General features: G+C 72.6%; 205 protein-coding genes and 4 pseudogenes (2 of these 209 running past the window's edge). 128 read left to right on the top strand and 81 right to left on the bottom strand.

Annotated features, from left to right (window positions below; genetic code table 11):
• The 8 genes from ABD954_RS12155 to ABD954_RS12120 form a co-directional block, all read right to left on the bottom strand.
• Window positions 1–453: the beginning of a GNAT family N-acetyltransferase gene (locus tag ABD954_RS12155; RefSeq protein ID WP_382745895.1), read on the bottom strand. Its footprint begins 720 nt before the window's first position; only the first 453 of its 1,173 coding nucleotides appear in the window; its start codon is at window positions 451–453; its stop codon lies off the left edge, out of view.
• Window positions 454–509: 56 nt separating this feature from the next.
• Window positions 510–1,172, bottom strand: a complete 663-nt coding sequence (locus ABD954_RS12150; protein ID WP_345485968.1) for a YveK family protein — start codon at window positions 1,170–1,172, stop codon at window positions 510–512.
• 10 nt (window positions 1,173–1,182) lie between these two features.
• Window positions 1,183–2,493, bottom strand: a complete 1,311-nt coding sequence (locus ABD954_RS12145; RefSeq protein WP_345485966.1) for a glycosyltransferase — start codon at window positions 2,491–2,493, stop codon at window positions 1,183–1,185.
• 152 nt (window positions 2,494–2,645) lie between these two features.
• A complete protein-coding gene (locus tag ABD954_RS12140; RefSeq protein ID WP_345485964.1) occupies window positions 2,646–3,428 on the bottom strand; it encodes a polysaccharide deacetylase family protein in 783 nt (260 codons plus the stop codon).
• Window positions 3,343–5,109: a lipid II flippase MurJ gene (locus ABD954_RS12135; RefSeq protein WP_382745897.1), complete on the bottom strand. Its 1,767-nt coding sequence runs from the start codon at window positions 5,107–5,109 to the stop codon at window positions 3,343–3,345. The genes ABD954_RS12140 and ABD954_RS12135 overlap by 86 nt, the downstream gene beginning before the upstream one ends.
• A 718-nt stretch (window positions 5,110–5,827) precedes the next feature.
• The gene (locus ABD954_RS12130) at window positions 5,828–7,186 is read right to left on the bottom strand and encodes an O-antigen ligase family protein (protein ID WP_345485962.1); all 1,359 of its coding nucleotides are present in this window, start codon (window positions 7,184–7,186) and stop codon (window positions 5,828–5,830) included.
• 2 nt (window positions 7,187–7,188) lie between these two features.
• Window positions 7,189–8,631, bottom strand: coding sequence for a sugar transferase (locus ABD954_RS12125; protein WP_345485961.1), 1,443 nt, complete (start codon window positions 8,629–8,631; stop codon window positions 7,189–7,191).
• On the bottom strand, window positions 8,628–9,845 hold the full coding sequence (locus ABD954_RS12120; RefSeq protein ID WP_345485960.1) for a glycosyltransferase: 1,218 nt from the start codon (window positions 9,843–9,845) through the stop codon (window positions 8,628–8,630). Before ABD954_RS12120 ends, ABD954_RS12125 begins: the two co-directional genes overlap by 4 nt.
• A gap of 707 nt (window positions 9,846–10,552) precedes the next feature.
• On the opposite strand from ABD954_RS12120, the gene ABD954_RS12115 reads away from it, so the two are divergent.
• The 6 genes from ABD954_RS12115 (at window position 10,553) to ABD954_RS12090 (ending at window position 14,743) form a co-directional block, all read left to right on the top strand.
• Window positions 10,553–10,792, top strand: a complete 240-nt coding sequence (locus tag ABD954_RS12115; protein ID WP_345485959.1) for a chaplin — start codon at window positions 10,553–10,555, stop codon at window positions 10,790–10,792.
• A 276-nt stretch (window positions 10,793–11,068) separates the two neighbouring features.
• On the top strand, window positions 11,069–11,695 hold the full coding sequence (locus ABD954_RS12110; protein WP_345485957.1) for a hypothetical protein: 627 nt from the start codon (window positions 11,069–11,071) through the stop codon (window positions 11,693–11,695).
• Between the two features lie 266 nt (window positions 11,696–11,961).
• A complete protein-coding gene (locus ABD954_RS12105) occupies window positions 11,962–12,240 on the top strand; it encodes a hypothetical protein (protein ID WP_345485955.1) in 279 nt (92 codons plus the stop codon).
• 245 nt (window positions 12,241–12,485) lie between these two features.
• On the top strand, window positions 12,486–13,508 hold the full coding sequence (locus tag ABD954_RS12100; protein ID WP_345485953.1) for an LPXTG cell wall anchor domain-containing protein: 1,023 nt from the start codon (window positions 12,486–12,488) through the stop codon (window positions 13,506–13,508).
• Between the two features lie 115 nt (window positions 13,509–13,623).
• Entirely contained in the window at window positions 13,624–14,124 is a 501-nt protein-coding gene (locus ABD954_RS12095; RefSeq protein WP_345485952.1) for a hypothetical protein, read from the top strand.
• A gap of 340 nt (window positions 14,125–14,464) precedes the next feature.
• On the top strand, window positions 14,465–14,743 hold the full coding sequence (locus tag ABD954_RS12090; RefSeq protein WP_345485951.1) for a chaplin: 279 nt from the start codon (window positions 14,465–14,467) through the stop codon (window positions 14,741–14,743).
• Window positions 14,744–14,831: 88 nt separating this feature from the next.
• Here the strand turns inward: ABD954_RS12090 and ABD954_RS12085 are convergent, their stop codons facing one another.
• Both ABD954_RS12085 and ABD954_RS12080 read right to left on the bottom strand, forming a co-directional pair.
• Window positions 14,832–15,698: a tyrosinase family protein gene (locus ABD954_RS12085; protein ID WP_345485949.1), complete on the bottom strand. Its 867-nt coding sequence runs from the start codon at window positions 15,696–15,698 to the stop codon at window positions 14,832–14,834.
• A complete protein-coding gene (locus tag ABD954_RS12080) occupies window positions 15,682–16,077 on the bottom strand; it encodes a tyrosinase family oxidase copper chaperone (RefSeq protein WP_345485947.1) in 396 nt (131 codons plus the stop codon). Before ABD954_RS12080 ends, ABD954_RS12085 begins: the two co-directional genes overlap by 17 nt.
• 148 nt (window positions 16,078–16,225) lie before the next feature.
• Between ABD954_RS12080 and ABD954_RS12075 the strand changes: the two genes are divergently transcribed.
• Genes ABD954_RS12075 through ABD954_RS12065 form a run of 3 tightly spaced genes read left to right on the top strand, consistent with a single transcriptional unit; the run spans window position 16,226 to window position 18,447 of the window.
• A complete protein-coding gene (locus ABD954_RS12075; protein ID WP_345485945.1) occupies window positions 16,226–16,729 on the top strand; it encodes a DUF5949 family protein in 504 nt (167 codons plus the stop codon).
• Between the two features lie 19 nt (window positions 16,730–16,748).
• Window positions 16,749–17,399 (top strand): vitamin K epoxide reductase family protein, encoded by a 651-nt coding sequence (locus tag ABD954_RS12070; RefSeq protein WP_345485944.1) that lies wholly within the window; start codon window positions 16,749–16,751, stop codon window positions 17,397–17,399.
• A gap of 1 nt (window position 17,400) precedes the next feature.
• The gene (locus ABD954_RS12065) at window positions 17,401–18,447 is read left to right on the top strand and encodes a glycoside hydrolase family 26 protein (protein WP_345485943.1); all 1,047 of its coding nucleotides are present in this window, start codon (window positions 17,401–17,403) and stop codon (window positions 18,445–18,447) included.
• On the opposite strand, the gene ABD954_RS12060 is transcribed toward ABD954_RS12065, so the two are convergent.
• Complete coding sequence (locus ABD954_RS12060; protein ID WP_345485942.1) at window positions 18,401–19,036, bottom strand: acyl-CoA-like ligand-binding transcription factor; 636 nt, start codon at window positions 19,034–19,036, stop codon at window positions 18,401–18,403. The genes ABD954_RS12065 and ABD954_RS12060 overlap by 47 nt on opposite strands.
• Window positions 19,037–19,077: 41 nt before the next feature.
• The gene (gene trhA / locus ABD954_RS12055) at window positions 19,078–19,770 is read right to left on the bottom strand and encodes a PAQR family membrane homeostasis protein TrhA (protein WP_345485941.1); all 693 of its coding nucleotides are present in this window, start codon (window positions 19,768–19,770) and stop codon (window positions 19,078–19,080) included.
• A 197-nt stretch (window positions 19,771–19,967) separates the two neighbouring features.
• Here trhA and ABD954_RS12050 point away from each other — a divergent pair, with 197 nt between their 5' ends.
• Window positions 19,968–21,791: a phosphoenolpyruvate carboxykinase (GTP) gene (locus ABD954_RS12050; protein ID WP_345485940.1), complete on the top strand. Its 1,824-nt coding sequence runs from the start codon at window positions 19,968–19,970 to the stop codon at window positions 21,789–21,791.
• 259 nt (window positions 21,792–22,050) lie between these two features.
• Here ABD954_RS12050 and ABD954_RS12045 read toward each other — a convergent pair whose 3' ends face one another.
• Together ABD954_RS12045 and ABD954_RS12040 are read right to left on the bottom strand one after the other, a co-directional pair.
• Window positions 22,051–22,443, bottom strand: a complete 393-nt coding sequence (locus ABD954_RS12045) for an SCO4983 family protein (protein WP_345485939.1) — start codon at window positions 22,441–22,443, stop codon at window positions 22,051–22,053.
• A gap of 109 nt (window positions 22,444–22,552) precedes the next feature.
• Window positions 22,553–23,764 (bottom strand): pyridoxal phosphate-dependent aminotransferase, encoded by a 1,212-nt coding sequence (locus ABD954_RS12040; RefSeq protein ID WP_345485938.1) that lies wholly within the window; start codon window positions 23,762–23,764, stop codon window positions 22,553–22,555.
• Between the two features lie 126 nt (window positions 23,765–23,890).
• Here ABD954_RS12040 and ABD954_RS12035 point away from each other — a divergent pair, with 126 nt between their 5' ends.
• Both ABD954_RS12035 and mptB read left to right on the top strand, forming a co-directional pair.
• Window positions 23,891–24,343, top strand: coding sequence for a hypothetical protein (locus tag ABD954_RS12035; RefSeq protein WP_345485937.1), 453 nt, complete (start codon window positions 23,891–23,893; stop codon window positions 24,341–24,343).
• 122 nt (window positions 24,344–24,465) lie between these two features.
• Complete coding sequence (gene mptB, locus ABD954_RS12030) at window positions 24,466–26,034, top strand: polyprenol phosphomannose-dependent alpha 1,6 mannosyltransferase MptB (RefSeq protein WP_345485936.1); 1,569 nt, start codon at window positions 24,466–24,468, stop codon at window positions 26,032–26,034.
• A gap of 71 nt (window positions 26,035–26,105) precedes the next feature.
• On the opposite strand, the gene ABD954_RS12025 is transcribed toward mptB, so the two are convergent.
• A complete protein-coding gene (locus ABD954_RS12025; RefSeq protein WP_345485935.1) occupies window positions 26,106–27,698 on the bottom strand; it encodes an N-acyl-D-amino-acid deacylase family protein in 1,593 nt (530 codons plus the stop codon).
• 16 nt (window positions 27,699–27,714) lie between these two features.
• Window positions 27,715–29,019 (bottom strand): alanine racemase, encoded by a 1,305-nt coding sequence (locus ABD954_RS12020; RefSeq protein WP_345485934.1) that lies wholly within the window; start codon window positions 29,017–29,019, stop codon window positions 27,715–27,717.
• Between the two features lie 92 nt (window positions 29,020–29,111).
• Here ABD954_RS12020 and ABD954_RS12015 point away from each other — a divergent pair, with 92 nt between their 5' ends.
• The 4 genes from ABD954_RS12015 (at window position 29,112) to ABD954_RS12000 (ending at window position 32,224) form a co-directional block, all read left to right on the top strand.
• Window positions 29,112–30,380 (top strand): PfkB family carbohydrate kinase, encoded by a 1,269-nt coding sequence (locus tag ABD954_RS12015; protein WP_382745846.1) that lies wholly within the window; start codon window positions 29,112–29,114, stop codon window positions 30,378–30,380.
• The gene (locus ABD954_RS12010; protein WP_345485932.1) at window positions 30,377–31,135 is read left to right on the top strand and encodes an IclR family transcriptional regulator; all 759 of its coding nucleotides are present in this window, start codon (window positions 30,377–30,379) and stop codon (window positions 31,133–31,135) included. The genes ABD954_RS12015 and ABD954_RS12010 overlap by 4 nt, the downstream gene beginning before the upstream one ends.
• An 18-nt stretch (window positions 31,136–31,153) precedes the next feature.
• The gene (locus tag ABD954_RS12005) at window positions 31,154–31,564 is read left to right on the top strand and encodes a RidA family protein (RefSeq protein WP_345485931.1); all 411 of its coding nucleotides are present in this window, start codon (window positions 31,154–31,156) and stop codon (window positions 31,562–31,564) included.
• Between the two features lie 72 nt (window positions 31,565–31,636).
• Window positions 31,637–32,224: a hypothetical protein gene (locus tag ABD954_RS12000; protein WP_345485930.1), complete on the top strand. Its 588-nt coding sequence runs from the start codon at window positions 31,637–31,639 to the stop codon at window positions 32,222–32,224.
• Here the strand turns inward: ABD954_RS12000 and ABD954_RS11995 are convergent.
• Together ABD954_RS11995 and ABD954_RS11990 are read right to left on the bottom strand one after the other, a co-directional pair.
• Window positions 32,221–33,621 (bottom strand): M14 family metallopeptidase, encoded by a 1,401-nt coding sequence (locus ABD954_RS11995; protein ID WP_345485929.1) that lies wholly within the window; start codon window positions 33,619–33,621, stop codon window positions 32,221–32,223. The genes ABD954_RS12000 and ABD954_RS11995 overlap by 4 nt on opposite strands.
• Before the next feature lie 281 nt (window positions 33,622–33,902).
• A complete protein-coding gene (locus ABD954_RS11990; RefSeq protein ID WP_382745848.1) occupies window positions 33,903–35,585 on the bottom strand; it encodes a chitinase in 1,683 nt (560 codons plus the stop codon).
• Between the two features lie 355 nt (window positions 35,586–35,940).
• Here ABD954_RS11990 and ABD954_RS11985 point away from each other — a divergent pair, with 355 nt between their 5' ends.
• From ABD954_RS11985 to ABD954_RS11925, 13 genes are all read left to right on the top strand, one after another.
• On the top strand, window positions 35,941–36,810 hold the full coding sequence (locus ABD954_RS11985) for a hypothetical protein (protein ID WP_345485928.1): 870 nt from the start codon (window positions 35,941–35,943) through the stop codon (window positions 36,808–36,810).
• Between the two features lie 61 nt (window positions 36,811–36,871).
• Complete coding sequence (gene cpaB / locus ABD954_RS11980; protein WP_345485927.1) at window positions 36,872–37,579, top strand: Flp pilus assembly protein CpaB; 708 nt, start codon at window positions 36,872–36,874, stop codon at window positions 37,577–37,579.
• Between the two features lie 9 nt (window positions 37,580–37,588).
• Window positions 37,589–38,848 (top strand): CpaE/TadZ family protein, encoded by a 1,260-nt coding sequence (locus ABD954_RS11975; RefSeq protein ID WP_345485926.1) that lies wholly within the window; start codon window positions 37,589–37,591, stop codon window positions 38,846–38,848.
• A 44-nt stretch (window positions 38,849–38,892) separates the two neighbouring features.
• The gene (locus ABD954_RS11970; RefSeq protein WP_345485925.1) at window positions 38,893–39,228 is read left to right on the top strand and encodes a TadE/TadG family type IV pilus assembly protein; all 336 of its coding nucleotides are present in this window, start codon (window positions 38,893–38,895) and stop codon (window positions 39,226–39,228) included.
• Complete coding sequence (locus tag ABD954_RS11965) at window positions 39,225–39,707, top strand: TadE/TadG family type IV pilus assembly protein (RefSeq protein ID WP_345485924.1); 483 nt, start codon at window positions 39,225–39,227, stop codon at window positions 39,705–39,707. The genes ABD954_RS11970 and ABD954_RS11965 overlap by 4 nt, the downstream gene beginning before the upstream one ends.
• Window positions 39,704–41,047: a TadA family conjugal transfer-associated ATPase gene (locus ABD954_RS11960; RefSeq protein ID WP_345485923.1), complete on the top strand. Its 1,344-nt coding sequence runs from the start codon at window positions 39,704–39,706 to the stop codon at window positions 41,045–41,047. The genes ABD954_RS11965 and ABD954_RS11960 overlap by 4 nt, the downstream gene beginning before the upstream one ends.
• A 13-nt stretch (window positions 41,048–41,060) precedes the next feature.
• The gene (locus tag ABD954_RS11955) at window positions 41,061–42,008 is read left to right on the top strand and encodes a type II secretion system F family protein (RefSeq protein WP_345485922.1); all 948 of its coding nucleotides are present in this window, start codon (window positions 41,061–41,063) and stop codon (window positions 42,006–42,008) included.
• A gap of 12 nt (window positions 42,009–42,020) precedes the next feature.
• Window positions 42,021–42,908 (top strand): DUF5936 domain-containing protein, encoded by an 888-nt coding sequence (locus ABD954_RS11950; protein ID WP_345485921.1) that lies wholly within the window; start codon window positions 42,021–42,023, stop codon window positions 42,906–42,908.
• 11 nt (window positions 42,909–42,919) lie between these two features.
• Entirely contained in the window at window positions 42,920–43,486 is a 567-nt protein-coding gene (locus tag ABD954_RS11945; RefSeq protein ID WP_345485919.1) for a response regulator transcription factor, read from the top strand.
• Window positions 43,487–43,585: 99 nt separating this feature from the next.
• Window positions 43,586–43,816, top strand: a complete 231-nt coding sequence (locus ABD954_RS11940; RefSeq protein ID WP_345485918.1) for a Flp family type IVb pilin — start codon at window positions 43,586–43,588, stop codon at window positions 43,814–43,816.
• A 56-nt stretch (window positions 43,817–43,872) separates the two neighbouring features.
• Window positions 43,873–44,493, top strand: a complete 621-nt coding sequence (locus tag ABD954_RS11935) for a hypothetical protein (protein ID WP_345485916.1) — start codon at window positions 43,873–43,875, stop codon at window positions 44,491–44,493.
• A 22-nt stretch (window positions 44,494–44,515) separates the two neighbouring features.
• Window positions 44,516–45,100, top strand: a complete 585-nt coding sequence (locus ABD954_RS11930) for a hypothetical protein (RefSeq protein WP_345485915.1) — start codon at window positions 44,516–44,518, stop codon at window positions 45,098–45,100.
• Window positions 45,101–45,109: 9 nt separating this feature from the next.
• Window positions 45,110–45,718, top strand: a complete 609-nt coding sequence (locus ABD954_RS11925) for an OmpA family protein (protein WP_345485914.1) — start codon at window positions 45,110–45,112, stop codon at window positions 45,716–45,718.
• Window positions 45,719–46,004: 286 nt separating this feature from the next.
• Here the strand turns inward: ABD954_RS11925 and ABD954_RS11920 are convergent, their stop codons facing one another.
• Window positions 46,005–46,181 (bottom strand): hypothetical protein, encoded by a 177-nt coding sequence (locus tag ABD954_RS11920; protein WP_345485913.1) that lies wholly within the window; start codon window positions 46,179–46,181, stop codon window positions 46,005–46,007.
• Window positions 46,182–46,441: 260 nt separating this feature from the next.
• Window positions 46,442–47,398 (bottom strand): DUF559 domain-containing protein, encoded by a 957-nt coding sequence (locus ABD954_RS11915; protein WP_345485912.1) that lies wholly within the window; start codon window positions 47,396–47,398, stop codon window positions 46,442–46,444.
• Between the two features lie 159 nt (window positions 47,399–47,557).
• Here ABD954_RS11915 and ABD954_RS11910 point away from each other — a divergent pair, with 159 nt between their 5' ends.
• Complete coding sequence (locus tag ABD954_RS11910) at window positions 47,558–48,028, top strand: hypothetical protein (protein ID WP_345485911.1); 471 nt, start codon at window positions 47,558–47,560, stop codon at window positions 48,026–48,028.
• A gap of 31 nt (window positions 48,029–48,059) precedes the next feature.
• Window positions 48,060–49,217 (top strand): mannosyltransferase family protein, encoded by a 1,158-nt coding sequence (locus ABD954_RS11905; RefSeq protein WP_345485910.1) that lies wholly within the window; start codon window positions 48,060–48,062, stop codon window positions 49,215–49,217.
• Window positions 49,218–49,287: 70 nt separating this feature from the next.
• Here the strand turns inward: ABD954_RS11905 and ABD954_RS11900 are convergent.
• Window positions 49,288–49,617: pseudogene (locus ABD954_RS11900) on the bottom strand (DUF192 domain-containing protein); the annotation flags it as partial.
• Between the two features lie 285 nt (window positions 49,618–49,902).
• On the opposite strand from ABD954_RS11900, the gene ABD954_RS11895 reads away from it, so the two are divergent.
• A complete protein-coding gene (locus ABD954_RS11895) occupies window positions 49,903–50,640 on the top strand; it encodes a prepilin peptidase (protein WP_345492104.1) in 738 nt (245 codons plus the stop codon).
• A 25-nt stretch (window positions 50,641–50,665) separates the two neighbouring features.
• Window positions 50,666–52,225, top strand: a complete 1,560-nt coding sequence (locus tag ABD954_RS11890; RefSeq protein ID WP_345485909.1) for a DUF2079 domain-containing protein — start codon at window positions 50,666–50,668, stop codon at window positions 52,223–52,225.
• A gap of 266 nt (window positions 52,226–52,491) precedes the next feature.
• Here ABD954_RS11890 and mgrA read toward each other — a convergent pair whose 3' ends face one another.
• On the bottom strand, window positions 52,492–53,529 hold the full coding sequence (gene mgrA / locus ABD954_RS11885; protein ID WP_345485908.1) for an L-glyceraldehyde 3-phosphate reductase: 1,038 nt from the start codon (window positions 53,527–53,529) through the stop codon (window positions 52,492–52,494).
• Window positions 53,530–53,639: 110 nt separating this feature from the next.
• On the opposite strand from mgrA, the gene ABD954_RS11880 reads away from it, so the two are divergent.
• From ABD954_RS11880 to ABD954_RS11860, 5 genes are all read left to right on the top strand, one after another.
• The gene (locus ABD954_RS11880) at window positions 53,640–54,401 is read left to right on the top strand and encodes an isoprenyl transferase (RefSeq protein ID WP_345485907.1); all 762 of its coding nucleotides are present in this window, start codon (window positions 53,640–53,642) and stop codon (window positions 54,399–54,401) included.
• 514 nt (window positions 54,402–54,915) lie between these two features.
• Window positions 54,916–56,238, top strand: a complete 1,323-nt coding sequence (gene phoH2, locus ABD954_RS11875) for an RNA 5'-3' helicase PhoH2 (RefSeq protein WP_345485906.1) — start codon at window positions 54,916–54,918, stop codon at window positions 56,236–56,238.
• A gap of 360 nt (window positions 56,239–56,598) precedes the next feature.
• On the top strand, window positions 56,599–57,291 hold the full coding sequence (locus ABD954_RS11870; RefSeq protein ID WP_425584036.1) for an aggregation-promoting factor C-terminal-like domain-containing protein: 693 nt from the start codon (window positions 56,599–56,601) through the stop codon (window positions 57,289–57,291).
• A 115-nt stretch (window positions 57,292–57,406) separates the two neighbouring features.
• Window positions 57,407–58,813, top strand: a complete 1,407-nt coding sequence (locus ABD954_RS11865) for an AI-2E family transporter (protein WP_345485904.1) — start codon at window positions 57,407–57,409, stop codon at window positions 58,811–58,813.
• Entirely contained in the window at window positions 58,810–59,520 is a 711-nt protein-coding gene (locus ABD954_RS11860; RefSeq protein ID WP_345485903.1) for a hypothetical protein, read from the top strand. The genes ABD954_RS11865 and ABD954_RS11860 overlap by 4 nt, the downstream gene beginning before the upstream one ends.
• Window positions 59,521–59,621: 101 nt before the next feature.
• On the opposite strand, the gene ABD954_RS11855 is transcribed toward ABD954_RS11860, so the two are convergent.
• Both ABD954_RS11855 and ABD954_RS11850 read right to left on the bottom strand, forming a co-directional pair.
• Entirely contained in the window at window positions 59,622–60,155 is a 534-nt protein-coding gene (locus ABD954_RS11855; protein WP_128976662.1) for an alkyl hydroperoxide reductase, read from the bottom strand.
• Between the two features lie 2 nt (window positions 60,156–60,157).
• Window positions 60,158–60,712 (bottom strand): peroxiredoxin, encoded by a 555-nt coding sequence (locus tag ABD954_RS11850; RefSeq protein WP_345485902.1) that lies wholly within the window; start codon window positions 60,710–60,712, stop codon window positions 60,158–60,160.
• A gap of 134 nt (window positions 60,713–60,846) precedes the next feature.
• Here ABD954_RS11850 and ABD954_RS11845 point away from each other — a divergent pair, with 134 nt between their 5' ends.
• Complete coding sequence (locus ABD954_RS11845; protein ID WP_382745852.1) at window positions 60,847–61,872, top strand: LysR substrate-binding domain-containing protein; 1,026 nt, start codon at window positions 60,847–60,849, stop codon at window positions 61,870–61,872.
• Here ABD954_RS11845 and ABD954_RS11840 read toward each other — a convergent pair.
• From ABD954_RS11840 to ABD954_RS11830, 3 genes are read right to left on the bottom strand one after another with little or no spacing between them, the layout of a single operon-like run.
• Complete coding sequence (locus ABD954_RS11840; RefSeq protein ID WP_345485899.1) at window positions 61,859–64,360, bottom strand: FtsX-like permease family protein; 2,502 nt, start codon at window positions 64,358–64,360, stop codon at window positions 61,859–61,861. The two genes, ABD954_RS11845 and ABD954_RS11840, sit on opposite strands and share 14 nt — an antisense overlap.
• Window positions 64,357–65,043, bottom strand: a complete 687-nt coding sequence (locus ABD954_RS11835) for an ABC transporter ATP-binding protein (protein WP_345485898.1) — start codon at window positions 65,041–65,043, stop codon at window positions 64,357–64,359. The genes ABD954_RS11840 and ABD954_RS11835 overlap by 4 nt, the downstream gene beginning before the upstream one ends.
• Window positions 65,040–65,564: a PadR family transcriptional regulator gene (locus ABD954_RS11830; RefSeq protein ID WP_345485896.1), complete on the bottom strand. Its 525-nt coding sequence runs from the start codon at window positions 65,562–65,564 to the stop codon at window positions 65,040–65,042. Before ABD954_RS11830 ends, ABD954_RS11835 begins: the two co-directional genes overlap by 4 nt.
• 264 nt (window positions 65,565–65,828) lie before the next feature.
• Between ABD954_RS11830 and ABD954_RS11825 the strand changes: the two genes are divergently transcribed.
• Entirely contained in the window at window positions 65,829–68,012 is a 2,184-nt protein-coding gene (locus ABD954_RS11825) for a transglycosylase domain-containing protein (RefSeq protein WP_345485894.1), read from the top strand.
• A gap of 84 nt (window positions 68,013–68,096) precedes the next feature.
• Here the strand turns inward: ABD954_RS11825 and ABD954_RS11820 are convergent, their stop codons facing one another.
• The 3 genes from ABD954_RS11820 to ABD954_RS11810 all read right to left on the bottom strand — a co-directional run bounded on the left by ABD954_RS11820 (window position 68,097) and on the right by ABD954_RS11810 (window position 72,376).
• Window positions 68,097–69,962 carry a SpoIIE family protein phosphatase gene (locus ABD954_RS11820; RefSeq protein WP_345485893.1) on the bottom strand — a complete coding sequence of 622 codons (1,866 nt, stop codon included), beginning with the start codon at window positions 69,960–69,962 and terminating at the stop codon, window positions 68,097–68,099.
• A gap of 291 nt (window positions 69,963–70,253) precedes the next feature.
• A complete protein-coding gene (fomD, locus tag ABD954_RS11815) occupies window positions 70,254–70,919 on the bottom strand; it encodes a cytidylyl-2-hydroxypropylphosphonate hydrolase (protein WP_345485892.1) in 666 nt (221 codons plus the stop codon).
• Window positions 70,920–70,963: 44 nt separating this feature from the next.
• The gene (locus ABD954_RS11810; protein WP_345485891.1) at window positions 70,964–72,376 is read right to left on the bottom strand and encodes a class II fumarate hydratase; all 1,413 of its coding nucleotides are present in this window, start codon (window positions 72,374–72,376) and stop codon (window positions 70,964–70,966) included.
• Window positions 72,377–72,483: 107 nt separating this feature from the next.
• Between ABD954_RS11810 and ABD954_RS11805 the strand changes: the two genes are divergently transcribed.
• Complete coding sequence (locus ABD954_RS11805) at window positions 72,484–74,013, top strand: ricin-type beta-trefoil lectin domain protein (RefSeq protein WP_345485890.1); 1,530 nt, start codon at window positions 72,484–72,486, stop codon at window positions 74,011–74,013.
• Between the two features lie 91 nt (window positions 74,014–74,104).
• On the opposite strand, the gene ABD954_RS11800 is transcribed toward ABD954_RS11805, so the two are convergent.
• The 3 genes from ABD954_RS11800 to ABD954_RS11790 all read right to left on the bottom strand — a co-directional run bounded on the left by ABD954_RS11800 (window position 74,105) and on the right by ABD954_RS11790 (window position 77,290).
• A complete protein-coding gene (locus ABD954_RS11800) occupies window positions 74,105–74,749 on the bottom strand; it encodes a lipoprotein (protein ID WP_345485889.1) in 645 nt (214 codons plus the stop codon).
• A 57-nt stretch (window positions 74,750–74,806) separates the two neighbouring features.
• A complete protein-coding gene (locus ABD954_RS11795; RefSeq protein WP_345485888.1) occupies window positions 74,807–75,436 on the bottom strand; it encodes an HAD family acid phosphatase in 630 nt (209 codons plus the stop codon).
• A gap of 186 nt (window positions 75,437–75,622) precedes the next feature.
• Complete coding sequence (locus ABD954_RS11790; RefSeq protein ID WP_345485887.1) at window positions 75,623–77,290, bottom strand: fumarate hydratase; 1,668 nt, start codon at window positions 77,288–77,290, stop codon at window positions 75,623–75,625.
• Between the two features lie 230 nt (window positions 77,291–77,520).
• Between ABD954_RS11790 and ABD954_RS11785 the strand changes: the two genes are divergently transcribed.
• Together ABD954_RS11785 and ABD954_RS11780 are read left to right on the top strand one after the other, a co-directional pair.
• On the top strand, window positions 77,521–78,237 hold the full coding sequence (locus tag ABD954_RS11785) for a DUF1707 SHOCT-like domain-containing protein (protein ID WP_345485886.1): 717 nt from the start codon (window positions 77,521–77,523) through the stop codon (window positions 78,235–78,237).
• A 304-nt stretch (window positions 78,238–78,541) separates the two neighbouring features.
• A complete protein-coding gene (locus ABD954_RS11780; RefSeq protein ID WP_345485885.1) occupies window positions 78,542–78,925 on the top strand; it encodes a WhiB family transcriptional regulator in 384 nt (127 codons plus the stop codon).
• 118 nt (window positions 78,926–79,043) lie between these two features.
• Here the strand turns inward: ABD954_RS11780 and glpX are convergent, their stop codons facing one another.
• Window positions 79,044–80,075, bottom strand: coding sequence for a class II fructose-bisphosphatase (gene glpX, locus ABD954_RS11775; RefSeq protein WP_345485884.1), 1,032 nt, complete (start codon window positions 80,073–80,075; stop codon window positions 79,044–79,046).
• Between the two features lie 116 nt (window positions 80,076–80,191).
• On the opposite strand from glpX, the gene ABD954_RS11770 reads away from it, so the two are divergent.
• Complete coding sequence (locus ABD954_RS11770) at window positions 80,192–80,725, top strand: DUF4245 domain-containing protein (protein ID WP_345485883.1); 534 nt, start codon at window positions 80,192–80,194, stop codon at window positions 80,723–80,725.
• Window positions 80,726–80,800: 75 nt separating this feature from the next.
• Here ABD954_RS11770 and ABD954_RS11765 read toward each other — a convergent pair whose 3' ends face one another.
• The 4 genes from ABD954_RS11765 to ABD954_RS11750 form a co-directional block, all read right to left on the bottom strand.
• Window positions 80,801–81,391, bottom strand: a complete 591-nt coding sequence (locus ABD954_RS11765; protein ID WP_345485882.1) for a malonic semialdehyde reductase — start codon at window positions 81,389–81,391, stop codon at window positions 80,801–80,803.
• Between the two features lie 171 nt (window positions 81,392–81,562).
• The gene (locus tag ABD954_RS11760; RefSeq protein ID WP_345485880.1) at window positions 81,563–81,799 is read right to left on the bottom strand and encodes an exodeoxyribonuclease VII small subunit; all 237 of its coding nucleotides are present in this window, start codon (window positions 81,797–81,799) and stop codon (window positions 81,563–81,565) included.
• Window positions 81,800–81,850: 51 nt separating this feature from the next.
• The gene (gene xseA, locus ABD954_RS11755; protein WP_345485879.1) at window positions 81,851–83,074 is read right to left on the bottom strand and encodes an exodeoxyribonuclease VII large subunit; all 1,224 of its coding nucleotides are present in this window, start codon (window positions 83,072–83,074) and stop codon (window positions 81,851–81,853) included.
• Window positions 83,075–83,175: 101 nt separating this feature from the next.
• On the bottom strand, window positions 83,176–84,522 hold the full coding sequence (locus tag ABD954_RS11750) for an APC family permease (protein WP_345485878.1): 1,347 nt from the start codon (window positions 84,520–84,522) through the stop codon (window positions 83,176–83,178).
• A gap of 54 nt (window positions 84,523–84,576) precedes the next feature.
• On the opposite strand from ABD954_RS11750, the gene ABD954_RS11745 reads away from it, so the two are divergent.
• A complete protein-coding gene (locus ABD954_RS11745) occupies window positions 84,577–85,596 on the top strand; it encodes a 4-hydroxy-3-methylbut-2-enyl diphosphate reductase (protein WP_382745854.1) in 1,020 nt (339 codons plus the stop codon).
• Between the two features lie 29 nt (window positions 85,597–85,625).
• Complete coding sequence (gene ppgK, locus ABD954_RS11740; RefSeq protein ID WP_345485876.1) at window positions 85,626–86,375, top strand: polyphosphate--glucose phosphotransferase; 750 nt, start codon at window positions 85,626–85,628, stop codon at window positions 86,373–86,375.
• A gap of 382 nt (window positions 86,376–86,757) precedes the next feature.
• On the opposite strand, the gene ABD954_RS11735 is transcribed toward ppgK, so the two are convergent.
• Window positions 86,758–87,375, bottom strand: coding sequence for a DUF6542 domain-containing protein (locus ABD954_RS11735; protein ID WP_345485875.1), 618 nt, complete (start codon window positions 87,373–87,375; stop codon window positions 86,758–86,760).
• A gap of 150 nt (window positions 87,376–87,525) precedes the next feature.
• On the opposite strand from ABD954_RS11735, the gene ychF reads away from it, so the two are divergent.
• From ychF to ABD954_RS11720, 3 genes are all read left to right on the top strand, one after another.
• Window positions 87,526–88,614, top strand: coding sequence for a redox-regulated ATPase YchF (gene ychF / locus ABD954_RS11730; protein WP_345485874.1), 1,089 nt, complete (start codon window positions 87,526–87,528; stop codon window positions 88,612–88,614).
• A 280-nt stretch (window positions 88,615–88,894) separates the two neighbouring features.
• Window positions 88,895–89,179 (top strand): hypothetical protein, encoded by a 285-nt coding sequence (locus tag ABD954_RS11725; RefSeq protein ID WP_345485873.1) that lies wholly within the window; start codon window positions 88,895–88,897, stop codon window positions 89,177–89,179.
• On the top strand, window positions 89,161–89,574 hold the full coding sequence (locus tag ABD954_RS11720; protein WP_345485872.1) for a DNA-binding protein: 414 nt from the start codon (window positions 89,161–89,163) through the stop codon (window positions 89,572–89,574). The genes ABD954_RS11725 and ABD954_RS11720 overlap by 19 nt, the downstream gene beginning before the upstream one ends.
• A gap of 317 nt (window positions 89,575–89,891) precedes the next feature.
• Here the strand turns inward: ABD954_RS11720 and ABD954_RS11715 are convergent, their stop codons facing one another.
• A complete protein-coding gene (locus ABD954_RS11715; RefSeq protein WP_345485871.1) occupies window positions 89,892–91,640 on the bottom strand; it encodes a DUF6119 family protein in 1,749 nt (582 codons plus the stop codon).
• A 352-nt stretch (window positions 91,641–91,992) separates the two neighbouring features.
• Here ABD954_RS11715 and ABD954_RS11710 point away from each other — a divergent pair, with 352 nt between their 5' ends.
• The 7 genes from ABD954_RS11710 to ABD954_RS11680 all read left to right on the top strand — a co-directional run bounded on the left by ABD954_RS11710 (window position 91,993) and on the right by ABD954_RS11680 (window position 103,343).
• Entirely contained in the window at window positions 91,993–94,158 is a 2,166-nt protein-coding gene (locus ABD954_RS11710; protein WP_345485870.1) for a DNA methyltransferase family protein, read from the top strand.
• Between the two features lie 17 nt (window positions 94,159–94,175).
• On the top strand, window positions 94,176–95,810 hold the full coding sequence (locus ABD954_RS11705) for a class I SAM-dependent DNA methyltransferase (protein WP_345485868.1): 1,635 nt from the start codon (window positions 94,176–94,178) through the stop codon (window positions 95,808–95,810).
• Window positions 95,803–97,041 (top strand): restriction endonuclease subunit S, encoded by a 1,239-nt coding sequence (locus tag ABD954_RS11700; RefSeq protein WP_345485867.1) that lies wholly within the window; start codon window positions 95,803–95,805, stop codon window positions 97,039–97,041. The genes ABD954_RS11705 and ABD954_RS11700 overlap by 8 nt, the downstream gene beginning before the upstream one ends.
• Window positions 97,038–100,355 carry a type I restriction endonuclease subunit R gene (locus tag ABD954_RS11695; RefSeq protein WP_345485866.1) on the top strand — a complete coding sequence of 1,106 codons (3,318 nt, stop codon included), beginning with the start codon at window positions 97,038–97,040 and terminating at the stop codon, window positions 100,353–100,355. Before ABD954_RS11700 ends, ABD954_RS11695 begins: the two co-directional genes overlap by 4 nt.
• A gap of 225 nt (window positions 100,356–100,580) precedes the next feature.
• Window positions 100,581–100,766, top strand: coding sequence for a hypothetical protein (locus ABD954_RS11690; RefSeq protein ID WP_345485865.1), 186 nt, complete (start codon window positions 100,581–100,583; stop codon window positions 100,764–100,766).
• A complete protein-coding gene (locus ABD954_RS11685) occupies window positions 100,763–102,169 on the top strand; it encodes an N-6 DNA methylase (protein ID WP_345485864.1) in 1,407 nt (468 codons plus the stop codon). Before ABD954_RS11690 ends, ABD954_RS11685 begins: the two co-directional genes overlap by 4 nt.
• Window positions 102,150–103,343 carry a restriction endonuclease subunit S domain-containing protein gene (locus ABD954_RS11680; protein ID WP_345485863.1) on the top strand — a complete coding sequence of 398 codons (1,194 nt, stop codon included), beginning with the start codon at window positions 102,150–102,152 and terminating at the stop codon, window positions 103,341–103,343. Before ABD954_RS11685 ends, ABD954_RS11680 begins: the two co-directional genes overlap by 20 nt.
• Window positions 103,344–104,031: 688 nt before the next feature.
• Here ABD954_RS11680 and ABD954_RS11675 read toward each other — a convergent pair.
• Window positions 104,032–104,160, bottom strand: a pseudogene (locus ABD954_RS11675) (Uma2 family endonuclease); the annotation flags it as partial.
• 166 nt (window positions 104,161–104,326) lie between these two features.
• On the opposite strand from ABD954_RS11675, the gene ABD954_RS11670 reads away from it, so the two are divergent.
• Entirely contained in the window at window positions 104,327–105,070 is a 744-nt protein-coding gene (locus ABD954_RS11670) for a DUF4232 domain-containing protein (protein WP_345485862.1), read from the top strand.
• A 32-nt stretch (window positions 105,071–105,102) separates the two neighbouring features.
• Window positions 105,103–105,435 carry a hypothetical protein gene (locus ABD954_RS11665; RefSeq protein ID WP_345485861.1) on the top strand — a complete coding sequence of 111 codons (333 nt, stop codon included), beginning with the start codon at window positions 105,103–105,105 and terminating at the stop codon, window positions 105,433–105,435.
• A gap of 47 nt (window positions 105,436–105,482) precedes the next feature.
• On the opposite strand, the gene ABD954_RS11660 is transcribed toward ABD954_RS11665, so the two are convergent.
• Window positions 105,483–106,652 carry a pyridoxal-phosphate dependent enzyme gene (locus ABD954_RS11660; protein WP_345485860.1) on the bottom strand — a complete coding sequence of 390 codons (1,170 nt, stop codon included), beginning with the start codon at window positions 106,650–106,652 and terminating at the stop codon, window positions 105,483–105,485.
• Window positions 106,653–106,856: 204 nt separating this feature from the next.
• Here ABD954_RS11660 and ABD954_RS11655 point away from each other — a divergent pair, with 204 nt between their 5' ends.
• Window positions 106,857–108,431: a S8 family peptidase gene (locus tag ABD954_RS11655; RefSeq protein ID WP_345485858.1), complete on the top strand. Its 1,575-nt coding sequence runs from the start codon at window positions 106,857–106,859 to the stop codon at window positions 108,429–108,431.
• A gap of 160 nt (window positions 108,432–108,591) precedes the next feature.
• Here the strand turns inward: ABD954_RS11655 and ABD954_RS11650 are convergent, their stop codons facing one another.
• A complete protein-coding gene (locus tag ABD954_RS11650) occupies window positions 108,592–109,794 on the bottom strand; it encodes a serpin family protein (RefSeq protein WP_345485856.1) in 1,203 nt (400 codons plus the stop codon).
• Window positions 109,795–109,892: 98 nt separating this feature from the next.
• On the opposite strand from ABD954_RS11650, the gene ABD954_RS11645 reads away from it, so the two are divergent.
• A complete protein-coding gene (locus tag ABD954_RS11645; protein ID WP_345485854.1) occupies window positions 109,893–111,179 on the top strand; it encodes a DUF4190 domain-containing protein in 1,287 nt (428 codons plus the stop codon).
• Window positions 111,180–111,236: 57 nt separating this feature from the next.
• Here ABD954_RS11645 and ABD954_RS11640 read toward each other — a convergent pair whose 3' ends face one another.
• Window positions 111,237–112,604, bottom strand: a complete 1,368-nt coding sequence (locus tag ABD954_RS11640) for a glycoside hydrolase family 18 protein (RefSeq protein ID WP_345485853.1) — start codon at window positions 112,602–112,604, stop codon at window positions 111,237–111,239.
• Window positions 112,605–112,834: 230 nt separating this feature from the next.
• Between ABD954_RS11640 and ABD954_RS11635 the strand changes: the two genes are divergently transcribed.
• The 5 genes and pseudogenes from ABD954_RS11635 (at window position 112,835) to ABD954_RS11615 (ending at window position 117,999) form a co-directional block, all read left to right on the top strand.
• Complete coding sequence (locus ABD954_RS11635) at window positions 112,835–113,587, top strand: GntR family transcriptional regulator (RefSeq protein WP_345485852.1); 753 nt, start codon at window positions 112,835–112,837, stop codon at window positions 113,585–113,587.
• Between the two features lie 179 nt (window positions 113,588–113,766).
• The gene (locus ABD954_RS11630; protein ID WP_345485851.1) at window positions 113,767–113,949 is read left to right on the top strand and encodes an SPOR domain-containing protein; all 183 of its coding nucleotides are present in this window, start codon (window positions 113,767–113,769) and stop codon (window positions 113,947–113,949) included.
• Window positions 113,950–114,083: 134 nt separating this feature from the next.
• Window positions 114,084–114,488 (top strand): annotated as a pseudogene (locus tag ABD954_RS11625) ((deoxy)nucleoside triphosphate pyrophosphohydrolase); the annotation flags it as partial.
• Window positions 114,489–114,768: 280 nt separating this feature from the next.
• Complete coding sequence (locus ABD954_RS11620; RefSeq protein WP_382745856.1) at window positions 114,769–115,191, top strand: ATP-binding protein; 423 nt, start codon at window positions 114,769–114,771, stop codon at window positions 115,189–115,191.
• A gap of 144 nt (window positions 115,192–115,335) precedes the next feature.
• The gene (locus tag ABD954_RS11615) at window positions 115,336–117,999 is read left to right on the top strand and encodes a SpoIIE family protein phosphatase (protein ID WP_345485849.1); all 2,664 of its coding nucleotides are present in this window, start codon (window positions 115,336–115,338) and stop codon (window positions 117,997–117,999) included.
• A gap of 101 nt (window positions 118,000–118,100) precedes the next feature.
• On the opposite strand, the gene ABD954_RS11610 is transcribed toward ABD954_RS11615, so the two are convergent.
• Window positions 118,101–118,811, bottom strand: a complete 711-nt coding sequence (locus ABD954_RS11610; protein WP_345485848.1) for a PspA/IM30 family protein — start codon at window positions 118,809–118,811, stop codon at window positions 118,101–118,103.
• Window positions 118,812–118,858: 47 nt separating this feature from the next.
• Window positions 118,859–120,955 carry a TPM domain-containing protein gene (locus ABD954_RS11605; RefSeq protein ID WP_345485847.1) on the bottom strand — a complete coding sequence of 699 codons (2,097 nt, stop codon included), beginning with the start codon at window positions 120,953–120,955 and terminating at the stop codon, window positions 118,859–118,861.
• A gap of 399 nt (window positions 120,956–121,354) precedes the next feature.
• On the opposite strand from ABD954_RS11605, the gene ABD954_RS11600 reads away from it, so the two are divergent.
• Window positions 121,355–122,356, top strand: coding sequence for a hypothetical protein (locus ABD954_RS11600; protein WP_345485845.1), 1,002 nt, complete (start codon window positions 121,355–121,357; stop codon window positions 122,354–122,356).
• 21 nt (window positions 122,357–122,377) lie between these two features.
• Here the strand turns inward: ABD954_RS11600 and ABD954_RS11595 are convergent, their stop codons facing one another.
• The 4 genes from ABD954_RS11595 to ABD954_RS11580 are packed head-to-tail and all read right to left on the bottom strand — an operon-like array spanning window position 122,378 to window position 126,155.
• Complete coding sequence (locus ABD954_RS11595; RefSeq protein ID WP_345485844.1) at window positions 122,378–123,148, bottom strand: succinate dehydrogenase/fumarate reductase iron-sulfur subunit; 771 nt, start codon at window positions 123,146–123,148, stop codon at window positions 122,378–122,380.
• Complete coding sequence (locus ABD954_RS11590; RefSeq protein ID WP_345485842.1) at window positions 123,145–125,067, bottom strand: fumarate reductase/succinate dehydrogenase flavoprotein subunit; 1,923 nt, start codon at window positions 125,065–125,067, stop codon at window positions 123,145–123,147. Before ABD954_RS11590 ends, ABD954_RS11595 begins: the two co-directional genes overlap by 4 nt.
• 1 nt (window position 125,068) lies before the next feature.
• Window positions 125,069–125,890 carry a hypothetical protein gene (locus tag ABD954_RS11585; RefSeq protein WP_345485841.1) on the bottom strand — a complete coding sequence of 274 codons (822 nt, stop codon included), beginning with the start codon at window positions 125,888–125,890 and terminating at the stop codon, window positions 125,069–125,071.
• 34 nt (window positions 125,891–125,924) lie between these two features.
• Window positions 125,925–126,155 (bottom strand): hypothetical protein, encoded by a 231-nt coding sequence (locus ABD954_RS11580; protein ID WP_345485840.1) that lies wholly within the window; start codon window positions 126,153–126,155, stop codon window positions 125,925–125,927.
• A 296-nt stretch (window positions 126,156–126,451) separates the two neighbouring features.
• Here ABD954_RS11580 and ABD954_RS11575 point away from each other — a divergent pair, with 296 nt between their 5' ends.
• From ABD954_RS11575 to ABD954_RS11515, 13 genes are all read left to right on the top strand, one after another.
• Window positions 126,452–128,830, top strand: a complete 2,379-nt coding sequence (locus ABD954_RS11575; RefSeq protein ID WP_345485839.1) for an ABC transporter family substrate-binding protein — start codon at window positions 126,452–126,454, stop codon at window positions 128,828–128,830.
• Between the two features lie 349 nt (window positions 128,831–129,179).
• Window positions 129,180–131,081, top strand: a complete 1,902-nt coding sequence (gene typA / locus ABD954_RS11570) for a translational GTPase TypA (protein ID WP_345485838.1) — start codon at window positions 129,180–129,182, stop codon at window positions 131,079–131,081.
• A gap of 451 nt (window positions 131,082–131,532) precedes the next feature.
• Window positions 131,533–133,170, top strand: a complete 1,638-nt coding sequence (locus ABD954_RS11565) for a peptide ABC transporter substrate-binding protein (protein ID WP_345485837.1) — start codon at window positions 131,533–131,535, stop codon at window positions 133,168–133,170.
• Between the two features lie 171 nt (window positions 133,171–133,341).
• Window positions 133,342–134,274 carry an ABC transporter permease gene (locus ABD954_RS11560; RefSeq protein WP_345492102.1) on the top strand — a complete coding sequence of 311 codons (933 nt, stop codon included), beginning with the start codon at window positions 133,342–133,344 and terminating at the stop codon, window positions 134,272–134,274.
• On the top strand, window positions 134,267–135,217 hold the full coding sequence (locus ABD954_RS11555) for an ABC transporter permease (protein WP_345485836.1): 951 nt from the start codon (window positions 134,267–134,269) through the stop codon (window positions 135,215–135,217). The genes ABD954_RS11560 and ABD954_RS11555 overlap by 8 nt, the downstream gene beginning before the upstream one ends.
• Window positions 135,218–135,231: 14 nt before the next feature.
• Window positions 135,232–136,299, top strand: a complete 1,068-nt coding sequence (locus ABD954_RS11550; protein WP_345485835.1) for an ABC transporter ATP-binding protein — start codon at window positions 135,232–135,234, stop codon at window positions 136,297–136,299.
• On the top strand, window positions 136,292–137,398 hold the full coding sequence (locus tag ABD954_RS11545; protein WP_345485834.1) for an ABC transporter ATP-binding protein: 1,107 nt from the start codon (window positions 136,292–136,294) through the stop codon (window positions 137,396–137,398). Before ABD954_RS11550 ends, ABD954_RS11545 begins: the two co-directional genes overlap by 8 nt.
• Window positions 137,399–137,542: 144 nt before the next feature.
• Window positions 137,543–139,168, top strand: a complete 1,626-nt coding sequence (locus tag ABD954_RS11540; RefSeq protein ID WP_345485833.1) for a peptide ABC transporter substrate-binding protein — start codon at window positions 137,543–137,545, stop codon at window positions 139,166–139,168.
• 103 nt (window positions 139,169–139,271) lie between these two features.
• Complete coding sequence (locus ABD954_RS11535) at window positions 139,272–140,195, top strand: ABC transporter permease (RefSeq protein ID WP_345485832.1); 924 nt, start codon at window positions 139,272–139,274, stop codon at window positions 140,193–140,195.
• The gene (locus ABD954_RS11530) at window positions 140,188–141,192 is read left to right on the top strand and encodes an ABC transporter permease (RefSeq protein ID WP_345485830.1); all 1,005 of its coding nucleotides are present in this window, start codon (window positions 140,188–140,190) and stop codon (window positions 141,190–141,192) included. Before ABD954_RS11535 ends, ABD954_RS11530 begins: the two co-directional genes overlap by 8 nt.
• Before the next feature lie 4 nt (window positions 141,193–141,196).
• Window positions 141,197–142,180, top strand: coding sequence for an ABC transporter ATP-binding protein (locus ABD954_RS11525; RefSeq protein WP_345485829.1), 984 nt, complete (start codon window positions 141,197–141,199; stop codon window positions 142,178–142,180).
• Window positions 142,173–143,258: an ABC transporter ATP-binding protein gene (locus ABD954_RS11520; protein WP_345485828.1), complete on the top strand. Its 1,086-nt coding sequence runs from the start codon at window positions 142,173–142,175 to the stop codon at window positions 143,256–143,258. The genes ABD954_RS11525 and ABD954_RS11520 overlap by 8 nt, the downstream gene beginning before the upstream one ends.
• A 259-nt stretch (window positions 143,259–143,517) precedes the next feature.
• A complete protein-coding gene (locus tag ABD954_RS11515; protein ID WP_345485827.1) occupies window positions 143,518–144,480 on the top strand; it encodes a hypothetical protein in 963 nt (320 codons plus the stop codon).
• Here ABD954_RS11515 and ABD954_RS11510 read toward each other — a convergent pair whose 3' ends face one another.
• Window positions 144,481–146,694: an alpha/beta fold hydrolase gene (locus ABD954_RS11510; protein WP_345485826.1), complete on the bottom strand. Its 2,214-nt coding sequence runs from the start codon at window positions 146,692–146,694 to the stop codon at window positions 144,481–144,483.
• Between the two features lie 168 nt (window positions 146,695–146,862).
• Here ABD954_RS11510 and ABD954_RS11505 point away from each other — a divergent pair, with 168 nt between their 5' ends.
• The 4 genes from ABD954_RS11505 to ABD954_RS11490 all read left to right on the top strand — a co-directional run bounded on the left by ABD954_RS11505 (window position 146,863) and on the right by ABD954_RS11490 (window position 150,585).
• Window positions 146,863–147,057 carry a hypothetical protein gene (locus tag ABD954_RS11505; protein ID WP_345485825.1) on the top strand — a complete coding sequence of 65 codons (195 nt, stop codon included), beginning with the start codon at window positions 146,863–146,865 and terminating at the stop codon, window positions 147,055–147,057.
• A 41-nt stretch (window positions 147,058–147,098) separates the two neighbouring features.
• A complete protein-coding gene (gene mshB / locus ABD954_RS11500; protein WP_345485824.1) occupies window positions 147,099–148,019 on the top strand; it encodes an N-acetyl-1-D-myo-inositol-2-amino-2-deoxy-alpha-D-glucopyranoside deacetylase in 921 nt (306 codons plus the stop codon).
• Window positions 148,016–148,396, top strand: a complete 381-nt coding sequence (locus ABD954_RS11495) for a DUF6113 family protein (protein ID WP_382745858.1) — start codon at window positions 148,016–148,018, stop codon at window positions 148,394–148,396. Before mshB ends, ABD954_RS11495 begins: the two co-directional genes overlap by 4 nt.
• 173 nt (window positions 148,397–148,569) lie before the next feature.
• Window positions 148,570–150,585 (top strand): peptidoglycan binding domain-containing protein, encoded by a 2,016-nt coding sequence (locus ABD954_RS11490; RefSeq protein ID WP_345485823.1) that lies wholly within the window; start codon window positions 148,570–148,572, stop codon window positions 150,583–150,585.
• A gap of 244 nt (window positions 150,586–150,829) precedes the next feature.
• Here the strand turns inward: ABD954_RS11490 and ABD954_RS11485 are convergent, their stop codons facing one another.
• Window positions 150,830–151,669: a transglutaminase family protein gene (locus ABD954_RS11485; RefSeq protein WP_345485822.1), complete on the bottom strand. Its 840-nt coding sequence runs from the start codon at window positions 151,667–151,669 to the stop codon at window positions 150,830–150,832.
• Window positions 151,666–152,667, bottom strand: a complete 1,002-nt coding sequence (locus ABD954_RS11480; protein WP_345485821.1) for a GNAT family N-acetyltransferase — start codon at window positions 152,665–152,667, stop codon at window positions 151,666–151,668. Before ABD954_RS11480 ends, ABD954_RS11485 begins: the two co-directional genes overlap by 4 nt.
• Before the next feature lie 112 nt (window positions 152,668–152,779).
• On the opposite strand from ABD954_RS11480, the gene fdxA reads away from it, so the two are divergent.
• Both fdxA and dapC read left to right on the top strand, forming a co-directional pair.
• Window positions 152,780–153,100 carry a ferredoxin gene (gene fdxA / locus ABD954_RS11475; RefSeq protein ID WP_010474859.1) on the top strand — a complete coding sequence of 107 codons (321 nt, stop codon included), beginning with the start codon at window positions 152,780–152,782 and terminating at the stop codon, window positions 153,098–153,100.
• 77 nt (window positions 153,101–153,177) lie between these two features.
• A complete protein-coding gene (gene dapC / locus ABD954_RS11470; protein WP_345485820.1) occupies window positions 153,178–154,272 on the top strand; it encodes a succinyldiaminopimelate transaminase in 1,095 nt (364 codons plus the stop codon).
• 97 nt (window positions 154,273–154,369) lie between these two features.
• Here dapC and ABD954_RS11465 read toward each other — a convergent pair whose 3' ends face one another.
• Both ABD954_RS11465 and ABD954_RS11460 read right to left on the bottom strand, forming a co-directional pair.
• Entirely contained in the window at window positions 154,370–154,765 is a 396-nt protein-coding gene (locus ABD954_RS11465) for an ATP-binding protein (protein WP_345485819.1), read from the bottom strand.
• Window positions 154,766–155,082: 317 nt separating this feature from the next.
• A complete protein-coding gene (locus ABD954_RS11460; RefSeq protein ID WP_345485818.1) occupies window positions 155,083–156,033 on the bottom strand; it encodes a VldE C-terminal domain-containing protein in 951 nt (316 codons plus the stop codon).
• A gap of 29 nt (window positions 156,034–156,062) precedes the next feature.
• Here ABD954_RS11460 and dapE point away from each other — a divergent pair, with 29 nt between their 5' ends.
• Window positions 156,063–157,169: a succinyl-diaminopimelate desuccinylase gene (dapE, locus tag ABD954_RS11455; RefSeq protein ID WP_345485817.1), complete on the top strand. Its 1,107-nt coding sequence runs from the start codon at window positions 156,063–156,065 to the stop codon at window positions 157,167–157,169.
• Window positions 157,170–157,253: 84 nt separating this feature from the next.
• A complete protein-coding gene (locus ABD954_RS11450) occupies window positions 157,254–158,003 on the top strand; it encodes an LOG family protein (RefSeq protein WP_345485816.1) in 750 nt (249 codons plus the stop codon).
• Window positions 158,004–158,090: 87 nt separating this feature from the next.
• Here the strand turns inward: ABD954_RS11450 and folP are convergent, their stop codons facing one another.
• Window positions 158,091–158,951 carry a dihydropteroate synthase gene (gene folP / locus ABD954_RS11445; RefSeq protein WP_345485815.1) on the bottom strand — a complete coding sequence of 287 codons (861 nt, stop codon included), beginning with the start codon at window positions 158,949–158,951 and terminating at the stop codon, window positions 158,091–158,093.
• Between the two features lie 112 nt (window positions 158,952–159,063).
• On the opposite strand from folP, the gene ABD954_RS11440 reads away from it, so the two are divergent.
• Window positions 159,064–159,384 carry a DivIVA domain-containing protein gene (locus tag ABD954_RS11440; RefSeq protein WP_345485814.1) on the top strand — a complete coding sequence of 107 codons (321 nt, stop codon included), beginning with the start codon at window positions 159,064–159,066 and terminating at the stop codon, window positions 159,382–159,384.
• Window positions 159,381–159,971, top strand: coding sequence for a DNA-3-methyladenine glycosylase I (locus tag ABD954_RS11435; protein ID WP_345485813.1), 591 nt, complete (start codon window positions 159,381–159,383; stop codon window positions 159,969–159,971). The genes ABD954_RS11440 and ABD954_RS11435 overlap by 4 nt, the downstream gene beginning before the upstream one ends.
• Before the next feature lie 21 nt (window positions 159,972–159,992).
• On the opposite strand, the gene chcB is transcribed toward ABD954_RS11435, so the two are convergent.
• Entirely contained in the window at window positions 159,993–160,796 is an 804-nt protein-coding gene (gene chcB / locus ABD954_RS11430; protein ID WP_345485812.1) for a 2-cyclohexenylcarbonyl CoA isomerase, read from the bottom strand.
• A gap of 279 nt (window positions 160,797–161,075) precedes the next feature.
• On the opposite strand from chcB, the gene ABD954_RS11425 reads away from it, so the two are divergent.
• Entirely contained in the window at window positions 161,076–161,243 is a 168-nt protein-coding gene (locus ABD954_RS11425) for a DUF3117 domain-containing protein (protein WP_006346801.1), read from the top strand.
• Between the two features lie 117 nt (window positions 161,244–161,360).
• Here ABD954_RS11425 and ABD954_RS11420 read toward each other — a convergent pair whose 3' ends face one another.
• Complete coding sequence (locus ABD954_RS11420; protein WP_382745863.1) at window positions 161,361–161,975, bottom strand: O-methyltransferase; 615 nt, start codon at window positions 161,973–161,975, stop codon at window positions 161,361–161,363.
• Window positions 161,976–162,183: 208 nt separating this feature from the next.
• Between ABD954_RS11420 and sigE the strand changes: the two genes are divergently transcribed.
• From sigE to ABD954_RS11395, 5 genes are all read left to right on the top strand, one after another.
• The gene (gene sigE / locus ABD954_RS11415; RefSeq protein ID WP_345485811.1) at window positions 162,184–162,942 is read left to right on the top strand and encodes an RNA polymerase sigma factor SigE; all 759 of its coding nucleotides are present in this window, start codon (window positions 162,184–162,186) and stop codon (window positions 162,940–162,942) included.
• Window positions 162,939–163,631, top strand: a complete 693-nt coding sequence (locus ABD954_RS11410) for an anti-sigma factor family protein (RefSeq protein ID WP_345485810.1) — start codon at window positions 162,939–162,941, stop codon at window positions 163,629–163,631. The genes sigE and ABD954_RS11410 overlap by 4 nt, the downstream gene beginning before the upstream one ends.
• A gap of 85 nt (window positions 163,632–163,716) precedes the next feature.
• On the top strand, window positions 163,717–165,417 hold the full coding sequence (locus ABD954_RS11405; RefSeq protein ID WP_345485809.1) for a S1C family serine protease: 1,701 nt from the start codon (window positions 163,717–163,719) through the stop codon (window positions 165,415–165,417).
• Between the two features lie 91 nt (window positions 165,418–165,508).
• The gene (locus tag ABD954_RS11400) at window positions 165,509–165,985 is read left to right on the top strand and encodes a sec-independent translocase (protein ID WP_345485808.1); all 477 of its coding nucleotides are present in this window, start codon (window positions 165,509–165,511) and stop codon (window positions 165,983–165,985) included.
• Between the two features lie 73 nt (window positions 165,986–166,058).
• Entirely contained in the window at window positions 166,059–166,661 is a 603-nt protein-coding gene (locus ABD954_RS11395) for a hypothetical protein (protein ID WP_345492096.1), read from the top strand.
• Between the two features lie 123 nt (window positions 166,662–166,784).
• Here the strand turns inward: ABD954_RS11395 and ABD954_RS11390 are convergent, their stop codons facing one another.
• From ABD954_RS11390 to ABD954_RS11380, 3 genes are read right to left on the bottom strand one after another with little or no spacing between them, the layout of a single operon-like run.
• Window positions 166,785–167,918 (bottom strand): Mrp/NBP35 family ATP-binding protein, encoded by a 1,134-nt coding sequence (locus ABD954_RS11390; protein WP_345485807.1) that lies wholly within the window; start codon window positions 167,916–167,918, stop codon window positions 166,785–166,787.
• A gap of 44 nt (window positions 167,919–167,962) precedes the next feature.
• On the bottom strand, window positions 167,963–168,538 hold the full coding sequence (locus tag ABD954_RS11385) for a DUF1003 domain-containing protein (RefSeq protein ID WP_345485806.1): 576 nt from the start codon (window positions 168,536–168,538) through the stop codon (window positions 167,963–167,965).
• Window positions 168,531–169,811 carry a magnesium transporter MgtE N-terminal domain-containing protein gene (locus ABD954_RS11380; RefSeq protein WP_345485805.1) on the bottom strand — a complete coding sequence of 427 codons (1,281 nt, stop codon included), beginning with the start codon at window positions 169,809–169,811 and terminating at the stop codon, window positions 168,531–168,533. Before ABD954_RS11380 ends, ABD954_RS11385 begins: the two co-directional genes overlap by 8 nt.
• A gap of 220 nt (window positions 169,812–170,031) precedes the next feature.
• On the opposite strand from ABD954_RS11380, the gene ABD954_RS11375 reads away from it, so the two are divergent.
• The gene (locus ABD954_RS11375; protein WP_345485804.1) at window positions 170,032–170,820 is read left to right on the top strand and encodes a hypothetical protein; all 789 of its coding nucleotides are present in this window, start codon (window positions 170,032–170,034) and stop codon (window positions 170,818–170,820) included.
• 130 nt (window positions 170,821–170,950) lie between these two features.
• On the opposite strand, the gene ABD954_RS11370 is transcribed toward ABD954_RS11375, so the two are convergent.
• The 4 genes from ABD954_RS11370 to ABD954_RS11355 all read right to left on the bottom strand — a co-directional run bounded on the left by ABD954_RS11370 (window position 170,951) and on the right by ABD954_RS11355 (window position 173,806).
• Window positions 170,951–171,535 carry a hypothetical protein gene (locus ABD954_RS11370; RefSeq protein ID WP_345485803.1) on the bottom strand — a complete coding sequence of 195 codons (585 nt, stop codon included), beginning with the start codon at window positions 171,533–171,535 and terminating at the stop codon, window positions 170,951–170,953.
• Complete coding sequence (locus tag ABD954_RS11365) at window positions 171,510–171,908, bottom strand: PadR family transcriptional regulator (protein WP_345485802.1); 399 nt, start codon at window positions 171,906–171,908, stop codon at window positions 171,510–171,512. Before ABD954_RS11365 ends, ABD954_RS11370 begins: the two co-directional genes overlap by 26 nt.
• Before the next feature lie 126 nt (window positions 171,909–172,034).
• On the bottom strand, window positions 172,035–172,556 hold the full coding sequence (locus ABD954_RS11360) for a hypothetical protein (protein ID WP_345485801.1): 522 nt from the start codon (window positions 172,554–172,556) through the stop codon (window positions 172,035–172,037).
• Window positions 172,557–172,660: 104 nt separating this feature from the next.
• Window positions 172,661–173,806 (bottom strand): magnesium and cobalt transport protein CorA, encoded by a 1,146-nt coding sequence (locus ABD954_RS11355; protein WP_345492094.1) that lies wholly within the window; start codon window positions 173,804–173,806, stop codon window positions 172,661–172,663.
• 425 nt (window positions 173,807–174,231) lie between these two features.
• Here ABD954_RS11355 and ABD954_RS11350 point away from each other — a divergent pair, with 425 nt between their 5' ends.
• From ABD954_RS11350 to ABD954_RS11335, 4 genes and pseudogenes are all read left to right on the top strand, one after another.
• The gene (locus ABD954_RS11350; RefSeq protein WP_345485800.1) at window positions 174,232–174,822 is read left to right on the top strand and encodes a suppressor of fused domain protein; all 591 of its coding nucleotides are present in this window, start codon (window positions 174,232–174,234) and stop codon (window positions 174,820–174,822) included.
• A 247-nt stretch (window positions 174,823–175,069) separates the two neighbouring features.
• A pseudogene (locus ABD954_RS11345) lies at window positions 175,070–175,709 on the top strand (DUF6758 family protein).
• A gap of 124 nt (window positions 175,710–175,833) precedes the next feature.
• Window positions 175,834–176,694: a PHP domain-containing protein gene (locus ABD954_RS11340; protein ID WP_345485799.1), complete on the top strand. Its 861-nt coding sequence runs from the start codon at window positions 175,834–175,836 to the stop codon at window positions 176,692–176,694.
• Between the two features lie 327 nt (window positions 176,695–177,021).
• Window positions 177,022–177,627 (top strand): MarC family protein, encoded by a 606-nt coding sequence (locus tag ABD954_RS11335; RefSeq protein WP_345485798.1) that lies wholly within the window; start codon window positions 177,022–177,024, stop codon window positions 177,625–177,627.
• A gap of 102 nt (window positions 177,628–177,729) precedes the next feature.
• Here ABD954_RS11335 and ABD954_RS11330 read toward each other — a convergent pair whose 3' ends face one another.
• The gene (locus tag ABD954_RS11330) at window positions 177,730–177,882 is read right to left on the bottom strand and encodes a hypothetical protein (RefSeq protein ID WP_345485797.1); all 153 of its coding nucleotides are present in this window, start codon (window positions 177,880–177,882) and stop codon (window positions 177,730–177,732) included.
• A gap of 108 nt (window positions 177,883–177,990) precedes the next feature.
• Between ABD954_RS11330 and ABD954_RS11325 the strand changes: the two genes are divergently transcribed.
• Window positions 177,991–178,908 carry an NYN domain-containing protein gene (locus ABD954_RS11325; RefSeq protein WP_345485796.1) on the top strand — a complete coding sequence of 306 codons (918 nt, stop codon included), beginning with the start codon at window positions 177,991–177,993 and terminating at the stop codon, window positions 178,906–178,908.
• On the opposite strand, the gene ABD954_RS11320 is transcribed toward ABD954_RS11325, so the two are convergent.
• Window positions 178,826–179,782 (bottom strand): alpha/beta fold hydrolase, encoded by a 957-nt coding sequence (locus ABD954_RS11320; RefSeq protein WP_345485795.1) that lies wholly within the window; start codon window positions 179,780–179,782, stop codon window positions 178,826–178,828. The two genes, ABD954_RS11325 and ABD954_RS11320, sit on opposite strands and share 83 nt — an antisense overlap.
• Before the next feature lie 180 nt (window positions 179,783–179,962).
• Window positions 179,963–182,860 (bottom strand): DEAD/DEAH box helicase, encoded by a 2,898-nt coding sequence (locus ABD954_RS11315; protein ID WP_345485794.1) that lies wholly within the window; start codon window positions 182,858–182,860, stop codon window positions 179,963–179,965.
• Between the two features lie 478 nt (window positions 182,861–183,338).
• Here ABD954_RS11315 and ABD954_RS11310 point away from each other — a divergent pair, with 478 nt between their 5' ends.
• Window positions 183,339–184,070, top strand: a complete 732-nt coding sequence (locus tag ABD954_RS11310) for a ferritin-like fold-containing protein (RefSeq protein ID WP_345485793.1) — start codon at window positions 183,339–183,341, stop codon at window positions 184,068–184,070.
• Between the two features lie 42 nt (window positions 184,071–184,112).
• Here ABD954_RS11310 and ABD954_RS11305 read toward each other — a convergent pair whose 3' ends face one another.
• From ABD954_RS11305 to ABD954_RS11290, 4 genes are all read right to left on the bottom strand, one after another.
• On the bottom strand, window positions 184,113–184,382 hold the full coding sequence (locus ABD954_RS11305) for a hypothetical protein (RefSeq protein ID WP_345485792.1): 270 nt from the start codon (window positions 184,380–184,382) through the stop codon (window positions 184,113–184,115).
• 159 nt (window positions 184,383–184,541) lie between these two features.
• Window positions 184,542–184,769, bottom strand: coding sequence for a DUF3107 domain-containing protein (locus ABD954_RS11300; RefSeq protein ID WP_345485791.1), 228 nt, complete (start codon window positions 184,767–184,769; stop codon window positions 184,542–184,544).
• A 144-nt stretch (window positions 184,770–184,913) separates the two neighbouring features.
• On the bottom strand, window positions 184,914–185,573 hold the full coding sequence (locus tag ABD954_RS11295; protein ID WP_345485790.1) for a TetR/AcrR family transcriptional regulator: 660 nt from the start codon (window positions 185,571–185,573) through the stop codon (window positions 184,914–184,916).
• 270 nt (window positions 185,574–185,843) lie between these two features.
• Entirely contained in the window at window positions 185,844–186,059 is a 216-nt protein-coding gene (locus ABD954_RS11290) for a hypothetical protein (RefSeq protein WP_345485789.1), read from the bottom strand.
• A 164-nt stretch (window positions 186,060–186,223) separates the two neighbouring features.
• Between ABD954_RS11290 and ABD954_RS11285 the strand changes: the two genes are divergently transcribed.
• The 7 genes from ABD954_RS11285 (at window position 186,224) to moeZ (ending at window position 195,240) form a co-directional block, all read left to right on the top strand.
• Complete coding sequence (locus tag ABD954_RS11285; protein WP_345485788.1) at window positions 186,224–187,210, top strand: alpha/beta fold hydrolase; 987 nt, start codon at window positions 186,224–186,226, stop codon at window positions 187,208–187,210.
• A gap of 8 nt (window positions 187,211–187,218) precedes the next feature.
• Window positions 187,219–188,808 carry a DUF3152 domain-containing protein gene (locus ABD954_RS11280; RefSeq protein ID WP_345485787.1) on the top strand — a complete coding sequence of 530 codons (1,590 nt, stop codon included), beginning with the start codon at window positions 187,219–187,221 and terminating at the stop codon, window positions 188,806–188,808.
• Window positions 188,809–189,024: 216 nt separating this feature from the next.
• Window positions 189,025–190,719 (top strand): DUF3492 domain-containing protein, encoded by a 1,695-nt coding sequence (locus tag ABD954_RS11275; protein WP_345485786.1) that lies wholly within the window; start codon window positions 189,025–189,027, stop codon window positions 190,717–190,719.
• 13 nt (window positions 190,720–190,732) lie between these two features.
• Window positions 190,733–192,106 carry a hypothetical protein gene (locus ABD954_RS11270; RefSeq protein WP_345485785.1) on the top strand — a complete coding sequence of 458 codons (1,374 nt, stop codon included), beginning with the start codon at window positions 190,733–190,735 and terminating at the stop codon, window positions 192,104–192,106.
• Between the two features lie 193 nt (window positions 192,107–192,299).
• Complete coding sequence (locus ABD954_RS11265) at window positions 192,300–193,262, top strand: NAD-dependent epimerase/dehydratase family protein (RefSeq protein ID WP_345485784.1); 963 nt, start codon at window positions 192,300–192,302, stop codon at window positions 193,260–193,262.
• Window positions 193,250–193,987, top strand: coding sequence for a spherulation-specific family 4 protein (locus tag ABD954_RS11260; RefSeq protein ID WP_345485783.1), 738 nt, complete (start codon window positions 193,250–193,252; stop codon window positions 193,985–193,987). The genes ABD954_RS11265 and ABD954_RS11260 overlap by 13 nt, the downstream gene beginning before the upstream one ends.
• A 74-nt stretch (window positions 193,988–194,061) precedes the next feature.
• Window positions 194,062–195,240 carry an adenylyltransferase/sulfurtransferase MoeZ gene (gene moeZ, locus ABD954_RS11255; RefSeq protein WP_345485782.1) on the top strand — a complete coding sequence of 393 codons (1,179 nt, stop codon included), beginning with the start codon at window positions 194,062–194,064 and terminating at the stop codon, window positions 195,238–195,240.
• A gap of 60 nt (window positions 195,241–195,300) precedes the next feature.
• Here the strand turns inward: moeZ and ABD954_RS11250 are convergent, their stop codons facing one another.
• The 3 genes from ABD954_RS11250 to ABD954_RS11240 all read right to left on the bottom strand — a co-directional run bounded on the left by ABD954_RS11250 (window position 195,301) and on the right by ABD954_RS11240 (window position 201,371).
• Window positions 195,301–196,872 (bottom strand): alpha/beta hydrolase, encoded by a 1,572-nt coding sequence (locus ABD954_RS11250; protein WP_345485781.1) that lies wholly within the window; start codon window positions 196,870–196,872, stop codon window positions 195,301–195,303.
• 90 nt (window positions 196,873–196,962) lie between these two features.
• Window positions 196,963–198,537, bottom strand: a complete 1,575-nt coding sequence (locus tag ABD954_RS11245) for an alpha/beta hydrolase (protein ID WP_345485780.1) — start codon at window positions 198,535–198,537, stop codon at window positions 196,963–196,965.
• Window positions 198,538–198,719: 182 nt separating this feature from the next.
• Window positions 198,720–201,371 carry a lysylphosphatidylglycerol synthase domain-containing protein gene (locus tag ABD954_RS11240; protein ID WP_382745867.1) on the bottom strand — a complete coding sequence of 884 codons (2,652 nt, stop codon included), beginning with the start codon at window positions 201,369–201,371 and terminating at the stop codon, window positions 198,720–198,722.
• A 165-nt stretch (window positions 201,372–201,536) separates the two neighbouring features.
• On the opposite strand from ABD954_RS11240, the gene ABD954_RS11235 reads away from it, so the two are divergent.
• From ABD954_RS11235 to nudC, 6 genes are all read left to right on the top strand, one after another.
• Entirely contained in the window at window positions 201,537–201,902 is a 366-nt protein-coding gene (locus tag ABD954_RS11235; protein ID WP_345485778.1) for an MGMT family protein, read from the top strand.
• A gap of 194 nt (window positions 201,903–202,096) precedes the next feature.
• Window positions 202,097–205,744, top strand: a complete 3,648-nt coding sequence (locus ABD954_RS11230) for a UvrD-helicase domain-containing protein (protein ID WP_382745868.1) — start codon at window positions 202,097–202,099, stop codon at window positions 205,742–205,744.
• A 283-nt stretch (window positions 205,745–206,027) separates the two neighbouring features.
• Complete coding sequence (locus ABD954_RS11225) at window positions 206,028–206,858, top strand: hypothetical protein (protein ID WP_345485777.1); 831 nt, start codon at window positions 206,028–206,030, stop codon at window positions 206,856–206,858.
• 73 nt (window positions 206,859–206,931) lie between these two features.
• Entirely contained in the window at window positions 206,932–210,480 is a 3,549-nt protein-coding gene (locus ABD954_RS11220) for a UvrD-helicase domain-containing protein (RefSeq protein ID WP_345485776.1), read from the top strand.
• Between the two features lie 10 nt (window positions 210,481–210,490).
• Window positions 210,491–211,990, top strand: coding sequence for a dipeptidase (locus tag ABD954_RS11215; RefSeq protein ID WP_345485775.1), 1,500 nt, complete (start codon window positions 210,491–210,493; stop codon window positions 211,988–211,990).
• 52 nt (window positions 211,991–212,042) lie between these two features.
• Window positions 212,043–212,990: an NAD(+) diphosphatase gene (gene nudC, locus ABD954_RS11210; RefSeq protein ID WP_345485774.1), complete on the top strand. Its 948-nt coding sequence runs from the start codon at window positions 212,043–212,045 to the stop codon at window positions 212,988–212,990.
• 204 nt (window positions 212,991–213,194) lie between these two features.
• Here nudC and ABD954_RS11205 read toward each other — a convergent pair whose 3' ends face one another.
• A complete protein-coding gene (locus ABD954_RS11205; RefSeq protein WP_345485773.1) occupies window positions 213,195–213,557 on the bottom strand; it encodes a DUF1304 domain-containing protein in 363 nt (120 codons plus the stop codon).
• 117 nt (window positions 213,558–213,674) lie between these two features.
• The gene (locus tag ABD954_RS11200; protein WP_345485772.1) at window positions 213,675–213,932 is read right to left on the bottom strand and encodes a mycoredoxin; all 258 of its coding nucleotides are present in this window, start codon (window positions 213,930–213,932) and stop codon (window positions 213,675–213,677) included.
• Between the two features lie 151 nt (window positions 213,933–214,083).
• Here ABD954_RS11200 and ABD954_RS11195 point away from each other — a divergent pair, with 151 nt between their 5' ends.
• The 5 genes from ABD954_RS11195 (at window position 214,084) to ABD954_RS11175 (ending at window position 217,948) form a co-directional block, all read left to right on the top strand.
• Entirely contained in the window at window positions 214,084–216,258 is a 2,175-nt protein-coding gene (locus ABD954_RS11195; RefSeq protein ID WP_345485771.1) for an ATP-dependent DNA helicase UvrD2, read from the top strand.
• A gap of 171 nt (window positions 216,259–216,429) precedes the next feature.
• Entirely contained in the window at window positions 216,430–216,771 is a 342-nt protein-coding gene (locus tag ABD954_RS11190; protein ID WP_382745871.1) for a hypothetical protein, read from the top strand.
• Between the two features lie 173 nt (window positions 216,772–216,944).
• Complete coding sequence (locus ABD954_RS11185) at window positions 216,945–217,313, top strand: WhiB family transcriptional regulator (protein ID WP_345485770.1); 369 nt, start codon at window positions 216,945–216,947, stop codon at window positions 217,311–217,313.
• A complete protein-coding gene (locus ABD954_RS11180) occupies window positions 217,310–217,666 on the top strand; it encodes a hypothetical protein (protein ID WP_345485769.1) in 357 nt (118 codons plus the stop codon). Before ABD954_RS11185 ends, ABD954_RS11180 begins: the two co-directional genes overlap by 4 nt.
• Window positions 217,667–217,765: 99 nt before the next feature.
• Window positions 217,766–217,948, top strand: a complete 183-nt coding sequence (locus ABD954_RS11175; protein ID WP_345485768.1) for a hypothetical protein — start codon at window positions 217,766–217,768, stop codon at window positions 217,946–217,948.
• A gap of 10 nt (window positions 217,949–217,958) precedes the next feature.
• On the opposite strand, the gene ABD954_RS11170 is transcribed toward ABD954_RS11175, so the two are convergent.
• On the bottom strand, window positions 217,959–219,314 hold the full coding sequence (locus ABD954_RS11170) for an ABC1 kinase family protein (protein ID WP_345485767.1): 1,356 nt from the start codon (window positions 219,312–219,314) through the stop codon (window positions 217,959–217,961).
• Between the two features lie 40 nt (window positions 219,315–219,354).
• A complete protein-coding gene (locus tag ABD954_RS11165) occupies window positions 219,355–220,512 on the bottom strand; it encodes a ThiF family adenylyltransferase (RefSeq protein ID WP_345485766.1) in 1,158 nt (385 codons plus the stop codon).
• Between the two features lie 154 nt (window positions 220,513–220,666).
• On the opposite strand from ABD954_RS11165, the gene ABD954_RS11160 reads away from it, so the two are divergent.
• The 4 genes from ABD954_RS11160 to ABD954_RS11145 all read left to right on the top strand — a co-directional run bounded on the left by ABD954_RS11160 (window position 220,667) and on the right by ABD954_RS11145 (window position 224,437).
• The gene (locus ABD954_RS11160) at window positions 220,667–221,242 is read left to right on the top strand and encodes a M48 metallopeptidase family protein (RefSeq protein ID WP_345485765.1); all 576 of its coding nucleotides are present in this window, start codon (window positions 220,667–220,669) and stop codon (window positions 221,240–221,242) included.
• 114 nt (window positions 221,243–221,356) lie between these two features.
• Entirely contained in the window at window positions 221,357–222,967 is a 1,611-nt protein-coding gene (locus tag ABD954_RS11155) for a TerD family protein (protein WP_345485764.1), read from the top strand.
• Window positions 222,968–222,981: 14 nt separating this feature from the next.
• Window positions 222,982–223,662 carry an AIM24 family protein gene (locus tag ABD954_RS11150; RefSeq protein ID WP_345485763.1) on the top strand — a complete coding sequence of 227 codons (681 nt, stop codon included), beginning with the start codon at window positions 222,982–222,984 and terminating at the stop codon, window positions 223,660–223,662.
• A gap of 19 nt (window positions 223,663–223,681) precedes the next feature.
• Window positions 223,682–224,437: an AIM24 family protein gene (locus ABD954_RS11145; protein WP_345485762.1), complete on the top strand. Its 756-nt coding sequence runs from the start codon at window positions 223,682–223,684 to the stop codon at window positions 224,435–224,437.
• A gap of 96 nt (window positions 224,438–224,533) precedes the next feature.
• On the opposite strand, the gene ABD954_RS11140 is transcribed toward ABD954_RS11145, so the two are convergent.
• The gene (locus ABD954_RS11140; protein WP_345485761.1) at window positions 224,534–225,061 is read right to left on the bottom strand and encodes an NUDIX hydrolase; all 528 of its coding nucleotides are present in this window, start codon (window positions 225,059–225,061) and stop codon (window positions 224,534–224,536) included.
• Complete coding sequence (locus tag ABD954_RS11135; RefSeq protein ID WP_345485760.1) at window positions 225,058–226,506, bottom strand: zinc-dependent metalloprotease; 1,449 nt, start codon at window positions 226,504–226,506, stop codon at window positions 225,058–225,060. Before ABD954_RS11135 ends, ABD954_RS11140 begins: the two co-directional genes overlap by 4 nt.
• Before the next feature lie 257 nt (window positions 226,507–226,763).
• On the opposite strand from ABD954_RS11135, the gene ABD954_RS11130 reads away from it, so the two are divergent.
• From ABD954_RS11130 to ABD954_RS11115, 4 genes are all read left to right on the top strand, one after another.
• On the top strand, window positions 226,764–227,873 hold the full coding sequence (locus ABD954_RS11130) for an SDR family oxidoreductase (RefSeq protein ID WP_345485759.1): 1,110 nt from the start codon (window positions 226,764–226,766) through the stop codon (window positions 227,871–227,873).
• Between the two features lie 79 nt (window positions 227,874–227,952).
• A complete protein-coding gene (locus ABD954_RS11125) occupies window positions 227,953–228,414 on the top strand; it encodes a molybdenum cofactor biosynthesis protein MoaE (RefSeq protein ID WP_345485758.1) in 462 nt (153 codons plus the stop codon).
• A gap of 229 nt (window positions 228,415–228,643) precedes the next feature.
• Window positions 228,644–228,913, top strand: coding sequence for a death domain-containing protein (locus tag ABD954_RS11120; RefSeq protein WP_345492651.1), 270 nt, complete (start codon window positions 228,644–228,646; stop codon window positions 228,911–228,913).
• A gap of 58 nt (window positions 228,914–228,971) precedes the next feature.
• A protein-coding gene (locus tag ABD954_RS11115) for a YlbL family protein (RefSeq protein ID WP_345485757.1) crosses the window boundary here: on the top strand, window positions 228,972–229,183 show its 5' portion. It continues 877 nt past the right edge of the window; only the first 212 of its 1,089 coding nucleotides appear in the window; its start codon is at window positions 228,972–228,974; the stop codon falls past the right edge of the window.

The raw sequence follows: 229,183 nt of genomic DNA, 5'->3' as shown, positions 1-229,183 counted from the left end.
GCCGCGCCACGCGTCGTGGAGCCGCTCGGCCGCCGCCCCCGGCCGTACCTCGCGCAGATCCAGCACCGCGCCCCGCGTCAGCCGGGCCAGCGCGCCGGCCAGCGCGGGCACCGCCTCGGGGCAGCCGTCGTCGACCAGCACGTCGGAGAAGTCGGTGATCGAGCCGCCGAGCGCCGTGAGCACCGGCAGCGGACCGGCCGCCCGCATCAGCGGCGCCGCCGCGACGAGCGTGCCGTCGGCGCGCCGCACCAGGACCACCCGCAGGGCGCCCGGCCGGCCGTACGAGAGCCACCAGGAGTGCAGCCACGCGTGCGACTGGAAGGGCGTCGCCGCCGAGCAGCGGCCGTACAGCGCCGTCCACTCCGGCCCCAGCCGGCCGAACTCCGCGCCGTCCCGGCAGACCTCGGTGCGCAGCCCGCCGCCCGGCGCCGCGCCGAACCCGCCCCGCCACACGACGCGGGGCGCGCGGCGTGCCCCGGTGCGCGCTCGCGTGGACAGGGAGCCGCCGGTCACACCGCCTCCGGTTCCGGCTGCTGCGAGGCCGTCGACGGCCCCGGCACCGCTGCCGTGCCCTGCCGCGAGTGGCGTGCCTCCGCCCGCGCCGCCCGCGCCGGCCGCTTCGGCCGGACCAGCAGCACCAGCCCGCCGAGCAGCCCGCCCGCGCAGGCGCCGACGAGCGCCGACAGGGACGCGGACGGCGACACCGGGTCGACCGGCTTGGTCGCCCGCGAGAACTGGACGACCTTCACGCCCGTGTTCGCGGCGACGTGCGTGCTGTTGACGACCAGCGCGCGGGCCACCCCGTCGGCCATCGACACCGCCGTCGCCGGCTTCGCCGACCGAGCGGTGATCGAGATCATCGGCGCGTCCGGCGAGGTCGACGCCTGCACGCCCGAGCGCAACGCGTCCGCGGAGACGCCCGCCCACACCTGGGCGTCGCCGGTCAGCGCGATGTCCGTGGCGACCCGCCCGTACGCCTGCGCGAAGCCGAGCGCGGCGGACGGGTCGGACTTCTCGCCGGGCACGACGATGACATAGCTGGTCGCCGCGTACTGCGGGGTCTTCACGGCGCCGTAGCCGCCGCCGAGGGCCGCGCCGGCGAGCACGGCGGCCGGCAGCACCATCCAGCGGGCCGGGGCGAGGAGGGAGGGACGTGGCGGGATCCTGGTCATGGTGCAGCTCTCACTTCACGGGAAGGTGGGTCGCGGGAGGACGGGGCACGGGAACGTGGGGGCCGTGGACGGCCCGCCGGTAGAGGGACAGCAACTGCCGGGCGCTGTGCGCGATGTCGTAGCGCCGCACGGCCTCGGGCGGCGGCAGCCGGTCCGGCCCGGTGCTCCGTGCCGCGCGGAGTTCGCGCAGCGCGCCGGTCAGTTCGGCCACGGACGGCCCGATCCGGCGCGCGCCCGGTGCCGCGTCCGGCGGCAGGTCGTCGATCGCCGGGCAGGCCGCGTACAGCGCCGGCAGCCCCGCCGCGAGCGCCTCGACGACCGCGAGGCCGAAGGTCTCGTCGGGGGAGGTGGACACGAAGACGTCCATCGCCGCGAGCAGCGACGGCAGATCGGGCCGGCCGCCCGCCGGGTGCGCCGGCGGATCGGGGAAGGCGCCCGGGAGCAGCACCCGGCCCCGGGCCCCGCACTCCTCGGCGAGCCGCAGCAGTTCCGCCCGCCGGTCGCCCTCGCCGACGAGCAGCAGCCACGCCTCAGGGACCGCCGCCACCGCCCGCACCAGCCGGTCGAACCGCTTCCCGGCCGCGAGCCGCCCCACCCCGCCGACCACGAACGCGTCGGCGGGCAGGCCGAGCACCGCTCTTGTCATGGCGCGGGCGCGCGGGTCGAAGGCGAAGCGGTCCGTCTCGATGCCGTTCGGGACGACCTGGATACGGGACGGGTCCACCCCCCAGGCGGCGAGCCGGCGGGCCACGCTCGGCGAGACGGCGACCGTGGCGGTGCCCAGGCGCTCGGTCGCCAGATACAGGGCCCTCGTGCCCGCCGACAGCGGCCGGCCCTCGATCTGGGCGTCGCCGAGGGAGTGCTCGGTCGCGATGACGGACCGCACGCCCGCGAGCCGGGCGGCCGGCCGGCCGTAGACGCACGCCCGGTACAGGTGCGTGTGCACGAGGTCGTAACCGCCCTGCCGGATCAGCCGGGTCAGCCGGGGCAGCGCGCCGACGTCCCGGTTGCCGGTCATGCCGAGGTGGACGACCGGCGTGCCGTCCGCCTCGATGCCCTCGGCGACCGCGCCGGGGTTGGTGAGGGTCACCACCCGGCTGTGCACGGGGAGGTGCCGGAGCAGCAGCCGCAACTGCTGTTCGGCGCCGCCGATGCCGAGCCCGGTGATCACGTGCAGGACCCTGAGCCCGGGCCCGCCGTCCACCGGCCGCTCGCCGTCCACCGGCCACCCGTCGTGCGCCGCCGCGCCCTCGGCTGCCGCGCCCTCCGCTGCCGTCCCCTCCGCCGCCATGCCCTCCGCCGTCCTGTCCGGCGCCGTCACGCCGTCCGTCCTCGTCCCGTCCGTCCTCGTCCCGTCCGTCCTCGGCCCGTCCGTCCTCGTTCCGGTGCCGTCCGCCGGCACCCCGTCCGCCTTCCTGCCGTCCGCCGGCACCCCGTCCCCCGTCGTCCCGTCCGCCTTCCTGCCGGGTGCCGTCATGACAGGACGCTCCGGGCCGGGTCGTCCTGCGCCGGGATCAGATCGGCCGGACGGCGCCGCCGCAGCGGGTGCAGGAAGCGCTTGGCGGTGAGCCGCCACGCGGTGTCCTCCTCGCCGACGTGGACGCGGGGCAGCGCGTACGTACCGGACAGCGGCCCCGGGTCGATCGCGCAGGCGTACGCGTAACCGGCCTTGCGGACGGCCCGGACCACCCGCGCGTCGACCGACCCGTACGGGTAGCAGAAGCCGTCCACCCGCTCGCCGGTGATCTCCTCGATCAGCTCCCGGCTCTGCCGGGTCTCGGCGGCGAGGGTGGCGTCGTCGGCGTCGGCGAGCGGGACGTGACGCAGCCCGTGCGAGCCGATCTCCATGCCCGCCGCGGCCGCCCGCCGGATGCCGTCCTCGTCCAGGAGCGGCTTGCGCGGCCCGTCCGCGTCCCAGGCGTTGTCCCCGCCGAGCCGTCCCGGCAGCACGTACACGGTCGCCGTGAACCCGTGCCGGCGCAGGAGCGGCACCGCCGACTCCACGAAGTCGGCGTAGCCGTCGTCGAAGGTGAGCCCCACCAGGCCCCGTTCCCGCCCCTCGGCGGTCGCCGCGAGCAGTTCCCGCACGGACACCCCGCGCAGCCCCCGGTCGCCCAGCCAGTGCAGTTGGCGGGCGAAGCGCACGGGGGAGACCGTCACCCGGTACGGGTCATCGGGCACCTCCGCGATCGAGTGGTACATCGCCACCCACAGGGGAGGCTTCGGCAGCAGACGACGCAGCACGGCGGCGGGCATGGGAAGTCCTTCGGCGGGGAGTACGGGGCAGGGGAGGGATGTCGGGCGCCTTGGGGGCACACCGGAGGAACAGCAGGAAGACGCCGCCCACCACCACGGCGGCGACGGCCAGGGAGAGCGCGGGCGGGCGGACGGCCAGCGCGCACAGCCAGGCCGCGCCGGTGGCCCACGCCCCGGCGGTCGCCAGCCGCAACAGGCCCTCGCCCAGCCGCCGGACGTCCACCGGGACGGACTGGCGGTGCGCGCCCAGGAGCAGCATCACGGCCGTCAGGGTGATGCCGAGCGCGTTGGCGCCCGCGATGCCGACGGCGCCCCACGGACGGGCGGCGACCACCCCGGTGACGGCGGTGACGAGGAGCCCGGCACCCATGGCCGACGCCGGGTACCAGAGCGGGCGGGCCGCCGAGAAGTAGCAGCGGACCAGGGCGCCCACCATCGTCTGGCCGAGCAGCCCGAGCGCGTACACCCGCATCACGGCGGCGGTCGCGGCCGTGTCGCCGGCGTCGAACGCACCGCGCTGGAACAGGATCCCGACGATCTGCGGGGCCGCGGCGATCACGGTCGAGGCGCCGACGAGGACGACGACGGCCGCGAGCAGCAGGTCCCGCTCCACACGGCTCCTGGCCCCCTCCTTGTCCCCGGACGCGAGCGCGCGGGCGACGACGGGGAAGCTGACCGTGCACAGCATCAGCGAGAGGATCATCGGCATCTGCGCGACCTTCTGCGCGTAGTTCAGATGCGAGATGGCACCGGCCGGCAGCGGGGAGGCGAGGAACCGCTCGACGAGGATCTGCGACTGCCGGGTCAGCGCGAAGACGACGACCGGCGCGATCATCCCGAGGACGAGCAGCCGCGTCTCGCCCGGTGCCGCCGCGCCCGGCTGCTCGTCGAGGGCCGGAGCCCCCCCGAGGACCGGCCGCCTGCGCAGCTCCCGCAGCAGCGTCGGCGCCTGGACCAGCACCATCAGCACCCCGCCGACGGCGACCCCGGCGGCGGCGGACCGCACGCCGAACGGCTCCCGCCAGACGAGGGTGGTGCCGATGATGCCGACGTTGTACGCCACGTAGATCGCCGCCGGCGGCAGGAACGAGCCGTGCGCGCGCAGGGCCGCCGAGCAGTAACCGGCGAGCGCGAACGACAGCACGCACGTCGCCGTGAGGCGGGTGCAGTCCACGGCGAGCCGCGGGTCGGGGAGCCCCGGAGCCAGCGCGGCGACCAGGAACGGGGCGCCGGCCACGAGGAGCGCGCAGACGGCGGCCACGGTCACCAGGAGGCGGGGCAGGGTGGTCCGTACGAGGGCGCGGACCGGGTCCCCGGACCGCGTGCCGGTACGGCGCGCCAGCGCCCGCGAGAACGCCGGCACCAGGATCAGCGCCATCGCGTCCTCGATGAGCAGCGTCGACGCGAACTCCGGCACCGTCCACGCCACCAGGAACGCGTCGGTCTCGGCACCGGCGCCGAAGTACCCCGCCAGGATCTGGTCGCGTACGAGCCCGAGCACGGCCCCGACGGCCGTGAGCGCCGCCGTCACCACGGCGGCGTGCAGCAGGAAGCGCCCGGGCGACCGGCGCGCGTGCCGGCCCCGGGCGGTGGTGGCCGGGGGCGGCTCGGCCGGGACGGGCCGGGCGCCGTGCCCGAGCGGCCGCCCGCCCAGCAGCGGAAGCCGGGCCTCGCCCGGCACCGCATGACCGCTGATCCCCCCGCGACCGAGCACCGCGGCCCGGGGCGCCGCCCCGACCCCGGCGATCTGCCGGTACGGCGGCAGCTCGCACAGCGTGTCCACGGCCCCCACCGTCGCGCCCGCCGCCCACGGATCGGTCACCGCCCGGTCACCGCCGGCCGGCGTCCCCCGGGCCTCGGCCTGCGCCGATCCGGCGGAGACGCTGGTGACGTGCCGGGAGAGCCCGCACAGCGCGTCCACGGGGTGCGCGGCCGCGGCCTCCGCCCCGGTCCAGGGGTCCAGCGGTCCCGTGACGGAGTCACCGGACGGGTCGGGCGGGGCCGGCCGTCGGCCGTGGTCGGGGCCGGTGGCGGCGAGCGGCGCCCACGGGTCGGGCGGCAACTGCGCGGCCCGCTCGGACAGTCCGCACAGCGCGTCCACGGGAGGGACCGACGCGGCCTCCGCCCCCGTCCAGGGGGCCAAGGGTCCCCGCACGGGCGCGTCCTGCCCGGCCGGGGGCAGCGGCCGCCCCTCGCACCCGCCCGGCGGCCGTACGCCGCTGTGCCCGTCGGCACGGCCGGTGGGCGGCCCGGCGGGCCGTACGTCCGGGGCCGCCCCGTTCGGCGGCATGCAGGCGGCGCCGGGCCCGACCGGACCGTCCGGTCCGGTCGGCGGCCACGGGGCGGAGCCGCCCCGGCCGGGGGTGGTGTCCGTCGGGTCCTGGGGGCCGCCCCAGGGGTCACGCACGCCGCACCTCCGCCAGCGACCACCACGCCGCCAGGCCGAGCACGACCGACACCAGGACCGTCGACGGGCCGCCGATGTCCGCGTAGAAGAAGTCGATGAGCTGCCAGGACAGCAGGCCGATCGCGACCAGCGCGCACTCGGCGCCGAGCCGCCGCCGGCTCAGGGCCGCGACCAGGAGGGCCACCCAGCCGCCCGCGAGCGCGAGCAGACCGATCAGGCCCTGCTCGCTCAGCACGAGCAGGTACATGTTGTGCGGCGACAGCAGCGGCTGCCGGGTGAACCCGGCGCCGGCGCCGGCCGTGTCACTGCCGGAGGACAGCGCGAGCGAGGCGTTCGAGTCGCGGTACGAGGGGAAGCCCTTCAGGCCCACGCCCGTCAGCGGCTCCGCGCGCCACATCCGGCCCGCCGCCGCCCACATCGTGTACCGGTCGGTCACCGACTGGTCCGGCGCCGCCGTGACCTGCGTGATGCTGGCGACCCGTTCCTTCACCATCGCCGAGCCGACGCCGAGCCCGCCGACCAGCACGACCGCCAGCGCCCCGACGACCAGGGCGACCCGCCCCGCCCGCCGCAGGCCCGAGAGGACCAGCTGGAGCGCGCACGCCAGGACGGTCGCGATCCACGCGCCCCGGCTGAAGGAGACGACGAGGGGCGGGAGGAGGAGCCCCGCGCACACCAGCGCCGCGGTCCGCGCCCGCCCCGGCCGTCCGCCGAGCGCCAGACCGGTGACGACGACCAGGCCGTACGAGACGACCGTCGCCATGCCCATCACGTCGCTCGGCCCGAACGTTCCCACCGCCCGGATGTCCTCGCCCTGGTAGGACGCGCCGGTCCCCGTCAGGTACTGCACCACGCCCACCGCGCCCTGCAGCAGTGCCAGCCCGACCAGGGCCCACGCCACCAGGGCGAAGTCCCGCCGGTCCCGGATCATCAGCAGCACGGCCGCCGGCACGAGGACGAAGACCTGGAGGTAGCGGGCGACGCCCGGCAGGCTGGCACCGGGGTCGTGGGAGGTGATCGCGGCCAGGCAGACGCCGATCACCGGCAGGCCCAGGACGACCGCCGCCGTCCGGGTCAGCGGCCGGGCACCACTGCGCAGCACCCGCACCAGACACACCAGCACCAGCAGCCCCGACGCGGCGTCCGCGACCGTTCCCGTGCCGCCCGTGCCGCCCTGCGCGTCCCCGCCGCCCGGCACCAGCAGCAGCGCGATCACGGCGAGGACGGGGGACAGCGCCCCGGCCCTGCGCGCCCAGTCCCGTACCTCGGGACGGGTCTCGCGTCCGTCGGGACGGCGTTCCCGTGCCTCGGGACCGGCGCCGGGCAACGGCACCGTCACGGCCGTGGTCATCGTCAGCTTCCCGTCGGTCGCACGAGACCGGCCGCCGTGCGCAGCAGGATGCACACGTCCTGCCAGAGCGACCAGTGGTCGATGTAGTGGTTGTCGAAGCGGCAGCGGTCCTCGATCGAGGTGTCGCCGCGCAGACCGTGCACCTGCGCGAGCCCGGTCAGACCCACCGGCATCCGGTGCCGGGCCGCGTAACCGGCGTGGATCCGGCTGAACTGACCGACGAAGTAGGGACGTTCGGGCCGCGGCCCGACCAGGCTCATGTCGCCGCGCAGCACGTTCCACAGCTGCGGCAGCTCATCGAGCGAGGTCTTCCGCAGGAAGTGCCCGGCCGCGCTCATCCGGTGGTCGTGGGCGACGCTCCACCGGGTCGCCGACTCGGTCTCGTCGGCCGGCCGCAGCGTACGGAACTTCAGCAGCGTGAACAGGCGGCCGTTCTGCCCCACCCGCTCCTGCCGGAACAGCACTCCCGGCCCGTCCGCGATCCGCACCGCCAGGGCGCACACCAGCAGCACCGGCAGCGCCAGCGCCAGCGCGGGCCCGGCCAGTGCCACGTCCAGGACCCGCTTCGCGGTGAGCCCGGGCCGCTCGCCGACCGGCACCAGCCGCCGGCAGCCGTAGCCCCACAGATGGTCGCCCATCGCCGCCCCGGCCGCCCCGCCGCCGATCCGCCAGGTGGTGCAGCCGTACTGCTGGAAGAGGGTCAGCAGACCGTCGTCCTCGGTCAGGAAGACCGCGTCGCGGACCGTGTTCTGGATGACCGCCCGGTGGATCTCCTCGGTCGTGCTGAGCACCGGAAGGCCCGGCTCGCCGCCCGGGCGTTCGCCGTCCGGCCGCGCCCCGACGATCCCGACCGGCCGGATCCCGTACTCGGGGTGCTGGACGAGCGCGGCGGCGAACCGCTGCGCCGCGCCCGGCCCCCCCACCACGAGGGCCGACCGCGGATGCGCACGCGCCGACCGCCGCCGGTGCGCCTGGACCAGTCCGCGCAGCACGGCCACGGCCACGACGTGCGTGCCGTACGCGGCACACAGCCGCAGCGGTCCGAGCGCGAGCCCCGGGGCGTACGCGGCCACCGCCGCGGCCGTCACGCACCAGGCCACCCCGGCGCGCGAGGCCAGCGCCGGCAGGTCGTCGAGGACGCCGGTGAGCACGACCACCGGGCGGTAGAGGCCGGCCCGGCCGTCGAGCAGCACGACGAGCGCCCCGACGAACAGCGCGAGGTCCCAGCGCCGGTGCGCGGCGGACAGCAGGCACGTCGCGAGCAGGACGGCGCACGCGTCGGCCACGACCAGGGGCACGGCGGCCGGCCGGCCCCCCGCCGGCCGCCGGCGCGGCGGCAGCGCGAGGCGGTCGGCGGCACCGCGGGGCGAGGTCAGGGAGGCGACCTGGCCCGCGGAGGGCCAGGAGCCGGGCGAAGGAGGGATGCTGGTGCTTTCGGTCGTCACTGTGCGATCGGCTCTCTGTGCTCCGTGCACCGCACTCCGGCCATCTCGCGGTAGAGCTCCGCGACGGCCGCGCCGGTGCGCCGCACATCGAATCTGCTGAGTACGTGCTCGCGGGCCTCCCGGCCCAGCGAGTGCCGCAGTTCGGGCCTGCCCAGAAGGCGGCCGAGCGCCGCGGCGAGCGCCGTCGGATCCTCGGGCGGTACCAGGCACGGCTCCACGTGGCCCGGCGGCAGGCTCTCCCGCGCCCCGTCCACGTCGGTGACCACCACCGGCCGCCCGCTCGCCATGGCCTCCAACGGCGCCAGCGCCATGCCCTCCCAGCGGGAAGGCAGGACGACGACGTCGGCCGCCCGGTACCAGGGCGCGGGATCGGCGACGGCCCCCGTGAACCGCACCGACGGCGGGGCGGCGGCCCGCAACCGCTCCGCCTCCGGTCCGTCCCCCACCAACACCAGCCGCGCCCCGGGCACCCGCGCGAGCACCGAGGCCCACGCGTCGAGCAGCACGTCCTGCCCCTTCTGCCGGCACAGCCGCCCGACGCACACGACGAGCGGCCCCGACGGCGCCTCCCCGGCCCCGGCGGCGGGCGGCCCTTCCGGGCCGCCCCGCACCGGCACGGCCGGCAAGTCGTCGCCGGGCTCCGGCGGGGCGAACCGGGTCGTGTCCACGCCGTTGTGGACGACGGACCAGCGCGCCCGCACCCCGGCCGTCTCGCCGGTGCGGCGCTCGGCGTCGCTGACGCAGAGGACCGCGGCCGACCACCGGGCCGCCCAGCGCTCCCACCGCAGGGCGAGGGCCGCGGTCGTGCCCTCGACCGCCTCGAAGGACCAGGCGTGCGGCTGGTACACCGTCGGGACCCTTCCCCGCAGGGCGAGCCGGGCGCACAGGCCCGCCTTCGCGCTGTGCGCGTGGACCAGCGCGGGCCGTACGGTACGGACCAGCCGGGAGAGGTCACGCGTCTCGCGGACCAGCCGCGGGCCGGGGTCACGGCCCGCCCGCCAGTCGTACGCGTCGGCGCCCTCCGCCCTTACGGCGGCGGCGAGTTCGGTGCCGGGCGGGCAGGCCACGGCCACCCGCAGGCCCGCCGCGAGCTGGCCGCGGACCAGGTCCGTGACGACCCGGGCGACCCCTCCGTCACCCGGCTGGACCGCGTGCAGGACGTCCGGGTGTGCTCGCGGGCGCACGTCAGCCCCGGGCGTCCGCCCGCCGGGCATCCGCCCGTGGGAAGCAGAGCCCGCCGCGCCGGACGGCGACCTTCCGGCTCCCGAGGCGGATGTGGAAACGATCGGCCCCATGGCGCAGCGCCCCCCGCAGATCGAAGACGTCGGAGTCGTACCCCAGGCTGTTCTGACGAGCGGGCAGTCGTCCCGTACGACTGACTCCCGGTGCCGTGATGCTGGAGTTCATCAGGCCGCCCGCGGAATTCTCGGAATCGAAGATCACGCCGCGCGTGACGCCCGTCCCCCGGCCGGCCCGCGCCCCGGCGCGCCGCTTCGCACACACCAGTCCCCGGCGTACGGCATGAACCGCTGAATTCCGCATACAGGTTCTCCGCTTTGATGAGAGGAGGAAGGGAAGACCCGTGGAGACCGGGGGAGAGGATGGTGTCGACCGCGCGAAATGTATGAACGCGCGAGGGGGCGGGAAGCAACGTTCGGAAACGTTATAACCCCCGAGCCGGGCGATAGTAAGCATTAGATGCCCGGAAACCCTAACTTCCGTATCCCGGAGGCAGGTTCCTCGTTGTGCGTGTTGCGCCTTTCTGGGCCCAGTCACTCGAATGACCCTCTTATGGCCCAAAGATCGGTTCAACGTCACCCGTTCGGGAGAGCAACCTATGAAATCCCACGGCGTTGATGAAGGAGCCGGGCGAAACCGTCCGCGCCGTCCGAGTAGCAAATCGATCGAGGAGACGTTCTCCATGTCCCGTATCGCGAAGGCTGTCGCCCTCTCCTTCGGTGCCGCCGCCACCGTCGCCGGTGCCGCCGGTGTCGCCACCGCCGACGCCGGAGCCCACGGCGCGGCCGTGCACTCCCCCGGCGTCCTGTCCGGCAACCTCGTCCAGGTCCCGGTGCACATCCCGATCAACCTCTGCGGCAACACCGTGAACGTCATCGGTGCCCTGAACCCGGCGTTCGGCAACACCTGCATCAACGCCTGATCTCGCACGCCGGATCGTGGTCCTTCCGAGGCCGGCGCGCCGCCCCTGCCGGGGTGGCGCGCCGGCCTTTCGCCGTCTGCTCACCGTGTGGTGACTCCTTCGGCGCACCTCGTGCGCCGTCCGGTGCAACGGCGTACGCCCCCGAGAGGGGCAGGTCGCAGGGGGTGATTCACTCGAACGGATGCGTGGCGCTCGGTAGTTCTGCGGTTGCGGAGCGCTATAGCCGCAGGCACGGTGGCGGAGAAGTTGTCCGACGCATAAGGAAAAGGAACACATATGCGTCCCCTGGCTCCACGCCGCCTCACCGTCCTGGCGATAAGCGTCGCCGTCGCCCTCGGCACAGCGGGACCCGCCGTCGCCGACGAACTCCGCCCGTCCCGCCCGGCCACCCACGCCGGCTCCCCGGCCCAGCTGCCCGACTCTTCCGTGCTCCTCGCCCAGGCGAAGGCGCTCGGGACCGACGACGGCCGGATCTCGGCCGTCGAGGCCGAGCGGCTCAAGACGGAGATAGAAGCCGTCGTCGACGCGGCGAAGGCGGCCGCCCCGGCCGGCCTCCCCGTGGCGCCCGCAACCGGGAGGGCCGCGCCGGCCGACCCGGTCACGGACGTGCTGGCGACGGTGCAGAAGGCGGTCGCCGACCTCCTCGCCGCCGTCACCTCGCTCAATCCGACCGACGTCGTGGGCACGGTCACCAGCACGCTCACCTCGGTGGTCAACCTGGTCCTGTCCACCCTCGGCGCGGGCGGGCTCCCGAAGCCCGAGCTGCCCGCTCTGCCGGACGTGGGCGGGCTTCCGGCCCAGCCGGCGGTGAAGCCGGCGGCGCCACCCGCGGCCTGGGAGCTGCCGGTGAAGCCGTCGGCGGCCTCCGAACTCCCGGTGAGGCCGGCGCCGCCGGTCCGCTAGCGGGCGAGAACGGACGCATACGGGTCGTGCCCGTCCAGGACTCCTGGACGGGCACGACCCTTTCCGCCGCTCTTCCTCCCGCCCGGCCGGACATCCGATCGGGACATCACTCCGGTGCTCATCGTTCGGGTGCAGTGTCGAGAAAACCCCGCCACCGGAGTTTCCGGGCGGCGCACGTCTCGTTACAGAAGGCGTAACGGCGTACGGGAACCCCTCAAGGGGCCTGTACGGCAAGCGACTTGCACGCAGAAGGAAGGACTCTCCCCATGAAGCCCACCAAGGTTGCCGCGGCCGTCGCCGGTTCTGTGATGGCCCTGGGTGTCGCCGCGCCCGCGATGGCCGCGGAGTCGATGGTGCCCACCAGCCTGGACGGTGGCCTCGGCTCGCTCACCGGCAGCGGGCTGACGACGGAAGCGCTGAGCAGCACCACGGACGGCTCCCCCGTCAAGACCGTCACCGACGCCGCGACCCAGTTGAACCAGTCCGGCGCCGGCTCCTCGCTGCTCGGCGGTCTGCCGGTGGGGGCGAGCCCGCTGGGTGTCTGACGGCCGGCCGACGGCTCCCCGTCGTACGAGGCCCTGGCGACCTTCCGCGCCAGGGCCACACCTCTGGGACGTTCCGGCGTCCGATTGAATGATTTTCGGATTGCCCGCCGTGTGGCCTCGACCTCGCGCCCGGTCCGTGTTCCTACGCTCACGCCATTCCCACGCAGTCGGACGGCGTGGGAAGGGCCGGACGGAGCAAGGGGGGATCCCCGCCGGCTTCTCCCTTGTTCCAGAGGAAGAGCGGTATGCGATCCATCATCAGCAGGAAAATGCTCACCACCGCGGCGGCGACCGGCCTTCTGTCGCTGACCGGCGGATTCGCCCTGACCGTGAACTCCGCTGCCGCCACGGGTGAGTCCCCGGGATCGGGCAGCGGCCGGCACGCGTCGGCCCCCCTGCCGGCCAACGTCTGCGGCGACCACGCGCGCCTGGGGGAGCAGGTCGCCGCGGCGGTCGGCGACATCTGCCGGCAGGCGCTCCAGTCGGTCCGGGGACCGGTCGGCGACGACCCCGACGGCTACGGGGACGAGGAGCCGGACGGCCACTCCTCCACCCCGCCGGGGCACCCGTCGACTCCTCCCGGTCACCCGTCGACCCCGCCGGGGCACCCCTCCACCCCGCCCGGTCACCCGTCGACCCCGCCGCCGTCCCACCCGGACGAGCCCGGTGGGTGCGAGGACGGCGGGACGGGCCCGCACTGCGAACCCGGTCACCCGTCGACCCCGCCGGGACACCCCTCGACCCCGCCGGGACACCCCTCGACCCCGCCGGGACACCCGTCGACTCCTCCCGGTCACCCGTCGACCCCGCCGGGGCACCCGTCGACTCCTCCCGGTCACCCGTCGACCCCGCCGGGGCACCCCTCCACCCCGCCCGGTCACCCGTCGACCCCGCCGCCGACTCACCCGGACGAGCCCGGTGAGTGCGAGGACGGCCAGACCGGTCCGGGCTGCGAGCCCGGTGGCGAGACGACTCCGCCCGCCTCCACCCCGCCGCCCACCCACCCGGACGAGCCCGGCTGCGAGGACGGCGGAAACGGTTCCGGCTGCGAGGGACCCGGCGGCACCACCCCGCCCGGCGGCACGACCCCGCCCGGGGGCACCACCCCTCCCGGCAACCCCTCCCACCCCGGTGAGCACCCGCACCTCCCCGACACCGGTGGTGACTCCGCCGCTCTCATGGGAGCCGCCGGGATCAGCGTCGCGCTCCTCGTCGGCGGCACCGTGATGTACCTGCGCGGCGGGCGACTGGTGCGCGGCAGGCACTGACGCCGTACGCTGACGCGACGTCAATCCGGGCCCCCACCCTCACCGGTGGGGGCCCGAGTGTTGCTGCACTCAGGGGAATGCCGTCACGAACACCCCCGCAACTCGTTTGCAGGACATGAATCTGCGATCTCACGCCGGCCTCGGCCTCCTGGCCGCCGCCTTCGCCTCCGCCGCCCTGGCCTCCCCCGCCACCGCCGACGCGCCCGTCATCGTCCCGCTGCAGGGGCTCGAGCCGGTGCTCCCGATGGACGCCCCCTCGGTCGCCACGGGAGTCCCCACGCCCATCCCCGGCGCCCCCACCGGCTTCCACCAGGGCTCCGGCGGCCTGCCGGACCTCACCCTGCCCCGTGTCCCGCTCAGCAGCACCCTCTCGGAGACCGACGTCGCGGCGCCCCTGCCCGAGGTCCTTCGGGACAGCGAGCCCGGCACCGCCGGCCTCAACAGCCCGCGCTCCGAGATGAAGGCCGTCACGCCCGGTGCCGTCGTCGGCAACCCCGTGCACGCCCCCAAGGGCGACGGCCTCGGCCTGCCCGACCTCGGCATCCCGCAGGTGGGCGTCCTCACCCCCGCGCTGAACGGTGCGCTCGACCCGCAGCTGGGCCTCGCGCCGTCCTAGCCGGCCTCGCCGCAAAGCGGCCTCCCGGGCGCGGAATTTCCGGGGACGGGCTTTTGTGCGACCCATGACCCGGCGGGTGAAGACACGATTCTTCCCGCCACTCGCGGGGTCTCGGCTCGTTGCACCGGAAGGCTTGTCGCATGGCCGCGGCCCGCTGACCACGGTCCGCTCCGTCGTATCCGACGGCGGGTGGACGGTGGTCCGCGGGCCATCTCTTCCGATTGTTCGTTCGTTTCCTTCCCGTTCGGCGCAATGGCCGTGACGCGAACGCCGCTGCGCCGTTGAAGGACATACGTGGCCGTGATTCTCGCGGTCGCTTTCCACGTTCAAGGAGTTCCTGATGTCTCGCATCGCGAAGGCTGCCGCTGTCATCGCCGGCACCGGTGCCGTTGCCCTCAGCGGAGCCGGCCTGGCCGTCGCCGACTCGGGCGCCCAGGGCGTCGCCGCCCACTCGCCCGGTGTCGGCTCCGGCAACGCCGTGCAGGTGCCGATCCACGTGCCGATCAACCTCTGCGGCAACACCGTCAACGTCATCGGCCTGATCAACCCGGCCTTCGGCAACCAGTGCGCGAACGTCGACGGCGGCGCCGACCACCGCGACGGCGGCTACGGCGGCTGATCCTCCCGCCTCCCTGTAGGACGAAGCGTCCCCCCGGCCCGCTGGGCCGGGGGGACGCTTCGTCAGGGGCGCCGGCTCTCGCGCCGGTCTACGCGTAGCGGTAGATCGTGCTGTGGTCGAGCAGCTCGGCCGGCGTCACGTTCCACGGGCCCATCCGCTCGTGCAGCGCCGCCACCTTGCGGTGCTGCGGATCGCCCAGCGGCGGCGGGTCCTTCGGCAGATAGCCGGCGCCCGGGTTGCGGGCCTGCCAGCGCGACCACAGCAGGTCGACGAAGGCGTGGTGCAGCCAGAACACCGGGTCGTTGACCGAGGCACCGCCCAGCATCAGGCCGCCGACCCACCGGTGCACCCGGTTGTGCAGCCGGAAGCGGGCGTTGCCCGTGCCCGGCGCCCAGCCCTCCAGCCGGTTGCGGAAGCCGGAGCCGCTGGTCGAGTTCCAGGGCGCCGTGTCGTAGACCCGCTCGCGCAGCACCTCCTCCACCTGCTCGGCCGTCGGCAGGGTGATCGGGTCGTGCGGGCGGCCGAAGTCCCGGCTGAGGAAGCGCTGTTCGGTCATGTTGTGGCGGATGGGCCACCGGCCGCCCGCGTACGCGAAGGGCCCCGTCATGACCTGGAGGTCGCCGCGCCGGCCGTTGCCGCCGAGGAAGTCCTCGCTCCACAGCGAGGCGGCCGGGGTGTTGTCCCGGGTCCAGTCCCAGTACGGCACGGTCACCGACGGGTCGACCATCCGCAGCGCCCGCTCGAACTCCAGCAGGAACTTGCGGTGCCAGGGCAGGAAGCTCGGGCACATGTGCGCCACCCGCAGCTTGCCCTCGCCGTCGGCGACGTAGTGGTCGATGTGGGTGCGGACGAAGTCGTCGTACTTCCCCGTCCGCTTGAGTTCGAGGACGGCGGAGACGAAGCGCTTCCGCTCGGCACTCGTCAGATCGCGCTGGTTCTTACGCGTGTACGCCACGCGGGCTCCCTCCGGGACGGACGCCGTGGGCGGCGGCGTAGCGGCTCAGCGGGGCGGATCCCGCCGCGTCCACGGCCGCCCGGGTGGCCGCCAGCGGCGTGGGGCACGACTCGTAGTGGTCGAGCGGGCTGACGTAGCCGCCGTCGGCGCAGCGCATCAGGTGCAGCGGCCGGCCGTCGACGAGGGCCACCGGCTCGCCGGACGGCCCCGTGCGGCCCTGGATGCGCCGGCCCCCGTACATCTCGTCGAAGGCGGACGGGTCATCCGGCTCGCGGCCGGACGGCGGCGCGCCGGCGATACGGGCCAGCGCACCGCCCGTGAAGGCGGTCACGGCCAGGGCGAAAAGGGACCGCAAGGCCACGCGGCGCGGGACGATCATGAGCGATCTCCTTCGACGACGGATGCCCCCCGGGCACAACGAGGAAAACGCCGGTTCGTTGCGCCGGAAATGCCACGGGACGGATTGTCGGCCGAATGAGTGAATTCGGTGAGGGGTGGCCCGTGTTCGTCCCCTAGCATCCGGATCCATGACCACTTCCAACGCCGTTGCCCAGGCGCACAGCGCCCATTCCATGGGGACGCTCACCGTCATCTCGTGGATCCTCGGACCCACCGATGACATGCCCGCCACACCCTTTCTGATGGTGTACTCGACCGGGGACGGCCTGCACGGCGCCGAGGCCGGCGAGGCGGAGCTGCGGGAGACCCTGGAGGGCATGGGCGTGCCGATCGGCGGCACCGTCGTCGACGCCGGTCAGGACCGCGGGATCGGCGCGCACCTGCTCGTCGAGGCACAGCGGGCCGTGCTGACGCTGCCGTTCACCAACGCGCAGTGCCCGGTGTCGCCGGAGTGGCAGGCGGCGGCCTACGAGAACGGGCACGTCATCCTGATGGTCCCGGTCGTGCCGTGGCCGGACGCGCGGCCGGGCGTGCCGATTCCCGAGGACAGCCTGCAGGCCTTCATCACCGCCGACGAGACCGTGCGGAACTCGGCCCACATCGCGGTGCCGGTGAGCCGGATCCAGGGCTGAGCGGGCGGGAGGCGGCCTGATGGCGACGGTCAACGTACGGGGCCCGGTGCCCGGTCAGCGGCATCAGCGGGACGCCGGGCGGACGGGCGGCGAGGGCATCGGCGCGGGCCGGGCCTTCGCCTGGATGCTCGTGGTGACGGGCGCGGCCGGCGTGCTGGCCGGCTGGGTCATCACGATCGACAAGATCAAGCTGGCCGAGGACCCGGGGTTCCAGCCGGGCTGCAGCCTGAACCCGGTCGTCTCCTGCGGCAACATCATGAAGAGCGAGCAGGCGGCCGTGTTCGGCTTCCCGAACCCCCTCCTCGGTCTCGTCACGTACGCCGCCGTCGTCGCGGTGGGCGCGGGGCTGCTGGCCGGTGCCCGCTACCGGGGCTGGTTCTGGCTCGGGCTGAACGCCGGGATGCTGTTCGGCGTCGGGTTCTGCACCTGGCTGATGCAGCAGTCGCTGTACGAGATCAACTCGCTGTGCCTGTGGTGCTGTCTGGCCTGGTGCGCCACGATCGTCATGTTCTGGTACGTCACCGCGCACAACGTGCGCAGCGGGGTGCTGCCCGCGCCCGCCGCCGTGAAGGGCTTCCTGGGTGACTTCGCCTTCGCCTTGCCGGTGCTGCACATCGGGATCATCGGCATGCTGATCCTGACCCGCTGGTGGGAGTTCTGGACCAGCTGACGTGCGCTCCCTCCTCTCCTGGCCGCGGGTGGCACTGGCCGTGCTGCTCGCGGCCGTCCTCGTGTTCCTGCTGCCGTACGAGCGGCTCGCCCCGGGGGACCGGCACACCGGTGACCGGGCGGCGCCGCCCGGCACGGAGCCGGTGCCGCCGTCGGCCGCCCCGGGTGTGCCCGCGGGCTTCTTCACCGGCTCGGACGCGGCCGGGGTGCGCCGGATCGCCGAGGTGGAGGAGTGGCTGGGCGGGCAGCCGCTCATGGTCGGGCACACCTATCTGCCGGGTGACCGCTGGTCCAACATCGAGGGGCACCCGGCGCTGTTCGAGCCGTGGGCGCGGTGGAAGGAGCGGCGGCCGGGGCGGCTGTTCGTCCTGAACGTGCCGCTGCTCGACCGCAACGAGGAGGGCCTCACCGACGCGGAGGTGCGGGCCGGGCTCGCGCGCGGGGCGGCCGGCGAGTTCGACCGGCACTTCGGGACGCTGGGCGCCCGTCTCGTGGAGCACCGGCTCGCCGACGCGGTCCTGGTCCTCGGCTGGGAGATGAACGGCACCACGTACGGGCACCGCTGCGGCCCGGACCCGGAGCGATGGAAGGCGTACTGGCGGCGGGTGGTGGCCGTGCTGCGGGAGGTGCCGGGGCAGCGCTTCCGCTTCGACTTCACGCCGAGCCGGGGGACGGACGCCGTCGCGTGGCCGCGCTGCTACCCGGGCGACGACGTCGTGGACATCGTCGGCATGGACGCCTATGACCAGCCCGAGGGGCTGTCGTTCGAGGAGCAGGTGACCGAGCCGTACGGGCTCGCCTTCCACGCCCGGTTCGCGGCGGCGCACGGCAAGCCGGTGTCGTTCCCCGAGTGGGGGCTGTTCCGCAACGGGGACAACCCGGCGTACGTACGGGGGATGCTGGACTGGTTCGCGCGGCACCGGCCGGTGTACCAGACCTTCACGGACTACTGCCCGCACGGGGTGTGGGCGTGCCCGGACAATCCGGCCTCGGGCGAGGTGGTCAGGGGCGCGCTGGGCGCGGCGGGCGGGGCGTCAGACCCGTCTTGAGGGTGTCGACGGTCCGGTCGAGCAGGGCGACGAGGTCGTCGCCCCGGCCGTGTTCGGCCCAGTGGACGGTCGCCTCGCGCAGCGCGCCGAGGACGGCGGCGGTGAAGACCCGTACCTCCAGGTCGTCGGGGGACCGGCCGGTGCGCTCGGCGACGGCGCCGGAGAGCAGCCGGCCGGTCTCGGCGGTGGTCTCGGTGAGCCGGGCGCGGACGGCGGGGATCTCGACCATCAGGCGGGCGCGCAGCCGGGTCTCCTCCGGCTCCGTGGCGAGGGCGGAGGTCACCGCGTCGAGGACGACGGCCCGCAGCGAGTCGAGGGGGTCCTCACCCGCGGGGCGGGCGCGCAGCCGGTCGACCAGCAGCTCGTCCTGCTCGTCGGTGAGGAGGATGTCCTCCTTGACGGGGAAGTAGCGGACGACGGTGGAGGGGGAGACCTCGGCCGCCGCCGCGATCCGCTCGACCGTGGCGGCTTCCCAGCCCTGCTCGGCCGCGAGCCGGTAGGCGGCCTTCCGGATCGCGGTGCGGGTCTTCAGCTTCTTGCGCTCACGCAGCGAGGGGCGGGACGGAGCAGGGGGCTTGTGGGCGGCCATGACCGTCATTGTGCCTGGTCAGGCCGGTCGGGCGGGTCCGGTCAGGCGTGCTGGTAGGCGACCAGGGAGATGCCGACGTAGTGGACGGTGAAGGCGGCGAGGGTCAGCGAGTGGAAGACCTCGTGGAAGCCGAACCAGCGGGGCGAGGGGTTGGGCCGCTTGATGCCGTAGATGACTCCGCCGGCGCTGTAGAGCAGCCCGCCGACGATGACGAGGACGAGGACGGCGATGCCGCCGGTCCGCATGAAGTCGGGCAGGAAGAAGACGGCGGCCCAGCCCATCGCGATGTAGCAGGGCGTGTACAGCCAGCGAGGGGCGCCGACCCAGAAGACCCGGAAGGCGATGCCGGCGGCGGCCGCGGCCCAGACCGCCCACATGAGCGGCCGGCCGGTCGAATCGGGGAGGAGGAGCAGGGTCAGCGGGGTATAGGTGCCCGCGATGATCAGGAAGATGTTGGCGTGGTCGAGCCGCCGCAGCACGGCCTCGCCGCGCGGTCCCCAGTTCCCCCGGTGGTACAGGGCGCTGATGCCGAAGAGCAGGCAGGCGGTGAGGGCGTAGATCCCGCAGGCGATCCGGGCCCTCGGCGAGTCGGACAGGGCGACCAGGGCGATGCCCGCGACGACCACCGCGGGGAACATTCCGGCGTGCAACCAGCCTCTGAGGAGCGGTTTCAGGGGGAGCGGCAGCGAGGGGCGCTGCTCCGCGGTGGTGAGGTCCGGGGTGGCTGCAGTCATGTCCCCGCATGCTACCTACGCCTGCGTAGGAAGCGGATATGAGTGGCGATGCTCACGTGTGAGGCCCTCTGGACATATGGGCGCCGACATCGGATGATCAAATGAGTGCGGTCGGCACCGGATGAGCGCCTACGACGCATCCGGGTCGCAGCCCCCAAGGGGCATACATCTAAAAAACCCCTCTTCAAGGAGCAATCGTGGCGCGCGACAACGCGGCTCCCTCCACCGTCCCCACCCAGCACCGGGAGCTCGTCTCCTGGGTCAACGAGATCGCCGAGATCACCCAGCCCGACCGTGTCGTCTGGTGCGACGGGTCCGAGGCCGAGTACGAGCGCCTCTGCGAGGAGCTCGTCGCCAAGGGGACGTTCAAGAAGCTCGACCCGACCCTGCGCCCGAACTCGTACTACGCGGCCTCCGATCCGACCGACGTCGCGCGCGTCGAGGACCGGACCTTCATCTGCTCCGAGAAGGAGGAGGACGCGGGCCCGACCAACCACTGGAAGGCCCCCGCGGAGATGAAGGAGATCTTCGCCGGCGAGAACGGGATCTTCCGCGGCTCCATGAAGGGCCGCACCATGTACGTCGTGCCCTTCTGCATGGGCCCGGTCGGCTCCCCGCTCTCCGCCATCGGCGTCGAGATCACCGACTCCGCGTACGTCGCCGTCTCCATGCGCACCATGACCCGCATGGGACAGGCCGTCCTCGACGAGCTCGGCACCGACGGCTTCTTCGTCAAGGCCGTCCACACCCTCGGCGCCCCGCTGGAGGAGGGCCAGGAGGACGTGCCGTGGCCCTGCAACTCCACCAAGTACATCTCGCACTTCCCCGAGAGCCGCGAGATCTGGTCGTACGGCTCCGGCTACGGCGGCAACGCCCTGCTCGGCAAGAAGTGCTACGCCCTGCGCATCGCCTCCGTCATGGCCCGTGACGAGGGCTGGCTCGCCGAGCACATGCTCATCCTCAAGCTGACGCCCCCGCAGGGCGAGTCGAAGTACGTGGCCGCCGCCTTCCCGTCCGCCTGCGGCAAGACCAACCTCGCCATGCTGGAGCCCACGATCTCCGGCTGGACGGTCGAGACCATCGGCGACGACATCGCCTGGATGCGCTTCGGCGAGGACGGCCGCCTCTACGCGATCAACCCCGAGGCCGGCTTCTTCGGCGTCGCGCCCGGCACCGGCGAGCACACCAACGCCAACGCCATGAAGACCCTCTGGGGCAACGCCGTCTTCACCAACGTGGCCCTCACCGACGACAACGACGTGTGGTGGGAGGGCATGACGGAGGACGAGCCGCGGCACCTCACCGACTGGAAGGGCAACGACTGGACCCCCGAGTCCGGCACGCCCGCCGCCCACCCCAACGCCCGCTTCACCGTGCCTGCCTCGCAGTGCCCGATCATCGCGCCCGAGTGGGAGGACCCCAAGGGCGTGCCGATCTCGGCCATCCTCTTCGGCGGCCGCCGCGCCTCTGCCGTCCCGCTGGTCACCGAGTCCTTCGACTGGCAGCACGGCGTCTTCCTCGGCGCCAACGTGGCCTCCGAGAAGACCGCCGCCGCCGAGGGCAAGGTCGGCGAGCTGCGCCGCGACCCGTTCGCCATGCTGCCGTTCTGCGGCTACAACATGGGCGACTACATGGCGCACTGGATCAAGATCGGGCAGGGCGCCGACCAGGCGAAGCTCCCGAAGATCTACTACGTCAACTGGTTCCGCAAGAACGACGAGGGCGCGTTCGTCTGGCCCGGCTTCGGCGAGAACAGCCGCGTCCTGAAGTGGATCGTCGAGCGCCTCGACGGCAAGGCCGAGGGCGTCGAGACCCCCATCGGCGTGCTGCCCACCAAGGAGGCCCTGGACCTCGACGGGCTGGAGCTGCCCGAGGCCGACCTGGACTTCCTGCTCACCGTCGACAAGGACATCTGGCGCGAGGAGGCCGCCCTCATCCCCGCGCACCTGGAGACCTTCGGCGAGCACACCCCGAAGGAGCTGTGGGACGAGTACCGCGCCCTCGTGGAGCGCCTCGGTTAGTCCCCCCGTGACTCGTGGTGGGTTGCCCCGATTTCCGCCCTGACCAGCTGGGGTCACGACGGCCCGCCACGACGCATCCGGCCCCCGGAGCCCCCTCACGGCTCCGGGGGCCGGCGCACGTCCACGGGACTTCGCGCCTCAGCGGCGCGCAGCACCGCGGGGGCGGCACGGGAGCCCGGCGGGCGCCGGTGAGCGGAATTCGTGGGGGGGATGGGTGGCGCCCGGTCCGCGCGGTGTCGAGCCGCGCGGACCGGGGCCGTCAGGGGGTGCCGACCAGGGGTTCCCCGGCGAGCGCCGCGGTGTGCGCGTCCATGCGCTCGGCGGCGAGGATCGCGGCGGCCGTGTCGGCCCGGGAGGCGGCGACGACCAGGGCGCGGCCCGCCAGGGCGTGGGCCTTGCGGTGCAACGCCGCGGGGGAGGCACCGCTCAGGCCGGCGTGGCGGGCCGGCGGCGCGCCGCGCAGCCGGGCCACCTGCCGGGCGATGAGCTCGCCGGCCTCGGTGTCGCCGAGCTCGTCGGTGACGGCGAGCAGTGCGGAGAGGTGGCCGGCGAGCTGGATGTCCAGCTCTTCCTCGCGGGAGCGGTGCGGGTAGCCGTTCCGGTCGTCGTCGGCCATCCGGTGGACCGACTTGGTGCGGATCGGTTCGTACATGGGATGGCCTCCTGCGGTAGGTCTGGAGACATCCTAGCTTAGATTCGATCTAAAGTTGAGCTGCGTCGAGAAACGGTGCCGGGGTATCCGGAGGGGCCGCCCCGGCCCCTCAGTGCTGGCCGTAGCCGTCCAGGAAGTTCCCGATCCGGGTCACCGCGTCGGCCAGGTCCGTGGCGTTCGGCAGCGTCACGATCCGGAAGTGGTCCGGCTCGTGCCAGTTGAAGCCGGTCCCGTGCACCACCATGATCTTCTCCGCCCGCAGCAGGTCCAGGACCATCTGCCGGTCGTCCTTGATCTTGTAGACGCTCGGGTCGAGCCGCGGGAAGAGGTACAGGGCGCCCTTCGGCTTCACGCAGGTCACGCCCGGGATCCGCGTCAGCAGTTCGTACGCCGTGTCCCGCTGCTCCAGGAGCCGCCCGCCCGGCAGCACCAGGTCCTCGATCGACTGCCGCCCCTGCAGGGCGGCGGCCACCGCGTGCTGGGCCGGCATGTTGGCGCACAGCCGCATGTTGGCGAGGATCGTCAGCCCCTCGATGTACGAGGAGGCGTGCGCCTTCGGGCCGCAGACCGCGAGCCAGCCGGAGCGGAAACCCGCCACCCGGTAGTTCTTGCTCATCCCGTTGAAGGTCAGCACCAGCAGGTCGGGGGCGATGGCGGCGGTCGGGGTGTGCGTCACTCCGTCGTAGAGGATCTTGTCGTAGATCTCGTCCGAGCAGACCACCAGACGGTGGCGGCGGGCGATCTCCGTCAGGCTCCGCAGCATCTCGTCGTCGTAGACGGCGCCGGTCGGGTTGTTCGGATTGATGATCACGATCGCCTTGGTCCGATCGGTGATCTTCCGCTCGATGTCGGCGAGGTCCGGCATCCAGTCCGACTGCTCGTCGCAGCGGTAGTGCACGGCCGTACCGCCGGCCAGCGAGACCGACGCCGTCCACAGCGGATAGTCGGGGGCCGGGACGAGCACCTCGTCGCCGTCGTCGAGCAGCGCCTGCATCGACATCTGGATCAGCTCGGACACCCCGTTGCCGAGATAGATGTCCTCGACCGACAGGGGGATGCCCTTGGTCTCGTAGTGGCTCATCACCGCCCGCCGGGCGGACAGCAGGCCCTTGGCGTCGCCGTAGCCGTGCGCCTCGGCGAGGTTGCGCAGCATGTCCTCGAGGATGGCGGGCGGACACTCGAAGCCGAAGGCGGCCGGGTTTCCCGTGTTGAGCTTGAGGATGCGGTGACCCGCAGCTTCCAGCCGCATCGCCTCTTCGAGCACCGGGCCCCGGATTTCGTAACAGACGTTGGCGAGCTTCGTGGACTGGATCACCTGCATGACGAGAGCTTACGGCGGGGCCGGGCGGCGCGCCTCGTGTTCTGGGACACGTCGGGCACGCCCCGGAGTCCGGGACGTGTGACCCACGTCGCTCCGGCGCTGTCGTGCTCCCTACAATCACGCCTCGTGAGCCAGTACAACGCGGGGGGCGCCGAGCCCCCGAGACGGCGCCGCCACGCCACCGGGCGCCGCGGCCCCGGCCCGCTCTGGATGATCGGGAGCGGGGCCGTCGTGGTGATCGGCGTCCTCGCCGCCGTCACCGCCCTCGACTCCGGACCGGCCGGCCGCGCCCCCGCCGTGGACGACGGCCACCCCGGCATGCCCGCGTTGATCCAGCCCGACGCCGGCGCCACGGACGACGAGACCAGCGGGACCCCGACCGCACCGGCGAACAGCCCGTCCCGCCCGGCGAGCGGTTCTCCCACCGCCACCCCGGCCACCCCGGCGGCCTCCGCCACCTCCGGGGCCGCTCCGGCCCGGACCACGCCCTCGGCGACCCCCTCCGCCGGGACCACCGGCTCCGGCCAGCACCCGGGGAAGTCGGGCTCCGCCCCGGGCGTGGCGAAGAAGCCGAGGTAGTCGAGGCAGCCGAGGGAGGCCGGTCGGGGCAGGGCGGCCCGCCCGGGAGCGACGGGGTGCGGGCGGGGACGGGCGCGCGGGGGACGAGGCGCCCGGCGGGCCGCAGGATAGGTTGTCCCGTCATGTGGATGTTCAGCACCGCCGGGTGCCGGTGGCTCGGCGCGGCCGGATCGCTCGCCGTCGCCGCCGGCGGCTGGGCGGCCGGGACACTGCCGGTGCGGGGCGGCGGGGGCCTGTGGGAGCGGCACGGCACGGGCGTGACCGTGGCCGGCACGATCCTCGCGTACCTCGGACTGACCCTGCTCCTCGCCGCCTGGTGGCAGTACGGGCGGCGGCTGCTCGCCGCGGGGGACGGACCGCGGTCCGGGGCGGGAGCCCCGGACGGGGACGGGGCCGACGGGCGGGCGGAGCGCGGGGTCCTGGTGACGCTCGGCTGGTGGGCCGGGCCGCTGCTGCTCGCCCCGCCGCTGCACAGCGCCGACGTCTACAGCTACATCGCCCAGGGCGCGATGGTGCTCGAAGGCCACGACGTCTACGGGGCCGGGCCCTCCGTCCTCGGCCCCGGCGACCTCGGCCAGGACGCCGCCGCCAGCGTCGGCGGGCACTGGACGGACACCCCCGCTCCGTACGGGCCCGTCTTCCTCGTCCTCGCCCAAGCGGTCGTCCAGCTCACCGGCGGCGCCGTCGTCCCCGCCGTCCTCGGCATGCGGCTGCTCGCGCTGGCCGCGCTGGGGCTGATCGTCTGGTCGGTGCGGGGACTGGCCGACGCGGGCGGGGGAGGCGTGGGGGACGACCGGGCGGAGGGTGCTCGGGCGACGGGCGCCCTTGCGGCAGGTGCCCGTGCGACGGGAGCCCCGACGGGGTCCCGGGCCGGGGCGCTCTGGCTCGCCGCGCTCAACCCGCTCCTGCTCCTCCACGTCGTCGGCGGCCTGCACAACGACGGCCTGATGATCGGCCTCATGCTGGCCGGGACGCTCCTCGCCGTCCGCGACCGGTGGGTGCTCGGCAGCGCCCTCATCGGCATGGCGGCGATGGTCAAGTCGCCCGCCGCCGTCGCGCTCCTCTTCGTCGGGGTCATGCTGGCCCGCCGGTGGGGCGGCGGCGTACGCGGCCTTCTGCGGGGCCTCGTCCTGCCCGGGGCGGTCGCGGCCGCGGTCGCCGCGGGAGCGACGCTACTCGCCGGCACCGGCTTCGGGTGGCTGCGCACCCAGAGCGTGGCCGGCACCATCCACACCGCGCTCTCCGTCACCAGCGACCTCGGACTCGGCCTCGGACTGCTCGTCGCGGACGACCCCGAGCCGGTGAAGGCCCTGGTCCAGAAGCTCGGCCTGCTCGCCGCGCTCGCGCTGATCGCCTTCCTCGCCCGTCGCTCCTGGCAGGGCCGCCTCTCCCCGCTCCTCGCCCTCGGCCTCGCCCTCCTCGCCCTGGTCGCGCTCTCCCCGATGGTCCAGCCCTGGTACCTCCTCTGGCCCCTCGCCGCCCTCGCCGCGGCCGGCGCCTGGCACACCCCCTGGGGCCGCCTCCTCGCCCTCCTGTCCGCCGCCCTGACGTACGAGACGGCTCCGTCGGGCCACACCCCGTGGTACGGCTTCGCCCTGGCGGGGGCGGCGCTGGCGGCGGGGCTGCTGTGGCTCCGGAGGGACCGGCGTGAGCGGCGGAGCGGGACGGGGGGTCTCGGGGCGCGGGCCTGACGCCCGGGCCCGCTGGGCCTCGCCCGCACCACCGGTGCGGCGCTCCCGTGGTGCGGGTCCGGGCACTGCTGTCAGGCGGTGGGCGTCCGGCGGATCGCGCGGCCCGGGAGGGCGGGCGTGCGGTGGCCGTCCTCGATGACGAAGTGGCCGGCGACCAGGACGTGCGGGATGCCGATGGGGAGCGTGCGGGGGGACGCGTACGTCGCGCCGGAGGCGACCGTCGCCGGGTCGAAGAGGACCAGGTCGGCGGCGTAGCCCTCGCGGACCAGGCCCCGGTCGGGCAGACGGAGGCGGGCGGCCGGGCGCGAGGTGAGATGGGCGACGCACTCCTCCAGGGAGAGCACGCCCTCCTCGCGTACGTAGCGGCCGAGGTACTCGGGGAAGGTGCCGTACGCCCGCGGGTGCGGCTTCGCGCCCTGGAGGATGCCGTCGGAGCCCCCGGTGTGCACCCGGTGCCGCATGATCGCCCGCACGTTCTCCTCGTGGCCGACGTGCTGGAGGATCGTCGAGCCCAACCGGTCCTCGACCAGCAGCCGGCGGGCGGTCGGCCAGTCGGGCACCCGGCGCCCGACGAAGGCCGCGAGGGCCGGACCGGTCACCCCGGAGACCTCGATGGTGCCCCACTCGACCGGCACCCCGTGGCAGCCGTCCGAGCCCAGCTCCTCCACGTGACGACGGATCAGCTCCGCCGTCACGTCGTCGCGCAGCCGCGCCAGGAGGGCCTCGGGGCCGCCCTCGTGGGCCCAGCTCGGCAGCAGGGCGGCGAGGGTGGTGCAGCCGGGGGTGTAGGGGTAGCTGTCGAGGCTGATGTCGCAGCCGTCGGCGAGGGCCCGGTCGAGCAGGGCGAGGAGCTCCGGCGCCCGCCCCTCGTTCACGCCGAAGTTCATGGTGGCGTGGGCCAGGTGCAGGGCGCAGCCCGCCTCCCGGGTGAGCCGCACCATCTCCGCGTACGCCTCCAGCGCCCCCGCCCCGTAGGAGCGGTGGTGCGGGCAGTAGTAGCCGCCGTACCGGGCCACGACCCGGCACAGCTCGGTGAGTTCGGAGTCCGGCGCGTACATCCCCGGCGTGTAGGTGAGGCCCGAGGACATGCCGACCGCGCCCTGCTCCAGACCTTCGGCGACCAGCTGCCGCATCCGGTTCAGTTCGGCCTCGGTGGCGGGCCGGTCGTCCCAGCCGACCGCGTACATCCGTACGGTCCCCTGCGGGACGAGGTACGCGGCGTTCACGGCGATGCCCCGGTCGAGCCGGTCCAGGTACTCGCCCACCGTCCGCCAGTCGAAGTCGACGCCCGTGTCCCCCGGCGCCCCGCCGTTCCAGCCGGCGACGGCCCGGCGGACCTCGTCGAGGGTCCGGTCGTCGACGGGCGCGTACGACAGGCCGTCCTGGCCCAGGACCTCGAGGGTGACGCCCTGCGCGGCCTTCGCGCTGTGGTCCGGGTCGCGGAGCAGCGCGAGGTCGCTGTGGGCGTGCATGTCGATGAAGCCGGGGGACAGGACGAGCCCCTCGGCGTCGATGACGCGCCGGGCGGTGGGCCGCTGGCAGCCGGCCGCCGCGCCCTCCTTGACGATCGCGGCGATCCGGCCGCCGTCGAGGGCGACGTCGGCCCGGTAGGAGGGCGCGCCGCTGCCGTCGACGACCTCCGCGTCACGGAAGACGAGATCCATGGGGCTCCCCGGAATGTCAGAAGAAGGTGCGGACGTAGTCGACGACGGTGCCGTCCGCCGCCACGAGCGGGATCAGCTGCCACTTGTCGAAGGACGTGCACGGGTGGGACAGGCCCATGCCCAGCCAGTCGCCGACCTCCAGGTCGGCGTCCGGCTCGGTCCGCAGCCAGCCGTGCTGGTCGGACAGACCGGTGACGGTGATGCCCGCGGCGGGCCGGATCTCACCGGTGCGGGCGTCCCGCACGACCTGCGCCTCGGGCAGATGGAGGTCGTACGCGGCGTCCCGCTTGCCCGCGTTGGTGAACGCCTGCTCCGGGGTCGGGCGCGAGACGACCTGCGCCCAGAGCCGGAACGCGGGCTCCAGGGCGCCTTCCTCGGGCACCCGGTTGAAGGGGGTGAGCGTGCGGTAGTGGCCGCTGTCGTGGGACACGTACGCGCCGGAGCGCAGCAGCTTCAGGACGGGCAGGGACAGGTCGGGGATCTCGGCGAAGACCTCGGCGACCGTGTCGAACCAGGCGCTGCCGCCCGCGCTGACGACGATCTCGCCGATCCCGGCGTCGAAGCGGCCGGCCTTGTCGAACTCCGCGGCGAGCGCCGTCAGCCGGCGCAGCCACGCCCGCACCCGGTCCTGGTCCGCCCGGGGGACCTCGCCCTCGTAGCCGGCGACGCCGACGAGCCGCAGGGTGCGGGCGCCGGCGACCGCGTCGGCGACGGCGGCGCAGTCGGCCTCGGTACGGGCGCCGGTGCGGGCCCCGTCACCGGCGCCGAGCTCCACGACGACGTCCACGGGACGTCGGGCCCCGGCCGCGCGCAGGGCCTCGTCCATCAGCTCCACGCCGCGGACGGAGTCGACGTAGCAGACGAAGCGGAAGCCGGGGTCGGCGTCGAGTTCGGCGGCGAGCCAGCGCAGGGCGACGGCGTCGACGAGCTCGTTGGCAAGGAAGATCCGGGCGATGCCGTGGGCGCGGTAGACGCGGGCCTGGTGGGGGACGGCGGCGGTGATGCCCCACGCGCCGTGCTCGATCTGCCGGTCGAACAGCTGGGGGGCCATGGACGTCTTGCCGTGCGGGGCGAAGGCGAGGCCGTGGCGCTCGGCGTAGGTCTCCAGGAGACGGAGGTTGTGGTCGACGGACTCGGCGGAGAGCGCCAGCACCGGGGTGGTGAAGCCGCCGGTGAACAGGTTGCGGCGCTGGGCGGCGAGCGCGCCGACGGTCAGGCCCTCGGCGTCCGGCGGCAGACCCTTGAAACGGTGGTCGACGCGCTCGTCCGCCAGGTCCGGCCGGCCGTCCGGGTCCCTCTCCGGCTCCAGGTCCAGGGGCATGGGAATCTCCTCATCGAGGCCGTTGCGTTGTGCGCAACGACCATTGCGCATATCGCTAACGGCTGTCTAACATCCGGGCCGACGCCGGGTCAATGGACCCCACGCCTCCCGCACCGAAGCCGAGGAGCCCCGCAGTGACCGGAACCCCGACCGTGGACGCGCCCGTGGACGTCGTCTGCCTCGGCGAGTCCATGGTCACCCTTCTGCCCACCCGGCCGGGCCGCCTGGCCGACGTCCCCTCCTTCGACCGGGCCATCGGCGGCGCCGAGTCCAACGTCGCCTGCGCGCTCGCCGCCGCCGGGCACCGCGCCCGGTGGGTCGGCCGGGTCGGCCACGACGGCTTCGGGGACCACCTGACCGAGGCGATCGGCGCGTACGGCGTCGACGTCTCCGCCGTCGTCCGCGACCCCGACCGGCCCACCGGCGTCTATTTCCGCACCGCCGCCGACCGGGCCGCCGCCGCCCACGAGGTCCTCTACTACCGCTCCGGCTCCGCCGCCTCGGCGATGTCGCCCGCCACCGTGCCGTACGAGGCCCTGACCGGCGGCCGGATCCTCCACCTCTCCGGCGTCACGGCGGCCCTGTCCGACGACTGCCTCGCCCTGATGCGGGACCTGACGGGGCCCCGGCCCGGGCGGCCGCTCGTCTCCTTCGACGTCAACTTCCGGCCCCGTCTGTGGCGCGACCCGGCCGCCGGGGGCCGGATCCTGCTGGAGCTCGCCCGGGGCGCCGACCTCGTCTTCGTCGGCCAGGACGAGGCCGAGGCGGCGTGGGGGCTCAGCGACCCGGCGGCCGTCCGGGCGGCCCTGCCGGAGCCGGCGGTGCTGGTCGTGAAGCGGGGCGGTACGGGCGCGGTGGCCTTCGAACGCCGGGCGGATCACGAGCCCGCCGGACGGTCCGGCACCGCCCCCGACGGACCGTCTGCCGCCCTCCCCACCGGTCCTTCCGGACCCGGCGCCCGCCCCGGCCCCGCCTCCGCGCCCGGTGCCGCCTGTGCCGGGTCGCCCGACACCGTCAACGCCCCCGGCACCGTCACCGCGCCCGGTGACGCCTGTGCCGGGTCGCCCGACACCGTCACCGCCGTCCCCGCCCCCCGCGTCCACGTCGTCGCCGCCGTCGGTGCCGGTGACGCCTTCGCCGCCGGGTTCCTGTCCGCGACCCTGCGCGGACTCGGGGTCAAGGAGCGGATCCGGCACGGGCACCTCATGGCCGCCGCCGCCCTCACCGTGCCCGGGGACCTCGCCGTGCCGCCCCGGCGCGCCCACGCCGACCGGCTGGCCGCCGCCGACGACGAGGACTGGGGGACACTTCACCTCGGCCCCGGCTGGACCGGGGAGGACCAGGAGGTACGTACGCCATGAGCCAGACCGTCGACCGCGCGCTCAGCATCCTGCCGCTGCTCGCGCAGGGTCCCGCCGATCTCGGCCAGGTCGCCGACCGGCTCGGCGTCCACAAGTCCACCGCGCTGCGGCTGCTGCGCACCCTCCACGAACACGGCCTGGTCTACCGCCAGCAGGACCAGCGCTACCGCCTCGGCGCGCGTCTCTTCGCCCTCGCCCAGGAGGCCGTCGAGAACCTCGACATCCGCGAGATCGCCCACCCGCACCTCGTCGCCCTGAACGAACGGATCGGCCACACCGTCCATCTCGCCGTCCACGAGGAGGGCGAGGTCCTCTACATCGACAAGGTCGAGAGCCGCTACCCGGTCCGGATGTACTCGCGGATCGGCAAGCCCGTCGCCATCACCGTCGCCGCCGTCGCCAAGCTGCTCCTGGCCGACCTGCCCGAACCCGAGCGCCGCGCGCTGGCCGCCAGGCTCGACTACCCCCCGTACACGCCCCGTTCGACGCCGAACGCCGCTGCCTTCCTCAAGGAGCTGGCGACCGTGCGCGAACAGGGCTGGGCCACCGACCTCGGCGGCCACGAGGAGTCCATCAACTGTGTCGCCGCGCCCGTCCGCGGCGCGGACGGCCGGGTCGTCGCCGCGATGTCGGTCTCGGCGCCCAACGTCGTCGTCACGGCCGAGGAACTCCTCGCCCTGCTCCCGCTGGTGCGGCGCACCGCCGACGACATCAGCCGGGACTACTCGGGCACCGCCCCGACGAAGGACCGATAAGGACACGTGAGGAAAACCATGACCGAGAAGACCGCGCTCATCCCCGCCACGCACGCCGCCCCGCCCGCGAGGTTCTCCCACGGGGTGAGGAAGGGCAACATCCTCCAGGTCGCCGGGCAGGTCGGCTTCCTGCCCGCCGTGCCGGGGCAGCCCCCGACGCCGGCCGGCCCGACCCTGCGCGAGCAGACCCTCCAGACCTTCGCCAACGTCAAGGCGGTCCTGGAGGAGGGCGGCGCCACCTGGGACGACGTGATGATGATGCGCGTCTACCTCACCGACGTCGACCACTTCGCCGAGATGAACGAGATCTACGACGCGTACTTCGAGGAGCAGGGCCTGAAGGCCCCGGCCCCGGCCCGTACGACGGTCTACGTCGGCCTGCCGAAGGGCCTGCTCATCGAGATCGACGCGCTGGCCGTCCTGGGCTGACCGCTGCCGCGGGTCCGTTCCGGTGGCGGGGGCGGCTGGGCTCCGCACAGGAACGTCGTCCATACTTCCGCCGTGGAGCAGCGCACAGGACCCAGCATTCAGCCCCTGCAAGGTGCCGCGGTGGACCCGGCGTTCGTGCCCGGCATCATGGGACCGAACCCGGCGGCACCGGTGGCCACGGCCGAGAAGGCGGCGGCGGACGACACCGCGCCCGCCGCCGATGTGGACGCGGCGGTGGACGAGGCCGTCGACGAGGACGCCGTGGAGGCCGTCGACGAGACCGCCGTCGCCGACGCCGTCCCGGGCCGGGCGGAGCCCGGAACGCGGGAAGGCGGCCCCGTGTTCGAGGCCGCCGACCGGCGCGCCCGGATCGTCGCCGACGCCGCCGGCGTACGTCTGGGCCTGGACGAGGAGAACTGCGAGTTCCGCTGGGACGAGATCGGTGCGGTGGAGACCGTGACGGCCCGTTTCGGCAAGCGGTTCACCGTCACCGTGCACACCCCGGACCGGCGCTGGTACCCGGTCGAGATCGAGGCGCCGTCCAGGGCGCGCATCGGTGAGTGGGAGGCGCGGCTCGACGCGGTGCTCGACGCGTACTTCGACGAGGGCGCCGGGGCTTTGGGGGCCGACGGACGCGACGAGACCGGCCGGAGCGCCTAGCAGTACTGCGCGGCCTTGCCGATGGAGCGGTACATGCAGTCCGAGTTCTCGAGGAGCTGCAGGACGGCGTCCCTGTTGCGGCTGGTCTCGCGCTCGATCACCTCGTCGGGCGGGTAGAAGCCGCCGTTCCAGGACGAGGCCGGGTACATCTCGAAGGTGTACCCGAAGATCTTGTGCGCGCCCCACAGGTAGTCGTCGATCGACCCGTCCGTGATGTAGAGGTCGCTGGACTGCTCGGGCGTGTAGCCGTTGCTGGCGGCCATCTTCCCGCCGACCGTGGCGAAGGCGTCGCGGTCGTCCTGGGTCATGCCCGCGGCCGTGTCGGCGGTGGTCCAGCCGAACGGCCAGAGGACGAGCTCGCTGTAGGTGTGGAAGTCGATGCCCGTCTTGATCTGCTGCTTGCCGCCGACGACCCGCGAGCGGACGAAGTCGGCGACGACCTTCACCTCGGGGGCGGACTCGGGGGCGGCGCCGCGGTAGGTCTCGGAGCTCTTGGAGCCGGAGGAGCCGCCGCAGCAGCCCCACTTGTAGTCCCAGTTGCGGTTCATGTCCGTGCCGACGTACGAGGAGCCGGAGTTGGGCTGCCGGTTCTTGCGCCAGCTGCGGTAGGAGCCGCTGGCGATGTCGTACTCGCCGCCGTCCGGGTTGAGGTCGGGGATGATCCAGATCTCCCGGTTGTTGACCATGCCGGTGATCCGGGAGTCGGTGCCGTAGCCGGCGCCGAGCTCGCGCAGCAGGTAGAGCGCCATCTCGACGGTCAGGTGCTCGCGGGCGTGCTGGTGGTGGGTGAACAGGACCTCGGGCTCGGCCTCGTCGGTGCCGACGTTGTCGCTGATCTTGATGGCGACGATGTCGCGGCCCTGGTAGGTCTTGCCGATGACCCGCTTGTTCATGATGGACGGGTAGGCGGCGAGCCGCTGGTCGATCTCGGCGTTCATCTCGGCGTAGTTGTGGTACTTGGAGTCGGCCGAGGGGAAGTCGAGCGGCCCGACGCCCTGGGTGTGGTCGTGGCCGCCGCTGCGGTCGGGCGGCGCGGGCAGCGCGGCCGGCTTGTAGCCGAGGCTCTTGAGGTGGGCGAGCTGCTGGGCGTTGGCGCTGACGACGACCGAGCGGGCGTCGACCTCGTCGATGGAGACGCCGGTGGCGGTGAGGGCGGAGCGCTGGGCGGGGGTGGCGGGTCCGGCGATCTCGTACTGCCGGATCACCTCCTCGCCGCCCTGCGCGACGGCGGTCGGCGCCGGGTCGGCCCCGGCGGGTGTGGTGAGGGCGGAGAGGGGCGCCGCGAGCGCGAGCGCCAGGAGGGCCGCGAGGGTGGCGGACCTTCCTCCGCTGATGCCGCGGGTGCCGCCGGGGCGGACGCCGCCGGCGCCTCGGGCACCTCGGGTGAGAAGTCGCATGCTGTCTCCTGGGTGGGGAGTGTGGGGGTGTGCGACAGACTGGTGCGGGTGTGCACATCGTGGGGGCATGGCATGCACCGGTCAAGGAGTGGAGTTCGGCCACATTCTCCCGTCTCCCGAGGCCGGAAACGGCGCAGCGCCGCCGGGGAGGCGGCGGCGCTGCGGGGCGATTCCCCCGGAGGGAGGTCACCCAGGGGGCCCCTCGGGGGACTCCGGAGAGGTCCCCGAGGGAGGGTGCGCGCGGAAGGACCGCGATCCCCCGCGAGGTGTTACGGGCGGTGTCACGGCAGGTTGTGGACGTGCGGGCCGACCGCGTTCGACCAGGCGTTTCCGGCCGTCGCGTCCCAGTTGGTCGACCAGGTCATCGCGCCGCGGATGCCGGGGTACGTCTTCGCGGGCTTGAAGCTGCCGCAGCCGGTGCCCCGGGCCAGGCAGTCGAGCGCGTTCTTCACGATCTGCGGGTCGACGTAGCCGCTGCCCGCGCCCCGCGTCGAGGCGGGCACGCCCAGGCCGACCTGGGAGGCGTCCAGGCCGCCCTGGAGCTGGATGCAGGCCAGCGCGGTGAGGAAGTCCACCGAGCCCTGACTGTAGACCTTGCCGTCACAGCCGAGCATCGAACCGCTGTTGTAGTACTGCATGTTGACCACCGTGAGGATGTCCTTCACGGCGAGTGCGGTTTTGAAGTACTCGGTGCCCGTGTTCTGCATGTCGATGGTCTGCGGGGCCATCGTCAGCACCATCGACGGACCGGCCTTGGCGGACAGCTGGCGCAGCGCCTTGGTCAGGTACGTGGAGTTGATGCCGTGCTCCAGGTCGATGTCGACACCGTTGAAGCCGTACTCCTGCATCAGCGCGTACGCGCTGTTCGCGAAGGCGGTGGCGGAGGCGTCACTGTTGATGGTGACGTTCCCCTTCTCGCCGCCGACCGAGATGATCACGGACTTGCCGGCCGCCTTCTTGGCCGCGATGTCGGCCTTGAAGTCGGCGACCGAGGCGTAGCCCAGGGCCGGGTCGAGGTTGAAGACGATCTGACCGGGCGTGGCGGTGGAGTCCGCGAAGGAGACGGCGATGATGTCGTACTGCGCCTGCACGTCCCGCAGCTTCTGCACCTTGGCGCCGTTGTCGAAGTTCTGCCAGTAGCCGGTCAGCGCGTGCTTCGGCACGGCCGGGCCGGGGCCGGGGTCGGTGGCCTTGGCGGTCCGCGCGGCGACGGCGGCCGACTTGACGGACTCTCCCGCCGCGTTGGTCGCCGCCACCTGGAACTGGTACGCCGTGTCGGCGGCGAGACCGGTGACGGTGGCCGAGGTGCCGTTCACCGTGGTCGCCAGGGCGCCGTCCCTGTAGACCTTGTAGCCGGTCGCGCCGGAGACCGCGCCCCAGGAGAGCGAGACCGACGACGAGGTGACGGTGCCGGCGGCCAGGCCGGCGGGAGTGGCCGGGACGGTCGGCTCCGGGTCCGTGCCGCCGCCCCCGTCGGGGCCGAAGACGCTGACGTCGTCGACGGAGTACGCGGCCGTGCCGTACCACCCGTGCGTGTAGATCTGCACCGAGGTCGTGGCGGGGCCGGTGGTGAAGGTGGTCGTCAGCTGCTTCCAGGCGGTGCTGTCCGGTGTCCAGGTGGAGACGTCGGTGGTGCCGGTGCCGCTCGCGCCGAGGTACGCGTAGCCGCCCTGCACCCAGGCGCTCAGGGTGTACGTCGAGCCGGGCTTCACGGCGACGGTCTGGGTGCACCTGGCGTTGTCCAGGCCGGCCGGGGTGGCCCGCAGGGCGCCCGCCCCGGTGCGTACCGGCGAGGAGACGGCCGCGCCGCTGCCGGCCGAACAGGACCAGCTGGCGAGGCCGTTCTCGAATCCCGCGTTCTTCGCGACGTTGACGTCCGCCGCCTGCGCGGTGCCGGTGCCGCCGACGAGGACGAGCCCGGCGCCGACGGCGAGCGCCAGGGCGGCTGAGGTGGTGCGGTCCACTTGCTGCCTCCGGGAGGAGTGGGGGAGGGGAGGCCGTACGCCTTCGTACGGAGGAGGAGGGAGGTGCGCGGAACGGTGGCCACCGCCGGGCCTTCAGCAGGCCCTGACGAGGGCCTCGGGGAAGGCCCTCGACGAGGCAACAAGCTGGTCCAGACCAATCGGCTTGTCAAGACCTGTGGAAGAAACCGCAGTTCACACGATCGAACGTGCCGGGAGAAAGTGACGGAGCTTGCACGATTGTGTGTTCACCACTCAGGTGGCCTGGATAAAGTGCAGAGGCGGTGACGCCGCGAACGCAGTAAGTGATCAACGAGCGGTCACACGACCGGTCAGTGAGGGATCGGGGGAGCCCGACGTGCCGACGGCGATTGCGGTCACGAGCCCTGACCTCGTGCTGCCCCCGACCGACCCGCAGACCCTGCCCGCCGCCGTCCTGCCCGGCCCCGGCACCCGCCCCCTCGACGCCGCCCTCGCCGACGTCCAGCTCCTGCTCGAACGGCACGGCCACCTGATCGTCGTCTGTCCCGCCACGGCACCGCCCGCCACCGAACAGCGCCTGCACGCCGTCCGCGCGCTGCTCGAATCCGACCGGATCGCCATCGTCAGGACCGACCTGCCGCCGCTCGGCGCCGCCGTCCTCGTCCGGCAGCTGCGCCAGCTCGCCTGCTGCGACTTCAGCCCCGGCGTGCTCGCCTCCGCCGCCCGGCTGCTCGCCCACTACGTCTACGCCGGCGCCGTCCTCGGCTCCGTCGCCCGGCTCGACCACGTACCGGTCGGCCTCGGCTCCCACCTCAAGGGCTGGCTGCCCGGCGCCCACTTCGCCGTCCTCGCCGGACCCGCCCCCCAGCTCGTACGCCTCGGATCCTCCGGGCCGGCCGGATCCGACGCCCTCACCGGGCCCGAGTTCGGCACCGACCTCGTGCTCGCCCGCGGCCAGCTCCAGACCGACTGGCCCACCGCCGTCCTCGCCCCCCGCTGGCAGGTCCGCGCCGTCCAGGAGGCGGCCCTGCCCGAGTCCTCACCCCGCTGGTGGGGCACCGGCAAGCTCGTCGAGTTCGCCGCGTACCTGCCGGACCTGCCCGTCCTGCACCAACTCGTCTCCTCCGTACGGCGCGAGACCTGCCACTGGTGCCGGATGGAGCTCATCGGCGACCGCTGCGGCTTCTGCGCGGCACCCCTGCCCACGGCCGAACCGACCCCGGTCACCCCCGCCGGGCACCCCTAGGGGGCACGAACACCCCAGCGTCCCCGTCCCGTTCCCGTCCACGATCGAGGTTTGTACGGCCATGAACTCCCGCCAGCGCCGTGGTGTCATCCTCCTGCTGCTCTCCGTCCTGTGCGCCCTCGGGGCCTTCGCCGGCGTGCTCTCCGTGATCAGCGACGTGAACTCCAAGGTGGGACCCGAGGTCACCGCGTACCGGATCAAGAACGACATCCGGCCCTACACCCCGCTCGGCCCCGGCCAGTTCGAGAAGATCACCATGCCCGAGCGCTGGCTGCCGGCGACCGCCGTCACCGATCTCGCCCGCACCGAGGGCATGATCGCGACCACCACCCTCAAACGCGGCTCCCTCCTCCAGGCCGACATGATCGTCAAGCGGCCCGCGCTGGAACCCGGCCAGCAGGAGATCGCCATCATGATCGACGCCGCCACCGGCGTGGCCGGCAAGATCACCCCCGGCGCCACCGTCAACATCTACGCCACCTTCGCCGGCGAACGCGGCACCGCCGCCGCCCAGTCCCGGCTGATCGTCGCCGCCGCCCGCGTCCTCGACGTCGGCGAGCTCACCCCGATCAACGCCTCCCGCGACGACCGCGCCGGCCGCGCCACCGAGGCCGTCCCCATCACCTTCGCCCTCACCACGGCCGACGCCCAGCGCGTCGCCTACGCCGAGTCCTTCGCCGAGCACGTCCGCCTCGCGCTCGTCGCCCCCGGCACCACCACCCCGCCCGACCCGCGCGACCGCACCTACACGCTCGACAAGGACAAGTGAGGCCCGGCCATGCCCACCAGGATCCTGCCGGCCGTCGCCGACCCCGACGCCGCCCGCGCCGTCACCACCCTCATCGGCCAGCTCCCCGACGCCGAACCCGCCGGGCCCGTCACCGACTCCACCCAGCTCGTCGACACCCTCGCCCGGCTCGCCGCCGGATCCCTCGACGAACTCCCCGAGGTCGTCCTCGTCCACGAGCGCATCGGCCCCGTACCCGCCCTGGAACTCATCCGCGAGGTCGCCCTCCGCTTCCCGGCCGTCGGCGTCGTCCTCATCACCTCCGACGCCAGCCCCGTGCTCTTCTCCGCCGCCATGGACTCCGGCGCCCGCGGCCTCGTCACCCTCCCGCTCGGCTACGAGGAACTCGCCAGCCGCGTCCAGGCCGCCGCCCAGTGGTCCACCGGCGTCCGCCGCCACCTCGGCGCCGGCGCCGACACCCCCGCCGGCCCCGGCGGCACCGTCGTCACCGTCAGCGGCGCCAAGGGCGGCGTCGGCACCACCGTCACCGCCGTCCACCTCGCCCTCGCCGCCCGCGCCTCCGGCCACACCGTCGCCCTCGTCGACATGGACCTCCAGGGCGGCGACATCGCCTCCTACCTCGACGTCCAGTTCCGGCGCTCGCTGGCCGACCTCGCCGCCGTCGACGACATCTCGCCCCGCGTCCTCCAGGACGCCGTCTACGTCCACGAGACCGGCCTCTCCCTGCTCCTCGCCCCCGGCGAGGGCGAACGCGGCGAGGAGGTCACCGACCGCTCCGCCCGCCAGATCGTCAGCGCCCTGCGCGGCCGCCACGAGGTCGTCGTCATCGACTGCGGGACCCACCTGGACGCGGCCGGGGCGGCGGCGATCGAGATGGCCGACACGGCCTTGCTGGTGACGACCCCCGACGTGGTGGCGGTACGGGCCGCCAAACGGGTCGTACGGATGTGGGACCGGCTCCAGATCCGCAAGCCCGAGGAGAGCACCGTGGTGGTGAACCGCCACCAGCGGTCGACGGAGATCCAGCCCGCCCTCGTCCAGAAGATCACCGGCACCCGGCTGGCCGCAATCGCCGTCCCCGCCCACTTCAAGGAACTCGCCGCCGTCGTCGACGCCGGCCGCCTGCACGACCTCGACGCCCGGTCGACCGTCAAGCAGGCCCTGTGGTCGCTGGCCGGCGAGCTCGGCCTGGTCAAGGCGGCGGCCGGCCAGGGCCGGGGCCGGGAACTCGTACGGGCGCCCGACCGCGGCGCGCTGGGGCTGCGGCGGCGCGGGGCGGGACGGCAGTGATGCGCCGGCCGGTCGGGAAGCGCGTGCGCGAGGACGGAGGACAGGTGGCGGTCGAGTTCGTCGGCATGCTGCCGCTGATCCTGCTCACGCTGGTGCTGCTCTGGCAGTGCGTCCTGATCGGCTACACGTACACCCTCGCCGGCAACGCCGCCGACGAGGCGGCGCGGGCCGGGGCGGTTGGCGACGACTGCGGGGCGGCGGGACGCCGGCACCTCGACGGGGCATGGGCCTCCGGCGCCGCGGTGAGCTGCCCGGAGAGCGGCGGGATGGTGCGGGCGACCGTACGGCTGCGGGTGCCCGTGCTCTTCCCGGGAGCCGTCAGCCACCCGTTCGACGTCACCGGCGAGGCCGCGGCCGTATGGGAGGGCGACGACCGATGACACACCTCTGGACGCCGCAGCGGTCCGGCGGCCGGCGCGAGGGCCGCGACCGGGGCCAGGTGGCGATCGAGTACCTGGGCTTCCTGCCGCTGCTGCTGCTGATCGGCCTCGTCGGCGTGCAGATGGGCGTCATCGCGTACGCCGCCCAGCAGGCCGGCACGGGAGCGCGGGCGGCGGCACGGGCGGCGAGCGTGGACGACCCCGATGCCGTACCGGACCCGGAGTCGGCCGGCCGGACGGCCATGAGCGCCTGGATCGCCGGCCGCAGCGACGTCTCCGAGGAGGGCGGGGTCGCGACCGTCACCGTACGGATCCCCTCCCTCATCCCCTTCTGGAGCTTCGAGCCCGTCGAGAGGACGGCGACCATGCCCGTGCCCGACCCCGGGTCCGACTCCCAGTCCGGCTCCGGGCCCGGCTCCCTGTCCGACTCCGGGGCCGACTCCCTGTCCGGCTCCGTGCCCGAGGAGGTCCAGCCATGAGCCTGCGGGCCCGGATCAGCACCCCCGACGACAACCGCGCGGGCGGCGGACGGGAGGACGGCCACCTCGTCGCGTCCTTCCGCGCCAAACTCCTGGAGGAGATCGACCTCACCGAGATGTCCGCGCTCGCCGCCGCCGAGCGGCGGGCCCGCCTGGAGCGCGTCCTCGGCCACATCATCAGCCGCGAGGGACCCGTCCTCTCCACCGCCGAACGCGCCCAGCTGATCCGCCGGGTCGTCGACGAGGCCCTCGGCCTCGGCGTGCTCGAACCCCTCCTCGAAGACGCCTCCATCACCGAGATCATGGTCAACGGCCCCGACCAGATCTACATCGAGCGGGCGGGCCGCGTGGAACTCCTCCCGCTCCGCTTCGCCTCCCACGAACAGTTGATGCAGACCATCGAACGGATCGTGTCGACCGTCAACCGGCGCGTCGACGAGTCGAACCCCATGGTCGACGCCCGCCTGCCCTCCGGCGAACGCGTCAACGTCATCATCCCGCCGCTGTCCCTCACCGGCGCCACACTCACCATCCGGCGCTTCCCCCGCGCCTACACGCTGCACGAGATGCTCGGCCTCGGCTCCCTCGACGAGCAGATGCTGCTCCTGCTGTCCGGGCTCGTCCAGGCGAAGTTCAACATCATCGTCTCCGGCGCCACCGGAACCGGAAAGACCACCCTGCTCAACGCCCTGTCCGGGCTCATCCCCGACGGCGAGCGGGTCATCACCATCGAGGACTCCGCCGAACTCCAGCTCCAGCAGTCCCACGTGATCCGGCTGGAGGCACGCCCGCCGAACATCGAGGGCCGCGGCCAGGTCACCATCCGCGACCTCGTCCGCAACTCCCTGCGCATGCGCCCCGACCGCATCGTCGTCGGCGAGGTCCGCGGCGGAGAGACCCTCGACATGCTCCAGGCCATGTCCACCGGACACGACGGCTCGCTCGCCACCGTCCACGCCAACTCCGCCGAGGACGCCCTCATGCGCCTCCAGACCCTCGCCTCCATGTCGGAGGTCAAGGTCCCCTTCGAGGCACTGCGCGACCAGATCAACAGCGCCGTCGACGTCCTCGTCCAGCTCACCCGCCACCCCGACGGCACCCGCAGGATCACCGAGATCGCGATCCTCGCCTCCCACGGCCGCGAGCGCTACCTCCTCGCCACCGTCTGCCGCTTCGACGCCCGGCCGGTCGCCGCCGACGGCCGGGTGCACGGCGCGTTCACGTACCACCCGCTGCCGCGCCGCGTCGCCGACCGGCTCTACCTGGCGGGCCAGCCCGTCCCGCAGGCCTTCGGCGTGGCCGCGACCGACGCACAGCTCGCCGTGCGGGAAGCGAAGTAGGGGGAACGCCACCGTGAATCCGACACTGCTCACCACGGGAGCGGCCCTGATCGCCGGCGTCCTCGCCGTGATCGGCGTCCAGCTCTACGCGAGCGGGGCCGCCCAGCGGGCCGCGCTGATCACCCGCCTGTCGCAGACCGCCGGCGAAGCGGCCGACGGCGGCGCCGGCCGGCGCGGGCGCCTGTTCCGCGGCCTCGACCGGCGCATCCGCCGCACCGCCCTCGGCCGCCGGCTGGAACTGCGCATCTCCGCCACGGGCCTCGCGGTGACCCCGGGCGAGTTCGTCGTCGCCATGGCGGTCACGGTCACCGTCCTGTGGATCGCCGGGCAGGCGCTGCTCTCCCCGTTCTTCGGGCCCCTGTGCGGCTTCCTCGGACTGTGGGTCGCCCTGGGCTTCCTCAACTGGCAGCGCCAGAAACGCATCGAGAGGTTCATCAACCAGCTCCCGGAGCTCTCCCGCATCCTCGCCAACGCCACCCAGGCCGGCCTCGCCCTGCGCATGGCCCTCTCCCTCGCCGCCGACGAGCTGGACGCGCCGGCCGGCGACGAACTGGAGCGGGTCGCCCAACGGCTCGCCGTGGGCAGCTCCCTCGACGACGCCCTCGGCGAGCTCGCCGAACGCCTCCCCTCCCGCGAACTCGTCGTCCTCGTCACCACGCTGGTCCTCGCCAACCGGGCCGGCGGCACCGTCGTCTCCTCGCTGCGCAACCTCACCGAGACCCTGGAGGAACGCAAGGAGACCCGGCGCGAGGTCCGCACCCAGCTCTCGCAGGTCAGCCTGACGGCGTACGCGGTCCCGGTCATCGGCGTCGGCTCGCTGCTGCTCATCGACAACATGCAGCCCGGCGCCCTGGACCGGATGACCGGCTCGCCCGCCGGACAGATCGCGGTCGTGGTGGCCTTCGCGCTGTACGTCGTGGGCTTCGTCGTCATCCGCCGCCTCGCGAAGATCGACGTGTAGGGGGCCGACACCGTGGATCTGCTGCTCGCACTCCTTGCCGGCCTCGCCGTCGCCGGCTTCTGCTACGGCGTCCGCCTCTACCGGGCCGACGCGAAACTCCCGAGCGACCTCCAGCTCGCCCTGGAGGTCGGCGCCACCCGTACCGGAGCCGTCGACTCCGCCGTCGACCGGCTCGGCATGCGCTGGTCGCCGGCGGTGCTGCGGCTCATGGGGCCGAAGCGGGTGGACTCCGTGCGCCGCCGCATCGACCTCGCGGGCAACCCCGGCGGCCTGACGATCGACCGCTACGGGGCGAGGCGGGCGGTCTACGGCTTCCTCGGCGGCTTCGGCGGACTGCTGATGCTCGGCCGCGGCTCGGTCCTCGTGGCGGTGCTGCTGTTCGCCTTCGGGGCGTTCTGGACGGAGGTCGGCATCTGGTCGGCGGTGCGTATCCGCAAGGACCAGATCGAACGCACCCTGCCGGACTTCCTCGACGTCCTCGCCGTCGTCGTCTCGGCGGGCCTCGGCTTCCGGCAGGCGCTGGAACGCGTCGCCGAGCGGTACGAGGGGCCGTGGGCCGACGAGCTGCGCATCACGCTGCGCCAGATGGACATGGGCGTCAGCCGCCGGGAGGCCTTCGACGCGCTGCGCCGCCGCAACGACTCCGAGCAGGTCGCCCAGTTCGTCACCGCCCTCCAGCAGGGCGAGGAGCTGGGCGCTCCCATCGTCGACACCCTGATCCAGATCGCCGACGACATGCGGCGCACCGACGCCCAGAACGCCCGCAGGAAGGCCGCGAAGGCCGTGCCCAAGGCCACGATGGTCATCACCACGCTGATGGTCCCGGCCACGATGATCCTGCTCGGGGCGGGCCTGTTCCTCGGCACGGGCACCGACTTCGGCTCGATCACGGGCGAATGAGGGCGGCGGCGATGCTGAGAGTGCTCGTGGCGACCGACAACCCGGTGGTACGGGCGGGTCTCGCGGTGCTGCTCGGCGCGCACCGGGACATCGAGGTGCTGGCCGCGCTGCCGGTCCGGGCTCTGTCCGCCGCCCACCGCCCGGCTCCCGACCTGATCGTCCTCGATGGCCCGCCCTCCGCCGCCCGCGCCCTGACGCAGCCGGCCCCGGTCCTCCTCCTCACCCACACCCCGGCCCGGGGCGCGGGCTGCGCGCAGCTGGTCCACGGGGAGTTCGACGAGGAGGAACTGATCGCTGCGGTGCGTGCGACTGCACATGCTGGCGGTGCGTCAACTGTCTCGAATATACTGCGCTTCAGAAACCCGACTTCGCAAGTGCAACGCTTCGGTCTGAGTGCGAGGGAGGTGGAGGTGATGAACCTGATCGCGTCGGGCATGACCAACCAGCAGATCGCCGCCACCTGTTCCATCACCGAGAAGACGGTCAAGAACCACATCAACCGCATCTTCGCCAAACTCCACAGCACCACCCGCGGCGAGGCGATCGCCTCCTGGCTCGGCACGAGGACGGCGTCATGACGCCCCCCGTCACGCTTCGTGATTGGGCCTACGGACCCTGTGATCCCCCGCCCCCCGGGGCGTACCCTGCCCGCGTCGCCGCACACGGAGGGGAACACCATGAACGACGCGCTGCTGAGGGCCCTGACCAAGGCCAGGGTGCACGCGGACAGTTGGACCGGGGGCCCGGGCCGGACCCGCGACCGGGGAAGAGACCGCGGGCAGACGGCGGTGGAGTACCTGGGGATCATCGTGGTGGTGGTGGCGATCGTGGTGGCCATCACCGGCACGGACATCGGATCCACGATCAAGACCGCCATCACGAACAAGATCGCCCAATTGACCAAGTAGTGGCGCGCCGAGGGGACACGGAAGCGGGCCAGGCGTTTCCCGTCTACATCACGGTGGTGGCAAGCCTTCTCTTTCTCGCCTTCGTCTACTTCGCTGTCGGCCAGGCGGCGGCAACCCGGAACGGCGGCCAGTCCGCAGCGGACGCGGCTGCTCTGGCGGCTGCGCAGGACGCTCGCGAGCAGTTGCGGGCCGGCTGGATCGACGCGATCCTCAGCCAGGATGCGTGGGATGACTACCTGAACGGTGAGGAGTACGCCCCTCACTTGGCCTGTGAAGCGGCGGCGCGGTTCGCAGCCAAGAACGGTGCCGAGCTGTGGGACGAAGGATGCGTGTCGCGACGGACGGGTGGGGAGGCGGAATTCCAGGTGCGGGTCCGGACGATCCACACGGTGGGCCGCTCGGTGCTGCCGGGCACCGAGAAGCAGCATGCCGTGGCATCGGCGACTGCGGTCCTCGAGCCGCGTTGCTCCTTCGATCCGCCCGTGCCGCCGCCCACCTCGAGTTCCGCCCCACCGCCTCCTACGGGCACGCCGTCGCCGGAGCCGACGCCGACACCCAGCCCCGAACCAGCACCGATCACCGGTCTCGTCTGCAGTGGAGTCACGTGGACGATCGACCCGGAAGATCCTCGGCTGCCCGAGGCGGCCGACCTCTTTACCGTCCGACTGGTCGACTGACGAGCGAAGGATCCCCTTTCCCATGAGTGTGCGGTACGCGAAGAAGGCCGGTAAGGGAGTCGCGGTGGCGGCCCTGGCCACCGGGTTGATCCTCGGCGTCTCGGGCTGCGGCAGCGAAGAACAGCCGACCCAGAACAAGCCGTCGGCCACGACCAGCGCGCCGAAGTCCAGCGGGGGAGGGAACACGCAACCGCAGTCACAGGAGCCGGCTGAGGTGCTTGCCGTACTGAAAGGGCAGGACGGCTTCGAGCTCGTCGTCAACGTAGCCGAACGAGATGCCGGCGGGTTCCTCACCGTCAAGGGCTTGTTGAAGAACACCTCCGACGAGCCGCGCGCGGTGCCCGCCGGAGTGCGTGGCAACGAGACCGAGGTGCTGAAGCACGGCAACTCATTGGGTGGAGCCACGCTGGTGGACCTCCAGGGCAAGAAGCGTTACTACGTGCTGCGGGACACGGACGGTCGCCCTCTGACGACCACCGGGCTCGACATCGTCGCCGCCGACGCGTCAACAGCCGTCTTCATGCAGTTCCCCGCCCCACCCCCCACCACCACCGCCGTCTCGCTCCAACTCCCCACCTTCGACCCCGCCACCATCAAGCTCTCCTGAGGCGCAGCCATGACGACGACACCCCGCCGCCTCGCCGCCCTCACCCTCACCGTCCTTCTCCTCGGAGGAGGCGCCGGTGCCGCCCAGGCCGACGACCCGCCCGGGTCGACGTCGGTCGGCGCGCCACCGCCCGCCGTGGACGCGGCCTCGCCCGCGCTGATGCTGCCCGACGGTGCGACCCTCGCCCCCGCGAAGGTCCTCGACATCAAGCAGATCGTCGAGGAGGAAGGAGGCGAGCAGCGCCGGGAGGACACCAATGTGGACGTCACGTTCGCCCTCCAGGCCGAGGTGCTGTTCCCCAAGGACAGCGCCAAGCTCAGCCCCTCCGCCACGGCCCGGATCGCCGCCATCGCGGCGGAGATCAAGAAGCAGGGGGCAGGCCGGGTCCGGGTGTTCGGGTTCACCGACGACCTCGGGACCTACGAGCACGGGCTGAAGCTCTCCAAGCAGCGCGCCGATGCCGTGCAGCAGGTGCTGGCCAGGGATCTGGACCCCGGGACGACCTTCGACATCCGCGGGTACAGCGAGGACTACCCGATCGCCGACAACTCCACCGAGGAGGGGCGCAAGAAGAACCGCCGCGTCGAGGTCTCCTTCCCCCGCACCTCCGGCGGATGACCTGGGCCGTGGATCGGGAACGCCGTCCCGCTTGCCGATGCTCGCGGCAGCCGCCCGCGTCGTGACGCGGCGGCCGGCCTCCCTGGCGGGGCGAACGCGAGGTTGGCCCCGCTCCGGTGCGACGCACTCGGACCTTCTCCGGCACCGGCGCCGTGCCGCCCTGCTCCGCGCTCCTGTGGCATGGCACAGGAGCGCCACAGTTGCCTGTCTGGTCTGTCGCCTCGCTGTCCTTTCCGGCTGGCCAGCCAGATGATCCAGAAGAAGCGGCTCGGCCCGGTGCGTTGTCCTACTTCACCTTCTTCGGCTTCTTCGCCTTCTTGACCTTGTCCACGGCTTCGGTCTGGCTCTGCCCGCTATCGATGACGGCTGAGGCAGCCTCGATGGCCGCAGGGGCCGCCAGAGCCCCACAGAGGGCGAAGCCGCACACGGCCACCGCCGTGCGCCGTCGGATGACAGCCTGCATTCCGTATCACCTGGCTTCTGTCAAACCCCTCAAAAACCACATTTCACCCTGGGGAGTGGCGGCGTCAACCCCGGTGGCGCGCCGCCGAACGCGGGACCTGACAGCTCGGGCGGAGCCACTGCGCCGCGGCGCTGTTCCCTGGCCGCGGCAACGGCCGCGGCGTCAGGCCGAGCGGCGGGATGGTTCTCGATCTCCAGGCGGGCCCCCCGGCCCTGCTTCCCTCCTTGGCAGCATCGAGTGACTTCCGTGGTGGGGGGTGTTCAGTGCGGCACGCCCGCCTGCGCCGCCATCGCCGCGAGGGCCGACCGGACCGTGGACGTCATCCGGTCGGGGTGGGTGAAGACTTCGTGGGCCGTGAACCGCAGCACGCGGCGCACGCCCGCGCAGTTCTGCAGCTCGTTGAAGCGGCGGACGTCGCGCTCGTGGGCCTCGCGGGTGCCGTGGTAGGCGAAGCCCTCGATCTCGACGACCAGTCCGGCGTCCCGGAAGTAGAAGTCGGGATGCAGGGGCCGGCCGCTGAGGGTGTGCAGGGTCGGCTGGACCTCCGGGTGCAGGTCCGCGTCGCGCATCCGCAGGCGGGCGACCGTCTCGGCGGGGGAGCCGGAACCCGGCACGGCGAGGGGCAGCCAGCGGCGGGCCGCCGGGCCGCCCGGGCAGCGGGGCGCGGCCAGTTCGGCGGCCAGGTCCTCGACCCGGACGAGCGGGACGCGGCGCAGGCCGCCGACGTAGCGGTGGGACAGAGCCGAGTCGGCGACGACCACGGCGGCCTCCCGGCTGCCGGCCGCCCGTATCAGGTCACCGACCGTCCGCGCCGGACTCGTCACCCTGAGACCGCGCCGCAGCGAGCAGTCACGGTCCGTCAGCCGGGCCGTGCCGTACACCCGTATCCGCCCGTCGGCCGCGCGCCCTCCCCGGCCCGGGGGAGCGGCGAAGTGCAGTGTGTCCGCCTCTCCCCGTCCCTCCGTGAGCAGTTCGATGCGGTGCAGCGCCGCCGCCGTCCGGTGGCTGCACACCAACTCCGGCCGCAACAGCTGGACCGCCCTGGCCCGCAACCGCCAGTCCACCTCCTTTCCCGGGGCCGCCCACGCGCCCCGGCAGATCCGCTGCCAGCCGTCCCCGCGCAGCCGTCCGGCCAGGCGGCCCCGCGGCCAGCCGGCCGCGAGCGCCCACACCGTGAGCAGCACCCCGCCCCTGGCGAGCACCATCAACTCGTACATACGAGCAACGATCCACGGAAGAGCGACAGTTCGCACCCCCTGTGGAAAACCCGTCGAAAGAGCCCGTCAGGAAAGGGCAAAAGCGGCCCGGCGGCGCCCTCCACCAGGAGCATCCTGGTCCCGCCCACCGTCCCTCCCCGCTCCCGGAACGGGCCGCCCATGACGACCACCCCGACGCCGACCCCCGCCCCGACGCCGGCCCCCGCCCCGGCCCTGGCCCCGACGCCGGCCCCCGCCCCGGTCCTGGCCCCGACGCCGGCCCCGGCGCCGACCCCCACCCCCGGCGTGCAGCTGGTCAGCGACCTCGTCGCCCGCGTCCCCGCCTTCCGCGCCGCGTACGACGCACACGTCTTCACCCAGGGCGGTGTTCTGCCGCACGTCTTCTTCTGGGACGTCGTCCAGGGAACCGTCCGCGCGTACCTGGGAGAAGAGGGGAACGCGGCCGACTGGCGGAGCACGCTCGCCTTCCTGGAGGAGCAGAGCCGCCGGGGCGAGGCCGGCGTCGACGAGGTGATCGTCACCTCCTTCCTCGGGGACCTGCCGCACCGGGGCGAGCCGGGGTACGGGATCGTCCGGCAGCTGGGGCCGATCATGGCCGCCACGTTCCTGCGGCTGCGCCCCGGCGGCTGACCGTCCGGTCGTCCGGCCGATAATCGAGCGCATGTCCCGCACCACCCCCGCCCGGCCGACGCCGGCCGCGCCACCGTCCGCCGCGCCGGCGACCGCGCCCCGGGCGACCGCCCCGCCGTGGGCCGCCCTCGGCGGCTACGCCGCCACCCGCCTGCTCGGTCTCGCCGTCCTCGCCGCCGTCGCCGCGGCCACCGGCAAGGACGGGCTGCACCGGCTCTCGGGGCGCTGGGACGCGGTCTGGTACGTGCGGATCGCCGAGCACGGCTACGGCTACGAGGTCACCCTGCCCGACGGCGCCGTCCACGCCGACCTCGCGTTCTTCCCGCTGCTCCCGCTCCTGGAGCGGGCCCTGTCCGCCGTCCTGCCGGTCGACGCCGCCACCGCCGGACTGCTGGTCTCCTGGACCGCCTCCCTCGCCGCCGCGTGGGGCATCCACGCCGTCGGCACGCAGGTGGCCGGGCCGCGCACCGGGGTGGTGCTCGCGGTGCTGTGGGGGGTGTACCCGACGGCGTTCGTGCAGTCGATGGCGTACACGGAGACCCTGTTCACCGCCCTCGCCGCCTGGTCGCTGTGGGCCGTACTGCGCGACCGCTGGCTGCTCGCGGGCGGGCTGTGCGTGCTCGCCGGGCTCACCCGGCCGACGGCCGCCGCGCTGATCGCCGCGATCGGGATCGCCGCCCTCGTCACCGTGGTCCGGGAACGCCGGCTGCGGGCCCGCGTCGCCGCCGGTGTACTACTGGCCCCGCTGGGCTGGCTCGGTTACGTCGTCTACGTCGGCGTCCGCCGGGGCAGCGCCACCGCCTACTTCGACGTGCAGGCCGCCTGGGGCAACTCCATCGACGGCGGTGTCGCCCTCGCCCTGTTCATCGCGGGCTTGCCGTGGCCCGCCGCCCTCGGGCTGTGCGCGGCGCTCGCGCTGCCGGCCTGGCTGATCGTCCTGTGCGTACGGCAGCGGCAGCCGCTGCCGCTGCTGGTGTACACGGTCGCCGTCGTCCTCGTCTCCCTCGTCGGCGCCGCCTACTTCGGTTCCCGGCCGCGCCTGATGATGCCCGCGTTCGGACTGCTCCTGCCGCCCGCCGTGGCCCTGGCCCGGCTCCGTACGCGCGCGGCCGTGCCCGTCCTGGCCGCCCTGGCGCTCGCCTCCGCCGCCTACGGGGCGTTCACGCTCCTCGGCCCGGGTCCTCCGTAAGCCCCGCCCCGCCCTCGTTAAGCCCGGGGTCGCCGTCCGCGAGCCCGGACCGGCCCTCCCCGCGCCCCGCCCCGCCTTCCTCCTCCAGCACGACCGCGACCCGTACGCCCGGCCGCAGGCCCCAGCCGGCCATCGCGCCGCCCGTCGCCTCCAGGACGTGCCGGCCGCGCCAGCGGATCATGCCGAGCCGGCCCGGCCGCATGGTGACCACGTCGAGGACGGCCCACGAGCGGTCGAGGTAGGCGACGTCGAGGGTGAAGCGCATGCCGAAGGTGTGGATGCTGTTGGTCCGGGTGATGAGCAGCGCGCCGTCGAGGCCGTCCCGGCCCAGAAGCCCGCGCCGCCGGGCCCGGGAGGAGGCCGCGACCTCCAGCGGCACCCTTCCGGCCGGAACATCCAGCCACCCCCGGCCGTCCCGCCATGACCGCCATGACCGCCATGACCGCCATGACCGCCAGACCCGCCAGGACCAGGCCCTGGACCCCCTGATCCGGAGCCCCTCGACCGCGAACCCCCCGGCCCGCCGAGCGTCCCCCGTAGGTGCCCCGTCCCCCGCAGCCCGTCCTGCCACCCCCCTACGCCCTGTCATCCCGTCCGCCCCGTCCGCCCCGTCCACTCAGGACGCCCGTCCTCCCCGTACTCCCCATGGGCCCGACCCTAGCCCTAGGGTCGGGCCGTGAACGCCCTGTCGATCGCCTTCGTCAGCGCCGCCGCCCTGTGGGGCGCGGCGGCCGGGCTGCTCGTCCCCCGGGCCGCGTACCGGCTGTCCGTCGCCCCCGACGAGCCCTGGCGCTCCCGCTGCCCCGCGGGCCACGCCTTCGCCGGGCCGGCCCGGGGCTGGCTGGGCATGCCGGGGCGGGCCGGCTGCGCGACGACCTCCGCGCCGCTCGCCGCGCCGCTGCTCACCGCGCTCGTCTGCGCCGCGCTCGCGGCGGCCACCGGGGTGCCCCGGCCCGAGCTGTTCGTCTGGCTGCTCGCCGCACCCTTCGGCACCCTTCTCGCCTGTGTCGACGTGCGCGTCCACCGGCTGCCCGACCGGCTGACCCTGCCGCTCGCCGCCGCCCTGCCGCTGCTCCTCGCGGTGGTCGTGACGCTGCCGTACGCGGCCGGCTCCTGGACGCACAGCCTGCTCGGCGCGCTCGTGCTCGGCGGCGGCTATCTGCTGCTGTTCCTGCTCCACCCGAACGGCATGGGCTTCGGTGACGTGAAGCTGGCCGTGCCGATCGGGGCGGCCCTCGGCTGGTACGGCTGGGGCGTGCTGTTCGCCGGGGCCTTCGCCGGTTTCCTGCTCGGCGCGCTGTACGGGCTCGGACTCGTCGTCACCCGGCGCGCGGCCCGCGGCGCCGCGATCCCCTTCGGGCCGTTCATGCTCGCCGGCGCGCTCCTCGGCCTCCTGCTCGGCGCGTTCACCGCCCTGCCCTGAACGGACCGCTCTAGCATCACGCAATATGCGGACAATCGACGAGAAAGCGTCACCGAACCGACAGGAGGCGGCGGCGCTCCCCGACCCGCCCGCCCCCGCGTACACGCCCCTCGTCCGGCACCTCCCCTGGGCCTGGGCCGCCGCCCTCTGCCTCCTGTACGCCACCGTCGCCGTACGCCGTCACCTCCTTCTGCGCACCACGGGCTACGACCTCGGCATCTTCGAGCAGGCCGTCCGCGCCTACGCCGAACTCCGCGCCCCCGTCGTCCCCCTGCGCGGCGAGGGCTTCAACCTCCTCGGCGACCACTTCCACCCGCTCCTCGCCGTCCTCGCACCCCTCTACCGCCTCGCGACCTCCCCGCTCACCCTGCTCGTCGCCCAGTCCGCGCTCCTCGCGCTCGCCGCCGTCCCCCTGGTCCGCTGGGCGCTGCGCGCCGTCGGCCGCCGCGGCGCCCACGCCGTCGCCGCCGGATACGGGCTGAGCTGGGGCATCGCCTCCGCCGCCGCCTTCGACTTCCACGAGGTCGCCCTCGCCGTCCCCCTGCTCGCCTTCTCCCTGGAAGCGCTCGGCCACCGGCGCTGGCGGGCCGCCGTCGCCTGGGCCGCGCCACTGCTGCTCGTCAAGGAGGACCTGGGGCTCACCCTCGCCGCCATCGGCGCGTACGTGGCCTGGAAGGGCCCGCGCCCGCTCGGCGTCACGACCGCCGCCGCCGGGCTCCTCGGGTCCCTCCTGCAGATCAAGGTCCTGCTGCCCGCCCTCGCCCCCACCGGCGGCTACGTCCACGGCGGCAACCTGGCCGCCACCCGCGAATCCCTGCTGTCCGCGCTCGCCCACGCCCCGCTCGACCTGCTGCGCCCGGAGACCAAGGCGACCATGCTGGTCCTGGTCTTCGCGCCGTCCGCGCTGCTCGCCCTGCGCTCGCCGCTCGCCCTGATCGCCCTGCCCACCCTGGGCTGGCGGCTGGCCTCGGAGAACGGCTTCCACTGGGGCACGGCGTTCCACTACAGCGCGGTCCTCATGCCGGTCGTCTTCGCCGGGCTCCTCGACGTCCTCGGCCGCGAGACGAACCGCCGCACCGTCCGCGCCGCCCTCGCCACCGTCCTCGCCGTGACCGCCGTCCTCGTCCCCTCCTTCCCACTGGCCCAGATCGCCCAGCGGGCCACCTGGCGCACCACCGGGCACGTGGAGGCCGCGCGGGCGCTCCTCGCCCGGATCCCCGACGGCGCGACCGTCGCTGCCTCCAACCGGCTGGCGCCGCAGCTCACCTCGCGCTGCACGGTCGTCCTCTTCCCCACCTTCCCGGTCGCCGGGCGGCTCTACGAGCCCGGCCGCGAGGACCTGCCGCCGCCGACGGCGGACTGGATCGTCCACGACGCCGAGGCCCCCGAGGCATGGCCGTACCCGAAGGGCCACTGGCCCTACCCCCTGGAGCAGCAGCTGGCGGAACTGCGGGCGGCCCGCGAGAAGCACGGCTACGCGGTCGTGGCCGTACGCGACGGGATCACCCTGCTGCACCGCACCCCGGTGCCCCGCCCCGCCGCCACCGGACCCGCGCGTCCCCGCCCCGCATCGGGCCGTCCTTGACCCGCTCCGGCGCGTCAACCGGACGGGCCCGGGGAGGTCCCCCGTGGGGAGTACGGAATCCGCCGCCACGCCCGGGCGCAAACCCGCCACGGGGTCCTACACCCCTTGTGCCGCCTGGGCTCCGGCCGATCCGACGGGCTCCGTTCGGCGCGGGTGGCACACAGCACGACTAATGAAGGGTTATGGTGGAAACCCCCCCTCGGGCCGGTCCGTATCCCCCCCACGGACCGGCCCGTTTTCTTTCCCGCATCCCCGGGCAGGGGGCGTCAGCCCCGGCCGGCCCAGATGTTGGTGCCCGCGGTGTCGACGGCGAAGGAGTCGATCTCCTTCAGCTCCTCCTCCGTCAGCGGCGCCCCGGCGAGGGCCGCCACGTTCTCCTCCAGCTGCGCCACGCTCGACGCGCCGATCAGGGCCGAGGTCATCCGCTCGTCGCGCAGCACCCACGTCAGGGCCAGCTGGGCGAGCGACTGCCCGCGCCGGCGCGCGATGTCCGCGAGGCCGTGCAGGCGGCGCAGCACCTCGTCGGAGAGCAGGCCGGGGTCGAGGGACTTGCCCTGGGTGGCCCGGGAGCCCTCGGGGATGCCCCCCAGGTACTTGTCGGTGAGCAGGCCCTGCGCCAGCGGCACGAAGGAGATGCAGCCCATCCCGGCCGCCTCCAGGGTGTCGAGGAGTCCATCCTCCTCCGTCCAGCGGTTGATCATCGAGTACGAGGGCTGGTGGATCAGGGCCGGGACGCCCATCTCCTTCAGGATCCGCGCGGCCTCGGCGGTCTGCTCGCTCGTGTACGAGGAGACGCCCACGTACAGCGCCTTGCCCTGCTGCACGGCGGAGGCCAGCGCCCCCATGGTCTCCTCGAGCGGGGTGTGCGGGTCGAAGCGGTGGGAGTAGAAGATGTCGACGTAGTCGAGGCCCATCCGCTTCAGGGAGGCGTCGAGCGAGGACATCAGGTACTTGCGGGAGCCCCACTCGCCGTACGGACCCGGGTGCATCAGATAGCCGGCCTTCGTCGAGACGATCAGTTCGTCGCGGTACGGCGCGAAGTCCTGGGCGAAGATCTTCCCGAAGTTCAGCTCGGCGGAGCCGGGCGGCGGTCCGTAGTTGTTGGCCAGGTCGAAGTGGGTGACGCCCAGGTCGAAGGCGCGGCGCAGGATTGCGCGCTGCGAGTCGAGGGTCCGGTCGTCGCCGAAGTTGTGCCACAGGCCCAGCGAGATGGCGGGCAGCCTGAGCCCGCTGCGGCCGGTGCGCCGGTACTCCATGGAGTCGTAGCGGTCCTCGGCGGCGCGGTACGGAAGGGAATCAGTCACGTATCTCTGCTTATCACGGACTTGTGACAGTCCCGGGCTGGGAGCCGGTCACCCCTGCGCAGTAATGTGGCGGCTTCGGGGGCCGACACTGCATGGAGGGGTAAAGAACAGTGAACCTGCGCGACCTGGTGTACGGGCTCTACGCACGCCGGGTGGAAGGCCGCCTCGATCACGCCCAGGTGCCCAAGCACATCGGTGTGATCCTCGACGGCAACCGGCGCTGGGCCAAGGCTTCCGGCGGCACCCCGGAGCAGGGTCACAAGGCGGGCGCGGACAAGATCCAGGAGCTGCTCGGCTGGTGTGCCGAGACCGACGTCGAGGTCGTCACGCTCTGGATGCTCTCCACCGACAACCTGAACCGCCCCGAGGAGCAGCTGGTCCCGCTGCTCGCGATCATCGAGGACGCGGTGCGGGCGCTCGCCGCCGACGGCCGCTGGCGCGTCCACCACGTCGGCACCCTCGACCTGCTCCCGGCGCGCACCCAGTCCGTCCTGAAGGAGGCCGAGCAGGCCACCCTGGGCAACACCGGGATACTCGTGAACGTGGCCGTGGGCTACGGCGGCCGGCAGGAGATCGCCGACGCGGTCCGCTCGCTGCTCCTGGAGCACGCCGAGCGCGGCACCAGCTTCGAGGAGCTGGCGGAGATCGTCGACGTCGAGCACATCTCCGAGCACCTCTACACGCGCGGCCAGCCCGACCCCGACCTCGTGATCCGCACCAGCGGCGAGCAGCGCCTGTCCGGTTTCATGCTGTGGCAGAGCGCGCACTCGGAGTACTACTTCTGCGAGGTGCACTGGCCGGCCTTCCGCAAGGTCGACTTCCTGCGCGCGCTGCGCGACTACGCGGCCCGGCACCGCCGCTTCGGCAGCTGAGCCCCCGCCGCCCCCACGCCGGACCTCCTCGGACGCCCCCGTCCGGGCCCCGCCCGGACCTCCACCGGCCCCCCCGCCCGGACCTCCGCCGGGCCCCGTCCCGACCTCCGCCGGGTCCCTGACAGGCCCTCGTCCGGGCCTCGCCGCGACCTTCGCCCGAGCTCCGTTCGGACCCCCTCCGGGCCCCTGGCCGGGCCGCCGGTCGGACCCCTGACGGACCCCGGGCACCTCCCGTCACCCACCGTTCATGAACACGCCGTCATATGCCATGGCATGACGGCGTGTGCGGGAGGGCATATCCCCTGTGAAGTGAGCGGCACGGAGACCGCCACCCGGGAGGCCCTTTGCACCAGGACGACCGTGCAGGACACGCACGGACGAAGCGGAGGGCCGGCGCTCGGCCCGCGCATCGTGGCCAGAGCCCGGTCCCATTCCGCCGCGACACCGGCTCCTCCTCCCGTGGAGCCGTCGCACCCCGCCCTCACAGGGGTCCTCGAAGGGGGTCTGTCCTTCCGTGGTGACCAGCACTAAGCGCCGCTTGTCCGACAGGCGCACCTATGTTCTCGACACCAGCGTCCTGCTGGCCGACCCCAGCGCGATGTCCCGCTTCGAGGAGCACGAAGTGGTGCTTCCCATCGTCGTGGTGACCGAGCTGGAGGCCAAGAGGCACCACCCCGAGCTCGGCTACTTCGCCCGGCAGGCCCTGCGCCTCCTGGACGACTTCCGGGTCCGCTACGGACGCCTCGACGCCCCGCTCCCCATCGGGGACCTGGGCGGCACCCTGCGTGTCGAGCTCAACCACTCGGACCCCGGCGTCCTGCCGGCCGGCTACCGGCTGGGGGACAACGACTCGCGGATCCTCGCGGTCGCGCGCAACCTGCAGGCGGAGGGGTACGACGTCACCGTCGTCTCCAAGGACCTGCCGCTGCGGATCAAGGCATCCTCGGTGGGGCTCCTCGCGGAGGAGTACCGGGCCGAACTGGCCATCACCGACTCCGGCTGGACCGGAATGTCCGAAGTCACCCTCGGCGCCGACCAGATCGACCTCCTGTACGACCAGGAGACCCTGTACGTGCCGGAGGCGGCCGAACTGCCGGTGCACACCGGTCTCGTCCTGCAGTCCGAGCGCGGCAAGGCGCTCGGCCGGGTCACGGCCGACGGGAGCGTACGGCTCGTGCGCGGCGACCGGGAGGCCTTCGGCATCCGCGGCCGCAGCGCCGAGCAGCGGATCGCGCTCGACCTGCTGCTCGACCCGGACGTCGGCATCGTCTCCATGGGCGGCCGGGCCGGCACCGGCAAGTCGGCGCTGGCGCTGTGCGCGGGCCTGGAAGCGGTCCTGGAGCGCCGCCAGCACCAGAAGGTGATGGTGTTCCGTCCGCTGTACGCGGTCGGCGGACAGGAGCTCGGCTATCTGCCCGGCACCGAGGCCGAGAAGATGAGCCCCTGGGCCCAGGCCGTCTTCGACACGCTGTCGGCCGTGGCGAGCCGGGACGTGATCGAGGAGGTCCTCGGCCGCGGCATGCTGGAGGTGCTGCCGCTCACCCACATCCGGGGCCGCTCGCTGCACGACGCCTTCGTCATCGTGGACGAGGCCCAGTCCCTGGAGCGGAACGTGCTTCTGACCGTTCTGTCCCGGATCGGGGCGAATTCCCGGGTGGTCCTCACCCATGACGTCGCCCAGCGCGACAACCTGAGGGTCGGCCGGTACGACGGAGTCGTCGCCGTGGTCGAGAAACTGAAGGGCCATCCGCTCTTCGCGCACGTCACCCTCACCCGCTCCGAGCGCTCGCAGATCGCCGCGCTCGTGACCGAAATGCTGGAGGACGGCCAGATCTGACCGATTCACAGGCCCTGTTGGCGCCGCCCGGCAAAGCGCGAGAGCTTAGCCGGGCGGCGCCGCGCTGTCCTCCGTATGCGCCAAATCCCGTACGTCCACCCCGGTGTGAGCTTTCACACGCAGCACAGAATTGCCTTGCGACCGCGCCGTCCGGCAGAGTCTTGCTTCCGTCAGGCCCCGCATACGGCACAGGTGCACCCTCAGGGGTGCGGCACCACACAACTCAACAGCCGTTCGCCGTATGCCGCCCACAGCACCACGGGCCCGTGTCTTCAGTGACCCATGCAGTCGAAGACCAGCGCCAGGGGCACGATTTCGCCCGCTTGGTCACCTCTGCGGGCGATGCTGGAAGGAAACCGTGTGAGCCGGATCTCGGTCCGGGGATTCGCGGTGGCTTCGGCCACTGCGGTCACCACTGTCGGCGCCGTCGTCGGCGTTGCCTCGGGCAACGCGGCGCAGCCCTCGGACGACAACTTCGAGGCCACCGCGGCCGACACCACCCTGCTCGCGGACATCCCCGCGGGCGAGCAGGCCCAGGTACAGGTCTCCTCCCTCACGGAGCAGGCCGACGTCCAGGCCGCCGCCGCCGACTCCCTCGCGCGCAAGTCCGCCGAGGAAGCCGCCCGCATCCAGGCCGCCAAGGACGCCGAGGCGAAGAAGAAGGCCGCGGACAAGGCGGAGCAGGAGCGCAAGGCGGCCGCCGAGCGCGCCAACCGCGACTCGCTGCGCGACGCGTCGAGCTTCTCCGCCCAGGGCTCGTACACCATCGCCGAGGTCAAGGCGATCGCCCGCCAGATGATCCCGGCGGACCAGTTCCAGTGCTTCAGCAACATCGTGGACCACGAGTCCGGCTGGAACTACCGGGCCACCAACCCCTCCTCGGGCGCCTACGGTCTCGTCCAGGCACTCCCCGGCTCGAAGATGGCCTCGGCCGGTGCGGACTGGCAGACCAACCCCGCCACCCAGATCAAGTGGGGCCTCAGCTACATGAACAACCGCTACGACAGCCCCTGCGGCGCGTGGTCGTTCTGGCAGGCCAACCGCTGGTACTAGCCACCGGCAGTCACCACCGGCAGTCAACCCCGCGAAGCCCCTCGCCGTCCTTCGGTGAGGGGCTTCGCGTGCGCGTGGGGTAGGTTCGGGGGCCCGAAGGGGGAGAGGGAAGAGCATGTCGAGACTGCCACGATGGCTGCACCGGCTGGGCCAGGGCCTCAGCCGCGTGGGCGAGCGCCTTGACGAGCGCCGGGCGGACGCCGAGCGCGGCGAACCCCTCGGCCCTCCGTACGCCGCCCCCGCCCCCGAACCGGCACCGCACCCCGCGGGGAAGACCGCCCCCGCACCGGCCGCGGAACCCGGCTCCGCCCCCGAACCCGCCTCCGTACCCGCGCCGCCCGCCTACGCGCCCGCCGTCGCCGCCCGCCCCGACCCGGTGGCCGCGATCCCCTGGGGCATGCGGGTCGCCGCCGAGGCCGGCTGGCGACTCCTCGTGCTCGCCGGCACCGTCTGGGTGCTGATGAAGGTGATCAGCTCCGTCCAGCTGGTCGTGCTCGCCTTCGTCGCCGCCCTCCTCATCACCGCGCTGCTCCAGCCGACCGTGGCGCTCCTGCGCCGCAAGGGCCTGCCGCGCGGACTCGCCACCGCCGTCACCGCCGTCTCCGGCTTCGTGGTCATGGGCCTGGTCGGCTGGTTCGTGGTCTGGCAGGTGATGGACAACACCGACAATCTGACCGACCAGGTCAGGGACGGCATCGAGGAGCTCAAGCGCTGGCTCCTCGACAGCCCGTTCCACGTGACCGAGCGGCAGATCAACGACATCGCCAAGAACCTCAGCGACACCATCGGCACCAACGCCGAACAGATCACCTCCGCCGGGCTCCAGGGCGTCACCGTGGTCGTGGAGGCGATCACCGGCATCCTGCTCACCATGTTCTCCACCCTCTTCCTGCTCTACGACGGGAAGAAGGTCTGGGAGTGGACGCTGGGGCTGGTGCCCGCCCAGGCCCGGCCGGGCGTCGCCGGCGCCGGGCCCCGGGCCTGGCGCACCCTGACCGCTTACGTCCGCGGCACCGTCCTCGTCGCCCTCATCGACGCCGTCTTCATCGGCCTCGGCCTGTGGTTCCTGGACGTGCCGATGGCGGTGCCGCTCGCCGTCTTCATCTTCCTGTTCGCCTTCGTGCCGCTCGTCGGCGCCGTCGTCTCCGGCGCCCTCGCGGTCGTCGTCGCGCTGGTCACCAACGGGGTGTTCACCTCCCTGATGGTGCTCGTGGTCGTGCTCGCCGTGCAGCAGATCGAGGGCCACGTCCTCCAGCCCTTCATCCTGGGCCGGGCCGTGCGGGTCCACCCCCTCGCGGTGGTCCTCGCCGTCGCGGCCGGCGGACTGACCGCCGGCATCGGCGGAGCGGTCGTCGCCGTCCCGCTGGTCGCCGTCGCCAACACCGTGGTCGGCTACCTCCGCGCGTACAGCACCGAACAGGCCCTGCGGGCCGCCCCGGAACCGCGCGGCGCGACCGCCCACGAGGTGGCGCCGACCCCGGCGCCCGGCTCGGCCGACCGCCCCACCGGAAGTGACACGTGATCTCGGAACCGGAACTCGTCGGCGGCCCGGACTTCCCGGCCCCCGCCCCCGGCCCCGCACCCACCGGCACGATGTACCCGCCCCCGCCCGCGGCCACCCCGCCGCCGGCTCCGCCCCGCAGCCGCCGCCCCTGGCTGTGGGCGCTCGGCGGCGCCGTCGCCGCCTCGGCGCTCTGGGCCGGCGGCCTCGCCGCGTACGACCCCGACGACCGCCCCGACCTCGGCGGCTACCGCACCGACCTCGACCCCTGCGAGGCGGCGAAGCTGGAGGGACTGGCCTCGGCGCTCGGCCCCAGGGGGCCGGCCATGGACGAGCCGCTGAAGTCCGACCACCCCGCCCTCTTCGAGTGGGACTGCAGCGTCACCCTGGCGGCGAAGCCCGTTCCGTACACCCTGCGCGTCAGCTACACCCTGCACCGGGTGACCGACCCCGGCCCGGAGTTCGAGGCCCGCAGGGCGGACCCGCAGTTGGCGGGCGGCGGCGACAGGGTCGGCGGCATCGGAGAGCTCGCCTACTTCGGCGGGGTGTACGGAGACGACTCGCTGGAGGTCCTGGACGGGCAGGCGGTGCTGCGCCTCGTGCTGGAGGCGGACGAGTACGACGAGGAGAAGGACCGGCCCATCGAGGTGCCCCAGCTGGACCCGGCGGCCGTCCAGACCTACCTCGTCGAGGACATGCAGCAGCTGATGAAGGCCCTCAAGAGCTGACCGGGCCGCTGACGGCGAAGGGCCCCGGGGGAAACCCCGGGGCCCTTCACCCGTACGGCTCGCTCGACCGGCTCACTCGTACGGCCACGCGTGCGGCGGTCTCACTCGGCGAGAACCGCCTCGGCGTCCAGCGTCACGCCGACCGCCTGGATGACCGCGGCGATCTTGACGGCCTCCTGGATCGTCTCGCGGTCGACACCGGCCTTGCGCAGGACCTGCTCGTGCGAGTCCAGGCACTGGCCGCAGCCGTTGATCGCGGACACGGCCAGCGACCACAGCTCGAAGTCGACCTTCTCGACGCCCGGGTTGCCGATGACGTTCATCCGCAGGCCGGCGCGCATCGTCCCGTACTCCGGGTCCGACAGCAGGTGCCGGGTCCGGTAGAAGACGTTGTTCATCGCCATGATCGCGGCGGCCGACTTGGCGGCCTGGTACGCCTCGGGCTTCAGGTTGGCCTGGGCCTCGGGCTCCAGCTCCTTCAGCACCTTCGGCGAGCGCGAGGCGATGGCGCAGGCGAGCACCGTGCCCCACAGCTGCTGCTGCGGCAGCTCGCTGTTGCCGATGACCGAACCGAGGTTCAGCTTCAGGTCCTTGGCGAAGTCCGGTATGGCGGCCTTCAGCTCATCGAGCGCCATGGTCACTCACCGGCCAGGAGCGCGACCGGGTCGAGGGTGTCCTCGCCCTTGGTCCAGTTGCAGGGGCACAGCTCGTCGGTCTGCAGGGCGTCCAGGACCCGCAGGACCTCCTTGGGGTTACGGCCGACGGAGCCGGCGGTCACCATGACGAACTGGATCTCGTTGTTCGGGTCGACGACGAACACGGCGCGCTGCGCGAAGCCGTCCGCGCCCTCGACGCCGCAGTCGCGCATCAGCTCGTGCTTGGAGTCGGCGAGCATCGGGAAGGGCAGGTCACGCAGGTCGGCGTGGTCCTTGCGCCAGGCGTGGTGGACGAACTCGGAGTCGCCGGAGACGCCGAGGATCTGCGCGTCGCGGTCCGCGAACTCGTCGTTCAGCTTGCCGAACGCGGCGATCTCGGTGGGGCAGACGAAGGTGAAGTCCTTCGGCCAGAAGAACACCACGCGCCACTTGCCCTCGTAGGACTTGTGGTTGATCTGCTCGAACTCCTTGCCGCTCTCCAGCGACACGCAGGCGGTCAGGTCGTAGGTGGGGAACTGGTCACCGACAGTGAGCACGCGCTCTCCTTGCAGAGTCGAAAGGATCCCTTTTGGGGTCTTCCGTGAGGGGTTGGACGGATCACATCCTGGCACGGAGTGCATTGATCAGTGAAATAGCTAGACTCGGTCGGGTTGATCGAAGGTGGTTATCAGTGATTCCGGTACGTCGGGTGAAGCAGCCCAGCCTGTCCCAGCTCAGAGCCTTCGCGGCGGTCGCGGAGCATCTGCACTTCCGTGATGCGGCGGCGGCCATCGGCATGAGCCAGCCGGCGCTCTCGGGCGCGGTTTCGGCTCTCGAAGAGGCACTCGGTGTCCAGTTGCTCGAGCGTACGACGCGCAAGGTGCTGCTCTCGCCGGCGGGGGAGCGGCTGGCGGCGCGGGCGCACGCGGTGCTGGACGCGGTGGGGGAGCTGATGGAGGAGGCGGAGGCCGCGCAGGCGCCGTTCACCGGCGTGCTGCGGCTCGGCGTGATCCCGACGGTGGCGCCCTATCTGCTGCCGACCGTGCTGCGTCTGGTGCACACCCGCTACCCCGAGCTGGACCTCCAGGTCCACGAGGAGCAGACCTCCTCGCTCCTGGAGGGGCTGGCCGCCGGACGGCTCGACCTGCTGCTGCTCGCGGTGCCGCTCGGGGTGCCCGGCGTCACCGAACTGCCGCTGTTCGACGAGGACTTCGTATTGGTCACGCCCGAGGGGCATCCGCTGGCCGGGCGCGGGGACATTCCGCGCGAGGCGCTCAGGGAGCTCAAGCTGCTGCTCCTGGACGAGGGGCACTGCCTGCGCGACCAGGCCCTCGACATCTGCCGGGAGGCCGGCCGCACCGACGGCGCGCCGGTCACCACGACGGCGGCGGGACTGTCGACGCTGGTCCAGCTGGTGGCGGGCGGACTGGGGGTGACGCTGCTGCCGCGCACCGCGGTGAAGGTGGAGACGGCCCGTGACTCCGCCCTGTTCACGGGGTCCTTCGCCGAGCCGGCGCCGTCCCGGCGGGTCGCGCTCGCGATGCGTACGGGAGCGGCCCGCCAGTCCGAGTTCGAGGAACTGGCGGGCTCGCTCCGTGACGCGATGCGGCGGCTGCCGGTGCGGATCGTCGACGGGGACGACGAGGGCGACGAAGGCGACGGGGCCGACGCCGGCGACCGCGGCGCCGTGGAGCACCGGGCGGCTACTCGGTCCTGAGGCCGTCGGCCCGCATCAGCCGCCACAGCACCGGCAGGCTCAGCAGGGTGACCAGCAGGATCAGGCCCCCGCCGACCCCGGTGACCGGCAGGAAGACCCACCAGTCCTCGACCTGCTTGCCGATCATGCGCAGCAGCACCAGGCCGAGCCCCAGGCCGCCGGCCACCGCCAGGGCGAGGCCCAGGGCGATCGGTACGGCGGTCTGCCACAGCACCGACCAGCCGAGGGTGGCGCGGCGGGTGCCGAAGGCGACGAGCGAGGACAGCAGCCGCCTGCGCTCGCGCAGCTGCTCCAGGGTGGTCACCAGGAGCGAGGTCGCGACGAGCAGCATGGTGAGGGTGGCGCCGACCAGGATGCCGGTGCGGACGCTGGAGAACTGGGCGTCCCGTTCGAGGTCCTGAAGCGTCTGCACCCGCGTGATCGGGTCGACGGCGGCGACCGCGTTCCGTACGTGCTCGGCCGCGTCCGGCACCGTCGGGTCGATGCGGATCATGACTCCGGCCTCGGGTGCGTCGAGCCGGGCCGCGTCGATCGCCTTCGGGGTGGCCATCACGCCGAACTGGACGCGCCCCATCGGGTCGAGCCGCGCGTCCACGGTGCGGGCCGTGTCCGGGATGCGCCAGGTCGGCACCGGTCCCTCGTGGGTCTCCGGGTCGCGCAGGGCGACCGTCGCCCCCGGCTTCGCGGTCCGGGCGACCCAGGCGTCGTCCGGCCCGGCCCCTCCGTGGGCCAGGGCGATGAACACGTCGCCGTCGGTGCAGGACGGCAGGTGGGCGAACTCCTTCAGGGAGGCGCAGTCGCCGACCGCGATCGAGGTGATCGGGGTGAAGTCCTCACCGGCCCGCAGGGGGCCGGGCCGCCACACGCTCGACTCGATGGTGCCGACGACGCCGGTGACGCCCTTCGTCGCCGACAGCTTCTCGATGGCCCGGCGGGCGTCGTCGGCGGTCCTGGCCTCGACCTTGGTCGCCATCTGGGCGCGGGCCGTGTCCATGTCGGTGACCCGCGTGAAGTCGTTCTGCATGGCCTGGAACAGCATCTGCAGGGCGATGGCGCCGGCCGCGGCGACGACGAGGCCGCTGACGGCACGGGCGGCGGTGCCGCTGCTGAGCTGGAGTCTGCGGGTGGCGAGCTGCCAGGCCACCGGGCCGCCGCGCAGCCGTTTGACCAGGGCCTCCACCAGCCAGGGCAGCAGGGTGGTGAGGCCGACGAGGGCGAGGGTGGCGCCGATCGCGACCCCTGGCATGTTGATCGAGGTGTCGTCGACGTCGACCTGCCCCACGCTCGGTACCAGGATCGCGGCACCGGCGAGGAGGAGGACGAGCCGCCAGGCGAGCCGGCGCGGCCTCGGGGTGGCGGTCCTGACCACGCCGAGCGGTTCGATGGCCACGCCGCGCAGGGCGACGAGGCTGACGACGACGGCGGCGACGGGCACGATGGCGACGATCAGCGCGGCCAGCCAGGGCACCGGGGACACGTCGGACGGGAAGGCGTTGACGTCCCAGATCCGTACGGTGCCGGCGAGCTGCCGGGCCAGGGCGAAGAGACCGGCACCCGCGGCGAGCCCGAACAGGGCTCCGGCCAGGGATTCGCCGGCCGCGATCCGCCGGGTCGTGGCGGTGTCGGCGCCGACCAGGCGGAGCGCGGCGAGCCGCCGGTCGCGCTGTTCGCCGCCGAAACGGACGGCGGTGGCGATGAAGACCAGGACGGGCAGGAGCAGCACGACGCACGCGATGACGACGAGGAGCAGGAGGAACGCGTTCATCGGCTCCTCGGGCACGGACCAGCCGTAGCGCCGGCCCCGGCCCTCGTGGCCGTACGCGGCGAGGATGTCGGTGCCCGCGACGTAACGGAGCTCGGCCGGGCCGATCAGCGCCGCGTCGCCGAGGGTGCCGGTGATCTCGTACGGCAGGCGCTCGCGCAGGAGGGCGCCCTCGGGAGAGGCGAGCAGATCGCGCAGGGCGGGGGAGACCAGCATCTCGCCGGGCGCGGGCACCTTCGCCGCTCCCGGGGGGACCGCGGGGCGCGGGCCGTCGGGCTGCAGCAGCAGCCCGGTGACGGTGTCGCCGCGGTAGAGCGTGGACTGGTCGGCGTAGCGAAAGGTGTCGGGCCCGGCCTGGGGCACCAGTTCACTGGCGTCGACGGCGCGGGCGGCTTCGCGTACCTCCCGCTGGAAGATCATGCTCGGCATGGAGGCGGCGGCGAGCAGCAGGGCCACGCCGAGGCCGATGCCGGTGGCGGTCAGGGCCGTCCGCAGCCAGCTGCCGCGGCCGCCGGTGACGGCGAAGCGGGCGCCGAGGGCCAGGTCCCGGATCCAGGCGCCGGGGCCGGGGCGGTGTCCGCGCGGGGCGGTGCCGCCCGCGCGGCCGTCCTCCGCCCCGGTGCCCGTCGCCGCGATGCCGCTCGTCCCCGTGCCGCCCGCCGTCGCCGTGGCGGAGCCGGTGGTGCCGGTCTCGCCGATGCCGGAGCCGGTACCCGTCCCGCTCATGCCGCCCACTCCGTGTCCCGTACGGAGCCGTCGCGCACCACGACCTCGCGGTCGGAGTAGGCGGCGACCCGAGCCTCGTGGGTGACCAGGACGACGGCCGCGCCGGTGTCCCGGGAGGCGTCGGTGAGCAGCCGCATCACGCGTTCGCCGTTGAGGGAGTCGAGCGCGCCGGTCGGCTCGTCGGCGAAGATCACCCGGGGGGCGGTGACGAGCGCGCGGGCGACCGCGACCCGCTGGCCCTGGCCGCCGGAGATCTCGCCGGGACGCTTCCCGGCCACGTCCTCCACCTCCAGGCGGGCCAGCCACGCGCGGGCCCGCTCCTCGGCGTGCCGGCGCCGCTCGCCGTTCAGGCGCAGCGGGAGGGCGACGTTCTCGACGCAGGTCAGCTCGGGCACGAGCTGGCCGAACTGGAACACGAATCCGAAGTCGGAGCGGCGCAGGGCGCTGCGCTGCGCGTCGCCGAGGGCGGTCAGCTCGCGTCCGTCGTAGTGGATCGTGCCGGCGTCGGGGCGGACGATGCCGGCCAGGCAGTGCAGCAGGGTGGACTTGCCGGAGCCGGAGGGGCCCATCACGGCGACGACCTCCCCGGCGCGCAGGGAGAAGTCGGCCCCGCTGAGGGCGGGGGTCGGTCCGTAGGACTTGTCCATGGCGCGGGCTTCGAGGAGCGGCGTGGTGGCGGTCATCGGCGGACCTCCTCGGCGAGCCGGTCGAGGCGGGCGGCGGTCAGCTCGAGCCAGCGCAGGTCGGCTTCGAGGTGGAAGAGGGCGTGGTCGCAGATGAGCTGGTCGGCGAGGTCGCCGTCCTTCTTGCGCCGGGTGAGCTCGCGCATCAGGCGCAGGTGCTCGGCGCGCTGGACGTCGAGCAGCTCGGCGGCGCCCCGGCCGGTGAGCAGGGCGAGGACGACCTTGGTGTACAGGGTGGACTGGAGGTACGGCTCGGGCTTCTCCGGCGTGGTGAGCCACTGCTCGACGTCGGTGATGCCGGCCTCGGTGATCGCGTACCGCTTGCGGTCGGGGCCGCCGCCGGCCTCGATGCCGTCGACCTCGACGAGACCGTGCTTCAGGAGCCGGGACATCGTCGAGTAGACCTGCCCGTAGTGCAGGGGCCGGTCGTGGCCGAAGCGCTCGTCGAAGGCGCGCTTGAGGTCGTAGCCGTGGCGGGGGCCGGACTCCAGGAGTCCGAGGAGGGTGTGACCGATGGACATGTGCGTCACTGTACACGGGGTGTATACGCACGATGTATAGCCCTGGTGAGGGGTGGCCCGAACCGGGATGACACCCTTCGAACGGGCTGCCTGTGACCGGGCGCACACAACCATCGGTGCCCGTGGAGCGTCGTTCCGTCGGGAGCCGGTTCGGGAGTGGGTGCTGATTCTCACGCCCGGAAAGGCCGGATGGGTCGCGCTTTGTCGCGATGGGCGGTGTTAGCTTGCTGAGCTGATTCGACGACGAGCGGAGCGAACGAGGACATGGGCCGAACGGGCACGAGCCAGGCGAGGAAGGGCGGACGCATACGACGCCTCTTCACCTGGAAGAAACTCCTGGGCACGTTCTTCGTGGGCTGTCTGCTCGCGATGGGCGCCTTCTACGCGCTCTACCTGATGGTCCCGGTGCCGACGGCCAACGCCGACGCGACGCTGCAGAGCAACGTCTACAAGTACTCCAACGGCAAGGTCATGGCCCGCACGGGCAAGATCAACCGGGAGATCGTCGGCCTGGAGAAGGTCCCCGTCGCCGTCCAGCGGGCCTTCGTCGCCGCCGAGAACAAGACCTTCTACAAGGACCACGGCGTCGACATCAAGGGCACGATCCGCGCCGCCTGGAACACCGTCACGGGCAAGGGCAAGCAGGGCGGCTCGACGATCACCCAGCAGTACGTCAAGAACTACTACCTGAGCCAGGACCAGACGGCCACGCGCAAGCTCAAGGAAATGGTCATCGCGCTCAAGGTCGACCAGAACATGTCCAAGCCGGAGATCCTCGCCGGCTACATGAACACCAGCTACTACGGCCGCAACGCCTACGGCATCCAGGCCGCCGCCCAGGCCTACTACGGTGTCGACGCCACCCGGCTCACCGTCGGCCAGGGCGCCTACCTCGCCTCCCTGCTCCAGGCCCCCAGCCAGTACGACTGGACCTCCGCCAGCCCCGACGGCCGCAAGCTCGTCGAGGAGCGCTGGAACTACGTCCTGGACAACATGGTCGAGGAGGGCTGGCTGGACACCGCCCAGCGCACCGGCATGAAGTTCCCCGTCCCGCACAAGCCCAAGGCCCCCAAGGGCCTCAGCGGCCAGAGCGGCTACATCGTCGAGGCAGCCAACCAGGAGCTGATGCGCCAGGGCGTCAGCGAGGAGGACCTGAAGGCCGGCGGCTGGACCGTCACCCTCAACATCGACGAGAAGAAGCAGAAGGCCCTGGTGAAGTCGGTCGACGAGCAGCTGGAGGCCAAGCTCGACCGCAAGGACGACGAGAAGGACGCCACCGTCCAGGCCGGCGCCACCTCCGTCGACCCGAAGACCGGCGCGATCGTCGCCATGTACGGCGGCGTCGGCGCCACCGAGCACTGGACCAACAACGCCACCCGGCGCGACTACCAGCCCGCCTCGACCTTCAAGCCGATCGTGCTCGCCTCCGCGCTCGACAACGGCGCCGAGACCCAGGACGGCCGCAAGATCGGCCTCGGCACCGTCTACGACGGCACCAGCAAGCGGCCGGTCGTCGGCAGCGACATCGCCTTCGCCCCGGAGAACGAGGACGACCGCAGCTACGGCCCGGTCACCGTCCAGAAGGCCACCAACAACTCCATCAACTCGGTCTACGCCCAGATGATCGTGGACGTCGGCCCCACCAAGGCCAAGCAGACCGCGATCGCCCTCGGCATGAAGGACGGCGCGGACTTCGGCGCCACCCCGGCGATGTCGCTCGGCGTCATGGGCGCCTCCACCGTCGACATGGCCGGCGCCTACGCCACCCTCGACAACCACGGCGTCAAGGTCACCCCCACCCTGGTCAAGTCCGCCGAGCACAAGGAGCGCACCGCCGACCCGGTGAAGTCCATCGGCGAGCGGGTCATCAGCCGGGTGGCCGCCGACACCACCACCAAGGCCATGCAGGGCGTCGTCCAGTCCGGCTCCGGCTTCCGGGCCGCCGGCGACTACTACGCCGCCGGCAAGACCGGCACCTCCGAGAACAACCGCTCGGCCTGGTTCGTCGGCTACACCCCCGAGCTGGTCACCGCCGTCGGCCTCTTCGGCGAGGACGCCAAGGGCAACCAGGTGACCCTCACCGACACCATCAACCCCGGCCGCGCCAACGGCGGCCGCACCCCGGCGCAGATCTGGGGCGCCTACACCGAGCGCGCGCTCGGCGGCGGCTCGGACACCCCGTTCGACCTGGAGACCGACGGCACCTCCGGCGGCGACACCGTCCCGACGCCCACCCGGACCACCGGCTCGCCGACGCCCACCGCGACGGCCACCGACGAGGCCACCACCCCGCCGGAGCCGACCGCCCCGACCGTGACGACCCCGCCGGAGCCCACCACCCCGACGGTCACGACCCCGCCGGAGCCGACGCCGACGAAGACGACCGATCCCGCGCTCCCGCCCCTCCCGGACGGCGACAGCGGAGTCGACGGCCGCACCCGCGACTGACGAAGGACCGCCCGTACGAGACGACGGCCGGGCCCCTGGAGGGGGCCCGGCCGTCGCCGTGTACGAGGTCCGGCGTCACGCGCCTCAGCGCGTGGCCAGCTCGAACCACACCACCTTGCCACCCGAGAGCCGCGTCGCGCCCCACCGCCGGGCCAGCCGGTTCACCAGGAACAGGCCGCGCCCGCTCTCGTCGGTGTCCCGCGCCCGCCGCTGCCGCGGCAGCTGAGGAGAGTCGTCGCCGACCTCACAGCGCAGCACGTCCGTCCGCAGCAGCCGCAGCGTCACCGGACGCTCCGCGTACCGCACCGCATTGGTCACGACCTCGCTGATCAGCAGCTCGACCGAGTCCGTCAGCTCCTCCAGGTCCCACCGCGCGAGCGCCCGCCGGGCCAGCCGCCTGGCCCGCCCCGGCGCCGCGTCCTCCGGCTCCAGGAACCAGTACGCCACGTCGCTCGGCGCGATCCCGTCGAAGCGGGCCGCGAGCAGCGCGATGTCGTCGTCCCGGTCGCCCGGACCCAGCATGTCGAGCACGTCGTCGCACAGCGCCTCCAGCGGAGGCGAGTGGTCGGGCCCGGTCAGCTGCGCCGTCGCCGCCAGCCGCTCGCGCAGCTGCTCGATGCCGGTCCACACGTCACGCAGCCGGGACTCCACCAGACCGTCCGTGTACAGCAGCAGCGTGGCCCCGGCCGGCGCGTCCAGCTCCACCGCCTCGAAGTCCACCCCGCCCACCCCGATCGGCGCGCCCGGCGGCACCCGCAGCACCTCGGCCCGGCCGCCCAGGTGCAGCAGTATCGGCGGCGGATGGCCCGCGTTGGCGATGGTGATCCGGTGCGAGACCGGGTCGTACACCGCGTACAGGCACGTCGCCATCCGGTTCTCGCCGAGCCGCTGCGCCTGCTCGTCCAGGTGGTGCAGCACCTCCTGCGGCGGCAGGTCGAGCCCGGCCAGGGTCTGCGCGGTGGTGCGCAGCTGGCCCATGATCGCCGCCGAGGTCATGGAGTGGCCCATGACGTCGCCGACCACCAGGGCGACCCGGCTGCCGGGCAGCGGGATCGCGTCGTACCAGTCGCCGCCGACCCGGGCCGTCTCCGCCGCGGGCAGGTAGCGCGAGGCGAGCCGCACGCCGGTCGGCTGCGGCAGCGAGTCCGGCAGCATCGTGCGCTGCAGCTCGTCCGCGATGTAGGCCTCGCGCCCGTACAGCACCGCCTTGTCGATGCCGAGGGCCGTGTGCGTGGCCAACTGCGCGGCCACCAGCAGGTCGTTGGGTTCGAACCCGGCCCGCTCCGGCCGGCGCAGGAACACGGCCGCGCCGATCACCCGGCGCCGCCCCCGCAGCGGCGCGAGTATGGCCCGCATCCCGCCGGGCACCGGGTGCTCCGGGCCCAGCAGCTCCGGCAGCGCGGCCCGCGCGGCGGGGGAGTCGCCGGGCACCGGCCGCACCCCGCGCAGCACCTCGGCGAGCGCGCTGCCCGACCGGACCTCGCACAGCTCGGCGGCCGGCGTCGGGTCCGGGTCGGGGACGAGGACCAGCTCCTCGCCCTCCAGGTCCGTTAACCGCAGCCGGTCGGTACGGCGCAGCCGCAGCACGAAGGGTTCGGCGGGCCGCTCGTCGCCCACCGGCAGCGGATCGCGCAGATAGACCAGGATCACGTCGGAGAAGGTCGGCACCGTCGCCCGGCACAGACCGAGGACGATCTCGTCCAGGTCGAGGCCGCGCGCGATCCGCCGCGTCGCGGCGCCCACGAACCGCAGCCGCTCGCCCTCGCGCCGGTCCGCCGCCTCGGCACCGCTCAGGCCGCCGCCCGTCTGGGGAGCCGGCGCGGGCACGGCGACGGCAGCCGCCGTCGCCGCTGTCGCCGCCGTCGCCGCCTCCTGGCGGGGGCGGGTGCGTTCCTGCGGCCGGGCAGCCATCGCCTTGCGGCCTTCGTGGGAGGTGGGATGCTCCGTCACGCCTGGGATTCCGTCCGTCCGGGCCGGTGGTGCGTTGCACACGCTCTTCTCGCCGATGCCGCGCCTTCGGCGGCCCTAAACCACCGGCACGAGGTGGATGTGGAGGAGCGGGCCTGGACAGCCCCGCACAGGTCCGGCACTGCTCTCCCCCTCAAGAAGCGGTCATGGATGACTAGCGGGTGACTCGTGGTCAGGTCCAGCGCGGTGCCGGGTCGTTGACGTGCGATCCGATCGGTCGAGTGCGTGCGGAGGACGATCCTACGTTTGCACCCCGGGGGCGCATCAAGGGTCTCATGGCGCCGTGTGCACGGGAATGAGATCCCAGTCCGCGGGCAGCTCGGGCACCGGCCAGGCGGGGTCGGGCCGCCAGTCCTCCCAACCGTCCGAGAACGGCGCCCCCCAGGCCCGGATCAGCTCGACGGCCGCGTCCCCGGCCGCCCTGACCCGGTCCGCCTGCGCGGCGTCCATCAGGCCGGCGCGCTGGGCCTGGGCGAACTCGTCCTCGTCCCGCCACAGCCAGCTGCGGTCGGGGTAGACCGAGATGTCGAGGAAGTGGTCCTCGGAGTCGACGCCGCCGGACCAACGGGTGCGGGGCTCCTCCAGGTTCACGTACCAGCTGCGGAAGCGCCAGCCCCGCTCCCAGAACAGCCACACCGACCACGGGTCCTCGGGCCGGGCCAGCTTGAGCACGCCGGTGCCGAACCAGCGGGACCGGGTGGTGGTGCGCGGCGCCGTGTACCGGGTGACCAGCGGCTCCTCGTGGACGGGGGTGCCGTCGGCCAGGACCGGCTTGACGCATTCGGTGCCGGGGGCCATCCAGACCGCGAGGAGCTCCGGGGTGTCCTGGACCACGGTCACCGGGCGGCAGATGTGCACGTCGCCGGTGCCGTTGTCGCGGTAGCGCCAGAGGATCTGGTCCCCTGGCGCCCAGTGTCTGGGACGGCCGGATCCTGTCATGCGCAGATCTTAGGGGTGGGCTCCCGGCACCGCTGCGGCGAAGGTCACGGATGAGTCATGCGCAGCACGTCCAGGGCCTCGTCGAGCTGCTCCAGGGTGAGGTCGCCGCGCTCCACGTAGCCCGACTCCAGGACGACCTCCCTGATCGTCTTCCGTTCCGCCAGGGACCTCTTGGCGACCTTGGCGGCCTCCTCGTAGCCGATGTACTTGTTCAGCGGGGTGACGACGGACGGCGAGGACTCGGCGTACTCGCGGGCCCGTTCGACGTTGGCGGTGATCCCGTCGACCGTGCGGTCGGCGAGGAGCCGGGCGGCGTTGGCGAGCAGCCGGACCGACTCCAGCAGGTTCTTGGCCATCACCGGGAGCATCACGTTGAGCTCGAAGTTCCCGGCGGCGCCCGCGACCGCGACGGTGGTGTCGTTTCCGGTCACCTGGGCGGCGACCATGAGCACCGCCTCGGGGATGACCGGGTTGACCTTGCCCGGCATGATCGACGAACCCGGCTGGAGGTCCGGCAGATTGATCTCGGCCAGGCCGGTGCGGGGGCCGCTCGCCATCCAGCGCAGATCGTTGGCGATCTTCGTGAGGGATACGGCGATGGTCCTGAGCTGCCCGGACGTCTCCACCAGTCCGTCCCGGGCGCCCTGGGCCTCGAAGTGGTCACGGGCCTCGGTGAACGGCAGCCCCGTGGCGCGGGCGACCTCGGCGATCACGGCCGCCGAGAAGCCGGGCGGGGTGTTGATGCCGGTGCCCACGGCGGTCCCGCCCAGGGGCAGTTCGGCGAGCCGCGGCAGGGCGGAGCGCAACCGCTCGATCCCGTACCCGACCTGGGCCGCGTAGCCGCCGAACTCCTGGCCGAGGGTGACCGGGGTGGCGTCCATCAGATGCGTACGGCCCGACTTCACCACGCTCGCGAATTCGGCTGATTTCCGCTCCAGGGAAGCGGCCAGGTGATCGAGCGCCGGGATCAGGTCGTGGGTGACGGCGGCGGTCGCGGCGATGTGGATGGAGGAGGGGAAGACGTCGTTGGACGACTGGGAGGCGTTCACATGGTCGTTGGGGTGGACCTCCCGGCCCTCGGGCAGGCGTTCCCCGGCGAGGGTGGCGATCACCTCGTTGGCGTTCATGTTGGACGAGGTGCCCGAGCCGGTCTGGAAGACGTCCACCGGGAAGTGCTCGTCCCAGCGTCCCTCCGCGACCTCCCCGGCGGCCGAGACGATCGCCTCGGCCCGGTCCGCGTCGATCACGCCGAGCTCGGCGTTCACCTTGGCGGCGGCGGCCTTGATGCGGGCCAGGGCCTCGATGTGGGCGCGCTCCAGGCGCTGCCCGCTGACGGGGAAGTTCTGCACCGCGCGCTGGGTCTGGGCGCGCCACTTGGCGTGGGCGGGCACCCGGACCTCGCCCATGGAGTCGTGTTCGACGCGGTAGCCGTCCGAGCCGGCCTCTTCGTTGCTCATGGTTCGTCAACCTCCTCGAAAAGTTGAGCACTTGTCTTGTTCGACGTATTCCCAAGTCGTTTACCGGCCAGTAAAAACCGTGGGTAACCCCACTTCCAGGAGGCGCAATGACGCGCACCAGGTACAGACTCCGATGGGCGATCGCGGCCGGCGCCGCGGCCGCGGCGGTCCTCGGAACCATGACGGCCGCCACCCCCGCCGGCGCGGCCGCCCCCGCTGCCCGCACCACCGCTTCCGTTCCGCTCCCGGCCGAGCTGGAGGCGATCCGGGCCGCCGAGGCCACCAGGATCTACGGCTCCCCGGAGGAACGGCCGCTCGACCGCCGCAAGACCGGCCTCATCTCGCTCGGCGACAGCGAGATCTCCGGCGAGGGCGTCGGCACCTACGAGCCGCCGACCAACGGCCCCACCAACTGGTGCCACCGCTCGCCCGACGCCGCCATCCACCGCACCGGCATCCCCGCGGACCTCACCTTCAACGTGTCCTGCTCCGGCGCGTACACCGGCAACATCCGCGTCGGCGGTTCCCGACAGTACGCGGACGAACTCGTCCAGAGCGACAACCTGGCCATCAAGGCGCGCAACACCCGCATCAAGATGGTGCTGCTCGTCGCCGGCGCCAACGACGACCTCCAGTTCGGCCCGGTCATGACCGACTGCGTCCAGCGCTATCTGCTCGCCCAGGGGCCCTGCGAGCCGAAGTACGCGCCCGGCTGGCAGGCCCGGGTCGACGGCCTCGTCCCCAAGGTCGAGCAGACCGTCCGCGACCTGCGGACCGTCATGCGCGACGCCGGGTACGCCGACGGCGACTACAAGCTCGTCGTCATGGGCTACCCGAGCCCCATCGGCCCCGACTTCCACGACAACCCCGGCTTCCCCGGCAAGCTCTCCTGCGGCGGCCTCGGCTACGACTCCGACACCAAGTGGGGCCGCAACACCGCCGTCCCCGCCTTTGAACGCGGCATGCGCAGGGCTGCCGCCGCCACCGGCGCGGTCTACCTCGACAACTCGCGGCTCTTCCACGGCCACGAGGTCTGCATGGAGGACACCTGGGCCCGCGGCCTCTTCATCGACCTCTCCAAGCCCGGCACCCCGGACGAGAACTCCGTGCGCCAGTCCTTCCACCCCAACAAGGGCGGCCACGCGGCCTTCGCGTCCTGCCTCACCCAGCTCTACGGCTCCTCGCTGCGCGAGGCGAGCTGCGCGGACGTGAACTCCTCCGGCAGCCCGGTGCTGTTCCCGTTCGCCTGGGACGACGTCTACAAGCCGCTGAAGAACGCCGCCACCGGCAACTGCCTCGACGTCGAGGGCTCGGAGTCCGCAGGCGGCACGGCCGTCCTCGGCTGGGACTGCCACGGCGGCCGCAACCAGGGCTGGTGGTACGACTCCGCACGCCGGACCGTGCACACCGAACTCACCCAGGACCGCTGTCTCGACGTGCCGGGCGCCCGGTACGAGGCCGGCTCGGCGCTCGTCCTGTGGAACTGCCACGGCGCCGCCAACCAGAAGTTCGTCCGTGACGGGGACACCCTCCGCCCGGCCGCGGCGACCGGCCTGTGCCTGACCCAGGGCGCCGCGAGGCAGCCGGTCCGGCTGCAGAGCTGCGACGGCTCGGCGAACCAGCGGTTCGTCGTGTGACCCTCCCGCACACAGGGCCCCGTGGCCCCCGTCCAGTACGGGACGGGGGCCACGGACGCGCCCGGGGCCGGGCCCCGGGCGCTCGAGGCCCTCAGGAGACCTTCAGGGACGTCCTCGCCAGCTCGTACGCCGGCAGCATCTCCTCGTGCTCCTCGGAGTCGAACCCGCCGAGGTGGACGATGACCACGCCCTTCGGCACCGCGACGGCGAAGGCCCGCTCGTTCTTGGTCTCCTCCGTCACCTCGCCGTAGACCGCGTAGGTGACCTCGACGGCGGGCAGCGCGCCCGCCTCCGTCTCCCGGTAGACGGCCCCCCGGGAGCCCTTCTCCGCCTTGACGAAGCCCTCGAGCGCGGCCCGCGCGGGCCCCTTCGGAGCGGTCCACACCCGCAGATAGCCGAGGTTCCCGGCGGGCTTGGCGTCCACCTCGCAGCGAACGGTGGCGGGGCCCTGACGCGTGAGCGCGGCGAACTCCGGGTTCTCCGGGTCGTCGACCGCGTCCGGCTTCCAGTCCTTCGCGAGGCCGAAGGTGACCGGCAGGACGCAGGCGGTCCCCGCGCCGCCGAGCGACCCGGCCGGGGCGGCGGCCCGGGGCGCGGCGGCGCTCGTGGACGCGGCCGCGGACGGCGGGGCGGCGGGCGCCGCGGGGGCGGCCTGCGTCCCGCAGCCGGTCAGCAGCAGCCCGGCCGCCAGCAGGGTGGCGGGGACCGCCGTACGTATCGGTGCTCTCTCTGGCATGCGCTCATCATCCACGACCGGGTGCGGGCCCCCTGCGGCGGTCGGGGAGCGGGGGCGTCAGGAGAGCTTGCCGCCGTAGTCGGGCAGCTTGAACGTTCGCTCGGCGTGGCCGCCGACCAGGTCGGTGGTGTTGTTGCCGATGTTCGCGATGATCGTGTAGCCCTTGGCCTCGATCTCCGCCCGCTTCTGCGTCTTGTACGCGCTGACCTCGGCGAACAGGTCGGGCAGGGAGCGCACGTACAGCCCGTCGACCGGGTAGCCGGTCTGCTTCAGGTTCCAGTCGGTGAGCGAGTGGATGATGCCGGGGCGGGCGGTCACGAAGAAGACGGCCACCCCGCGGCCGTGGGCGTCGCGGACCAGCTCGCGGACCTCGGGGATGGCCGGGGTCGGCAGCTCCCAGAAGGGGTGGAAGTCCGTCTCCAGCGAGCTGTTGTCGATGTCGAGGACGATCGCCTGCTTCTCGCGGCCGGCGTCCTCGGACCGCTCCTCGATGTAGGGCCGCGCCTCGGCGACCACGGCCGCCACGTCGCGGCGCCAGGTCCCGTAGTCGATGTCCGCGAGGGCGGCGGTCGAGGTGACGTGGGCGTCCGGATCGGCGGCGGAGGCCGCCGGGGCGGGACCGACGAGGAGGAGGGCCGTCAGGCCCAGGGTGGCGGCGGCGGTGGTGGTGGCCTTGGCGGAGGGCATGGGGGGCTCCCGAGTGGTCGACCGGCTCAGTGGTTGACATGCTCGCGGCCAATACTGACCGGTAGGCGACCGGAGGACTACCAGTCGGTAGCCACTTTCTGAGCGGGGAACGACGACGCCCCCCGGTCCGGGGGACCGGGGGGCGTCGGGAAGCCGGGGCGATCGGGCGATCCGGCGATCGGGCGGTCAGGCGAGACCGGGACCGCGCACCGGGATGTGCGTGAACGTCGGCTCGGGAGCCGGGTTCTGGAAGAAGTCGTTGCCCTTGTCGTCCACCACGATGAACGCCGGGAAGTCCTCCACCTCGATCTTCCAGACGGCCTCCATGCCGAGCTCCTCGTACTCGACGACCTCGACCTTCTTGATGCAGTCCTGCGCGAGCCGGGCCGCCGGGCCGCCGATCGAGCCGAGGTAGAAGCCGCCGTGCGTGCCGCACGCGTCCGTGACCTGCTTGCTCCGGTTGCCCTTGGCCAGCATGACCTTCGAGCCGCCCGCCGCCTGGAACTGCTCCACGTAGCTGTCCATGCGGCCGGCCGTCGTCGGGCCGAAGGAGCCGGAGGCGTAACCCTCGGGGGTCTTCGCCGGGCCCGCGTAGTAGACCGGGTGGTCCTTCAGGTACTGCGGCATCTCCTCGCCCGCGTCCAGCCGCTCCTTGATCTTGGCGTGCGCGATGTCACGGGCCACGACCAGCGGACCGGTCAGCGACAGACGGGTCTTCACCGGGTACTTGGTCAGCTCGGCCAGGATGTCGTCCATCGGCTGGTTGAGGTCGATCTTCACGACCTCGCCCGCGTCCAGGTGCGCGTCCTCGGTCTCCGGAAGGAAGCGCGCCGGGTCCGTCTCCAGCTGCTCCAGGAAGACGCCCTCGGCGGTGATCTTCGCGACGGCCTGGCGGTCGGCCGAGCAGGAGACGGCGATGGCGACGGGCAGCGAGGCGCCGTGACGCGGCAGGCGGACCACGCGCACGTCGTGGCAGAAGTACTTGCCGCCGAACTGCGCGCCGATGCCGATCCTCTGCGTCAGCTCGAAGACCTTCTCCTCCAGCTCCTTGTCGCGGAAGCCGTGGCCGGTCTCGGCCGAGCCCTCGGTGGGCAGCTCGTCCAGGTAGTGCGCGGAGGCGTACTTGGCCGTCTTCAGCGCGAACTCGGCGCTCGTGCCGCCGACGACGATGGCCAGGTGGTACGGCGGGCACGCCGCGGTGCCCAGCGAACGGATCTTCTCCTCCAGGAACTTCATCATGGAGGCCTCGTTCAGGACCGCCTTGGTCTCCTGGTAGAGGAAGGACTTGTTGGCGGAACCGCCGCCCTTCGCCATGAAGAGGAACTTGTACGCGCCGCCGTCGGTCGCGTACAGCTCGATCTGCGCGGGCAGGTTCGAGCCGGTGTTCTTCTCCTCCCACATGGTCACCGGGGCCATCTGCGAGTAGCGCAGGTTGAGCTTGGTGTACGCGTCGTAGATGCCCTGGGAGAGCGCCTTCTCGTCCTCGCCGCGGGTGAGGACGTTCTGGCCGCGCTTGCCCATGACGATCGCGGTGCCGGTGTCCTGGCACATGGGCAGGACACCCGCGGCGGCGATGTTCGCGTTCTTCAGGAGGTCGAGCGCGACGAACTTGTCGTTGCTCGACGCCTCCGGGTCGTCGATGATCTTCCGCAGCTGGGCCAGGTGGGCCGGGCGCAGGTAGTGCTGGATGTCGTGGATGGCCTCCGCGGCCAGCTTGCGCAGGGCCTCCGGCTCGACCTTGAGGAACGTACGGCCGTCGGCCTCGAAGGTGGAGACGCCTTCGGAGGTCACCAGGCGGTAGGGCGTGGTGTCCTCTCCCAGGGGGAGCAGATCGGAGTACGCGAACTCTGGCATGACGGCGGCAATCCTCACTCGGCAGACAGCAGCGCGCCGCCTCCGTTGGCGGGCGCGCCCTCCAGCGTAAGACGCGGGCGCGGCGCGGATCCTGTGAGGTAAGGCTCACTAGCGGGCGCGACCACTCCGGAACGGCGTGTTCTGGCCGGGCGGCGGGCGGCCCACGGGCTGTCCACAGGACACGGCCGTTCCCCTGGTCGCGATCTATCGCGTTTCGCTAGGCTGAGTTCGTGGACCTCGAAAAGCAGCCCCAGCAGCCGGTCGCTCCGGACGGGCCCGCGCCCGCCCCCGCGCCCCGGCCCGCCCCCGCCGATCCACAGGGCTCGCTGCGGGCCTCGGACGCCGACCGGGACCGGACCGCGGACATCCTCAGGGAGGCCCTCGCCGAGGGACGGATCGATCCCGAGGAGCACGCGGAGCGGATCGACGCCGTCTACCGCGCCAAGACCGTCGGCGAGCTGGAGCCGATCGTGCGGGACCTGCCCGCTCCCGGCGCCCGGACGACGCCCGCCCCGGCCCCGCTGTACGGCCCCGAGGACACCGAGGGCCCGGCGGACACCATGGTCGCGGTCTTCTCGGCCTCCACCCGGAAGGGGCGCTGGCGGGTGGGCCGCAGGACCAACGCCTTCTCGTTCTTCGGCAGCATCGAGATCGACCTGACCGAGGCGATCTTCGCCCAGCGGCTCACCACCATCAACGCCACCTCGATCTTCGGCCACGTCGAGGTGCGCGTCCCGGAGAACATCACGCTGCGCGGCAGCGGCACCGGCGTCTTCGGGAACTTCGAGGTGGTGACCCTGGAGGGCGCCGACCCGCAGGCACCGGTCGTGGTCGTCAACGGCTACGCCGTCTTCGGGAACGTGGAGGCCAGACCCCGGCGCGGCAAGTGGGTCACCGATCTGCAGAACCGGGTTCAGGACAAGTTCCGCAAGCATCTCGGCCACTGAGCCGCCACTGAGCCGCCACTGGGTCACCGCGGGGCGGTCGTCGAGCGGCCGAGGTCCCGGCGGACGTGCGGCGACCCGAGGGTGCCCGGACGGCGATCGGACGGCGATCGGCGGGCGTGCGCGGCCGGCGGCGGAAGCCCGCCTTCCGGCAGGGTCCCGTTCGGCTTCCGGTCCCTCGAAGTGACCGGAATTCGCCGTCCGGTGTCCGGGGTGCGGAGGCACGCAGTGCATAGGCGCGCGCACAGCGGGTAGGGCTTGGGGCATCGTCGCTCGCTCGCGGAATCGCCGTCGTCAGGAGTAGACCGTGCTGCACACGCCGCATCAGCCCCTCCGGGTCGCCGCCGCCGTGCCGCCCCAGCGCAACCCCGCTCGGGAGGACGAGGCCGGTCCCTGGCACACGGAGGCGGTGTGCCGGAGGGACGAGGCCGGACTCTTCTTCGCCCCCTCCAAGGAGCCCACCGCCGCCCGGCTCTCCCGCGAGGAGGCCGCCAAGCGGGTCTGCGCCCGCTGCCCCGTGATGGTCGAGTGCCGCGAGCACGCGCTGCTCCAGCCGGAGCCGTACGGGGTGTGGGGCGGACTCACCGCCGCCGAGCGCCGTGTGGTGCTGGCCCGGCGCCGCCGCCGGGACGTCGAGCTGCGCAAGGCCGCGGCGGCCGAGCGCGCCGAGCGCATCGCCAAGGCGGGCTGACGGCGGGCCGACGGCCGGCCGACGGGTCCCGCCGCCCGTACGGGAAGGGGCGCCCCCACCGCACATGGGGGCGCCCCTCTTCGTACCGTCATGGATCCGGGCGCGGTGCCCGGACCGGCTACTTCGCCCGGTCGAAGTCGATCTTGCTGTAGGCGCGCAGCTTCGCCAGCCGGTGGGTGGAGTCGATCTGACGGATCGTGCCGGACTTCGAGCGCATGACCAGCGACTGGGTGGTCGCGGTCTCGGAGCGGTAGCGCACGCCGCGCAGCAGCTCGCCGTCGGTGATGCCGGTGGCGACGAAGAAGACGTTGTCGCCGGAGACCAGGTCGTGCGTGGTGAGCACCCGGTCCAGGTCGTGACCGGCGTCGAGGGCCTTCTGCCGCTCGGCCTCGTCCTTGGGCCACAGCTTGCCCTGGATCACACCGCCCAGACACTTTATGGCGCAGGCCGAGATGATGCCCTCGGGCGTGCCGCCGATGCCCATGAGCAGGTCGACGCCGGTGCCCTCGCGGGCGGCCATGATGGAGCCGGCGACGTCGCCGTCGGAGATGAACTTGATCCGGGCGCCGGTCTCGCGGATCTCCTTGACGATGCCCTCGTGACGCGGCCGGTCCAGGATGACCACGGTGACGTCCTCGGCCGTCATCCCCTTGGCCTTGGCGACCCGGCGGATGTTGACCGAGACGGGCGCGTTGATGTCGACGAAGTCGGCGGCCTCGGGGCCGGTGACGAGCTTGTCCATGTAGAAGACGGCGGACGGGTCGAACATCGCGCCCCGGTCGGCGGCGGCCATGACGGCGATCGCGTTGGGCATGCCCTTGGCGTTGAGCGTGGTGCCGTCGATCGGGTCGACGGCGATGTCGACCTCGGCGCCGGTGCCGTCACCGACCCGCTCGCCGTTGAACAGCATGGGCGCCTCGTCCTTCTCGCCCTCCCCGATGACGACGACGCCGTTCATCGAGACGGTGGAGATCAGGGTCCGCATGGCGTTCACCGCAGCGCCGTCCGCGCCGATCTTGTCCCCGCGGCCGACCCAGCGGCCGGCGGCCATGGCGGCGGCCTCGGTGACGCGGACCAGTTCGAGGGCGAGGTTGCGGTCGGGGGCCTCGGGGGAGACCTCCAGCTCGGGCGGCAAGTGGTGCTCGGTCATCGGAGCGCACCTTTCTGTACGGCGACGGCCGGGAAAAGAGGGTGATGCGACTCTATCGTCAGGCCGACATATTGAGCAGAGGGCCCCACGTATGAGCGCACCGCCATGATGCGACCATGGGGGGCGTGGCAGGTATGCGAGGCAGGCAGACGGTACGCGGGATGTTCCAGTCCCTCGCGGTGATCATGGTCGCCGCGGGCGTGATGTATCTCTTCATCCCGCACGACGAGAAGGCGAACCCGGTCCGGACGAAGGACTACCGGGTGGAGCTCCTGACGGCCCAGCGGGCGGCGCCGTACCCGGTGCTGGCCCCCGAGGGCCTCGGCGAGGACTGGAGGGCGACGGTCGTCTCGTACAGGCGCGAGGACCACGACGCCTGGCGGCTGGGCTTCCTGGACCCCGACACCCAGTACGTGGCGGTCAACCAGTCGACCGAGGACCCGGAGAAGTACGTCCCCGAGATCACCCTGCAGGCGAAGAACTCGGGGAGGACCCAGACGGTCGCGGGGCAGGTCTGGCAGCGCTGGGAGGGGCCGAAGTACGACGCCCTGGTGCGCTCCGAGCGCGGCGTGACGACCGTGGTGACCGGCACGGCCTCGTTCGAGCGGCTCGCGCAGATGGCGGGCGCGCTCCAGTCGAAGAAGGCGTAGGCGGGCGGCGCGGCGCCGCCCGCAGGTACGCGAAGGGCCCCGGTGCGGTGTGCACCGGGGCCCTTCCCGTACGCGTCAGACGGTGGTGACGACCTCGTCGAAGGCCAGGCGCGGGGAGCGCGGGAACCAGGCGTCCTCACCCGGCTTGCCGATGTTGACCACCATCAGCGGGGTGTGGTCGTCGTCCAGGAACTCCTTCTGGACGCCGGCGAAGTCGAGGCCCGTCATCGGACCGGCGGCCAGGCCGGCGGCGCGGACGCCGACGATGAAGTAGGCGGCCTGGAGGGCGGCGTTCAGCAGGGCGGACTGCTCGCGGACCGGGCGCTCGGCGAAGAACATGTCCTTGGCCTGCGGGAAGTGGGGGAGCAGGGCCGGGAGCTCGTCGTGGAACTCGTTGTCCGCGGAGAGGATCGCGACCAGCGGGGCGGCCTTGGTCTTGGCCTGATTGCCCTCGGCCATGTGGGCGACCAGGCGCTCGCGGGCCTCGGGGGAGCGGACCAGCGTGATGCGCAGCGGGCTCTGGTTGAAGGCGGTGGGACCGTACTTGACCAGGTCGTAGATCGCCTGGACCTGCTCGTCGGTCACCGGCTCGTCGGTGAACGTGTTGGCCGTGCGGGCCTCGCGGAAGAGGAGGTCCTGGGCGGCGGGGTCAAGGGCGAGGGACATGCTGCGTACCTTCCGGACTGCGGGTCGCCCGTCGGGGGGATCGGGCGATGTCACGACAGTACGTCCGGAGTAGGTGAACTTTCAACTAAAGAAACCGGATAGTGATCCGGTTCACAGTCCGGACGGTGTCCCGCCCTCGATGACCTGCGGCAATGGGAGCCGTGGCGGCGGCTACCCGGCCGCCTCCGAGTCCTCCGTGCCCCGCTCGGCGGCCAGCGACGCGTCGAGCCGCGCCCGCGCCCCCTCCAGCCAGCGCCGGCACACCTTCGCCAGCTCCTCGCCCCGCTCCCACAGCGCCAGCGACTCCTCCAGGGTCGTCCCGCCCGCCTCCAGGCGCCGGACCACCTCGATGAGCTCGTCGCGCGCCTGCTCGTAACCGAGAGCGGTCTCTTCCGTGCCGGCTGCCATGCCGTCCTCCATGATCGTTCGTCGTCTTCGTAGGGGCTGGGGGAGGGGAGCTCAGGCCGGGTCCGGGTCGGCCACCCGGCGCACCGTGAACTCACCCGCCGCGACCCGGGCCCGCAGCCGCTCGTCCACCGCGACCTCCTCCGGGTCGCGCACCACCGATCCGTCCGCCCGCTGCAGCACCGCGTACCCCCGCTCCATCGTCGCCGCCGGCGACAGCGCCCGGACCCGCGCCCGGGTGTGCGACAGCTCGGAGTCGGCCCGGTCCAGGAGATGCCCGAGGGTCCGCCGACTGCGCGCCAGCAGCGCGTCCAGCTCGTCCTCCCGCACCTCCACCATCCGCTGCGGATGCTCCATCACCGGCCGGGCCAGCGCGTGCGCGAGGCCCCGCTCCTCCCGTTCGAGGAGCCCGCGCACACACCGCAGCGCCCGGTCCCGCAGTCCCCGCACGCGCTCCAGCTCCTCGCCGACGTCCGGGACCACCTTCTTGGCCGCGTCCGTCGGCGTGGACGCCCGCAGGTCCGCGACCAGGTCGAGCAGCGGCGAGTCCGGCTCGTGGCCGATGGCCGACACCACCGGCGTACGACAGTCGGCGACCGCGCGCACCAGCTGCTCGTCCGAGAACGGCAGCAGGTCCTCGACGCTGCCGCCGCCCCGCGCCACGATGATCACGTCGACGTCGTCGTGGGCGTCCAGCTCCTTCACGGCCTGGATCACCTGCGGCACGGCCTTCACGCCCTGCACCGCCACGTTCCGCACCTCGAACCGGACGGCCGGCCAGCGCCGCCGCGCGTTCTCCAGCACGTCCCGCTCGGCGGCCGACGCCCGGCCGACGACCAGACCGACCAGCTGCGGCAGGAACGGCAGCGGCTTCTTGCGGTCCAGGGCGAACAGGCCCTCCGCGCCGAGGCTCCGCTTCAGCTGCTCCAGCCGGGCCAGCAGCTCCCCGATCCCCACCGGCCTGATCTCCGCCGCCCGCAGCGACAGCTGCCCGCGCGGCGCGTACCACTCCGGCTTGGCGTGCACCACCACCCGCGCGCCCTCCGACACGACGTCGGCGACGGCGTCGAAGACCTGGCGATAGCAGGTGACGTTGATCGAGATGTCGTACGAGGGATCCCGCAGCGTCAGGAACACGACCCCGGCCCCCGGCCGCCGCGACAACTGCGTGATCTGCCCCTCGACCCAGACGGCCCCCAACCGGTCGATCCACCCCCCGATGAGCCGCGAGACCTCGCCGACGGGCAGCGGCGCTTCCGCAGACGTGTTCAGACCCATGCGCCGAGCGTAACGGGCGCCTCGGACAGAGGGGGTGCGCGGTGGCGGGCGCGTGCCCGAAGACGCGCCGGGCCCGGACTCGTCCCGCCCGCCCCGTACGCCTACCGCACCGCGCGCCGCGTGCCCTGCACCGCCAGGACGATCAGGCCGATGCCCAGCCAGACGACGCCCACCACCTGGGCCGAGGCGGCCGCCTCGACGATCACCGCGATCAGGATGGCCGCGCCGACGGCGGGGGCCACCAGGTGGGGCAGCCAGCGCGGCGGGCCCGCCATACGGCGAACGGCGAACCAGCCCACCACGCTCGCGTGCAGCAGGACGAAGGCCGTCAGGGCGCCGATGTCGACGACCGACACCAGGTGGTCGAGCCCGTCGTCACGGCGGGCCGCCCACACCGCGGCGACCATCGTCACCGCCGCCGACACCAGCAGCGCCACCCTCGGCACGCCCGAGTCCGTACGGGCCAGGACGTGCGGCAGACGGCGCTCGCGGCCCATCGCGAAGAGCAGGCGCCCGCCCGCCGCCTGCCCGGCCAGGGCCGCGAAGGCCGCGCCGATCGCCTTCGAGACGGCCACCAGATCGTGCAGCCAGTCGCCCACGCCCGCGTCCACCGCGTCGTAGAACGCCGAGCCCTGCGCCGCCGGATCCGCCGCCAGCTCCGCCGACGACACCGGCTCCAGCAGCGCCACCAGCCAGGTCTGCGCCACGAACAGCACGCCCGCGAGCGCCAGGCAGAACAGGACCGCCCGCGCCACCTTGGCCGAGCCGCCCGTCACCTCCTCGGCGAAGGACGCGATCGCGTCGAAGCCCAGGTACGACAGGACCGCCACCGACACCGCGCCGATCACCGCCGCGGCCGAGAACCCGGCGTCCCCCGTCAGCGGCGACCACCAGTCGCGCCGCGCCCCGTCCCGTACGAGCACCACGATCGCGGACACGACGAAGACCAGCAGCACCGCGATCTCCATCGCCAGCACCGCGAAGCCGACCCGGGCCGCGGCCCGCACGCCCCACAGGTTGAGCAGCGTCGTGAGGACGACCGCGAGGCCCGTCCACACCCACCGGTCCACCCCCGGGACCAGCGCCTCCATGGCGATGCCGGCGAAGAGGTACGCCACCGCCGGGATGAGCAGGTAGTCGAGCATGGCCATCCAGCCGGCCACGAAGCCCGGGCCCTCGCCCAGCGCCGTCCGCGCGTACGTGAAGACGGACCCGGCCCGCGGCGCGACCCGCACCATCTGCGCGTAACTGAAGGCGGTGAACGCCATGGCGACGGTCGCCACCAGGTACACGAGCGCGACGGCGCCGTGCGACTTGGCGTCGAGGGTGCCGAAGACACCGACCGGTGCCATGGGCGCGATGAAGAGGAGTCCGTACACGACAAGATCGCGGAATCCAAGATTCCGGCGAAGGGTCTCGTGCTCCCCGACCTGGGCTTCCTGTGCCATGGCGCCAGTTTCGGCCACGTCGGGGATCAAACCGCTGACCGACGCGGCCTTACGATGGGGCCCATGACTGCAACGCCCGCGCCGACGCCCGCGACGAACCGCCCGAAGCGTGTCCTGCTCGCCGCTCCCCGCGGATACTGCGCGGGCGTGGACCGCGCCGTGATCGCGGTGGAGAAGGCCCTGGAGCAGTACGGGGCCCCGATCTACGTCCGGCACGAGATCGTGCACAACAAGTACGTCGTGCAGACCCTGGAGCGGAAGGGCGCGATCTTCGTCGACCAGGCGACCGAGGTGCCGCCCGGCAACATCGTGATGTTCTCCGCCCACGGCGTCGCCCCGACCGTCCACGAGGAGGCCCGCCAGGGCCGCCTGAAGACGATCGACGCGACCTGCCCGCTGGTCACCAAGGTCCACAAGGAGGCCGTGCGGTTCGCCAAGGAGGACTTCGACATCCTCCTCATCGGCCACGAGGGCCACGAGGAGGTCATCGGCACCTCCGGCGAGGCCCCCGACCACATCCAGCTCGTCGACGGCCCCGAGGACGTCGCCAAGGTCGAGGTCCGCGACCCGTCCCGGGTCGTCTGGCTCTCCCAGACCACGCTCTCGGTCGACGAGACCATGGAGACGGTGGACGCGCTGAAGGAGAAGTTCCCGCAGCTGATCTCCCCGCCGTCCGACGACATCTGCTACGCCACCCAGAACCGCCAGCTGGCCATCAAGGAGCTCGCCGGCCAGGCCGAGCTGGTCATCGTCGTCGGCTCCAAGAACTCCTCGAACTCGCAGCGCATGGTCGACGTCGCCAAGCAGGCCGGCGCCCCCGCCGCGTACCTGGTCGACTTCGCCAGCGAGATCGACGAAGCCTGGCTCGAGGGCGTCACCAGCGTCGGCCTGTCCTCCGGCGCATCCGTCCCGGACGTGCTGGTCCAGGAGGTCCTGGAGTGGCTGTCCGAGCGCGGCTACGCCGACGTCGAGCTGGTCAAGACCGCCGACGAGTCGCTCACCTTCTCGCTGCCCAAGGAGCTCCGCAACAGGGACCTGCGGGCGGAGGCCGCCGCCCTGGTGGAAAGCGAGTAACGCCGGCGCCCGGCCCGTACGGTGGGTCCATGAACGTCTTCGGAGTGGACATCGGCGGATCGGGCATCAAGGGCGCCCCCGTGGACCTCGACCGCGGCGACCTGGCCGAGCCCCGCCACAAGGTACTCACCCCGCAGCCCGCGACACCCGACGGTGTCGTGGGCTGCGTCGTCGAGGTCGTACGGAACTTCGACTGGTCAGGACCGGTCGGCGTCACCTTCCCCGGGGTCGTGACCGGCTCCACGATCCGTACCGCCGCCAACGTGGACAAGGGCTGGATCGGGGTCGACGCGGGCAGGCTGATCAGCGAGCGGCTGGACGGACTCCCGGTGACCGTGCTCAACGACGCCGACGCGGCCGGCATCGCCGAGATGTCCTTCGGCGCGGGCCGGGGCCGCACGGGCACCGTCGTCGTGCTGACGCTCGGCACCGGCATCGGCTCGGCCGTCTTCACCGGCGGCCGGCTGCTGCCCAACACCGAGCTGGGACACCTGGAGCTCAAGGGCCACGACGCGGAGAAGCGCGCCTCGGCGAAGGCGCGCGAGGACGAGGACCTGACCTGGGAGCACTGGGCGACCCGGCGCCTGCGGAAGTACCTGGCGCACGTGGAGATGCTGTTCTCGCCGGAGCTCTTCATCATCGGCGGCGGCGTCAGCCGCAAGGCGGACCGGTTCCTGCCCCTGATCGAGGGCATCGAGGCCGAGATCGTCCCGGCGGAGCTCCAGAACAACGCGGGGATCGTGGGCGCGGCGATGGCGGCGCGCCCGGAGGCGCGGTAGGAGCGGAGGCTTCCGCTACGGCGCCGGTGCGGCGCCCGGGCCGCGGGGAGCCCCCACGGAGGCCCGCGGGAGGCTTGGGCGCGCGCACCGGTCCGGGGTGCCCGGCTCGGGCGGGGCGCCCGGCTCGGGCGGGCGCGGTCTGAGGGGCGCGGTGCGGTGCGGTGCCCGGTGGCCGCGTGCCCTCCGCGTGCGCGCCGCCTGGGCACTCGGGCGTGGTTCCGGGGGGCCCGCCGGCCCTGGGGCCCGTGCCCTCCGCGTCCGCGCCGCCTGGGCACCCGGGCCCGGCGCTGGGGCGCGCCGGCTGGTGCCCGCACCCTCCGCGTCCGCGACGCCTGGGCGCGTACGTCGCGCCCGGTCCTCTTCCGCCCCGGCCCGTCGACCGCTAGCCGCGCTCCGGGGCCGGGCGGCGTACCGGGCGTACGGGAGAGCCCGCCGCGGCGGCGCGCTGACGGCGGCCCATGTCCCGCACCTTCCGTACGCTCGCGATCACCCCGGCCACGAGCGTGCCGCCGTACAGCCACCCGGCGTGTACGGCGAGCGCCGTGACCAGGGCCATCGCCTGGCCGCCGACCCCGCTCGTACCGCCCGAGATCGGCACGACGCCGACCGCGAAGGCGATCGGCACGCTGATCGGCGCGGTCACCAGGTCGGCGGTCCTGACCCAGAGCGCCGTCAGGGCGCTGACCGGCAGGAACAGCAGGCCGAAGACGAGCGGGGAGCCGTCGAACAGCAGCCAGTCGAGGAAGCCGATCACCAGCATCGCGGCCGAGGCGAACAGACCGGCGCCGAGACCGGTGAGCCGGGGGTTGGGCAGCCTGCGCAGCGCCACCACCACCGGCGGCGCGGGCCGCTCGAGCCGCGGACGGCCGGGGCCCTGCCGCGCGGCGACGCGATAGACCGCCGCACCCTCGACCAGCGCGCCGGGCGGCGTCAGAGGGGCCTTCGGCCGTCCCCCGGCGGGGCGGCGGGGCTGCGGCTTGCGTGTCCTGTGCTGCTCCACCCCACCAACGTAGGTCGGAAGGGGCCGGGAACCGGGTGCGGGACACGCCCTTTGGGTGACCTTGGCGCGAAGAGCGCCGTCTTGGGGCGGTCCGGTGCGCCCGTAAACTGGGGGGACACCGCATCCACTCCTTATAGGGAAGTCGCCACCGTGTCGCTCACGATCGGAATCGTCGGCCTGCCGAATGTCGGCAAGTCGACCCTGTTCAACGCCCTGACCAAGAACGACGTGCTGGCGGCCAACTACCCGTTCGCCACGATCGAGCCCAACGTCGGCGTCGTCGGCGTGCCGGACGCCCGTCTGGAGAAGCTCGCCGAGATCTTCGGCTCGCAGCGGATCCTCCCGGCGACGGTCGACTTCGTCGACATCGCCGGCATCGTGCGCGGCGCGAGCGAGGGCGAGGGCCTGGGCAACAAGTTCCTGGCGAACATCCGGGAGTCGGACGCGATCTGCCAGGTCATCCGTGCCTTCAAGGACGAGAACGTCGTCCACGTCGACGGCAAGGTCTCGCCCAAGGACGACATCGAGACGATCAACACCGAGCTGATCCTCGCGGACCTCCAGACCATCGAGAAGGTCCTCCCGCGCCTCCAGAAGGAGTCCCGGATCAAGAAGGACGTGGCTCCGAAGGTCGCGGCGGTGGAGGCGGCCAAGGAGATCCTGGAGAAGGGCGACACCCTCTTCTCGCAGGGCATCGTCCAGGGCTCGGAGAAGGCGGAGCTGCTGCACGACCTCCACCTGCTGACCACGAAGCCGTTCCTCTACGTGTTCAACGTCGACGAGGACGAGCTGACCGACGAGACCTTCAAGGACGAGCAGCGCGCCCTCGTCGCCCCGGCCGAGGCGATCTTCCTCAACGCCAAGCTGGAGGCGGACCTCGCGGAGCTCGACGAGGAGGACGCCATGGAGCTCCTCCAGTCGGTCGGCGCGGAGGAGCCCGGCCTCGCGACCCTGGCCCGCGTGGGCTTCGACACCCTCGGCCTCCAGACCTACCTGACGGCCGGCCCCAAGGAGTCCCGCGCCTGGACCATCAAGAAGGGCGCGACGGCCCCCGAGGCGGCCGGTGTGATCCACACCGACTTCCAGAAGGGCTTCATCAAGGCCGAGGTCATCTCCTTCCACGACCTCGTCGAGACGGGCTCGGTCGCCGAGGCCCGCGCGGCCGGCAAGGCCCGCATGGAGGGCAAGGAGTACGTCATGCAGGACGGCGACGTGGTGGAGTTCCGCTTCAACGTGTAGTGGGTGACATACCACCACGTCGCTGATCTGGCAAACGTGCAGGTCAGAGAGGGTCCGACTCTTCGGAGTCGGGCCCTTTGTTTTTCCCGTGCTGGGATGGTGCTGGGATAGCTGACCCCTCGTCACCTGTCATCACCCCTGCTCATCCCTACCGTGCTGGGATCGTGCTGGGATGGGATGGGGGTGCCCGTGCTGGGATTTGCGTGAGCGGGGCGCTGACCGAGCTGTGAAGGTAGTGCAGACGTGGCGCTTTTCCTACTCGTTTGACACAATCGGGGGTATGGCTGAGGCGACGTACAGCATTGGGGAAGGGCCAGCGACGCGGGTGAGCTTGTCGCTGCCGGAGGGGACCGCGGAGGCGATCCGGGCTCGCGTGGGCAAGCGGCAGTTCTCCGCGTTCATCGCCGAGGCGGTCGAGCGTGAGCTGCGCGGGCAGGTCCTGGACGAGTACCTGGCGGACTACGAGAGCCGTAAGGGGCCGGTCTCCGAGCCGGCTCGTCAGCGGGCGCGGCAGGTCTTCGACGAGGTGTTCGCCGAGGAGGCCGAGTGGCCCGCCGCAGGCTGAGTCACGAGGGGACGCTCGTCCTCGACAGCGAGGGACTCTCGAAGCTGCTCGCTGACGAAGAACAGGTGGTGGCTCTGATTGCTGAGGCGCGCTCGCGTGGCATGGAGGTCGTGATCAGTGCGCTCACCATCATCGAGGCCGTCCACGCCCGTACGAACAAGTCACGCCTGAACTGGGTGCTTTCCGGGCTGCGGGTCGTCCCGGTCGGTGACGAGGAGGCGAGGGCTGCCTCGAAGTTGCTGATGAATGCCGGATTGCACGGACACAAGTACGCGATCGATGCGGCCGTCGCCGAGGCCGCGCTGCGACAGCACCGCCCCGTGGCCATGCTGACTTCCGATATTGACGACATGGCCAAGCTGTGCGGCGAGCGGGTCCGGCTCGTGGCGGTGTGATTTCCCTTGGTCCGGCTCAGTAGGAGCGGGGTCCGTAGGGGCTCCAGTGACCGAGGAAGGGCTTGAGGTCGTCGCCGCTGGGTTTCGGCGGCGTGGGCAGTTTCGGCGCTGAGGCCGCTGCGGGCCGCCCGCAACCTCGGCTTTCGTCTCCGGGGCGTCCGTGTCCCAGTGAGCCAGCTCATTCCGGTACTCCTTGACGGCGGTGATGCGGCGCATGAGCGGGAGCGTCGGCCGCTCGCAGGTGGGGGTGCGCTCAAAAGGAGGCGGATTCGGCCAGGCTCCGGGAACGGTGCACTTGGTGAGGCGGGCCTAGGCGGCTATGCAGCCTCGTCGAACATTGAGGACTGGGCCGACTCGCTTTCGATGCCGATGACTTCGACGGTCACGCCGCGAGCGGCGAGGGCCTTCGCGGTCTGGGCCAGGGTGATGGCGGAGAACGGGAAGAGGGAGTCCGGCGTGAGCTTGGCTCCGTCCTTCAGAAGGATCGCGAAGACGACGCGGCGCGGGGTGAAGTCCTCGGGGATGCTGCGGGCCGGATCGCTGTTGACGTGTACGGACCGGGCGAACTCCGCGCGTACGGCCGCGTTCTCGAAGAGGAGCTCAACGGAGACGCGCGCCTGGCTGAACAGGTGACTCAGCGAGCTTGAGGAGTGCGCGGGCTTCACGAGGACAAGAGTGTCGTCCTCGGTGAACAGGTCGCAGATCTCGACGGAGTTGCTTGCCCGAAAAGGGTTGTGGACATTCTTCTTGTCCAGGCAGACCCAGCCGCGACGGGCCTGGGCAGCCAGCTTGTTGTAGTCGCCTTCGTCTACGGGACGCATCACGCGCGTACCCTTCTTGTTGAGCTTCTCGACGAGCGGCCAGCGGGGGAGATCGACGGAGGGCGTGTCGGGGAACAAGGGAGCCACGGTCTCGTTGACGTTGCGCAGGTAGCCCGCCCCGAGCTCGTACCACTCACCGTCGAGCAGACAGAACGTGCGGGAGCCGAGGGAGAAAGTGGCCTCGATCCACTTCATGGCGGTTTCCTTGGACAGGGCTTCCAGGGAGGCGGTGCGCGGGGCGAGCGCGGTCCGTGCGGAGAGCGTGTCACGAAACAGTTCGACGGTGCCCTGCCGGAGCGCCGTGACGCGGGCGCCTGCCTTGATCACACGGGCCCGCTCCAGGACGTAGTCGAGACTGAACTCGTCCCGGAGGTGGGGCGGGCAGGACCCGATCTTGATGGTGCAGGCGGTGGACCGGGGCAGGTCGGTGCTCTGGGAGAAGGGGACGGCGGTCATGATCCGGCCGTCTGCGGGACGGCCGAGCGTGGTGTCCAGTTCCGCGTCGAGCGCGTCGATGAGGGAAGGGTCCTTGACCGCGGTGATGTGCTCGACGAAGGCCAGGTCGGGGTGGGGAACGACGTGCTCGCAGATCGCGGCGATGGCGCGGATGTCCTTGATCAGTGTGGCGGGGGTGGTGCCGAGTTTGATACGGAGACCGATGCCGCCCTCTGCGGTCATGGCCCCGTTCCTGGTGCCGCTCCCTGCGGTGAGGTCGACTTCGTCGAGGTAGCCGCCGAGGTGGCGGATGATCCGCCCGTGGTCCCGGAGTCCGAGTGCCGGTACGGAGGCGCCGGCAGAGATCAGGGAACTGTCGATGCGCGCCTGGCCGAGGACGCTGGCAGTGAAGTCCCGCACCTGACGCGGGTTGATGGCGCGGATACCGAAGGACAGACCGAAGTGCGCGTCCTTGAGCTGGGCGGGGAGAAGCCGGTAGCCCTGGTCGAAGCCGATCGCGTACACCACGTCGTCGACGGCGAGCACGAGCAGTGCGCCGGTGCGCTGCTCGCTCTGCAGCAGGTCCGATTCGCCGGCGAGCCGGAGGATGTCCTTGCCCCAGGCGGCTTCCTCCTTCGCTACGGCGAAGGACACCGCGAGGGCGGGAACTCCCATGTGATCGCTGACGTCGCGCACGACCGCGTCCAGGGTGTCGAGGGCGTCGACGTCGAGGGCTTCGAGCATCGACTCAGGGGTCGCCTTGACGTGGGTCAGGCGGTACAGGGTGCGCTTCGACGCGGTGCTGGACACAGAGGTCTCCTGGGGCGAGGTTGCGGTGCGGTTCGGTAACACGAGCGGCCTTACGGGACGGGTGGTGTCGAGGCGGACAGGGGTGAGCGCCCGGCAAGGGAGCAGAGGTGCGGCGATGAGGACGCCGATGCGGTCGGACTCGTATGGGGCTGGCGTCCCGGCGGGTGGTGCCGGGGTGATGGTGACGACGGTGCCAGAAGATTGGAGGTTAAATTGTTCGAGAACCTGATAACCCTGGTTATCAACCGCTGGCGAAGTTGAGAGCTCGACCGGCTGTAGCGTGTGAGGTGCCCTGGGAGAAACGTTCTCGACCGAGAGCACGAGGCAGTCGTCACGAAGGGAACGGAACCGCATGGCTGGCGCACGGGAAGCGACCGATCCCATCCTGCCCGAGGAGATCTCCTGGCGGATCAGTTACGCCGAAATCGGGACCTTGGCCCAGGTCCAACGTCCCGTCGTCACCACCTGGGCCCGCCGACACGCGGATTTCCCCGAGCCCATTGCGTACGAGGGAGCCAGCCCGCTCTTCGACGGCCGTGAAGTCGCCGAATGGCTTCTGTCCACCGGCCGCGGCAATGCCGACGCCGGCCAGATCCGGGCGGAGCTGGTGCTCCACACCTTGTCCGCCTGGCGGCGCGCGATGCCCGCTCGCGCGCTGGTCGACACGGTGACGGCGCTGCTCTGCCTGCGCCAGCTCCTCGACGAACCGCTCGCCGACCTGCCCTGGCAGGCGATCCTGGAGCGTGCCGCCGAGACCGACTTCGACGACACCTTCCTCCAAAGAGAGCTGCGCGACCTGCCGGACGCCGACCGTCAGGGCCCCCTGCTCGCCGTACTCGCCGACCAGCTCACCGAGGCCGCCTACACCCCGGCCGAAGCGCTCGAACGGGTCATGGACGCGCGCCGCCGCCTGGGCTGCGACGACCTCGCCGCCGATGAACCGATTCCGCTGGTGAGCCGCACGATGGCCCACCTGACCGGCCTCGCGCGACTGAACGAGCGCGAGGAAGGAACAACGGCCGCCGTCCTGCATCCCCGGAGCGGCGATCTCTTGGTCGCCCTGCACGAATCCGTGTCCGACGCCGAGGACTCACCTTTCTTCCTCTCCGCGGACCCGATGCCGGACCTGGCCCGGCTCGCCCGCCGCCGCCTCATGGCACAGGGCGTCCAGGAATTCGAGATGGACCTTGCCGACGGCGAGGAACTAGCCACGGAAGACTGGGGAAACCCGCACGTCATCGCCTGCTGCCTGCCCTATGAGGCGGCCGAGACCCGCAGCCCGCTCGCCGTCCTGCAAAGCCTGCAGGACCTCACCGACCTCCTTGCCGAGGACCGCACTGCCGTCGTCCTGGGACCCGCCGACGCGCTCGTCCGGCCTCTGCCCGTCCGCGGGGAAGCGGACCGTCTGCGCCGGGGCTTCCTGGAACAGCACCTCCTCAAGGCCGCGATCAGCCTCCCCGAAGGCGTACTCCCCTTCCGCCCGGCCCACCGCACCGCGATCTGGATCCTGCACCGCACCCCCGAAGACAAGCGCACCGGCCAGATCTTCCTCGCCGACCTCTCCTCACGCCCCCTCACCCCGCAAACCCTGGACGCGCTGGCCGAGGACATCGACATCTTCCGCGACGCCGGCTGGCGGGCGGACAGCCGCCACGAACCGCGCAACGCCGCCGTCGTCCGGGCCACCGCGCTGACCGGCGCACCCGGTGCCGCGTTCACCCCACAGCACCGCCCGCACGCCGACCGCTACACCCGCACCGTCGTCGAACGCCCGGCCCGCATCTCCGAGACCGAACTCCGCCTCCAGCAGCTGATCGACGCCACCCGCAGCGCCCTCGACCACGCGCCCACGATCCGCGCCAACGCCGTCTTGCGCCCCGACGACCAGCCGGCCCGCCGCACCACCGTGGCCCGCCTGCTCAAGGACCGCCGCCTGCGCCGACTGCCCGGCCACCGCATCGCCGCCGAACACCTCCTCACCGGCGGCGCGGGCCACTACACGGTCCTCACCCCGGCCGAGATCACCGGCAGCGCGCCGGTCGGCAGCCACCGCATCGACCGCGCCGTACTCCACACCACCTACGAGCACGCCTACTTCACCGAACCCGGCGACATCGTCGTCACCGCCACCCCGAGCTTCGGCGCGTACGTCGACGACGAGGGCCTGTCGGTGGTCGCCTTCCCCGCCCGCGTCCTGCGCGCACGGTCCGACGCCGAGCATCCCGTACGGCCCCGCGTCCTGGCAGCGCTCCTGCGCTCGGCGGCGACCGAACACCGGCGGGTGAGCGGCGCGGTCCGCTCCGCCCGCCGCATAGAGGACCTCCTCATCCCCGACCTCCCCGGCGACGAGGCCGAACGTTACGACGCTCTACTGGCCGACATTGCCCGCCGCACGGCCCTGCTGCGCCAGCACGCGGCGGCCCTCGACGACCTGACCTCCCTGACCGCCGCCGGCCTCGTCGACGGCACGCTGACCCTCACTGAACCCCCTCTCGTCCGACCCTCGTCCGACTCGTGAAGGAGACCCGAGCGCCCATGCCTCCCCGGAAGAAGAAGCCCGCCGACCAGGCGGAGCTGTTCACCGCCTCCACGCCCAAGGAGATCCAGGCCATCCTCTGGAAGGCCGCCGACAAGCTGCGCGGCTCCATGGACGCCAACCAGTACAAGGAGTTCGTCCTCGGCCTGATCTTCCTCAAGTACGTCTCCGATGCCTTCGAAGAGCGCCGCGAACAGCTCGCCAAGGAACTGGCGGAGGAAGGCATCGCCGAAGACCGGCTGGAGGAGTTCCTGGAGGACCAGGACGAGTACACCGGGCACCACGTCTTCTGGGTCCCTGAGAGCGCCCGCTGGTCGTCGATCTCCGCCAACGCCAAGAGCGGCACCGTCGGCGAGGTCCTCGACCAGGCGATGGACGCCATCATGAAGGCCAACCCGTCGCTGACCGGCGTCCTCCCTAAGATCTTCAACAAGGACAACGTCGACAAGAAGCGCCTGGCCGAACTCGTCGACCTCATCACCGACGCCCGTTTCGGTGGCAGCGACGACAAGCCCGCCCAGGACGTCCTCGGCGAGGTCTACGAGTACTTCCTCGGCAACTTCGCCCGCGCGGAAGGCAAGCGGGGCGGCGAGTTCTACACCCCGAGCAGCGTCGTCCGCCTTCTTGTGGAGGTCCTGGAACCGTACGAGGGCCGCGTGTACGACCCGGCCTGCGGCTCAGGCGGCATGTTCGTCCAGGCCGCCAAGTTCATCGAGGCCCACCGCGGCCGCAGCCACAAGGCAGACATCTCCGTCTTCGGCCAGGAACTCAACGAACGCACCTGGCGCCTTGCCAAGATGAACCTCGCCATCCACGGCATCGACGGCAACCTCGCCGCCCGCTGGGGCGACACCTTCGCCGACGACAAACACCCGGACCTCAAGGCCGACTACGTCATGGCCAACCCGCCCTTCAACATCAAGGACTGGGCGCGCAACGAGTCGGACCCGCGATGGAAGTACGGCGTCCCGCCGAGGGGTAACGCCAACTACGCCTGGCTCCAGCACATGATCAGCAAGCTGGGGGAGCGGGGAACGGCCGGCGTCGTCCTTGCCAACGGCTCGATGAGCAGCCAGCAGAGCGGCGAGGGCGAGATCCGGCAAGCGCTGGTGGACGGCGACATGGTGGCGTGCATGGTCGCGCTGCCGGCGCAGCTGTTCCGGACGACGGCGATTCCGGCGTGTCTCTGGTTCCTGGCGAAGGACAAGTCGCCGGGGGGTGTGAAGGGGCAGAAGGCCGCGGCTGCGGATCGCCGGGGCGAGATCCTGTTCATCGACGCCCGGGACATGGGCGAGATGGTCGACCGCACCGAGCGTGTCCTGACGGACGCCGACCTCGCGAAGATCGCGGGGACCTACCACGCGTGGCGCGGGACGACGAGCGCGAAGGACGCGGGAGAGACGTACGCGGATGTGCCGGGGTTCTGCGCTAGCGCGGACCTGAAGACGGTCCAGGAGCACGGGTACGTGCTGACACCGGGGCGGTACGTCGGAGCGGTCGAGGCGGAGGAAGAGGACGCTGAAGCGGTCGCGGAGAAGATCTCGCGGCTGACGACGGAGCTGTACGAGCTGTTCGACAAGTCGGATCAGCTGGCGAAGACGGTGCGTGAGCAGCTGGGGAAGATTGATGACTGAAATGATGGAAGTTTCCGCCCCAAGCCTTTCCCTGGGGGCGGCAGTCCTTCCTGGCGAGTGGAACTGGAGCCCTCTGGGTGAGGTGACTTTGGGCATTTATGACTGCCCGCACTCAACTCCGAAGCTGACTGATGACGGCCCGTACGTGGTGAGGACGCAGGACATCATTTCTGGCACTTTCCGAAAGGCTGGGGCGGCCAGGGTAAGTCGCGAGACGTACCTTGAGCGAATCAAGCGTGCCGTGCCCACGCAAGGTGATCTTCTTTATAGCCGCGAAGGTACATACTTTGGTATCGCTGCGGAGGTGCCGGAAGACGAAGAAGTCTGCCTCGGGCAGAGGATGGTGCTGATCCGTCCGGATGCATCCGTCGTCAACTATCGATATCTGCGGTACTGGCTCAATTCTCCGTTTATGGCATCGCATGTGCATGGAAGCAAGGACGGGTCAGTAGCTGCGAGGCTCAATGTCTCCACGATTCGTAAGCTCCCCACTCTGCTCCCGCGACTCGTGGAGCAGGCGGCTATCGCTGAAACGCTCGGGGCGCTGGACGAAAAGATCGCCGTCAATGAGCGCATCGCGGTCACGGCGGACGAACTGGCCTTGGCTCTGGCTCTCGATGAGCGATGGGAAAAACGGATTCGGCTGGGCGAGATCGCCGACCTCAGTAAGGTTCAGCAGGTCCCTCAGGAGATGTCCGACGATCTCGTCGATCACTACAGCCTGCCGGCCTTCGATTCCGGGAAGGCTCCTGATCGTTGTTCTCCGCTCTCGATTAAGAGCGGGAAGTTTGTGATCGATTCCCCTGCGGTCCTTCTGTCCAAGCTGAACCCTGAGATTCCAAGGGCTTGGGATGTGGTGCCAGATGGGTCGGTTCCCTCTCTGGCGTCAACGGAGTTCCTGGTTCTTGTGCCTGGACTTGGCATCTCCACGCATGAACTCTGGTCGGTAGTGGCGCAGCGGAAGTTCCTTGAGGAGCTGGCGGCGAAGGTCACCGGAACGTCCAAGAGTCACCAGCGTGTGCGTCCAGCAGAGGTAATGGAGACGGAGGTGGTCGACCCCCGGCAGTTCGGCGAGGTCGGCGGCCAGATTCGTTCCCTGGCCCAGTCGATTCTCGCGGCTCGCCGTGAGTCGAAGACCCTCGCCACCCTCCGCGACACCCTCCTCCCCCAACTCATGTCCGGCCGCCTCCGCGTCAAGGACGCCGAGAAGATTGTCGAGGACCACGTATGACTACGAACGGGAACGACAACAGCAGCAGCGACACCCCCGACACCCCTACCCCCGATAACTTCCGCCCCCTCGAAATCGACTGGGAGTTCCTCGCCCTCGAAGAGCTCCTGGAACTCGACTGGCCGAAGGCCGAGGGCAATGAGCTCGCCCCTGGCTCCGGCCACCGCCGTTCCTGGGACGACCTGATCCTTTACTCCGATCTCCGCGAGGCCATCGAGAGGCTCAACCCCGCCCTCCCCCCGGAGGCCGTCCGTGAGGCCCTTGCGACCGCCGCGACCCCGGCCTCGCAGGACACGTACGAGGAGAACCGGACCGCGCACGGCTACCTGACCGACGGCATCCACTCCGTCACGTACACCGACGCGCTCGGCGCCGAGCACACGCCGACCGTCCGGATCGTCGACCTGGAGAACGCGGACGCGAACAAGTACCGCGCCGTCCGTCAGGTGACCGTGATCAACGGTGAGCGCAACCGCCGCTTCGACCTCGTCCTGTACGTCAACGGCCTCCCGCTCGCCGTCATCGAGCTCAAGCGGGCCGGTGACCCGAACGCCACCCTGGCCGCCGCGCACACCCAGATCCGGCACTACATCGAGGAGTTCCCGACCGCCTTCCGCTACAACGCGGTCGTGCTGCTCTCCGACGGGATCACCGCGAAGTACGGCACGCCCTTCACCCCGTACGAGCACTTCGCCCCGTGGAACACCGACGAGTTCGGCGCCCGCGTGGACACCGTGGACGCTGCCGCCGTCCACGCCGACGTCGACATCCCGACCGGCCAGGACCTCGCCCTGCACGGCCTGTTCACCCAGCCGCGCTTCCTCGCCCTGGTCCGGTCCTTCATCAACTTCGTGCCGGCCAAGCGCATGAAGCGGATCGCGAAGCCGCACCAGTACTTCGCGGTCACCCGCGCCGCCGACGCCGCGCGCCGCGCCGCCGCGACCGACGGCAAGGCCGGCGTGGTCTGGCATACCCAGGGCTCGGGCAAGTCCGAGGAGATGGTGCTGACCACCAACCTCGTCATGCGCGACCCCGCCCTGCACAACCCCACCGTGGTGGTCGTCACCGACCGCACCGACCTCGACGACCAGCTCTTCGACACGTTCAAGGAGAGCGAGGTCCTCCCGGAACAGCCCCACCAGTTCCTCAACCGCACCGCCCTCCGCGAAGAGCTCGCCGCCAAGCGCACCGGCGGCATCCTCTTCACCACCCTGCAGAAGTTCGGCCGTACCAAGCAGGAGAAGGAGTCTGGGACCGACCACCCGCTTCTCTCCGAGCGGCGGAACATCGTCGTCGTGGTCGACGAGGCCCACCGCAGTCACTACGACCACCTCGACGGCTACGCTCGCCACCTGCGCGACGCGCTCCCGCACGCCACGCTCCTCGCCTTCACCGGCACCCCGATCTCCGAGGCCGACCGCAACACCCGCGAAGTCTTCGGCGACTACATCGACACCTACGACCTCAAGCGGGCCGCCGACGACGGCGCGACCGTGAAGGTCTACCACGAGAGCCGTGTCGTCCAGCTCGTCCTCGACCACGACGTCGACCCCACCACCATCGACACCGAGGCTGACCGCATCACCGATGGTCTGGACGACACCGAGCGCGCCCGCGTCGAGCAGGCCGTCGCCACCATGAACGCGATGTACGGCGCCCCCGCCCGGATACGCGACCTGACCCAGGACCTGGTCGAACACTGGGAAGCACGCCGTGCGGCGATGCTGCCGTTCGTCGCGGACGCCGACGACGCACCCGGCGGCGCCCCCGGCAAGGCGATGCTCGTCTGCGCCACCCGCGAGATCTGCGTCCGCGTCTACGACGCCCTGAAGGAACTGCGTCCCGACTGGCACACGGACGACCCCACCACCGGCGCCATGAAGATCGTCTACTCCTCGGACTCCCGCAAGGACTCCGAGGAACTGCGCGCCCACGCCCTGCGCGACTCCCAGCGCAAGGCCGTCATCAACCGTGCCAAGGACCCCGAGGACGAACTCCAGCTCCTCATCGTCAACAACATGCTCCTGACCGGCTTCGACGCGCCGCCCATCCACACCATGTACCTGGACCGGCCGCTGCGCGGCGCCGGCCTGATGCAGGCCCTGGCCCGCATCAACCGCCGCTTCCGCAAGAAGGAAGACGGCCTGCTCGTCGGCTACGCCCCCCTCACCGAGAACCTCCAGAAGGCCATCGCCGAGTACTCCGCCGACGACCAGGCCGACCGGACCCTCGGCCAGGAGATCGACCGCGCCCTGGACGAACTCCGCAACGAGTACGACATCCTCGACCAGATGCTCCTCGGCTGGAACTGGCGCGAACGCCTCTCCCGCCCCGACGCGAAGGCCTTCGTCAAGGCGGCCTACACCACGGCCGAGTACCTTCGCAGCCCCGCCACCCCGGGCAACAACCCCGACCAGCTCGACGACCCGAACCAGACACTCAGCCGCCGCTTCCGCGAACACGGCTACCGCCTGGAACGCTTCTTCGCCCTGGCCGGGTCCTCCGCCGACATCGGCTCCCGGTTCACCGACCAGCCTTACTGGAAGCGCGACATCCAGTTCCTCGTCGAGGTCCGTACGTACATGGCGAAGCTCGACGCCATGGACCGCGAGGCCCAGGGCCTGCCCGTCGCCCGCGACGTCGCCCTCTACCTCTCCCAGCTCACCTCCGCCGTCGTGGAGACCGGCGGCGTCACCGACCTTTTCTCCGAGGCAGGACTGGACAAGGCCGACCTCACGCACCTCAACGACGCCCTCGTCGGCCGCCTGCAGAACAGCGAAACCCCACACCTGGCCGCCGAAGCCCTGCGCCGCCTCGTCGAGCGGAAGATGCGTGAGCAGACCCGGCACAACATCGTCCGCCAGACCGCTTTCTCAGAGCGCCTTCAGGACCTGATGACCCGCTACATGCGCCAGCAGCTCACCAGTGCCGAGATCATCGCCCAGTTGGTGGAACTGGCCAAGACGGTCGCGGAGGACGCCCGGCGAGGCGAGAAGTTCACCCCGCCGCTGGGCGACGACGAACTCGCCTTCTACGACGCGGTCGCCGACCTCGGCAGCGCCCGCGACCTCATGGGCGACGAGATCCTTTCCAGTATTGCCCGGGACCTCGTGGTCCAGGTCCGCAAGAACCTCAAGAAGGACTGGATCGCCCGCGAACCGGTCCGGGCCAGGCTCCGCGCCACCATCAGGCGCCTCCTGGCCCGCCACGGCTACCCGCCCGAGCAGTCCAAGGAAGCGATCGACCTGGTGATCCGCCAGATGGAACACTTCGCCGACAAGTGGTCCCAGGACGGCTCGGCCGCCGACGCATAGCCCTCGCTCATCTCGCTTCTGGCCCCGGCAAGCGTCTGTTTGCCGGGGCGGTCGTCTGCCCGACCGGATGTCCTTCGCGGGGTCGGCAGGGGCTGCGCCCGACCGCCTTACGAGAAAAGCAAATTCCCGTGCTGCGAGACGTGAGGTGCGTCAGGCCACTACTTTCAAGTCCGCGGAACGAACCGCAGAACTGCTAACTGCTGGTGGGACCGAGGGAGTTGTGGCATGTCGCAGCGAGCGCTGCTGTTGGTGGTGGTCGTCCTGGCGTCCGTGGTGGTGGGGCTCGTGGCCGGCATCCTCGAGTTCATGGGCGCGGGAGAGGTCGTCACGGCCATCCAGAACGGTGGTGCCGCCTGCGGTGCCACTGTTCTCATCGGGCTGGCGGTCGTCTCCTGGCTGAGGCCGTCGTGACCCAGGAGGAATGGGCGAACGAAGAGGGGCGGCTGAAGTACCGGCGAGTGCTGCGGGCCGTCGAGAAGCTACGCAGCGCCGCCGATGCCGCGACGACGTACCGGCTTGCCTTTCAAGTGGTCTACCTTCACTGCTGGTCCCGCCATGGATCACTGGCGGAGGTGGACCGGTTGTCGGGGCCGGGTTCGGAGTCAGCGGGGGCCAGGCTCGGCGCAGTGTGGCCGCGTACGCCCGTTGCTCGCGCCCACAGTCTTCCTGCGTATCGCGACGAAGGTGTGAGCCGTCCCTTCGAGCTCATCGACCCGGCCCTCCGTGAGCTGATCGCGGAGGTGCGGCATCTGGATCAGGACCCGAGGCTCCTTGACGTGCTCCTCGACACGTACTCGACACGCTATGCGCGTGGCGATGACTACTTCACGTCAAACGACCTGGCGTACCTCTTCGCGGGGCTGGCCGCTCCCCGAGGAGGCGAGATTGTTCGGGACCCGGTGTGCGGCAGCGGGCGACTGCTGCGCGCCGCCGCACACCGGGCTCGGGCACAGGGGGGTGAAGTGCGCTTGTCCGGTGCGGATATCAACCGGACGGCTCGTTATGCCGCAGCCGTCAACCTCGCCCTGCACGGATTCCATGCCGACCTCGGCAAGGAAGGAGCTGACACCCTCAGGGCGGGCACTTCACCGATCCCGGCCGACGTGATCGTCGCCAACCCTCCTGTGAACCAGCGGGACTGGGGGCACGGTGAACTGAAGGACGACTGGCGGTGGACCCTGGGGGTGCCACGTCCGGGTAACGCGAACTTCGCCTGGGTCCAGCACATCCTTGCCGATCTCGCGCCACAAGGACGGGCCGTCGTTCTGCTGTCTTCCGGCGCGGCGCACAGCAGCAACAGCACCGACGGACTGATCCGCCGTGGGCTGCTGGAGAACGGTCTGGTCGTGGGCGTCGTGGCCTTGCCGACGTGGCTCTTTCCGCACACCAGCGCGAGCACGGCGCTGTGGCTGCTGGCCAAAGGGGAGCGGCCGCACTCCGATCAGGTCTTGTTCGCGGATGCAGGGAAGCTGCCAACAGCGAAGGAGGGGCAGCGGCGCCACTTCGCAAAGGACTCGGTCGAACGCCTGCTGCAGATCTTCGGTGAATGGCAGGGACTTCGACGCCGTGAGGGCGAGGGGGACCCTGAATCCGTCCCATGGTGCCGTGCGGCGAGGTACGAGGAAATCGCTGAGGCGGGCTTCGATCTGACTCCCGCACGCTACGTACGGAACGGGGGCACCGCGCAGTTGCATTCAAGTGACGGAGACCGGAACCGGAAGGCCGAGCTGTATGAGTGCTTGGATCGTAGCGCTGCAGCCAGGAACCGAGTCCGTGATGCCCTGGAGAGCAGGCATGACTACAGAATCGGATGATGTCCCCACTCCGTGGCCCGTCGTTGAGTTGCGTGAGTTCCCTGGGGTCGAGTACGCCACCTACGGAATTGCGCGACAGCAGAAGGCATCCGGCGGAATCCCGATGATCCGCGCCACAGAGATCGTCGAGGGAGGTGTGCACGTCCAGGAGTTCACATTTGTGCCTCCCGATGTGGCCAGACGCCACCCACGCAGCACGTTGAGGTCTGGGGACCTCCTTGTCGTGCTCGTGGGGCGTGTGGGGGAGGCAGCAGTTGCAGGGGAGGAGCACGCAGGATGGAATGTCGCCAGGTCGCTCGCGGTCGTCCGCTGGACACCAGAGGGCCGCGCCCAACAATGGGATCTGTGGCTTCGATGGTGGCTGAAGACCCCGCAGAGCCAGAGTTATCTCACGCTGTCCTCGTCGAACGCCGAGCACATGACCTTGCCTCTGCAGGCACTCAACCGACTTCCCGTGCCAGTTCCTCCAGCGCCGGTGCGGGAGAGGCTGCTTTCGCTGATTTCGCTTGCTGAGCGCAAGAATGCGTTGAACACCCGGATTGTGTCTTGCGCGACGGAACTAGCGGATGCGCATTTCATGGAGGCGCTGCAGATGTGCGGGCAAGGTCCCGCTACCGAGCGTGCAGTGGGCGAAGTGTGTCAGGTTACGGCTGGTGCGGCACAGTCTCTGCCGGACAGTGAGCAGTCGGCTATGCCGTGGGTGTCTCCCCGCGAAGTACTGAACTGCAAGACAGTACATCTGGGTGCAGTGACTTCACGCACCGTGGCGCAAGCGGAGGCTGTATGCCCGTCCGGCAGCCTCTTGATCGCGCCCCGTCCCGGGGAGGTGCGGACCGTGCTCACTACTACCCCGGTAGTGCCAGGTCGGCGGACGCTCGCGATGTACACGGAGTCCGAGGTCGATCGGATGTGGTTGTTGCACTCACTGCGTTACCGGAGGCGGGAGTTGACGGCCGTTACGCAGGGTGAGCAGGCCCGCGCGATGAGGCGCAAGGACTTTTCCCGTTACAAGATCCCCTGGCCGACCGATGCGGTGAGGCGGGACTTCGCCAGGCGTGCTGCTGCCCTGCACGACCTCGCCTACGCCTCCGCCAGGGAGCGACACGTGATGGAGGAGCTGGTGGTGCACGAGCTGGAGAAGGGGGGCCTGGCGCGTCTCACCTCGGCCAGCTGAATGCCGAGCTGATCCACGTTGCCCCTCTTTGGAGCACGGAATCCAACGCTCTGAACGAACGGCGCAGTACCGCGCGCACCGTTTCTCCGCTGACGGTCCGAGAGAGCCCTGACCAGCCATGTTTGGGCGCCACCGGCAGGACTCGAACCTGCCGCCAAGCGCTTAGAAGGCGCCTGCTCCACCCGCTGAGCTACGCAGGCTGACCTGCGACAGCGCGGAAGCTTCTGACTATGCCCCGCCAAACCGGGGGTATACGGGATCTGTGGATGCTCGCGCCGGCCTCGAGGTCTGGACGTGCATTCTGGGCGGCGGCCAGGCGTCGGAGCTGGCCGCTGACGTCCGGGGAGACCGCGAGTGAGAGCGAGTGCTGTGCTGCTCTGCGAGGTTCGGCGCGGTGGCACGAGCCTGATGTGGCGCTCGTGGAAGTTCCGCAGACTTCAGGCGTGTGCGGGCGCTTCCGGGTAGCGTTGGCGATCTTCGGTGTTCTTGTACTTTGTCGCGCATCCCGTGCCGGGATGGTGCTGGGATGCGCCTGCATTTCCGCAGGTCACGGCCTTGTGGTGGAGTTCCGCTTCAACGTGTAGTCGCTTCGCACGGGACCCGACGGGAGCAGGCTTCGCTGTCACCGTGCTGGATGGGTGCTGGACTCTCCTGTGCCGGAGGTGATCGTCGGCGGGCGCGTCCGCACTCCGTGCCACCGCCTCTGGGCGGACGGACGGAAGGCGAGCGCTCCGTCGGTCAGTTCCGTGGGGCGGGGTGCCTCGGGCGGGTGGTCCGGATCCTTCGGGGACCAGCCTTCCGCGCGGGGCGGGCGCATCCCGTCGGGCAGCGGCGGTCACGAGGCGACATCAGCGACTGCGGCTGCCCGGGGAAGGCGGCAGCCGGGCGTTAGCCGTACGCAAGCGGGACGGCAAGGGCGGGCGGGAAGGTGTACCTGGCACCGAATGCGGGGCCGTCCGACCTTGAACCGGGGGAGAACCACCATGCGTACCCACCACCGCAAGCACACCGTCCTGGCCGTCGCGGCCGCCGCCGTCCTGTCGCTGGGGCTGACCGCCTGTGGCGGTGACGAGGGCGGTAGCCGCGACGAGGGGGCCGCGGTCACTCAGGTCACGCCCGAGGGCGGACAGAAGAGCGGGGCCACCGCCGCTGCGACCACCGCCGGTGCGACCACCGGCGCGGCCACGACCGGCGGCTCGGCCGCCGGTGGTTCGACGGCGGGCGGCTCGACCGGCGGCAAGGCCGCCGTCGCGGTCTCGGCCGGGTCGACGTCCTCGTCCTCGTCCTCCGCCAGGACCTCGTCCTGCACCTACAAGGACGTGAAGGTCACCGCGGCCAAGGTGGACGAGACGCCCACCGAGCACATCGTCCTCACCGCGACCAACACCTCCGGCCGCGCCTGCCGCCTCGACGGATACCCGCTGATCGCCTTCGGCGAGATCCAGACCGCCAAGGACATCCCCGCCGTCGCCAAGAGCAAGCCGGCCGCCCCCGTCGTCCTGCAGCCGGGAGCCCCCGCGTACGCCAATGTGCGCATCGTTCTCGGCGGTGTCCACGAGGACAACAAGGTCGTCACCTCCTTCAACGTGAACCTCTTCGCCGGCGGCGCCCCCGCCGAGGGCAGCATCGTCGTCAAGGCCCCGGCCGGCGGCCTGGCCGTCAACGAGTCGGTCGCCAAGACCGGTTACTGGACGCCGGAACTCCGCAACGGCGCCGACGAGTTCTGAACCGCCCGGGCGGCCTTCGCGTCCCCCACCCCATGAAGGACGGAATCGGATTTCTCGCCGTGCTCGGCGGGTTCACCACCGCACTCGTGGTGTGGGGGATCGGCGCCACTCCCGCTCTGACCGGTGGGTTCGAGGGCGAGGGGCGGGACTTCAGCCTGGTGTGGATCGAGCTGCCGCTGATGCTGCTCGGCATCCCCGCCCTCGCCCTCGGCGCCTGGGCCCTGCTCCGCCGGCGCTCCTCGGCGCTGCTCGCCCTCGCCGTCGTCGTGACGCTCGTCATGGCGGGGTGGGCGAGCGAGGCGTGGCTGCGGACGCGGGTGCCGGATGTCCGGTACGAGGAGGGAGCGGCCGGCCGGGCCGCCTGAAGCCCGGGGGTCGGGGCGACCATGCCCCGGCGGCCTGCGCCCGGTGCCTACCCCGCCGACCGATCCGTCGCGGCCCCCAGGCCCGTTTTCGCCCCCGCCCCGCACAGCGGCAGGACCGTCGTGCCGGGGCGCGGCGGCGTCGCCCGTACGGCCGCCCAGCAGGCGGCCGCCGTCGGCTCCACGTACAGGCCGCGCCGCGCCAGGTCCAGCTGGGCGGCGCGGATGTCGTCCTCCGGCACGGTGAGGAAGGTGCCGCCGCAGGCTCGTACGGCCCGCAGGATCTGCGCCGCGCGCGGCGGGTTCGGGATCGCGATGCCCTCGGCGAGGGTGGGGCGGGCGGCGGCCGGAGCCGGAGCCGGGGCAGAGGCGGGGGCCGGGGCCGGGCCCGGCAGGTCGTCCCTGCCGGCGTGGAAGGCGGCGGCCAGCGGGGAGACGGCCTCGGCCTGGACGGCGACGAGGGCGGGGCGGTGGTCGACGAGCCCGTGGCCGTGCAGCTCCGCCACGGCGAGGGCCGCGCCGAGCAGCAGCGTTCCGTTGCCGACCGGCAGCACGAGGGTGTCGGGCAGCCGGCCGCCGAGGTCCTCCCACAGCTCGTAGACGTAGGTCTTCGTGCCGTGCAGGAAGTGCGGGTTGTACACGTGCGAGGCGTAGAAGACGCCGGGTTCGTCGGCGGCCGCCCGCGCCGCCCGCGCCGTGGCCTCCCGGTCGCCCGGGACGACGACCGTACGGGCGCCGTGGGCGCGGATCTGCTCCAGCTTCTTCGGCGAGGTGCCCTCCGGTACGTGGACGGCGCAGTCGAGGCCGGCGCGGGCGCAGTACGCGGCGACGGCCGTGCCCGCGTTGCCGCTGCTGTCGGCGATCACGCGGCGCGGCTCCAGGCGGCGCGCGAGCTCGGCGAGCATGACGGCGCCCCGGTCCTTGAAGGACAACGTGGGCATGAGGAAATCGAGTTTGGCCGAAACCGTGTCGGTGAGCGGGATCAGCGGCGTGCGCCCCTCACCCAGGGACACCGGCGGCACGGCAGGGGCTCCAGAGGTGGCGAGCGGTAGTGCTTCCGTGTAACGCCACAATGAATTCACGCGTGACGCAAGTGACGCGAGTGGCACCGGCGCGCCGGCGTGGTCGAGGTCCCACGGGCCACGGCAGCGGGGACAACACCAGGTGAGGGCCGTGACGGGGGCTCGCGTACGGCATCGCGGACACACGTAGTCGTTCATGATCGCCAGCTTCGCAGTCGTGTGGCCGCAGTGTGACGAGGCGGGCGGAACCCTTGTGTGATTCCTATGGATCGGTCAATCTTTCGCTCGGCACCCGGACTTGGCGAACGGTGTGGAGCCACGCCGTCTTGTCATGTCCCTGCTAATGCTTGACCGCTCGACCACCCCCACAGCAGCGCACCACCAATGAGGAGGACCCCTCACATGTCCGTGATGCGTGATTCGCGGCGCAGACTCGCCGCAGCCGGCGCCATAGCCGTCGTTTCCCTGGCGCTCGGCTCCCTCTCCGCCCTTCCGGCCACCGCCGCCGGGACCACCGCCGAAGGCGTCATCCTGAACGCCGGCGCGGAGGGGACCGTCCCCAACAGCTACATCGTCACCCTCCGCGAGTCCGCCGCCCAGGCGGAGACCGCGCAGGGCCGGGCGGTCGCGACGAAGTTCGGCGCCAAGATCAAGCGGACGTACACCGCGGCCCTCAACGGCTACTCCGTCGAGCTCTCCGAGGCCCAGGCCAAGAAGCTCGCCGCCGACCCGGCCGTCGAATCCGTCAGCCAGAACCGCGTCTTCACCATCGACGGCACCCAGCCCTCCCCGCCGTCCTGGGGTCTCGACCGGATCGACCAGAAGGCCCTCCCGCTCAACCAGAGCTACACCTACCCGGACAGCGCGGGCCAGGGCGTCACGGCGTACGTCATCGACACCGGCGTCCGCATCAGCCACAGCGACTTCGGCGGCCGGGCCTCCAACGGCTACGACGCGATCGACAACGACAACACCGCGCAGGACGGCCACGGCCACGGCACGCACGTCGCCGGCACCATCGCCGGCACGGCGCACGGTGTCGCCAAGAAGGCGAAGATCGTCGGCGTCCGGGTCCTCGACAACTCCGGCTCCGGCACGACCGAGCAGGTCGTCGCGGGCATCGACTGGGTGACGCGCAACGCCGTCAAGCCGGCCGTCGCCAACATGAGCCTCGGCGGAGGCGTCGACACCGTCCTCGACGACGCCGTCCGCCGGTCGATCGCCGCCGGCATCACCTACGCGGTCGCCGCGGGCAACGACAGCTCCAACGCGTCCAACTACTCGCCGGCGCGCGTCGGCGAGGCCATCACGGTCGGCTCCACGACCAGCTCGGACGCCCGCTCCAGCTTCTCCAACTACGGCAGCGTCCTGGACATCTTCGCCCCGGGCTCCTCCATCAAGTCGGCCTGGAACACCAACGACACCGCCACGAACACCATCTCCGGCACGTCCATGGCGACCCCGCACGTGGCCGGCGCCGCCGCCCTCTACCTGGCGGACAACCCGACGGCCACCCCGGCGGCCGTCTCCACGGCCCTGACCAGCGCCGCGACCCCGAACGTGGTCACCAGCCCCGGCACCGGCTCCCCGAACCGCCTGCTGTACGTCGGCGGCGGCACCACCACGCCGCCCGGTCCGAAGTTCGAGAACACCACGGACTACGCGATCAACGACAACGCGACCGCCGAGTCCCCCGTCACCGTCAGCGGCGTCACGGGCAACGCGCCCGCCGCCCTCCAGGTGCCGGTGAACATCGTCCACACCTACATCGGTGACCTCCAGGTCCAGCTCATCGCCCCGGACGGCACCGCGTACACGCTGAAGGGCTTCGGCACCGGCGGCAGCGCGGACAACATCAACACCACGTACACCGTCAACGCCTCCTCCGAGGTCGCGAACGGCACGTGGAAGCTCCGGGTCACGGACAACGCGAACTACGACACCGGCCGCATCGACTCCTGGGGCCTGCAGTTCTGACGCACGTCTGACGCCCCAGGAAGAAGAACGCTGAAGGACAGGGGCGGTCGCCGATCCGGCGGCCGCCCCCGTCGTCACTTCTCTCTTCCGGCCCTCCGGCGCCCTCCGGCCCTCCGGCGCCCTCCGGCCCTCCGGCGCCCTCCGGCCCCCAGGCCCTCCGTCACGCCTCCCACTCCTCTTCTTCCAAGAGGTACGGCTCCGGCTCGGCCACCCAGCCCGCCGCCAGGACCAGCCGCGAGGTGCGGTGCACGGTCAGGAAGCCGAAGGGCCGGTCGATGTCCAGGTCGATCCGCCGGACCACGAACGGCAGTCGCGGCACCCCCGCACCCGGCATGCCGATCGCCGTCACCGAGGCCGCCTCGAACCCCCTCGCGCCGAAGCGCGCCATCGCCGCCTGCCGGGCCTGCCGCACCGCCAGCGGCGGACGGGCGCAGATGCCCGGGAAGTGCCCGCGGGTGGTGTCCCGCGCCGTCGTGAGGCCGAACAGCCCGTGCAGCGCGGTGAGATCGTGCTCGGCCGTGAGCGAGAACGGCGGCGTCGTCACCGACAGGTACGGCTCCCGGGACGTGCTGCGCACGTTGCGGACGTCGAGTCCCGGGCCCGGCCCGCCCAGCGGCAGCAGGTCACCCGTGACGGTGGGGCAGGCGCCGGACAGGACGTCCACCCCCGCCTTCAGGACGGCGCCGCACTCCGCGTCCACCGGCCCGAGCAGCAGGTGGACGTCGACGCCGGTGCTGCCCAGCACCTTCATCACCGTGAGCGGCCCCGCGTCCGTCGTCGCCACCCCGACCCGGTCGAGCAGCCCGGTCGTGCGGTGCAGGGCGGCGATCTCCCGCCCGGCCCAGGGCCCGTGGTCCGGGAACCCGCCACCCTCCCGGAACGGCCGCAGCCACGTCGTCCGCACCGCCTGCGCGGTGGCCAGGACCAGATCCGTGTCCTTCCTCACCGTCACCGGCATCGCCGGGATCAGGCCGCCCGTGCGCTGGGCCGCCCAGGCGTCCAGAAGCCGCTGGTTCTCCACGTCGTCCTCGCCGAGCCGGCCCAGCGTCGCCTCCGGCAGACCCGCCGCCCACGCGTCGTACGGCCGCACACGCGGGCGCGTCCACAGGCCGACGGCCGAGCCGGCACCGGGAATCCGCGCCAGTGCGTCGAGCAGCTCGCGGGCCGCGCCCACCGCCGAGCCCGCCCGCATCCCGAGCGCCTCCTCCAGCTCGGCCCGGGCCGAGCCCTCGGCGCCGTCCGCGAGGAACGCCAGCAGGGGCCAGACACCGCTCGCCGACAGGACCGTGCCCTGCCCGGGCGGCAGGACTCCCGCCCACCGTGCCGTGAGGCGGTTGACCGCCCGTACCGTCGAGCCCCGCATACCGCCCCCGTCCCCGGACCACGTACGATGCGCGCGCCCGTTCGACTTCCGTGCATCGCCCCGCCCGCCCCGCGCGCCCCTACAGGAGCACCGTACTCGTGGACCCGTTCCAGCCGCCTCAGGATTCCCCGGCCCCGCAGCAGCCCCCGCAGCCGCCGCGGCAGGGCGGGCCCGTGCCCGGCCCGTACGCGTCCCCCGGCCCGTACACCTCGCCGCCTCCCGGCCCGTACGGGCCCTACGGCCCGGGGGGACCCGGCGGCGCGCCCGGCGTGCCGGGCCCGTACGGGGTGCCGCGGCAGAGCACCAACGGCCTGGCCGTCGCGTCCCTGGTCTCCGGCATCGTCTGCTGCCTGCCGCCCCTCGGCCTCGTCTTCGGCCTGATAGCCCTGCCCCAGATCAGGAAGAAGCAGCAGAAGGGCAAGGGCATGGCCATCACCGGCATCGTGCTCTCGTCCCTCGCCTGCCTGATGATGGCCCTGGGCTTCACGAGCGGCAGCTTCGCCGACGCGTGGCGCGAGTTCGACAAGGGCATGGACGAGGCCGCCGCGGACCAGTCGCCGTTCTCGCTGCGCAAGGGCGACTGCTTCCGCGTGGACGGCAAGCTGGAGACGTACGCCACGGATGTGAAGACGGTGCCGTGCACCACGCCCCACGAGGGCGAGGTCAGCGGGGGATTCAAGATCACCGGCTTCACCAGGTGGCCGGGCGAGGACGCCATCGACCGCATCGCCGAGGACCGCTGCCAGAAGGTCAACAGCGCCTACGCGCTCGACACCTGGGCCGTCCCGGAGGACGCGCTGACCTACTACTACCTGCCCAGCAAGGAGAGCTGGCGGCTCGGCGACCGGGCCGTGACCTGCACGCTGGCCACCGAGGGAGCACCCTTCACCCGGTCCCTGCGCAGCGACGAGAGCACCCTCGACGCCGACCAGGTGCACTTCCTGAAGCAGATGAACCCGATCGACGACGCCCTCTTCGAGGAGCCCGACAAGGACGCGGACGCGGACCTGGCGGGCAACAAGGCATGGGCCCGGAAGGTGCACCGGGCCGTCACCACGGCGGGCGACGGCCTGCGCGGGCACACCTGGCCCGACGGCTCCGCGAAGCCGGTCGGCGAGCTGGCGGAGAAGCTGGAGACGGCCGCGCGGAAGTGGCGGGCGCTCGCGACGGCGAAGGACGCGGACGCGTTCTGGGAGGTCTACGAGGCCGCCTACGACGCGCTCACCACGGACGCCGAGAAGCAGTCGCGCTCGGCGCTCGGGCTGACCGACACCCTGGAGGAGGGGAGTGACGGCGGCGGTGCCACCGGCGGCGGTGGGACGGGCGGGAGTGGCGGCAGCGGCGAGAGCGAGGGGGGCGGCGAGGGCGGCGGCCGGAAGGTCTGACGCCTCACCCGCCGCCGCCCCGGGGGACGCGGCCGGTCAAGGCCCCGCCCCGGACGGTCAGCGGCGGGCGCCGAGGACGCCGTCCACCGCCGTGATCAGCTCGCCGTCCGGGGTGTCCCCGTCGAGCGACCAGAACATGGCGCCGCCGAGACCCATGGCCCGTACGTACGCGGACTTGGTGCGCAGCACGTACGGGTCGTCGTACGTCCACAGGGTCGTGCCGTCGAACAGCCAGGCATGACCGTTCCTCCGGTCCCGGTGCAGGGTGTACGTGCCTGAGTCCGCCAGCTTCTTCAGCGCCTTGTAGTCCTCGTAGCCGTTGGCCCAGGTCGCCGGGGCGGGGCCGGTGGCCGGCCGGCCGAGCCCGTCGCCGCCGCCCGTCACGCCCGTCCAGCCCTGGCCGTAGAACGGCATGCCGACCACCAGCTTGCGGGCCGGTGCGCCGCGCCGCAGCCAGTCCCTGACCGTCTGGTCGACGCTGAAGTCGCCGCGGGGCGCGAAGAGCGCGGACTGCTGGGCGGTGGTGGACTCCCAGCTGCCGTGGAAGTCGTAGCCCTGGAGGTTCACGAAGTCGAGGTCGCGCATGATCTTCCGGACCTCGAAACCGGCGTCGATCTTCGCGGGCGCGGTCGGGACGAAGGCGGTGAGTTCATAGCGCGTCCGCTGCTTCTGGGACCGCGCGTAGGCGTCGAGCTGGGTGCGGAACTCCCGTACGAGCGCGGTGAAGTTCTGCTTGTCCTCGGGGCGGAAGACGGTGTCGGTGTCGCCCGCGGAGCCGGGCCACTCCCAGTCGAGGTCGATGCCGTCGAAGAGGCCCGCCGCGGCTCCGGCGCCGCCGCGGGCGCCGTCGACGGGAAGGTTGCCCTTGATGTAGAGGTCGATGCAGGAGGCCACCAGGGCCTTGCGCGAGGCGGGGGTGCGGGCCGCGTCCGAGAAGTGGGTGGACCAGCTCCAGCCGCCGAGCGAGATCATCACCTTGAGGCCGGGGTGCTTGGCCTTGAGTTCGCGCAGCTGGTTGAAGTTGCCGGCCAGCGGCTGGTCCGGGGTGTCGGCGACGCCGTCGACGGAGCCGGCGGCATCGAGCGGGCGGACGTAGTCGGCCCAGGCGTCGGCCTCGCCGGGGACGTTGCCGGTGAAGCACCGGCCGTCCGCGCCGACGTTGCCGAAGGCGTAGTTGACGTGGCTCAGCTTGGCCGCGGTGCCGCTGGTGTCCAGGTCCTTGACCTGGAAGTTCCGCCCGTAGACGCCCCATTGGGTGAAGTAGCCGACGCGCTTGTACGCGGGCTTGGCGGTGACCGCGGGGGCCTCGTGCGCATGGGCCTGCGCCTGCGCATGGGCCTGCGCATGTGCGGCGGGCGCGAGGCCGGCGAGGAGACCGAGCGAGACGGTGGCGACGGACAGCCGGGAAAGGATTCTGCGACGCATGGGGCTCGTTCCTGTGCGGGTGCGTGCCGGAAGGGAGAGCGGTGCGACAGGAACGTATTGGTCTGGACCATTAACGTCAAGGATTCCGACGGCAGTTCGGTGGCTATACCTGCGGTAAGGGTCCACGTAAAGGCAAATCATCACTTCGGGTGAAACCTTGGCCCATGCTTGCGGCTGTACACCCTCGGTTGTCACGCTGTAGCTGACAGTCAAGCTGAGGGGAGTGTCCAGTGACGTTCGGTGAGCAGCCGGCCTATCTGCGCGTGGCGAGCGATCTCCGGGAGAAGATCGCTAACGGCTCGCTTCCTCCGCACACCCGGCTCCCCTCGCAGGCGCGCATCCGCGAGGAGTACGGGGTTTCGGACACCGTCGCACTGGAGGCGCGCAAGGTCCTGATGGCCGAGGGGCTGGTCGAGGGCCGCTCCGGCTCGGGGACCTATGTGCGCGAGCGTCCCGTGCCGCGCCGGATCGCCCGCTCCGGTTATCGGCCCTCGGCGGGCGCCAATCCCTTCCGGCAGGAGCAGGCGGCCGAAGGGGCGCGCGGGACCTGGGAGTCGGCGAGCGAGCAGGAACCGGCGAGCGCCGAGGTCGCCGCCCGGCTGGGCATCGAGCCGGGCGAGCGGGTCATGCGCACCCGGTACGTCTTCCGGGACGCGGGCGAGGCGATGATGCTCTCCACCTCCTGGGAGCCGCTGTCGGTCACCGGCCGGACCCCCGTGATGCTGCCCGAGGAGGGCCCGCTGGGCGGTTCCGGCGTGGTCGAGCGGATGGCGGCGATCGACGTGGTGGTGGACAACGTGGTCGAGGAGGTCGGCGCCCGTCCCGGCCTCGCGGAGGAGCTCCTCACCCTCGGCGGCGTCCCCGGCCATGTGGTGATGGTCATCGAGCGGACGTATTACGCCTCGGGCCGCGCGGTCGAGACCGCCGACGTGGTCGTCCCGGCCGACCGCTACAGGATCGCCTATCACCTGCCGGTCCGCTGAGGCCGGGCGGTTCCGCGGCCCTGCCTCCGGCCGTCCACCGCTTGTTACTGGCCAGATACGTATCTCTTTGTGAAAACCCGTATCCGCTGTGTAAAGGTCAGGCGTAAGGTCGGGCATATGCGGATTGGGGTTTCCAGGAGATCGTTAGAAACGGTCGGCCCGGCGGAGGGAGAAGTCCGATGAGCGACAGCGGTCCCGTCCTTCCCTGGCTGGTCATTCGGCAGGACGACAACGGCAACCGCTACCGCGTCGGCCGGTACGCGACCGAGGACGAAGCCCAGAAGATCGCCGACAGTCTCCACGCCCGTGGGCGGCACGAGCAGCTCTATGTGGTGGAGCGCATCAGTCAGCCCGCGCTCTGACCCCGGGTCACCGGCCGGCGGCCCCCGCCCGACCACCGGCGGGGACCGCCGGCCGCAGGGCGTCCGCCGCGGGCCGTCGGGCGCGCGCCGACCGGTCGTGGGCCCGCGCCGTCGCCACCCCCTAGGCTCCGGGTATGACCGATCGCACTACCGGCCCTGTCGTGGTCGTCGCCGGGGCCCTCTGTCACCGCGGGCGGCTTCTCGCCGCGCGGCGCAGCGCGCCCGCCGAGCTCGCGGGACGCTGGGAGCTGCCCGGCGGCAAGCTGGAGTCGGGGGAGACTCCCGAGGAGGCCCTGGTCAGGGAGTTGCGCGAGGAACTCGGCATCGAGGCCGAGGTCGGTGAGCGCCTTCCCGGCGAGTGGCCGCTGAAGCCCGGTTACGTCCTGCGGGTGTGGGCCGCCCGGCTGCGCTCCGGCGAGCCGCGACCGCTGGAGGACCACGACGAGCTGCGCTGGCTGGACCGTCACGAGCTGGACTCCGTCGACTGGCTCGACCAGGACCGCCCCGCCGTCGCCGAGGCCGCACGCCTGCTGCCCGCCACCTCCACCGGCACCGCGCTCACCGGCCCGGCCGGTGCCGCACCCGTCGCCTCGGCGGGCGCCGCGCCCACCGGCCCGACGGACGCCGCGACCACCGCCCCGACCGACACTGGAACCGATCCGACCCGCTCCAGCCCGACCGCGGGGCCGTCCGGCGGCGTGCGCCGCTGACCCCTACGCCGTTCGTGCCACCGCGCGCCGACTGGCGCGCCCGGCGCGATATCCCACTCCAAATTTCGGGTATGTCCTGACTAACCCCCCGAAATAGGACGTGGGCCCCGTGATCGACACCGAAGGCGACCGCGCCGAGTGGCACTTCCCCGCGGAGGCCGACGCGGTGCGCACCGCCCGCCACGCGGTGCGGGACACCCTGAGGGCCTGGCAGCTCGACGCGGTGATCGGGGACGTGACCGTCCTGCTGGTCAGCGAGCTGGTCACCAACTCCCTGCGCTATGCCTCCGGGCCCATCGGCGTCCGCCTGCTCCGCCGCGGGCCCGACGGCCCCGGCCCCGGTCAGGGCCCCGCCCTCCTCGTGGAGGTGTCGGATCCGCTTCCGGACGGACCGACCGAACGCCCCGCCGGACCCGACGACGAAGGGGGCCGCGGACTCCAGCTCGTGGCCGGTTCCGCCCGCCGCTGGGGCACCCGAGCGGGACGGACCGGGAAAACCGTGTGGTTCGAGCTGGCCTTGCCTGGTGAGTAAAGAGGGTGGGACGACGATCAGCGGGCCTCGGCCGGAAACGAACGAGACCACCCTGTGATCGTGAACGTCGTGCCGACGGGGGCCATGGTGCTGAATACTGCCGTCATGGCCGGTCCGGTGCGGTGAGCTGGAGGGGACGGTCGCGTGAGCGAGATACCTGAGACGGCGAGCGGTGTCGTGTGGCAGAGCAGCCCGCCCGGATCCATCTATGACTACATCCGGGTCGCCTCCTTTTCGATAGGCCCCGACGGGCTCGTCGACCAGTGGAGCAGGCGCGCCGTCGAGCTCTTCGGAGTCACCGCCGAAGAGGCCAGGGGCAAGGATCCGGTCGAGGCCTTCATGCCCGCCGACCTGCGCGACCGCGGACACCACCGGGTCCGGGAGATCCTCGACGGCAAGGAGTGGACGGGCCTCGTCCCCTTCCACATCCCGGGCGAGGACCGGCGCCAGGGCCTCGCCGAGCTGTACGTGATGCCGAGCGAGACGCAGACCGGGGAACGCGCGGCGCTGTGCATCGTGGTCGACGTGCGGGCCCTGCGCCGCATCGAGACGGACCTCGCCGCCTCGCAGGCCATATTCGGCCAATCCCCCTTCGGCTTTCTCCTCTTCGGCACCGACCTGACCGTGAAGCGCGCCAACCGCCGCTTCGCCACCGTCTTCGGCGGCTCCGCCGACGACCACCGAGGCCGCACCGTCCACGACTACCTCGCCCGGCCCGAGGCGGACCGGATGACCGCCGCGCTGAAGAAGGTCCTGGAGACCGGCGAGTCCGTGGCCGACCTCCAGATCGTCGGCGCCGCACCCGGCTCCAGCGACCGGCGCCACTGGTCGGTCAACCTCTACCGCGTGCACAGCGGCTCCGGCCGCCCGATCGGCGTCGCCGGTCTCGGCATCGACGTCACCCGCCGGCACAACGCCGCCCGCGAGGCCGCCAGCGCCCGCCGCAACCTCGCCCTCCTCAACCAGGCCGGCTCCCGCATAGGAAACTCCCTCGACCTGGAGGCCACCGCCCGCGAACTCCTCGACGTCGCCGTCCCCGGTTTCTGCGACCTCGCCGCCGTCGACCTCTACCAGGGCCTGCTCACCGGTGACGAGGCCCCGCCCGGGCGCTGGGGCAGCTCCCATGACGTCGGCTACGGAGCGGGCAGCGCCGAGCTGCGCCGGGTCGCCGTCGCCAGCGCCGTCGCCGACGCCCCCGTACGCGTCGCAAAACCGCGCAGCAGTACGGAGGACGTGACCCCGGGGGACGGCGCGCCGGAGGCGACGGGGCCGGCCGGCGGGGGGACCGGGCACGGCCGGCACACCGCCCCGCCCGCAGACGTGTGCTGCGACGACGGACCCGTCCAGGTCGGCTCCGTCCACCGCTACCCGTTCAACTCGCCCTGCGCGGGCGCCCTGCGCACCGGCCGCCTGCGCACCGTGCCCGGACCGGACGGCAGCCTCGTCCAGTCCACCCTCGTGGTCCCGATGGTCGCCCACGACACCGTCGTCGGACTCGTCCAGTTCTCCCGGACCAAGGGCAGCGAGCCCTTCGGCGAACGCGACCGCGCGCTCGCCGTCGAACTGGCCTCCCGCGCCGCCGTCTGCATCGACAACGCCCGCCTCTACCGGCGCGAGCACGAGCGGGCCCTCATCCTCCAGCGCAGCCTCCTGCCGCCCGGCGACCCGGAGGCCGCCGGGCTCGACATCGCCTGCCGCTATCTGCCCGGCACCGTCGGCTCCGAGGTCGGCGGCGACTGGTTCGACGTCATCGAACTGCCCGGCCACCGCACCGCCCTCGTCATCGGTGACGTCATGGGCCGCGGCCTGCGGGCCGCCGTCGCCATGGGCGAACTGCGCACCGCCGTGCGCACCCTCGCCCAGCTCGACCTCGAACCCGCCGAGGTGCTGTCCCACCTCGACGAGATCGCCCGCGGCCTCGGCGCCCCCGCCGGGGCCCAGCAGTCCGCCCGCGCCCACCACAAGGCCCGCGGCCCCGAACTGTCCGAGGTCTACCTCGCCACCTGCGTCTACGCCGTCTACGACCCGGTCACCCGCCGCTGCACCTTCGCCAACGCGGGCCACCTGCCGCCCGTGCTCCTCGAACCCGGCGAGGAGGCCCTGCTGCTCGACGTACCCCCCGGGATGCCGCTCGGCGTCGGCGGCGAGCCCTTCGAGGAGGTCGAGGTGGAGCTGCCCGAAGGCGCGCTGCTCGCCCTCTACACCGACGGGCTCGTCGAGTCCCGCGACCATCCCCTCGACGAGGGCCTGAGCGCCTTCCGCAGCGCGCTCGCCAACCCCGGCCGCCCCCTCGAGGACGTCTGCGACCACGTCCTGACCACCCTCGACACCCACCACGGCGAGGACGACATCGCCCTGCTCATGGCCCGGATCCAGGGCCTGCCCAGCGAGGCCGTGGGCGACTGGCGGCTCCCCAGGGAGCCCCGCTCGGTCGGCCGGGCCCGCGAACTGGCCCGGGCCCAGCTCACCGGCTGGGAGCTGGAACCGCTGGTGGACACCGTCGAACTGCTCGTCAGCGAGCTCGTCACCAACGCGCTGCGCTACGGCGAGGGCGAGATCCGGCTGCGGCTGCTGCGCGACCGCACCCTGGTCTGCGAGGTGTGGGACGCCGGGCTCGTCCAGCCACGGCGCCGCCGCGCCAAGGACACCGACGAGGGCGGCCGCGGCCTGCAACTGGTGGGACTGCTCAGCGCCGCCTGGGGCTCGCGCCGCACCCCGCGCGGCAAGACCGTCTGGTTCGAACTGCCCCTGCCGGACGGAGACGGTCTCGCCGAACCGACGGTCGACCAGCTGCTCAGCATGTTCTGAGCAGCGGGCCCGCCCTCCGGCACCGGCCCGCCCTCCGGCACCGGCCCGCTCCCCGGCACCGGCCCGCCGCACCGCCTGACCGGCCCGGCCGGCCGCGCCGGTCAGGCGGCCTTGAGCGCGGCGAGCCGGGCCGCGATCTCCGCCTCGTCGCCGAGGGCGTCCAGCTGCTCGAACTGGGCGTCCAGCGAGGAGGCGGCCAGCTCCTGCTTTCCCATCGCCCTCGCCTCCTCCCGGCGGACCTTGTCCTCGAAGCGGCTCAGCTCGCTCGTCGGGTCCAGGACGTCGACGCTCTTCACCGCGTCCATCATCGTGTTCCGCGCCTGCGCCGACTTGGCTCGCGCGACCAGCTCGTCGCGCTTGGCCTGGAGCTCGCCCAGCTTCCCCTTCATCTGCTCCAGGCCGCTCTTGAGCTTGTCCACCACCTCGGTCTGGGCGGCGATGGCCGGCTCGGCCGTCCTCGCCTCCTTCTCCGACTGGAGCTGCCGGCCCAGCGCGATCTTCGCCAGATGGTCGAAGCGGTCCGCCTCCTCCGCCCGGCCCTCGGCCCTCAGCCCGTCGGCCTTGCGACTCGCGGCCAGGGCCTTCTCGCCCCACTCCCGCGCCGCCGCCACGTCCTCCTGGTGGTCCTGCTCCATCAGCCGCAGATTGCCGATGGTCGCCGCGACCGCCTCCTCCGCCTCCGAGATGTTGCTCGCGTAGTCGCGGATCAGCTGGTCCAGCATCTTCTGCGGATCCTCCGCCTGGTCCAGCAGGGCGTTGATGTTGGCCTTCGCCAGCTGGGCGACGCGGCCGAGGATGGTCTGCTTGCTCATGGACGCTCTCCTTGCGCACAAGACGGGACACGAGTGAAAGAGCGAGGTCAGAAACGACCCCCGCCGCCCAGCCGGCCACGCGTCCCGCCGCCGCCGAAGCTGCCCGGACCGCCGCCGAAGCCGCCGCCCCCGAAACCCCCGCCATGACCACCGAAACCCCCACCACGACCTCCCCCGAACAGTCCGCCGAGGATGATGCCGCCCAGCACGGCTCCACCGAGCCCGCCGCCACCGGCACCTCCCACCCCTGTTACACCGCCCAGGCCGTTCGGGTTCCCATAGGTCCGTACGTCCTGCTCCGCGAGCTCCTGCGCCCGCCGCGCCAGCGCGTCCGCCCGCTGCGCCTCGGCGAGCGCCGACGGCGGATCGTCGGCGGCGAGCCGGCCGGCCCGGTCCAGGCGCCGCTGGGCCTCGGCCAGCCGGGTGCGGGCCTCGGCGCCCACCGCGCCGCGGTGCGTCGTGATGTAGTCGCCGGCCGCTCCGACCGCCGAACGGGCCATCAGGGTCGCCTGGTCGAGCAGCGCACGGGCGCGCCGCACCCCCGACTCGCGCTCCCGCGCGCCCTCCAGCGCCTCGTCGAGCGCCGTGTCCGCCTCCTCGATCCGGCGCAGCGCGTCGATCGGGTCGTGCCGGCCGGAGTCCACCGCCGCCCGCACCGCGGCGAGCACCGCCTCGGCCCGGCCGATCCGGCCCCGCAGATCGGCCGTCGACACCTCCTGCGCGGTGCCCTGGAGCAGCCCGCGGGCGTCGGCCAGGTCCGCCTCGGTCTCCTCGATCGCCCCGGGCAGTCTGCCCGCCGCCTCGGCGAGCTCCCGGGCCCGCCGGTCCACGGCCTCGATGAGCCGGGCCGCCTGGTCGACGGCGCCCTCGGCGGCCCGGATCTGCACGGCCGCGGCGCCGTGGTCGCCCGCGTCGATCCGCTGCCGGGCCTCGTTGACCGTGGCGGTGGCGAACACCAGCCGGTCCTTGGCCTGTTCGACGTCGCCGGCGACCGGGGCCGCCGCGGACTCGGTGTAGCGCTCGCGCAGGGCGGTCAGGGTCGCCTCGGCCGTACCCACCCGGCCGGTCTGCTCCCGGAAGGCGTTCTCCACGGCGGCCAGCGCCTGCGGGGCGTTGCGCTCCAGCGCCCGCAGCCGGTCGAAGCCCTCGGACTCGGCGTCGAGGCGGGCGTTGACGTCCGCGCAGCGCTTCAGGATCTCGTCGAGCATCGCGCGGCGGGTGGCGTCGTCCTCCGGGAACGCGTCGTCGAGCTGCTGCCGCAGCCGGAACGCGGCCGTGAGCTCGCCCTCCGCGTACCGCACCGCCTCGGTGAAGGGACCGGTCGCCTCCTCGCCGAACTGGGCCGTCGCGAAACCCAGTTCCTCCTGGCTGGTGCGCACGGCGTCGTCGGTGGCGACCAGTGCCTGCCGGGCCCGCCCGTCCAGCTCGCCGAGCGAGGGCTGCGCCGGAGCCGCCGGCGCACCCCAGCCCCGGCCGCCGCCGGGGGTGGTCCGGGCGACGGTCCTGCGGCGGCGCCTGACGTACGCGTACGCCGCCACGGCTCCCGCGCCGCCGAGCAGGACGACCGGCACGAGCAGGTCGGTCGCCGTACCGGAGCCGCCCGACGGGCCGCCGCCGGGGTCGGCGGGGCCGGGGGTGATGGCGGGGACGGGGACGGGCTGTCCGGCGAGGACGGCGGTGTAGCCGTTCGCGGCGCCGACGGCCGCGCCCGCCCAGTCGTTCTGCCGCAGCGCGGGTTCGATCGCGGTGCGCGCCACGTCGTCGAGCTGGTCCTGGGTGAGGCGCGCGCCGGGGTCGGCGGAGTAGCCGTACTGCCGGGCGTGGGTGGCGACGGCGAGCAGCACGTCGTCGCGGCCCAGGCCGTTGCGCTCGGCGGTGGCGTCGGCCCAGCCCTGGGCGCCGCGGCCGGAGAAGTCCCGTACGTAGACGACGAAGAGCTGGACCCGCCGGGTGTCGTAGAGCCGTTCCAGGGCCTCGGCCACCGCGGCCCGCCGGTCGCCGAGGGCTCCCACCCGGTCGGTGATCTGCCCCTCGCGGGACAGCTCGACGGGGTCGTCGGCGTGGGCGCCCTGGGCGGCGGGCCCGACCAGCCACCACGCCGCCACCAGCACCGACAGCAGGGCCCGGGTGGCTCTTCGCGTCACGACAGCGAGGCTATGTCCGGGGCGGTGACCGCGCGACCGGGGCCGGGCCGGACGGGCGGGAAGGGCCACGCGACCGGAACCGGCCCGGACGTGCGGGAAGGGCCGGAGGGCGGGGAGAACCGAAGGCGGGAGGAGCCGGAAGGCGGGGAGAGCCGGAGGGTGAGAGGGGCCGGAAGGCGGGGAGAGCCGAAGGACGGAGGACCGGAGAGCCGGAGAGCCGGAGGACCGGAGAGCCGGACGGACCGGCCGTACGGGCGGTACCGGGCTCCCACGGTCCGACGGCCGCCGGTGCGGAAACCATTCTCCACAGGCCCGCGTCACTGTCGGTAGCCGCCGCTACGGTGGTTCCAGTGACAGGACGACCCTCGGGGGGCCCGGGTGAAGGCACGGTGGAAGAGCATGTGGCGGCGAGGACGTCCGCTCGCCCTCGGGCTCGTCCTGCTGCTCGTGGTGCCGGTGCTCGCCGCGGGCACGGCGCTGCGGCTCAACTACACCGGTGAGCTGCGCGAGGGCACGAAGACGCGCGGCAAGGACGCGATCTGGCTCGGGCACGCCTGGGTCGACGGCCGGAAGAAGGACGCCGACCTGACGGCCTTCGCCGCGCGGATCAAGGGCACGGGCATCCGCGACCTGTACGTGCACGCCGGTCCGCTGGAGCACGACGGCACCCTGCCCGCCGACCGCTACCCCCGGGCCCGCTGGCTCGTCGACGGCGTCCACCGCACGATGCCGGGCATACGCGTGCACGCCTGGCTGGGCGACGTCCTCGCCAGTGAGGGCCCCGAAGGTTTGCGCCTGGAGGACGCGGGATCGCGGGCCGCCGTGGTGGCTTCGGCGCGCCAGATCCTCGACGCCGGTTTCGAGGACGTCCACTTCGACCTGGAGCCGCTGCACTCCGACGACCGGCACTATCTGTCCCTGCTCGACGACCTCGGCGCGCTCACCCGGGCGCGCAGGGCCCCGCTGTCGGTCGCCGCGCACCAGATAGACCCGCTGCCGGCCGCCCACACCGCCCTCGGCGTGGTCACCGGCGGCAGCGAGAAGTGGTGGTCGCAGGAGTTCTTCGGCCAGGTCGCCCGCCGCGTCGACCAGATAGCCGTCATGTCGTACGACACCTGGATGCCGCTGGAGGGCCTGTACGGCGGCTATGTCGCCCAGCAGACCAGCCTCGCCCTGGAGGTGACCCCCGAGGGGACGGACCTGCTCATGGGACTGCCGTTCTTCCACGAGGACGACCTCGGCCACCACGAGAACGCCGAGACCGTGGCCGCCGCCGTCCGGGGCGCCCGGCTGGGTCTCGGGCGGACCGACCCCGGCCGGGAGCGCTTCGGACTGGCGCTGTACGTCGACTTCGCGGCCGAGGAGGGCGACTGGGCGGCCTACCGGGAGGGCTGGCACTGACCGGGGCGGCCGTCCGCGGGGCTACGACCGGCGCCGCCGGATCCGGTCGCCCAGCCACACCACCGGGTCGTACTTCCGGTCCACGACCCGCTCCTTCATCGGGATCAGGGCGTTGTCCGTGATCTTGATGTCCTCCGGGCACACCTCCGTGCAGCACTTGGTGATGTTGCAGTAGCCGAGGCCGTGCTCGTCCTGGGCGGTGCGGCTGCGGTCGAGACCAACCTCCTCGGCGGCGTCGAGCGGGTGCATGTCCAGCTCGGCGATCCGCATGAGGAAGCGCGGACCGGCGAAGACGTCCTTGTTCTCCTCGTGGTCACGGACCACGTGGCAGGTGTTCTGGCACAGGAAGCACTCGATGCACTTGCGGAACTCCTGCGAGCGGTCGACGTCCTCCTGCCGCATCCGGTAGTCGCCCGGGGCCAGCCCGGCGGGCGGCACGAAGGCCGGGATCTCGCGCGCCTTCGCGTAGTTGAAGGACACGTCCGTCACCAGGTCGCGGATCACCGGGAAGGCCCGCATGGGGGTCACGGTGACCGTCTCGTCCCGCCCGAAGACCGACATCCGGGTCATGCACAGCAGCCGCGGGCGTCCGTTGATCTCGGCCGAGCAGGACCCGCACTTGCCGGCCTTGCAGTTCCAGCGCACGGCCAGGTCCGGCGCCTGGGTGGCCTGGAGGCGGTGGACGATGTCGAGGACCACCTCGCCGTCGTTCACCTCGACCGTGTAGTCGGTCAGTTCCCCGCCGCCGGCGTCGCCCCGCCAGATGCGGAACCGCGCCTCGTACGTACTCATGACTCCAGCCCCGCTTCCGCCGCGTCCAGCTCCTCCTCGGACAGGTACTTCGCCAGCTCCTCCCTCTCGAACAGGGCGAGCAGATCGGCGCGGACCGGCTCGGTGCGCACCCGCTCCAGCCGCACCCCGCCGCCGCTTCCCCCCTCGTCGACGGTCCGGCACAGCAGGTTCACCGACCGCCAGGCGCGCTCCATCCGGGGGCGGTCCTCCCGGGTGTGCCCGCCTCGGCTCTCCGTCCGCGCAAGGGCCGCCCGGGCCACGCACTCGCCGACCAGGAGCATGTTGCGCAGGTCCAGGGCCAGGTGCCAGCCCGGGTTGAACTGCCGGTGACCCTCGACGGCGAGCCGCCGCGCCCGCTCGCGCAGCCGCGCGATCCGCTCCAGGGCCTCGGCCATCTCGCTCTCCCGCCGGATGATCCCGACCAGGTCGTTCATCGTCTGCTGGAGTTCCTGGTGCAGCGTGTACGGGTTCTCGGCGGCGGCCCCGGACGCCTCGCCGTCGAAGGGGGCCAGCGCCTCCGCCCGCGCCGCCGCCACCGCCTCCTCGCCGGGCTCCGACCGGGCCGCTCCCGCCGCGTACCCGGCGGCGTGCAGTCCGGCCCTGCGCCCGAAGACCAGCAGGTCGGACAGGGAGTTGCCGCCGAGCCGGTTCGAGCCGTGCATGCCGCCGGCGACCTCACCGGCCGCGAAGAGCCCCGGGACACCGACGGTGGCCGCCGTCTCGGAGTCGACGGAGACACCGCCCATCACGTAGTGGCAGGTCGGTCCGACCTCCATCGCCTCCGCCGTGATGTCGACGTCCGCCAGCTCCTTGAACTGGTGGTACATGGACGGCAGGCGGCGCCGGATCACCTCGGCGGGCATCCGGGTCGACACGTCGAGGTAGACCCCGCCGTGCGGGGAGCCGCGGCCCGCCTTGACCTCCGCGTTGATCGCCCGGGCCACCTCGTCGCGGGGCAGCAGCTCGGGCGGGCGGCGGCCCGCGTCCGGGTCGTCGTACCAGCGGTCGGCCTCCTCCTCCGACTGCGCGTACTTCTCCTTGAAGACCTCGGGCACGTAGTCGAACATGAAGCGCCTGCCCTCGGAGTTGCGCAGCACCCCGCCGTCGCCGCGCACCGACTCGGTGACGAGGATGCCCTTCACCGACGGCGGCCAGACCATCCCGGTCGGATGGAACTGCACGAACTCCATGTTCACCAGCGGCGCCCCGGCGAGCAGGGCCAGCGCGTGGCCGTCGCCCGTGTACTCCCAGGAGTTGGAGGTGACCTTGAAGGACTTGCCGATGCCGCCGGTCGCGAGGATCACCGCGGGCGCCTGGAGGACGAAGAAGCGCCCGGACTCCCGCTCGTAGCAGAAGACCCCCGCGACCCTCCCGAAGCCGTCCTTGAGGATCCGGGTGACCGTGCACTCCTGGAAGACCCTGAGACCGCTCTCGTGGTCACCGGTCGTGCGGAAGTCCTCCTGCTGGAGGGAGACGATCTTCTGCTGCAGGGTGCGGATCAGTTCGAGGCCGGTCCGGTCACCGACGTGCGCGAGCCGCGGGTACTCGTGACCGCCGAAGTTGCGCTGGGAGATCCGTCCGTCGGGCGTGCGGTCGAAGAGCGCGCCCCAGGTCTCCAGCTCCCACACCCGCTCGGGGGCCTCCCGGGCGTGCAGTTCGGCCATCCGCCACTGGTTGAGGAACTTCCCGCCGCGCAGGGTGTCGCGGAAGTGGGTCTGCCAGGTGTCGTGCGGGTTGGCGTTGGCCATGGCGGCGGCGATGCCGCCCTCGGCCATCACGGTGTGCGCCTTGCCGAACAGGGACTTGCAGAGGACGGCGGTACGGGCGCCCCGGGCCCGCGCCTCGATCGCCGCCCGCAGCCCGGCGCCTCCGGCGCCGACCACGATCACGTCCCACTGCTGCCGTTCCGTGTCGGTCATCTCAGAAGAACCTCGGGTCGTCGAAGGCGCCGGTGGCGAGCAGGTACACGTACAGGTCGCAGAGCGCGACGCTGATCAGGGAGGCCCAGGCGAGCAGCATGTGACGCCGGTTGAGGTGCCCCGCCCAGGTCCACAGCCGGTAGCGCACCGGATGCTTCGAGAAGTGCCGCAGCCGGCCCCCGACCACGTGCCGGCAGGAGTGGCAGGACAGGGTGTACGCCCAGATCAGCACGATGTTGACGAGGAACACCACCGTCCCGAGCCCGGCGTGCCCCCACGCGTAGGAGGCGTCCCGGAAGGCCAGCGCGGTGTCGTACGTGAGGACTCCGGCGACCGGCAGGGCCAGGTAGAAGAAGTACCGGTGGACGTTCTGCAGGATCAGCGGGAAGCGGGTCTCGCCGCTGTACGCGCGGTGGGGTTCGGCGACCGCGCAGGCGGGCGGGGAGGCCCAGAAGCCCCGGTAGTAGGCCTTGCGGTAGTAGTAGCAGGTCAGCCGGAAGCCGAGCGGGAAGACCAGGATCAGCAGGGCGGGGGACAGGCCCCACCAGCTGCCGAACAGCGCCCAGTTCGGGCCGCCGCGCATGGGCACGCAGTTCTCGGCGAGGCACGGCGAATAGAACGGCGAGACGTAGGGCGCGGCGTAGTAGTGGGCGTTCGCGAAGGCCCGCCAGGTCGAGTAGGCGACGAAGGCGAGCAGTCCGGCGGCGGTGGCGGCGGGTGCCAGCCACCAGCGGTCGGTGCGCAGATGGCGGGCGGCGACGGAGGCGCGCCCCGGGGAGCGCACCCCCGTCGACCGTTCGGAGGGTTCGGTTCCTGTGGCCAACGGGGGGCCTCCTCTGCCGTTTGCCGGTGGGCGCCTACGGCGCGTGGCGGTCGCGTGCTCCCAGGCCCTCGTCGTCGGAGTCGGTCCACATTCCGCTGTCGTACGGGGCGTCGGGGATGGTCACGACGTGCTCCGGCCGGATGGCGGCCGGCCGCCCCGTGGGCGCGGCCCGCTCCGCCGCGACGCGGCGTTCCAGCTGCTCGACCGTGTGCTCGAGGTCGTGCAGGCGGCGCTTGACGGCCGCCAGATCGTCCTGAACGGACATGGTTGCCCTCACTTCCGCGAGTGCGGGGGTGGCGAACACGCGCTGGTGGGTGCCCCCGGTCGACCTGAGGGAGACCTTCGGGGAGTGTCGCGCGTCACATCCCGCTTGTGAAGCCGTGTGCACCTGAATCCACTCGTCCGGAGCGCCCCGGCGCCGGGCGATTGGGCCGCACGGGTGGGGATCGCCGTCCGTGCCGTCGTGTCGCCGCCGTCGGATCCGCTCCGTCCTTTTCAGTGTATGAGCAATAGGTGTGATCATCTCCAAATGGCACGAAACTGGACGAAGGGGTACAAGTCATGTCCCAGGTCGGCGCCCCACGCGGGAGGACATGCTCCAGGAGCCCCCGCTCCCGCACGCTCCGCTCCGTCGCGACCCTCGGCAGCGCGGTCCTCGCCCTCGCCGTGCTCGCCGGATGCAGCTCCGGCGACAGCGGCGACGAGCCGCCGACCGCCGCCCAGGACAACGCACCGGCCCCCCGCGACAAGGTCGCCGACGGCGGAACCCTGCGCTGGGCCGTCGACGCCCTGCCCACCACCCTCAACGCCTTCCAGGCCGACGCCGACGGCGCCACCGCCCGCATCGCCGGAGCCGTGCTGCCCGCGCTGCACACCCTCGACGAGCGCGGCCGGCCCCGGCTCAACCCCGACTACCTGGAGTCCGCCGAGGTCATCGAGACCGAGCCGAAGCAGGTCGTCCTCTACAAGCTCCACCAGCAGGCCGTCTGGAGCGACGGGCGCGAGATCGGCGCCCCCGACTTCGTCGCCCAGTGGCGTGCCCTGAGTGGCCGGGACACGGCGTACTGGACTGCCCGCAACGCCGGCTACGAGCGGATCGAGAAGATCGAGCGGGGCAAGAACGACCTGGAGGTACGGGTCACCTTCGGCAAGCCCTACGCCGACTGGCGCGCGCTGTTCACCCCGCTCTACCCGAAGGAGGTGATGGGCTCCCCCAACACCTTCAACGACGGCGCGCGCACCACCCTCAAGTCCACCGCAGGACCGTTCCTGCTGAAGGCGGTCGACCGCAAGGACGGCAGCGTCACGCTCGCCCGCAACCCGCGCTGGTGGGGCCAGGCCGCCAAGCTCGACTCCCTCGTCCTGACCGCCGTGCCCCGCACCGAGCGGACCGCCGCCCTCGCCGCCGACAAGCTGGACCTGGCCGAGATCGACCGGTCCACCGCCGACCGGATCGCCCTCGCCGTACGGGACGCCCGCGCCGGACGGAACGGCGCGCAGGCCCTCGCCCACGGGCCCGGCTCCGGGATCACCCCCGCCGCCGCCCTGAAGTCCTGGGCGCTCGCGTACGGCTCCGACGAGGAGAAGGCCGAGGAGGTCCGGGCGGCGCGCGAGCGGAACCAGCAGGCCGTCGCCCGCTACGCGGCCGAGCAGAAGGGCCTCGCCGGCTTCGTGGTCCGCAAGTCCCTGGAGCCCGCCTACACCCAGCTCTCCCTCAACGGGGAGTCCGGGCCGCTCGCCGACGAGCGGGTGCGCCGGGCCGTGGCCCGAGCGATCGACCGCCAGGAGCTGGCCGAAACCGTACTCAAGCCGCTCGGGCTGCCCGCCAAGCCCCCGGGCAGCCACCTCGCGCTCGCCGGGCAGCCCGCGTACGCCGACAGCAGCGACGCGCTCGGCGACCAGGACACCGAGGAGGCGCGGGCCCTCCTCGCCGACGCGGGCTGGGTGCCGGGCGGGGCGCTGAAGAAGCCGCCGGCCGTGAAGAAGGCGGGCAGCGAGGCCGAGAAGACCGCGGAGAAGAAGGACGCCGAGAAGAAGGACGCGGGCGAGAAGGACGCGGGCCGGGACGCCGGGGAGAAGGAGACGGACGCCGCCTCCGACGACGGCCTCTACATCGTCGGGGACGACAAGCCCGGCGAGCGCCCCGCCGCCCCGCTGATCGGCGCGGGCGGACCCGAGAACGGCACCAACATCCTCGCCCCGGCCCCCGTCGCCGCCCTCCAGGGCGCCGCCCTGCTCCGCCAGGCCGCGGCCCTCGACACGGACGCCGGTGCCAAGGCCGAGGGCAAGCCGCCGGCCAGGCCGGTCGCCGGTGCCTACGCCCCGCGCGGCACCGCCGCCCCGGCGGCGGTGGACGCGGCGGCCGCGCGGACCCTCGGCAAGGACGGCAAGCCGCTCAGCCTCCGTTTCGTCCTGCCCTCGGGGCCGGGCTCGGAGTCGCTGCGGGCGGTCGGCGACCGGATCGTCCGGATGCTCGACGCCATCGGCATCCGCACCGAGATCACCAAGGTCTCCGACGAGAGCTTCTTCAAGGACCACGTCGCCTCCGGCGACTACGACCTCGCCCTGTACTCCTGGCCCGCGACCGCCTTCCCGGCGACCGACGCCCGGCCGATCTTCGCCAAGCCCGAGCCGGCCTCCGACGGCTCGCTGCTGGTGGAGCAGAACTACGCCCGGGTCGGCACCGACCGCATCGACCAGCTCTTCGACCAGGCGGCGGCCACCCTCGACGAGGAGGAGGCCCGCGAGCTCGTCCGCCAGGCCGACGCCCGGATCTGGGCCGCGGCCGGCTCCATCCCCCTCTACCAGCGCCCCCAGCTGGTGGCGGTCAAGCCGGACGTGCTGAACGCGGGCGCCTGGGGCTTCGCCGCCCCGCGCTACCAGGACATCGGATTCAAGAAGGCGGAGCCCGCGAAGGGCGCCGAGCGCAACAAGGGCTGACGACGCGCGCCCCGGGCGGACGACGGGCCGGCCGGGGCCTCGGGCCGAAAGCCGCCCCAATACCCGAAAGTAGCCGAAACTCCAAGTCGCAAGCTCAGAAGCAGCTCAATTTCCTTGCCCGCCGGTCCCGCCGGCGGGCAGGATCACGATGGCCCCTTGACCCGGCCGCACGAGTCCGCATGACCTTCCCCACACCCCGAAACCTCCCAGTAGACCCTCTCGGATCCCTCCGGGGAAGCCCCTTGCACGGCAGCCCCGTACCATAGGACATAGCCGTGGCGCGTCCGCCCGGCGGGCGTAAGAGGAACTGACGCCGATTCCCACGATCCGAGAGAAGCGCAAGCCACCCATGCCCACGCGCCACGACATCCGTAACGTAGCCATCGTCGCCCACGTCGACCACGGCAAGACGACCATCGTCGACGCCATGCTCAAGCAGGCGGGTGCCTTCGCCGCCCACCAGCAGCTCGACGACCGCATGATGGACTCGAACGACCTGGAGCGTGAGAAGGGCATCACGATCCTCGCCAAGAACACGGCGGTGAAGTACCACCCCAAGGACGGCGGGGCCCCGATCACGATCAACATCATCGACACCCCCGGCCACGCCGACTTCGGCGGCGAGGTCGAGCGCGGTCTGTCGATGGTCGACGCCGTCGTCCTCCTGGTGGACGCCTCCGAGGGCCCCCTGCCGCAGACCCGCTTCGTGCTCCGCAAGGCGCTGCAGGCCCGGATGCCCGTCATCCTCTGCATCAACAAGACGGACCGCCCCGACTCCCGGATCGACGAGGTCGTCAACGAGACCTACGACCTGTTCCTGGACCTGGACGCCGACGAGGACCAGATCGAGTTCCCGATCGTCTACGCCTGCGGCCGTGACGGCATCGCCTCGCTGACCAAGCCGGAGGACGGCACGGTCCCGGCGGACTCCACCAACCTGGAGCCCTTCTTCTCCACGATCCTGGAGCACGTCCCGGCCCCGACGTACGAGGAGGACGCGCCGCTCCAGGCCCACGTCACCAACCTCGACGCCGACAACTTCCTCGGCCGCATCGCGCTGCTCCGCGTCGAGCAGGGCGAGCTGCGCAAGGGCCAGACGGTCGCGTGGATCAAGCGCGACGGCTCGATCCAGAACGTCCGCATCACCGAGCTGATGATGACCGAGGCGCTCACCCGCAAGCCGGCCGAGGTGGCGGGCCCCGGCGACATCTGCGCCGTCGCCGGCATCCCCGACATCATGATCGGCGAGACCCTGGCCGACCCGGAGAACCCGGTCGCGCTGCCGCTCATCACGGTCGACGAGCCGGCCATCTCCATGGTGATCGGTACGAACACCTCCCCGCTGGTCGGCCGCGGCGGCACCGGCAAGGGCGCCGACGCCAAGGCCGCGGTCAAGGACCGCAAGGTCACGGCCCGTCAGGTGAAGGACCGTCTGGACCGCGAGCTCATCGGCAACGTCTCGCTCCGCGTCCTGGAGACCGAGCGCCCGGACGCCTGGGAGGTCCAGGGCCGTGGTGAGCTCGCGCTCGCCATCCTGGTCGAGCAGATGCGCCGCGAGGGCTTCGAGCTCACCATCGGCAAGCCGCAGGTCGTCACCAAGGAGGTCGACGGCAAGGTCCACGAGCCGGTCGAGCGCATGACGATCGACGTGCCCGAGGAGCACATGGGCGCCGTCACCCAGCTCATGGGCGTCCGCAAGGGCCGCATGGACAACATGTCGAACCACGGCTCCGGCTGGGTCCGCATGGAGTTCGTCGTTCCGTCCCGTGGCCTCATCGGCTTCCGCACGGAGTTCCTGACCCAGACCCGCGGCACCGGCATCGCCCACTCGATCCACGAGGGCCACGAGCCGTGGTTCGGTCCGCTCCAGACCCGTAACAACGGCTCCCTGGTCGCCGACCGCGCCGGTGCGGTCACCGCCTTCGCGATGACCAACCTCCAGGAGCGCGGCGTCCTCTTCGTGGAGCCGGGCACCGAGGTGTACGAGGGCATGATCGTCGGTGAGAACTCCCGCTCCGACGACATGGACGTGAACATCACCAAGGAGAAGAAGCTGACGAACATGCGTTCCTCGTCGGCCGACTCCTTCGAGGCGATCGTCCCGCCGCGCAAGCTCTCCCTGGAGCAGTCCCTGGAGTTCTGCCGCGACGACGAGTGCGTCGAGGTCACCCCGGAGGCCGTGCGCATCCGCAAGGTGAACCTGGACGCCCGCGAGCGCGCCCGCGCCGCCTCCCGCGCGAAGAACGGCTGAGCCGTCACGGCGGCCGCTGAGGCCGTCTGAGCGGAAGCTCACATTCAGGGTTCGGCCCCCCGCACGGCGTGCGGGGGGCCGAACCCTTCTTCAACGGTTCGTCAACGTGCGTCAAGCATATTTACCCGGCCAAGCGTCCGGATATCGGTCGTCGCTCTCCGGAACGTGTGTTAACGGTCCGTTTCGTCGGTGTCTGTCTCTGCTCGCTTTGTCCGGATTTCGGTCTTCCTGGCTTCGGTGATGTTGTCAAAACGAGACCGCTTAAGTGTGGTTTACGGCCCGGACGTACTTAATAGTTGGCTCCATTGAGCTCGGGTCAATGGGTCACGCACTGTGGGGAGTGCCGACTCACGAGCACACTCGGGGCACTTGAGTGCAACGCCGTCAGGGGTGTCGGCAGAACTCGGAGTGCCTCTCTTGTAGTGACAAGTGGACTCATGAGGAGGAACCCATGCGCGGTGCCAAGAGCGCCAAGTGGGTAGCGGGCGCGATCGTTGTCGCCCTGGCAGCGACCGCCTGTGGCGGGGGTAAGAGCGACGAGGGCAAGGCTGGCGCCGGCGCCGTCGACCCGAACGGAATCTTCTCGGTCGAGCTGGGTGAGCCTGAGAAGCCCCTGCTCACCGGTGACACGATGGAGTCGAACGGCTCCGCGGTCATGGCCGGTCTGTTCTCGACCCTGGTCGACTACAAGGCCGACGGCTCCCTGGAGATGATCAACGCCGAGTCGGTCACCACCACCGACTCGAAGACCTGGACCGTCAAGCTCAAGCCGGGCTGGACCTTCCACGACGGCACCCCGGTGACGTCCAAGTCCTTCGTGGACGCGTGGAACTGGAACGCCAACGTCAAGAACGCGCAGGGCCTCGCGTCCTGGTTCGCGGACGTCAAGGGCTTCGACAAGGTGCACCCCGAGGCGGAGGGCGCCAAGCCGACCTCCGACAAGCTCGAGGGTCTGAAGATCGTCGACGACAACACCTTCACGATCGAGCTCAACTCCGCGGTTCCGTACTTCGCGCACAAGCTCGCCTACATCGTCTTCGCCCCGCTCCCGGAGTCCTTCTTCAAGGACCCGGTCGCCGCGGGCCAGAAGCCGGTCGGCAACGGTCCCTACAAGTTCAAGTCCTGGGACCACAAGAAGAAGATCGAGATCGTCCGCTACGACGCCTACAAGGGCCCGAACAAGGCGAAGAACGGCGGTGTGGTCTTCAAGAACTACACCACCCTCGAGGCCGCGTACGAGGACCTCAAGTCGGGCAACGTCGACGTCCTGCGTCAGATCGCCCCGAAGGACCTCCCGGTCTACCGTCAGGACCTCGGCGACCGCGCCGTGGACCAGGCGTACTCCGCGATCCAGACCGTCGCCGTCGCCTTCTACGCCGAGCAGTGGAAGAAGCCGAAGCAGATCGACCCGCGCGTCATCCAGGGTCTGTCCATGGGCATCGACCGCGCCACCATCACCAAGACGGTGCTCAACGGCACGCGTGAGCCCGCCACCGGCTGGGTCGCCAAGGGCGTGCTCGGCTACCAGCCGAACGCGGTCGAGATCACCAAGTTCGACCCGGCCAAGGCCAAGGAGCTCATCAAGGCCGGCGGCGGCGTCCCCGGCAACAAGATCTCCATCCAGTACAACGCCGACGGCGGCCACAAGGAGTGGGTGGAGGCCGTCTGCAACTCCATCCAGCAGTCCACCGGCGTCCAGTGCGTCGGCGACGGCAAGCCGGACTTCCAGGCCGACCTGACCGCTCGTAAGACGAAGCAGGTCAAGTCCCTGTACCGCTCCGGCTGGGTGCTCGACTACCCGGTGAACGCCAACTTCATCTCGGACCTGTTCCGTACGGGTGCGGGCGGCAACCAGGGCGACTTCTCCAACAAGGAGCTGGACGCCAAGATCGCGGCCGCCGACTCGGCCAAGACGCTCGACGAGTCGGTCAAGGCGTACCAGGCCATCGAGAAGGACCTGGTCAACTACATGCCGTCGATCCCGCTCTGGTACTACAAGGTCAACGCGGGCTACTCGGAGAAGGTCTCCGGCGTGGCGTACGGCCAGGACGGCGACCCGATCCTGACCGGCGTCGAGGTCAAGAAGTAATCACCCAAGCGTAGTCCGCTCGCCGTCGCGGGGCTGACGGATCGTCAGCCCCGTCTCGGCGCCTTACGCAGTGGCTGGGGGGCCCTTCCACGACATCAGCGTGCCCGCACCTGGGCGTGCTGTCGGGGGAGGGCCCGTCGGCTGCGGCCGTCACATCTCAACGGAGGCATGATGGGGCGCTATGTCGCACGACGACTGCTCCAGATGATCCCGGTGTTCTTCGGGACAACCCTGCTGATCTTCCTCATGGTCTACAGCCTGCCCGGCGACCCCGTGGCGGGTCTGTTCGGCGACAAGGGCGCGAGCCCGGCGACCATCGAAGCCATCAGACACAAGCTCGGTCTGGACCTGCCGCTGTACGAGCAGTACTGGAACTACATGAAGGGCATCATCCTTCATTTCGACTTCGGCACCCAGATCCGCAACGACCGCCCGGTCACCGAGGTGCTCGGCGAGGCGTTCCCGGTGACGCTCCAGCTGGCCACCCTGGCCTTCGCGTTCGAGCTCATCTTCGGCATCGGCCTCGGCATCATCGGCGGCCTGAAGGCCGGCAAGCTCGCCGACAACGCGATCCTCATCTTCACCCTGCTGATCATCTCGATCCCGGTCTTCGTGCTCGGCTTCTTCATCAAGATGGTCTTCGCCGACAACCTGGGCTGGATCGCCCCGAACGTCAGCAACGAGCAGCTGTGGTCCGAGATGATCGCCCCGGCGGTGGTCCTCGGCGGTCTGTCCCTCGCGTACGTGGCCCGACTGACCCGTACGTCCATGGCGGAGAACCTGCGCGCCGACTACATGCGCACGGCCGTCGCCAAGGGCCTGCCGAAGCGCCGCATCATCGGCGTCCACCTGATGCGCAACTCGATGATCCCCGTCGTCACCTTCCTCGGCACCGACATCGGCGCCCTCATGGGTGGTGCGGTCGTGACTGAGAAGATCTTCAACATCAAGGGCGTCGGCGGTCTGATCGCCGAGTCGATCTCCCGCCGCGAGGGTTCGACCCTGGTCGGTCTCGTCACCATCCTGGTGATCGTCTACCTCGTCACCAGCCTTCTCATCGACCTGCTGTACGCGGTCCTGGACCCGAGGATCCGTTATGCCTGACGTGACCAAGACCGCCGCCGTGGCAGAAGAGGCCGTCGACGCCCCCTCCGTCGTCGAGGCCGCCGCGCCGAAGCAGGAGAAGGCCCGCTCCTTGTGGGGCGACGCCTGGCACGACCTGCGTCGCAACCCGTACTTCCTCGTCTCGGCCGTCCTGATCCTCTTCCTGCTGACGGTCGCCGCGTTCCCGGGACTGTTCACCAGCGCCTCGCCGACCGTCGGCGACCTGGTGAACCACTACCTGGGCAAGCCGGAGCTCGCCCACATCGGCCAGGCCGACTGGCTCGGTTACGACGGCCAGGGCCGCTCCGTGTACGCCCGCATGATCCATGGCACCCGTGCCTCGATCATCGTCGGCATCTGCGTCACCGCCATCGTCACCGTCGTCGGCGGCCTCATGGGCATGCTCGCCGGTTATTTCGGCGGCGTCATGGACGCGATCCTCTCCCGGGTCACCGACATCTTCTTCGGCATCCCGTTCCTCCTGGGCGCCATGGTCGTCCTGCAGTCCTTCACCGAGCGCACCGTCTGGGTCGTCGTCGGCGCGCTGGCCTTCCTCGGCTGGACGCAGATGGCCCGCGTCATGCGCGGAGCGGTGATCACCGTCAAGCAGGCCGACTACGTGCACGCCGCCAAGGCGCTCGGCGCCGGCACCAGCCGGATCCTGTTCAAGCACATCCTCCCGAACGCGATGGCGCCGGTGATCGTCGTCGCGACCATCGCGCTCGGCGGCTACATCTCGGCCGAGGCGACCCTGTCCTACCTGGGTCTCGGTCTCGCGGCCCCGACGGTCTCGTGGGGCGTCGACGTCTCCACCGCCGTCGACCAGATCCGCGTCGCTCCGCACATCCTGCTGTGGCCCTCGATCATGCTGAGCGTCACCATCCTGGCGTTCATCATGCTCGGCGAAGCGGTCCGCAACGCCCTCGACCCCAAGATGCGCTGAGGAGGGCGTAAAAGATGAGCCTCATCGACAAGACCGACAAGACCGCGTCCGTCCCCGCGCCCCGCGACGGTGACGACCACACCGGTCCGCTCCTCGAAGTGCGCGACCTGCACGTCGAGTTCCACACCCGCGACGGTGTCGCCAAGGCGGTCAACGGCGTCAACTACTCGGTCGACGCCGGCGAGACCCTCGCCGTCCTCGGCGAGTCCGGCTCCGGCAAGTCCGTCACCGCCCAGGCGATCATGGGCATCCTCGACATGCCGCCCGGCAGGATCCCGCAGGGCGAGATCCTCTTCCGCGGCCAGGACATGCTGAAGATGTCCTACGAGGAGCGCCGGAAGATCCGCGGCCGCAAGATCGCGATGATCTTCCAGGACGCGCTGTCCTCCCTCAACCCGGTCCTCAGCGTCGGCTACCAGCTCGGCGAGATGTTCCGGGTGCACCACGGACTGTCCAAGAAGGACGCCAAGGCCAAGGCCATCGAGCTGATGGACCGGGTGAAGATCCCCGCCGCCTCGGCGCGGGTCTCCGACTACCCGCACCAGTTCTCCGGCGGCATGCGCCAGCGCATCATGATCGCCATGGCGCTCGCCCTGGAGCCGGACCTGATCATCGCGGACGAGCCCACCACGGCGCTCGACGTGACCGTCCAGGCCCAGGTCATGGACCTCCTCGCGGAGCTCCAGCAGGAATACAACATGGGTCTGATCCTGATCACCCACGACCTCGGCGTCGTCGCCGACGTCGCGGACAAGATCGCGGTCATGTACGCCGGCCGCATCGTGGAGCAGGCGCCGGTGCACGAGCTGTACAAGCGCCCGGCCCACCCGTACACCCGCGGTCTGCTGGACTCGATCCCGCGCCTGGACCAGAAGGGCCAGGAGCTCTACGCGATCAAGGGCCTCCCGCCCAACCTGCTCCGCGTGCCGACCGGCTGCGCCTTCAACCCGCGCTGCCCCAAGGCGACCGACCTCTGCCGTACGGAGATCCCGGCGCTCGCGCCGGTCACCGAGCAGGACGGGGCCGAGCTGCCGGGCCGCAAGAGCGCCTGCCACTTCTGGAAGGAGACGATCCATGGCTGAGCTGAGCAAGACGAACGAGGCCGGGGGCGTGTCCGAGGCGGAGGCCGTAGCCGCCATCGAGGCTCCGGTCGAGCGCGGTGAGCCGATTCTCCAGGTCCGCAACCTGCAGAAGCACTTCCCGCTCACCCAGGGCATCCTGTTCAAGAAGAACGTCGGCGCGGTCAAGGCCGTGGACGGCGTCTCCTTCGACCTCTTCCAGGGCGAGACCCTCGGCATCGTGGGCGAGTCCGGCTGTGGCAAGTCCACCGTCGCCAAGCTCCTGATGAACCTGGAGAAGGCCACCGCGGGCGAGGTCTTCTACAAGGGCCAGGACATCACCCGGCTGTCCGGCCGCGCGCTGAAGGCCGTGCGCCGCAACATCCAGATGGTGTTCCAGGACCCGTACACCTCGCTGAACCCGCGCATGACGGTCGGCGACATCATCGGCGAGCCCTTCGACATCCACCCCGAGGTGGCCCCGAAGGGCGACCGGCGCCGCAAGGTGCAGGAGCTGCTCGACGTCGTCGGTCTGAACCCCGAGTACATCAACCGCTACCCGCACCAGTTCTCCGGCGGTCAGCGCCAGCGCATCGGCATCGCCCGCGGCCTCGCGCTCAACCCGGAGATCATCATCTGCGACGAGCCGGTCTCGGCCCTGGACGTGTCCGTCCAGGCCCAGGTCATCAACCTGATGGAGAAGCTCCAGGACGAGTTCAACCTCTCCTACATCTTCATCGCGCACGACCTGTCGATCGTCCGGCACATCTCGGACCGCGTGGGCGTCATGTACCTGGGGAAGATGGCCGAGATCGGTACGGACACCCAGATCTACGACCACCCGACCCACCCGTACACCCAGGCGCTGCTCTCCGCCGTCCCGGTGCCGGACCCGGAGGCCCGCGCGCACCGCGAGCGGATCATCCTCACCGGTGACGTGCCCTCGCCGGCCAACCCGCCGTCGGGCTGCCGCTTCCGCACCCGCTGCTGGAAGGCGCAGGACAAGTGCGCCACCGAGGTCCCGCTGCTCGCGGTCCCGGAGCGCTTCGTCGGCCAGGACACCCCGGCCGCGCACGAGTCCGCGTGCCACTTCGCCGAGGAGAAGGCGGTTCTCGCCGTCTGACCCGGCCTCGTCCGCAAGGGCCCCCGGCACCCCGTGAGGGTGCCGGGGGCCCTTGCGTTCATCCGGACGCCGTTAACGTGCACTCCCTCCCATACCGGGTGATATTGGGCCCTAAGTCAGACTGAGGACATCGGGAGGCACTCCATGCGCGGAGCCACGCACGCCAAGTGGGCCGCTCTGGCCACCGCCGTCGCCCTCGCGGCGACCGCCTGCGGCGGGGGCGGCGACACGGGCGGCGGGGGCGCGGACGGCGTCGTGACCTCCTCGTGGGGTGACCCCCAGAACCCGCTGGAACCGGCGAACACCAACGAGGTCCAGGGCGGCAAGGTGCTGTCCATGATCTTCCGCGGCCTCAAGCAGTACGACCCGAAGACCGGCGAGGCCAAGGACATGCTCGCCGAGAAGATCGAGACCACCGACTCGACGAACTTCCGCATCACCGTCAAGAACGGCTGGACCTTCTCCAACGGCGAGAAGGTCACCGCGAAGTCCTTCGTCGACGCCTGGAACTACGGCGCCCACCTGAAGAACAACCAGAAGAACGCCTACTTCTTCGGCTACATCGAGGGCTACGACAAGGTCCACCCCGACAAGGGACAGCCGAGCGCCGCGACCATGTCCGGCCTCAAGGTCGTCGACGAGCGGACCTTCACCGTCAAGCTGACCCAGAAGTTCTCGACCTTCCCCGACACCCTCGGCTACGCGGCCTTCGCCCCGCTCCCCAGGGCGTTCTACGACGACCACGCCGGCTGGCTGTCGAAGCCCATCGGCAACGGCCCGTACACCGTGGACTCCTACTCCAAGGGCTCCCAGATGGTCCTCCGGCGGTGGGACGCCTACCCCGGCACGGACAAGGCCCAGAACGGCGGCATCACCCTCAAGGTCTACACGGACAACAACACCGCCTACACCGACCTGACGGCCGGCAACCTCGACCTCGTCGACGACGTCCCCGCCTCGCAGCTCAAGAACGTCTCCGCCGACCTCGGCGACCGGTACATCAACACCCCCGCCGGCATCATCCAGACCCTCTCGTGGCCCTTCTACCGGCCGGAGTTCAACAAGCCCGGCCAGGAGAAGCTCCGCAAGGGCCTGTCGATGGCCATCGACCGCAAGCAGATCACCGAGACGATCTTCCAGAAGACCCGCACCCCCGCCAAGGACTGGACCTCACCGGTGCTCGGCGCCGACGGCGGCTACAAGGAGATGTGCGGCGAGGCGTGCGAGTACAACCCGGCCGAGGCCAAGAAGCTGGTCGCGCAGGGCGGCGGCATCCCCGGCGGCACGCTGAGGATCTCGTACAACGCCGACACCGGCTCCCACAAGGAGTGGGTGGACGCCGTCTGCAACTCCATCAACCGCGCCCTCGGCAACAACAGGGCGTGCGTCGGCAACCCGGTCGGCACCTTCGCCGACTACCGCAACCAGGTCACCACCCAGAAGCTGAACGGCCCCTTCCGGGCCGGCTGGCAGATGGACTACCCGCTCATCCAGAACTTCCTCCAGCCGCTGTACTACACCAACGCCTCGTCCAACGACGGCAAGTACTCCAGCCCCGAGTTCGACAAGCTCGTCGACGACGCCAACGCCGAGACCGACACCAAGAAGGCCGTCGAGCTCTTCCAGCGGGCCGAGGAAGTCCTCCGCGACGACATGGGCGCCATCCCGCTCTGGTACCAGAACGGCAGCGCCGGCTACTCCGAGCGCGTGGAGAACGTGTCCCTGAACCCCTTCAGCGTCCCGGTCTACGACCAGATCAAGGTCAAGTGACGCCCCGGCGGGCCGAGCAGCCTGACAGGTCGGCGGCGTACGGCCCGGCCCCGCGGACCCCGCGCCGGGCCGTACGCCTTCCTCGCCCTCTTTGGAGGTTTCCGTGGGTCGTTACGTGATCCGGCGACTGCTGCAGATGATCCCCGTCTTCTTCGGCGCCACCCTGCTGATCTTCCTGATGGTCAACGTGATGGGCGACCCCATCGCCGGACTGTGCGGCGACCGCCAGTGCGACCCGGCGACCGCCGCCCAGCTGAAGAGGGAGTTCGGCCTCGACAAGCCGGTCTGGCAGCAATACCTGACCTACATGGGCAACGTCTTCACCGGGGACTTCGGCACCGCCTTCAACGGCCAGCCGGTCACCGAGCTGATGGGCCTCGCCTTCCCGGTCACCATCCGGCTCACCGTCGTAGCCATCCTCTTCGAGATCGTCATCGGCATCGCCCTCGGCGTGGTCACCGGCCTGCGCCGGGGCCGCCCCGTCGACACCACGGTCCTGCTGCTGACCCTGGTCGTCCTGTCCGTCCCCACCTTCGTCACCGGTCTGCTCATCCAGCTGCTCCTCGGCGTGAAGTGGGGCTGGATCAAACCCGCCGTGTCGCCCGAGGCCGCCTTCGGCGAGCTCATCGTCCCCGGCCTCGTCCTCGCCTCCGTCTCCCTCGCCTACGTCACCCGCCTCACCCGGACCTCGATCGCCGAGAACAAGCGCGCCGACTACGTGCGCACCGCCGTCGCCAAGGGCCTGCCCCGCCGCCGGGTCATCACCCGCCACCTGCTGCGCAACAGCCTCATCCCGGTGGTGACCTTCATCGGCGCCGACGTCGGCGCCCTCATGGGCGGCGCCATCGTCACCGAACGGATCTTCAACATCCACGGCGTGGGCTACCAGCTCTACCAGGGCATCGTCCGCCAGAACACCCAGACCGTCGTCGGCTTCGTGACCGTCCTCGTCCTGGTGTTCCTGCTGGCCAACCTGCTGGTCGACCTCCTGTACGCCGTACTCGACCCGAGGATTCGCTATGCCTGAGCAGCCGCACGACCCGTACCACGAGGAGGGGGCCGCCATCGCCGCCACCGGCGCGGGCGGCGCCGTGGACCTCGCCATGGACGAGGGCGAGACGCTGGAACAGCGTCCATCAGCCGCCTCCGGCGGCCCGCAGGGCACCGGACCGGACAGGAAGCCGCGCTCGCTGTGGTCCGACGCCTGGCACGACCTGCGCCGCAACCCGGTCTTCCTCGTCTCCGGCCTCGTCATCCTCTTCCTGGTCGTCATCTCCGTCTGGCCCTCGTTGATCGCCTCCGGCGACCCGCTCGACTGCGACCTGTCCAAGGCCCAGGAAGGCTCCCAGCCCGGCCACCCCTTCGGCTTCAACGGCCAGGGCTGCGACGTCTACACCCGTACGGTCTACGGCGCCCGCACCTCCGTCACCGTCGGCGTCTGCGCCACCCTCGGCGTCGCGATCCTCGGCAGCGTGCTCGGCGGGCTCGCCGGCTTCTTCGGCGGGGCCTGGGACGGCTTCCTCTCCCGCATCACCGACATCTTCTTCGCCATCCCCGTCGTCCTCGGCGGCCTGGTGCTGCTCTCGGTGGTGACCAGCTCCACCGTCTGGCCCGTCATCGGCTTCATGGTGCTGCTCGGCTGGCCGCAGATCTCCCGCATCGCCCGCGGCTCCGTCATCACCGCCAAACAGAACGACTACGTCCAGGCGGCCCGGGCCCTCGGCGCCTCGAACTCCCGGATGCTGCTGCGCCACATCGCGCCCAACGCCATCGCGCCCGTGATCGTCGTCGCCACCATCGCGCTCGGCACCTACATCGCCCTGGAGGCCACCCTGTCGTACCTCGGCGTCGGCCTGAAACCGCCGACCGTCTCCTGGGGCATCGACATCTCCTCGGCCTCCCAGTACATCCGCAACGCCCCGCACATGCTGCTCTGGCCGGCCGGCGCCCTGGCCGTCACGGTGCTCGCCTTCATCATGCTCGGCGACGCGGTGCGCGACGCCCTCGACCCCAAGCTGAGGTAGGGCCATGCTGCTCGAAGTCCGTGACCTGTACGTGGAGTTCCACACCCGCGACGGGGTGGCCAAGGCGGTCAACGGCGTCACCTACTCGGTCGACGCGGGGGAGACCCTCGCCGTGCTCGGCGAGTCCGGGTCCGGCAAGTCCGTCACCGCCCAGGCCGTCATGGGCATCCTGGACATGCCGCCCGGAAGGATCACCGGCGGCGAGATCCTCTTCCAGGGCCAGGACCTGCTGACGCTGGGGGAGGAGGAACGGCGGAAGATCCGCGGCGCCCGGATGGCGATGATCTTCCAAGACGCGCTGTCCTCCCTCAACCCCGTCCTCAGCGTCGGCGACCAGCTCGGCGAGATGTTCGAGGTCCACCGCGGGATGTCCCGCAAGGACGCCAGGGCCAGGGCCGTCGAGCTGATGGACCGGGTCCGCATCCCCGCCGCCAAGGAACGGGTCGGGCAGTACCCGCACCAGTTCTCCGGCGGCATGCGCCAGCGCATCATGATCGCCATGGCGCTCGCCCTGGAGCCGGACCTGATCATCGCCGACGAGCCCACCACCGCCCTCGACGTCACCGTCCAGGCTCAGGTCATGGACCTGCTCGCCGAGCTCCAGCGCGAGCTGAACATGGGGCTCATCCTCATCACCCACGACCTCGGCGTGGTCGCCGACGTCGCCGACAAGATCGCCGTCATGTACGCGGGCCGGATCGTGGAGCACTCGCCCGTCCACGAGATCTACAAGGCACCCGCCCACCCCTATACCAAGGGACTGCTGGAATCGATCCCGCGCCTGGACCAGAAGGGCTCGGAGCTGTTCGCCATCAAGGGCCTGCCGCCCAACCTCCTCGCCATCCCGCCCGGCTGCGCCTTCAACCCGCGCTGCCCGCTCGCCCAGGACCGGTGCCGCACCGACGTGCCGCCGCTGTACGACGTCACCGAGTCACCCGTACCGCGCTCCAGTGCCTGCCACTACTGGAAGGAGTGCCTCCATGGATGAGGCGATTCTCCAGGTCCGCGGCCTGGTCAAGCACTATCCGCTGACCCGGGGCGTGCTCTTCAAGAAGCAGGTCGGCGCGGTCAAGGCGGTCGACGGCGTCGACTTCGAGCTGGCCGCGGGGGAGACGCTCGGCATCGTGGGCGAGTCCGGCTGCGGCAAGTCGACCGTCGCGAAGATGCTGGTCAACCTGGAGAAGCCGACCGCAGGCGCCATCCTGTACAAGGGCGAGGACCTCACCACGCTGTCCCCGCGCGCCCTCAAGTCGGTGCGCCGCAACATCCAGATGGTGTTCCAGGACCCGTACACCTCGCTGAACCCGCGCATGACGGTCGGCGACATCATCGGGGAGCCGTACGAGATCCATCCCGAGGTGGCCCCCAAGGGCGACCGGCGCCGCAAGGTGCAGGACCTGCTGGACGTCGTCGGACTGAACCCGGAGTACATCAACCGCTATCCCCACCAGTTCTCCGGAGGCCAGCGTCAGCGCATCGGCATCGCCCGCGGCCTCGCCCTGCGGCCCGAGATCATCGTGGCGGACGAGCCGGTGTCCGCCCTCGACGTCTCCGTGCAGGCGCAGGTGGTGAACCTGCTCGAGCGGCTCCAGACGGAGTTCGGGCTCTCGTACGTCTTCATCGCGCACGACCTGTCGATCGTCCGGCACATCTCCGACCGGGTCGGCGTCATGTACCTGGGCCGCATCGTCGAGACCGGCACCGACGCCGAGATCTACGACCACCCGACCCACCCGTACACCCAGGCGCTGCTCTCCGCCGTCCCGGTGCCGGACCCGGCGGCGCGCGCGCACCGCGAGCGGATCATCCTCACCGGTGACGTGCCCTCACCGGCGAACATCCCCTCCGGCTGCCGGTTCCGCACCCGCTGCTGGAAGGCCCAGGAGCGGTGCGCCCTGGAGGTGCCGCTGCTCGCCGTCCCGGCCGTCTTCCGGGACACCGACTCCCCGGCGCGGCACGACTCCGCCTGCCACTTCGCGGAGGAGAAGCACGTGGTGCCGTCGGGCACCGGGTCCGAGGGGACGGAGCGGCCCGGCGGACCGGATTCCGGATCCCACCTGCCTTAACGCGCAGGCAACGTCGCCGAATCGGATCCGGTATACGAACAGGGGAGGCTCGGTGACGTACGGCCGTGCGGGTGCCGTAGGCCGGCCGGAGCGCGCCTTGCCGCCCCGGTCGGCCGCCCCTCCGCACCGGCCGCCCCACCACCCCGGCCGGCCCGCCGCACCGCGCGAACCGCCCGCGCCGCACCCGACTTGACGCACCCGCACCGCGCATATGCCGAACCGCTTGTGCCCGCCGGGGGCGACCGTGAGTATCGGCCTCGTGACTGTGACACGTACGGCACGTCTCACCGGCGCCGCCCTGTGCGGCGCACTCGCCCTCGTCATCGTCCTCTGGATGCTGCGCGACCTCGCCGCCCTCGGCCCGAGCACCGAGCTCCTCTGGTACTGGGCCGGCGACCACCGCCTCCCGAGCCACCACGCCACCGCGACCTCGCTCGTCGACGTGCTCCTGGTCCTCGTCTACGCCGCCACCGGGGCCGCCGCCCTGCGTTCCCCGCTCGCCGCCTCCGCGTTCACCGTCACCGGCCTCACCACGCTCGCGCTGCGCCTGCCCGGACTGTGGGCCGCCGGCGTCGAGGTGCTGCTCACCACCCTCCTCTTCCTCGCCCTCGCCGCCGGGCTCGTCGTCACCGCCGCCGCGGGCCGCCGCGACGACGGCCCGGACGCCACCTCCGGCCCGCGCTCCGGCCCCGTCTCCCCGCCCCCGCCCGCACGCCCCGCGACCGGCCCCGCCGTCGCCGCCGGTGTCCTCTGCGCCACCGCCGCCCTGCTGTGGGCCGGCTGGGAGCTCCGCTGGGCCACACTGCTCCCCGCCGACTACACCGTCAGCCGCTTCACCGGCGGACGCGGCCTGCTCCTGCCCGCCCTCGCCGTTCCGCCGGCCTGGCTGAACACCGTCCTCGCCCTGCTGCTCCTCGCCGCCGCCGTCAGCGCCTTCGCCCGCGCCCGCCCCACCCGGCCGCTCGGCCTGCTCGCCGGGCTGCTCCTGGCCGGCGCCGGAGCGAGCGGAACCGCCGCCGCGCTGCGCCCCGGCTGGCACACCTTCACCACCGAACAGGACCTGTACGCCGGCGCGTACGACCTCGGCTGCTTCTTCTCCCTCCTCGCCGGGCTGACCGTCATCGCCCTGCTCGCCCGGCCCGGCCGGGCGAGCCAGGTCCCGTACCGGCCCGTCGCCGCCCTCCCCCCGGCCCCGCCGGCGCAGCCCCCGCCCGGCTGGTGATCAGTCGGAGGACGGTCCCAGGCCGAGCGACCGCCGCAGGAAGTCGACCTGGAGCAGCAGCAGGTTCTCCGCCACCTGTTCCTGCGGGGTCATGTGGGTGACGCCCGACAGCGGCAGGACCTCGTGCGGCCGGCCGGCCGCGAGCAGCGCGGAGGAAAGCCGCAGGGTGTGCGCCATCACCACGTTGTCGTCGGCCAGACCGTGCACGATCATCATCGGCCGGAACGGCGGCCGCGGCCCGGTCAGTCCGTCGTCGGACAGCAGCGAGTTCGCCGCGTAGACCTCCGGCTCCTCGTCCGGACGCCCCAGGTACCGCTCGGTGTAGTGCGTGTCGTACAGCCGCCAGTCGGTCACCGGCGCGCCCACCACGGCGGCGTGGAAGACGTCGGGCCGGCGCAGCGCCGCCAGCCCGGCGAGATAGCCGCCGAAGGACCAGCCCCGGATCGCCACCCGCCCGAGGTCCAGCGGAAAGCGCCCGGCCAGCGCCCGCAGCGCGTCGACCTGGTCGTCCAGCGACAGGGTGAGGTCACGGCCGATCGCCTTCTCCCAGGCGGGGGAGCGTCCCGGCATGCCCCGCCCGTCGGCGACGATCACCGCGAAGCCCTGCTCGGCGAACCACTGCGAGGTCAGGTGCGGGTTGTGCGCGGCGACCACCCGCTGCCCGTGCGGACCGCCGTAGGGGTCCATGAGCACCGGCAGCGGCCCGTCCGCCTCCGTCCAGCCCGACGGAAGCAGCACCGCGCACGGGATCCGCCGCTCGCCCGCCTCGGTGAGGTGCACCTCGGCGCGGAGCGGGGGCGTCCGCGCGTACGAGGCGACCTCGGCGACCCGCTTCCCCTCCCGGAGGACCCGCGTCACGCTGCCCGGCGCGTCCGGCCGGGCCGAGGACAGCACCGTCACCGCGCCGGACCGCACCGCTCCGTGCACCCCGGTGCCCTCGGAGAGCCGCTCCACCGCCGGCTCGCCGTCCAGGCGCACCCGGTACACATGGATCTCTCCGGTCTCGGGAGCCCCGGCCGCCTCACCGGCCGACGCCGAGATCAGGACATCTTCCGTACCGACGTCGAGGACCGCCCGCACGTGCAGCCGGGCGTCCGTGAGCGCCCGGTCGCCGATCGCCAGGACCCGTGCGCCGCCCTCACCCGGCTGGTCCTCCACGCGCACGAGCCGCCCGTCCGCCGTCCACGCCGGCACACCGGTGAAGAGTTCCAGCCACACCGGATCCTCCTCCCGGCGCACCGTACGCGTCGCCCCCGAGTCCGGGTCGACCGCCAAGTACGCCTGCGAGCGCTGGTCGCGCGCCTGGACGAGGAGCAGCGGGGGCCCGTCGGCCGACCAGTGCACCCGGGCCAGGTAGGGGAAGGCCGCCCGGTCCCACCGCACCTCGGTGCGATTTCCGGCCAGATCGACGACGAAGAGCCGCACCTCCGCGTTGGCCGTGCCCGCGGCCGGGTAAGCGACCGCCTGCGGCGCGCGGTCCGGGTGGGCCGGATCGGCGATCCACCAGCGCCGCACCGGACGCTCGTCCACGCGCGCGACGAGCAGACGGTCCGAGTCCGGACTCCACCAGAAGCCGCGCGCGCGGTTCATCTCCTCGGAGGCGATGAACTCGGCCAGCCCGTACGTGATCCCCCGCCCGTCCGCTCCCGCCTCGTCCGCCCCTTCCGCTTCGCCTTCCGGCCCGGCCAGTACCCGGTCGCCGCCCGTGCCGTCCGCCCCGGTCACCCGCAGCGCCCCGCCCGCCACGTACGCGACCCACCGCCCGTCCGGCGACGGACGCGGGTCCACCACGGGACCCGGCACCGGCAGCTCGCGTGCCGTCCCCGCCCGCAGTTCCGCCGTGAACAGCCGCCCGGACAGCGCGAACGCCGCCAACTCCACGGCCCCGTCCACCGCGTAGCCCACGATCCCGCCCGAGCCCTCCCGGGCCCGCTCCCGGCGGGCCCGCTCCTCGGCCGACAACTCCTCGGCGGCGCCCGCGAGCAGCGCTTCCGGATCCGCCGCGAGCCGCTCCCGGCCCGTGTCGAGGTCGAGCACCCACAGCCGGTGCGAGCGGTCGGTCCCCGCGTCGTCCGGCCCGGAACCGGAGCGGAGGAAGACCACCCGCCCGCCGTCCGGCGAGACCGTGAACGCGCGCGGGGCGCCGAGCGCGAAGCGCTGGGTCCGCGCGTACTGGCGGGGGAAGGACACCGATGCGTCTCGTGGCGAAGTCATGTGACCGAAACTAGCGTCCGTGCGCCCCCTCATGCCCCCGTACACCGATCGATGCGATGGCACGGATAGTTATGATCCGTAGCGCTAGGTGGGTATGCATCCACCGGCACATGCCAACCGAACGTCCGACCGAAATGTCCGACCGAAGAAGTGTGGAGGTGAACCGCCGTGGCACTCTCGATTTCGGTGGTTGTGCTGCTGGCGATCGTCGTCTTCCTTCTGATCCGGAAATCCGGACTCAAGGCCGGCCACGCGGCGGTCTGCGCGCTCCTGGGTTTCTATCTGGCGAGCTCGTCCATCGCGCCGTCCATCAGCACCCTCACCACCAACGTGGCGAGCATGATCGGCGGCCTCAAGTTCTGACCCGACCGGCCGTCGCGGGCCCCGCCTCGTAGGGTGGGGCCATGACGGATCTCCCCGCCCGTCGTCTGCTCCTCGTGCACGCGCACCCGGACGACGAGTCGATCAACAACGGCGTCACCATGGCCCGGTACGCGGCCGAGGGCGCCCTCGTGACCCTGGTGACCTGCACCCTGGGCGAGGAGGGCGAGGTCATCCCGCCCGAGCTCGCCCACCTCGCGCCGGACCGGGAGGACCGGCTCGGCGAGCACCGCGTCGGCGAACTCGCCGCCGCCATGAAGGAGCTGGGCGTCACCGACCACCGCTTCCTCGGCGGCCCCGGCCGCTTCCGCGACTCCGGGATGATGGGCGTCGAGCAGAACCGCCGTGAAGGCGCCTTCTGGAACACCGACGTCGACGCCGCCGCCCCCCACCTCGTCGCCGTGATCCGCGAGACCCGTCCGCAGGTCCTCGTCACCTACGACCCCGACGGCGGCTACGGCCACCCCGACCACATCCAGGCCCACCGCGTCGCCATGCGGGCCGCAGAGCTCGCCGCCGACCCCGCGTACCGGCCCGACCTCGGCCCCGCCCACACGATCGCCAAGATCTACTGGAACCGGGTCCCGCGCTCCGTCGCCGAGGCCGGATTCGCGCGCCTGCGCGCCGAAGGCTCGGTCTTCCCCGCGGACGCGCAGATCGGCGACGTCCCCGGGGTCGTCGACGACTCCCGCATCACCGCCGAGATCGCGGGCGAGAGCGCCGACGGCAGCGAGGAGGGCGGCCCGGCGTCGTACGCGGCCCGCAAGGCCGCCGCCATGCGCGCCCACGTCACCCAGGTCGCCGTCGACGGCGCCTCCTTCGCCCTCTCCAACAACCTGGGCCAGCCCCTCTTCACCACCGAGTACTACGAGCTCGTCCAGGGCACGCCCGGCGCGCCCGCGGGCGAACGCGAGACCGACCTCTTCGCAGGAGTCGCCGAGTGACCGCGCATCAGCACGCCGACCCGCTGCCCGCCCCGGGCGTCCGCTACGTCTGGTACGGGGCGCTCTTCGTCCTCGGAGCCCTCGTCGGCACCGCCGGCTCGCTGGTCCAGGCGGCCTGGATGCCCGGGGGACTGTTCCTGGCGCTGCTCGCCTCCGCCGGCCTCTTCCACGGCGGCCTGCGCGCCACCGGCACCCAGGTCGGCGTCGCCGCGGCGGGCGGCGGCTGGCTCGTCGCCATCGTGCTGCTCAGCCTCGGACGCCCCGAGGGTGACGGTCTGTTCGGCGGCGGCCTCGGCGAGATGGTCTACCTCCTCGGCGGCATGGCCGTCGCTGTGATGTGCGCCACGATGAGCCGGCTGCCCCGACCGACCCCGTAGCAGGGCGACTTGACGCCATCCTGTCTTGACTTCGGCCGGATTGCCCATGGCGGATCCACGCCGGGTCGGGTGCGGATCGGCGACGGCCAGTATGGTGGTGCGCGCCGCCGACCGCCCGGATCACCACGAGCATCAGCAAGAGCGGGCGGCGGAGCCAACCGGGAGATCCTGCTTTGAGTCGTGAAACTGGTCGAGAGACTGACAGTTCGTCCTCCGGCGCCCAGCCGCGCGGCGCGGCGGCGTACCCCTCGGGCACTCCGCCGTACGGCCTGCGCGGAGGCCAGGACGCCGCCCACGAGGAGGCGGGCCGCCCCGCATCGCCGGAGGAGCCGAAGACCGAGACCACGCTGACCACCCGGATCCGGATCAACATCCCGGGTTCGCGTCCCATCCCGCCCGTGGTCGTCCGCAAGCCGGTCGGCGACACCCAGGCCGGAGCCGAGGCGCAGGGCCAGGGACCGGCCGCCGAGCCGCCCCGGCCCGCCCCGGCGCCCGCCCCCGCCCCGGCCCCCGCGCCGGAGCCCCCGGCCACGCCCGAGCCGGCGGCGGCCGAGGAGAAGACCAGCGACTGGTTCGCGCCGCGGAAGACGTCCGCGCCCAAGCCCGCCCCGGCGCCGTCGCCCGCCCCCGCTCCGGCCGCCCCGGTCACGGGCCCCGCCCCGTCGGCGCCCGCGCCGGCCGCTCCGTCCGCCCCGGCCACCGGCTTCGCCGGCTCCGCCGCGGACGGCGTCCCGTCGGCCTCCACCACCCAGAGCATGCCGGTCGTCACCCCGCTCAGCGGCGGCGCCGGCCACACTCCCGCCGCGGGAGTCCCCCGCTACGACGGTCCCGCGGCCCCCCCCAACCCGCTCTACGACAGCGGCCCCGGTCACACTCCGGCCGCCGGCACGCCCGTCGTCGACGCCGCCGGCGCCCCCGTCGGGCCGACCACCGGACCCGTCACCGGCACCAGCCCGGTCGTCGGCCCCTCCCACCCGCGCGGCGCCGCTCCGCGCGCCTCGGCGGCGCCCCCCATGTCCGACGACACCGCGATCCTCACCCCGCAGCCCCCGGCCCCCGCGCCGGGCCCGATCGGCGGCGGCCACGTCTCGGGCGCCACGCTCACCAGCGGGATGCCCGTCGTCCCGCCGTCCGGACCGGACCCGGCGCGCCGAGGCCCCGAGCGCGACCAGGACGTCGCCCCGGCCCCGGCCCCGGCCCCGGCCCCGAGGCCCGCTCCGGCGTCCACGGCCAAGCCCGTGAAGAAGCGTTCCAAGCTGGTCCTCGCCTGCGTCGGCGTCGTCGGCCTCGCCGGTGTCGCCTACGGCGCCGGACTGCTCCTCAACCACTCCGACGTCCCCAAGGGCACCACCGTCCTCGGCGTCGACATCGGCGGCGGTACGAAGGAGGAGGCCGTCACCCGGCTGGAGGCGGAGCTCGGCAAGCGCGCCCACGCCCCGCTCCAGCTCAGCGTCGGCGGCAGGAAGACCGAACTGGCCCCCGACAAGGCGGGCCTCGCGCTGGACGCGCAGGAGACCGTGCGCGCCGCCGCCGGCAGCGACTACAACCCCGTCTCCGTCATCGGCTCCCTCTTCGGCGGCGAGCGCGTCGCCCAGCCGGTCTTCCCGGTCGACGAGGAGAAGCTGGGCGTCGCCCTCACCGACCTGGCCGGCACCTCCGGTTCGGTCACCGAGGGCACCATCGTCTTCTCCCCGGGCAAGGTCACCGCGGTCGAGGGCAAGCCGGGCAAGGGCCTGGACGTCCAGCGCTCGATGATCGCGGTCAAGGACGCGTACCGCGCCCAGGTCGAGACCGGCCGCTCCAAGGTCGTCGAACTGCCCGTCGTCACCCGGCAGCCGACCATCACCAAGGCCGAGCTGGACCGGGCGATGGAGGAGTTCGCCGAGCCCGCCATGTCCGGCATCATCACCATCAAGGCCGGGTCCAAGCAGATCGACTTCGGCCCCGCGCGGTCCCTGCCGAAGATCCTCTCCATGAAGGCCGTCGACGGCCGCCTGGTGGAGGTCTACGACAAGAAGGCCATCGAGGAACTCCTCGACGGCGTCTTCGACGGCATCATGATCACCAAGGCCGACGGCACCCGGCACGAGGTCTCCGCCGACGACGTCGCCTTCGTGATGCGCGACGCCCTGCGCGGGAAGACCAAGGCCGAGCGCACGAAGGCGATCGACCTGAGCGGCGAGGGCTGACGGCCCGACGCCCTCCGAGCGACCGAGGAGCCCCGCCCGCGACGACCGGGCGGGGCTCCGCGCGTGTCCGCGCCCGCCCGTGCCCTCGGCCCGGACCGGCCTGGGGGAGGACCGCACGGGGCCCCGCTGGTCACCGCTCCCTCGGGGGTGCCCTCGGCCCGGCCTGGGGAGGAGCTCACCGGGGCCCGGCTGGTCACCGCTCCTTCGCGGGTGCCGTCGGACCGGCCCGGGAGGGCAGGGCCGGCTAGTTCAGCAGTGCGCGGGCCGCCTTCGCCTTGCGGCGGATGGTCTCGGCCGCGCTCGGCTCCACCGCGTCCATCACGGTCGCGTACGCCTCCATCTCCGCCGCTCCCGTCAGGAAGTCCCCGCGCTGGACGAGCAGCTCCGCGCGCTCGTAGCGCAGGCGGGCCGGATGGGAGGGGAGCAGCAGCGACAGTTCCACGGCCCACAGGGCGACGTCGGAGCGCTCGGGGCGGGCGGACGCCCAGGCGCGGATGTTGTTGAGGATGCGCAGCACGATCGCCGCCGGTGTGGCGGGGCGCAGCATCGACGGGTCGAGGGCCTCGCCGGTGGCACCCGCGACCAGGAGTTCCGCGTCGGCGGCGGTCATCGGACGGCCGCCGGCGAAGGGGTCGGCGAGGTGGAGGTCCCCCGGGTCGCCGAAGCCGACGACGAAGTGGCCGGGCAGGCCGAGGCCGTAGACGGGGGCGCCGGCCCGGCGGGCGACCTCGATCCACACCACGGACAGCAGGATCGGCAGTCCGCGCCGGCGCCGCAGCACCTCGTGGAGCAGCGAGGACTCCAGGCGCTGGTAGTCGGCGGGCACGCCGAGGAAGCCCTCGCGGCGGCCGAGTAGCTCGGCGAGCGCCGTGACCCACGCGTCGGCGCCGCCGCGCGCCCCGTAGGGCAGCAGGCCGGCGAGCCGGTCCAGTTCGATCTCCGCGGCGTCCAGGTCCGCCTGGGTCACCGCGGGGTCGGCCACCGCGCCGACGAGGAGGCAGAGCCGGGCGAGGTCGGGCCGCTCGGACCTGGCCTCCTCCGCGAACTCCCGCCGCCAGTCGGTCACGTCGCCTGCGTCGGTCACGCGTCCGTCCAGCGGTAGTGGTGGTAGTGGTGGTGCACGGTGAAGCCCATTCCGTCGTACAGCGCCCGGGCGCCGTCGTTGTCCGACTCCACCTGGAGCCAGGCGGCCGAGGCGCCCTCGTCCAGGGCCCGGCGGGCGAGCGCGGTCATGACGGCCGTCGCCAGGCCGCCGCGCCGCCGGGCGGGGTCGACCTCCACGGCCATGAAGCCGGCCCAGCGGCCGTCGACGACACAGCGGCCGATCGCAGCCGGTACGTCTTCCGTGCCCGGTATGGAGGCGAACCACACACTCGGGCCGCTGCCGAGGACCTTCACCACGTGCGGGCCGGGTTCGCCGAAGCGCTGGTAGCGGCGCAGCCAGGTCTCGTCGGCGGAGCGCGAGAGCCGGACGGCGGTCACGTCGGCGTCGAGGTCCCCGAGCGGGGCGAGCGGGGCGGTCCGCAGTTCGGCCGTGATCTCGCGGACCCATCCGAGCCGCTCCAGGTCGGCGCAGAGCAGCTCCTGGGTGCCCTCGGCGCCCGTCGACGCCTGGACGTACGCGGGCAGTCCGCGGGTCGCGTACCACTCCCGTACGCGTTCCAGGGCGGCGTCCACCGGAAGTCCCGGATCACCGAGCGGGAGCACCGAGTTGGCCCGCCGGGTGAATCCGGCGGCGGCGCGCAGGGTCCACTCGCCGAGGGGTTCGCTCTCCAGCGGCTGCCACGCGTGCGCGGCGGCGCGGGCGAGCTCGGTGAAGCCGGCGGAGGGGCCGCGCCGACGGGCCGGGGCGGCGGGGACGACCTTGCCGGCGGCGAGCGACGCTTCCGCGATCCGGACGGCCTCGCCGGTCCGGCGTGTGATCAGCAGCACACCCTTGTCCCATGATGTGAGAACCCCGACCGCGTCGGTGAATCTCGCGCCCGCCGCACCCGGGTCCGTCACGTACCGAACTGAGACACGTTTTCCCACGTCAGCAGCGGTAATGCGGACCTCGAGGCGTCCTCCACCGGTGAATTCCACAGCTTCTGAGCCCCTCCTGTTCGGATCGTCCCCAAGAACGGAGATACTAGGGGCGGGCATCGACGACACCGCGCTCCCGCGCAGACCAGCCCTATCGAGGAGGAACGACAGCGTGACCTACGTCATCGCGCAGCCTTGTGTCGACGTCAAGGACAAGGCGTGCATCGAGGAGTGCCCCGTCGACTGCATCTACGAGGGCCAGCGGTCCTTGTACATCCACCCGGACGAATGCGTCGACTGTGGGGCCTGTGAGCCGGTCTGCCCGGTCGAGGCGATCTTCTACGAGGACGACACTCCGGAGGAGTGGAAGGACTACTACAAGGCGAACGTCGAGTTCTTCGACGAGCTCGGCTCGCCCGGTGGTGCCTCCAAGCTCGGCCTGATCGAGCGCGACCACCCCTTCATCGCCGCCCTGCCGCCGCAGAACGGCTGATCATTCGCCTTCGGTCCCGTACGGCCTCACCGCTGTACGGGACCGACGCGTATCCGTACGTACGAGGAGCACAAACCGTGAGCGCAGTCTCTTCGCGCCTGCCCGTCTTCCCCTGGGACAAGCTGGAGCCGTACAAGCAGACGGCGGCGACCCACCCGGACGGCATCGTCGACCTGTCCGTGGGCACGCCCGTGGACCCGGTCCCCGCGCTGATCCAGGACGCCCTGGTCGCGGCGGCGGACTCGCCGGGATATCCCACGGTGTGGGGCACGAAGGAGCTGCGGGACGCGCTCACCGGCTGGTGCGAGCGGCGGCTGGGCGCCACCGGCTTCGCGCACGAGAACGTGCTGCCGGTGGTGGGCTCCAAGGAGCTGGTGGCCTGGCTGCCGACGCAGCTCGGCCTGGGCCCGGGCGACAAGGTGGCCTACCCGCGGCTCGCCTACCCGACCTACGAGGTCGGCGCGCGGCTGTGCGGCGCGGAGCCCGTCGTCTACGACGACCCGACCCGGCTCGACCCGGCGGGGCTGAAGCTGCTGTGGCTGAACTCGCCGTCCAACCCGACCGGCCGGGTCCTCGGCAAGGACGAGCTGCGGCGGATCGTGGCGTGGGCGCGCGAGCACGGCGTGCTGGTGTTCTCCGACGAGTGCTACCTGGAGCTGGGCTGGGAGGCCGACCCGGTCTCGGTGCTGCACCCGGACGTCTGCGGCCGCTCGTACGAGGGCGTCGTCGCCGTCCACTCCCTGTCCAAGCGGTCCAACCTGGCGGGCTACCGGGCGGCGTTCGTCGCGGGCGACGCGGCCGTCCTCGGCGAGCTGCTGCGGATCCGCAAGCACGGCGGCATGATGACCGCCGCCCCGGTGCAGGCCGCCACGGTCGCGGCCCTCGGCGACGACACGCACGTGACCGAGCAGCGGGCCCGCTACGCGGCCCGGCGGGCCGCCCTGCGCGGGGCCCTTCAGGCGCACGGCTTCCGGATCGAGCACAGCGAGGCCAGCCTCTACCTGTGGGCGACCCGGGACGAGCCGTGCTGGGACACGGTGGCGTACCTGGCGGAGAAGGGCATCCTGGTGGCGCCCGGCGACTTCTACGGGGAGGCCGGCGGGCGGTTCGTGCGGGTGGCGTTCACGGCGACGGACGAGCGGGTGGAGGCTGCGGTCAAGCGCCTGGGGTGATCTCGAATCCCCTTGTCGGGAGCCGTCGGTCGTCCACCGACGGACCGAAGGCCCGGGGGACGGTGCTCCCCGGGCCTTCGGCGTGTGCGGCGGGAGGTCAGCCGCCGATCGGCAGGCCGCCCATCAGTCCGGCGCCGGGCAGCGCGCCGGTGTTGGGGAGGCCGCCCAGGGCGTCCGCGGCCGGGGCCTCGGCGGACTCGGTGGCCGCGCCCGCGGTCTGGCCGAGCGTGTCGGCCGCACCGGCCGGGTCGCTCGCGAGCTGCTGGGCCGCCGGGGCGGCCTTGCCGCCGGTCTCGCCGACGACGCCGGTCGCGGTGTCGAGGGTCGAGTCCGCCGCGGTGGTGTCCAGGGCGCTCAGGCCGGGCAGGCCGCCGGCCGGGGCGAGGGAGTGGTCCAGCGCGCTCGCGGAGCCGGCCGCACCGACCACGGGGGCTGCTCCGGCCGCGACGATCAGGGCGGCACGGGCGATCCGACGGGTCAGGGGGAGGGACATGGTGCTCCTTCGACGGAGAGGACGTTGACGCGCTGACAACCGCCCCCGGGGCGGGGGAGGTTGCGGAGGCCGAAGGTAAAGACTGGGTAATGCGCCGTACGGGCGGGCGGGGAGGAAAGCGGACGAACACGCCCATGAGGCAAGGGTTGGCGAACCGTCACTTCCCTTGCGCCGCAAGGTCCTTGCGGTGACATGACAGCCCGCTGAAAAGGTGACCGCAGAGCTTCGCGCCACACCGACCCCATGACACTTCCGGGTGACGGCTCGCACGGCTGCCCACCGGGCCCCGGGTGCCGCCGCGAGGACCGGGCGCGGGACTAGCGCGCCAGCCGGATCCGTACCGTCGAGCCGTCCGTGCCGCGCGGCCCGTCCCCGCCCGCCCGCTCCCACTCGCCCGAGGCGTCGTCGGCGACCCACACCCGGTCCCCGTACGCCACCTCCGCGATGCGCAGCTCGTCCGCCCGCGCCACCGCCCATTGCGCCAGCTCCCAGCCGCGCCGCTCGCGCGCCCCCCGGGAGTCCCGCACCGGCACCGAGAGCTCCACCGCCGGGGCCGCGCCGCCCGCGTTCGCGCCGGCCGCTCCGGCCCCCTTCGCCGCCTGCTCGGGTGTCGTCTCCTCGCCGAAGGCCCGCACCAGCTCCGCGCGCACCCGCGCCGGATCGCCCGGCCGGCCCTCCCGCACGTCCGCCGTGCACGTCAGCGAGGCCGCCGACCGGCCGGTCAGCGCCGCCGAGAGCAGGGCCGCGTCCGGCTCGTGCTTCGCGTACGCCTGCGGGAAACCGCTGCGCTGCACCTTCTGCGCGGCCACCGTCAACGGCAGCCGCGAATACCCGGGGACCTTCTCCAGGCCCTCGTAGAACTTCGCCGAGGAGTACACCGGGTCCAGGATCTGCTCCGGCGTCCCCCAGCCCTGCGAGGGCCGCTGCTGGAACAGGCCGAGCGAGTCCCGGTCGCCGTGCTCGATGTTGCGCAGCGCCGACTCCTGGAGCGCCGTGGCGAGCGCGATCGTGACCGCGCGCTCCGGCAGCCCGCGGCCGGTGCCCACGGCCGCGATCGTGGCCGCGTTGGACGCCTGCTCCGGGGTGAACTCGTAGCGGTTCGCCCCGCTCCCGACGCTGCACCGGGGAGCGCCCTTGCTGCCCGTGACGTAGTGCACCGCCACGTAGGCGACCAGGCCGAGGAGCACGGCGAACGCCGCCACGAGCCGGGCGGGACGACCGCGGCGGGCGGGACGGGGAGGACGGCTGGGCTCGGACACGCGCCCCACCGTACTGGAGGCCGCGTTAGGGTCGGCACATGGCTGACACCGCTCCTCTCAGTGCCCCGCTGAACGCCTCCCTGGACCTCTCGCTCGACGGCGCCGCGCTGACCGCCGCCCTGGTCGACTTCCCCTCCGTCAGTGGAACCGAGAAGCCGCTCGCCGACGCGATCGAGCGGGCCCTGCGCGCCCTGCCGCACCTCACCGTCGACCGCCACGGCAACAACGTCGTGGCCCGCACGAACCTCGGCCGCGCCGAGCGGGTCGTCCTCGCCGGGCACATCGACACGGTCCCGATCGCCGACAACGTGCCCTCCCGGCTCGACGAGAACGGCGTCCTGTGGGGCTGCGGCACCTCCGACATGAAGTCGGGCGTCGCCGTCCAGCTGCGGATCGCGGCCACCGTGCCCGAGCCCAACCGCGACCTCACCTTCGTCTTCTACGACAACGAGGAGGTCGCCGCCCACCTCAACGGCCTCGGCAAGATCGCCGAGGCCCACCCCGACTGGCTCACCGGCGACTTCGCCGTCCTGCTCGAACCCTCCGACGGCCAGGTCGAGGGCGGCTGCCAGGGCACTCTGCGGGTCAAGCTGCGCACCCAGGGCGAGCGGGCCCACTCCGCGCGCTCCTGGATGGGCTCCAACGCCATCCACGCCGCCGCCCCGATCCTCGACCGCCTCGCCGCCTACGAGCCGCGCAGGCCCGTCATCGACGGCCTGGAGTACCACGAGGGCCTCAACGCGGTCGGCATCGAGGGCGGCGTCGCCACCAACGTCATCCCCGACGAGTGCGTCGTCACCGTCAATTACCGCTACGCCCCCGACCTCTCCCCGGAGCAGGCCGTCGCCCACGTGCGGGAGGTGTTCGCGGACTGCGGCGTCGCCGAGTTCGTCATCGACGACGAGAGCGGCGGCGCGCTGCCCGGTCTGTCCCACCCGGCCGCCGCGGCGTTCATGAAGGCGGTCGGCGGCAGCGCCCACCCCAAGTTCGGCTGGACCGACGTCGCCCGCTTCAGCGCGCTCGGCGTCCCGGCCGTCAACTACGGTCCCGGCGACCCGCTGTACGCCCACAAGCGCGACGAGCACGTGCACGTCGAGCGCATCCACCACTGCGAGGCACGTCTCCGCGACTGGCTGACCGAGTGATTCCCGTAATTTCGCTTTTCTTCACCTCTGTGGTCCTACCCTGACCGGACCGGAAGATCAGTGGAACGGTGAAAGGAGCGGGCCATGGGCGTACCCGAGGAGCCGAGGAAGCCGGAGGAGCAGCGACTGGGACCGGTGCTCAGGCGCCGTGAGCAGATCCAGCCCGGCACCACGGACCAGCGTCTGCTCGACACCGAGGGCGACTCGGAGTGGGTGCACACCGACCCCTGGCGGGTCATGCGCATCCAGTCCGAGTTCGTCGAGGGCTTCGGCGCCCTCGCCGAACTGCCGAGCGCGATCAGCGTCTTCGGCTCGGCACGCACCAAGCCGGACTCGCCCGAGTACGAGGCGGGCGTCCGCCTCGGCCGCGCGCTGGTGGAGGCCGGCTTCGCGGTGATCACGGGCGGCGGCCCCGGCGCCATGGAGGCGGCGAACAAGGGCGCCCGGGAGGCCAAGGGCGTCTCGGTCGGCCTCGGTATCGAGCTCCCCTTCGAGCAGGGCCTCAACCCGCACGTCGACATCGGCGTGAACTTCCGCTACTTCTTCGTCCGCAAGACGATGTTCGTGAAGTACGCGCAGGGCTTCGTCGTCCTGCCCGGCGGCCTGGGCACCCTCGACGAGCTCTTCGAGGCACTGACCCTGGTCCAGACCCGCAAGGTCACCCGCTTCCCGATCGTCCTGTTCGGCACGGAGTACTGGAAGGGCCTCGTCGACTGGCTGCGCGACTCGGTCGTCGCGGGCGGCAAGGCGTCCGAGCACGACCTGCTGCTCTTCCACGTGACGGACGACGTGGACGAGGCGGTCACCCTGGTGACGAAGGAGGTCGGCCGCTGAGGGGTGCGGGCGGGGGCGCCGCCGCTCGGCGCCCCCGCCCGCGGCAGCGCCCGACGCGGGCCCGGCCGCCCGCGTGCGCCCGACCGCCTACGCGAGTCCGCGTCGCGCCACGGCCGGGGGACGGTGGCCCGCGATGGACGCCACCATGTCGAGCACCTGCTTCGTCTCGGCCACCTCGTGCACCCGGTACACCCGCGCCCCGAGCCACGCCGAGACCGCCGTCGTCGCCAGCGTCCCGAGGACCCGCTCCTTCACCGGCCGGTCCAGCGTCTCGCCCACGAAGTCCTTGTTGGACAGCGAGACGAGCACCGGCCAGCCGGTCTCCGTCATCTCGCCGAGCCGCCGGGTCGCCTCCAGGCTGTGCCGGGTGTTCTTCCCGAAGTCGTGCCCCGGGTCGATCATGATCCCGTCGCGCCGCACGCCGAGCGCGACCGCCCGCTCCGCGAGGCCCACCGTCACCCGCAGGATGTCGGCCATCACGTCCTCGTACGCGGTCCGGTGCGGCCGCGTCCGCGGCTCCGCACCGCCCGCGTGGGTGCACACGATCCCCGCGCCGTACTTCGCGGCGACCTCCGCGAGCCGCGGGTCGACCCCGCCCCACGCGTCGTTGAGGAGGTCCGCGCCCGCCTCGCACACGGCCTCGCCCACGTCCGCCCGCCAGGTGTCCACGCTGATCACCACGTCCGGGTGGCGCCGGCGGACCTCGGCCACGAAGCCGACCGTGCGCCGCGCCTCCTCCTCGGCGGTGACCTCCTCGCCGGGGCCCGCCTTGACCCCGCCGATGTCGACGATCGCCGCGCCCTCGGCCACGGCCTGCTCGACCCGGTCGAGCGCCGGCTCGTCCCGGAAGGTCGCCCCCTGGTCGTAGAAGGAGTCCGGGGTCCGGTTCACGATCGCCATGATCACCGGCTCGTGGGGCCCGAATTCACGCCGTCCCAAGCGCAGCATCCCTTATGTCCTCCCTCGCGGCCGGTCGCCTGCGTCGTCTGCGACCCTAACTGTCCGTGCCGCATGGCACGATCGGCACGGGACGTTTTCCGAGGACCGGGAGAGGCACGCTGTGTTCTGGTTTCTGCTGATCACGATGGTCGTGGTCGTCGCGGCGGTCACCCTGGCGGTGGTCGGCGGCGGCGACAGCGAGGTGCTGCCCGAGGTGGCCCCCGAGCAACTGATCGACCCGCTCCCCGCGACCCGCCCGGTCGGCCAGGCCGACATCGAGGCGCTGCGGCTCCCCGTCGCCGCCCGGGGCTACCGGATGGCGGACGTGGACGACGTCCTCGACCGGCTGGCCGCCGAGCTCGCCGAGCGGGACGCCCGGATCGCGGACCTGGAGGCGGCCCTCGCGGGCGCCGGGCCCAGGGCCGAGGAGGACGGCGCGTGAGCGACGGCAGGGCGGTCGCGGGGCCGGACGGCCTGCCGCGCTGCCCGTGGGGCCTGTCGGCCGAGGACTACGTGGCCTACCACGACGAGGAGTGGGGCCGCCCGGTCCACGGCGACGACGCGCTGTTCGAGCGGCTGTGCCTGGAGGCGTTCCAGTCCGGCCTGTCGTGGATCACGATCCTGCGCCGCCGCGAGGGCTTCCGGAAGGCGTTCGCGGGCTTCCGCATCGCCGAGGTGGCCCGGTTCACCGACACCGACCGGGAGCGGCTGCTCGCCGACGAGCGGATCATCCGCAACCGGGCCAAGATCGACGCCACCCTCGCCAACGCCAAGGTGCTCGCGGAGTGGGAGCCGGGCGAGCTCGACGCCCTGATCTGGTCGTACGCCCCCGACCCGGCGACCCGCCCGGCGCCGGCCGCGACCGGTGAGGTCCCGGCGGTGACGGACGAGTCGACGGCCCTGTCCAAGGCCCTCAAGCAGCGCGGCCTGCGCTTCATCGGCCCGACGACGGCCTACGCCCTGATGCAGGCGTGCGGTCTGGTCGACGACCACGTCGCCGGCTGTTTCGCCCGCGGCGCCGGGCGCTGACCCGCCCGGGTCCACGGGCTCCTAGCGGCCGAGGTACTTCGGCTTCTCCTTGGCGATGAAGGCCTGCACGGCGATCGTGTGGTCCTGCGACGCGCCGGCCTTCGTCTGGAGTTCGTCCTCCTTCTCCAGGGACTCGGCGAGCGAGCGGTCAGCGCCGTACGCCAGGGACTCCTTCAGGGCCGCGTAGGCGACGGTCGGGCCCTCGGCGAGCTTGCGGGCCACCTTCGCGGCCTCCTCGGCGAGCGCGTCCGCCGGGACCAGCCGGTTCACGATGCCCAGCTCGTACGCCTCCTGGGCGCTGATCGAGCGGGGGAAGAGCAGCAGGTCGGCGGCGCGGCTGCGGCCGATCAGCCGGGGCAGGGTCCAGGACATGCCGGAGTCGGCGGTGAGGGCCACGCCGGCGAAGGAGGTGTTGAAGGAGGCGGTGTCGGCGACCACCCGGTAGTCGGCCGCGAGGGCGAAGCCGAAGCCGGCGCCGGCGGCGACCCCGTTCACAGCCGCGACGACCGGCTTGGGCATCCCGGCGAGCGCCCGGACGATCGGGTTGTAGTGGTCCCGGACCGTGTTCATGGTGCTGCTGGTGCCGGATTCCTGGTCCTGGAGCAGCAGGCCGACGTGCTCTTTCAGATCCTGGCCCACGCAGAACGCGCGGTCGCCCGCCGCGGTGAGCAGCACCGCCCGTACGGCCGGGTCGGCGGCCGCGGACTCGGCGGCGTCGCGCAGGGCGACCTTCGCCGCCACGTTCATCGCGTTCATGGCCTCCGGGCGGTTGAGCGTGATGGTGGCGAGCCCGTCGCTCACCTCGTACAGCACCGTGTCGGCCATCGTGTGGTCCCTTCGCGTCTGCGCTCTTCTGACGAGCTCAGCATGGCGGAGATCACCCCCGCCGCACATGTGAGCTGCGTCAAAGAATCACCGGCCCCCAGCGGACGAGCGGCGGCGAAGTATCGCAGGTGGATCGGCGAAATGTATGGCTTTGTGAAAGCGCGTTGCGGAAGCGATGCCACCTGATGTTGGTCATCGGGTCCTCTGATGCGGGATAATGACCTGGAAGCAATCGTGTTCGATGCTGACGATGAGCTGGTTTCAGGAAGGGGAACGAGCATGGCGGCCATGAAGCCGCGGACGGGTGACGGCCCGCTCGAGGTGACCAAGGAGGGGCGGGGCATCGTCATGCGCGTTCCGCTCGAAGGCGGCGGCCGGCTCGTCGTCGAGCTGACCCCGGACGAGGCCGAGGCGCTCGGTGACGCCCTGAAGCAGGTCGTCGGCTGACACTTCCTTGTCACGTTTTTCTGCTTCTGCCCCGGTACGGTACCCACCGCACCGGGGCAGCGGTGCATCGGAGGGCCGATACGGGATCACGGAAGCCGTGCACCGGACGGGCGCCGCTCAGGCGCCCCGGCGCACCGCGCACAGCAGGCCGTCGCCCACCGGCAGCAGCGTCGGCAGCAGCTCCCGGCTCTCCCGCACCGTCCGCAGCAGCTCGCGTATCCGCTGCACCTCGGCCGGCTGGGCCGCCGAGTCCACGGTGCGGCCGTCGGCGAAGACGCCTTCGAAGCAGACGAGGCCGCCCGGCCGCAGCAGGCGCAACGATTCAGCGAGATAGTCCAGGAGCTCCAGCCGGTCGCCGTCGCAGAACACGAGGTCGTAACCGCCGTCCGCGAGCCGGGGCAGCACGTCGAGCGCCCGGCCCGGGATGAACCGCGCCCGGTTGCCCGCGAAACCCGCCGCGCGGAACGCCGCCTTGGCGTGCGCCTGCCGCTCCGGCTCCACGTCCACGGTGGTCAGCACCCCGTCGGGACGCATCCCGAGGAGCAGATAGATCCCCGACACGCCGGTGCCCGTACCGATCTCCGCCACCGCCTTGGCGTCCGCCGTCGCCGCGAGGAGCCGCAGGGCCGCACCGGTGCCCGGCGAGACCGAGGGCACTCCCGCCTCCCGGGCCCGTTCGCGGGCCCAGCGCAGCGCTTCGTCCTCGGCGACAAAGGCGTCGGCGAACGCCAAGCTCGTCTGCCGGTTGGCGGTAATGGCCCTCTCCTGTTCCCGTCGTGGACGCCGTAGTTGACGCAGGCGTCGACTGTATCCGCTGCGCGCGGGAACCCGCAGATGGGACCGCGCGTTCATAGGGACAGGAAGCGAGGCGGGTCAGCGGCACGGGCCGACCCCAAATTCGCGTAAAGATTCTTATCCGGAGCTAACGGGCGAGGTGGCTATGGTAGGGGCTCCACTGGACACCACCAGAGCCGACAGGGGAGGTGCGGCTGCGCCTGTGACCAGGCGAGGAGCGCTTCGACGCCTCCTCAGGTCGGCAGGTGAGCCGAAATCCGTGACCGACACCGCTGACCGTTTCCACACCGCCGACTCCGCACCCACCACCGCGACCTTCGCCTCGGATGCGGAATCGCAGGCGTGGACCCCTCCCAGCTGGGAGGAGATCGTCAGCACGCACAGCGGTCGGGTCTACCGCCTCGCCTACCGCCTCACCGGCAACCAGCACGACGCCGAGGACCTCACCCAGGAGGTCTTCGTCCGGGTCTTCCGCTCGCTGTCGTCCTACACGCCGGGCACCTTCGAGGGCTGGCTGCACCGCATCACCACGAACCTGTTCCTGGACATGGTCCGCCGCAAGCAGCGCATCCGCTTCGACGCGCTCGCCGACGACGCCGCCGAGCGGCTGCCCAGCCGCGAGCCGTCCCCGCAGCAGGCCTTCAACGACACGCACTTCGACGCCGACGTGCAGCAGGCCCTGGACACCCTCGCGCCCGAGTTCCGCGCCGCGGTCGTGCTGTGCGACATCGAGGGCCTCTCCTACGAGGAGATCGCCGCGACCCTCGGCGTGAAGCTCGGCACCGTCCGCAGCCGCATCCACCGCGGCCGCTCCCACCTGCGCAAGGCGCTCAAGCACCGCTCGCCCGAAGCACGTGCGGAGAGGGCGTTCGCCGCCGTCGGCTGGGAGGGCGGAGCGGCGTGAGCGGTACGAGTCCGTCACCCACCCCCGCGGAACAGCACCTCGGGGACCGGCTTGCCGCGCTCGTCGACGGTGAGCTCGGTCATGACGCCCGCGAGCGGGTCCTCGCCCACCTGGCCACCTGTCCCAAGTGCAAGGCCGAGGCGGACGCCCAGCGCACCCTGAAGAGCGTCTTCGCGGCCAGCGCGCCCCCACCGCCCTCGGAGGGGCTCCTCGCACGCCTCCAGGGGCTGCCGGGGGGACCGCCTGACCAGGGGGGGAGCTTCGACGACCTGCTGCGCCGGGGCGGCGTGTCCGCCGACGGCTTCGCCACGGCGGCGCCGGTCACCCCGGACACCGGCTTCCGCATCCACGAGGTCGGCGACCGTTCGCCGTGGCGGGGACGGCGCTTCGCCTTCGCGGCGGCCAGCGCGGTCTCCTTCGCCGCGATCGCGCTGAGCGGCACCCTGTCCCTCGACACCTCGCGCGGCGGCCAGGGCACCGGCAGCAACGTCACGCCGCTGCGGGCGCCGGCCACCTTCGCGTCGGGCTCCCGTCGCGAGCAGACCCCGGAGACCACGCCCCCGTCGGTCGTCCCGGCCCGGCTCGAACTCTCCCCGTTCATACGCCCGGTGAGCCCGGCGCTCCGGCTCTCCTTCGAGCCCGGCCCGTCCCCGAGCGCCACCCCTGCCCCCGGGCCCTCCCACCGCTGAGCGGCGACCTGGTTGAATCCAGGGGCAGGGGCGCGCCGTCGACGATCCGAGCGGTGCGGACAGGGTCATCTGTTGCGGGGAGAGCATGAAGAACGGGAAGCCGACCTGGTGGAGCCGGCCGTCGTCCACACCCACCACGCCGCCCGGCGCGCCCGCCGACCCGGCCGGGGACAGCGACTTCACCCTCGCCGCCCCGGCCCCGGCACCGGACGCGGCCACGACGCCCGCCCCGGCACCGGCCTCAGCTCCGGAGCCCGGCGCCGGGGCACCCGCGCCGGTCGCGACCGCGCCCGCCGGGGCACCCGGGTCCGACGCACCCGTGCCCGCCGCGGCCCTCGCGCCCGCCGTCGCGGACCGGGCCCCGGAGACCGTGCCGGCTCAGGGCGCGGCACCCGGGCCGGGCCCCGAGCAGGACGCTGACCCGGCGCCCGCGCCCGTACCGTCGCAGACCGCGCCGCAGCCGCTGCACGCCCCCGATCCCTACCGGACGCCGCCCTACGGCGAGCCCGGCCCGTGGGCGCCCGCACCCCCGGTCCAGCGGCCCCTGCCGCCCGCCCCGCCGGTCCCGGCCCCGGGCCCCGTCGCCGCCCAGGCGGCCCCGCCGCCGCCCGGTGCGCCGCTCTACGACCCGTGGAGCGCCCACCCGGCCACGGCCGAGGGCAAGGCGCCCAGGAAGCCGCGCCGCGGCCTCGCGCTCGCCGGCGCGCTCGCGTTCGCCCTCGTCACCGGCGTCATCGGCGGCGGCGTCGGCGCGTACATCGAACGGCACGGCGGCATCACCACCGTCGAACTGCCCCAGGCCGGCCCCCAGGACTCCGGCCGCGCCCCCGGCAGCGTCGCCGCGATCGCCGCCCGTGCCCTGCCCGGCGTCGTCACCATCCACGTCAACGGTGCCGGCTCCTCCGGCACCGGCACCGGCTTCGTCCTCGACACCCGCGGCCACATCCTCACCAACAACCACGTGGTGGACGCCGCCGCCTCCTCCGGCGAGATCTCCGTCACCTTCAGCAACGGCGACTCGGTCCGCGCCAAGCTCATAGGCCGTGACACCGGCTACGACCTCGCCGTGATCCAGGTGTCCGGGGTCTCGGGCCTCAAGCCGCTGCCGCTCGGCAACTCCGACGGCGTCCGCGTCGGCGACCCCGTCGTCGCCATCGGCGCCCCCTTCGACCTGTCCAACACCGTCACCTCCGGCATCATCAGCGCCAAGGAACGGCCGATCACCGCCGGCGGCGAGAAGGGCGACGGCAGCGACATCAGCTACGTCGACGCCCTCCAGACCGACGCCCCCATCAACCCCGGCAACTCCGGCGGCCCGCTCGTCGACTCCCAGGGCCAGGTCATCGGCATCAACAGCGCCATCCGCGCCGCGGGGAGCGGCCCCGGCGGCGAGGGCGGCGCCCAGTCCGGCTCCATCGGCCTCGGCTTCGCCATACCGATCAACCAGGGCAAGCGCGTCGCCGAGGAACTCATCAACACCGGCAAGGCCACCCACCCGGTCATCGGGGTCAGCCTCGACATGCAGTACACCGGCGACGGCGCCCGGGTCGGCGAGAAGGGCAAGGGCGGCACCGCGTCCGTCACGCCCGGCGGCCCGGCCGACAAGGCCGGCGTCCGGCCCGGCGACATCATCACCAAGGTCGACGGCCAGCGCGTGCACAGCGGCGAGGAACTCATCGTCAAGATCCGCGCCCACCGCCCCGGCGACCGCCTCCAGCTGACCCTGACCCGCGGCGGCAAGGAGCAGACCAAGACGTTGACCCTCGGTTCCTCCTCCGGCTCCTAGCCGCCATGTGGAGGACACCGCGCGGTACCCGCCGGACGGTTTCGGCGGGTACCGTGGACCGGGCCCGGGAACGGCGTGAAGGAGCTACAGGGTGTTCAGCGACATAGGCGCGCTCGAGCTGGTGACGCTCGTGGTGCTCGCCGTGCTCATCTTCGGCCCCGAGAAGCTGCCGAAGGTGATCCAGGACGTCTCCCGCTTCGTCCGCAAGGTCCGCGAGTTCTCGGACAGCGCCAAGCAGGACATCCGCAGCGAGCTCGGTCCCGAGTTCAAGGACTTCGAGTTCGAGGACCTCAACCCCAAGACCTTCATCCGCAAGCAGCTCGCGGAGAACGAGGACCTGAAGGAACTGAAGGAGCTCCGCTCCACCTTCGACCTCAAGAAGGAGATGAACGAGGTCGCCGACGCCGTCCACGGCCGCGAGGCACAGGCCGCCGCGCCCGTCGCCCCCGCGGCCGTCGGGGGTGCCTCCGGCACCGAAGGTCACGGCGGAGGCAGCCCCGACCTGCTGAAGAAGCAGGACAAGAAGGACGGGGACGAGCGCCCGCCGTACGACGCGGACGCCACCTGACGACTGCCTGTCACCGATCCACCGCGCTTCGGTGGCTATCCTCCGTCTGTTGACTGATGAGGAGGCGGCCGAGATGAAGACGACGAGTCGGGTGGAAGCCGAGGGCTTTCTGCGCGCACCCTTCGCCTGGTACGGGCTCGACGAGGCGTTCACCGGCCCGCGCCGGCTGATGCAGATCGGCACGGCGGCGGACGGCACCGTCCAGCACGGCTCGCTGGGCCACGGTGACGAGCCGTCGATAAAGTCCGAGGCCGGCGGCGCCGAGAAGGAACGGTTCGCGGTCGTCGTGACCGTCGCCGCCAACCCCGTACGCCGCACCGGTGACGGCACGGGCGTCCTGGAGGCCACCACGGTCTCCTCCGCGGCCTGGCTGGCCGGCTCCGGCCTGCTCGCCCACACCTGGCCCGCCCAGCTCGACCACGTCCTGCGCGACAACTGGCTGGACCAGCAGACGGAGACCGCCTTCGAGCTGGCCGACGACCTCGACGGCCCGGCCTGGTCCACGCTCTCCCTGCCCGTGGACGGCGTGCCGGTGCCGTTCCACTACCGCGAGTCCGAGTTCGGCTGGGTGCTCGCGGGATCGGCGCCGGGCGTGCACATCGGCGCGTACGGGCGGGGCATGAGCGCGTACGGGCTGGGCTTCGCGCAGGTCAAGGACCTGGGCGCGTACACCTGACGTGACGGCGGGTACGAGGAAGGGGCACCCCGTCCGGGGTGCCCCTTCCTCATGAGCCGCAAAGCCGCTCGTGAGCCGCTCGCCCTCTGCTCGTGAGCCGCGCGACGGCGGCTCGGAGCACGCTCAGAACTTGTTCCGCGGCGTGATGCCCAGGCTCATGCCCGACAGGCCGCGCTGGCGGCCGCCCAGCTTGCCGGCGATCGCGCGCAGGGCCGCACCCGCGGGCGAGTCGGGGTCCGTCAGGACGACCGGCTTGCCCTCGTCGCCGCCCTCGCGGAGGCGGACGTCGATCGGAATGGCGCCGAGCACCGGGACGGACGCGCCGGTGGTCTTCGTCAGGCCGTCGGCGACCTTCTGACCGCCGCCCGTGCCGAACACGTCGACGATCTCGTCGCAGTGCGGACACGGCATGCCCGACATGTTCTCCACGACACCGACGATCTTCTGGTGGGTCTGCACCGCGATCGAGCCGGCCCGCTCGGCGACCTCGGCCGCCGCCTGCTGCGGGGTGGTGACGACCAGGATCTCCGCGTTCGGCACCAGCTGCGCGACCGAGATCGCGATGTCACCGGTGCCCGGCGGCAGGTCGAGCAGCAGCACGTCCAGGTCGCCCCAGTACACGTCGGCCAGGAACTGCTGGAGCGCGCGGTGCAGCATCGGGCCGCGCCACACCACCGGCGCGTTGCCCGGAGTGAACATGCCGATCGAGATGACCTTCACGCCGTTCGCCGACGGCGGCATGATCATGTTCTCGACCTGGGTCGGACGGCCGTCCACGCCCAGCATGCGCGGCACGCTGTGGCCGTAGATGTCGGCGTCCACGACACCGACCTTCAGACCGTCGGCGGCCATCGCCGCCGCCAGGTTGACCGTCACCGAGGACTTGCCGACGCCGCCCTTGCCGGAGGCGACCGCGTACACCCGGGTCAGCGAGCCCGGCTTGGCGAAGGGGACCTCCCGCTCGGCCGTCGTGCCGCGCAGCGCGGCCGCGAGCTCCTTGCGCTGCTCGTCGCTCATCACGTCCAGCGAGACGTCGACGCCGGTGACGCCCTCGACACGCGAGACCGCCTCCGTCACGCGCTGGGTGATCGTGTCGCGCATCGGGCAGCCGGAGACGGTGAGGTAGACCGTGACGGCGACCGTGCCGTCGTCACCGATCTCCACCGACTTGACCATGCCGAGCTCGGTGATGGGTCTGTTGATCTCGGGGTCGTTCACCGTCGCCAGTGCTTCGAGCACCGCGTCTTCCGTAGCCATACGGACGATGGTACGGCGCCGACCACCGGCGCCGGAAAGCCCCGTCAACGGTCGGGTACGTCACTGTGCCGATCGCCGTCCGCCGGGAATAGATCCCGGCGCTCCCCGTCCCGGGACTCCAGCTCCTTCAGCATGTCCTGCAGCTCCGAGCGCATCCAGTCGCGCGTCGCCACCTCGCCCAGGCCCATGCGCAGCGCCGCGATCTCCCGGGTCAGGTACTCGGTGTCGGCGATCGACCGCTCGTTCTGCTTGCGGTCCTGCTCCAGGTTCACCCGGTCCCGGTCGTCCTGCCGGTTCTGCGCCAGCAGGATCAGCGGCGCCGCGTACGAGGCCTGCAGGGACAGCGCCAGGGTCAGGAAGATGAACGGGTACTCGTCGAACTTCAGCGACGGCGGGGCGAAGACGTTCCACAGCACCCACACGACGATGGTCAGGGTCATCCAGACCAGGAAGCGCCCGGTCCCCAGGAAGCGGGCGATCCGCTCCGACAGCCGCCCGAAGGCCTCCGGGTCGTACTCCGGCAGCAGCCTCGCCCGCCGTTCGCGCGGGAGGTCGAGCCGGATCCGAGGCAATGCCGGGCGGTCCCGCTCCCGGTCCCGTTCCTGCGCGCGCTCAGCCACCGGCCACCCCCTCCTCGTGGAACTCCGTCTCCCGCCAGTCGTCCGGCAGCAGGTGGTCGAGCACGTCGTCGACCGTCACCGCTCCGAGCAGCGAACCGCTCTCGTCCACCACCGCCGCAGCCACCAGGTTGTAGGCGGCGAAATAGCTCGTGACCGCCGGCAGCGGGGTGCCCGGGGCCAGCGGCGGCAGATCGCTGTCCACCAGCGCGCCGACCAGCGTGAACGGCGGGTCCCGCAGCAGCCGCTGGAAGTGCACCGTCCCCAGGTACTTGCCGGTCGGCGTCTCGTCCGGCGGCCGGCACACGTACACCTGCGCCGCCAGCGCGGGGGACAGGTCCTGCTGGCGCACCCGGGCCAGCGCGTCGGCGACCGTGGCGTCCGGGCGCAGCACGATCGGCTCCGTCGTCATCAGACCGCCCGCGGTCCGGTCCTCGTACGCCATGAGCCGGCGCACGTCGGCCGCCTCCTCCGGCTGCATCAGCGTCAGCAGCCGCTCCTTGTCGGCCTCGGGGAGCTCCGAGAGGAGGTCGGCCGCGTCGTCGGGGTCCATCGCCTCCAGGACGTCGGCGGCCCGCTCCTCCTTCAGCTTGCCGAGGATCTCGATCTGGTCGTCCTCCGGCAGCTCCTCCAGGACGTCGGCGAGCCGGTCGTCGTCGAGGGCGGCGGCGACCTCGGCGCGCCGCTTCGGGGACAGGTGGTGCAGGACGTTCGCCAGGTCGGCGGGGCGCAGCCGCTCGAAGGTCGCGACCAGGTTCTCGGCGCCCTGCCCGTGCTCCTCCAGGGAGAAGCCGGAGACGGCGGACCACTCCACGGTCAGCGTCTCGCCCTTGCGGCGCAGCGCCCCGCCCTTGCCGCGCCGCACGAAGACCTTGTCGATCTCCCACTCGCGGCGGGCGGGCAGCTGCCGGATGGACACGTCGAGGACGGTGACCTCCTCGGCCTCCCGCCCGTCGGGCCCGACCAGCCGCACCCGCCGGTCGAGGAGCTCGCCGAGCACGAGACGCTCGGTCGGACGCTGCTCGAAGCGGCGCATGTTGACCACGCCGGTGGTGATGACCTGCCCGGACTCGACCCCGGTGATCCGGGTCATCGGGACGAAGACGCGGCGCCGCGACAGCACCTCGACCACCATGCCGAGCAGCCGCGGGGGCCTGCGCCCCACCCGCAGCATGGCCACCAGGTCCCTGACCCGGCCGACCTGGTCGCCGACCGGGTCGAAGACGGGAACCCCGGCGAGATGGGAGACGAAGATGCGGGGGGCGCCTGCCGCCATGCCACGCGCCTCCTCGGTGCCGCACGATTCGGGTCGATGTCGGGCCGTCGTCCCGCTTGCCGGGTTCAGGCTAGCCCGTACCGGTGCGCCGCGCTTCGGCAGAGCCCCCGTCCGGCTGCCTGCGGAGCCGTCTCCCGGCCCGGGTACGCTGCGGTCTGCCGCCCCCCACCGGCACCGGTTTCCACCGGCCCGTCCCCCCATCGACCCGAGAGGCGCCCAGGTGACCGTCCTCCGTCCGTCCTCGCGTATCCGCGGGGCCGTCCTGCCGCTGGCGCTCAGCGCCGGTCTCCTGTCGGGCCTGACCGCCTGCGCGGCCGACCCGGACGAGGGGACGAACGGCGTGGGGAAGCTCGAACCGGCGGCCATCGAGGAGAAGGCCCAGTCGGCGGCGGACGCGGCGAAGGCCGTACGGCTGTCCGGCACGCTCGTCAGCAAGGGCGGCACGTACAAGCTGAACATGCGGCTCAAGCAGGACGGCGCCGCGGGCTCGGTGACCACGAAGAACAGCACCTTCGAACTGCTGCGGGTCGGTGAGGCGCTCTACCTGAAGGCCGACGCGGCGTTCTGGGAGCACGAGGACACGCCGTCGAAGAGCCCCTCGGGCTCCGGCTCCGGCTCGGACACCGGATCAGAGGCCGCCGACAAGCTCGACGACATGTACGTGAAGGTGCCCCAGGACGACCCCTCCTACAAGCAGCTGCGCGGCTTCACCGACATGGACCTGCTGCTCGACGGGCTGATCGGGCTGCACGGCGACGTCGTGAAGGGCGACTACGACAAGATCGGCGGCATCCGCACGGTCAGCGTCAAGGGCGGCGCCGACGGCGAGGGCGGCTCCCTCGACGTCTCCCTCCAGGGCACCCCCTTCCCGCTGCGCTTCGCGCGCGGCGGCGGCGCCGGCGTGGTCATCCTGTCCGAGTGGGACAAGGACTTCCCGCTGGCCGAACCCGCGAAGGGCCAGACCCTGGACTACGGCAAACAGCTGCCGCGCACGTCGGGGGACGACTAGGACACCACGTCCGTTGCCGACCGGCGGGAACGGACGCAGCTGTTCCCGCTCCGCATCCGTCACGTGACCCCGCCCCTGCCTGGGACGACGAGACAACAGATGGACAGTCACACGATCGGCCGGGCGGGTCCTAGCTGACGCCGGGCGCGGTGTTCTTCCTGCTCCGCGCATCGGCGACGGCGTACGGAAGCCCGGGAAGGAGCAGCACCGGGGCCGCCCAGAGCGGCAAGGTGAACAGTTCCCCGTCGCCGCCCAGCCATGAGGAGAGCAGCGCTGCGGGCAAGCCGACGGCGAGGGCGACCGCCAGGCTCCTACCGAGCCCCAGGCTGCCGCGCCGCAGCTCCCAGGCGACCGTGACCGCTGCGACGACGGTCCAGAAGGCGACGTCGTTGACGCTCACGACCCGTTCGGTGGTCCACCGGAGCAGACACGTGCCCAGGAGCAGCCAGCCGATCACGAAACAGACCATCGCCGCCGTACGCAGCAGCCGGCGGGCGAACGGAGTGCGGGCCCGGGCCCAGGAGGCGGCGAACTCCTTCACGTCGCTGCCCACGACGTCCTGGGGTGTGCGGCCCGCGGCCACCGCGTCGTCCAGATGGGCGGAGAGCTCGTCGAGCATCTCCCGGATGGATCCGTCGTCGATGCCCCGGTACTCCCAGTTGCTGCGGCAGACCGCGAGTATCTGCTGGTCAGTCATGGCTTGCTGGTCCGTCATGGTGCGCTTCCCCCGTGGGTTCGGTAGCGGTCAGGATCCGCCCCACACGCCCGCTGAAGGCGTGCCATACGGTCCGGCCGCTCGCCAGTTCGACACTTCCCGCTTCGGTCAGGCGGTAGTACTTGCGCGGGGCGCCACCGCTGGCCGACGGGGCGCGGTACGAGGAGATGAGCCCCTCCCGCTCCAGCCGGGTGAGCAACGGGTAGATACTGCCTTCGCTCACGAGATCGAGCCCGTTGTCGGCGAGTGCCGCCACGAACTCGAAGCCGTAACGCGGCCGTTCGGCGATCAGCGACAGCAGGCACAGGTCGAGCACTCCGCGCAGCAGCTGACTACGACGCTGGTCACCAGTAGCGGGCAGCCCCTTTGTCATGCGGTACAAGATAGTCAGCCATTGTCATGCGCCGCAAGATACTTGCGGCGCATGACAATGCTCCGGGGCGCGGGTACTCGTGGGGGTCCGGCTCCGTACCTGACCGGCCGGACACGTCCTAGCTAGCTAGCCGTCTGCCTTCCGGCGCTTCCTTCTGAACAGCAGCTTCGGCAGGCCCGCCGGGACCGGGCGGCGGGTGATGCCCGGGGAGGGCAGCGGGGCGGCGGCCAGCGAGCCGTCCGGGAGGTCGGTGGTCGACGACCGGGGCTCCAGGCGCACCACCCGGCACTCGCGGGCCCAGCGCTCCGGCATCGCCTCGCCGTCGGAGGCGTTGAGGCGCTTGCCCTTCAGCTCGGCGACCGCCGCGTCCCACTGCTCCGTGCCCGGCGCCACCTCGCGTACGGCGGCGGTCCACGCGACGATGCGGCCGCCCTTGTCCTTGCTGCGCACGGTGACCTCGGCGGTGCCGCCGTCCACCAGGCCCGGCAGCGGCTGCTCGCCCGGGCCGTCGCCGACGACGTGCGCGGCGCCGTCGTGCCAGACGTGCCACAGCGCCCGGGCGGCGGGAGCCTCACCCCGTACCCAGATGAGGCCGGACTTCTTGGTGGCCTCCTCGACGAGGGCGGGCCCGAGCGACTGATCGGTCATGGCCGAAGCCTATCGAGAGCCCCCGGAGCCACCGCCCTCCGGAGCGGCCGCGGGCGGAGCCACCGTCCCCCGGAGCACCGTCCCCGCAGCCACCGTCCCCGGAGCTACAGCCAGCCGTTGCGCTTCAGGGTGCGGTGGATGGCGAAGCAGATCGCGGCGATGCCGCCGAGCACCATCGGGTAGCCGTAGCGCCAGTGCAGCTCCGGCATGTGGTCGAAGTTCATGCCGTAGACGCCGCAGACCGCCGTCGGGACGGCGACGATCGCCGCCCATGAGGTGATCTTGCGCATGTCCTCGTTCTGCGCGACCGTCGCCTGCGCCAGGTTGGCCTGGAGGATCGAGTTGAGCAGTTCGTCGAAGCCGACGACCTGCTCCTGGACGCGGGCGAGGTGGTCGGCGACGTCACGGAAGTACTTCTGGATGTCCGGGTCGACCAGCCGCATGGGCCGCTCGCTGAGCAGCTGCATCGGGCGCAGCAGCGGTGTGACCGCCCGCTTGAACTCCAGCACCTCGCGCTTGAGCTGGTAGATCCGGCCGGTGTCGGTGCCGCGCGTCGAGCCCTTCGCCGGCGGCGAGAAGACGTCGATCTCGATCTGGTCGATGTCGAGTTCGACCGCGTCGGCCACCGCGATGTAGCCGTCGACGACGTGGTCGGCGATGGCGTGCAGGACCGCGGACGGGCCCTTGGCGAGGAGCTCCGGCTCGCCCTGGAGGCGGTGGCGGAGGTTGCGCAGCGAACCCTGACCGCCGTGCCGGACGGTGATGACGAAGTCGGGCCCGGTGAAGACCATCACCTCGCCGGTCTCCACCACCTCGCTGGTGGCGGTGAGTTCGGTGTGCTCGACGTAGTGGATCGTCTTGAAGACGGTGAAGAGGGTGTCGTCGTACCGCTCCAGCTTCGGCCGCTGGTGGGCGTGCACGGCGTCCTCGACGGCGAGCGGGTGCAGCCCGAACTCGGCGGCGATACCGGCGAATTCGGCCTCCGTCGGCTCGTGCAGACCGATCCAGGCGAAGCCTCCGCTCTCCCGCACCTGACGCATCGCGCCGCGCGGGGTCAGGCACGCCCGGTCGTCGACGCGGCGCCCGTCGCGGTAGACGGCGCAGTCGACGACGGCGGTGGCGGCCGTGGGGTCGCGGGTGGCGTCGTAGTTGGCGTACGGGGAGCTGCCGGCGCCGGCGCCGGAGGTCTTGCGCAGGGGGTGCCGCAGGGAGGGGCGGACGGCGGCGCGGAGGTCGCGGATCATCGACATGGCGTGCTGCTCCTTCACGGAGAGGCCGTCGGCGAGCGTGGCACAGCCCGGAATGGGGACGGGGATGACGTCGTCCACAAAGCGGGCGGCACCGGAGGATCGCGGTGACGGCGTTCGCTACAGACAGGCAAAAAAGAGGTGTGCTCTTCCGTCGTGCGCGATGCCGGAGAGGAGAGGCCGTAAGACCGTCAGACCTGAATCACCGGAGGGAGGAACGCACCGGGCTCGGGTGCGGTGCGGCGGAAGAGCGGCTGGTACTGCCCGATCGACTTCGATCCATCGCAGTCCCACCTCCTCCGGCCGGTCCCTCGTGAGGGATGACGTGTGACGAGCAGTCGGGAGTCCCGACCAGTGGCCAAGACTATCAGTCGACCGAGGGTCAATCCCTTCCTTTGCCCGTTCCGTACGCGCTTTATGCTCGCCGCATGGGAGAAATTCTTGCGCTGGTCGAGGCCCGGCTCCGTACGGCCCTCGGCGAGCCGGACGCACGGGCCGCGGTCACCTTCCTCGGCACCGACCGCATCGAAGTGCTCCGCTTCGTCGACACCGACGCCGGTCTCGTGCGCTACGCGACCCTCGGCATGTCCGCCCAGCCGATGGCCGACCCGACCGCCGTGCTCGCCGACCCGGTGAAGGGCCCCCGCGCCGAGCTGGTGCTGTCCGTACGGGCCGGGCTCGCCGACACCGACAAGGTGCTGCGCCCGCTCGCGGTGCTGGCCGCCTCCCCTCAGGTGGAGGGCGTGGTCGTCGCGCCCGGTGCCTCCCTCGACGTGGGCGAACCGCTGTGGCCGGGCGCCCCCTTCAGCTCGGTGCTGGTGGCCGAGTCCGGCGGGCTCGTGGAGGACCTGGATCTGGGGGAGCCCATGGACCCGGTCCGCTTCCTGCCGCTGCTGCCGATGACGTCGAACGAGGCCGCGTGGAAGCGGGTGCACGGCGCGCAGGCGCTGGAGGAGCGCTGGCTGGCGAACGGCACGGACCTGCGCGATCCGCTGCGGCGCTCGGTGAGCCTGGACTGAGACGACGGACCGGCCGACCGACGGACCGGGGGACCGGCGCTCCTGCCGACCGGCGGACCGGCCGACCGGCGCACCTGCCGACCGGCGGACCGGCGGACTGAGGGGGCATGCGGACCGGAGGAGGGGGGCAGGTCCGGTGCCGCGCGGCGACCCGCGCGCCGACGGAGGGTGAACGGCTCCGGCCGGACGGGTGATCATCCGTGGTCGTCCTTGACGCGGGGCTCCGGTGGTAGGACCGTTGAGCCCTATGAGGGGCGAACCCAGTTGCCCGAAGTGCGGTGGCCGGGTCAGGGCGCCCGGTCTCTTTGCCGACTCGTGGCAGTGCGACGTGCACGGCTCGGTGCACCCGCTGCAGCCCGTGATCCCACCCAGCGTCGAGGCCCTCGGTGTCGTGGTGCACCGGGCCCACGTGCCGGTGTGGATGCCGTGGCCCCTGCCCGTGGGATGGCTCTTCACCGGGGTCGCGTACGCCGGTGACGATCGCAGCGGGGGGGCGCGCGACGGCCGTCGCCTGCTCGGGGCCCGGTCCGCTCGGCGGCATCGGGGAGCTGCTGCTCGTGGCCGAGGAGCTCGGCGTCGGGCTCGGGGCCCGGTACGCGGGCATCGACGGACCCGATCCGGGACCCGGCATGTCGATCGACAAGCCACCGCAGGTCAAGGTGCTCGCCGCCGGCCGGCCCACCCCGCTCTGGCACGTCAACGGCACCCCGCAGGACCGCGCGGTCTTCGCGGGCGAGGCCCGCGGGCTCTGGCTGTGGGCGATCGTCTGGCCCGAGCAGTCCGGCCTGCTGATGTACGACGAGCTGGTCCTGACCGACCTGCGGGACGCGGGCGCGGAGGTCGAGCTGCTGCCCTGCGGGGCGCTGACGCCGAGACTGCTGTCGTGAGGCCCCGGGCCCAGGGGCGGGGGTAAGGGGCGACGGGTTCACCGGAACCGTACGGGCGTGTTCGATTCGCCCGTTATGCTGGAGCGTCCCCATCGTCCGCCCCCGTACCCTGGAGCCCCGCGTCGTGCGCATCGATCTGCACACCCACTCCACGGCGTCGGACGGCACGGACACCCCGGCCGAGCTGGTGCGCAAGGCCGCCGCCGCCGGGCTCGACGTGGTCGCGCTGACCGACCACGACACCACGCGCGGACACGCCGAGGCGGTCGCGGCCCTGCCCGAGGGACTGACCCTGGTCCCGGGAGCCGAGCTGTCCTGCCGCCTGGACGGCGTGAGCCTGCACATGCTGGCGTACCTCTTCGACCCCGAGGAGCCCGCCCTCCTCGCCGAGCGCGAACTGGTCAGGGACGACCGGGTGCCGCGGGCGCGCGCCATGGTCGAAAAGCTCCAGGCGCTCGGCGTCCCCGTCACCTGGGAGCAGGTCGCCCGGATCGCCGGCGACGGCTCCGTGGGCCGCCCGCACGTCGCCGAGGCCCTCGTCGAGCTGGGTGTCGTGCCGGACGTGTCCGGTGCCTTCACGGCCGAGTGGCTCGCCGACGGCGGCCGCGCCCACGTGGCGAAGCACGAGCTGGACCCGGTGGACGCGATCCGCCTGGTCAAGGCCGCCGGCGGGGTCACCGTCTTCGCCCACCCGCTGGCCGTCAAGCGGGGCGAGTGCGTGCCGGAGTCCGCGATAGCCCGCCTGGCCGAGGCCGGTCTGGACGGCATCGAGGTCGACCACATGGACCACGACGAGCCGACCCGCGCGCGGCTGCGCGGTCTGGCGAAGGAGCTGGGGCTGCTGGCCACCGGCTCCAGCGACTACCACGGCAGCCGCAAGACCTGCGGCCTCGGCGACTTCACCACCGACCCCGAGATCTTCGGCGAGATCACCCGCCGTGCCACGGGCGCCTTCCCGGTGCCGGGCGCCGGCGGACGCGTCTAGCCGGGCGCCGGTCCTCCGGCGCGGCGCAGGCCGCAGGCCGCACCCGATCCGCCGCCGGGACCGTCCGTCTCGGGCGCCGCTCCGCGGGGCCCCTCGGGGGAATCCCGCCGGGTGACTCCTCGGCCGCCCCCGGGTGACCGTTCGGGTGATCCCTCGGGTTGACCGCGAGCGGTCGGTGCCCGCGCCGCCGAGACCGGTCCTGTCCGTGTCCGACCACGTGCTCGTGATCGGCGCGTCCTTCCTCCTGCCGGGCTGCATCTTGCCCTTGCTCCGGAATCCCCAGTTCCGGATGTTCTTGTACACCCCCTTCCCGCAAGGCTCTTCACCGTGTTCGACGTCGCCGTCTTCGGCTCGCTGTTCCTGACGCTCTTCGTGATCATGGATCCCCCCGGGATCACCCCGATCTTCCTGGCCCTCACCTCCGGCCGCGCCGCCAAGGTGCAGCGCCGCATGGCCTGGCAGGCCGTCGCGGTGGCCTTCGGTGTCATCACCGTCTTCGGCATCCTGGGCCAGCAGATCCTGGCCTATCTGCACGTCTCCGTGCCCGCCCTGATGATCGCGGGCGGTCTGCTCCTGCTGCTCATCGCGCTCGACCTGCTCACCGGCAAGACCGACGAGCCCAAGCAGACCAAGGACGTCAACGTCGCCCTCGTACCGCTGGGCATGCCGCTGCTCGCCGGCCCCGGCGCCATCGTGTCCGTCATCCTCGCCGTGCAGCACGCCGACAGCGTCGCCTCGCAGGTGTCCGTGTGGACGGCCATCGCCGCCATGCACGTGGTGCTGTGGCTGACCATGCGCTACTCGCTGGTGATCATCCGGGTCATCAAGGACGGCGGTGTCGTCCTGGTGACGCGCCTCGCCGGCATGATGCTCTCCGCCATCGCCGTGCAGCAGATCATCAACGGCGTGACCCAGGTGATCCAGGGCTCCTGAGCGGCCGGGCTCCCGCACCTGCCACTGCGCCCCCGTACGGATTCCGCTGCTGCGGAGTCCATGCGGGGGCGCGGTGTGTCTGTGTGCGGTACCGGCGCGGCGTTACGAGGCCGTGCTGTCGGCCGGACGGATCCAGATGCGCTGGCCGATCGAAGCGGCCTGCTGCACGATCCCGTTGACGGAGGCGGCGTCCACGACGGTCCGGTCGACGGGCGTACCGTCGATGTCGTCGAGTCGCAGAATTTCGAAGCGCATGGGCTTCTCCCTTCGTCTGAGTTGATCCTCCTGGTGGAGAACTGCGTGACGTACGGGTTCAACGGGATGCAGCCTGCAAACATTCCCTACGCTAAGGAAATTTTTTGGATGACTAACTACCCGCCGGTAGGGAACGACGGCCAGGGAGAGATCCTGGCCCGCCTGGAGCGCACCAATGAGCTCCTGCAACGGATGCTGGCCGAGGTGGCCAAGACCCCGTCCACCCACGCCATCTTCGTCGACGCGGGTTACGTCTATGCTTCGGCCGGATTGCTGGTCGCGGGCACCGAGGACCGCCGCAACTTCGACCTCGACGCCGAGGGCCTCATCGACGCCTTCATCGACACCGCGCGCACGATCTTCGCCGACAGCCGGCTGCTGCGCGTCTACTGGTACGACGGAGCCCGGCGCCGCATCCACACCGCCGAACAGCAGGCGGTCGCCGAACTGCCCGACGTCAAGGTCCGCCTCGGCAACCTCAACGCCAACAACCAGCAGAAGGGCGTCGACTCCCTCATCCGCAGCGACCTGGAGTCCCTCGCCCGGCACCGCGCCATCAGCGACGCCGCCCTCGTCGGCGGCGACGAGGACCTCGTCTCCGCCGTCGAGGCGGCCCAGGGCTACGGGGCCCGCGTCCACCTGTGGGGCATCGAGGCCGCCGAGGGGAGCAACCAGGCCGAGCCGCTGCTCTGGGAGGTCGACAGCCGGCGCGTCTTCGACCTCGACTTCTGCCGCCCGTACGTGACCCGCAAGCCCGTCACCCTGTACGAGAACGAGGGCGAGCCCCCGCCCTCGCGCGACGAGGTCCGTTTCGTCGGCGCGCAGATCGCCGCCGCCTGGCTCGCCGAACGCGGCCGCGACCGGCTCGCCGAACTCCTCCCCGGCGACCCCTATCTGCCGGGCTCCTTCGACCAGGACCTCCTCGTCGAGGCGGAACGGCTCCTCAGCCGGTCCCTGCGCGGTCACCCCCCGCTGCGCCGGGCGCTGCGGGACGGCTTCTGGCAGCACCTGCGGGCGCAGTACTGACCTGTGCCGCCAGGTCCCAGAACGCGGTGAGCCGGGCGGCCAGCTCCTGGGGGTGCGACACATTGGGGGAGTGACCGGCGCCCACCACCACCGTGTGGTGTGCGCCGGTACGGGCGGCCGCCGCCGCCAGCGCCGCCGTCGGCCAGACCATCTCCTCGTCGCCGTACGCGATGTGCAGCGGCATCCCGAGCCCGGCCAGCGCGACCAGGGCTGCCGTGCCGTCCGGATCGCCCAGGAGCAGCCGCCCCGCGCCCGACAACTGGGCGATCCGGGTGGCCATCCACCGCCGCCGCAGGAACGCCACGATCTCGTCCGGATCCGCCGGGCCCGGCTGCTCGCCCCGGCTGTCCAGCCAGCGGGTCGCCCGCCACACCCGCTCCTTCGGCAGCAGCGCGAGCGCGCCCCGCAGGGCCCGCACCCGCACCCGCTGCGGCCGGGCGACCCGCCCCGGGCCGGAGGACAGCAGGGTCAGCGAGGCGAAGGCGTCCGGCGCGAGCTCGGCCGCCGCGCGGGCCACCAGGCCGCCGAACGAGTGGCCCAGCAGATGCACCGGCCCGTCGCCCAGCGCCGCCGCCTGCGCGACCACGTCGAGCGCGAGCGCCTTGCGCCGGTAGGCGGCCCGGCCGCGCGGCCCGGGAGTCTCGTGCTGCCCGCGCCCGTCCACGGCGACCGCCCGGTACCCCGCCTCGCCCAGCGGACCGAGCAGGGCCAGGAAGTCCTCCTTGCTGCCCGTGTACCCCGGCAGCAGCAGCGCGGTGCCGCGCGGCACCACCGTGGCGGCTGCGGTGTCCAGGACGGCGAACCCGCCCCGCGCGGTGACGAGCCGATGGGCACGGGTGCGCGGCGGCAACGCCAGGGACCGGGGCTTGCTCATACAGGGACTGTAACCGGATCCGCCGGTACCGCCCGCGGGCGCGGTGCGGTGCGGGGGAGGGGGCGCGACGCGCTCCGGGCGCGGCGGCCACCGGCGCGCGAGCCGGCGCCCCGCCGGGGGTACGACGCACCGTGGCCCGGCCCCTCAGAAGAGGGGCCGGGCCACGGTGTCGCTCGGTGCCTACGCCTGGGCCGGAGCCTCCGGCTGGGCGGCGGCCTTCTTGGCGGCGCGCTTGCGCGGGGCCTTCGGGGCCTCGGGCGCCTCGGCCGTCTCCGCGACGGCCTTCTTCGTCGTACGCCGACGGGTCGTCGTCTTCGGCTCCGACGCCTCCGGCGCCTCGGCGACCACGGCCTTCTTGGCGGCCCGCTTGCGCGGGGCCTTCGGCGCGGCCTCGGCGGCGGTCTCGGCGACCGGCTCGGTGACGGCCTTCTTGGCGGTCCGCTTGCGCGGCGCGGCCTTCTTCGGCTCCTCGGCCTCGGCCGGAACCTGCGCCGTGCCCGCGTCCGGCGCCTCGGCGACCACGGTCTTCCTGGCGGCCCGCTTGCGCGGGGCCTTCGGCGCGGCCTCGGCGGCGGTCTCCTCGGCGGTCTCGGCGACCGGCTCGGTGACGGCCTTCTTGGCGGTCCGCTTGCGCGGCGCGGCCTTCTTCGGCTCCTCGGCGGGCGTCTCGACCGGCGCGGCCTTCTTCGGCTTCTCGGCGGGCGTCTCGACCGGCGCGGCCTCGACGATCACCACGGCCTCGGCGGCCGGGGTCGACGTGACCGGGCTGGACACCCGGCGGGTCGCCCGCCGGCGGGCCGGCTTCGGCTCCTCGACGGGAGCGGCGGCCGGGGCCTCCGGCTCCTTCGGGGCCTCGACGGTCTCGGACGTGGTCGTCACCGGACGCGTCACGCGGCGACGCTGACGCGGCGCCGGGGGAGCGGTCACGACGGCCTCGGCGGCCTGCGCCGGTACGACGGCGGTCGCGGTGGTCGCCTCGGGGGCCTTCTTCGGCTCCTCGGCGGCCTGGGCCGGGACCTTGCCGGCCTTGGCCCTGGTGGCGGCCAGGGCGGCGGCGGCCGTCTCGACCGTCTGGAAGGACACGGTGTCCTCGGCCGGACGCCGCACCCGACGGCGGCGCGGAGCCGGCGTCTCGACCGGGGCGGCCACGGTGACGGAGCCGGAGACCGAGGTCTCGGCGGCCGCCGCGCGCGCTCCGCGGCCACGGCGGCGGCGCGGTCCGGCCTCCTCGGCGGCCGGGGCCGGCGCCTCGGCGGCCGGGGCCGGCGCCTCGGCGGGCCGGGAGGTCTCCGCGGCGACGGGAGCCTGGGCGGTGCGGTCCTCGGCGGCCCGCTTCCGGGTGCGCCGGGCACGCGGCTCGACGGGGGCGGCCACCTCGGCGGCCGGGGCCTCGGCGACGGGGGCCTCCACGGACGGAGCCTCCACGGCGGGAGCCTCCGGGGCCGGGGCCTCGGCCACGGGGGCCTCGGCGACGCTGCCCTCGGCGGACCGGGTGCGGGTGCGGGTGCGGCCCGTGCGGGCCTCCGGCGCCGGGGCGGGAGCCTCGACGGCCGGTGCCTCGACGGCCGGTGCCTCGACGGTCGGTGTCTCGACGACCGGCGCCTGCGCGGCGGGTGCCTCGACGGCGGCCGGCTGGGCGCCCGCGACCGGGATGCCCTGACCCGTACCGCCCGTGCCGCGCGTACGACGGCGGCGGGGGCGGCGCGGGCCCGACGAGGCGTCGTCGGTGTCCGGGCCGGCGGCCGGGGCGGTGGACTGCTCGACGGCGTCCGTGAGGCTCTCGCCACCCCGGGTGCGGCGGCGCTGGCGCGGGGTGCGGGTGCGCGCCGGGCGCTCCTCGGTCCGCTCCTGCTTCTCCTGGCGCGGGCCACGGCCACGGCGGCCGCCCGGCTCGCCCAGGTCCTCGAGCTCCTCCGCGTCGAGGCCCGCACGGGTCCGCTCGGCGCGCGGCAGGATGCCCTTGGTGCCCTCGGGGATGTCCAGCTCGCTGTACAGGTGCGGGGAGCTGGAGTACGTCTCGACCGGGTCGTGGAAGTCCAGCTCCAGCGCCTTGTTGATCAGCTGCCAGCGCGGGATGTCGTCCCAGTCGACCAGCGTGATCGCCGTACCGCTCGCGCCCGCGCGGCCGGTGCGGCCGATGCGGTGCAGGTAGGTCTTCTCGTCCTCGGGCGTCTGGTAGTTGATGACGTGCGTGACGCCCTCGACGTCGATGCCGCGCGCGGCGACGTCGGTGCAGACGAGCACGTCGACCTTGCCGTTGCGGAAGGCGCGCAGGGCCTGCTCGCGGGCGCCCTGGCCGAGGTCGCCGTGGACCGCGCCGGAGGCGAAGCCGCGGCGCTCCAGCTGCTCGGCGATGTCGGCCGCCGTGCGCTTCGTACGGCAGAAGATCATCGCGAGCCCGCGGCCGTTGGCCTGCAGGATGCGGGAGACCATCTCCGGCTTGTCCATCGAGTGCGCGCGGAAGACGTGCTGCTTGATGTTGGCGACGGTGACGCCCTCGCCCTCGGGCGAGGTGGCGCGGATGTGCGTGGGCTGCGACATGTAGCGGCGGGCCAGGCCGATGACGGCGCCCGGCATGGTCGCCGAGAACAGCATGCTCTGGCGCTTCGCCGGAAGCATGCCCATGATCTTCTCGACGTCGGGCAGGAAGCCGAGGTCGAGCATCTCGTCCGCCTCGTCCAGGACCAGGGCCCGGACGTGCGAGAGGTCGAGCTTGCGCTGGCCGGCCAGGTCGAGCAGGCGGCCCGGGGTGCCGACGACGATGTCGACGCCCTTCTTCAGGGCCTCGACCTGCGGCTCGTAGGCGCGGCCGCCGTAGATGGCGAGGACGCGGACGTTGCGCACCTTGCCCGCGGTCAGCAGGTCGTTGGTGACCTGCTGGCACAGCTCGCGGGTGGGGACGACGACGAGCGCCTGCGGGGCGTCGGTCAGCTGCTCGGGCTTGGCCCGGCCGGCCTCGACGTCCGCCGGGACGGTGACGCGCTCCAGGAGGGGGAGGCCGAAACCGAGGGTCTTGCCCGTACCGGTCTTGGCCTGGCCGATGATGTCGGTGCCGGTGAGGGCGACCGGAAGGGTCATCTCCTGGATGGGGAAGGGAGAAACGATGCCGACGGCTTCCAGGGCCTCGGCGGTCTCGGGAAGGATCCCGAGGTCTCGGAACGTAGTCAGGGTGCTGCCTCTTCTGTGAGACGCGGCGCGAGGCGAACGAAGGGGGTCTCACCGTGCCGGGAACCTCCGGCGGGATCGGGAGATCTCCACCGGGTGGCGCGGGACCACTGCCGTCGCTCGAGCGTCTTGCCGCTGAGGGACCCTTCGGCGGGCCGCCGGAAGGGCTGTCGGGCCGGAGCCGATCGGGCCACCGACCGGGCATCCTCATTCATGAACCGGCCCACGGAGTACGTCCGAACGTGCGAAAGCATGTCCGCATACTCAGCAGGCGCATTACCACTGTACCCCGGAATCGCGCATGTGTGTCGGGAGAATTCGCGACGAGGCCACGGTCACACCGGCCGACCGGCACGGAGGGCGGTCGGCGGAGCGGGCTATTGTGCGCTTCATGGAGACGCCTGACAACGCCACACCCACCGGTATCGCCGCCCAGGACTGGGCCACGGCCTCCGCCGTGCCGCAGTACCGGGCCGCCGTGATCGACCTGCTCGGCGCGCTGGCCTACGGCGAGCTCGCGGCCTTCGAGCGGCTCGCCGAGGACGCCAAGCTGGCGCCGACCCTCGCGGACAAGGCGGAGCTGGCGAAGATGGCCTCCGCCGAGTTCCACCACTTCGAGCGGCTGCGCGACCGGCTCGCCGCCGTGGACGCCGAGCCGACGACGGCGATGGAGCCGTTCGCCCGGGCGCTGGACGACTTCCACCGCCAGACCGCCCCGTCCGACTGGCTCGAGGGCCTGGTCAAGGCGTACGTGGGCGACTCGATCGCCAGTGACTTCTACCGGGAGGTCGCGGTCCGCCTCGACTCCGACACCCGCGCGCTCGTGCTGTCCGTGCTCGACGACACGGGCCACGGCAACTTCGCCGTGGAGAAGGTCCGCGCGGCGATCGACAGCGACCCGCGCGTGGGCGGGCGCCTCGCCCTGTGGGCCCGCCGGCTGATGGGGGAGGCCCTGTCCCAGGCGCAGCGCGTGGTCGCCGAGCGCGACGCGCTGTCGACCATGCTGGTCGGCGGTGTCGACGGGATGGCCGCGGGCTTCGACCTCGCGGAGGTCGGCCGGATGTTCTCCCGCATCACCGAGGCGCACACCAAGCGGATGGCCGCGCTCGGCCTGGCCGCGTAACGACGCCGGAGACCTCGGGGGCCCTCGGGCCCCTCGGGCCCCTCACACCGTCGCTGATCGGCGCAGTCGGCGCGAGGCCGGACGGAGCAGCAGCGAGAGCAGCACCGCCGCCACCGCGACCGCGCCGGCCACGGTGGCCAGGAAGTGCCCCGGGCCGAGGGCTCCGTGGGTCACCAGCGCGCCGAAGACCGCGCCGAGCGACCCCGTGGCGAGGACCCGGCCCCGTGCGGGAAGGCGGCCGGAGAGCCGGTGCACGGCGGCCCAGGCCAGGGCCAGACCGAGCAGAGCGGAACCGAGGGCTTCCAGGAACAAGCGGATCACCTCGCGTGCGGTGCGGGGCGGGCAGATCGGTCACACCCGTCCTACCCGGTCACTCGTGATGACAACCCTCCCGCCACCCCTGGGAGGTCCGCACGAAGAAGGAAGGCCCGGTGGATCTCCCCACCGGGCCTTCCCTGTCCGCGGATCCGCTCAGAGCGCGCCGAAGCCCACCCGGCGCACCGCCGGCTCGCCGATCTCGATGTACGCGATCTTCTCGGCCGGAACGAGGACCTTGCGGCCCTTCTCGTCCGAGAGGCTGAGCAGCTGCGCCTTGCCGGCCAGCGCGTCGGAGACCGCGCGCTCGACCTCCTCGGCGGACTGCCCGCTCTCCAGAACGATCTCCCGGGGTGCGTGCTGCACGCCGATCTTGACCTCCACGGCTATGTCCCTCCGAACGGTCGGCTTGCGCGTGGATCCGCGCCGTACCCGGCCCACATTAGCCGGTGAGGGAACGGACACGGCGCGCACAGGAACGCCCAGAGCGAACACCGCCGCCGGGGCGGTGCGCCCGCCGGGCCGGGGTCAGTGACCCTCGGCGCCCAGCTGACCCTCCGCAGGGTGCAGCGGGAAGCCGGCGATGCCGCGCCAGGCGAGCGAGGTCAGCAGGGCCACCGCCTTGTCCCGGGGCACCGGGGACTCGCTGGAGAGCCAGTAGCGGGCGACGACCTGGGAGACGCCGCCGAGCGCCACGGCGAGGAGCATCGACTCGTCCTTGGACAGGCCGGTGTCCTCGGCGATCACGTCGGAGATCGCCTCCGCGCACTGCAGCGAGACCCGGTCGACGCGCTCGCGCACGGCCGGCTCGTTGGTCAGGTCGGACTCGAAGACGAGCCGGAAGGCGCCGCCCTCGTCCTCCACGTACGCGAAGTAGGCGTCCATGGTCGCCGCGACCCGGAGCTTGTTGTCGGTGGTGGAGGCCAGGGCCGTGCGCACCGACTGGAGCAGCGCCTCGCAGTGCTGGTCGAGCAGGGCGAGATAGAGCTCCAGCTTGCCGGGGAAGTGCTGGTACAGCACCGGCTTGCTGACGCCGGCCCGCTCGGCGATGTCGTCCATGGCGGCCGAGTGGTAACCCTGGGCGACGAACACCTCCTGGGCCGCGCCGAGGAGCTGGTTGCGTCGGGCACGGCGCGGCAGGCGCGTGCCCCGAGGGCGTGCTGCCTCTGTCTGCTCGATGGCGCTCACGCCGCCTCCCAAATGTCGATCCATGCGCGCATTGGCGTCGCGCCGCCATCGTACTTTTGGGTAACCCGGCCGTGCGCGGTGCGAACGCAGAATTTCACGGACCGGACGCCCGGGGCGAGAGGCGACGGGCAACAAGATGGTCATGCAATCGAACGAAACGACAAAGGCTCCCCGGGCTACTCGGCGGTAGTGATTCAGGGGCACCGGGGCGCAGAGGCGCACGCCCGCGCGTACGGCAGGCCCGTCCGGCCGTCGGCGGCGGTCGTCGCGTCAGCGGTAGTCGTCCTCGTCGAGTGCCACCACCCGCGCCTGTTCCACGGCGTCCGCGTCGTTCGCCGACTCGGGCAGACGGCTGAGCGGCTCGTCCTCGTGCTGCTGCAGCTCGGTCTGCTGCTCGGCCGCGTCGGCCTCCGGGATCTCCTCGTCGAGCACCTGGGCGTCCTCTTCCTCGGCGAATGTGTCCGGCTCGGTCGGGTCGGCGGTCATGCGGCTCCTTCCGGCAGGCGGGTCCGCGGGTCCTGTCCGATGACCCTCACCTCCGAGCGTAGGAGTTCCCGCGCCGTGCCGCACCCCCTCCCGCGCCGTGCCGCGCTCCTCTTGTGACGCCACCCACACGCGCCCGGGCGTGATCGTCTCGTAATATCGCTGCCATGTCCTCGACCGAGCTGCCGGAAACCCGGACCGTCGACGCGCCGCCCGGGGCCCGGTCCCGCACCGTGCGGATCGCCGACGGCGAGCGGCTGCGTACCGTCACGCTCCCCGCACTCACGCTGACGGTACGGTCCCGGCCCGGCGACCGGCCGGGGCTCCCGCCCGCGCTGTACGTGCACGGACTCGGCGGCTCCTCGCTGAACTGGTCGGCCCTGATGCCGCTGCTCGCCGACCTCGTCGACGGCGAGGCGGTCGACCTGCCCGGCTTCGGCGTCTCGCCGCCGCCGGACGACGGCGACTACTCCGTCACCGCACACGCCCGCGCGGTCATCCGGCTGCTCGACGCCTCCGGCCGCGGCCCGGTGCACCTGTTCGGCAACTCGCTGGGCGGCGCGGTCGCCACCCGCGTCGCCGCCGTGCGGCCGGACCTGGTCCGCACCCTCACCCTGATCTCACCGGCGCTGCCGGAACTGCGCGCCCAGCGCGGCGCCTGGCCGACCGCGCTGCTCGCGCTGCCCGGGACGGCGGCGCTCTTCGCCCGGCTCACCAGGGACTGGACCCCCGAGCAGCGGGTCCGCGGCGTCCTCTCGCTCTGTTACGGGGATCCCGGCCGGGTCACCGACGAGGGCCTGCGGCACGCCGTCGAGGAGATGGAGCGGCGGCTGGAGCTGCCGTACTTCTGGGACGCGATGGCGCGCTCCTCGCGCGGCATCGTCGACGCGTACACGCTGGGCGGCCAGCACGGTCTGTGGCGGCAGGCGGAGCGGGTGCTCGCGCCGACGCTGCTGGTGTACGGCGCCCGCGACCGGCTGGTGTCGTTCCGGATGGCGCGCCGGGCGGCGGCCGCCTTCCGCGGCTCGCGGCTGCTCACGCTCCCGGACGCCGGGCACGTGGCGATGATGGAGTACCCGGAGGCCGTCGCCGCGGCGGCGAGGGAGCTGATCACCGACGCCGCGCGCGCGGCGTCGGCCGAGGGCGGGAGCTGAACCGGACCGTGGGACGACATAGTCGCAAGGGCCCCGCCGCCCCGCCGCCCGGCACCGGGCAGCGGGAAGCCGCGGGGCCGGGGGCGGGCACGGGACGGCGCAGGCGCCTGGAGGGGCAGCCGCCCCCGAGGTCACCCCAGCCCCCGCACCCCTACGACCTCCAGGGGCCGGCCGCCCCGGCCGGCTACGACACGCCGGCCCAGGGCACCCCGTCCTACGGGACCGCGCCGTACGCGAACCCCTCCCAGGGGGCTCCGGTGCACGGCGCACCCGCCCAGGGCACCCCGGCGCAGGGCACTCCTTCCTACGGCACCCCGCCCCTCGGCACTCCTGCGCACGGCGCACCCCGGCACGGGAAGCCGTCCGGCGGTCCGCAGACCCACGAGACCCCGGCCCAGGGCACGCCCGGCTACGGCACCCCGGGCCGGCGCGCGCCCCGGCACGGGGCTCCGCCGTCCGGGGGGCGTCGGCAGGGGCCCCCGGCCCACGGCGCACCGTCTCCCGCCGCACCCGTCTCCGACACCCCGGTCCACGGCACCCCCCGCTACGAGGGGCCGCACGACCCCACGGCCACCGGACCCTCCGTACGCGGCGGTCATCCGGTCCACGACGAGGGCCGCCCCCACGCGTCCCCCGCCGGACCCTCCGTCCCCGGACCGCGCCGCGCTCCGGCTCCTCCGGCGCGGCAGCCGCGGGGTCCCGTCGCATCGGACGAGGCGGAGGACTCCCGTGAGGCGTACGAGGCCGGTGAGACGGGTGAGGAGCGCAGGACCCCCAGGACCGGCGGGACCGGCCGCACCCTCACCGGGATCGCCGCGGCGGCGATCACCACCGTGCTCGCCGTCGTCGTCGCCGGTCAGGTCGCCGAGCGCGAGAGCGGCGCCGCGCCCCGGCCCCAGGCGGCCGACGCGCCCACCGGCCGGATCGGTGCCGAGAGCCCCGCGTCCCGCTCCGACGAGCGGGCGGCTCCGGCGCGACCGGTGCCCGCCGCGCCACCGTCGTACGAACAGCTGATGACCCGCCAGTTCCCCGTCGACCCGCGCCTGAGGGGCTCCGGACGGTTCGCCGCCGTCCCCGGCTTCGACAAGGCGCCCGGCAAGGGCCGCAAGATCCGCTATCGGGTCGACGTCGAACAGGGGCTCGGCCTCGACGCGGCGCTGTTCGCCCAGGCGGTGCAGAAGACCCTCAACGACCGGCGCAGCTGGGCCGGGAACGGGGCGATGACCTTCGAGCGGATCTCCTCCGGGGAGCCGGAGTTCGTCGTCACCCTGGCCAGCCCGGGGACCACCGGCGACTGGTGCGCCAAGTCCGGCCTCGACACCACCATCGACAACGTCTCCTGCGACTCCGCCTCCACCGAGCGCGTGATGATCAACGCCTTCCGCTGGGCGCAGGGCTCGGAGACCTTCGGGCCGAAGGCCATGCACGCCTATCGGCAGATGCTCATCAACCACGAGGTCGGACACCGGCTCGGGCACAGTCACGTGATCTGCCGCACGCCCGGGGCGCTCGCCCCCGTGATGCAGCAGCAGACCAAGTCGCTGGACATCGACGGCGTCAAGTGCCGCCCCAACCCCTGGGTGCACCCCGGGAGTTGACCCCCAGGCCCGCACCACGGCCTGACTCACCGTGACCGTTCCGCCGCGTAGCGCGACGGAACGCGAACGCGGTGGGAAAGTTACGTGCATTCACCCCTTCCGGTGGTGCGACGGACAACCGTCCGTCGCACCGGCGGCATATCCGCTTACGTTCTTCCCGCTGCGGGTCACCGGACCGAACGGTGACCGCCGTCACGGGAGAACGGGGGTGTGCTCATGCGGATCGGACTGCTCACGGAGGGTGGCTACCCGTACGCCACGGGTGAGTCCGGACTCTGGTGCGACCGGCTCGTCCGCGGCCTCGCCCCGCACGAGTTCGACCTCTACGCCCTCGGGGGCGACGCCCGCCGCGAAGCCCCCGGCCGGCTCCCCCTCCCGCCCAACGTGCGCGGCGTGCGGACCGCCCCGCCCGGCCCCGACGAGCACGACGGCCGCGGACACGGCCGGCGCGAACGGCGCCGCTTCGAGGCCGCGTTCAAGGACCTGGCCGACGGCATCTGCGCCGAACCGTCAGCCGCGCCCACGCCCGACGACGAGGCCGCCCAGCGGTTCGCCGCCGGTCTGTACGGACTCGCCGACCTCGCCCGCGGACACGGCGGACTGACCGCGGCCCTCCGCTCCGAGTCCGCCGTCCGCATCCTGGAGTCCGCCTGCCGCGCCCCCGGCGCACGCCGCGGCGTGGCCGCCGCCACCGTCCCCGACCAGCTCGCCTTCACCGACCAGCTGGAGCGCGCCCTGCGCCCGCTCTCCCTCGACTGGTACGGAGAGGAGGAAGGTCCCGCCCGCACGGGCCGGGACGGTGCCGGCCCGGACGGCGGGGCGGGCGGCCTCGGACTCGTCGACCTCTGCCACGCGGCCTCGGCCGGTGCCGCGGCCCTCCCCGGCCTCCTGGCCAAACGCTTCTTCGGCACCCCGCTGCTGGTCACCGAGTACGGCGTCCAGCTCCGCGCCCACTACCTCGCCGCCACCGGCGCGACCCTCGCCACCCCCGTACGGGCCCTGCTCGCCGCCTTCCACGGCCGCCTCGCCGGCGAGGTCTACCGCAGGGCCGACCTGCTCACCCCCGGCAACACCCACGCCCGCCGCTGGCAGGAGAAGTGCGGCGCCGAGCGGTCGCGGCTGCGCACGGTCTACCCCGGCATGGACGCCGAACGCTTCGCCGAGGTCGGCGAGGACGAGGAGAGCGGCGACCCGACGACCCTCGCCTGGATCGGCCGCGTGGAGCCCGCCAAGGACCTCGTGGCGCTGCTCCACGCCTTCGCCGAGGTGCGCAGGCAGCAGCCGGACGCCCGGCTGCGGATCATCGCCGCGCCGGTCCGCGAGCCCGGGGCCGCCGCCTACCTGGCGCACTGCCGGGCCCTCGCCGCGCAGCTCTTCCCCGACGAGGCGGCCGGCCGGCACGCCGTCGGCGAGAACCCCGTCTCCTTCGAGGAGCTCGGCGGACCGGAGGCGCCCACCCTGGAGGACGCCTACGCCGCTTCCTCCGTCGTCGTCCTCTCCAGCGTCGTCGAGGGCTTCCCCGTCGGCCTCGTCGAGGCGATGTTCTGCGCCCGGGCCACCGTCTCCACGGACGTCGGGGCCGTCGTCGAGGTCATCGGCGGGACCGGACTCGTCGTCCCCCCGCGCAACCCCAAGGCGCTCGCCGACGCCTGTCTCGCGCTGCTGCGCGACCCCGGGCGCCGGCACCGCCTCGGCGCCGCCGCCCGGGCCCGCGCCCTCGAACTCTTCACCGTGGAACAGAACCTCGCCGCGTTCCGCGGCATCTACCTCGAACTCCTCTCCCACTCACCGGTCCGCCGCCGCGTCACCAGCGAGGTGCCCTTCGCCCACCCGGCCGAGGCCCACGTGCCCGGCAGCTGGGCCAACCAGCCGGTCACCGCCGCGGCCGGCACGGGAGAGCCCGATGCCTGAAGGAGGCACACCCATGCGCGGCCCCGCCGCCCCCACCAGCCCCGGCCCCTGGGACTCGCGCTCCGAGGCCCTGCTCACGACCCCGGCCCTCGCCCCGGCCGGTGCGGGCACGTCCGCCGCCCCAGGGGCCCCTGCCGAAGCGATTCAGCAGCCCGACACCGCCCCCCGGCGCCCGCATCCCGCACCCGGCCCGGCGCCCGCCCCGGCATCCGCCCCGGCTCCGGTTCCGGCTCCGGCCTCGGCTACGACGCCCGCCCCGGCTCCCGCCCCGGTTCCCGCCCCCGCCGCTGCCGGGTTCCGTGCCCGACGTGGCCCCGCCGACCCCGTCAAGGCGCTGATGCACCGCCACCGGGACCTGTGCGAACGGGCCGTCGACGCCCTGGAGATCGCCGCCGGCCTCGAAGCGCACGGGGTGACCGACCGCACCGCCGCCCGTTTCCGCCACCGTGACGTCTTCTCCCTCGCCGAGGAGCTCTACGCCCGCGTGCCCCGGAGCGCCACGACCTCCGCGCGCACCGCCCCCGAACCGGCGCCCCGTGCCCGGCGCGCCGTCCGGGCGCTCGCCGCGTGCGCCCCCGGTGCCGTCGCCGTCCTCGCCACCGCCGGGCTCGCCCTCACCACCGGGGCACTCCGGCTCGTGGCCGGGGCCCTCGGCGCCCTCGGCCTGGCGGCCGCGCTCCTGATCGCCGTCCGCCGAGGGCCGCTGCGCGCCCAGGGGCGTGGCACCGCCGCCCCGCTGTGGACCCTCTGGCTGCTGGGCTACGCGGCGGCCGGCGACGGGCTCCTCGACCAGTTCCTCACCGGCGGACCGGACGTGGGACCCGCCCTCGTCACCGTCCTCGACGGCCCCGTCGAGGACGGCTGGGCGGTCGACACCGGACCGCTCCTGGCGCTCGCCCTCTCCGTCGCCCCCGCCGCCTGGTGCGTCCACCTCTTCACGGCAGGCGCCCGCCGCAGGCTCGCCGCCAGCCGCGGTCTCGACGACTTCGCGGCGGGCGCCCGCCCGCTGCTCCTCGGCACGGTCGCCCTCCACCTGGCCGCGCTCGCCGGACTCCTCGTCCTGACCGGGTTCCACCCCGGAGCCCTGGCGCTCGGCGCCCTCCTCCTGACCGCCCGGCTCCTGGCAGCCCACGGCTTTCCCGAAGCCGCCTCCAGCGCCCTCGCCGCCGCCTGCGCGGCCGAGGCCCTCGTCCTCGCCAGCGTCCTCGCCGCCCGCCTCCCGGGCCTGGACGTCCTCGGCACCCCGGCCCGTGCGCTCGTCGGGCTCGCGGGACCGGCGGCCGTGCCCACCCTCGCCTGCGGCGGCGCGGCCCTCGCCCTGCTCGTCCACGCCACCGCGGCGCTCTCCCGGGCCTCGGCCCACGCCGGCCACCGCCCCGACGCCTGACCCACCGCACGAGCCGTCCCGCGCACCACCGCACGAGCCACCACAGGACCCACCCCCCACGCCCGACCCGCCCCCGGCGCACCCGCGGAGCCGACGCCGCGGGCACGCCCCTCCGCAATCCCTCCCAAGGAGAAGAAACAGACATGACGCCCCAACCCCATGCCACGGCCGGTCGGCACGAAGGGGTCGCACGATGAGGGTGCTGCTGCTCGGAGCCAACGGATTCATCGGCCGGTTCGTCGCCGACCGACTCCTCGCCGACCCCGCGGTGCACCTCACCGCCCTCGGCCGCGGCGACGACGCCGACGTCCGGTTCGACCTCGCCACCGGCAGCCCCGGCGCGCTGACCCGGTTCCTGGACGCCGTCCACCCCGGAGTGGTCGTCAACTGTGCCGGAGCCACCCGCGGCGGCGCCCGCGACCTGACCCGGCACAACACCGTCGCCGTCGCCACCGTCTGCGAGGCCCTGCGCCGCAGCGGCTGCGGCGCCCGCCTCGTCCAGGTCGGCTGCGCCTCCGAGTACGGGCCGAGCCAGCCCGGCTCGTCGACCGCGGAGGACGCCGTGCCCCGGCCCGGCGGCCCGTACGGCGTGTCCAAGCTCGCCGCGACCGAGCTCGTCCTCGGCTCCGGCCTGGACGCGGTCGTGCTGCGGGTCTTCTCGCCGGTCGGCCCCGGCACCCCGGCGGGATCCCCGCTCGGCCGGCTCGCGGAGGCGATGCGCCGCGCCATGCAGTCGGGTGACGGCGAGCTGAAGCTCAGCGGCCTCGGCGTGCAGCGCGACTTCGTGGACGTCCGCGACGTGGCCCGCGCCGTCCACGCCGCCTCGCTGTCCGCCGCCCAGGGCGTGGTCAACATCGGCACCGGCCGCGCCGTGAAGCTCCGCGACGCCGCCGCCGTCCTGGCCCGCGTCGCCGGATACGCCGGGCAGCTCCACGAGCTCGACGGGCCTCCGTCGCGCCCCGTGATCGGTGCCCCGCGCACCGAGGCGTCCATCGCCGAACAGCTGGCCGCCGCCCCCTACCCGTACCCCGACGGCTGCGGCCCCTGGCAGCAGGCCGACGTCCGCACGGCCCGCGACCGGCTCGGCTGGCGCCCCCGGATCAATCTGGAGGAGTCCCTGGCCGACATCTGGATGGAGGCGGCATGCCGCATCTGACCAGGGCCCACACGGTCACCGAGACGGGGATCGGCGTGCCGGGCTACGCCCACCCGCTCCTCGCCCCCGTCGAGTGGGCCGAGCTCACCCGCCCCGGCACGCCCGTCCACTGGGCCGTCCTCAACGTCGCCGAGGGCCCCGGCGACCGGCCCGACCCGCACTGCCTGGAGGCGGCGGGCAAGCTGCGGAACGCGGGCGTGCGGGTGCTCGGCCACCTCGACCTGCGCCACGGCTCGCGGCCCTTCGGCGAGGTCGTTTCGGAGGCCCAGCGCTTCCTGGACTGGTACAAGGCCGACGGCTACTACCTGGACCGCTGCCCCGCCGACCGGGCCGACCTGCCCGGCGTACGGCGGATCGCCGCCACCCTGGAGGCGCTCCGGGACGGCGAGGCCCATCTCGTCCTGGGCCACGGCACCCACCCGTACCCGGGCTACGCCGAAGCCGCCGACCAGCTGGTCACCTTCTCCGGGGCCTGGGCCGACTACCGCTGGTCGCAGGTGGCGGAGTGGACGGCCGACCATCCGGCGGGGAAGTTCGTCCACCTCGTCCACGGCGTGCCCCGCACCCACCTGGAGGAGGCCCTGCGGATCGCCCGCTGGCAGGGGGCGGGCACGGTCTTCATGACCGACCGCCGGGGCCACCCCGGACAAAGCGACCAATTCCACACGCTGCCCGGCTACTGGGACGAAATCGTCTCGCGTATCGGACGGGGAGTCTCGGAATGAGAAGAGGCGTGGCAGTGTTACGGGGAGAACAACCGTCTTCATGACATCCCGACCAGCGTATTGATGAGGTCTCCGTGTCGCTGCCACCCCTGGTCGAGCCGGCTGCCGAGCTCACCGTCGACGAGGTCCGCAGGTACTCCCGCCACCTGATCATCCCGGACGTCGGGATGGACGGGCAGAAGCGCCTGAAGAACGCCAAGGTGCTCTGTGTCGGCGCCGGCGGCCTCGGCTCCCCCGCGCTGATGTACCTGGCCGCCGCCGGCGTCGGCACGCTCGGCATCGTGGAGTTCGACGAGGTCGACGAGTCGAACCTCCAGCGCCAGATCATCCACAGCCAGGCCGACATCGGCCGGTCCAAGGCGGAGTCGGCGCGCGACAGCGTGCTCGGCATCAACCCGTACGTGAACGTGATCCTTCACGAAGAGCGGCTCGAGGCCGAGAACGTGATGGACATCTTCAGCCAGTACGACCTGATCGTCGACGGCACCGACAACTTCGCGACCCGGTACCTGGTCAACGACGCCTGCGTGCTGCTGAACAAGCCGTACGTCTGGGGCTCCATCTACCGCTTCGACGGCCAGGCATCGGTCTTCTGGTCCGAGTACGGTCCCTGCTACCGCTGCCTCTACCCGGAGCCCCCGCCGCCGGGCATGGTCCCCTCCTGCGCCGAGGGCGGCGTCCTGGGCGTGCTGTGCGCGTCCATCGGCTCCATCCAGGTCACCGAGGCCATCAAGGTCCTCGCGGGCGTCGGCGAGCCGCTGGTCGGCCGCCTGATGATCTACGACGCCCTGGAGATGCAGTACCGCCAGGTCAAGGTCCGCAAGGACCCCGACTGCGCGGTCTGCGGCGAGAACCCGACCGTCACCGAGCTCATCGACTACGAGGCCTTCTGCGGCGTCGTGTCCGAGGAGGCCCAGGAGGCGGCGCTCGGCTCCACGATCACTCCCAAGCAGCTCAAGGAGTGGATCGACGACGGCGAGGCCATCGACATCATCGACGTCCGCGAGCAGAACGAGTACGAGATCGTCTCGATCCCGGGCGCCCGCCTGATCCCGAAGAACGAGTTCCTGATGGGCAACGCCCTCCAGGACCTCCCCCAGGACAAGCGGATCGTCCTGCATTGCAAGACGGGTGTCCGCAGTGCGGAAGTCCTCGCCGTGCTCAAGTCCGCGGGCTTCGCGGACGCGGTGCACGTCGGCGGCGGCGTGATCGGCTGGGTCAACCAGATCGAGCCCGAGAAGCCGGTCTACTAGGCGTACGGCGGAAGGGCCCGGACCTCGCACGAGGTCCGGGCCCTTCCGCGTCCCGCCGGACTACGAGCAGGTCGTCCCGTACGCCGGGACGTCGCCGTCCAGGAAGTACGCGTCGACCGTCCTCGTGGCGCAGGCCGACGTGCCGTACGCCCCGTGGCCCTCGCCCTTGTTGGTGACGAGCACCCCGACGCCCTCGCCCAGCTCCTTCGCCATCTTCTCGGCGCCCTCGTACGGGGTGGCCGGATCGCCCGTCGTGCCGACGACCAGGATCGGGGCGGCGCCGGGCGCGCTCGCGTCGACGTCCCGGGTCTCGCCCTTCACCGGCCACCCGGCGCACCAGCCGGCGGTGTCCCAGGCGAGGTAGGCGCCGAACACGGGCGAGAGCCGGCGGAACTCCGGCAGCAGTGCCCGCGCCTGTGCGGGAGTGGGGCGCTCGGCGGAGTCCGCGCAGGAGATCGCCCGCTGGGAGTGCGACTGCGTCGCGTAGTGGCCGCTCTCGTCGCGGTCGTTGTACCAGTCGGCGAGCCGCAGCAGCCGGGTGCCGTCCCCGCGCTCGGCCTCCTCCAGCGCCTTTGTCAGCAGCGGCCAGTTGGACTGCCCGTACAGCGTCACCGCGATCCCGGTGGTCGCCAGGCCCTCGGTGAGCCGCCGCTCGCCGACCCGCAGCGGCTCGCGGTCCAGCTTCCGCAACAGCCGGGCGATCCGCTCGGTCCCCGCCCGCGGCGTCTGCCCGGTCGACCTCAGGTAGTTGTCCAGGGCCCGCTGGAAACCGATCGTCTGGTTGCGGGCGTGCCCGGCGGTGTCGGCGGTCGGGTCGACCACCGCGTCCAGGACGAGCCGGCCCACCCGGGAGGGGAAGAGGTGGGCGTAGGCGGCGCCGAGCTCCGTGCCGTACGACATGCCGAAGTAGTGCAGCTTCTCGTCGCCGAGCACCTGTCGGATCAGGTCCAGGTCGCGGGCCGTGTCGGTGGTCCTGGTGTGCGGCAGGACGGTGCCGGAGCGGCGGGCGCAGCCCGCGGCGAAGGCGGCGTTGTCCTTCAGGTAGGCGGCCTCCTCGGCGGGCGTGTCCGGGGTCAGGTCGACCGTCTTCTCCGCGGCGTCCTGCTCGGCGTCGTCGCGGCAGACCACGCCCGCGCTGCCGCCGACGCCCCGCGGGTCGAAGGAGACCAGGTCGTAGCGCTCGCCGAGCTTCCCGTACTCCGCGGCCGCGCGCGGCAGGATGTCGACGCCCGACGCGCCGGGCCCGCCGAAGTTGAAGAGCAGGGAGCCGAGGCGACGCCCGCGGTCCGTGGCCTCCTTGCGGACGAGGGCAACCGGGAGGGTCGCGCCGGCCGGCTTCGCGTGGTCGAGGGGCACCCTGACGGTCGCGCAGCGCCAGTCGGAACCGGGCGCCCGGCCGCCTTCGGGAGCGGGGCAGCTCTTCCAGTCCGGGCGCTGCCCGGTGAGGGAGGAGGGCAGCGACGAACCGGCGCCGTTCGTCGCGGCGGGCGCGGACGAACCCGCGCCGTGCGGGGCGGTCGGTCCGGCCGGGGCCGGCGGGGCGTCGCCGCCGGAGGCCGTACAGCCCGCCGCGAGCACTCCCGCGAGCGCGAGCCCCGCTCCCTTGCGTATGAACCCGCTCCCGCTCGCCATGGCGCCCCCCGTGATCCGTTCCGGACGGCCATCGTAGGCGGCGCCGCCGTGGCCCGGCGGCGCCCGTGCGCCGCGCGTCCCGCCGCTTGGCTAGCCGCAGACGGTTCCGCTCCTGGGCACCTTGCCGTCCAGGAGGTACGCGTCGGTCGCCCCCTTCACGCAGGGGTTGCCGCTGTTGTAGGCGCCGTGCCCCTCGCCCCGGTACGTGAGTTCCACGCCGACGCCCTTGCCGAGGGCGTCCACCATCGCGCGGGCGCCCTCGTACGGGGTGGCCGGGTCGCCGGTGTTGCCGATCACCAGGATCGGGGCCGAGCCCGTGGCCGAGACGTCGGGGTGGTCCCAGCTGCCGGGCACCGGCCAGGACGAGCAGCTGGAGAGGGCCCAGCCCATGAAGTCGCCGAAGACGGGGGAGACGGCACGGAACTTCGGCAGCCGTTCCCTGGCCTGGCCGAGCGTGTAGCGCTCCTTGTAGTCCACGCAGTTGATGGCGGTGTTGGCGGACTGGATGTTGCTGTAGACGCCGTTCTGGTCGCGGCCGTTCATGGAGTCCGACAGGGCGAGCAGCAGGGCGCCGTTGCCGCCGTCCGCCTCGTCCAGGCCCTGTTCCAGATAGGGCCAGAACTCCTTGGAGTACAGGGCCTGCGCGATGCCGTTCGTGGCCTGGCTCTGGGTGAGCTTCCGGTCGCCGATGCCCTCGATGGGCTTCTTGTCGAGGGACGCGAGGAGATCGGTGACGAACTTCTCGATCTCGGCGACGGAGGAGCCGGGCAGGGTGCACTCGTCCCCGCGGGCCACGCAGTCCTTCGCGAAGTTGTCCAGCGCCAGCTGGAAGCCCTTCGCCTGGCCGAGGGCGCCGGCCTCCACCCCGGCCCCCGGGTCGACGACGGCGTCGAAGACGGCGCGGCCCACGTGGGAGGGGAAGAGGTGGGCGTAGACGCCGCCGAGCTCGGTGCCGTACGAGATGCCGAAGTAGTGCAGCTTGTCGTCACCGAGGACCCGGCGCATCAGGTCCATGTCGCGGGCGGCGTTCTCGGTGCCGAGGTGGGGGAGCCTCTTGCCCGAGTCCCTCTCGCAGCCGTCCGCGTACTTCTTCTGCGCCTCGGACAGGGCCCGTTCCTCGGCCGCGTCGTCGGGCATGAAGTCGAGGGCGTAGTAGGCGTCGAGCTCCCGGTCGGTGGCGCACTCCACGGGCGCGCTGCGGCCGACGCCGCGCGGGTCGAAGGAGACCAGGTCGTAGCGGGAGCGCAGCGTCTCGAACTTCTCGGCGAAGCCGGGCAGGCCGTTGACGCCGGAGGCGCCGGGGCCGCCGAAGTTGAACAGGAGGGAGCCGATGCGCCGGCTCCGGTCGCGGGCTCCGGCCCGGATGAGGGCCAGGTCGACGGTCTCCCCGTCGGGCTTGGCGTAGTCGAGCGGCGCGGTCATGAACGCGCACTCCCACGGCGCGCCGCCCGGCAACGGGGACGGCACGGGACCGCCGCCCTCCGCCGCGGACGGGGGCCGGCACGGCGACCAGTCGAGCTTCTGCGCCGCGAGTCCGTCGAGCCCGCTCGGCCCGCCGGTCTCGGGAGCGGCCGCCTTCCCCCCGTCGTCGGAGCACCCGGCGGTCAGCAGCAGGGCGGCGGTCGCGGTGGACAGGACGGCTCGCTTGGCGACGGAGATCGGCATGGCCCCATCGTCGGCCGCCCGCCCGGCCCCCGCGCGGGCGGAGGTCCAAGCGGGTGGCCCCACGCCCCGCGCCGGAGCCAGCGTCGGAGCCCCGGCCCCACGGGCCCGCGCCCCGGGCGCCCGGCCCCGCGCCGGAGCCCCCGCCCCACGGACCCGCGCCCCGGGCGCCCGGCCGACCCCCGCTAGAGCGCTTCCCGCTTCGTCAGCCAGTTGAAGCACAGCCAGCCGGGCAGCACCGGCAGCCACAGCGTCAGGAGGCGGTAGAGGAGCACGGCCGGAGTGGCGACCTCCAGCGGCAGGTGGCCCACCGTGACCAGACCGACGGTGAGCGCGCCCTCGACCGCGCCGATGCCGCCGGGGGTCGGGGCCGCCGAGCCGAGCGCGTTGCCCGCGAGGAAGACCACGGCCACGCTCGCGAAGCTGATGGACACGTTGCCGTGTCCGAAGGCGCGGATCGAGGCGTCGAGGCACAGGACGAACGCGCCGGTCAGCAGCACCATGCCGCCGATGCCGGTGACCAGCTTCGCGGGCCGCTGGAGCACGTCCAGCATGCGCGGCACCACGCCCGCGAACAGCGAGCGCAGCCGGGTCGAGACGAACTTCCGCATGAACGGGATCGCCGTCACCACGAGCACGAGCACCGCGACCGTCAGCAGGCCGGCGATCACCGTCCTCGAAGGGGTGAAGGACCGCGAGTTCTCCGTGCCGGTCAGATAGCCGAAGGACAGCAGCAGCAGGATGTGCGCCCCGAGCCCGAAGAGCTGCGAGGCGCCGACGCTCGCCACCGCGAGCCCCGGGCGCACGCCCGCGCGCTGGAGGAAGCGGGTGTTCAGGGCGACGCCGCCGACGGCCGCCGGCGCGACGATCTTCACGAACGATCCGGCGACCTGCGCCACCACCGTCCGCCAGAACCCGACCCGCTCGGGCACGAAGCCCAGCAGGCTCATCGCCGCCGCCACATAGCTGAGCGCCGAGAACAGCACCGCTGCCGCCACCCACCGCCAGTCCGCCTCGCTGACCGTCGACAGCGGCGTACGGGCGATCTGCGACAGCAGGAAGTACGCGGCGATGGCGCCCGCGATCAGACTGACCAGGGTGCGCGGCTTGATCCGCTCCAGGCGCACCGGCTCCACCGGCGCCTGCGGCCGGATCCGCAGCACCTGCTGCCGGATCTGCGCCAGCAGGTCCTCCTCGCGGGCCTCGTCCTGGGCCTCGTCGAGGGCCCGCTTCTCGGCCTTCTTGTCCGCCTGCTTCTCCGCCCGCGCGGCCCTGCGGTCCTCGCGGCGGTCCGCGTCCAGCTGGGACTGCGACCGCTCCTCCGCCCGCGCCTCCTTGGCCGCCTGCGAGGCGGCGAGGACCGCCTCGCGCTCCCGCTTCGTACGCTCCCGGGCGAGCCGGCGCAGCTCCGCGCGGGTCGAGCGGCTCAACGCGATCGGCTGCAGCAGCGGCAGGCAGTCGGCGACCGCGTCCGGACCGAGCACCTCCACGGCCGCCGCCACCGCCCGCTCGGCGCCCACCCGCAGACCGAGCGTGGTGAGCAGCTGGGCGATGTCCATCCGCAGCACGAGATCACCGGCGGCGATCTCGCCGCCGCGCAGATCCGTGAGGATCACCTTGCCGGAACGATCCACCAGAATCGCGTCTCCCGCGAGCCTGCGGTGCGCGATCCGGCGCGACTGCAGGGCCTTCACCTGCCGCCAGGCGCTGCGCACCAGGTCGTCGGTGATCTCCTTGTCGTCCAGCGAGTCCAGGGTCCGGCCGCCCAGGTGCTCGTAGACCAGCATCACCGCGTCCGGGCCCAGCTCGGAGGTGGCGATCAGCTTCGGCGCGTTCGCGCCCGCCGCGATCGCCGCGTACGCGAGGAGTGCCTCCTGCTCCAGGGCCTGGCGCAGCGACACGATGGAGCGGCGGGTGGTGATCGTCCGCAGCGAGATGCGCCGCCACACCCGGTAGAAGAAGCCGTGTGCCTGCTGCTCGCGGTCGACGACCGTCACGTCGAGCGGCGGCCCGTCCTCCAGGGTCACGATGTAGCGGCGGCCCCGGTCCCCGCTGTCCGCCGACTCCGGCACGCCCTCGGCGCGCAGCGCCGTCACCGGCCGGAAGCCGACCCGGCGCAGGCCCGCGAGCAGGGTCTGCCCGGTGGGCCGGACGTTGGGCGAGCCGACCGCGTACAGCGTCCCGTACGCCACGGTCCAGCCGATCAGGACGGTCAGGATGATCGAGAAGGCGGTGGTGTAACCGGCGACGAGCATGGTGAACGCGTCGAGCAGCAGCACCACCCACAGCACCACCCGCCAGCGCGGCCTGCGGGCCATGCCGACGGCCGTCATGTACGCGATGACCGGCGCCAGGTAGTTGTGCACCGGGTCGGTGAGTCCGCCGCCGGACTGCGCCTGGGTCAGCGCGTCCTGGATGGTCCCGGGCGCCGACCTCGCCACCCACAGGTCGGTGGCGAGGGTCACGCCGTGCGCGAGGACGGCCGCGAGGACGCCGTCGGCGATCCGCAGTCCGTCCCGTTTGACGAGCCGCTCGATGGCGAAGGCCACGGGGACCAGGAGGACCGCGATCGAGGACACCAGACCGGCGATCTTGACGAAGACGTCGGGTGCGCCGCCGGCCCCCTTGTTGATGTCCTGTTCGAGACCGGACGTCGTGCCGTGGGCGAAGGCGGCGATGGCGATGACGAGGGCGATGGCGAGGACGCCGATGAGCAGCCGCATGAGATCGGACGGCCGGTGCACGCGGGCGGCGAGCAGCGGTTCGTCACCGGAAACGCGCTCGGGAACGCCGGGATCGGCCTCCCCCGGAGGCGGGATGTCGTGCCGCATCACCATGTCCGTCTCTGCGTGCCGCTGTGCGTGCGTGGTCGTCGTCGCCGGCTCTGTCGCTGTCGTCGTTGCTTGTTCTTGATCTCGTATCACCAGTCACCGCCCGCACGATGGTGGCACGAAGGAGGGCCGTACGGAGGCATCAGGGGCTTGTCGGTGGGGTGAGGCAGGATGAGCCGAATGGAGAAGCAGGAGCGGATGCGAGAGCAGATGCAGGAACTGCCCGAGCTGCCCGAGTATGCGGAACGGGTTCTTCAGGTCGCCGAGGAGATTCCGCCCGGCCGGGTGATGACCTACGGCGACGTCGCCGAATGGCTGGGGGAGGGCGGCCCGCGCCAGGTCGGCCGTGCCATGGCGCTGTACGGCGGTTCGGTGCCCTGGTGGCGCGTCGTGCGGGCGGACGGCGCGCTGCTGCCGGGACACGAGCGACGTGCGCTCGGTCACTACCGGGCGGAGGGCACGCCGCTGCGGGAACCCCAGGGGGGACCGGTCAAGGTGGACATGCGCAGGGCGCGCTGGGACGGCACGGACGCGTGACACCCCGCGCGCCCGGTGCCCCCGGTCGGCACGGACGCGTGAGACCCGGGGCCCGGATCGCGTAACGTCGAGGCTCGCGCTTCTCACCCGAGCGCTCCCGGCACGGTCGGACATCCGAGCGCCGAGGGCGCTCCGGGCGGCGCGAGCATCTGGACCACTCCTCCACAGACCCACCAGCAGGACCGGCGACCCACGTGACTTCCTCCTCCACCCTCCGTACGCGGGGCCCTGGCGCGTACCGGCTGGTGCGGGCCGCTCCGGCGCCGGTACGGCCCCCTGTGCTGGACGCAGCGCAGCGGGCGGTGGTTGAGCACGGGCGCGGACCGCTGCTGGTCCTCGCCGGGCCCGGCACCGGAAAGACGACCACACTGGTGGAGGCCGTCGCCGCCCGCATGGAGGCGGGCGCCGACCCGGAGCGGATCCTGGTCCTCACCTTCAGCCGCAAGGCCGCCGTGGAACTCCGCGACCGGATGGCCGCCCGGCTCGGCGGGCGCCGGCCCCCGCAGGCCACCACCTTCCACTCGTACTGCTACGCCCTGGTCCGCGCCCACCAGGACGCCGACCTCTTCGCCGAACCCCTGCGGCTGCTCTCCGGCCCCGAGCAGGACCTGGCCGTACGGGAACTGCTCGCCGGCCACATCGACCTGGAGAAGGCCGGCCTCGGGAAGATCCGCTGGCCCGACGAACTGCGGGCCTGCCTCACCACCCGCGGTTTCGCCGACGAGGTCCGCGCCGTCATCGCCCGCTCCCGCGAACTGGGCCTCGACCCGAAGGCCCTGGACAACTTCGCGCGCCGCGTGGGCCGCCCCGACTGGCGGGCCGCGGCCGGCTTCCTCGCCGAGTACCTCGACGTCATGGACCTCCAGGGCGTCCTCGACTACACCGAGCTGGTCCACCGGGCCGTCCTGCTCACCGAGACCGCCGCCCCCGGCACGCTGCCCCCCTACGACGCCGTCTTCGTCGACGAATACCAGGACACCGACCCGGCGCAGGTCCGGCTCCTGCGCGGGCTGACCGCCGCCGTCCCGACGGTCGTCGCCTTCGGCGACCCCGACCAGTCGATCTACGCCTTCCGGGGCGCCGACGTGAACGGCATCCTCGACTTCCCCACCGCCTTCGGCGGCTCCGTACGCGTCCTCGGCACCTCCCGCCGCTCCGGCGCGGCCCTGCTGGCCGCGACGCGGCTCCTGACCCAGCGGATGCCGCTGCCCCGCCTCCCGGCCGACAAGGCCCGCGCCCACCGGGAGCCGGCACCGGTACGGGACGGCGGCCGGGCGGAGGTCTACACGTACCCCACCGCCTCCACCGAGACCGAGAACATCGCCGACCTCCTGCGCCGCGCGCACCTGGAGGACGGCGTCCCCTGGCACGACATGGCCGTCCTCACCCGCGCCGCCGCTGCCCTTCCCGCCCTCCGCCGCGCCCTCACCTCCGCCGGCGTGCCCGTCGAGACGGACGCCGCCGACACCCCCCTCCGCCACGAACCCGCCGTCGCCCCCCTGCTCCTGGCCCTCCGCGCGGTGGCGGGCGCGGAGACGGTCCGCGCGGGCGGCCCGGTCCCGGGGGCCGAGGGGGCACCCGACGCGGCCCACGGTGCCGCCGCCCCGGCGGGGGACCCGTCAGCCGACGCCTCCGGCTCCGCCCGGGAGAGCGGTGCGGGCGCGGGTGCTGCGGCTTCGGTGACGGGGCCCGCCGCGGACGCGGGGCGTGACGACGGCACCCCCGCCGGGTCCGGCGACGGCCCGGCCGCCACGGCGGCGGGCGGGCCGCCGGCCGGCCACCTCGCCGACCCGGCCGCCGAGCCCGTCCCGCACGGCGGACCGGAAGCCCCCGGCACCGCGCCGACGGATGCGGCTGCCGGCACACCGGCGGCACCCGACGCCGGCGCCCTCTCTTCCGCCGACGCCCCCGTGCCCGGCGGCCCGGATCCGCAGGACCCCGCCTCCCCGCCGTCCACCGACACCGGCGTGTGGCTCGACACCGAGACCGCCGTCGCCCTGCTCGCGTCGCCGCTCGCCGGGATGGATCCCGCCGATCTGCGGCGGCTGGGGCGGGCGCTCAGGGACGAGGAGCGGGCCGGGGGGAACGCGGTGCCGCCGCCCTCGGACGTGTTGCTGGCGCGGGCGCTCGCCGAGCCGGAGCGGCTGGTCGCGCACGACCAGACGTACGCGCGCGGGGCCAAGCGGCTCGGGGAGCTGCTGCGCACCGCGCGGAACAGGCTGGCCGCGGGCGGTACCGCCGAGGAGGCCCTCTGGCTGCTCTGGAACGGCACGCCCTGGCCCACCCGGCTGGAACGCGCCTCCCTCCGCGGCGGCCCGGCCGGCCGCAACGCCGACCGCGACCTCGACGCCGTCTGCGCCCTGTTCGAGACCGCCGCCCGCGCCGAGGACCGGGTCGGCGGCCGTGGCGCGCTCAACTTCCTCGAAGAGCTCGACGCCCAGGACATCGCCGCCGACACCCTCACCCGCCGCCACACCCGCCCCGACGCCGTCCGCCTCATGACCGCCCACCGTTCCAAGGGCCTCGAATGGAGCCTCGTCGTCGTCGCCGGCGTCCAGGAGGGCCTCTGGCCCGACCTGCGCCGCCGCGGCTCCCTCCTGGAGGCCGACCGCATCGGCCGCGACGGGCTCGCCGAGCCGCTCACCCCCGGCGCCCTCCTCGCCGAGGAGCGCCGCCTCTTCTACGTCGCCGCCACCCGCGCCCGCGACCGGCTCGTCGTCACCGCCGTCAAGGCCCCCGCCGAGGACGGCGACCAGCCCTCCCGTTTCCTCACCGAGCTCGGCACCGAGCCGAAGGAGATCACCGGCCGCCCCCGGCGCCCCCTCGCCGTCGCCGCGCTCGTCGCCGAACTGCGCGCCACCACCGTCGACCCCGGCGCCTCGCCCGCCCTGCGCGCCGCCGCCGCCGAACGCCTCGCCCGCCTCGCCGCCCTCGCCGACGAGGACGGCAACCCGCTCGTCCCGGCCGCCCACCCCGACCGCTGGTGGGGCCTCGCCGAGCCGACCCGCAGCGCCGTGCCGCTGCGCGACCGCGACCGCCCGGTCGCCCTGTCCGGTTCCGCCCTCGACCAGCTCGCCAACACCTGCGCCCTGCAGTGGTTCCTGGGCCGCGAGGTCAAGGCCGACGCCCCCGCCACCGCCGCCCAGGGCTTCGGCAACGTCGTGCACGTCCTCGCCGACGAGGTCGCCTCCGGCCGTACGCCCGCCGACCTCGACGTCCTCATGGCCCGCCTCGACTCGGTATGGGACGCCCTCGCCTTCGACGCGCCCTGGAAGTCCGCCCAGGAGAAGGAGAACGCCCGGATCGCCCTGGAGCGCTTCCTGCACTGGCACGTCATGGACCGCGGCGGCCGCACCCCCGCGGCCACCGAGCACGACTTCGACGTGACCCTGGGGGCGGGCGAGTACGAGGTCCGCATCCGCGGCTCCATGGACCGCGTCGAGACCGACGAACAGGGCCGCGCCTACGTCGTCGACTTCAAGACCGGCAAGTCCGCGCCGACCAAGGACGAGGTCGCCCACCACCCGCAGCTCGCCGTCTACCAGCTCGCCGTCCGCGAGGGCGCCGTCGACGAGGTCTTCGGCGGCCGCACCCCGCAGCCCGGCGGGGCCGAGCTCGTCCACCTCCGCCAGGCCGCCCCCAAGAAGGAGGGCGGCGACGCGCTCCCGAAGGTGCAGGCGCAGGAACCGCTGGACGGCGAATGGGTCGGCGACCTCCTCGCCACCGCCGCCGGCCGCGTCCTCGACGAGCGCTTCACCCCCACCACCGGCCAGCACTGCACCACCTGCGCTTTCCGCGCCTCCTGCAGCGCCCGCCCGGAGGGCCGCCACATCGTGGAATGACGCCGGCGCCGGCGCCGGTGGCCTGCGCGCCTGCCGCGAAGCCGCGCGTACGGGCCCCCCCCGTCCGGCAGCGCTCGTCGAGCGCCCGCGCGCGGGAAACCGTCCCGCGCCCTCCCCGCCGTGGGGTCGCGCGTACGGAACCGCTTCTGGGCCCCTGCCCGCCGCGAGGTCGGGCGTACGGAACCGCTCCCGATTCCCTCCCCGCCGCGAAGTCGCGCGCGTGGAACCGGCGCGGCACCCTGGGAGGACCGGGTGTCTCGGGGAAAGTCGCGAGGAGGCTCGCATGACGTCCCAGACCAGCAGGCTCCGCGCCACGACCACCGCCACCGCCGTCGTCACCGCCCTCGTCGTCGGCGCGGCGCCGGCCGCGCTCGCCCTGGGTGCCGCACCGGCCGCCCACGCCACGTCGCCGGCCGTGACCGTGCGGGCCCCCAGCCCCTCGCCCGACCCCTTCAAGGGCCTCACCGCCGACCAGATAGCCGACCGGGCCGTCACCGCCACCCAGTCCGCGACCTCGCTGCGGATGGCGGGCCGGGTCGTCTCCGACGACCAGCCCCTGAACGTCGACTTCTCCCTCAACGACAAGAACGAGTGCACCGGGGCCATCAAGCTGAAGGGCGGCGCCGCCGAACTCCGCCAGACCGGCAAGGTCACCTACATGAAGGGCGACGAGGCGTTCTGGCGGGCCTCCATGAGCTCCCAGCGGATGCCCGAGTCCCGGATCGACGCGACGATCGAGCTGCTCAAGGGCCGCTGGCTGAAGATCCCCCAGGACCGGCCGGGCACCGAGCAGCTGAGCGGCGTGTGCGACCTGAAGGAGCTCCTCGACGACCTCGGCAAGGACAAGGAGCGGCGCACCGGCCTGACCCGCGGACCCGGCGCCGAGGTCGACGGCACCCCCGTCACCACCCTCGTCAAGAAGGCGAACGGCGAGACCACCACCGTGTCCGTCGCCGCACGCGGCAAGCCCTACATCCTCAAGGTCGTCAAGACGGGCGGCGACGAGCCCGGCTCGGTCACGCTCTCCGCGTACGACAAGCCCGTGAAGGTCGTCGTCCCGCCCGCCGACCAGACCGTCGACCTCACCAAGCTGGACCGGGGCACCCCGGTCTGAGGACCGCCCGCTCCCGCCCGCCGGGGTCCGCGGGCGGAGCCGGTTGTCGGTGCGCCCGGTTAGCCTCTCTGGAGTGACCGCACGCATCACCGACCCCGAGCAGCTCAAGGAGCTGCTCGGCATCCCGTTCACCCCGGAGCAGACGGCCTGCATCATCGCGCCGCCCGCCCCGCAGGTCATTGTGGCCGGAGCCGGCTCCGGCAAGACGACGGTGATGGCCGCCCGGGTGGTCTGGCTGGTCGGCACGGGACAGGTCGCCCCCGAGCAGGTGCTCGGCCTGACCTTCACCAACAAGGCGGCCGGCGAACTCGCCGAGCGCGTCCGCACCGCCCTCGTCCGCGCCGGCGTCACGGACCCCGACGCCCTCGACCCCGACGCCCCCGAGGGCGAACCCCGCATCTCCACCTACCACGCCTTCGCCGGACAGCTCCTCACCGACCACGGCCTGCGCATCGGCCTGGAGCCCACCTCCCGGCTCCTCGCCGACGCCACCCGCTACCAGCTCGCCGCCCGCGTCCTGCGCGAGGCCCCCGGCCCGTATCCCGCGCTCACCCGCTCCTTCCCCACCCTCGTCGGCGACCTGCTCGCCCTCGACGCGGAGCTCAGCGAACACCTCGTACGGCCCGAGCGCCTCCTCGCCCACGACTCCGAGCTGCTCGCCGAGCTCGCCGGCGCCAAGCTCACCAACGCCGACCTGCGCAAACTCCCCGAGGCCGCCGCCGCACGCCGCGAGCTCCTCGACCTCGTCGTCCGCTACCGCGCCGCCAAGCGCTCCCGCGACCTCCTCGACTTCGGCGACCAGATCGCGCTGTCCGCAGAGCTCGCCACCACCCGGCCCGAGGTCGGCGCGATCCTCCGCGACGAGTTCCGGGTCGTCCTCCTCGACGAGTACCAGGACACCTCCGTCGCCCAGCGGCTGCTCCTCGCCGGCCTGTTCGGGCAGGGCACCGGGCACGCCGTCACCGCCGTCGGCGACCCCTGCCAGGCCATCTACGGCTGGCGCGGCGCCTCCGTCGCCAACCTCGACGACTTCCCCGAGCACTTCCCGCACGCCGACGGCCGGCCCGCCACCCGCTTCGCCCTCTCCGAGAACCGGCGCAGCGGCGGCCGCCTCCTCGACCTCGCCAACGGCCTCGCCGCGCCCCTGCGCGCCATGCACGCGGGCGTGGAGGCGCTGCGGCCCGCGCCCGGCGCCGAGCGCGACGGCAGCGTGCGGATCGCCCTCCTGCGCACCCACACGGAGGAGATCGACTGGCTCGCCGACTCCCTCGCCCACCTCGTCCGCACCGGCACCCCGCCCGGCGAGATCGCCGTGCTGTGCCGCACGGCCGGCGACTTCCCCGCCATCCAGGCCGCCCTCGTCGCCCGGGACGTCCCCGTCGAGGTCGTCGGCCTCTCCGGCCTGCTCCACCTGCCCGAGATCGCCGACCTGGTCGCGGTCTGCGAGGTCCTCCAGGACCCGGGCGCCAACGCCTCCCTGGTCCGGCTCCTCACCGGCCCGCGCTGGCGGATCGGCCCCCGCGACCTGGCCCTCCTCGGCCGCCGCGCCCGGCTCCTCGTGCACCGGCCCGGCGAGGAGGCCGCCGACTCCGACCAGCGGCTCGCCGCCGCCGTCGAGGGCGTCGACCCGGCCGAGGTCGTCTCCCTCGCCGACGCCCTCGACACCTTCCTCGACTCCGGCAGCGGCGAGGACGACGGGCTGCCCTTCTCGCCCGAGGCGCGGGTCCGCTTCGCCCGTCTCGCCGCCGAGCTGCGCTCCCTGCGCGCCTCGCTCGCCGACCCGCTGATGGACGTGCTGCACCGGGTGCTCTCCGTCACCGGCCTCGAGGTCGAGCTCTCCGCCTCCCCGCACGCCCTGGCCGCCCGCCGCCGCGAGACCCTCGGCAACTTCCTGGACGTCGCCGCAGGCTTCGCCTCCCTCGACGGCGAGGCCACCCTGCTCGCCTTCCTCGGCTTCCTGCGCACCTCCGCGCAGTACGAGAAGGGCCTGGACAACGCGCTGCCGGGCGGCGAGAACACGGTCAAGGTGATGACCGCCCACAAGTCCAAGGGCCTGGAATGGGACGTCGTGGCGGTGCCCGGCCTCGTCACCGGCCAGTTCCCCTCCACCCGCGCCCGCGAGTCCTGGGCCGCCCAGCCCCAGGTCCTCCCGCACGCCCTGCGCGGCGACGCGGCGACCCTGCCCGCCCTGGAGGAGTGGACCCCGGCGGCCATGAAGTCCTTCAAGGAGGACCTGCGCGAGCACCAGCACACCGAGGAGCTCCGCCTCGGCTACGTCACCTTCACCCGCCCCCGCTCCCTGCTGCTCGGCTCCGCCCACTGGTGGGGCCCGTCCCAGAAGAAGCCGCGCGGCCCCTCCGGCTTCCTGACCGCCCTGTACGAGCACTGCGCCGCCGGCCACGGCGAGATCGAGGCCTGGGCGGACCCGCCGGAGGAGCACGAGCAGAACCCGCTGCTGGCGGCCGAGCTCGCGGACCAGGCGTGGCCGCTGCCACTGGACAAGGAGTCCCTGGCGCGGCGACGGGAGGCAGCGGACGCGGTGCTCAGCCGCCTGTGGGCGGTCGCCCCGCAGGACGGCGGGGGCGCCCCCGCGCGCCCTCACCCCGCGCGCCCTCACCCCGCGCGCCCTCAGCCCGCGCGTCCTCACCGGGGCCCCGACCCCGACGACCTCTGGCTCCCGGACGACCTGGAGGACTTGCCCGAGGACCTGGAGGACCCTCCGTTCGAGCCGGACCCGGACCCGACCCGGGACTCGGACCCTGACCTGGACGTGACCCCGGACCTGGACGTGACCCCGGACCCGGACCGGGCTCCGGTTCCGGGCCGTGACCCGGCCCCGGAGCCCGAGGGGGACGAGCCCCGCGTGCCCGCCCCCCGGGGAGAATCCACGCCCCTGTCGCCCGAGGAGGCCCGCACCATCGCCTCCTGGGACCGCGACCTCACCGCCCTCACCGCCGAGCTCCACCGCTCCCGCGCGACCACCCGCGACGTCGTCCTGCCCGCCTACCTGTCGGCCTCCCAGGTGTTGCGGCTGGCCGCCGACCCGGACGGATTCGCCAAGGAGCTGGCCCGGCCGATGCCGAAGCCGCCCCAGCCGGCCGCCCGGCGCGGCACCCGGTTCCACGCCTGGGTGGAGTCCCGGTTCGAGGAACTGCCGCTGCCCATGCTCGGCCCCGAGGAGCTGCCCGGCGGCGAGGAGTTCGCGGGCGAGCCGGAGATCCGGGACGAGCGGGACCTGGACGCCCTCAAGGAGGCCTTCGACCGCACGCCGTACGCCCGCCGCACCCCGCACCGCGTCGAGGTCCCCGTCCACCTCTCCCTCGCCGGCCGGGTGGTCCGGGGCCGGATCGACGCCGTGTACCGGGACCCGGACACCGGCGCGTACGAGATCGTCGACTGGAAGACCAGCCACCTGCGCAACGCCGATCCGCTCCAGCTCGCGATCTACCGCCTCGCCTGGGCCGAGCAGCACGGACTCGACCCGGAGGAGGTCGCCGCTGCCTTCGTCTACGTGCGGACGGGGGAGGTCGTACGGCCGTCGCGGCTGCCCGGCCGTGCCGAGCTCGAAGCGCTGCTGCTCGGGGCACCGGCCGACGACGGAGCGGGTTTCGGTGCCGGATAGGCTCGGTGGCATGAGCCAGACCCCGGACAGCGCCGTCCGCCCCGCAGGTACCGAGCCCGGCACGGAGACCGGCATCGAGACCGCTGCCGAGACCCGGACCCAGGCCGTCCGCGCGTACATCGACCGGCACCGGTCGGCCTTCCTCGACGACCTCGCCGAGTGGCTGCGGATCCCGTCCGTCTCGGGTCAGCCGGAGCGGGCCGGGGACGTGCGGCGCAGCGCCGAGTGGCTCGTCGGCGCCCTGAGGGAGACGGGTTTCCCGACCGCCGAGGTGTGGGAGACCGCCGGCGCACCGGCCGTGTTCGCCGAGTGGCCGTCCGGCGAGCCGGACGCGCCGACCGTGCTCGTCTACGGTCACCACGACGTGCAGCCCGCGGCCCGCGAGGACGGCTGGCACACCGACCCGTTCGAGCCGGTGGTCGTCGGCGGCCGGATGTACGCCCGGGGCGCGGCCGACGACAAGGGCCAGGTGTTCTTCCACACCCTGGGCGTCCGCGCGCATCTCGCCGCCACCGGCCGCACCGCGCCCGCCGTGAACCTGAAGCTGCTGGTCGAGGGCGAGGAGGAGTCGGGCTCGACGCACTTCCGCGCCCTGGTGGAGCGGGAGGCCGCCCGGCTCGCCGCCGACGTGGTGATCGTCTCCGACACCGGCATGTGGTCCGAGACCACCCCGACCGTCTGCACCGGCATGCGCGGGGTCGCCGACTGCGAGATCGACCTCTTCGGGCCGGACCAGGACATCCACTCCGGTTCCTTCGGCGGCGCCGTGCCGAACCCGGCCACCGTCGCCGGCCGGATCGTCGCCGCCCTCCACGACGCCGACGAGCGGGTCGCGATCCCCGGCTTCTACGAGGGCGTCACCGAGCTCTCCGAGGCCGAGCGGGCGCTCGTCGCCGAGCTGCCCTTCGACGAGGACGCCTGGCTGGCCACCGCCCGCTCCCACGGCACCCTGGGCGAGAGCGGCTTCTCCACCCTGGAGCGGGTCTGGGCCCGTCCCACGGCCGAGGTCAACGGGATCGGCGGCGGCTACCAGGGCCCCGGCGGCAAGACGATCGTCCCCGCCTCCGCCCACCTGAAGCTCTCCTTCCGGCTGGTCGCCGGCCAGGACCCGGACCGCATCGAGAGCGCCGTCCGCGCCTGGCTGGCCGGTCTGGTCCCGGCGGGCATCCGGTACGAGATCGTGTTCGGCGCCCCGACCCGGCCGTGCCTCACCCCGCTCGACCACCCGGCCCTGAAGGCGGTGGCCGGCGCGATGAGCCGCGCGTTCGACGGCGCCAAGGTCCGCTACACCCGGGAGGGCGGTTCGGGACCGGCCGCCGACCTCCAGGACGTCCTGGGCGCGCCGGTGCTCTTCCTGGGCATCTCGGTCCCGTCCGACGGCTGGCACGCCCCGAACGAGAAGATCGAGCTCGGTCTGCTCATGAAGGGCGTCGAGACGACCGCTCATCTGTGGGGCGACCTGGCGGCCGCCCTCCACGACGCCGAGCGCACGGGGCCGGCCCGGCCGTGAACCGGCACCAGGCCCTGACCCACACACCGATCCGGGGGAGTTGGAAGCACCTGTGAGCACCCTGAACAACGCGTCCGCGGACCGCCCGATCTCGCTCACCGCCCCGAGCGGGATCGACCGTGCCGCCCACCACCGCCTCGACGAGGCGTGGCTCGCGGCCGCCTGGAGCCACCCGAAGACCCGGGTCTTCGTGGTCTCGGGAGGCCAGGTGCTGATCGACGACACACCGGATGGCCGGACCGAGCTGGTCATGACGCCGGCCTTCGAGGCCCCGGTCACCGAGACCCACCGCTACTTCCTGGGCACCGACGCCGAGGGCGTGTCCTACTTCGCGCTCCAGAAGGACAGCCTTCCCGGGCGCATGGACCAGTCCGCGCGCCCCGCCGGACTGCGCGAGGCGGGCCTGCTGCTGTCGCCGCGGGACGCCGGTCTGATGGTGCACGCGGTCGCGCTGGAGAACTGGCAGCGGCTGCACCGCTTCTGTTCCCGCTGCGGCGAGCGCACGGTGATCGCGGCGGCCGGCCACGTCCGCCGCTGCCAGGCATGCGGCGCCGAGCACTACCCGCGCACCGACCCGGCCGTGATCATGCTGGTCACCGACGACCAGGACCGGGCCCTCCTGGGCCGCCAGGTGCACTGGCCCGAGGGCCGCTTCTCCACCCTCGCGGGCTTCGTCGAGCCGGGCGAGTCCATCGAGCAGGCGGTGGTGCGCGAGGTCTTCGAGGAGGCGGGCGTCACGGTCGGCGAGGTCGAGTACGTGGCCAGCCAGCCGTGGCCGTTCCCGTCCAGCCTCATGCTGGGCTTCTTCGCCCGTGCGACCTCCTCGGAGATCGACGTGGACGGCGAGGAGATCCACGAGGCCCGCTGGTTCTCCCGCGAGGACCTGGCGGCGGGCTTCGCGTCGGGCGAGGTCCTGCCGCCGTACGGCATCTCGATCGCCTCCCGCCTGATTGAACTCTGGTACGGCAAGCCGCTGCCGAAGCCGGGGGAACTGGCCTGATGGCCTGAGCCGGTAGCCGGTAGCCGGTAGCCGGTAGCCGGAGGCCGGAGGCCGGCTGGCCCCGGAGCCCGGACCCTGCGCCCGGCGCGCTCCGGCCCGGAGCCGCCCGGGGCCGGAAGCGGAATGCGAGACCGTCCCGGCGCCCGGCGCCGGGACGGTCGGTTTTCGGCCACCGGTGGTCGGCGGGTTCAGTGGTCGGCGGGTTCAGTGGGCGGCGATCACCAGCGCGAGCGCGATCACCGCCGGGACGGTCTGGACGAACAGGATCCGGCGGCTCGCGGTGGCCGCCCCGTAGACGCCGGCCACGGCCACGCAGACGAGGAAGAACACCCGCGCCGCGAAGGCGACCGGCTCGTCCGCCACGGCACCCCACACCAGACCGGCGGCGAGGAAGCCGTTGTAGAGGCCCTGGTTCGCGGCGAGCGCCTTGGTCGCGGCGGCGAAGTCGGCGCTCGTGCCGAAGGCGGCCCGGGTGCGCGGGGCGGTCCACAGGAACATCTCCAGGACCATGATGTACGCGTGCAGTGCGGCGATGGCCAGCACGGCCACGGTGGCGACGATCGACATGACCGCATCATCGCCCGGTCGACCCCCGCAACGCCGGACCCCGGCCGGGCCGTGGGCCGACCGGGGTCCCGGAGGTCTCGCGAAGGGCGTCCGCGATGGGCGTCCGCCAAGGGCGGGTCAGGCGGCGAGGGCCTGCTTGACCTGGGCCAGGCTCGGGTTGGTCATGACGACCTCGCCGCCGCCGGCCGTCGGGACGACGCGGACGGTCGGCACGGTCTGGTTGCCGCCGTTGGCCTGCTCGACGAACTTCGCCGACTCAGGGTCCTGCTCGATGTTGATCTCGGTGTACGCGATGCCCTCACGGTCCAGCTGGCTCTTCAGCCGGCGGCAGTAGCCGCACCACGTCGTGCTGTACATCGTCACAGTGCCCTGCATGGCCAGGCGCTCCTCAAGTTCGCGGGTGATGCCGAGGAGGAGAACGTACGCCCCCGGCCGGCCATTCCCGGAACCGCGTTCGTATGACCGGCGCCACGTCCCTGTGGACAACCCGCCGCACCGACCCCGCGGAACCTGGCAGCATGGCGGGGTGACAGCAGCAACGGACTCCCCTCTTTTCCCGCAGGTCCCCGAGTCGGCCGACGCGGTGCTCGACGGGCTCGACCCCGAGCAGCGGGAGGTCGCCCTGGCCCTGCACGGCCCGGTGTGCGTCCTCGCCGGAGCCGGCACGGGCAAGACGCGGGCCATCACCCACCGCATCGCCTACGGGGTGCGCGCGGGCATACTCCCGCCCGCCGGCGTGCTGGCCGTCACGTTCACCAACCGCGCCGCCGGCGAGATGCGCGGCCGGCTGCGGCAGCTCGGCGCGGGCGGCGTCCAGGCCCGCACGTTCCACTCCGCCGCCCTCCGCCAGCTCCAGTACTTCTGGCCGAAAGCCGTCGGCGGCGAGCTGCCCCGGCTCCTGGAGCGGAAGATCCAGCTGGTCGCCGAGGCCGCCGCCCGCTGCCGCATCCGCCTGGACCGGAACGAGCTGCGCGACGTCACGAGCGAGATCGAGTGGGCCAAGGTCACCCAGACCGTCCCCGCCGACTATCCGGCCGCCGTCGCCAAGTCCGTCCGCGACGCTCCCCGCGACCCCGCCGAGATCGGTCAGATCTACGCGATGTACGAGCAGCTCAAGCGCGACCGCGACGTGATCGACTTCGAGGACGTGCTGCTGCTCACCGTCGGCATCCTCCAGGACCGGCACGACATCGCCGACCAGATCCGCCGGCAGTACCAGCACTTCGTGGTCGACGAGTACCAGGACGTCTCCCCGCTCCAGCAGCGCCTTCTCGACCTGTGGCTCGGCGACCGCGACAACCTGTGCGTGGTCGGCGACGCCAGCCAGACCATCTACTCCTTCACCGGCGCCACCCCCGACCACCTGCTGAACTTCCGCACCCGCCACCCCGACGCGACCGTGGTCAAGCTGGTCCGCGACTACCGCTCCACCCCCCAGGTCGTCCACCTGGCCAACGGGCTGCTCAGCCAGGCCCGCGGCCGGGCCGCCGAACACCGCCTGGAGCTGATCTCCCAGCGCGACCCCGGCCCCGAGCCCGTCTACACCGAGTACGCGGACGAGCCCGCCGAGGCCGAGGGCACCGCCCGCCGCATCCGCGACCTGATCGCCGCCGGCGTCCCGGCCGGCGAGATCGCGGTGCTCTACCGGGTCAACGCCCAGTCGGAGGTCTACGAGCAGGCCCTCGCCGACGCGGGAGTGCCCTACCAGCTGCGCGGCGCCGAGCGCTTCTTCGAGCGCCAAGAGGTCCGCGAGGCGGGTGTGGCCCTGCGCGGCGCCGCCCGCGCCGGGGGGAACGACGCGCTGCTCGACGACGCCGAGGACCTGCCCGCCCAGGTCCGGGCCGTGCTCTCCACCAAGGGCTGGACCAGCGAGCCGCCGTCCGGTTCCGGTGCCGTCCGGGACCGCTGGGAGTCGCTGGCCGCGCTCGTCCGGCTCGCCGAGGACTTCGCCCGTGCCAAGCCCGGCGCCACCCTCGCCGACCTGGTGACGGAGCTCGACGAGCGGGCCGCCGCCCAGCACGCCCCCACCGTGCAGGGCGTCACCCTCGCCTCGCTGCACGCCGCCAAGGGCCTGGAGTGGGACGCCGTCTTCCTGGTCGGCCTCACCGAGGGCATGATGCCGATCACCTACGCCAAGACCGACGAGCAGGTCGAGGAGGAGCGCCGTCTGCTGTACGTGGGCGTCACCCGCGCCCGGGTCCACCTCAGCCTGTCGTGGGCGCTCTCGCGTTCCCCGGGCGGGCGGGCCTCCCGCCGCCCGACCCGCTTCCTCAAGGGGCTGCGGCCGGGCTCGGGCTCCCTCGGCGCGGCCGGGGCGGGCGGCGGCGGAGGCATCGAGCGCGGCAGCGGCGGTCGCCGCAAGCGGCGCGGGCCGGTGCAGTGCCGGGTCTGCGGCGCCACGCTGACCGAGGCCGGCGAGATGAAGCTGATGCGCTGCGAGGACTGCCCCTCCGACATGGACGAGGGGCTGTACGAGCGGCTGCGCGAGTGGCGCTCGGAGCAGGCCCGGGAGCTCGGCCAGCCCGCCTACTGCGTGTTCACCGACAAGACGCTCATGGCGATCGCCGAGCGGGTGCCGGGCTCCGACGGCGAGCTCGCCGCGATCTCCGGCGTGGGCGCCCGCAAGCTGGACCGCTTCGGCGCCGACGTTCTGGCCATCTGCGCAGGTGAGGTGCCCGGAGGAAGCGACGACGAGGTGTGAGGAAAACTCGTCGGAAAAATAGTTTGCGCCCGCCCCGTCAAGCCCCATAGGTTCTTAACCACGGAAACAGCGGCTTCTTCGAAGCCCTGTCTTCGTGCTGTACTTGTCCAAATGAACATGAGGGTCCGGCTCACCCCGAGCCCTCCGAGACGCCGAGAGGAGGCGATTCCAGTGATCAGCACCGTCAAGAACATCAAGACCAGCACCGCCAAAATGACCGATCGCTCGGTCGTCTCCGCCTGCTCGCTCGGCGCCTCCGTCGTCGCTTCCTCCGTGCTCCTTGGCAGTGGTCTGTCCGGCGCCGGCCTGCCCGTCCTCGGCATGCCCGGTCTCCCGATGGAGCGCCGGGAGCGCAATGAGCGACCGACCAAGGCACTGGAAGCAGGAGTGGTGGGCAAGGCCGAGGCCGCTGCCTATGGCTTTGCGGCGACCGGTGCCGGCATTCAGCAGACGACGCAGCACCACACGATGTGGGCCTTCCGTGGGCTCGAACCCTGGAGTGATCCAGCCTGATCGACGATCAGGCCGGCGCCTTCAGGGCCGCGGAACCCCATCAGGGATCCGCGGCCCTTCTGTTTGTCCCCGAACGGGGCTGACGGAGCGAGGGGGCCTCGGGACCAGCAGAACCCGGTACCAGCAGAAACCCCGGCCAACAGGCCGGAACGACCAGACGAGGAAGAAAACCCGTGCAACTCGAAGCGCACGCCCCGTCCGTACCGCCTTCCGAAACGATCCCCCCGCCCGGCCTCACGGAGGACTCCGCCTTGACCCCCCTCACCACCCTCACCGCGCTCGACGACGCCATCGAGAACCTCGGTGTGCCCGTCCCCTGCCGCTCGTACGACCCCGAGGTCTTCTTCGCCGAGTCCCCGGCCGACGTCGAGTACGCCAAGTCGCTCTGCCGGACCTGCCCGCTCATGGAGGCGTGCCTCGCCGGCGCCAAGGACCGCCGCGAGCCGTGGGGCGTCTGGGGCGGCGAGCTCTTCGTCCAGGGCGTGGTCGTGGCCCGCAAGCGGCCCCGTGGCCGCCCGCGCAAGAACCCGGTCGCCGCATGACCGCCATCACCTGGGGGACCACCCCCCGGACCACGCGCACCGGAACCATTGACCGCCCCCTCACGCTCGACCCCCAGAAGCAGGCCCCGATGACCTCGTCCGCCCACGAGCCCTCCGGCTCCGCGACCCCAGACGTTTCGATCAGCGGCGCGAACCGCTCGCGCCAGAACAGGACCCGAGAAATGCAACTCATCCCAGAAGCCCTGGCCCGTGCTCATATGCGCGACCGCCTGCGGGAAGCCGAGGCGGAACGCCAGGCCGTGCGCCTGGTCGCCGCCCGGCGGATGCAGCGACGCGCCGAGCGCGTGTCGATGCGCGCCCGCCGCGCGCTCGCCATGGCCGTCATGCACTGAGCCAGGCAGACCCCATCCTCGCGGGGGCCGGTCCGAAGGGACCGGCCCCCGCGGTGCGTTGCCTGCCCACCGGGGGGCCGGCGGGTTATCGTCACCAAGGTGAACGACGCCTCCGCCCCCGAGCCCCGCTACGTGTGCGCCCGCTGCGGCAGGACCGCCCCGGAACTGCCCGTGACCTGGACCTGCTCGGTGGAGAACGGCACCCGTCGCTACTTCTGCGAGGACTGCGCCCGCGCCAACCTCAGGGCCATCGAGGGCCGCCTCGACTCGTCCTGGTGGTGACCGGCCCCGCTCAGACCGGGTCCTCCTCCACGAAGCCGGGAAGCCACTCCTCCAGCTCCTCCCGCAGCCGGACCGTCGCGCCCAGCTGGCACAGCACCCCGATCGTGCTCAAGGTCACACGGTGTATCAGCAGATACGAGGGCGGCAGATTGAGCCGGCGTCCCAACTGGTGCGCGGGGGAGCGGACATCGGCGAGCCGGGCGGCCTGGGCGCGCAACCAGCCCCGGGTGAAGCGGAACGCGTCCACCTCGGCCGGCTCGATGATCGGCAGCAGGTACTCCAGGACTTCGTCCGGGTCGAGCGCGACGGACTCCTTCACGAAGCCCTCCGCGCACAGCAGCTCGTAGACCCGCTCCGCCCGCCCGTCCAGCGTCATGCGCAGACAGGTGCCGATCGTCTCCGGCAGACCGCCGGGCAGCCGGTCCACCGTGCCGAAGTCCAGCACCCCGAGCCGCCAGGAAGCCGCCGTGCCGCCGTCCTCGCCCTCGGGGCCGGGCAGCAGCCGGAAGTTGCCCGGGTGCGGATCCGCGTGCAGCAGCCCGGTGCGCGCGGGCCCGGAGAACAGGAAGCGGGCGAGCAGCTGTCCGGCCCGGTCCCGCTGCTCGGGCGTGCCGTCCGCGATCACCTCCGACAGCGGGACGCCGTCCATCCACTCCGTCACGAGGACCTGATCCGACTCGTGCACCACCTCCGGCACCACCACGTCCGGATCGTCCGCGAACTCCTCCGCGTGCCTCCGCTGGGCCGCCGCCTCCAAGCCGTAGTCCAGCTCCTCCGAGACGCGGTCCCGCAGCTCCGTGATCAGCGGCTTGATGTCCATGCCGGGGATCAGCGGGCCGAGCAGCCGGGCGAACCGGCTCAGCTGCGTCAGGTCCGACAGCAGGGCGTCCCCCGCTCCCGGGTACTGCACCTTCACCGCGACCTCACGGCCGTCGTGCCACACCGCCCGGTGCACCTGCCCGATCGAGGCGGCCGCGGCCGGCTTGTCCTCGAACTCCTCGAACAGCTCCCGCCACTCCTCGCCCAGCCGCTCGGCCAGCACCGCGTGCACGGTCCGCGTCGGCATCGGCGGCGCGGCCTCCTGGAGCTTGGTGAGCGCCGCCCGGTAGGGCCCGGCGACCTCCTCGGGCAGCGCCGACTCGAAGACGGACAGCGCCTGCCCGAACTTCATCGCCCCGCCCTTCAACTCCCCGAGCACACGGAACAGCTGCTCCGCCGTGCGCTGCTGGAGCTCCCGCGTCACGATCTCCGCGGACTTCCCGCCGATCCGCTTTCCCAGGCCCCAGGTGGCCCGTCCGGCGAAGCCGAGCGGCAACGCGGCCAGTTTGGCGGTCCGGGTGACCGCCTTCCGGGGAAGATCAGACATACGCCCTCCAGGTCCCAGACTGCCGTGTCGCGCGGAGTCGTTACCCCGCCATTGTGTCCTGCGCGCTCCGGACCGCCGAGACGCGCTCCCCCTCCGGTCCCGGACGCGCCCCGCACGGGCACGCCGGATGGGCCGCCACCCGCGCCGTCCGCCACTCGAGGAAAGGCAGCGACACCTCCCAGCGCGCTCCCACGCTCGACGGCAGATCCCCGTCCAGGAAGGCCAGGGCGTGCGCGGCGGCCAGTCCCGCGACCGCCGTCGCGAGCCCCACGTCACAGGCCGGCAGCGGATGCGCCGCGCCGGAGCGCCACTGTGCCGGAAGGCGCGGCCAGACCGGCTCCCGGTCGACCCGCTCCCGCTGCATGCACCCCGCGCACGCCGTCCCGCCCGGCAGCACCAACGGGCCCACCACACCGGTGGCTTCGAGTACGCCCGCGTACAGATGGGGCGTGCCGGCGGCGAGCCACGCCTCGGCCGGAAGCGGATCGGGCACATAGGCGCCGAGGCCGTCCCGAGGAGTCACCACGACGAGCGAGAGTCCCGGCTCGCCGCCGCCGTCACCCGGTGCGGCCCGCGCCTCGCCGGGCGTCCGCCCGCCCGGTGCCGCACGCCGCACCAGCCGTCGCGCCGCGACCGCCCGGCGCTCACCGACCGCCTCGGCCGGCAGCCCGGCGGGCGAGACCTCCCACGGGGCGACGGTCCCGGAGTCCAGCACCTCCACCCGCCCGACGCCCGCCGCCGACAGGAGCGCCGCCACCGCCGCGCCCACCCTTCCCGCTCCGCGCACCTGCACCCGCAGGGCGCGTCGGGCCGCCAGGGTCCGCACCGCCCCGTCCGGGGCCCGGTGCACGACCGAGAGGGAGGCCAGGTCGGCGCGCACCGGGTCGAGTTCCGCCTCCGCGCGGTCCGGCGGTCCGCCCGCTCGTCCGCCGGGCGGCCGCACCGAGGCGTCGGCGATCAGCCCGGCATCGGCGAGCCGGTCGATCAGCGCTTCGAGCCGGCCCTCGGCCAGGCCGAGGGCCGCCGCCTCAGCCCGCAGCAGTTCCATCCCGCGGGTCCCGTCGAGCAGGCCGATCAGACTGCCGGTGGTCGTGTCCACCGGCCCCAGAACCACCGCGTGCGCGGGCGTCACCCCGAACTGCACGTATTGCAGATTCCGCCAGGCACGCCGCAGCGCCGGTTTCACCATCGGATGCACGACCCCACCCCCGAGAACGATCTTTCTTCCGGTCCTTCCGCAGCTCAGATTGCCTCCGTGGCGCGAGCGCCGCGGAAAGTTGTCCACAGGGCGAGGGATTAATCATTCGAATGGTGCGGGACTTCCCCCGCTGACAGCGGGTAACGTCGGGGCCGTGCCGGCCGACCCACAGCGCAGCGTGACAAGCAGACCGCCCCGCGGTTCGGGGACGAGTGCGGTCGAGGTCCGCAGGAGCTCCCGCCGGAGCCGGACGGTCTCCGCCTACCGCGAGGGCGACCGGACGATCGTCCTCATCCCGGCCCGCATGTCGGAGGCGGAGGAACAGCGCTGGGTCCACGTCATGCTGGACAAGCTGGCGGCCCAGGAGAGCAGGAGCGTCCTCGGCGACCGGGAGCTGACCGAGCGGGCGGAGCGCCTCTCGGATCAGTACTTCGAGGGCCGGGCCCGCCCCGCCTCCGTGCGCTGGGTCACCAACCAGAACACCCGCTGGGGCTCCTGCACCCCGTCCGAGGGCAGCATCAGGCTCTCCCACCGGCTCCAGGGCATGCCCGAGTACGTCCTCGACTACGTCCTGTGCCACGAGCTCGCCCATCTGCTCGTGCCCGGCCACGGTCCCCGCTTCTGGCGGCTCCTGGAGGCCTATCCGCGCACCGAGCGGGCCCGCGGCTATCTGGAGGGCGTGGTGGCCGCCGCCCGGCTGCCGCACCCTCCGCACGCTCGCGGAGAGTGACGCCGTCGTGCTGCGGTTCTGTACCGAACGCGCACGCACGTGCCCCGATGTCACGAGCAGCCGTTAGCCTGGCGCGACGCATTCGTATTTCGGGATGGGGGACGGTCGTCACATATGGCCAGGGAATTCCAACGCGGCCACAAGGCCAAGATCAGTGATCTCACGGCGGGGACCGATCTGTACGTGGGTGTGCAGATCTCGGGGCCCGGGCTGAGTTTCGACATCAGCTGCTTCGGCCTGGACGCGAACGAGCGGCTCTCCGACGACCGCTACTTCGTCTTCTTCAACCAGCCCAAGTCGCCGGAGGAGTCCATCCAGCTGCTGGGCGCGCAGGCCGGTGACACCGAGTCGTTCCGCGTCACCCTGGACCGCATCCCCGCGCACATCCACAAGCTGTCCTTCACGGCGACGATCGACGGCGCCGGGCAGATGTCGCAGGTCGGCCCGGGCTGGATCCGGATCGTGGCGGGCGGCGAGGAGGTCGCCCGCTACGCCTTCACCGGCGCGGAGTTCTCCACCGAGCGCGCCGTGATGCTGGGTGACTTCTACCTGAAGGACGTGTGGCGGTTCGCCGCCGTCGGCCAGGGCTTCGACGGCGGTCTCGAGGCGCTGCTGAAGAACTTCGGCGGCGAGGTCGCCGAGGAGCAGCCCGCCGCGCAGCAGCCGCCGGCCGCCGCCCCCGGCTTCGCCCCGCCGCCGCAGTCCGCGGCGCCCCCGGCCTTCGGCGCTCCCGCCGCGCCCCCGGCGCCCGCACCGGCTCCGGCCCCCGCGCCCGCGCCGGTGCACGCGGCCCCGACGATGGCCGCACCCTTCGCGGCCCCGGCCCCGGCCCCGGCTCCGGCCGCTCCGACCCCGGTCGCTCCGGCCCCGTACGGGCAGCCGCCCCAGCCCCCGCAGTTCGGCCAGGTCCCCGGGCAGATGCCGGGCCAGACCCCGCCGCCCGGCGCCCCCGCGCCCTACGGCCAGCCGGCCCCGGGCCCGTACGGACAGCAGCCGCAGTTCGGCCAGGTCCCGCAGCAGCCCGGAATGCCGCAGGGAGTGCCCCAGGGCGCGCCCGCCACCGGCGCCGGGCTCGCCGCCGCGCTCGCGCCGTACAAGGAGACGCCGACCGGCACCCGCTGGACCCCGCAGAACCAGCAGCTCATGCGGGTCGACCTGGCCATGGGCGGCGTGCCCGTCCTCGCCCGGCAGGGCTCCATGGTCATGTACCAGGGCAAGGTCGAATTCGCCCACAAGGGAGCCGGATTCACCGGCCGGATCGTCGGCAACGCCACCGGCCAGGAGATGGAGCTGATGCGCTGCTCCGGCCGCGGCCAGGTGTTCCTCGCCGAGGGCGGCGCCCATCTGCACCCGATCGAGCTCCAGGGCGACGCCATCTGCGTCTCCGCCGAGAACGTGCTCGCCTTCGACGAGTCGCTGCAGTACGAGGTCCGCCGCATCGAGGGCCACGGCATCCCCGGCGGGGCCCTGTTCACCATGCAGTTCCAGGGCACCGGCACCGTCGTCGTGAAGACCCACGGCATCCCGGTCGTCCTGCCCGTCACGCCGACCACCTTCGCCGACTGCAACGCCGTCGTCGCCTGGTCGGCCGCCTCCCAGGTCATCCTCTCCAGCCAGGTCAGGCTGCGTCGCAACGCCTACCCGGGCCACAGCGGAGAGACCGTCAACCTCCAGTTCCGGGGCGCCCCCGGCAACTTCATCGTCGTCCAGCCCTACGAGGTCTAGAGGGAGCCCGGAACATGAACCAGCAACTCGCGGGCTACGCCCCGACCCCGATCACGGCCCGGATGGAGAACCACGGCCGCTCCATGCTGAAGGTCGCCATGGCCACCGGCCAGGACCTGTACGCGCGCACCGGCTCGATGGTCGCCTACGAGGGCTTCATCAGCTACGAGCCCAACCCGCCCGCCGTCCGCCAGGTCGCTCAGGCATGGGCCACCGGTGAAGGCGCGCCCGTCATGAAGTGCTCCGGCGACGGACTGCTCTACCTCGCCGACTACGGCGCCGACGTCGTCGTGATCAACCTCCAGAACGACTCGATCTCCGTCAACGGCACCAATGTGCTCGCCTTCGACGCCCACCTCCAGTGGGGCGTCGAGCGGGTCAAGGGCCTCGCCAAGTTCGCCGGCCAGGGCCTGTTCAACGTCGAGATCGCGGGCACCGGCTGGGTCGCCCTCACCTCCCGCGGCACGCCGATCGTCGTCGACTGCGGCCGGGGCGAGGACGAGACCTACGTCGACCCGGACGCGCTCGTCGCCTGGTCGCCGAACCTGAAGGTCAAGGGCAAGCGCAGCTTCAAGGCCTCCTCCCTCATCGGGCGGGGCAGCGGCGAGGCCTTCCAGATGGCCTTCGCGGGCCAGGGCATCGTCGTCGTACAGCCGAGCGAGGACAGCACCGACCGCCTGCGGATCCGGGGCTGAGGGGGAGCGAGAACACACCATGCAGAGCCCGCTTTTCAACCACGCGGAACAGCAGAGCCAGGAGCGCTACGTCATCCAGAACCCGCAGCTGCTGCGGGTCACCCTGGGCGGCTCCGACGACATCCTCGCCCGCAAGGGCGCGATGGTCGCCTACCAGGGCCTCGTCGACTTCGACGGCGAGTACCAGACGCCGAACCAGCGGCGGGCCCGCGCCCGCACCGGAGAGGGCCTCGACCTGATGCGCTGCTCCGGCCAGGGCACGGTCTACTTCGCCAACCTCGCCCAGCACATCCACGTCGTGGACGTCGAGCAGGAGGGCCTGACCGTCGACAGCTCCTACGTCCTGGCGCTCGACTCCACGCTGCACACCGAGGTCATCGCCGTGGACAGCCAGTACGGCATCTCCGGCACCGGCAAGTACCAGCTGAACATCTCCGGCCGCGGCAAGGTCGCCCTGATGACCTCCGGCCAGCCGCTGATGATGCAGGTCACGCCGGAGAAGTACGTCAGCGTGGACGCGGACGCGATCGTCGCCTGGTCCACCGGCCTGCGGGTGCAGATGCAGGCCCAGACGGTCAACAGCAGCGTCATGCGCCGCCGCGGCAGCACCGGCGAGGGCTGGGAGCTCAGCTTCCTCGGCCAGGGCTTCGCCCTGGTCCAGCCGAGCGAGGTCATGCCGCCGCAGCACGCGGCCCTCGGGCAGGGCGTCGCCGCCCAGTTCGGCGTCGGCCAGCACGGCTCGCGCTCCCAGAACCAGAACAACGCCTGGAACTGAGAACCCCACCGCCACAAGGCCCATGCGTCCCATGCGTAAGGGGCGGTCTCCACGGAGACCGCCCCTTACGCATGGAGGGGAGTACGGGGATCGCGCTCAGCCCAGCCGGGCCAGCGTCCCTTCGAGGAGCCGGACCACCGACGTGTCCGCCACGCCCGCCACCTCGTCGTAGCCGAACCAGCGCAGGTCCAGCGACTCGTCGCTGATCTCCGCCGCCGCACCGGCCGGGGCCAGCGCCGCGTACTGCACGTCCAGGTGCCAGTGGCAGGGCGCCGGGATCGGATGCCGGTCGAGGCGCACCGGACCGCCCGGCAGCAGCGTCAGACCCGTCGCGATCCCCGACTCCTCCCGGGCCTCGCGCAGGGCCGCCGCCTCAAGGGTCGGGTCACCCGGCTCGCAGTGCCCGCCCATCTGCAGCCACATGCCCAGCTTCTTGTGCAGCGTCAGCAGCACCTGCCCCCGCGAGGGGTCGATCACCAGCGCGCTGCTGGTGAGGTGACCGGCCTCGCAGGGCTTGTACATGCCGTCCGGGTGGGCCGCCAGGTGCTCGAGATAGACCTCACGCAGCTCCGGCTGGTCCTCGTACTCCTTCAGCACCAGGACCGCGTCGTCGTACAGGCTCACTTCTGCGTGTCGTCCTTGCCTTCGTCACCGCGGTCGCCGTCGCCCTCCGAGCCGCCCCGGGCCGCCTCGCCCAGCATCTTGTCGAGCTCGGAGAAGTCCAGGTGCTCACGGTGGACGAACCCGTCCGGGTCGTCCAGGTCCGTGGCCGTCGGCAGCATGTCCGGGTGCTCCCACAGGCCGTCCCGGCCGTCCACCCCGCGCGCGTCCGTGAGCGAGGCCCACAGCCGGGCGGCGTCCCGCAGCCGGCGCGGACGCAGCTGGAGACCGATCAGGGTCGCGAAGGTCTGCTCCGCGGGGCCGCCCGTCGCCCGGCGCCGGCGCAGTGTCTCGCGCAGCGCGTCCGCCGACGTCAGACGGGACTTCGCGGCCTCGTGCACCACCGCGTCCACCCAGCCCTCGACCAGCGCGAGCGCCGTCTCCAGCCGGGCCAGGGCCGCCTTCTGCTCCGCCGTGTCCTCCGGCTGGAACATGCCCTGCTGCAGCGCCTCCTGGAGCTGCTCGGGCTGCGCCGGGTCCAGCCGGCCCACCGCCTCCTCCAGCTTGGAGGTGTCGACCTTGATGCCCCGGGCGTAGCCCTCGACCGCGCCGAACAGATGCGAGCGCAGCCACGGCACGTGCGCGAACAGCCGCTGGTGGGCGGCCTCGCGCAGCGCCAGGTACAGCCGGACCTCGTCCGACGGCACGCCGAGGTCCTTGCCGAAGGCCGCCACGTTCAGCGGCAGCAGCGCCGCCTTGCCGGACGGGCCCAGCGGAAGGCCGACGTCCGTCGAGCCGACGACCTCGCCCGCCAGCACGCCCACGGCCTGGCCGATCTGCTGGCCGAACATCGCGCCGCCCATGGAGCGCATCATGCCGATCAGCGGGCCCGCCATGGCCTGCATCTCCTCCGGCAGCACGTCGCCCATCGCCGCGCCGACGCGCTCGGCGACCGGGTCGACCAGCTGCTGCCACGCCGGAAGCGTCGCCTCGACCCACTCGGCGCGGCTCCACGCGACGGCCGTGCCCGCGCCCGAGGGCAGCGAGGTCACCTGGTCGAGCCACAGGTCGGCGAGCCGGACCGCCTCCTGGACGGCGGACTTCTCGGCCGGGCCGACGCTCTCGTCCTTGGCGCCGTCGGGCGTGCCCTGGGCCACGACCTGGCGGGCGATCTGCTTGGCCATGTCCCAGTTGACCGGCCCGCCCTCGTAGCTGAGCATCTGGCCGAGCTGCTGGAAGGCCGCGCCGAGGTCCTGGGGGTTCATCGAACCGAACATCGCGGCGAAGGGATTGTCCGCGCCGCCCGGCCCGCCCATGCCCATGTTCATGCCCGGGAAGCCGAAACCGAACGGGCCGTCGCCCTGGCCACCGGACCCCTGGCCACCTCCGGCGGGGTCCTTCTTCTTGCCCTCGTCGCCGTTCTCCGGCTCCTCCGGCGGAAGACCGAATCCGAATGGGGTGTCACTCACAGGTTTCCTCGGCTCGTCAGGCCGCCGGCTTCCTGCCGGCGGCGGGCTCTCGGCTCGGCTCGCCTCCCCGACTCCACACCACCAGCGTAGGTGGTGGCTCGCCGGTCATGCCGGGTCCACGGCAGCCGCCGACCCCGACATCCGCACCGGATACGGGCTCGGTGCTCCGCCAGGCCCTGCCCTGCGGCAGGATGGACGCCACCTGGTACGTACGCGTCATTCGGGTACGTACTGAAGACAACCGCTGGAGACGCCCGGTGAGTTCCCCAGATCCTCAGGTTCGCGCAGCGCGAAACCCCTCAACCCGGTCCGCCGCGCGCGGCCCCGTCGTCGCGGTCACCGGTGCCGCGTCCGGCGTCGGTGACCTGCTGACCCGGCGCCTGGCCGCGTCCGAGGAGGTCAGGCAGGTCGTCGCCATCGACGAGCGCCGCGGCGAGGTGCCCGAGGCGCGGTGGCACATCCTCGACGTGCGCGACCCCGCCATCGCGGAGAAGCTCCGCGGCGCGGACGTCGTCGTGCACCTCGCCGTCGACCTCGACCTGGAGACCGACCCCGCCGCGCGCACGGCCTACAACGTGCGCGGCACCCAGACGGTGCTCACGGCCGCCGCCGCGGCCGGGGTGCACCGGGTGGTCCTGTGCACCTCCGCCATGGTCTACGGGGCGCTGCCCGACAACGACATCCCGCTCTCCGAGGACGCCGAGCTGCGCGCCACCGCCGAGGCCACCGGCGTCGGCGACCTCCTGGAGATCGAGCGCCTGGCCCGCCGCGCGCCCCGCGCCCACCCCGGCCTCAACGTGACGGTCGTCCGGCCGGCGGTCCTGGTGGGCGGCACGGACACCGCCCTCACCCGCTACTTCGAGTCGCCCCGGCTTCTGGTCGTCGCCGGATCGCGCCCCACCTGGCAGTTCTGCCACGTCGAGGACCTGGTCAGCGCCCTGGAGTATGCGGCCCTCGAGAAGGTCGACGGCGAGTTCGCGGTGGGCTGCGAGGGGTGGCTGGAACAGGAGGAGGTCGAGGAGCTGTCCGGCATCCGGCGCATGGAGCTGCCCTCCGCCGTCGCCCTCGGCGCGGCGGCCCGGCTGCACCGGATCGGCCTCACTCCGTCCCCGGCGGGCGACCTCGCCTACACCATGCACCCCTGGGTGGTCAGCGTGGGCCGGCTGCACGACGCCGGCTGGCGGCCCCGGTGGACCAACGAGGAGGTGCTCGCCGCGCTCCTGGAGGAGGTCGAGGGCCGGCACACCGTCGCGGGCCGCCGGCTCGGCCGCAAGGACGCGACGGCGGCGGGCGCGGCCGGTGCCACGGTGGCGCTGCTGGGCACGGCGGCGCTGGTCCGCCAGATGCGCAAGCGGCGCGGCCTGTAGGACCCTCCTACGGAGGGTCCGCCCTTGCCGGTCGAAAACGCCATTCCGCGGCGTCGGTGCCGTACGGCACGATGGAGTCATGGCAGACACGCATGACCACCCGGGCGAGCGGGCCGCGGACGACCCGATCAAGCTCCTCGCGATCCGTGACACCCCGCTGTCCGTCGACGAGGTCTTCCGCGCGGCCGGCGACGACGCCGCGGGGGCCACGACCCTGTTCGTCGGCACGGTCCGCAACCACGACGGCGGCGCCGACGTCGACGCCCTCGGCTACTCCTGCCACCCCAGTGCCGAGGCGGAGCTGCGCCGCGTCGCGGAGAAGGTCGTGGCGAACCACCCGGTCCGCGCGCTGGCGGCCGTCCACCGGGTGGGTGACCTCCGTGTGGGTGACATCGCCGTGGTCGTCGCCGTCTCCTGCCCCCACCGCGCGGAGGCCTTCCAGGCGTGCCGCCAGCTGATCGACGACCTCAAGCACGAGGTCCCGATCTGGAAGCACCAGACCTTCTCGGACGGCACCGAGGAGTGGGTCGGCGCCTGCTGACACCCTCGCCCCGAGAGCGGGGCCCCGGCGGAACGCCGGGGGAGGGACGGCGCCTGCCGACCCGCCGGGCCGATACGGCTCGTGACCACACCGTCGCAAGGCGCCACGCCGACCACGCGTAGTCGAGCGGCCCGATTTGCGTAACCGCCCCCCGCGCGTGAGCGTTGATCCCGCGGACGAATAATCTGCTGATCGACTCACTGGTGACCACTGGGGATGGGAGGTCGGGATGGCTGCGCTCGCCTGGTTGCTGATTCCGCTTTTCGCCGTCGTCGGCGCGGCGATATGGGGAAGCTGGGCTCAGAGGAACAAGACGATAGGCGACGTCGCCGAGCTCGCCGGCTACGCCCGCTTCCGGGACGCCATGGAGCGGTCCCACAGCGTCCCCGTCCCCTCCGCGACCACCCCCGCCGTCCACGACCCGGCCTCCGCTTCCGCTTCCGCTTCCGCTCCGGCACTGTCCGAGCGCGAGGGCTCGCCGGCGACGACCACCGGCTGAGCCCCGTACGGACCCGCCCCGGGAGTGCACGCACGGACCGGTCCCGTACTGTCGTTCCATGCCACGCCGCACTGCGACGATGCTCGCCTCCACCCTGGTCCTGATCACGCTGCTCTGCGTCGGCGTCCTCATCCCGGTGCCGTACGCGGAGATGAGCCCCGGCCCCACGGTGAACACCCTCGGTGAGGCGCGCGGAGAGCCGGTCCTGCAGATCTCGGGACGTCGGACGTACCCGACGTCGGGGCACCTCAACATGACGACCGTTCGCGT

This window comes from Streptomyces roseoviridis (genome assembly GCF_039535235.1).
GTDB classification, from domain to species: domain Bacteria; phylum Actinomycetota; class Actinomycetes; order Streptomycetales; family Streptomycetaceae; genus Streptomyces; species Streptomyces roseoviridis.
Note: the sequence above shows the minus strand (reverse complement) of the source record. Positions and strands in the feature narration are given on the sequence as shown.

Coding starts and splice junctions, on each gene's coding strand:
- ABD954_RS11580 (WP_345485840.1), bottom strand. CDS start 126,155: ATGTCCGTTCAGGACGATCTGGCGGCCGTCAAGCGCCGCCTGCACGAC.
- ABD954_RS11690 (WP_345485865.1), top strand. CDS start 100,581: ATGTCGCAGCGAGCGCTGCTGTTGGTGGTGGTCGTCCTGGCGTCCGTG.
- ABD954_RS11705 (WP_345485868.1), top strand. CDS start 94,176: ATGCCTCCCCGGAAGAAGAAGCCCGCCGACCAGGCGGAGCTGTTCACC.
- ABD954_RS11200 (WP_345485772.1), bottom strand. CDS start 213,932: ATGCAGGGCACTGTGACGATGTACAGCACGACGTGGTGCGGCTACTGC.
- ABD954_RS11325 (WP_345485796.1), top strand. CDS start 177,991: ATGACTAACTACCCGCCGGTAGGGAACGACGGCCAGGGAGAGATCCTG.
- ABD954_RS11825 (WP_345485894.1), top strand. CDS start 65,829: ATGGGCCGAACGGGCACGAGCCAGGCGAGGAAGGGCGGACGCATACGA.
- ABD954_RS11315 (WP_345485794.1), bottom strand. CDS start 182,860: ATGACCCTTCCGGTCGCCCTCACCGGCACCGACATCATCGGCCAGGCC.
- xseA (WP_345485879.1), bottom strand. CDS start 83,074: ATGGGTCTGAACACGTCTGCGGAAGCGCCGCTGCCCGTCGGCGAGGTC.
- ABD954_RS11810 (WP_345485891.1), bottom strand. CDS start 72,376: ATGAGCAACGAAGAGGCCGGCTCGGACGGCTACCGCGTCGAACACGAC.
- ABD954_RS11235 (WP_345485778.1), top strand. CDS start 201,537: ATGAGCCGAATGGAGAAGCAGGAGCGGATGCGAGAGCAGATGCAGGAA.
- ABD954_RS11945 (WP_345485919.1), top strand. CDS start 42,920: ATGCTGAGAGTGCTCGTGGCGACCGACAACCCGGTGGTACGGGCGGGT.
- ABD954_RS11710 (WP_345485870.1), top strand. CDS start 91,993: ATGGCTGGCGCACGGGAAGCGACCGATCCCATCCTGCCCGAGGAGATC.
- ABD954_RS12120 (WP_345485960.1), bottom strand. CDS start 9,845: ATGCCCGGCGGGCGGACGCCCGGGGCTGACGTGCGCCCGCGAGCACAC.
- ABD954_RS11890 (WP_345485909.1), top strand. CDS start 50,666: ATGCGGACAATCGACGAGAAAGCGTCACCGAACCGACAGGAGGCGGCG.
- ABD954_RS11250 (WP_345485781.1), bottom strand. CDS start 196,872: ATGGCGAGCGGGAGCGGGTTCATACGCAAGGGAGCGGGGCTCGCGCTC.
- ABD954_RS11595 (WP_345485844.1), bottom strand. CDS start 123,148: ATGAGTACGTACGAGGCGCGGTTCCGCATCTGGCGGGGCGACGCCGGC.
- ABD954_RS11365 (WP_345485802.1), bottom strand. CDS start 171,908: ATGACAAAGGGGCTGCCCGCTACTGGTGACCAGCGTCGTAGTCAGCTG.
- ABD954_RS11855 (WP_128976662.1), bottom strand. CDS start 60,155: ATGGCGCTCGATGAGCTGAAGGCCGCCATACCGGACTTCGCCAAGGAC.
- ABD954_RS11865 (WP_345485904.1), top strand. CDS start 57,407: ATGTCGAGACTGCCACGATGGCTGCACCGGCTGGGCCAGGGCCTCAGC.
- ABD954_RS11700 (WP_345485867.1), top strand. CDS start 95,803: ATGACTGAAATGATGGAAGTTTCCGCCCCAAGCCTTTCCCTGGGGGCG.
- ABD954_RS12140 (WP_345485964.1), bottom strand. CDS start 3,428: ATGCCCGCCGCCGTGCTGCGTCGTCTGCTGCCGAAGCCTCCCCTGTGG.
- ABD954_RS11465 (WP_345485819.1), bottom strand. CDS start 154,765: ATGTCCCTCCCCCTGACCCGTCGGATCGCCCGTGCCGCCCTGATCGTC.
- cpaB (WP_345485927.1), top strand. CDS start 36,872: ATGAACTCCCGCCAGCGCCGTGGTGTCATCCTCCTGCTGCTCTCCGTC.
- ABD954_RS11760 (WP_345485880.1), bottom strand. CDS start 81,799: ATGGCAGCCGGCACGGAAGAGACCGCTCTCGGTTACGAGCAGGCGCGC.
- ABD954_RS11290 (WP_345485789.1), bottom strand. CDS start 186,059: ATGACCGCCGACCCGACCGAGCCGGACACATTCGCCGAGGAAGAGGAC.
- ABD954_RS11265 (WP_345485784.1), top strand. CDS start 192,300: ATGAGGGTGCTGCTGCTCGGAGCCAACGGATTCATCGGCCGGTTCGTC.
- ABD954_RS12040 (WP_345485938.1), bottom strand. CDS start 23,764: ATGCAGGTGATCCAGTCCACGAAGCTCGCCAACGTCTGTTACGAAATC.
- ABD954_RS11975 (WP_345485926.1), top strand. CDS start 37,589: ATGCCCACCAGGATCCTGCCGGCCGTCGCCGACCCCGACGCCGCCCGC.
- ABD954_RS11150 (WP_345485763.1), top strand. CDS start 222,982: ATGAACCAGCAACTCGCGGGCTACGCCCCGACCCCGATCACGGCCCGG.
- ABD954_RS12105 (WP_345485955.1), top strand. CDS start 11,962: ATGAAGCCCACCAAGGTTGCCGCGGCCGTCGCCGGTTCTGTGATGGCC.
- ABD954_RS11560 (WP_345492102.1), top strand. CDS start 133,342: ATGGGGCGCTATGTCGCACGACGACTGCTCCAGATGATCCCGGTGTTC.
- ABD954_RS11960 (WP_345485923.1), top strand. CDS start 39,704: ATGAGCCTGCGGGCCCGGATCAGCACCCCCGACGACAACCGCGCGGGC.
- ABD954_RS11530 (WP_345485830.1), top strand. CDS start 140,188: ATGCCTGAGCAGCCGCACGACCCGTACCACGAGGAGGGGGCCGCCATC.
- trhA (WP_345485941.1), bottom strand. CDS start 19,770: ATGACTGCAGCCACCCCGGACCTCACCACCGCGGAGCAGCGCCCCTCG.
- ABD954_RS12115 (WP_345485959.1), top strand. CDS start 10,553: ATGTCCCGTATCGCGAAGGCTGTCGCCCTCTCCTTCGGTGCCGCCGCC.
- glpX (WP_345485884.1), bottom strand. CDS start 80,075: ATGACCGAGCACCACTTGCCGCCCGAGCTGGAGGTCTCCCCCGAGGCC.
- ABD954_RS12075 (WP_345485945.1), top strand. CDS start 16,226: ATGACCACTTCCAACGCCGTTGCCCAGGCGCACAGCGCCCATTCCATG.
- ABD954_RS12005 (WP_345485931.1), top strand. CDS start 31,154: ATGACCGAGAAGACCGCGCTCATCCCCGCCACGCACGCCGCCCCGCCC.
- ABD954_RS11370 (WP_345485803.1), bottom strand. CDS start 171,535: ATGACGGACCAGCAAGCCATGACTGACCAGCAGATACTCGCGGTCTGC.
- ABD954_RS11840 (WP_345485899.1), bottom strand. CDS start 64,360: ATGAGCGGGACGGGTACCGGCTCCGGCATCGGCGAGACCGGCACCACC.
- ABD954_RS12100 (WP_345485953.1), top strand. CDS start 12,486: ATGCGATCCATCATCAGCAGGAAAATGCTCACCACCGCGGCGGCGACC.
- ABD954_RS11145 (WP_345485762.1), top strand. CDS start 223,682: ATGCAGAGCCCGCTTTTCAACCACGCGGAACAGCAGAGCCAGGAGCGC.
- ABD954_RS11940 (WP_345485918.1), top strand. CDS start 43,586: ATGAACGACGCGCTGCTGAGGGCCCTGACCAAGGCCAGGGTGCACGCG.
- ABD954_RS11565 (WP_345485837.1), top strand. CDS start 131,533: ATGCGCGGTGCCAAGAGCGCCAAGTGGGTAGCGGGCGCGATCGTTGTC.
- ABD954_RS12150 (WP_345485968.1), bottom strand. CDS start 1,172: ATGACCAGGATCCCGCCACGTCCCTCCCTCCTCGCCCCGGCCCGCTGG.
- fomD (WP_345485892.1), bottom strand. CDS start 70,919: ATGACAGGATCCGGCCGTCCCAGACACTGGGCGCCAGGGGACCAGATC.
- ABD954_RS11240 (WP_382745867.1), bottom strand. CDS start 201,371: ATGGTGATGCGGCACGACATCCCGCCTCCGGGGGAGGCCGATCCCGGC.
- ABD954_RS11520 (WP_345485828.1), top strand. CDS start 142,173: ATGGATGAGGCGATTCTCCAGGTCCGCGGCCTGGTCAAGCACTATCCG.
- ABD954_RS11390 (WP_345485807.1), bottom strand. CDS start 167,918: ATGGCTACGGAAGACGCGGTGCTCGAAGCACTGGCGACGGTGAACGAC.
- ABD954_RS11395 (WP_345492096.1), top strand. CDS start 166,059: ATGAAGACGACGAGTCGGGTGGAAGCCGAGGGCTTTCTGCGCGCACCC.
- ABD954_RS12095 (WP_345485952.1), top strand. CDS start 13,624: ATGAATCTGCGATCTCACGCCGGCCTCGGCCTCCTGGCCGCCGCCTTC.
- ABD954_RS11750 (WP_345485878.1), bottom strand. CDS start 84,522: ATGGCACAGGAAGCCCAGGTCGGGGAGCACGAGACCCTTCGCCGGAAT.
- ABD954_RS11790 (WP_345485887.1), bottom strand. CDS start 77,290: ATGCCAGAGTTCGCGTACTCCGATCTGCTCCCCCTGGGAGAGGACACC.
- dapE (WP_345485817.1), top strand. CDS start 156,063: ATGGCTGACACCGCTCCTCTCAGTGCCCCGCTGAACGCCTCCCTGGAC.
- ABD954_RS11260 (WP_345485783.1), top strand. CDS start 193,250: ATGCCGCATCTGACCAGGGCCCACACGGTCACCGAGACGGGGATCGGC.
- ABD954_RS11680 (WP_345485863.1), top strand. CDS start 102,150: ATGACTACAGAATCGGATGATGTCCCCACTCCGTGGCCCGTCGTTGAG.
- ABD954_RS12080 (WP_345485947.1), bottom strand. CDS start 16,077: ATGATCGTCCCGCGCCGCGTGGCCTTGCGGTCCCTTTTCGCCCTGGCC.
- ABD954_RS11450 (WP_345485816.1), top strand. CDS start 157,254: ATGGGCGTACCCGAGGAGCCGAGGAAGCCGGAGGAGCAGCGACTGGGA.
- ABD954_RS11765 (WP_345485882.1), bottom strand. CDS start 81,391: ATGTCCCTCGCCCTTGACCCCGCCGCCCAGGACCTCCTCTTCCGCGAG.
- chcB (WP_345485812.1), bottom strand. CDS start 160,796: ATGGCCGACACGGTGCTGTACGAGGTGAGCGACGGGCTCGCCACCATC.
- ABD954_RS11120 (WP_345492651.1), top strand. CDS start 228,644: ATGGCTGCGCTCGCCTGGTTGCTGATTCCGCTTTTCGCCGTCGTCGGC.
- ABD954_RS11650 (WP_345485856.1), bottom strand. CDS start 109,794: ATGCGGGGCTCGACGGTACGGGCGGTCAACCGCCTCACGGCACGGTGG.
- typA (WP_345485838.1), top strand. CDS start 129,180: ATGCCCACGCGCCACGACATCCGTAACGTAGCCATCGTCGCCCACGTC.
- ABD954_RS11330 (WP_345485797.1), bottom strand. CDS start 177,882: ATGCGCTTCGAAATTCTGCGACTCGACGACATCGACGGTACGCCCGTC.
- ABD954_RS11155 (WP_345485764.1), top strand. CDS start 221,357: ATGGCCAGGGAATTCCAACGCGGCCACAAGGCCAAGATCAGTGATCTC.
- ABD954_RS11965 (WP_345485924.1), top strand. CDS start 39,225: ATGACACACCTCTGGACGCCGCAGCGGTCCGGCGGCCGGCGCGAGGGC.
- ABD954_RS12130 (WP_345485962.1), bottom strand. CDS start 7,186: ATGACCACGGCCGTGACGGTGCCGTTGCCCGGCGCCGGTCCCGAGGCA.
- ABD954_RS12070 (WP_345485944.1), top strand. CDS start 16,749: ATGGCGACGGTCAACGTACGGGGCCCGGTGCCCGGTCAGCGGCATCAG.
- ABD954_RS11930 (WP_345485915.1), top strand. CDS start 44,516: ATGAGTGTGCGGTACGCGAAGAAGGCCGGTAAGGGAGTCGCGGTGGCG.
- ABD954_RS11995 (WP_345485929.1), bottom strand. CDS start 33,621: ATGCGACTTCTCACCCGAGGTGCCCGAGGCGCCGGCGGCGTCCGCCCC.
- ABD954_RS11610 (WP_345485848.1), bottom strand. CDS start 118,811: ATGAGCAAGCAGACCATCCTCGGCCGCGTCGCCCAGCTGGCGAAGGCC.
- ABD954_RS11905 (WP_345485910.1), top strand. CDS start 48,060: ATGTCCCGCACCACCCCCGCCCGGCCGACGCCGGCCGCGCCACCGTCC.
- ABD954_RS11630 (WP_345485851.1), top strand. CDS start 113,767: ATGAGCGACAGCGGTCCCGTCCTTCCCTGGCTGGTCATTCGGCAGGAC.
- ABD954_RS11245 (WP_345485780.1), bottom strand. CDS start 198,537: ATGCCGATCTCCGTCGCCAAGCGAGCCGTCCTGTCCACCGCGACCGCC.
- ABD954_RS12045 (WP_345485939.1), bottom strand. CDS start 22,443: ATGTACGAACCGATCCGCACCAAGTCGGTCCACCGGATGGCCGACGAC.
- ABD954_RS11655 (WP_345485858.1), top strand. CDS start 106,857: ATGTCCGTGATGCGTGATTCGCGGCGCAGACTCGCCGCAGCCGGCGCC.
- ABD954_RS11770 (WP_345485883.1), top strand. CDS start 80,192: ATGGGGGGCGTGGCAGGTATGCGAGGCAGGCAGACGGTACGCGGGATG.
- ABD954_RS11795 (WP_345485888.1), bottom strand. CDS start 75,436: ATGCCCTCCGCCAAGGCCACCACCACCGCCGCCGCCACCCTGGGCCTG.
- ABD954_RS12010 (WP_345485932.1), top strand. CDS start 30,377: ATGAGCCAGACCGTCGACCGCGCGCTCAGCATCCTGCCGCTGCTCGCG.
- ABD954_RS11540 (WP_345485833.1), top strand. CDS start 137,543: ATGCGCGGAGCCACGCACGCCAAGTGGGCCGCTCTGGCCACCGCCGTC.
- ABD954_RS11695 (WP_345485866.1), top strand. CDS start 97,038: ATGACTACGAACGGGAACGACAACAGCAGCAGCGACACCCCCGACACC.
- ABD954_RS11215 (WP_345485775.1), top strand. CDS start 210,491: ATGAGCCAGACCCCGGACAGCGCCGTCCGCCCCGCAGGTACCGAGCCC.
- ppgK (WP_345485876.1), top strand. CDS start 85,626: ATGAACGTCTTCGGAGTGGACATCGGCGGATCGGGCATCAAGGGCGCC.
- ABD954_RS11310 (WP_345485793.1), top strand. CDS start 183,339: ATGGAGACGCCTGACAACGCCACACCCACCGGTATCGCCGCCCAGGAC.
- mptB (WP_345485936.1), top strand. CDS start 24,466: ATGTGGATGTTCAGCACCGCCGGGTGCCGGTGGCTCGGCGCGGCCGGA.
- ABD954_RS11640 (WP_345485853.1), bottom strand. CDS start 112,604: ATGCGTCGCAGAATCCTTTCCCGGCTGTCCGTCGCCACCGTCTCGCTC.
- ABD954_RS12060 (WP_345485942.1), bottom strand. CDS start 19,036: ATGGCCGCCCACAAGCCCCCTGCTCCGTCCCGCCCCTCGCTGCGTGAG.
- ABD954_RS11915 (WP_345485912.1), bottom strand. CDS start 47,398: ATGTACGAGTTGATGGTGCTCGCCAGGGGCGGGGTGCTGCTCACGGTG.
- ABD954_RS11225 (WP_345485777.1), top strand. CDS start 206,028: ATGACGTCCCAGACCAGCAGGCTCCGCGCCACGACCACCGCCACCGCC.
- ABD954_RS12110 (WP_345485957.1), top strand. CDS start 11,069: ATGCGTCCCCTGGCTCCACGCCGCCTCACCGTCCTGGCGATAAGCGTC.
- folP (WP_345485815.1), bottom strand. CDS start 158,951: ATGCTGCGCTTGGGACGGCGTGAATTCGGGCCCCACGAGCCGGTGATC.
- ABD954_RS11270 (WP_345485785.1), top strand. CDS start 190,733: ATGCGCGGCCCCGCCGCCCCCACCAGCCCCGGCCCCTGGGACTCGCGC.
- ABD954_RS11555 (WP_345485836.1), top strand. CDS start 134,267: ATGCCTGACGTGACCAAGACCGCCGCCGTGGCAGAAGAGGCCGTCGAC.
- ABD954_RS11600 (WP_345485845.1), top strand. CDS start 121,355: ATGTGGCGGCGAGGACGTCCGCTCGCCCTCGGGCTCGTCCTGCTGCTC.
- sigE (WP_345485811.1), top strand. CDS start 162,184: ATGGTAGGGGCTCCACTGGACACCACCAGAGCCGACAGGGGAGGTGCG.
- ABD954_RS11360 (WP_345485801.1), bottom strand. CDS start 172,556: ATGACCGATCAGTCGCTCGGGCCCGCCCTCGTCGAGGAGGCCACCAAG.
- ABD954_RS11425 (WP_006346801.1), top strand. CDS start 161,076: ATGGCGGCCATGAAGCCGCGGACGGGTGACGGCCCGCTCGAGGTGACC.
- ABD954_RS11830 (WP_345485896.1), bottom strand. CDS start 65,564: ATGTCCATCGGTCACACCCTCCTCGGACTCCTGGAGTCCGGCCCCCGC.
- ABD954_RS11405 (WP_345485809.1), top strand. CDS start 163,717: ATGAAGAACGGGAAGCCGACCTGGTGGAGCCGGCCGTCGTCCACACCC.
- mshB (WP_345485824.1), top strand. CDS start 147,099: ATGACGGATCTCCCCGCCCGTCGTCTGCTCCTCGTGCACGCGCACCCG.
- ABD954_RS12090 (WP_345485951.1), top strand. CDS start 14,465: ATGTCTCGCATCGCGAAGGCTGCCGCTGTCATCGCCGGCACCGGTGCC.
- ABD954_RS12025 (WP_345485935.1), bottom strand. CDS start 27,698: ATGGATCTCGTCTTCCGTGACGCGGAGGTCGTCGACGGCAGCGGCGCG.
- ABD954_RS11805 (WP_345485890.1), top strand. CDS start 72,484: ATGACGCGCACCAGGTACAGACTCCGATGGGCGATCGCGGCCGGCGCC.
- ABD954_RS11670 (WP_345485862.1), top strand. CDS start 104,327: ATGCGTACCCACCACCGCAAGCACACCGTCCTGGCCGTCGCGGCCGCC.
- ABD954_RS11665 (WP_345485861.1), top strand. CDS start 105,103: ATGAAGGACGGAATCGGATTTCTCGCCGTGCTCGGCGGGTTCACCACC.
- ABD954_RS11355 (WP_345492094.1), bottom strand. CDS start 173,806: ATGTCGATGATCCGCGACCTCCGCGCCGCCGTCCGCCCCTCCCTGCGG.
- ABD954_RS11660 (WP_345485860.1), bottom strand. CDS start 106,652: ATGAACGACTACGTGTGTCCGCGATGCCGTACGCGAGCCCCCGTCACG.
- ABD954_RS11275 (WP_345485786.1), top strand. CDS start 189,025: ATGCGGATCGGACTGCTCACGGAGGGTGGCTACCCGTACGCCACGGGT.
- ABD954_RS11350 (WP_345485800.1), top strand. CDS start 174,232: ATGGGAGAAATTCTTGCGCTGGTCGAGGCCCGGCTCCGTACGGCCCTC.
- ABD954_RS11800 (WP_345485889.1), bottom strand. CDS start 74,749: ATGCCAGAGAGAGCACCGATACGTACGGCGGTCCCCGCCACCCTGCTG.
- ABD954_RS11205 (WP_345485773.1), bottom strand. CDS start 213,557: ATGTCGATCGTCGCCACCGTGGCCGTGCTGGCCATCGCCGCACTGCAC.
- ABD954_RS11575 (WP_345485839.1), top strand. CDS start 126,452: ATGTCCCAGGTCGGCGCCCCACGCGGGAGGACATGCTCCAGGAGCCCC.
- ABD954_RS12015 (WP_382745846.1), top strand. CDS start 29,112: ATGGACCCCACGCCTCCCGCACCGAAGCCGAGGAGCCCCGCAGTGACC.
- ABD954_RS11725 (WP_345485873.1), top strand. CDS start 88,895: ATGGCTGAGGCGACGTACAGCATTGGGGAAGGGCCAGCGACGCGGGTG.
- ABD954_RS11320 (WP_345485795.1), bottom strand. CDS start 179,782: ATGAGCAAGCCCCGGTCCCTGGCGTTGCCGCCGCGCACCCGTGCCCAT.
- ABD954_RS11525 (WP_345485829.1), top strand. CDS start 141,197: ATGCTGCTCGAAGTCCGTGACCTGTACGTGGAGTTCCACACCCGCGAC.
- ABD954_RS11835 (WP_345485898.1), bottom strand. CDS start 65,043: ATGACCGCCACCACGCCGCTCCTCGAAGCCCGCGCCATGGACAAGTCC.
- ABD954_RS11180 (WP_345485769.1), top strand. CDS start 217,310: ATGACCGCCATCACCTGGGGGACCACCCCCCGGACCACGCGCACCGGA.
- ABD954_RS11550 (WP_345485835.1), top strand. CDS start 135,232: ATGAGCCTCATCGACAAGACCGACAAGACCGCGTCCGTCCCCGCGCCC.
- ABD954_RS11380 (WP_345485805.1), bottom strand. CDS start 169,811: ATGGCGGCAGGCGCCCCCCGCATCTTCGTCTCCCATCTCGCCGGGGTT.
- ABD954_RS11925 (WP_345485914.1), top strand. CDS start 45,110: ATGACGACGACACCCCGCCGCCTCGCCGCCCTCACCCTCACCGTCCTT.
- ABD954_RS11510 (WP_345485826.1), bottom strand. CDS start 146,694: ATGACTTCGCCACGAGACGCATCGGTGTCCTTCCCCCGCCAGTACGCG.
- ABD954_RS11590 (WP_345485842.1), bottom strand. CDS start 125,067: ATGACCGACACGGAACGGCAGCAGTGGGACGTGATCGTGGTCGGCGCC.
- ABD954_RS12020 (WP_345485934.1), bottom strand. CDS start 29,019: ATGCCCCTGGACCTGGAGCCGGAGAGGGACCCGGACGGCCGGCCGGAC.
- ABD954_RS11170 (WP_345485767.1), bottom strand. CDS start 219,314: ATGTCTGATCTTCCCCGGAAGGCGGTCACCCGGACCGCCAAACTGGCC.
- ABD954_RS11125 (WP_345485758.1), top strand. CDS start 227,953: ATGGCAGACACGCATGACCACCCGGGCGAGCGGGCCGCGGACGACCCG.
- ABD954_RS11910 (WP_345485911.1), top strand. CDS start 47,558: ATGACGACCACCCCGACGCCGACCCCCGCCCCGACGCCGGCCCCCGCC.
- ABD954_RS11285 (WP_345485788.1), top strand. CDS start 186,224: ATGTCCTCGACCGAGCTGCCGGAAACCCGGACCGTCGACGCGCCGCCC.
- ABD954_RS11745 (WP_382745854.1), top strand. CDS start 84,577: ATGGGGCCCATGACTGCAACGCCCGCGCCGACGCCCGCGACGAACCGC.
- ABD954_RS11545 (WP_345485834.1), top strand. CDS start 136,292: ATGGCTGAGCTGAGCAAGACGAACGAGGCCGGGGGCGTGTCCGAGGCG.
- ABD954_RS11920 (WP_345485913.1), bottom strand. CDS start 46,181: ATGCAGGCTGTCATCCGACGGCGCACGGCGGTGGCCGTGTGCGGCTTC.